Here is a 230,686-nt window from a genome sequence, read left to right on the forward strand (position 1 = left end):
TTAACTTTTTATATTTTTTGAGTATTTAGCCAAGAAGATTTACGATTTGACGATTTACAATTTACGATTAAAGTTACTTTTTTTCATAAATAAAACATTTATCAATCGTAAATAGTAAATCGTCAAATCGTCCAATCGTAAATCCCCCCTCACTTCACTTGTTTCATCTTATATGAGCTACGGGCTTTTCCCTTCAGCATTGTATTCAGTTTTCCCTTTATCATCTGTTTGCGAAGCGGAGAAATGTGATCAATAAACATTTTACCATCCAGATGATCGAACTCGTGCTGCATCACACGGGCCAGGTATCCTTCTACCACCTCATCGTGTTCAACGAAATCCTCGTCCATATACTTCACACGTATACGATCTCCTCTTTTCACTGTTTCATGAATACCCGGAAGGCTGAGGCAGCCCTCCTCCATTGCTACTTCATCTCCTCCCACTTCGAGGATGTGAGGGTTAATATAAGCACGATTAAAATCTTTAAACTCCGGATAATCTTCTGATAACGGATCCAGTGTAATGGTTACAACCCGGATAGGAAGTCCGATTTGAGGGGCAGCAAGACCAACTCCATCGGCATGGACCATTGTTTCAAACATATTCTCTATCAGCTTCTTCAGCTCCGGATAATCGGGCGTAATATCTTCGGCCACCTTTCTTAATACAGGCTGGCCGTATGTGTAAATTGGTAAAATCATATTTCTTTCTTATTCCTTATTTATATTATACGGTTGTCTCTTTACTAAAAACGTTTACTTTCGAGATATGTTTGCAAGATAATAGTAGCACTGATTTCATCTACCAAAGCCTTATTCTGACGATCTTTCTTTTTCAACCCGGCTTCCAGCATCGTGCGATGTGCCAACACAGAAGTAAAGCGTTCGTCTACAAACTCAACAGGCATTTCCGGTATTTTTTTCTTCAGCAAACGGACAAAAGGTTCAATATACTTCATGTTTTCAGAAACTTCATTATTCATCTGTTTGGGCAAACCAATAATGATGCGTTCTACCGGTTCTTTTTGTACATAACCAGCTATAAAGTCCAGTAACTCATGCGTAGGCACAGTTGTCAGACCATTTGCGATAATCTGCATTGTATCGCTAACAGCAAGTCCTGTACGTTTCCTACCATAATCTATTGCTAATATTCTACTCATAATTGGGGTACAAAAATACGATTATTATTTTGATTACATCCCATGAGGTACAAAAAAAAGGACGTCTATTGCAGACGTCCTTTCTTTCATTCAAAGCTTTCGCTCTATAGAACCCATATTTTATTCCAGAATCACTACACGGTTCAGGAAGTTCTTACCGAACATATTGGCAGTTCCACCGAAGCCAACCAATTCAAGCTGATCTTTGCTTACGCCTTCTTTAACAAGTGCATCGTAAACGGCCTGAGCACGTGCTTCAGACAGTTTCTGATTCCACTTAGAGCTACCGGTTGCCTTGTCAGCATATCCGGCAATCTTATATTTCTTATCCGGATTAGCTTTCAGGATCTTAGCTGCCAACTGGATGTTAACCATGCCATAGTCGTCAATCTTAGACTTGCCAATCTGGAAGAAAATAGCACGAGGACCGGCTACTTCTACTTCCTTCACAACTTCCTTAGTCACAGGTTTCGCATTAGCCAATGCATTCTTTGCATCTGCCAGATCCGTCTGAGCCTGTGCCAGTTCGTCGCGATATCTGTTCAATTCATCATTGATAGCGCTCTGATCTACTTTACCTCCTGCAACAAATTTCTTACCGCCGAATGTATAAGTGAAACCAGCTGTTAAGTGCAGATAACCGTCTGTACTTGCACTACTATATGCACCCAAAATAGCAGGAGTCACCTGTCCACGAGCTTCTATATCAATAGCCCATTTAGGGTTGATGTTAAATTTAGCTCCCAAACCGACACTTGCTCCTACAAGCCAACGCAACTCATGATCGTTCGGAGTTGTCTTTGCAGGATCTATCTTAGTTTCATACAAAAGACTTCCGTCAGGCTGAACTACACCTTCACCGGTTGAATATCCGAGCTGCCAGCCATCATAGTTCTTAACGACATTCATAGAAGGACCAACAAAAAGCATTCCTTCGAATACACGTCCGGGTTTGTAACCACAGAACAAGTTGGTCAGGTTCAACATTCCGTCCAGGTTGACACCAACATAGTTTTCTTTACGTTTTACCTTGTTACCCGTTTGCAAAAACGGATATGCAGTAAACTGTTTGGATTGCCATCCATAAACCTGTCCACGAAATCCCCAGATAGGATTGATAAATTTACCCACCGATACATTGATCAGCGGAGTAATGGATTTGCTAAATTTGGAATCCGGATTGGTTGAAGCCTGTGCTCCCACTCCAACGCTCACAAAGATATTGTCCTTCCAGTTTTCACTGTAGTACTTCTCTTTTTCCTGAGCAGACACCGAAGCAGCAGTTCCCGCCAACAATAAAGATAATATTACTAACTTATTTTTCATTGTTTTTTGTTTTTAATATTCAACTCTTTTTATTCTTATTCACTTTCATTCCTTGCAACAGCCTTATTTCAGGCAAAACCTGAACATCAACCCACCAGTGAAATACTTCATTTTCTGAAACTCCACCTGCGCATGCAAATGATTGAACAGCAAATAGGTGGCACCCAGTGCAAAATCCTTCGAATCATATTCGGCAATTAACCGCAACTGCGGATGAAAAGACGGATTGTATGTAATACCTGCCGCAATTCCATTTAAATGGTAATCTTTTCTCCTATTATATAAATAAGAGAGGTGTACCCCGATTGTCTCTTTCCCCAGTTGAATGTGCTTAGTTGCAGCTAAATAAAAACGGCTGTAATATCCATTTCCACCCGTAGGAGCTACCACTTCACCAGAAGATGTGAACGGATCCGAAGTTCCTATCACCACAGCCGGTGTGTATTTCCAAAACTGGCCTTCCTTTAAAGCACGCAACCGGATTGAGAAATACCGATCCTGATTCGTAAACCCTGTATAACCATAAGGTTTTAGTCCCAATGCTTCGGCTTTGAAAAGTGTACAGGTATACGCTACTTCCAGCCAGGGCATTATAGTTACATTCAGGTAATAATTGTACGTGTGGTAATACCACTTAGGAGGAGTTATCTCCTTATTCATAAAATTGGCACCCAGCATTACTGTTTTATCTTTCTGCATCTCTGCCGAAGGAGCATGCAGCAATCCTGTGGTTCCATAGGTTAATTGAGCTGAAAGCATAACAGGTATACTAACAAGTAATAAAATAATATAAATACGTTTTCTACCCATTTTAAGATATCCCTATTTATGCTTTCAGTTCAAACTTTAGCCTCTTTATTCAGCGTCAATGATACCACCACCAGAAAGGTTGTCACCACCGTGAGAGTGTCCGTGACCATAATAAGTCAATATCGGATTCGTCAGTTCTGTCTTAACAGCAGTTTTCGTATTGATAACTACGTTCTTTCCGTTAACTGTGAAGGTAAAGCTTTCCAGTTTATAAGTACGTGCTCTGTCATATGATACGAAAGCTGTACGTCCTGCTAATTCGAAATCCTGAGTTTGTTCATATTCAGTAATACCTGTATTGCTCAAACCAAGTGCCAACAGACGGCTTTCAACCATTTCAGCAATTTTCTGTATAGCCATTGTATTTGTAAATCCGGCTTTCTTCACTGCATCAACGATAGATGTCTCGAACTCAGTTCCGATTACAGCCTGCATTTTCACTTTCACAGTAATCTTGTCATCTGCATCATTTTTCTTGTTCACTTCAATTGTCTTAGTATCTACATCTGTTGTTGAAGGAGCTTCTACTGTAGTCATTTTTGCATCTGCCTTGAAGGTAGAGAAGTGTTTTACATTCATTGTATAAGTAGAAGTACCAGTAGTTACAGAACCGCCCTTAGTATCTTCAACCCAGTTGTCACCTTCCTTATACATCAAAGTCAAATCACCCAGTTCTGTTCCGTAGATATCTTTGAATGCAATCTTGATAGGTTCTGAGAATACAGTTCCAGCAGGTGTACCCTCATAAACACGAAGTGCAGTTTCGTCTTCCAGTTCTTCTGCAACTTTACGCTGAATAGAAATAGGTTCTGCAATAGGAGTACCATCGATTGTAGCAATAATATTATTGTCTACGATAATTGTACCACCATCAGTTACTGTACTACCAGCAACCAGTTTGCCATCTTCGCCTACTCCCACTTCTGTTGAAGGAGAAGAGGTAGCAGAAGTATCAATATTGGCAGTACCTGTAGTTTTACCCGGTGCAAATGCAGCACGGCCATATCTTTCTACACCAGCTTCATCCAAATAGGTATAAACAACAGCAAATTCATGACCTTCAGCATCAGCTTTCGGAAGAGTATACTTAATTGTATGGTAACCAGCCATAGTAGCTACTACCTCGCCATCAACTGTCAGGCTTGCGCTCTGTACATTGAAAAGATTTCCACTAAGATCAGTGAAATGATATGAGTAAGTAACATTTTCTACCGGAGCAACTTTCTCAGTCAGATAAGCTACAAATACTTTCTTCAGGTTTCCTTCAAAATCAGCAGGTACAACTACTTCATCCAAAGTTACAATTGAAGTGTACACATCATATTTGTTCTGATCAGCAGGAGTAACCACTAATTTGTAAGCACCAGCAGCCACATTTTGCATAGCAACTTCTGTAGCTCCAGTTACATCATATAATTTAGCTGTAGCTGCAACAGAAACATTATCTTCAGAGAATGCAATAGCAGATACATCATATTTAGCTACTTTGCTAACAGGAGGTACTGTAGTTGACACCATGCTGATAATCTGTGAATACACAGCAGATTGTCCGGCAGCAATAGCATTGATCGTTACAATTTTTGAAACTGGTTTATAACCGTCTTTAGTCACAGAAATAGTAACATCACCCGGTGCTACAGTAGCTGTAAATGAGTTACTCTTTGCGGTGAAAGCAGTGCTTGGAGTTACTGTAATAGTAGCACCATCAATAGCTTCTCCTGTTTTACCATCAATAACAGTACCATTCAACGTATAGGTTGCTGCAGGCAAAGTTGTTTCACCAGTAGGTCCTTCTACATCCAATCCGTCATCCTTATAGCATCCGGTCAGTAAAGCTCCGGAGACCATTACTGCAAATAATGCCGTTTTAGCATTAAAGCTTCTAAAAAAACTTTTCTTTTTCATCTCAATAAAATTAAAAATTTAGTAATTCTGATTTAATAAAATATGGGTTAAAACTATTATTATTCATTATGTTATCATCCGGTGAACTTCTGTATCCTTTATAATAATACCGCTCATTTCCTGCATTATAGGCTATTCCCATGTTCTTCGACGGAGTCACACGTGGGATATATCCCTTTCGTTTATATTTATAAGGTGGAAGAGCAATCTGGAAACGAAATCCCCCATTTGCTCTTACACCTTCTGCTTTCATTGCAAAAAAGCCAATAGAAGTGTAACGGAAATGACGAGTCACATCAACTCTCACTCCTCTTTCTCCCAATATATATTGCTCGGCCTTCACAGTGGTCTGCAAATTAAACTGGGGCCAATAAAAACTGCCCCCAATACTCCACGTTAGCCTTTGTTTACTTCCATATACATACTCAAAACCATCCCAATAATAAGTCCCGGTTGTCCCTATCCGTCCCTCTACGCTAAAACGTTCATCCTTGAACGGATGAAACAACTTCAAATCAGCCCCATATCTCCCGGCATTAAAAGTACCAACTGCCAACGTACCCCATATGTTATAAGGCAGCCGAACAGTTTGTTGCAGAGTAAGAAATCCCGGGTGTACTTTACCCGCACGCGATCCATACCCGTCATTATATACAGGAATCACCATTTGCGCAGTCAACTTCATCCCTTTCCAAAACGAAACTTCAATAGCCGGAGACAAATTAAACAGCACTTGATAAATCTGAGTTATTACCAAATTCTTTAATGACAACTCCGGATATACTGTAATATCTACCTTAAACAAAGAGCTATTTAATTTCTTTCCTTTAACCTGTTTTCTCCAGTTTTTTCCAAGATCATAGCTAACTTCCCAATCTTTCCGATCAGCCTCAGAGATACTATCAGTAATCGTTGGCTGATAATACAATGATATCTGAGGAACATTATTGTCCAAAAAAATTAACCGACATGGCTTATTATGTGGTAAACCCATCCTTTGAACAACGTCAACAGCTTTACCAATTCCTACTCCATTCAAGCGATAGGCTGTATTCTCCATCACATAAACACGTTCTTTGTCATCTTCATGCCAACCTACATTCTCAAACCCCATCCCAACTAAAGTGTTAACAGTTTCTTCTCCTGTTTGGCTCATTCCCTTTGAGGAAAGCAAACAGAATAAAAAGATCGCTACACAGCGTGTTATATCGCTATTATTTAGGCCTTTCCACATGTAAGAGACTTTATATCCCATTCTTTAGTTTTATCTTAGCGTCATCTTTATGATGCGAAATACGACGCAAAAATAGGTACATTTTTAATAATACCAAAGAATTTTACACGAAAAATCAAAATATTGTATTATATTTTTTTATTCTTGTTACGAATTTCTAAAAATAGATACCAAATTGGTAATATCCTTTCTGAATGTTACAAACGATAGTGCTCTTTAAGGTGGTTGCAGCTGCACATATGAAGGTAAAAATGTAGTTCAATAAAGAAGGGGAAAGAGTATTAATGTTATTTTTAATTACCACACAACAAGAGCTTATTATATTATAGAATCAAAAGTACGTACTTTTATAGTCCAAAAGTACGTATTTAACTATGACTTAAATACGTACTTTATATATATAAGAGTACGTACTTTTATAATCAATGATATATATATTCTCTAAATGCTGATAATCAGCATTATGTTATCTCAGGAATGAGGGCAATTGCTTTACTTTTGCTCTCATCTACAATCTTTGCATAGATCTGAGTTGTCTGAATATTTGTATGTCCTAACAATTTCGAAACAGTATATATATCAGCTCCCAAAGTGATCATCATAGTCGCGTGGGTATGTCTCGCAACGTGAAAAGTGATATGTTTTTGTATCCCTGCGTCCTTTCCCCAACGAGATAATATTTCATTGGTTCTTCCCAAGGATATCAAACCGTTAAAAACCCGGTCGGTATCCAATGCTTTACCTCTCTTAGGTAACTGTTTTAATGCTTCAGGACTAAGAGGGAGAGATATTATTTCTTGAGTTTTTTGCTGTATTATATGTAATTGAGTATTACCAGCTTTATCTTTCCTGAGGTTCTCCCAAGTCAATGCAGCAATATCCGAGTGTCTTAAGCCACAAAAGCAGCTGAATAGGAAGGCTCTTTTTAACATTTCGTTATAGAAATGAGTTTGAGATAGCAGGCGTATTTCGTCCATGGTCAAATATTCCCGTTCTGTTCTTTTTCGTTTAGGTTTATCTTCATTTTTTATTTTATTCATCGGGTTTGTAGATAAAACATCTTCAACAACTGCATATTTTAAGCAATAGTTTAACTCTTTTAGATAGCATATCTGGCTATTCACATTGATCAACTTTTCTTTTTTACTATGTTTCTGAGTTGCAGACTTTAAGTACTCCATAAACCCTAATATGTAATCTTTATCAACAGCTTTTAATGAAATTCCACTTTTATCATATCTCTGAAGATGGTGAATCAAGGTATTCATCAAAGTTCGTTTTGCCTTTTGAACTATGTCTCTATTTGCTAAATAGCAGATGTAGTCAGTAAGTAACATGTTTGACCTGTTTTTATTTGCATCGAAACCAAATTTACCATTTTGTAATGCTACAATCTTCTGAGCTTTAATAGCATTAGCCAATTTAAGCGTTTCTGCATTTCTATCCTTATCTATCCGGTTATTCTCCGGAATAATATAAAGTTTCAAAAATTCATATCTCCGCTTTTTATCCATATAAATATCGAGATAAAGTGATAAACACCCATTCGACAATTGTTTTGACCGAAGTTTAATCGGTTCCTTTATTCTAAGTTTCTTTTTCATATCTGTCTACTAACCTATCATTAATATATACACCTTTCTGTTTGGAGTAACAAACTGGTAACACCCTTCATAAAGGGTAATTAGAACGTAGTACTTATTTCTATTGTTTATGTTATAACGTTTATTACTATTAGGACTGATTAATAAGGAATAAAGTATCACAATGCAATGGCCCGTTTTGTACGCCTATGCATGGTTTCTCTTGAATTTGGATAATGAATTATTCTTTATAAGGTAAAAGAAAAAAATATAAACCTCCTTATGCGAATAAATAGTAACAAATAAGTAACAGTAGTACTGCTATTATACTTAATATAACGTTCTTTATATCTATTTATTTTCTTGTAATAAAATCATATAATATACAGCAATATAGCAAATTACTATTGTTTAGTAGATTTACAGTTGTGCCTATCTGCATATCCACATAATAAGCCATGCAGACTTATTTTCCTGGATAATAATATTCCGCAAATTTCGCTTTATTATCAGCCAGTTATAGGTGATAGCATCCCTGAAATAAATCGACAAGACTGGGAAGTTAGTTATAATCTGGGCAAAAACTGGAGACAAGCAACAAAAGGTAAGAAAAAAAATAGTTCACTGTTTAAAGTAGATATTACAATATACCCCGAGTTATCATTAAAAAACTTAGTGATAACGCAGATATACCAAGTGTTGTTCAATTTATCTCCTGCTATTGAAGTTTCATTATGGAAAGGGATGAAGTTGACAGCACAGATGGTGATACCTATATATAATGATGGATATCCTTATTTATACGGTAAAGTACGCCCGGGGTTTGTTGGCCTGTCACAAAGCGTAAGACTGCCTTATAATATTTGGGGAACATTGACTATAGGGCACTTTAGTAATGAAAGATATGGCGTCGATTTGAAAGTTGACCATCATTGCATATGGGATGAACGATTCACATTATCAGGAAGAATAGGATGTACCGGAGCCGGATATTGGGAAGGATTTACGATGCATTATGGCACAAAGAAACGCATTACATGGTCATTAGGAGCAAGCTTCTACTGGCCACAATACAATGTAGAGACAACGATGAAAGTTGAACAATATTTATTAGGAGAAAAAGGGGTTAAATTAGATATAATCAGACATTTCCGTTATGCATCCATAGGATTTTATGCCATGAAAGCAGAGGGTGTCAAAGCAAACGGAGGATTCCGTTTTCAGATAGCCCTCCCCCCTTATAAATATAAACGCAGAGGATATCTTCCCAGAATCATACCTTCCAAAGATATGGGAATGAGCTACAATGCAGGAAACGAACAATATTATTATAAAGGCTACAGAGCTATGCCTGACGACAATATAATGCAGAATAATAGTTTTAACCCATATTTTATTAAATCAGAATTATCAAATTATTAATTTTATTGAGATGAAAATGAAAAGTAAATTTTTCGGTTTTAACGTCAAGCTGGCGTTAATGTTGGTAGCAATCTGCGGCGCGTTCGCCAGTTGCTACGAAAAAGAAGAGATTGATGTGCCTGCTCCAAGTACACAAGATCCGATTTATCTGATCAAAGGTATTGTGACAGACGAAAGTACAGGAGACATTCTACCTTCTGCAAAAGTCAATGGAGTTACTGTTGGAACAGATGGCTCATATACGGTTACTGCAACAGAAGGAACTAACATCATTAAGTTTGAAGCAGCAGATCATGTGTCCGCAACTACTTCTGTCTATGTAGACAAAAAGGACAAAGGAACAACTACTGTTTACACTGTAAACGCAGCGTTGAGACTTGGTGAAGGAGAAGAAGAGCCAGTTACGTACAAAAAAGTTGAGTACCTCATCAAAGGTTCAGTAACTGACGTAGCAGGCAATGCTGTGAACATCAAAACAATTTATGTATCCGGTGCCCCTACACAACCAGCAGGTGCAGTTGGTACAAGTAAATTTGAATTCACAACGACTACCATAGGAACTTACGAAGCATACATTACTGCTGATGGTTATATGCCTGCATTGGCTACAATCTATGTATCTGCTGTAGCACCCGAAGAAGGTCCAAGCACAGAAATACAGACAGTAGAAGTTAAAGTTGGCGTTATCATGGAGAAAGAAGCTGACAAACCGACAATTATCGATCCTGTTTATTACGTACAAGGTAATTTGTACAATGATAATGGTACAGGTGCTAACGATGTTAATGTAAAAATGACAACCAAAACGGGTTATAGTAACTCTACAAAAACAACTAAAGGCCTGTTCTATTTCGAGCTTACCAGCAACTATGTTCCGGCTGCTACGATAGGTACTATCAACTGCACCCAAGCTAACTACAAACCATTTGCAACCAGCTTCCTGATTTTACCAGTAGTAGGTAGCAGTACTACTCCCGTTACTTCAACAATTACCATCATGGGTAATTTGAAACCAGTAAATGGAGGAGATGTACCTGACGAAGATGTTAGCACCGGTGGTAGCGAAACAATTGAAGTTCCTGTAGAAGATGCAGATATCAAAGAAGTAGAAAAGGCTGGTGACGAAGCTACTGTAGAAGAAATTAAAGATGCAGTAACTAACATAATGAAGCCCGAAGATGTTGCAGCCGCAGAAGTTAAACCTGAGGAAGTAGCTGATATCATACAGAATATGAAGGATGAAGGTAAGATTGAGAGCATTGAGAATGTAGCAAGTGTTAAAGTAGAAACTCCTAAAGTAGTGGAAGTTGCATCAACAATTGCTACCGGCGAAGGTTCTTCTTCCTCTACCAAAGAAGAAGTAGACCAGATCACTATTCCGGCTGGTGTTATTGTTTATGCTACCGGAGAAGCTAAGAATGTAGTCATCACCCGTGACCCTGCTGCAGAAAAAGCAACGGCAGCTACCCGTGTTTATACTGGAGAACCTACAGGTACTATCTTCACAACTCCATTAGAGGTGAAATTTGAATCACCAATTGCAATTACCGAAACTCCGGATTTTGATCTGAACATTCTGTATGAACAAGCTGATGGTACTTGGAAAAAAGGAGATACAAAAGCAACATTCAAAAACGGTAAATTTGAAGGAGCAGTAAAACACTTCTCTAAATTCAAATTCGGATTTGATTCTAAATATGGTGTTGAAAAAATGTCAGTCGACAGTGTTACACTTGCGCCTATCATCATCAATAAACCTTGTTTCACAGGCGCTGCAGCACAGCCAGTTATCGTAAATATAACTTATGATGGTGGTATGAAATACGCTCCATACGACGAAAGCAAACCGACAATTACCACTCCATCTCTGGCAGTTGCCGATCAGTTGGCAGGCTCTAACCAGTCAACCACAGCTTTTGTTACTGACATGATGACTAAGATGATTAAATCAAACAACTTAAATATACTTCCGACTCCGAATTATACAAAACAGAAAACTTCTGCAGAAATGGTAATTCCTGCTTATGCTCAAGTAACCGGATTTGAAGTATATCGTACTCAAATTACTTATACCAGCACTATCTACGTCACAAAGACCGGAGCTTCAGAAGCAATTCCTGTTAAAGTAAAAATCAGTAAGATTATTTCTGCAACAGTTAAGCCAATCTACACTACTGGTCACGGACATGGTCATGGCGAAGACTTGAATGCAGGTGGTGGTATCATCAACGCTGAATAAGAAGCATTGTTTATATAATTGAATCGAAAGCATTTATAATGTATAAAATGAGTTTAAAACGAATCTATATTGTATTATTACTTATAAGTATACCTTATATGCTTTCGGCTCAATTAACCTATGGAACCACAGGATTGCTGCATGCTCCTTCGGCAGAGATGCAGAAAGATAAAACAGTAATGCTGGGGGCCAATTTTTTAAATAAGGAGATAACTCCTCCTACATGGTATTACCATACGTATAATTATTACCTGAATGTAACTATAATGCCCTGGCTGGAAGTAGCGTATACTTGTACACTTTTCAAAGCCGAAGCATTGGGACTAAAACCTTATGGTTATACAGGGTTTACGAATCAGGACCGGTATTTCTCAGTCCGATTGCTTGCTTTGAAGGAAGGCCAATTCTGGAAGTATACGCCTGCAGTAGTTTTAGGGACCTCAGATCCTTTTACTTCATCAGGAGATGTGATAGCTTCCGATAAGGGGAACGGATATTACAGCCGCTTTTATATAGCTGCGACCAAACATATCCGGATAGGTAAAGAAACACTTGGTGTTCATCTCTCCTATCTTTATAACAGGAGAATAGAATATCATTTGAACGGCATTGCAGCAGGTATTACCTATAATCCGTCTTTCCATCCACAGCTACGACTGATAGCCGAATATGACTCGAAAGATTTTGCGTTGGGAGCCACTTATCTGCTTTTCAATCATCTTCATGCACAGATAGAATTGCAAAGGATGAAATATTTCACAGGAGGATTGACCTTTCAATTCCGATTGAAATAAAAAGAGATAAGAAAGAGTTGAAATATTAAAAATTAAAAACAATGAAAAGCAAAGTAGTAATATTATCTTTACTGTTGACCGGAGCAGCCATCTCAGCTTCTGCACAGACCAAAGAGAAGTTCTATACCGAAAGGGCTAAGGACAATATCTTTATCAGTGTGGGTGCCGGAGCACAAGGATGTGTAAATCCGAACAACTTTGATTATGGCTTTGGACATGCCATAACTCCGCTGATCCATGTATCAGTAGGAAAACTAATCAATCCCGTATGGGGAGTGCGTGCTCAGGTAGCCGGCATGTGGAGTACACTATATACTGACTACAACAGAGTGAAAGGCGATTATGCCGAATACAAGAACAAGAAGTACTTCACACTGCGTGCAGACGCTATGTACAACCTCAGCAATGCTATTGTAGGTTACAATCCGGACCGTCTGTTCAATGTTTCTGTATTTGCAGGCCCAGGTTTGACATTTGCAAAAGCTTATGGCAAAATGGATAAGATGAATGCGCTGGTCAACGGTTCAGTTGGTTTGGCAGGACAATTCAACGTAAGCAAATACATCGATATTAATATTGAAGCAAGAGGCGAAGTTTCTCCTTCTATATTTGGTAAATACAGTAGTGCATATACAGACGGTGCAGTTTCTCTGACTGCCGGTGTAACTTACACATTCGGCGGTAAGAAGTTTGTATCTTGCAACTCTAAGGTAGACCAGAGCGCTATCAATGATGAATTAAACAAATATCGTGACGAACTGGCACAGGCTCAGACGGATCTGGCAGATGCAAAGAATGCATTGGCTAACGTGAAACCTGTGACTAAGGAAGTTGTGAAGGAAGTAGAAGTGGCTGGTCCTCGTGCTATTTTCTTCCAGATTGGCAAGTCTAAGATTGACGACTATGGCATGGTTAACATCCAGTTGGCAGCTAAGATCCTGAAGGCTAATCCGGATAAGAAATACAAGATTGCCGGATATGCAGACAAGGCAACCGGTAGCTCTAAGTGGAATCAGAAACTGTCTGAAGCACGTGCTCAGGCCGTTTACGATGCACTTGTTAAAGAAGGCGTAAGCAAAGATCAGCTTGAACTGGTTGGTTTCGGTGGAACTGCCAATATGTTCGGTAAGAATTTCCTGAACCGTGTAGTGATTCTGGAATAAACGCTGAAATCAGATACAAACTAAAGTTTTAAATAGCAAAAGGCTATCCCACTAAATTTTGTGAGATAGCCTTTCTTATATCCACATATTTTAAGGAAACTCCATCTTATTTTTGCAATCAATGGCTATTTACATTATCTTTGCGCCCCTAAAAAACAAACAATTAATATGATTAATAGCAAAATCCTCAAACTTATCGGTTTGTTCATTTTGGGTATGTGGAGTTTACAGGCATGTACTGATAGTAATTCCAATGACCTCCCTACAGATGAAGTGCCGGATAATCCTTACGGTTTAATAAAGGTTACAGAGAATGATCTGACACCTAAAGTATTCAAACTTATGTTGCAGGACGACGAACCTTCAACTACGTATTTTGACAACAGCCAACGTTTCTTTTACGTCAATCAGCCTCTGCAAGTGAGTATTAACGAGAAGCAGGAACTATTCATCCGCTTCTATTCGCCCCGTCCCATACATGGAGTAACAATCTGGGCAAAAATCAGTGGCTATGATGAGGAGTTTCAATTGGCACAGTTTGATGTAGTGCCTGCCTTCACCGAATATCACCGGGCACTGCCAATGCTTACCGAAAGCAAACGTTATATCACCCGTTCAGGAAAAGAGATACAAATCATGGCTAACCCGCATCTGTCAGCATCAGATTTCTCGTTGAAAACAGATTGTGAGGATAGTTATTATCAAAAACTACTCTCTACCAAAAGCAAATACAGAGTACGTTTCTCTGCCTACGGGGAAACAGGTTATTGGCGTCCACCTTTACTTGCTGCCCATGCCAGAGAAACGGTAGCTATTATGCTGAACTTTGCCTATATGTTCTCCTCACCGGAATTTGCCGAGGAATTGGAGAAATACAGAGGTAAACTTCATAGTAACAATAATCTGGCGATGATAGACATCGACAAATTACTCAAACAGGTAATCAATCATTCGGGTTTCCTGGTAGGACATGTGAGTGGAGTAAACGGTCTGGGAGGAGGAGAAACCTATGGACTGAATGAATGGTGCTACCTTGAACACTACGCAGACGACACGAACCAAACCCACACAATTTTTCATGAATTGGGACACTGTCTGGGCTATGGACACGAAGGAAATATGACCTATGAACAAACCGGAACGGGATGGATTACTCTTTGCAATAAAGTGTATACCCAGTTGTGTCTTGATAAAAAACTTCCCATCTACTCAAGAAGATTTATGCATACGCGTAAACAGGGAAAACTATATGGTGCTGCCCGCTACCAACGTTCTAAATACATCATTGAAGATCCGGAACTAGATGCCATAGACGGTGGTCTGGCTCCGGCATTGAAGGACGACGACGAAAACGTTGAAGAAGGAACGCCCCTCTCCTGTTCTATTTCTTATGAAAACATCCCGGGAACTGCCAAAGAGGATTTTACTCCAAAAGATGTATGTGTCTACAAAAACCGCATATATATAATCAATGATGCAAACGGAAAATACAGTCTGGAAGTCCTGGAAGAGAAAGAAGGAAAACTAACGCATGTAAAAAGCGTGAAAGAGTGGACTGAGAATGCAGAAACCAAAACCTTTGCCGGGAAACCTAACGGGATTACAGTGGCACATGGAAAAGTATATGTCACAAATGAAAGTAGCCGTACAGATGTATTTGACGAGGCTACACTAGAATTTATTACGTGTATAGGTACAGGCAGTTGGGGTGAAGGTAGTACTCAGACAGTACATGCCTTTGATGTACTTGTGCGTCGTGGATGTGTGTTTATCCGGGACAAGAAACGCGTGTGTGTATTCATGGAAAATGATGTTGCAGCAGGTAGTTACAAAAAAGTAGCCAACTATTGCCGCACAATCAATATGGGTGAGGCAATGGGAACTTATGGGCAGGCAATGGGAGCCGACGGACTACTCTATACTACCCACCAGAGTAATCGGAAAATTTATGCCTTCGACTGTAACGTGATGCGCGAACAAACAGAATGGAAAGCGCAACGGGTAATAGACCTCCCCGCTTCTCACTCTCCCTACGACATTGCTTTTGTTGGCAAACGAATGTTCGTATCATTTGCCACCGGAAAGAATCAACCGGTTGCCCTGGCAGAAGTGAATCAGGAAAACGGAACAATCCTAAAAGATTATACAACCATAAGTGGACATACCTTCCGTAATGTGGAGAAAATAATGCTATCCCGGCAAACGCTGTTTGTAATAGATCGCACTGAACGTACCATAACCGGTATTCCAATAAACGAACTGAACTAAAAAGGAAATAATCATGAAAAAAAAGATAATTCATACAAGCCACCTGCTACTGGCCCTGATGATTGCAGGGGCCTGCTCGGAAGAAGATATGCCAGGAGGTATACCGCAAAAACCTGAAGAGCCATATACCAGTCATTATTACTACTCCTATGAAGCAGGACAGCAATTATCGGCTGTGGACTTTGCCCTGAACGAGGGTGAATTTACCCCAGGAGCCACCTATATAAAAGGAGATACACTGTTTGTAGCAAACATACAGAACGGACATTACAGCCTGGAACTGTATGATAAGAAGAAGAAACAACACCTAATATCACTGCGATCATGGAAGTATGGAAATACTGATCAGAAATTTCAAAGTCCGATAGAAGCCATCGGAGTATCTCCGGCCAATCGTCTGTATGTACTAAGCAGAGAGACTCGCATCGATGTTTTTGCCCTCGAAGACCTGAATTTCATTACACGCATTGGGACTGGCAATTGGAGTGATGGAGTAAGCGGATTGTTTCAGGCACAAGCTATGGCGATTTCTCCGGACGGAAAGATTATTGTTCGCACCAAAAGAGAGATTGCCGTTTACCGGGAAGAGGACGTAACTCCGGAAAAATACCAGAAAGTGCCTTTTTATTGTCGAAGTGCAGCGATAGGAATGGATACAAACAACGGATTCAATCCCCATCAGATGGTACAAGATTCTACCGGTATTGTTTATTTGGCAGATTACGGGCAATACGGTAACAGAAAAATTCAGGCAATAGACACTGCACACATTGAAAAAGGTGATCAAAAAATATTAATAGATACAGAAAAGACACTCGGTACTAGCTTCAACCCTTGCGGCATCGCTTTGCACAACGATCAGATGATGGTATCTGCCAGCAATGGCTCTATCTATATCTACGACCGTACGAAAAAAGAATGGGGAAACAGTTTCAAATCTGTAAACGGTTACACATTTAAAAAGGCAGAAAAACTATTGATAGCGGGATCAAGCCTCTGGGTTTCTGACACCAATGCCAAAAAGCTGATAGAAGTAAAGATCTACAAGAATGAAATACGGGAATACGAGTGATAACTTCCTCATATTTGTGTAATTATACAACTTAAAAACGCAGATTAATGCCAATTTATCGCAGGTATAATTTAATATATGCGTAAATTGGCGTTAATCTGCGTTTTAACAACAGCTAATTTTAGTTTTGAGACCCTCTTATTCTTTCATAAGTGGTCAACTAGCTAATAAACCAGTTTCACATTATCCACCCACAAAGTGTTTCCCGGAGAACCGATATAAGCTCCTCCATGACTGGCAGTAAATTGAAGAATCATGTGAGTAGGCGTTTCATCCTCATCGGCCCATGCCACTTCACGAACCGGTACACTCTCTCCCTTGCTATTGAGCGAATAACGTTCGTCAACCTGTAAGCGCATCATATGAGGTTTATATACCGGACTTCCGGTTATATCACCATAATGAATCTCATAGGTAGCATTATTATGCCAATCACCGGTATTATAATAATAAACAACCATCGTACCGACACGTTTTGCAAAAATATTACCTTCAGCATCTTCCCAACGCTTTTGTAAGAGTAAAATCGCTGCAGGAAAATCTTTGCCCGGCACATCGGTTATCTTACTAAACCCTGTAGCACGAATGCGATTTTCGCGATCAGACATCTTCACTTTATAATCAAACTGAAGAGCAATAGGACGCTTTGTGAACGGAATACCCATTCCAAGCATTTTGTTGGGGTTTTTGGTGCCTTTAATAGGTTCATGTACCGTGCCCAGAAACATAGAGCCGGCAGCAAGTACCGTAATATCTACGAGTCCGAACACTTTCACACTTTCCATACGAGTTTCCAGACGTGCACAATATCCACTTCCCCGCTTTTCGGGAAAAACAGATGTATTTGTCTTTGTGACCCCCGCTACTTTCGCCATCACATTGGAAGTAGCCCAGGGAGAACCACCAAGATTCGTATAAGCTTTTGAACCAGCTATGGTTTGGGTAGGCCCGACGGCATATACATTTTTTGTATTTCCACCAATAATGGCAGACTCTTTTATTTCGCGATTTACCCATTGATCCATATCCCCAAACGGGAGCATTTCTACTTTATGTTGCGCCATAACAACAGCCGAGCATAAAGCAATAAAGCCTGTCGTCATCAGACGGCGATATGTTCTCTTTGTCATCCTTTCTCCTTTCTTTTTAAAGACTATAACCCCACTGCTTCAGCGCAAAATCCCAATTGTCCTGCACTAACTGAACAGTACGATCATCATACTTATATTTATTCTTCTTATATCCTTTCTTTCCACCTACATACTTTTCTATTGCTTCACGTGCTTCTTCGAAACCTGGAATAGAGAGTTTCTGATATATATTCTCGGTCATCGCCAAAGCATCTGCTTCAAAATCCTCAAATTTCACTTCAATCAGATTTCCCTCAGGAATATACTGTTTATCGGCTTCGTACTTATGATACAGTTTGGCATAAATAGAGAGAATATTTTTTTCGATCTCCTCGTTGCTGATATCTTCCAGTTTCAAGGGCTGAATAGTATTGGTAAAGAAACTACGTGTAGACTCGAATACTGTGTACGGGTTACGCATCAGATAAATGAACTTTGCATTGGGAAACATCTTCACCAATTCCTTCACACGACCCGTATGAGGAGGGTTCTTACTCAGGAACTGAGTACCTTGCGTATTCCACAATGAAATCTTTACCAGTTTTTTAAATGTATCTTCAAATACTTTCAGTTCTTCGTCGGGGATACCATCAAACAACAAATACTTATCAGCATATTCTTGCTGGTATTTGGGCAAAAACCAGAAATTATAATATGTATAAGGCATCATATTTGCCAGTGCAAATTCCTCTTCCTGCGGCAGGTCTACAGCCAGTTCCATATTATCGGTCGGGCGTTTATCGGGCATCAACCAACTCATATTCTTTTTAAAGAAAGGTTGCCCCCACATCATCAAATGTGGAAAAACAGTCTGATAGGTAGTGTTGTACCCAAAGTGTTTGTCACAGGAAAAGACATTGTGTACAAACGTTGTCCCACTACGCCAATGCCCCAATATAAACACCGGATCGTGCTCTAACGGCTTATTGGCCAGAAGCTTTTCGTAACGGCTGTTTTGCAAAGGAGCCAATGTAGAGAGCAGGCGGCATACTGCTTTGGTCAAACGATATTTTCCTTTGTAGGCAGCATCGATATCCCTGCCAGCGGTTATCGCTTTAAATGTTTTCCAGTCAGCTCCTACCAGAGTGTTTATCGGAAGTTTATTGAATTCAAGTAATCCCATGTTATTTACAATTTACAATTGACTATTTACAATTGACTATTTACCATTTACAAATTGCACGATCTGCATAGCAAATTGTAAATTGTAAATAGTCAATTGTGCATTATTTAATGATTTTCACCGCAATACCCTGACGTTCCAGATCTTTCACAGCCTTCTCTATCGCTTCATAATGCTTAGGATCAATGCCCAGTTTCGGAAGATCCAGCACTGGAACATCATCCATAGTGCGCATATCTTTCTCTTCCACCCGGTCTATAATCATACCAACGGCACTGGTGTTATTGGTGATCGGGTCGATAAGGATGAACGATCCACAGGATTTGTTCTTCTGATAAGGATCAAAGAACAGCTCTTTCGCTGTAGTCAGTACCACACGGGCTATCTCATTCAACGAAAGGAAAGGCACGGCAAACTGCTCCATAGTGTTCACGTCCACCTTGTACTTGATGCTATCAATGCGGGTACGACTCATGTTAGTAGTCTGCTTGATAAAGAAGGATTTGTTCACATCCATTGGTTCCTCATCCATCCATACCAGCATAGCCTCAAAGTTACGATCAACGACAGGCAAATTATTGGGATGCACCAGCATCTCTCCTCTCGATACATCTATTTCATCTTCCAGTGTCAGCGTGACAGACTGAGGTGGAAAAGCATAATCCAACTCTCCGTCATAGGTCACAATACTTTTCACGCGGGAAGTCTTGCCGGAAGGCAACGCCATCACTTCGTCTCCTTTGCGGATAACCCCCGAAGCCACTTTTCCACAGAAGCCACGAAAATCGAGATTAGGACGAAGTACGTATTGTACGGGGAAACGGAAATCGGTCAGGTTATGGTCGTTATCGATGTGCACCGTTTCGAGGAAGTCGAGCAGGGATATACCCTTATACCAGGGGGTACGCTCTGATTTATCCACCACATTGTCACCATCCAGTGCAGAAAGCGGAATACAATTTACATCGGGGATACCAAGTGGCTCTACAAACTTTTTGTATTCTGACACAATCTCATTGAAGCGTGCTTCGGAGAAGTCTACCAGGTCCATCTTGTTAACAGCCAGCACAACATGTTTAATGCCAAGCAGAGACACCAGGAAAGTATGACGGCGGGTCTGAGTGATAACCCCCGTCCGTGCATCCACCAGAATAATGGCTAAATTGGCAGTAGAACCACCGGTAATCATGTTACGGGTGTATTGTTCGTGTCCCGGAGTATCGGCAATGATAAACTTACGGTTGTTGGTTGAGAAGTAGCGATAGGCCACGTCAATGGTGATACCCTGTTCGCGTTCGGCCTTCAAACCATCGAGCAACAGTGCATAATCTATATGTTCGCCGGCATTTCCCATACGTTTGCTATCACGTTCGAGAGCATCCAGCTGGTCTTCATACAATTTCTTACTATCAAACAGCAAGCGGCCTATCAGAGTTGATTTTCCATCGTCCACCGAGCCTGCCGTCAAAAGACGGAGCAAATCCTTCTGTTCGTCTTTATCCAGAAATGCTTTTATATCTAAAGTAGTTCCCATCTTCAATTCTTAGTTTTTTAATTTTTTTTGATTAGAAGTATCCTTCGCGCTTCTTCTGTTCCATACTTGCATCCTGGTCGAAGTCGATCACACGGGTAGTACGTTCGCTCTTTGTGGTAGTCATCATCTCCTCCACGATCTTCTCAATTGTATCGGCCTCACTCTCCACTGCACCAGTCAACGGCCAACACCCCAATGTGCGGAAGCGTACCATACGCATCTTAATCTCATCACGGTATTTTTCTGGCAGACGGTCATCATCGGCCATAATAAGATTACCGTCAAGTTCAACGCAAGGACGCTCTTTTGCATAATAAAGCGGAACAATGGGAATGTTTTCCAGGCGGATGTACTGCCAGATATCCAACTCGGTCCAGTTACTCAACGGGAAAACACGAATACTTTCTCCTTTGTGTACACGGGCATTATAGATATCCCACAGCTCGGGACGCTGATTCTTAGGATCCCACTGGTGAAATTTGTCACGGAAGGAGAAGATACGTTCTTTGGCACGTGACTTTTCTTCATCGCGACGGGCGCCACCAAAGGCGGCATCAAATTTATATTTGTCGAGAGCACGCAACAACGCCTGTGTTTTCATCAGGTCGGTATGTACTTTACTTCCATGTGTAAAGGGTCCTACACCTGCATGAAAAGCCTCCATGTTACTCTCCACAATCAGATTCCAGCCATATTTCTTAGCATATTCGTCACGGAACTGAATCATCTCTTTAAATTTCCATTTGGAGTCAATGTGCATCAAAGGAAACGGCACCTTACCCGGATAGAAAGCTTTCTCTGCCAGGCGAACCATAACAGAAGAATCCTTTCCGATACTATAAAGCATCACAGGATTCTCAAATTCCGCAGCCACTTCGCGGATAATGTGAATGGACTCAGCTTCGAGTTCTTTCAAGTGACTCAATTTATACTCTTCTTTCATTATATTCTTATTTTATAAATCTCTTATTTTTATCTTTTCACTTTTGGCAATATCAACTCCAGCAAACGATTAACAGATTCTTCAAGCGAAAGTTTTGAAGTATCCAACTCAAGAGCCGGATGTAGCGGTGCTTCAAACGGAGCCGAAATACCGGTAAAATTCTTTATTTCTCCTTTACGGGCTTTGGCGTACAAGCCCTTCACATCACGCTTTTCGCATTCGGCAAGCGGAGTGCTGACATATATTTCGAGGAAATCGTCCTGCCCGATAATATTGGCAGCCATTTCGCGGATATCATTGTTAGGACTGATAAAAGCGGCAATGGTAATAATACCGCTATCTATAAAGAGTTTTGAGACTTCGGCTATGCGACGGATGTTTTCTACACGGTCGGCTTCCGAAAAGCCCAGATTATTATTAATACCACTGCGGATATTATCACCATCGAGGATACGACACAGCAACCCGCGTTTGTGTAACTCACGCTCCAAAGCAATGGCAATGGTGCTTTTTCCGGAACCGCTCAATCCGGTGAACCATATCATCACGCTATGCTGCTTCAATAGCTCTTCTTTATCTTCCCGCGCCAGCATACGATCAAAGATAGGATAAATATGATTAGTTGAAAGTGGAGAGTTGAAAGTTGAAAGTTCTTCTCCTTTCGGTTCCTTATTTTGTTTCATGCATATTATTTTTAGTCGTTTTTACAATACTTACTGTTAGTTTTCTTTTTCCCATCTTTTCGTCTTCCGTAACTCTCAACTCTTAAAAGGGCCAAATTAGTGGTATCAAAAATACAGAAATGAGAAAAGTGATAATATTCAATGGTAAACCGATACGGACAAAATCGGTGAACTTATAATTGCCGATACCTTGCACGATCAGGTTTGTCTGATAACCAATCGGAGTAGAGAAACTGGCAGAAGCAGCCATACAAATCACCACAAAGAAAGGCGTAGGATCTACCCCTAATTGTTGGGATATGGCCAATGCCAGCGGAAATGCTAAAGCTGCTGCCGCATTGTTTGTGATAAGTTCCGTAAACAGATTGGTAATAATAAACAAAATAGCCAGCAAAACATGAGGTCCGTAGTTATGGCTTAAACCGATAATATAACTTGCAACTCCATCGGCTACCCCCGAATTTACCATTGCTTTACTGATAGCAAAAGCACAGGCAATAGTAATCAGGATATCCCACGAAATATATTTGGTATATTTACGGGCAGGAAATATTTTGGTCCATGCCATGATGATAGTAGTCACAGAAACAAAGAAAAACATATCCAGCTTGATATTAGGGAACATTTCCTGTGTTACCGGCAATTCACCTACTGTAGCCCCCACAATCATCAGAATGAGCAGAATCAAGGCAAACCAGCGTTTCTTCTTACCCGGCACCGGCTCAGTATCTTTTCCGTTGGCAAGCATCACAAAGACAGAAGACTCTCCCCAGGTAGGAATAAAAGTATCATCAGCCATTACCACCAGTGTATCGCCTTCGCGAAGCACAACTTCATTGAGTTTCTCTGTGATACGCTGTCCGTTGCGGGTTTTTATCTCTTTCACTTCTGCCCCATAATGACGCTGGAAGTTGAACTCTGTCAGGGTTTTGTTGATACCCGGGAAACGGGCACCCAACACAGCTTCCACGCGGTGGAGGCTCTCGCCTTTTTCTTCCTCTTCATCGGGCACTGCCGTATCGGGACGTGCATCGGGAAGGAGCTTTTTAGAAAACAGGAACAAGTAGATAATCCCCGCAATGGCAATGAATATACCCACCTTCCCTAATTCAAACATCGTGAATCCTTCATAACCCGCTTCAAGAATCATGCCGTGTACCACCAGATTGGTAGAAGTACCAATCAACGTACAAATACCGCCCAAAATCGTGACATAAGAGAGAGGAATAAGAAACTTGGTAGCGGGAAGATGAACAGCTTGTGCCCAACGTTTGATAATAGGAGCAAATATTACTACTACAGGAGTGTTATTCAGAAAAGCCGATATAAAAGCAATAGTGGGAAGCATACGAAATTGTGCCTTAAAAACAGTAGTTTTACCTACGGGAAGCAATTTCTTGATCACCTGCCCCAAGGCCCCCGACTGGCGAACACCTTCGCTTACCAGAAAAAGCATGGCAACGGTGATCATTCCTTTATTACTAAATCCTTCGAGCATCTCTTTCGGACTAAGGATACCCGCACAAAGAAACAGTACCACAACCGAGAAAAGCACCATACCCGGACGCATCTTATCCAATATAAGAGCAATCACCATTCCCAATAGCGATAGTAGTACAAATACAATTTCAAATGTCATAATCAGTACAAATCAATTAGTGATTTACTCTTTTTCTCTCTACAATAAACCAAGGATTCAACAGATCTTCCTTGTTGTATTGTAATGGCAACGCTTCGCCAGCCTGATAAATTTCCATTCCTGCTGCACGCGCAATAGCATGTCCGGCAGCTGTATCCCACTCCATAGTAGGAGCAAAACGAGGATATACATCTGCTTTCCCTTCGGCAACCAGACAAATTTTTATAGAACTTCCACTCGATATCAACTCCACTTCTTCGTGCTGCTGCTTCATTTCGCCGATATAGGTTTCTGTTTCCGGGGTTAAATGAGAGCGGGAGGCTACAATGACAAAACGCTTGCGTGGTTCGTCTATCGGCAAGCGTGCAGAAAAGTTTATCAACTCTTCCAAAGAGGCAGAATCACCCAAAGCCGTGATCCCGGATAGTTTGAATGCCCCTAGTGATTCGGCTGCAAAATAAAGTTCCTGCTTTACAGGCAGATAAATGACTCCCATCACAGGAATGCCATCGTGCACCAGTGCTATATTAACAGTAAATTCTCCATTACGCTTTATGAACTCTTTCGTTCCGTCCAGCGGATCGACAATCCAAAGCGTACTCCAATTCTTTCGCATGGCATACTCCATGTGCTTACCCTCTTCGCTCAACAGCGGAAAAGGGGTTTCCTGAAGAATCGTAGCAATCGTTTCATGTGCTTTACGGTCGGCAATGGTTAAGGGGGAATTATCGGCTTTTCTCTCTATCTCAAAATCCGATGCCGGATCATTATAGATAGAAAGTATCTTCTCGCCTGCTCTCAGGGCCGCGTCAACAGCAACAAACAAATATTTCTGTTCCATCTTGTTATATAATTATAGCCCTGTTTCCGACAAGGCGTAATAACCCATTGATATAATGAGCTACAAAAGTAAAAACTTTATCTTCTCTCAAAGTTTCCGCACTATCATTTATAACTTCTTTTAGCAATAGCGCTAATATTACTAAAAAAAGATTTCACCACAGAGGACACGGAAGACACAGAGGTATTGTTTTCTCTGATGAAACGCAGATGAACGCGAATGAACGCAGATTTTCACAAATACACAAATATGAAAAAAGAAGACCCGTACTTTAATCTGCGTTTTATCCGGATAATAAAGCTCCGTGTCCTCTGCGTCTTCTGTGGTGAAATACAAAACCTATATTGCAAAAAGGCAGCAACTTCCCAGCTACTGCCCTTATTCCGGAAGGGTGCTTTCCCGCTTCCGATATTACCAAAAAGAAATATTAAAATACTCTGTAAAGCAACCAGGCACCCTGGAAGTCTTTACGGTTAGGGTATTTAGCTTTGAAAGCATCACGAGCCTGTGCAGCGGCCGTTCTGTCGGCAAAAGTGCTCACAATCACACGATACATAGCAGATTCTGCATTGAATGCAATAGTTGCATTGTAGCCCTCAGCATCCAAAAAGTCTTTCAGACCTTCGGCATTTGCTTTCAAACCGAAGCTACCACACACTACGCTATAATCTTTCAGGTTGTCACCATTGCCCGAAACAACCGTTACTTTCTCCTGACGCACACCATTGGCTGCATCTGTAGCCTTCTTTACCTCTACCGGAGCTGCTACAACGGGAGTTACTTCCACCGGAGCTTCTACCTGCGGTTCGGCAAGTTCCTGCTGTTTTGCCTTTTCGTATGCTTTTTTATATGCACTTTCGCTTGATTTACAAGAAGCAAATGCCAGAACCATGCATACACTCATTCCCAATACTACCAATTTTTTCATAATCTATATTCTTTTAGTTAATAAATTCGTATCAATACTTTCTGAAAACAGATACAATATCTTCAGATCTAAGCCGAAGAGTGGACGAAGAAAGTTCTTCAAGTTGAAATGTTCGGCCCAGTTCATCCCACTGTAAATATTGCTTGCAAAGATCTATATTCTCTTCGGGGCGCAAAATAATATAAATTTTATCATCCTGCAAAGAATAAAGTCCGAAAAAGGTGTGATACGTCTTATCTTCGAGCAAACAGATGGCCGAAAAGCTACCTTTCTGAAAATTATAAAATACACTATCTTCCTTCTGCACAGTGCCATCGGGAAGCTCATACCGCCTCAATTGCCATTTACCAGTCAGTTTGTCTTCATCATCCGAACAGGAAGCCACTACCGATAACAACAAAGGCAAACATAAAAGATACAACCATTTCTTCGTCATTCTGCTTTCTTTTTATAAGAGATAGTGCCTGTAGCCTGATAGGTAGGCATCACCAGTATCTCTGCTATTTGGATATGTTCCGGAGCCGAAGCTGCGAAATATACTGTTTCTGCGATATCATCACCTGTAAGCGGACGGATTCCTTTATAAAAATTGTCCGCAGCTTGCTTGTCGCCCCGGTAACGAACTACACTAAAGTTTGTCTCTACCATCCCCGGCTTTACGTTGGTTACCCGCAACGGCGTATCCACCAGATCGATGCGCAGTCCGTCCGAAAGGGCTTTGACCGCGGCTTTGGTGGCACAATACACACTTCCACCAGGGTAAGCGGCATCACCGGCAATAGAGCCAATATTGATAATATGTCCACATCCGCGCTCCACCATTCCGGGAACTACCAGACGGGTTATGGCCAACAACGACTTTATATTTGTATCTATCACAATATCCCATTCGTCCAGGTTTCCTTCAAACTCTTTATCAACCCCGATAACGAGTCCGGCATTGTTTACCAGCACATCAATCGCTTTCCACGTTTCGGGCAAAGAAGCCAGTGCCTGAGTTGCAGCTTTACGATCACGAACATCAAAAGGCAACAAGAATACGCGAACTCCATAAGTTGCTTCCAGTTCTTTTTTTAACTCTTCCAGTTTTGCCACATTACGGGCATTAAGAATCAGATCCGAACCTTGTGAAGCAAACTTTCGGGCGCAACCTTCGCCTATTCCACTGCTTGCTCCGGTTATAAAAACAATCTTACCTCTCATATTGTTATTACTCTATAGAATTGAGCAACAAAAATACGCTTTAACCTGCTATCATTCGGCCTTTCTCTTAGTTAAATAAGATTAAACCGACGATATAAAAGTATTTACCCCCACAAGTTCGCGTATCTTTGCTCCATATAACATAACGAGCCGCGAGGCTCATTCAACTTTTTTACATGACATTTGAAAATTTAAACCTGATAGAGCCCATACTCAAGGCTCTGAAAGAAGAGGGTTATTCCTCTCCCACTCCCATACAAGAACAGTCAATCCCCGTTTTACTTCAAGGAAAAGATTTATTAGGATGTGCACAGACCGGAACAGGAAAAACAGCTGCTTTTTCTATCCCCATTTTGCAGAAACTATATAAAACCGACCACCGCAAAGGAATAAAAGCATTGATATTAACCCCAACCCGGGAGCTGGCCATTCAGATTGGTGAATGTTTTGAGGCATATGGCAAATACACCGGACTGAAGCACACTGTCATCTTTGGCGGAGTGGGTCAGAAACCTCAGACGGACGCGTTGCGCAATGGTGTACAGATACTGGTTGCCACCCCGGGGCGCTTGCTGGACTTGATAACCCAGGGTTACATATCTCTCAAAACACTGGACTTCTTCGTACTGGATGAGGCCGACCGCATGCTCGATATGGGCTTTATCCATGATATCAGACGGATACTGAAACTCCTTCCCCAGAAGCGCCAGACGCTTTTCTTCTCGGCTACTATGCCGCCGGAGATAGAGACACTGGCCAACTCGATGCTGGCCCATCCGGAAAAGGTAGAGGTGACACCGGCTTCTTCTACTGTAGACACAATTTCGCAATACGTCTACTTTGTAGAGAAGAAGGAGAAGAAGGACTTATTATTGCACTTACTGAAAGACCAGTCGATTGAATCGGTACTGATCTTTACACGTACCAAACATGGAGCCGACAAACTGGCACGCATACTAACCAAATCGGGTATACGCGCTGAGGCTATACATGGCAACAAATCGCAGAATGCACGCCAGCGTGCCCTGACGGATTTCAAAAACCATACTTTACGCGTATTGATTGCGACGGACATTGCAGCACGTGGTATCGATGTAGATCAGTTGTCACACGTCATCAACTACGAGCTACCCAATGTGCCGGAGACGTATGTACACCGCATTGGGCGCACAGGGCGTGCAGGACATGAAGGAATTGCGATCTCCTTCTGCGAATCGGAAGAATTACCTTACCTCAAAGATATTCAGAAGCTGATCGGAAAAACAATCCCAGTGGTCAAAGACCATCCGTTTGTCACCACCGAAGGCGCCAAGGCGCAGGAGGTGAAAACGGAAGAACTCAAAGCGAAAGCAAAAGAGAATAAAGTATACCGTGGTAGCCGCTCCAATGGAGACTTCTGGAGGCGAAAGAAACAAACGCAAAAAGGAGAGCAACCCAAAAGATAAGATGTATTAATAGATAAGAAGGCAATCGTTTTCCTTTCGGAAAAACGGTTGCCTTCTTTTTTGTATATCCATGACACACAGATGAGAGGATTCAGATAAAAACCCTTAAAAAAAATCCTCATCCATAGAACATCCTATGCAATAAATGCGTTATATTTGTAGTATTATCACTTTAAAACAGTAAAATTATGAAAGGACTTAATGTATTAGCAGCTTTTTTAGGTGGTGCAGCAGTAGGCGCAGCACTTGGTATTTTGTTTGCTCCTGAAAAGGGAGAAGACACTCGTCACAAAATTGCAGAGATTCTTCGTAAAAAAGGTATCAAGTTAAATCGCAATGAGATGGAAAACCTCGTTGACGAAATTGCAGCCGAACTAAAAGAAGTAACTGACTAAAAGAATCAAAACAGAGCCACTATGTTTGCAGACGACAAAAGTATAGAAAACTTTCAACAGCTATTCTTCGAGTTCAAGAAATATCTGGAGCTCCAGAAAGAATATACCAAACTGGAATTGACGGAAAAGCTAACCATACTTCTTTCCACCTTAATCATGGTTTTAGTACTCATTATTCTCGGCATGGTGGCCCTGTTTTATCTCTTATTCGCCCTGGCCTATATCCTCGAACCGCTCGTTGGCGGACTCATGGTGAGTTTTGGCATTATTGCAGCAATCAACATCATACTCATTGCCACAGTTATTATCTTCCGCAAGAAACTTATCATTTCTCCAATGGTAAACTTCCTTGCCGGCCTGTTTCTTAATGATTCAAAAGAATAAGTTATGAACAATCAGCAAGCTACCCCCCAGAAAATCACACTGGAATATATCGCCCGGCTCAAGACAGAGAAACTGGAAGAAATACGCGGACAGAAAAAAGCGATGACCCGAACGGCACAACGAATTTTTGCCCCTCTTGCTCCCGCCACCTCTCAAACAGACGCAATAATGAGATCATTCAATACAGGAATGGCCATCTTTGATGGTGTGGTAATGGGAGTGAAAATAATGAAAAAGATTCGCCGTTTTTTCAGAAAGGGATAAACAAAAACTTATTACAAAAGCAGTATTTCCTACACAGTATTTCGCTTTGCACATTCACCTCCACTTTAGGGTAGAGGTGTTTTTTTGTAAAAAAACAAGAAGGGAAGCACCTTTTGGAGACTACGCCCGCGCTGCATGCAGGCAACGCCTACGCTACATGTACTGCGGGCGTAGTCTCCATGCAAAGTATTTGTCTCAAAAAACACTCCGAACAAAATACGATATTAACACTCCTTATACAAGAAATCATCAGGAAATTCTCCTGATGAAACTTCCTATGATCGCAAAATTATCATCCGACTTATCATCTGGAAATTTTCCTGATGATACACGATTTACACCTTATAAGAGAATTAAAACTATAAACAAGGGGAGTTACGCGCCTACGCGCGCGAGCCCCCCTCGTAAGAATAAAGACTTTTTTACTTTAAACGTAAGTTTCGAGAATCTTCACGCTTCCTCCCTCTTCGGGAGTAATCGTTATATTCTCTGTCGTGGCAGGAAGCAAAACTGTTTCGCCGGCACAAAACGCCAGCTCGTTGCCTTCGTTGTCTGTCAATCGGCAAGAACCCTCGATGCAAATGAAAATCACGAAAGAATCCAGTTCCGAATAGTCGCAACTGATCTCTTCGGTCATGTCATACAGGGAAGTGGTGAAATAGGGACAAGCCACCAGCTCCACCGGTTCGTCTTTCACAGCGTCATATTTGGTGCGATAATCATCGAGCACTTCGTAGTTGATAGCTTCGCGTGCCAGGTCGGTATGCAGTTCACGCGTATTGCCCTTGGCATCCTTGCGGTTGAAGTCGTAAATGCGGTAAGTAATGTCCGAAGTCTGCTGAATCTCTGCGATAAATGCACCTGCACCGATGCTGTGAATACGTCCTGCAGGAAGGAAGAACACGTCACCCGGATGTATTTCATACTCTTGCAGCACATCGGTTATGGTATTGTTGAAAACACGCTCTTTGTACTCTTTCGGGGTGATCTGTTCTGAAAATCCCGAACGGAGTTTTGCCCCCTTATCGGCATCAACAACATACCACATCTCGGTTTTTCCCATAGAATTGTGGCGCTTCTTTGCCAGCTCGTCGTTGGGGTGTACCTGAATAGAGAGATCTTGTTTAGCGTCGATGAATTTAATCAGCAAGGGAAACTTATTGCCAAAACGGGCATAGTTTTCTTCACCGACCAGTTCTTCACGGTATTTTCTCACCATATCGGTCAACGTGAATCCTTTATCGGGACCATTAGCCACCACAGATTCATTGTCTTCTACGCCGGAAATCTCCCAGCTTTCTCCTACTCCTGTCAAGTTATCACTCAAGTGCTTGAACGGAAGGATTTTGTCGCCTCCCCAAAGTGTCTGCTTCAGGATCGGTTCAAATTTTAACGGATACATTTTGTTTTTCTGTTAATAAACTTAGATTATAATTCTTGATTTGATAATCAGAGGACAAACATACAAAAAATATCAAATAATACACAGAACCGGGCGTTTTATATTAAATTCATCACCAAAATTTCATAGAATTGACACGAAAGTAAGTTTTAGCCCATGCGAAACTAAACGCTAAACTTTCCTAAATCCTCGAATAGATTTACCATGAATAATTTGGGAGTACGAAAGAATTTAGCTTTATTTGCAAGAAATTTTATATATGCCAGACATGAATAACACATTCCCAACAGAAGAAAATTTATCCGGACTAAACCGGAAGGATTTTCAAAAGGATATCGACGATAAGCAAACAGACTTATTTATCCTCAAAAATAAAAAAGGGATGGAAGTTGCTGTAACAAATTACGGCTGTGCCATTCTCTCCATCATGGTCCCGGACAAAAACGGGAAATATGCCAACGTTATCCTCGGGCACGACAGTATAGACCATGTAATAAATAGTCCCGAACCATTCCTCAGCACCACCATCGGTCGTTATGGTAACCGCATCGCCAAAGGGAAATTCACCCTCTACGCCGAAGAGCACTCGCTGACAATCAACAACGGCCCCAACTCCCTGCACGGAGGACCTACCGGTTTTCATGCACGTGTGTGGGATGCCGACCAGATAGACGAAAGCACGATCATCTTCAACTATGTATCGGCCGACGGAGAAGAGGGATTCCCCGGAAATCTGGAAGTAGAAATGACTTATAGACTTGAAGAAGAGGAAAATGCACTGGTCATCGAATACCGTGCTACCACCGACAAAGCTACTGTTGTAAATCTTACCAATCATGGGTTCTTCAATCTGGCAGGTATCGCTACCCCCACCCCGACAGTAGAAAATAACATCGTCACAATCAATGCTGATTTTTATACTCCGATAGACGAAGTATCTATCCCCACAGGAGAGATTGCCAAAGTAGAAGGAACTCCGATGGACTTCCGCACCCCGCACACTGTGGGCGAACGCATTAACGACGCTTTTCAGCAACTTGTCTACGGCGCAGGATACGATCATTGCTACGTGCTCAACAAACAGGAAGCCGGTTCGCTGGATCTGGCTGCCACTTGCACAGATCCCGTAAGCGGACGCGTCATGGAAGTTTATACCACCGAGGCCGGCGTGCAACTCTATACGGGCAACTGGCTCAACGGCTTTGAAGGTTCACACGGTGCCACTTTCCCGGCTCGCAGTGCCATCTGCTTCGAAGCACAATGCTTCCCCGACACGCCCAATAAACCTCATTTCCCTTCAGCCGTACTGCTTCCGGGAGACGAGTACCAACAGGTAACGATTTATAAATTTTCTGTCGAAAACTTATAAAGTGGACAATTGACAGTTGACAATTGACAGTTATTATGCAGCATCATATAGCATAACCCACTGTTAACTATCACCGTCAACTGTCAATTGTCTATTGTCAATTAATAACTAAATAACCTAATTTTATAAACTAACAACTTTTTTAAAACCATGACACAACAGAAAAAGAGCTATCTATTGCCTATTGCAATGATGTTCGCCCTCTTCGCTATGATTTCGTTCGTAACAGGATTTACAAACCCGCTCGGACTCATCGTAAAAGAACAATTCAATGCTCCTAACTGGATGACCCAGTTGGGTAATGCAGCAAACTTCATAGCTTATGCCTTTATGGGGCTTCCTGCCGGTATTATGCTGAAAAGAATCGGTTATAAGAAAACAGCATTAATCGCCGTTGCCGTTGGATTTGTCGGCGTAGGAATCCAGTTCCTTTCCGGACAAATTTCTTATGCTCCCGGTGAATTGATCGCTTTCTGGGTATACCTGGGTGGTGCTTTCGTTTCCGGTTTCTCTATGTGTATGCTGAACGCTGTAGTAAATCCGATGTTGAACACACTGGGCGGCGGTGGCAAAAAAGGTAACCAGCTGATTCAGTTCGGAGGTTCTCTAAACTCTATCGCAGCTACTATCGTTCCGGTACTGGGCGGTTATCTGATTGGTACTATCAGCCAGGATACCAAGATTAGTGACGCTAATCCTGCATTGTTCATCGCAATGGGTATCTTCGCTATAGCATTCATTGTATTGGGCAGTATGAAACTTCCGGAACCGCACATGGAGCACGCTTCAGACCACAAGGTGAAAGATACTCACAGTCCAATGTCTTTCCGTCACTTTGTACTCGGAACTGTTGCTATTTTCGTATACGTAGGCGTTGAAGTAGGTATTCCTAACTTCGTAAACTTGTTCCTGACTACTTCTCCGGAAGCTGCCGGCGCAAAAGGTATTGGTATGGATACAGCTATGGCGGGTTCTATCGTAGGTACTTACTGGTTCCTGATGATGATTGGCCGTCTTTGTGGTGGTGCACTTGGTGCTAAGTTCTCCAGCAAAACCCAATTAACTACCGTTTGTTTGTTCGCACTGGGCTTCCTGCTTGTGGGTATGTTTGCTCCGGTTGAGGCTACAATCAATATGCCTGTATTCAAATCAGACATCAGCTTTGGTATGGCTAATGTACCTATCGGTATCATGTTCTTTATCCTTTGCGGTCTTTGTACTTCTATCATGTGGGGTGGCATCTTCAACCTGGCTGTAGAAGGTCTGGGTAAGTACACAGCAATGGCATCAGGTATCTTCATGGTAATGGTTTGCGGTGGTGGTATCCTTCCGCTTATCCAGGGTGGTGTGGCCGACGTAACAAGCAGCTATATGTCAAGCTTCTGGGTAATCTTTGCAGGTGTAGCTTACATGCTGTACTACGCATTGATCGGTTGCAAGAATGTAAACAAGAATATTCCGGTTGAATAAACTATTATATTAACCAATTAAAAAGATATTATCATGGATATAGAACACGTAAGAAGCCGTTTTATTAAACACTTTGACGGAACTACAGGATCAGTTTACGCCTCACCGGGCCGCATTAATCTTATCGGCGAACACACCGACTACAATGGTGGATTCGTATTCCCGGGAGCTATAGATAAAGGCATGATTGCAGAAATCAAACCAAACGGAACCAATACAGTCAACGCATACTCTATCGACCTGAAAGACTATGTATCATTCGGGCTGAACGAAGAAGATGCTCCGAAAGCAAGTTGGGCAAGATATATCTTCGGTGTATGCCGCGAAATGATTAAACGTGGTGTTGATGTGAAAGGATTCAATACTGCTTTCTCTGGCGATGTGCCTCTGGGAGCTGGTATGTCTTCATCGGCAGCACTCGAAAGTACATACGCTTTTGCACTGAATGATCTGTTTGGCGACAACAAAATAGACAAATTTGAACTGGCCAAAGTGGGACAGGCTACAGAACATAACTACTGCGGTGTAAACTGTGGTATTATGGACCAGTTTGCCTCCGTATTCGGAAAAGCAGGCAGCCTGATCCGTCTGGATTGCCGTTCACTGGAGTATCAGTACTTCCCCTTCAAACCAGAAGGTTACCGTCTTGTACTGGTAGACTCGGTAGTAAAACATGAACTCGCTTCATCGGCCTATAATAAGCGCCGCCAGAGTTGTGAAGCTGCTGTAGCTGCTATCCAGAAAAAACATCCGCACGTAGAATTCCTTCGCGACTGCACAATGGATATGCTCAAAGAAGCCAAAGCTGACATCAGCGACGAAGACTACATGCGTGCTGAATATGTGATTGAAGAAATTCAACGCGTACTCGACGTTTGCGATGTACTGGAAGTAGGCGACTACGAAACAGTAGGTAAGAAAATGTATGAAACACACCACGGCATGAGCAAGCTCTACGAAGTAAGCTGCGAAGAGCTCGACTTCCTCAACGACCTGGCAAAAGAGTGTGGCGTAACCGGTTCACGCGTTATGGGTGGCGGTTTTGGTGGTTGTACTATCAACCTGGTTAAAGAAGAATTGTACGATAACTTCATCGAAAAGGCAAAAGAGGCATTCAAAGCCAAATTTGGCAGAAGCCCCAAAGTGTATGATGTTGTAATCGGCGACGGTTCAAGAAAACTCGTATAAATAACAAAAACTAACTTCTATAAAGAGGGACATATCCTAAACAGATGTGTCTCTCTTTTTGTTGATATAAGTACGATAAGGACAAATAGTTATTGTACGCAGCACAAGAAGAGCGCTTTCGGACTTTAAACAAAGATTGAAAAAAGCCCCCTTCTTATGCCCGATAATTAACGTTAAAGACTTATCTTTGCGGAAAAAGCGAAGATAAGCTGCACCTTGGCATAAAAAAATGAACGTGTTCATTTTATTCTGCTCTCAGTTTGCATTATCTTTGCGAAAAATATGAAAACTTAATCATTATAAATATGAACGAAAGCAAACTTATGAACCGTGCAGCGGACAATATCCGTATTCTTGCTGCATCTATGGTTGAAAAAGCCAACTCCGGACATCCGGGTGGTGCTATGGGAGGTGCGGATTTTATAAACGTACTTTTCTCTGAGTTCTTAGTATATGATCCTCAGAATCCCCGCTGGGAAGGACGTGACCGTTTCTTTCTCGATCCGGGTCATATGTCACCAATGCTCTACTCTGTACTTGCACTGACCGGTAAATATACGCTGGCAGAACTGGCACAGTTCCGCCAATGGGGAAGCCCTACTCCGGGACATCCCGAAGTAGACATCATGCGTGGTGTAGAAAACACTTCCGGTCCGCTGGGACAGGGACATACTTTTGCCGTAGGAGCCGCCATCGCAGCTAAATTCCTTAAAGCCCGCTTTGGTGAAGTTATGAGCCAGACTATCTATGCCTACATCTCTGATGGTGGTATCCAGGAAGAGATTTCACAAGGAGCCGGACGTATTGCCGGAACCCTGGGACTGGACAATCTCATCATGTTCTATGACTCCAACGATATTCAGCTTTCTACCGAAACCAAAGAAGTGACGGCAGAAGACGTGGCCATGAAATACAAAGCATGGGACTGGAACGTTATCGAAATCAACGGAAATGATCCTGATGCTATCCGCACTGCCCTCAAAGAAGCAAAAGCAGAAAGCAAACGTCCTACACTCATCATTGGGAAAACCACGATGGGCAAAGGAGCACGTAAAGCCGATGGCAGCAGCTATGAAGCCAACTGTGCTACACACGGTGCACCATTAGGTGGTGATGCCTATATCAATACAATCAAGAATCTGGGCGGAAATCCCGACGAACCGTTTGTTATCTTCCCGGAAGTAGCCGAATTGTACGCCAAACGTACCGAAGACCTGAAAAAGATAGTAGCCGAAAAATATGCAGCAAAAGCCGAATGGGCCAAAACAAACCCGGAATTGGCAGCAAAAATGGCCACCTTCTTTGCAGGAAAAGCTCCTAAAGTAAACTGGGACGCTATCGAACAGAAACCCAATGTGGCCACCCGCGCCGCTTCGGCCACCGTACTGGGTGCACTGGCTACACAAGTAGAGAATATGGTAGTAGCATCTGCCGATCTTTCTAATTCAGACAAGACAGACGGTTTCCTCAAAAAGACACATGCCTTCAAACGTGGCGACTTTAGCGGAGCTTTCTTCCAGGCCGGCGTATCAGAATTAAGCATGGCTTGTGTCTGCATCGGTATGTCACTTCACGGTGGCGTTATTCCGGCATGTGCCACCTTCTTCGTATTCTCCGACTATATGAAACCTGCCATCCGCATGGCAGCCCTGATGGAACAACCCGTGAAGTTCATCTGGTCACACGATGCATTCCGAGTAGGCGAAGATGGCCCTACTCACGAACCCGTAGAGCAGGAAGCACAAATCCGCCTGATGGAGAAACTGAAAAATCACAAAGGCCACAACTCTATGCTTGTACTCCGTCCGGCAGATGCCGAAGAGACCACTATTGCATGGAAACTGGCTATGGAAAATATCTACACCCCGACTGCTCTGATTCTTTCCCGCCAGAACATCGTCAGCCTGCCTACAGGCAACGACTATGCACAAGTGGCCAAAGGAGCTTACATCGTTGCCGGTTCTGACGAGAATCCGGACGTAACTCTGGTAGCTTCCGGTTCGGAAGTAGCCACCCTCATTGCCGGAGCCGAATTGCTTCGCAAAGACGGTGTGAAGGTACGTATCGTATCGGCACCTTCCGAAGGATTGTTCCGCAGCCAGGATAAGGCATATCAGGAATCGGTACTCCCGGCAGGTGCAAAGATTTTCGGCCTCACCGCTGGTCTGCCCGTAAATCTGCAAGGTCTTGTAGGTGCTAATGGTAAAGTTTTCGGTCTTGAGTCATTTGGTTTCTCTGCTCCCTACACAGTGCTGGACGAGAAGCTGGGCTTCACTGCCGCCAATGTGTACAACCAGGTAAAAGAGATGCTATAATGAAAAAAATCGGACTATGCTGTGACCATGCCGGATTCGAACTGAAAGAATTCGTCCGGGGCTGGTTGCAGGCAAAAGGTTGGGAATACAAAGACTTTGGTACTTATTCTGCTGAAAGTTGTGACTATCCTGATTTTGCGCACCCGTTAGCACTGGCAGTAGAAGCTGGCGAATGCTATCCGGGCATTGCCATTTGTGGAAGCGGAAATGGTATCAGTATGACGCTAAACAAACATCAGGGCATCCGTGCCGCGCTTTGCTGGACGGCTGCAATAGCACACCTGGCCCGCCAGCACAACGATGCAAATATACTTGTGATGCCGGGACGCTTCATCAGCACTGAAGAGGCTGATATGATTCTGACAGAGTTCTTCGACACCCCATTTGAGGGAGGAAGACATCAGAAAAGAATTGATAAAATTCCCGTGAAATAAATAAATATAAAAGAATAAAGAGAGACGCATTACTGTATGTCTCTCTTTATTTTTTATTATAATACTATCCCCCTTTCTACCTCTCCTCCCCCTTATATTAATCAAAAATTACACCCTTTCAATCAAAATATATCGCACAAAAACCGCATTACTTCGTATTTTTGCATACTTAAAATCCAATATCCATCAAAAAAACAACAAGAAACAAATGAAGAAACGATTTAGCTTCCTGTCTCTACTGTTAGTAACAGCAATTGCTTTTGCCAACCCGATTGACTTTGACAAAGCATTCAAAGAAAGTGCTAAGATTGAAAAACAAATCAAGAAAACCTCTTTCCCAAAACAAACCTACAATATCACTGACTTTGGTGCAAAACCGGACAATGAAACCGAGCCCTGCCACGAAGCCATCAACCAGGCTATTCTCAAATGCAGCCTTGCTGGTGGCGGCACAGTTGTTGTCCCCCAAGGAACCTTTTATACAGGCCCCATTACCCTGAAAAGCAACGTTAACTTTCATCTGCAAGAAGGTGCCGTACTAAAATTCCTCACCGACCAGAGCTTATACTTCCCCGGAGTAATCACCCGTTGGGAAGGGCTGGATTGTTACAACGCCCGCCCACTAATCTACGCCTATGGCGAAACCAATATTGCTATTACCGGCAAAGGAACCATTGACGGTCAAGGCTCCAACGAAACATGGTGGCCCATGTGTGGCGCACCCAAATATGGCTGGAAAGAGGGAATGGTGGCACAGCGCAACGGTGGACGTGAGCGCCTGCTGATGTACGGCGAAACATCAACCCCGGTTTACAAACGCATCATGACTCCGGAAGACGGGCTGCGTCCTCAGTTAATCAATCTTTATGCATGCAGTACCGTCCTGATAGAAGATGTCACACTACTGAACTCTCCCTTTTGGGTGATTCACCCTCTGTTCTGCGAAAGCCTGATTGTACGTGGTGTCAACATATTCAACCGTGGCCCCAACGGAGATGGATGCGATCCTGAATCCTGCAAAAATGTACTGATAGAGAACTGCACTTTTGATACCGGGGACGATTGCATCGCCATCAAATCGGGACGCAATGCAGACGGGCGCAAATGGAATATACCCAGCGAAAACATCATCGTACGCAACTGTAAAATGAAAAACGGACATGGTGGCGTTGTTATCGGTAGTGAAATATCCGGCGGCTATCGTAACCTGTTTGTTGAGAATTGCCAGATGGACAGCCCGAATCTCGACCGGGTGATCCGTATCAAAACCAGTACCTGCCGGGGTGGAATCATCGAAAATGTATTTGTACGCAACATCACCGTAGGACAATGCCGGGAAGCCGTACTACGCATCAATCTGCAATATGAGAACCGGGAACAGTGCAACCGTGGCTTCACTCCTACCGTGCGCAATGTACACCTGAAAAATGTAACCTGCCAAAAAAGCCGTCTGGGAGTGCTTATCATCGGACTGGATGACGACCAGCATGTATACAATATCAGCGTAGAAGATTCTCACTTCAACAACGTAGCCAAAGGAGGCAACGACATCAAAGGTGCTCACGATGTCACTCTAAAAAATCTGTACATCAACGGTGAACTCGTGAAGTAACAAAACGATTGAGAAAAGGCTGTTCCAGATTCATTCTGGTACAGTCTTTCGTATTCTTCCCACCCTATCCGCTCCTTTCTTAACTTTCATTATTACACTGCTTCCTTCTGGCATTATCTACATATGCAATCCCCCCATTTCTTTTTCTACATTAAATCCATTATACGCTAACAATCAGGTAGTTTCTGCTTAAAAACATAAAATAACAAAATGTCGTTAAAACCCACCTATACACCCTCATTTTTGATAAGAAAAAGTACAATAAGGATAAATTTAACCCACGACATAAGCTGTGTATATAAATAAAAAACTATCTTTGTGGTGCAAACTCTGAAACTCATTTAAATATGAAACAATTGGAGACCATAAAAGAGCTTATCAATCAGGGAGATATAAATAAAGCAATTGAAGCCCTTGATGCTCTTCTCACTCAAACAGACTTCGCCCCCAAAGACGAAGTTTACTACCTGCGGGGCAATGCCTACCGAAAGCAAGGCAACTGGCAGCAAGCCCTCAACAATTATCAATCCGCCATCGAGATTAACCCCGAAAGTCCTGCCTTGCAAGCTCGCAAGATGGTAATGGATATTCTGGAGTTCTATCACAAAGACATGTATAATCAATAAACGTAATAAAATCGATAGATTATGGCAAAAATTAAAGGAGCAATCGTGGTCGACACGGAGCGTTGCAAAGGCTGCAACCTGTGTGTAGTGGCTTGTCCGCTCGATGTAATATCACTCACCAAAGAGGTGAATGTAAAGGGGTACAATTATGCCCGCCAAGTATTGGAAGATACCTGCAACGGATGCAGCTCGTGTGCAACGGTTTGTCCGGACGGATGTATCTCTGTGTATAAAGTTAAAGTAGATTAGCAAATTATTATTATGACAGAAGAAGTAGTATTAATGAAAGGTAACGAAGCCATCGCCCATGCAGCCATTCGCTGTGGTGCCGACGGATACTTCGGTTATCCTATTACTCCGCAATCGGAGGTATTGGAAACGCTGGCCGACTTGAAACCGTGGGAAACCACCGGTATGGTAGTGCTCCAGGCAGAGAGTGAAGTAGCAGCTATCAATATGGTATATGGCGGTGCCGGAAGTGGGAAAATGGTGTTGACCTCCTCTTCAAGCCCTGGTGTCAGCCTGAAACAGGAAGGCATCTCTTATCTGGCAGGAGCCGAACTCCCCTGTCTGATCGTAAACGTAATGCGCGGTGGTCCTGGTCTGGGAACCATCCAGCCAAGTCAGGCAGACTATTTCCAAACGGTGAAAGGTGGTGGACATGGCGACTATAAACTGATTGCACTTGCCCCGGCTTCTGTACAGGAAATGGCCGACTTCGTTGGGCTCGCTTTCGAACTGGCCTTCAAATACCGTAACCCTGCCATCATCCTTGCCGATGGTGTTATCGGACAAATGATGGAGAAAGTAGTATTGCCACCGATGAAATCCCGTCGCACGGATGCAGAAGTAATCGAACAGTGCCCATGGGCCACTACCGGTAAAACCAAAGACCGTAAACCCAATATTATCACTTCGCTCGAACTCCGCCCCGAAGAAATGGAAAAGAACAACATCCGTTTCCAGGCAAAATACCGCGTAATCGAAGAAAACGAAGTGCGCTTTGAAGAAATAGACTGTGAAGATGCGGAATACCTGATTGTAGCATTTGGCTCTATGGCACGTATCGGACAGAAGGCAATGGAGCTGGCACGTGAAGAGGGTATCAAAGTAGGTATGCTTCGTCCTATCACTCTGTGGCCGTTCCCCACAAAAGCTATTGCGGCGTATGCCGATAAGGTGAAAGGTATGCTTGTTACTGAGTTGAATGCCGGACAAATGATCGAAGACGTACGCCTGGCAGTAAACGGAAAAATAAAAGTAGAACACTTTGGCCGTCTTGGTGGTATTGTGCCCGATCCGGACGAGATTGTGAGTGCACTGAAAGAAAAAATCATGTAATATACAATGACCATTTACAATTTACAATTTGCCTTGCGGATAAAAGCAAATTGTAGATACTTCAAATCGTAAATGGCTGTGTTCAGTTTTGTAAATTGTAAATGTTTAAATTGTAAATAAAAAGATGAATCCCGATAAAATAAGAAACGTATTGAATATACTTTTCATCATACTCGCTTTAGCGGCTATTATCGTTTACTTTGTAGCAGACGATTTCAAGATATTCATATACGTATGCGGTGCGGCAATCTTTGTCAAGCTGATGGAGTTTTTCATACGATTCACCAACAGATAAGGAGAAAGTTAACAAAAAGACAAGATGCAGGATGGTAAATCCACTTGTCAAATTGTCAACTTAAACCTCATCAACCAAAAAAAATTAAGTTATGACTAAAGAAGAAATAATCAAGCCCGAGAATCTGGTTTATAAAAAACCGACTCTGATGAATGATAACGCCATGCATTACTGCCCGGGTTGCAGTCACGGTGTGGTACACAAGCTCATAGCCGAGGTCATTGAAGAGATGGGAATGGAAGATAAAACCGTTGGTATCTCTCCCGTAGGTTGTGCCGTTTTCATTTACAACTATCTCGATATCGACTGGCAGGAAGCAGCCCACGGACGTGCCCCTGCATTGGCAACAGCCATCAAACGCTTATGGCCGGACCGTCTGGTATTCACTTACCAGGGCGATGGTGACCTTGCCTGTATCGGTACAGCCGAAACAATCCATGCACTCAATCGCGGTGAGAATATCACTATCATCTTCATCAACAATGCCATATATGGTATGACCGGTGGACAGATGGCTCCAACAACCCTCGTGGGTATGAAAACCGCCACTTGCCCCTACGGACGTGATGTAGACTTGCACGGATATCCTCTGAAAATTACTGAAATTGCTGCGCAACTGGAAGGTACGGCATACGTTACCCGTCAATCCGTACAATCGGTTCCTGCAATCCGTAAAGCAAAGAAAGCGATCCGCAAAGCATTTGAAAACTCTATGGCTGGCAAAGGCTCCAACCTGGTAGAAATTGTTTCTACTTGTAGTTCCGGCTGGAAAATGACTCCCGAAAAGTCTAACAAATGGATGGAAGAACATATGTTCCCATTCTATCCGCTCGGTGACTTGAAAAATAAAGAATAATGATTATTCAATATGCCAATGTGCCAATATGCCAATAAAGACTGGAAATATTGTTTTGGATAAGAGTTTTGCATTTGCTTTATCTATCATAAACTATTGCGAAACTCTTGAACAAAACAAAAAATTTGTAGTATCCCACCAATTATTAAAAAGTGGAACATCTATTGGCGCAAATATACATGAGGCACAAAACTGTGAGAGTAGAGCTGATTTTATTCATAAACTCAAAATAGCTGCAAAGGAAGCAGAAGAGACCAAATACTGGCTATTGCTTTGTGAAGAAGCTACAAATTATCCCTATGAAAAGAATCTGCTAAATGACCTCGGCGACATATTGAGATTACTAAACAGCATTATTAATTCGGCCAAACAGCAAATGTAACCCTTAATTGACACATTAGCACATTGGCACATTAGCACATTATTAAAAAATGAAAGAAGAAATAATTATAGCAGGATTCGGTGGACAGGGAGTACTGTCTATGGGAAAAATTTTAGCTTATTCCGGACTGATGGAAGGCAAAGAAGTAACCTGGATGCCAGCTTACGGACCGGAGCAACGCGGTGGAACTGCCAACGTAACGGTGATCGTAAGTGATGACAGAATCTCCTCTCCGATTCTAAGTCAGTATGACACAGCTATCATATTAAACCAGCCTTCGCTCGAGAAGTTTGAGAGCCGTATCAAGCCGGGTGGAATTCTTATCTACGACGGATACGGAATTATCAACCCACCTACCCGCAAAGACATCAAAGTATACCGCATTGATGCTATGGATGCAGCCAATGAAATGAAGAATGCCAAAGCATTCAACATGATCGTACTGGGTGGCTTACTGAAACTACGTCCTATTGTAACGCTGGAAAATGTTATCAAAGGATTAAAGAAAACTCTCCCCGAACGCCATCATCACCTGATACCGATGAATGAAGAAGCCATCAAGAAAGGGATGGAACTGATCAGGGAGGCTTAATTTAGTTGGAAGTTGAAAATTGAAAATTGAAAGTTACTATGCAGCATGGCAGCGCAGCTAACTTTCAATTTTCAATTTTCAACTTTCAATTAATTAAGGTTTCAACTCTGTAAGCTTCAACTTTTTTGTCGTATATTTGCGCCCAATTATGAGACGAATCCTACTTACATATATACTACTCTTTATCGTAGGTCAGTTGGCTATCCAAGCGCAAGTCAACCCAAACAATCCGTACGGAGACCGACAGGATGAATTTGGCAATATCGTAGACCAATATGGCAACCAGATAGACCCTGCCATGCGTCCCCAAAGTCTGGATAGCGCAAATGTAGAAATCCAGGGACTTCCACCCAAACTTTACATGTGGCGTGTCAGCGAAAATCTGGGAAACGTAACCCGTATTCCTGCCGATACAGTCCGACTTAACTACCAGAATGCTAATCTGACAGAAGGTATGACCGGACACTATAATTACTTAGGTAACATGGGTGCTCCACGTATGTCTCGTATCTTCTTTGACCGGCAGGCAGCAGAACCAACTATCTTCATGCAGCCATATTCTTTCTTCTTCGTGCGGCCTGATGAATTTAATTTTACCAATAGTAATGTTCCATATACGAATCTGACCTATAACAAAGCAGGTAACAAAATAAACGGAGAAGAGCGTTTCAAATCTTATTTTTCGGTGAATGTCAACAAGCGGCTTGCTTTCGGCTTCAACATCGACTATCTGTATGGACGCGGATATTACAACCATTCAAGTACCTCATACTTCAACGCAGCTCCCTTTATCAGTTATATGGGAGAGAAATATGAAGGGACTTTGCTGTATAGTTACAACTACCTGAAGAACAACGAGAACGGAGGTATCACGAACGACGATTATATCAAAGATCCCGAGGGTGCAGCAGAAGGTGGAAGAGTGTATGAATCTACCAACATGCCGACAGTGATGAATACAGCCACTTCCCGTAATACTGACAGCTATGTATTCCTGACGCAACGCTACAAACTGGGATTCCATCGCGACCTCCCTCAACAGGAAAATGATACGTTGCCTCCTCAACAAGAGTTTGTGCCCGTCACCAGTTTCATTCACACGATGCAGGTGGAATGGACGAAGCGTAAATTTACGTCCAACGACCAACTGAAAGATTATTACCAAAATACGTACATCAAACCGGGACAACCTTATGTGGTGGATGATTCCACCTCCTATATCGGCATAAAGAATACATTTGGAATCTCCCTGCTCGAAGGTTTTAACAAATATGCCAAAGCCGGGGTCACTGCCTTCATATCGCATAAACTCAGTAAATATGAACTGATGAATGCAGACTCTGTCAGTAAAGATCACTATACAGAAAATGAGGTTTTTGTAGGTGGCGAGCTGGCTAAGCGACAAGGGAAAGTACTCCACTACCACGCCATAGGTGAAGTAGGCTTATTGGGAAAAGCCATCGGACAATTCAACGTAAAAGGAGATATCGATCTGAACTTCCGTTTGGGCAAGGATACGGTGAGCCTGATAGCACGCGCGTCTGTCAGCAACACACTGCCCTCGTTCTACATGCGCCATTATCACTCCAAACACTTCTATTGGGACAATGATAACATGGACAAGGAATTTCGTACCCGCATAGAAGGAGAACTAAACATCGACCGTTGGAAAACGCATCTGAAAGCAGGCGTAGAGAATATCAAGAATTATACTTACTTCAACCAGCAGGCAGTGCCCGAACAATTTGGAGGCAACGTACAGGTAGTTTCGGCTACTCTGGCACAAGACTTTCGCCTCGGCATTCTCCATCTGGACAATGAAGTGACCTGGCAGAAATCAAGTAACAGTACAGTGCTTCCGCTCCCCACTCTCTCGTTGTACCACAATCTTTACCTCGACTTTAAACTCGCAAAGAAAGTATTGAGTGTGCAACTGGGTGCCGATGTACGCTACTTCACTAAATATTATGCTCCGGCCTATATGCCTGCTACCGGACAATTTTACCTTCAATCGTCCAAAGATCAGGTAGAGATAGGTGCTTATCCTATTGTCAATGTATATGCCAATCTGCACCTGAAACGGACACGTTTCTTCGTCATGATGTATCACGTGAACGACGGACTTATAAATCGGCCGAACTCGTTTTATGCTCCCCACTATCCGATCAATCCACGATTGCTAAAGTTTGGAGTTTCCTGGAACTTCTACGATTAATGACCTCGTGAACCTATGAAACCAATAAAACGGAAATATCTGAAATACCTGTTACTGGGAGTCATATGCTTTCTGGTACTTTGGCTCTGGCCACAGAAGAAGGAGAAAGAGAACGGACATCCGCGAGACTATGCCGAGATCATTGCAAGCGGCATTCTCCATGCAGCAACAGAATACAATTCTATCAGCTTTTACGTGGACGGTGATACGGTGACGGGCTTTCACTACGAACTGATAGAAGCCTTCGCCCGGGATAAGGGAATCCAGGCACAGGTATCTCCAGTGATGAGTTTCGGGCAACGGTTGCAAGGATTAGAAACAGGAAAGTATGACGTTATCGCCTACGGCATCCTGGTGACCAGCGAACTCAAGGACTCTTTACTTCTCACTTCCCCCATCATTCTAAGCAAACAGGTGTTAGTTCAACGTAAACCTGTATCCGAGCACGATTCACTCTTTGTCAAAAATCAGCTCGATCTGGCAGGGCGGACACTCCATGTAGTAAAAGGTTCGCCATCCATCCTCCGCATTCGCAATCTGGGAAATGAGATAGGAGATACGATTTACACCAACGAAGTAGAAAAATACGGTTCGGAACAACTGATAGCAATGGTAGCTCACGGAGATATCGATTATGCCGTGTGCGACGAAAGCATTGCCCGGGCAGCGGCAGATTCGTTGCCACAACTTGACATCAGTACGGATATCAGCTTTACACAATTTTATTCATGGGGTGTCAGCAAGCAATCACCTGTATTACTGGACAGCCTCAACTCCTGGCTTACAAAATTCCGTGAAGGAAAAGAATACAAAGAAATCTACCAAAAATACTATGGCAAGGAGTAGGAAGTGATTTGCAAGAAAATAAAAAGGTGAAAAGCCTGGCTTTGAGATTTCAATGTCGTATATTGGTCAATGGATTCATAAAGGAGACTCAGTTAAACTGCACATAAAGGAGGGACACTACGCGCTCTCCTTTTTTTATGCACATACGTCATAGAAAGCCTGCGAGCTGGATACTTCATGCTATTTTCCCCGGCACTCACCAAAAGTTTCCCAATATGTTACGGTTTGTTTCCCGGTATGTTATGGCTCATCTCCCGGTATGTTACGATAGAAATACCACTGTGTTATGATGCAAACAGCATTTTCTCTCAAAAGGAACGCTTTTAAGTTAAGAATCAATAAATATGCTCTTGACAGAAAAATATTCTTATCTTTGTGATCGTAAAAAAAACAGATAGGTATGAGTGAAAAGATTATTAAATGGGGCTTCATCGGTTGCGGTGAAGTGACAAAGAAGAAAAGCGGCCCTGCGTTCCAAAAGGTGGAAGGCTCTGAGGTGGTGGCCGTAATGAGTCGTGACGGCTCCAAAGCAAAAGCTTATGCAGAGGAAAGAGGTATCAGAAAATGGTATGACGATGCTCAGGAGCTTATTGATGATCCGGAGGTAAACGCCATCTACATTGCCACTCCCCCTTCCTCTCACGCCACATACGCCATCATGTCAATGAAAGCCGGCAAGCCCGCCTATATAGAGAAACCAATGGCCGTCACTTATGAAGAGTGCACCCGTATCAACCGTATCTCACGCGAAACGGGCGTTCCTTGTTTCGTGGCTTACTACCGTCGCTACCTGCCCTACTTCATCAAGGTAAAACAGCTTGTGGAAGAAGGTGCTATCGGCAATGTAATCAATATACAAATCCGCTTCGCCCAGCCTCCCCGCGATCTGGACTATAACCGCGACAACCTACCCTGGCGGGTGCAGGCAGACATCGCCGGAGGTGGTTATTTCTATGATCTCGCCCCTCACCAGATAGATTTATTGCAGGAGATGTTTGGTTGCATCCTCGAAGCCAGTGGTTATAAAAGTAACCGTGGCGGATTGTATCCGGCAGAAGACACATTGAGTGCCTGCTTCCAGTTTGACAACGGACTGGTAGGGAGTGGCTCCTGGTGCTTCGTTGCACATGAGTCCGCCAAGGAAGACCGTATCGAAATTATCGGTGACAAAGGTATGATCTGTTTCTCCGTCTTTTCATTTGATCCCATTGCACTACATACGGAACGAGGACGGGAAGAGATACATATCGAAAACCCTGAACATGTACAACAACCGCTTATTCAGGCAGTGGTAGACCATCTGTTAGGAAAATCAATCTGTACGTGCGACGGCGAAAGTGCCACACTTACCAATTGGGTGATGGATAAGATACTGGGAAAGATATAAAAGTCATTGCTAATGAATAATTCAAGAAACACACGTATAAGAATAACCATAAAAATTCGACAACAATGAAATTTAGTAATGTAAGATTATTGGTTAAGGATTTTGCTAAATGTTTTAAGTTCTACTCTGAACAACTTGGATTGGAACCGGCTTGGGGCGATGAGAACAGTGGATATGCCAGTTTTAAGGTAGCAGACGGAATAGAAGGATTTGCCCTTTTTGTATCCGACTGGATGGCACCGTCTGTAGGTAATGCGAATAAAGAACTGCCTGTTGGATTCCGAGAGAAATCACTTGTATCATTCAGTGTAGACAATGTTGACGATACTTATACAGCGTTGAAAGAAAAGGGTGTGGTATTTGTTAATGAACCCACCAATATGGCTGATTGGGGAATGCGCACGGTGCATTTGCGCGATCCTGAAGATAATTTAATAGAACTTTTTTCACCATTAGCTCCGGAACAATGTAGCGAAGAGCTAATAGAAGAATGCAAAAAATACGAGTAAAGAGTTTTTCTCTTACAATAAAGCGGGGAATCTCAGATAGTATGAGATTCCCCGCTTTATTGGTACAACATGGTTTTCAAGTATATCAGAATAGGATCTGCCAACAATAAAAGTTAAGTATTTGCCAAACGGTTACCCAATCGTTACCTCTACCATTGTTTATCCTTGCTTAAAGACTCCTATGCAACAGCTTATCAGCAAATGATAGTTTGATAATAGTAAGTGGTACTTCAAATTTAGTTCATACTATGACAACATTTTATTGAAATGCAAATGATCGCAGATTTTCGCAGATTAAATGGCTGCGCTATACTTGAGCAATGATATGCTTTACGTGAATCTGTGAGTTTCTGCATTTCAATAAGAGTATCACATAATGATGAACGATTACTTAATAAAAAAGACTGTAACAGAGACAGAAAGCAGCCTATCTTTCCAGTTTACTTAAAAAAATTCTATCTTTGATGTCACGTTTCTCCTCTCCCTCCGTCTTATTGATGTAAATGGAACTTAAACAATTTAAAATAGACGTGCTACCCCTCCGCGAAAAGTTATTAAACTATGCGCGGAAATTGACAGAAGATCCCTCCGATGCCGAAGACGCAGTGCAGGAAGTCATGCTGAAGCTATGGAATATGCGCCAGAGACTGGACGAATACCGCAGTATCGAAGCCTTGGCCATGACCATGACGCACCACCTCTGCATGGATATCTGGCGGGCCCGACGCCCGGACGCCCTTTCACTGGATCAGGTGCAAGCCCCCAGCCAATCGGCTACTCCGGAGCGAGTACTCGAAGAGAAAGATGAATTCCGCCTGATGCGCGAAATCATCGACTCGCTACCCAGTCTGCAACGCACCATCATACAAATGAAGGACGTGCAGGAATACGAAACAGACGAAATTGCGGAAATCACCGGATGTAATCCTGAAGCTATCCGCAGCAACTTGTCCAGAGCACGAAAGAAAGTTAGAGACATTTACCTGCAAACCATACAAGAAAGAAAAAGGAGAAACGAAGCATGAATATAGAAGAATTATTAAATAAATACTTTGAAGGTGAAACCTCTTGCGAAGAAGAACGCGAACTCAGACACTTCTTCACCCAGGGAATCGTGCCGGAACACCTGAAAGAATACAGCCCCCTGTTTGCTTTCCTTGAAAAAGAAAACAGGCAAGCTAAGGTCACCGATACAGAGCCTGCTACAAAGCAAAGAAAGCTCCGTCGCCACGCCATCTACACCCTGAGCGGAATTGCCGCCGGACTGCTTCTGCTACTGGGCATTGCCGGTATTCACCGTCACTTCAACGCTATGCCCGACAGCTACGTCATCATCGACGGTAAGTGCTACACGGACGAAAATCTGGTGCGCGAACAAGCTATGGTGGCTTTCCGCAATGTAAGCCTCGACGAAGATGAACTTCTCGACAGCCTCTTTGGTGAATAGAAACAGTAGTAAACTATCAAAAAAAATAAAAAGAACCTATATGAATACAGTCATTCGCACAACACTTATCATCCTGCTATTAGCTGCCTTCCCGGCTGGTATAAAGGCACAGGAAGATCTGCACAGTGCTTCCGTATTTCAGAAATACGGCAAGCAAAAGGGTGTGACGATGGTAGAATTGTCCCGAGACATGCTGGACTCCTACCGTATCGACCTATACAAAAGTCTGGTTTTCAAAGATGTGACAGAAGCATTACCTTATATACTGGATTGTCTGGAGAAAGACCAGAAAGAAGGAACTATGAAAAAAATACAGGAGATCATCGAAGACGGTAAACTGCTGACTGCCTATTACCAACTCACTCAGGTGAAAAAAGGCAAAGAGAAGCTGAACCGTTTCCTCCTGTTCAAGATCGGGAAGAAAAACAGCGCTACCTTGATCTATATCGAAGGCAATCTGAATTCGGACGAGCTTGTAGCACTCTTATTCCAAAGAAAAAACTAAAACAATAAAAACGATAAAGACATGAAAAAGATCATTTTAGCATGTATGATGCTCTTCCCGTTCATGGGTATTGCAGCACAAGAAAACGAAACCAGAAAACAAACGACCGTAAACACTTCCGGCGACTCTATCATTATCCTGAAGGGAGAAGGTAACGTGAAAATCAAAATCTACGAAGAGAATATCAGTAACGACACCAGACAGGAAGAAAAGCTTTTTGAAGGCGTCTACCTCACCCGTATCGACTCTGACCGCCCAAGCATATTGGATGCGCTCCCCTTTGCACCGAAAAAGCGCAACCGCTTCGACCCACATTCCAGTGGTTTTTATATGGGATTCAGCCGTCTCACGAATGATTTCTATAGTTTCGGCCCCACCGGAAAAGCATCACTGGATGCCGGTAAATCCTGGGAAATCGGCGCCAATCTTTTCTCCAGCCATATTGCTCTGACCCGTGATCGTCACTGGGGAATGACCTTCGGGCTGGGTTGGGGATATACCTCTTTCCGTCTGGACGGCAATCAGGCTTTCCTAAAAGCAGAAGGCAGCACGGGTGTCTTTGACGGAGATGAGGAAACGATGTATAACAAAAGCCGTCTGCGCTACTTCCATTTTCGTATTCCTATCTCTATCGAATGGCAGACAAGAATCAACGGACGTCGCCCCGTATTCTTCGCTGCCGGACCGGAAGTGGAAATACGCCACGGTGTGAAATCAATGGCAAAAGTAAACGGACACAAAGAGACACTGGGTAAAGGCATGTATGTACACCCGGTAGGTATCAACCTGTTGGCACAAGCTGGATATGGCAGCCTGGGTTTCTATCTGCGCTATTCTACCTACGGACTCTTTGAAAAAGGAAAGGGACCGGATGTATCGCCAATGGCTTTCGGTATTTGTTGGTATTGGTAGGGAGAGAGAGTGATTAGTGGTAAGTGATTAGCGATAAGTGATTAACGATAAGTGATTAGTGATTAGTGGGCTGCGCAATCGTTGCCATAGCGCAGCCCACTAATCACTTATCACTTATCACTAATCACTACTTTATAATCTCCTTGCACCACTCCCTCACCCGCTTGTCCGTCAGTTCCGCCTGATTATCAAGATCAATAACCAAGCCACACCATTGATTGCCACGCAGTGCACGAGACTTATTAAATTTATATCCCTCTGTAGAAGTGAAACCAACCAGGGTGGCTCCGTCTTCTTCAAAAACATCTGCCAGTATGCCCATACCATCTACAAAGTTATCAGGATACTTTGCCTGGTCACCCAGGCCAAAGATGGCTACTTTCTTTCCCTTCAGTTGAAGTGTCCTCAGCTCCGGCAGAAGTTCATCCCAATAGGTAGGCAGTTCTCCGTCAAACCAGGTAGAAGCTCCCACAATCAAATGGTCGTATGCTTCAAAATCATTCTGCCAGGCGTTCTCTACAGAGACTATCTCAACTGCATCACCCAGCTCTTTTTGTATCTTTTTTGCTACCAAGGCCGTCTTATCCGAATTGGCAGCGTAAATCAATGCTATCTTTTTCATATAAGTAATACTTCAAATTAAGTTCATACTATGTGACAGTGTTTTATTGAAACGCAAATGATCGCAGATTTTCACAGATTAAATGGCTGCGCTATACTTGAGCGATGATAGGCTTTGCGTGAATCTGCGAGTTTCTGCGTTTCAATAACAGTATCATATAATGATGAACGATTATTTATCAATCTATCTTTCTTAATATTCCAATAACTCTTTTGCTGCTGCATATATCTTTTCTTCATCGGGCAAAATAGCACGTTCCAGTGCCGGATGAAACCCAACCGGTGTAAATGTGGAACCTACGCGACGAATAGGGGCATCAAGATGCCTGAACATCTCTGTCCCAAGAGTAGCAGCTACCTCGGCACCAAAGCCCGAAAAGACTTTATCTTCGTGCACCACCAATGCCTTGCTGGTTTTCTTTACCGATTCAAAGATAGTCTCTTTGTCTAACGGGATCAGTGAACGAAGGTCGATCACTTCCACTTCCCATCCGTTTTCCTTCGCCAGGCGTTCGGCTACGTTAAGGCAAAAATGGGTAGTATTGCCATAAGTGATAATACTCAGATCGGAACCTTCACGACGGATACGGGCCTTACCAAAAGGTACCTCAAAATCTTCGGGCACAATGGCTGAGGCTTCTACTGAATTGTACAGAGCTTTCGGTTCAATAAACAAAGTGAATCCCCGCGAACGCATACTTGTACGAAGCAGTCCGGCCGCATCATCGGCAAAAGAAGGACACACAATCCGCGCTCCGGGAAGGGTGGTAAGAGCTCCTTCTATGTTTTGGGAGTGATACAGTCCGCCACCGATATAACCACCCGAAGCTAATCTCAGGGTGATATTGGGAACAAATTTTCCGTTGCTTCGCCAGTACTCGTGTGTACACTCTACGTACTGCTCTACGGCCGGCCAGAAATAATCGGCAAACTCAGCACCCTCTATCACAACATGTATCTTCGGGTCGAAGCGACACATACCATTGGCTGTACCTACGATATAATCTTCGGCAATCGGTGCACTGAATACACGGGCATCGCCAAACTCCTGTTGCATGCCTTTGGTGACATTAAATACGCCTCCTTTTTCTTTGTTTGCCACATCCTGTCCCCAGATAAAGGTATCGGGATTGCGCCTGAACTCAGATTTCAGTGTTTCATTAATAGCAGTCACCATAAAAGCCTTCTCTCCTTCTACCTCATTGTGAGTTCCATCCGGGTACTTCTTCGGTTCATAAGGTTCCGGCAGTACAAAGTCAAAAATCGACTTCGGATCGGGATCGGGAGCAGCAAGTGCTTTGCGATTGGCAGCACTAAGCTCTTTTTTCGCTTCGGCTTCTATCTTTTGCAAATCCTCTTCCGACAGTCGTTTGTAACGGAGCAACATCCGGCGGAATTTCATCAGCGGATCGGCGTCTTTCACATAGGTAAGTTCGTTCTCATCGCGGTAAAGGGTATGCTTGTCCGAATTGGAATGCGAACCGATACGGACACAATTGGCATGCACAATCACCGGGGTGCGATTGGCAATGGCAAACTCACGGGCTTCGGTCATCGCATTCATAGAGTCGAACACGTCTTTGCCGTTACAATGAATGATTTTCAGATTCTTAAAGCCGGAGAAATTATCGGCAACTTTACGGTTGGCAGTCTGCTCATCTTTCGGAACAGAGATACCATAACCATTGTCCTGCCATACAAAGATAACAGGCAGGCGCTCAAGACTGGCCCCATTGACAGCTTCATAAACAAAGCCCTCGGAGGAGGCCGATTCACCATGCGAAGTGATCGCAACCCCCCGGTGGCCGTAGTAAACCATAGCCCGGGCTACGCCTGCGGCATGCAAGTCGTGTGTACCGGTGGCAGAAGAGACATTTTCAATGTGCCACTCCGGTTTGGCGAAGTGATTGGACATATGACGACCGCCACTACCGGGGTCGGTAGCTTTGGAAATGCCGTTTAGAATCAGTTCCTCTACACTCATTCCGGCAGAAAGAGCGGTAAGCATATCGCGATAGTATGGGAAAAGAAAATCTTCTCCTTTGGTGAAAACCTGCCCGATAGCTAACTGAATGCCATCATGCCCCGCATAAGGGGCATGGAAAGACCAACCCAGAGATTGTAATAAATAAGACGGCGTTTTCTCGTCAAGGGCACGTCCCAGGGTCATCAGATGATACCACTTACGAAGCGTGGCTTCGTCAGTAGTCTTAATATCATATTTCTTCATAAATAGTTCTTTGTGCTTCCCGCACGGGGAGGTGCGGCAGGCGATGATTGTATATTAATGGGGTTATCGATGTGTATTTTTATTTGACATTTAGGGGATACTTCGAGGGAGGCTTCGGGAGGGGGTGTTGTGACATCGTGATGTCATGCCCGGTGACATCGTGATGTCATGCCTGGTGACATCGTGATGTCATGCTCGGTGACATCAGTGTGTTATGACTGGTGACACAGGTGTGTCATGACTGGTGACACAGGTGTGTCATGACCGGTGACACAGGTGTGTCATAACAGCATCCCCAAAAAGCTGCCCAGAAGCGCTACAGGAGCACTATTCTGAGGTGAAACGCTCTAAATAGTCTGCAATAAAACGGAGGAAGTTACCCCCTAATGAGCCATCTACTACCCGGTGGTCATAAGAGAGAGAGAGGTACATTTTGTGCCGGATAGCGATCACATCTCCTTCGGGAGTTTCTTTTACAACCGGCTTCTTCTCAATACTCCCCACACCTAGGATAGCGACCTCCGGCTGATTGATTACCGGAGTACCAAAAAGCATCTTAAATGTACCGTAGTTGGTGATTGTAAATGTTCCGCCACTAATCTCGTCAGGAGTCAGCTTATTATTGCGGGCTTTAAGTGCCAGTGAGTTTATGCTCAGTGCCAGTCCGTTCAGGTTCAGACGGTCGGCATCATGGATGACAGGTACAATCAGATTACCGTCATTCAGCGATACGGCAACCCCGATATTGATGTGCTTCTTAAACAGTATATTGTAACCGTCAACAGATACATTCACCTGCGGATAAGCAACCAATGCTTTAGCTACCGCCTCTGTTATGACAGGCATATAAGTCAGCTTCACACCCTCCCGACGGAAGAACGCATCTTTATTCTTCTCACGCCAATGAACCAGCTGGGTCACATCAACTTCGACTACATTGGTTACGTGTGGAGAAACTTTCTTCGACATTACCATATGATCGGCAATAATCTTACGGACAAAATCCATAGGCTTCACTTCCACATCCGAAGTGGAACCGACTACCGGAGCAGGCGAGACAACCGGTGCAACCGGAGCAGTGGTAGCAGCAGATACAGGCGAAGTAGCCGGAGCTGTACTCACCGGAGCCTCTTTGGATATAGCGGCTGCTTGCTGAACAGTAACTTTAGGCGCAGCAGGACTACCACTCTTCTTCCGGGCAATGTAATCTTTGATATCTTTCTTACTCAACCGCCCCTCATAGCCTGTACCGGGAATGGTATCCAGTTCTTCCCTATGAATTTTTGCCTCCCGTGCCAACTGTAACACAACGGGTGAGTACCAACGCTCTTCTTCTGCTTTCACTACTTTCTCCTGTGGAGAGTCAGAAGTGGGTATTCCGCTTGCAGGTTGCTCTGTTTTGGTTTCTTCCTGTTCGCCTTCTCCCCCCATATCTACAAGGGCTACTACAGTTCCTACCGGCACCGTATCGCCTTCTTTAAACAATATCTCTACCACCTTACCGGCTACGGGAGACGGAACTTCGGCACTCACTTTGGCAGTATTTACCTCAAACAACACATCGTCTTCCTGAACGACGTCGCCTACTTGTACCGACCAGGATATAATGGTACCTTCAGTGACACTCTCACCCAATTTGGGCATCTTTATTTCAAACTTTGGCATATAACTTATTCTTTTATTATTATTGACTTATATAGATTAAACAACCTTCCAGAATAGAAAGTTCCGAGTTAATAGTTTATAGTTGTTGTCACACTGCATAATAACTGTCAATTGTCAATTGTCCACTGTCAATTGTCAATTGTCCACTGTCCCCTGTCAATTCCCCCAAATCCACGCTTCCGTAGCATACTTTTCACGCTTCAGCCGTTCAATAGCTTCTATATCATTACGGGTGAAACGATAGATAGGATTCTCTCCATTCTCACTCAAAAAGTAATGAAACAGGAGCCGTAGAAAGCGTCGCATATCCGGAGGCTGTTGCAAATGCCTGCACACATTGGTCACTTCACTTTTTACTGACGGCACGGCGCGCACTATGTGAGAACCGGGAGCCAGTACTTCCGGCTCCGACCTGCCATTGAGCGAGGCATTCAATGCCTCGATGTTTGTAGAAAAGAGGAGTGTGCAGTGATACATCACTCTGTTTTTGTGGATACACTGCGCACTACCGGATATCTTCTGCCCGTCGATATACACCCCTAAGCGACTGTCCGCACTGGCAGTAATCCCTACTGTTGCCAGAAAATCAATGGTCTGTTGCAGATAATAGTTGAAGTCGGGCTGAGTAGCAGTCTCTATGAAAGTGAGGTTGACATTTCCCGCATCGTGATAAACTGCACCTCCACCGGAGAAACGGCGGGCAATCCTCACACCATACTGCTGCGTGTAGTCCGTATCCACTTCTGCCTCCACACGCTGATGTTTGCCGATAACCACCGTAGGAGTTGCCTGCCAAAGCATGAAATAGTTCTCACGCTTCTGCTTCAACAGATATTCTTCTGCTGCCAGATTGAAATAGATATCCGTACAGCGGTTGTCTATGCAGAACATCAGGCAAAAAGGGTTTCATGGAAAATCTCTCCCACCGTGGGGTGAGGAAATACGCTCTTTTTAAACTCTTCTACCGTATATCCGTGCTCGATGGCAATACCTGCCACTACAATTAGTTCCGAAGCCGGATTCCCCAACAAGTGACAGCCGATGATATGCTCATCTTCATCAAGAATCAGTTTGCAAAGCCCATTTCCCAATTCATTCTCGGCAATAAAACGCCCGGAGTAGACCATTGGTAACTTCTGTACCCGGTAACTCACCCCTCCGGCAATCAGCTCTTCTTCCGTCTTCCCCACCCCCGCAAGTTCGGGATTGGTATAAACTACTCCGGGAACGTAGTCGTAGCTCATCTTATCTTCTACGCCTAAGATGTGATTAATAGCCACCTCACTCTCACGGATGGCGGTATGTGCCAGCATCGAATGGCCTGTAATATCACCACAAGCATATACATACGGGTGAGAGGTTTGCATGTGCTCATTTACTTTCACTCCACTACGGTGTAGCTCGATGTTCAGTTTATCAAGCCCCACCTGGCCTATATTTGCTTTACGTCCCACGCTGACTAATATCTTATCTGCTTCAAGCACAGTTGTTTTCCCGTCTCTCTCTACTGTAACTCCTGCCTTACCTACTTCAATCACTTTTGTATTCAGATAGAAATTAACACCCCGTTTCGTATAGTCTGCCCGGAGCATGGCGCTGGTTTCTTTATCCATCGCACCCAGAATTTCGGGCATCATCTCGACCACTGCTACCCGCACTCCCATACTGTTGAAGAAAGAGGCGAACTCCATACCGATTACACCACCACCAATGATGACGAGTGACCGGGGGAGCTGCGTTGACTCCAGGGCTTCTTTTGAAGTCCAGTAATCTACATCCGTAAGCCCCTTTATCGGAGGAATCACCGTATCAGAACCCGTACAAACCATCAGATAGGTCACCTCATATGATTCGCCCTCACTGCTAATGTGTATTCGCCCGTCCTTCTCCCCCACTATGAGGGCTTCATGCTCCACAATCGTTACTCCGTAGGAAGTTACCGTCATTGTCACTCCTCCCGTCAGCTTCTTCACTGTCTTGTCTTTGCGGCTGATAATCTTTTCCATATCAAACGCGGGAAGCCCGGAGACGGAAACACCATACTTGGATGCTCCTTTTATATTATCCAGCACTTTGGCGGAGTACAATAATGTTTTGGTTGGGATACATCCTTCATTAAGGCATACACCCCCCATTGCTTTTTTCTCAAACAGTACGGTTCTCAGACCGTTGGCCCCTGCACGCTCGGCAGCGGTATATCCGGCGGGACCTCCGCCAATGATTGCTATATCAAATTTCATACGCTGATTGTTTTTAAATAAAATATGATATAACAACAAATAAAAGAAGAACTTGGTTGTCGGGAATTGTCTGAATGATTACCTTTGCCTTAAAACCAAATCTTAAAAGATATGACTAAGGAAGAATTAATGCGGAAAGCCATTGAGCTTTCAAAAGAAAATGTCGCTAATGGTGGTGGTCCGTTTGGTGCTGTTATTGCCAAAGATGGAGAGATTATTGCTACCGGAGTAAATCGCGTAACCGCCTCTTGCGACCCTACAGCCCATGCGGAAGTCAGCGCTATCCGTGCTGCTGCTGCCCAGCTTGGTACATTCAACCTAAGCGGTTACGAAATATATACTTCGTGTGAACCCTGCCCGATGTGTCTGGGAGCTATCTATTGGGCACGACTGGATAAAATGTATTATGGCAATAACAAAACGGATGCAAAGAATATAGGGTTCGATGACTCATTTATTTATGACGAACTGGAGTTGAAGCCCGCAGACCGGAAATTGCCTTCGGAGGTACTGCTCCACAATGAAGCTATCAAAGCTTTTGAAGAGTGGGCGGAGAAGGAAGATAAAGTGGAGTATTGATTAACCATATTAACATTCGCTGAGAATCATACGTACTATGCCTGACAAAGAATGCATAGTTCAGATGTAAACTATGCATTTTAAGGGAGCGTTAAAATGCATTTTAAGGCATTGTTAAATACGTACTTTAGGACTCGTTATATTATCTTTCCTAAATGGTAACATAAAGCGTTGCAACATAGAAGTATACGCTATATAAAACAAGAATCCCCGGAGTACTGCATTTCTCCGGGGATCTTTTTCACACACAAAAGTTATAATTGCAATTGAAACTCTTCTTTTTTAGAAACGCATGCCGATGGTAAAGAGTACCTGGCTGCGAGTGTTGGTAACGTCCGTCTTGTTAAGATATATATCTTCAAAGGCATAGAACTTCTCTTTATAAGTACTGTATTTATATGCGAGATCTGCATAAAGCAAGCTGCCACGATAACCGATACCGATGGTATAATTGCTAAGCGCCTGGGCATTGGCAAAATCTGTATCTGTACTTATTGAGTTTATAGGTAAGTTCTTGAAAGCATTATCCTTAAAGGCAGAAGTGCTGTAATTGTATCCCAAACGGAAAGCAAATTGCGGAATCACCTTATACTCTGCTCCTACGCGAACCGTACTAACTCCTTTCAGCATACTGGTCTGGCCATTTTCCCAAGTCATTGCATCACCTTCGGGGTAGTTGAAGCGCATTGTTGAATAATTTTCATATTCATACTCCGCACCGATAGCCAGGCTACTGCCCACTGTATATCCGAGACTGAAATTATAAGTCCACGGTGTACGGAAACTATACTCGCGGTTCATATCACCCACCAAGTCATAGGTATCAATGGTGGTCCGAGTCAGTTTATCACCCAAAAAGACATCGGAAACCATACGAGAGCTTGTAGTCAGCGTAAGTTTATAGAATGTAGGAGAGTGCACAGACACACCGAAACGCAGAGGAGAGGATTCGATGGGACGTACAATGGCTCCCAGCTTAAAGTCAAATCCACTACCGCCAATCTTGTTCCAGCTTTCCAGCAAATATCCTGTCTCGCCATAGTTCTCGTCATAAGAAGAGTACTTCTTATAGTCTACGTCATAAGCACCTATTGTCATTCCGAAATAGAAACGGTCATTGACGTTGAACGATACGTTGAAGTCATATTGATCAATTCCGCCTCTTTCCTCAGAGTGAAACTTAGCATAGGGGATATCGGTAGTCATCGGTCTGTAGAGGTTTCCACCCCATTGGTCTTTTCCATCTTCAATTATTAGATGACCTTGAGAGCCCAATACGGAAAGCCAGCCCAAATCCTGATCGCGAAAAGCTTCACGACCTTCAAAATATTTGCTGTCTTTCACTCCATTCGCCTGATTAGCCATCTGGTAGGTTTGGGTTACAATTCCATCGCCAGGCGCTGTGTTCAGCAACCCCTCCATGCCCATATTCTTATAGAACGACTTCGATTTGTGATAGTTGAATCCGAAATTCACATACCGCAGAGGCGTCTGATTACCTATCTTTGAAGAAAACACAAAACCTATATTATCAAATCCTCCACGGTTCTTATCCCATTTTGAATTATAAACATTGTCAAGTCCCTTGTATGTGCTCTCCATCCCATAGGCTGAGAAACTGAAAGTAGTCATCACATCGTTACTGCGGTAGATTCCGATACCAGCCGGATTTGTTCCGATAGTGGATATATCTCCTCCTAAAGCACTCATTGCGCCACCCATACCGACAAAACGGGCGGTTCCATTTAAATCCTTACCAGTAAACTTAGCAGCATCGTATATTGTCTGTGCCTTTGCACTGCCTGCAAGCAGGGCGGCAGCCGCTATAATCATTATCTTTTTCATAATCCTTACCTTTTAAGTTAATACTACGGTTATCTCCGGCTACTACTGCTACGGCTGGAACCACCGCCACCACCACTGGAACGGGAGGAACTACCACCACTATATGAACCTGCACTGGAGCGCGAACTACCGCTGCTACTGGGAGAATAACTTCTGCTGGAAGAAGGAGTAGACGACGAACGTGAACTTCCGCTTGAATAGCTGCTACGGCTGGAAGGCTGCGTTGAGCTACCTCTGTTGTAAGTAGAACTCGGACGGCTACTGCTACTACTGCTCGGTCTGGAGGAAGAACTGCTGGAAGGACGGCTTACCTCAGTCCGCGAGCTACTATTATAAGTACTGCGCGTACTGCTCGGACGTGTGTAGGTAGAACGACGTGAAGAGCTTGCTTCTCCCCTGTCCGTACTTACTCCCGGACGACTGCTGGCAGAGGTACGTGTACCTACAACCCGGCTTGAAGACGAAGCATTGGTACGACGGGAAGTGCTCGTTCCGCCTGCACTTGGGCGACGGGAGGCATCTCCTGAGGTATATGTACGACGGGAAGTACCCGACGAATACCGGTCGCTGTTTCCGTAAGACCGACGATTGGTATAACTGTTATTGCTCCAGTAGTGACCTCCGCCACCCCAACCCGGATAATACCCGGGATAATGATGATGATGTCCCCAGTGACCACCCCAATAGCCGCCACCATACCAACCACCGTACCAGCCGCCATAATATCCGCCCCAACCGTAATAAGGACGTGACCACCCCCAACCCCAACCGGGACCGTAGGAATTATAGCGCCAATCCCACCACATCGGATTGCTGAACGTAGGGAACGCATAGGCATACAAGCCGTCAGTATATACGTTCCAGTCCCATGAATTACTTCCGTAAACAATATCCCAATAGAACGGGCTACTGATACTTACAGCAAAACGCGGATTACGGAAACGGATGATGCGTTCTGCATATTCGTAATCGTCCTGCGAACCGTTGAACTCACCGTTCACCCATTCGCCATCCAGATCCGGGCGTGATTTCTCTTTAATATATAAGGTGTCATCCTCCATCTCGAAGTCGTTTTCACGTGCATCGTAACGGCGGTTATACTCGTCCACATCGCGGGTATTTCCTTTGCGGTCCTGAACAACAACAGTTGTCCCCGGAGACGTATAAATATTCGTCGTGGCCTGTCTTCTCACCGGTTCCTTTTTCTCTGGTGCCGGCTCTTCCTTCTCTTTGGAAGGAATGAAGTAGAGGTCATCGTCATAGCTCTGTGCCATCAAACCTATAGGGAGACACAAGGCAATCAACAATAAAAAAACAATCTTTTTCATATCTCTGTGGTTTATGGGTTTATTTTTTTAATCCTTTTATTCACATTACAAAGATAAGCAAGGTATTGTTGCTTTTCGGGAGATTTTCCCCAAACAATAATAGGGAAATCCCTATTTATAAAAGATTAAGAAGCTGATAAAAGCCTTTAATACTTTACCTCAATGGATAAAAAACAGAAGGATGCAGGGAATTGTTTCCGGGAGAAGAAAAGTTAACCATGAAGGTTGCATGTAGCCGGGGCGTAGTCTCCATGTAGGCAAGGCGTAGTCTCCAAGCAGGCAAGGCGTAGTCTCCAAACACCCTGTTTGTCCTCCTTTTACCATAGTAATCTTTACAAGGCAGAACAGCCGTTTAAATTAAAAACTCATTTCGCTTTCAATTTCAAAAAATATATATACTTTTGTTCGTCATAAATAAACTTTTAAAAGACAGATTATGAAAAAAGAACTACTATTAATTGGTTTGTCACTGTTTTCCGTGACAACATCGGCACAACAAATCCATTCCATAATAAGTAAAAAATATGGAATAGAGCACAAAACATCTATCAAAACAAAGCAAACCAGACAAGCAGAAACAGAAAAACAAAAAGAGTATCAGAAAATGGTGGAAACACAGGTGAATACCAGCATCGCACGCCATAAACTGGAAAATATGCGCGAAACCATCGAAAGGGCAAGCGTCAACCTCCTGGACGAAGCTGTCATCGAAGGATCGGAGAGACGCACATACACCTATTCGCCCGACGGCAAACGTGACGAAGAAAAGCTATACCATTGGTACAATAATGAATGGCGGCTGGATAATGTCTATAAAAGAATATACACGTATGACGACCAACAACGCTGTACCGGACGCACTATATTAGATGATGGCAGAGAAATATCCAAAGTTACCATCAGCTATGAAGGTGGAAACACCATCTACAAATACTACAGAATAGGAGGACCCGAGCAAACATTGGTGGCCGACTATGAAAAAGGTTACGATGCAGAAAAGCGCGAAACCCTCTACAAATTATACGACGAACGAGGTATCCTGAGAGACTGGAGAGAATTCAGATATGATAATGAAGGAGATCAGGTATTCATGTTATTCTGGAACGGAGCATGGGATGAATATGGCAGCGGAACAAAGTATGAGACGGTAAAAGAAGGTTTAAAAAGCACAAGAACCTCCTACCAATGGAACGCAGAAAAAAAGGAGTGGAATGTTACAGACATCCTGACCATTATCAATAATGAAGCCAAACGCAGCTTGTCCGAAGAACGTTACGCATACAACCCCAATGATGGCACTATCATCTATGGAGAAAAAGAAACCAATGTATATGATACATACAACCGTCTCATCTCTACAGTGGCCGAGGAGTATACGAACGGAAAATTTGAATACTCATACAAAGAAGAGTATACATACTGGGGAACCGAAGCCTACGATCCCGACAGCGAAGAGGAAGACTTTGAAGGTCCGTTACTCACCTATTCTTCTTCTGACTGGGAAGACGGTGAATGGGTAGAAACTGAGTATGGAAAGATAGAACGCAATGCACAAGGGGTGGCCACAAAGGGTTACTCAAAAGAGATTGACGAAGAGTATATCAACAATCAGTATGTCTTTGTCATCAACGAAGAAGAAGGAACGTTTGACAGTAAGGGAAACCTTATTGCAAGTACAGGAACCTGCCGCTATGAGGACGGAACGTTGTTGTACAACATGAAATCTGAATATGAATATAATGCCCAAAACAAAAACATACGTTCTACTTTCTATAGAAAATACCCGGCAAATGACACCTGGATGTTGCATGAAGAAGATCGTGAGGAATACGATTCATATGGCAGAGCTACCCTGAGGTCTTATCTCTACCGGGATGATAGCAATAACTGGCAAGGATATAAATCAACATACAAGTACCAGTTTGAAACCAAAGACAATGAATATGTGGCAGAAACAGAGTATCGCATAAACAGCAACGGTGAATTCAGTACAGAACCAAGTCATTTCCGTTCTCACCTCCTGAAGGGGCAAATCAAAGAGACGATAGACCAGTACTATGAAGATGGAGTTATAGTCAATGGTAATAAACAGGAAGAAGGAACAAGCAGTATACAGATCACATTGCCCAACCCGGAACGTTATGACGATCATATCGAAATGGAAGAGGTGATGGAAAGTCCGGAGATTTCTTACCGGGCCAGTTATATCTGGGACAATGGTAACTGGTTGCTGCAAGACAAGAACGGATTCCAGCAAGAAGGCAACAACATCACCGTAACATTCCAGGTTGGTGATAGAGAGATGGAAAGAAACGTATACACCTACGATGACCAGAAAAGAATTGTTGCCTATATACAGTATCAGGATACAGAGAAGAGAACAGAAGTGGCATATAGCTACAATAATGACGGATTACTGGACAAGAAAGACGAAAACGGTATTGTCACCCTCTACATCTATTCTAAACATGAGGTGACAGGTATTGAGAAAACAACCGTGTCCGTTCTGCGAATCCAGGGACGTTCCATTACTACCGACAGCACAGAAACACTGTTGCAGGTATACTCCATTAACGGAACCCTCATTGCCAGCGGTACAGGTACGGTTACCCTGCCGGAAAGCGGAATCTACATCGTAGTTACAGACACTGTTCGCCAAAAAGTTATGATCCAATAATGTATGGACATGAATTTATTTACGATTAGACGATGTACGATGTACGATTGGGATTACTTTGTCTCTAACAGCACTGAAACAGGCTTTTAAAAGAGTAACTTCAATCGTACATCGTAAATCGTCTAATCGTAAATAAATTCATTATTATACGGATATAAGGGAATTTTGGTGCAGTTGCCCGGGCTTTTTCGGATATTATACCAGGCAATTGGTATTTTAATTACCTTTGCAAATAAAAACAGAATACATATGAAGTACTTTGAATTCACTTTTAACACTAACCCTTGTACCGAAACAGTCAACGATGTACTGGCCGCTGTCCTGGGTGAGGCAGGATTTGAAAGTTTTGTAGAGCGCGAAGGAGGATTATCAGCTTATATCCAGCAAAGCCTTTGCGATGAAGAAACAATAAAAAACGCGCTTGCTGATTTTCCTTTGCCCGATACGCAAATCACTTACAGCTATGTAGAGGCAGAGGATAAGAACTGGAACGAGGAATGGGAAAAGAACTTCTTCCAGCCAATAGTAATCGGAGACCGTTGCGTGATTCACAGTACATTCCATACAGATGTGCCCAAAGCGGAATACGATATTGTAATCAACCCACAAATGGCATTCGGCACAGGACATCATGAAACCACCAGCCTTATTATTGGCGAATTATTGGATAGCGAACTGCAAGGTAAATCACTGCTCGATATGGGATGCGGAACTTCCATACTTGCTATCCTTGCCCGCATGCGTGGTGCTGCTCCCTGCACGGCTATTGACATCGACGAGTGGTGCGTACGCAACTCCATTGAAAACATTGAACTAAACCAGGTAACGGACATCACCGTAGAACAGGGCGATGCTGCTGCATTGGCGGGTAAAGGACCGTTCGATATAGTCATTGCCAATATCAACCGCAATATTCTACTGAATGATATGAAGCAATATGTCGCCTGCATGCATCCGGGTTCGGAACTATATATGAGTGGCTTTTATGTAGATGACATCCCCGTGATCCGCGAAGAGGCAGAACGAAACGGACTGAGCTTTGTTCATTATAAAGAAAAGAACCGTTGGGCAGCTGTCAGATTAATAATGTGCTAATGTGCCAATGTGCCAATTAGCTGCGCAGTATTTGCACAAAGCTAATTGGCACATTATTTAATTGCATATTAACACATTATAAATTGGCACATTGGCATATTAGCACATTGGCACATTATTTTATCGTCATCCTCTTCAGCTCTTCCAGCGAACCGTTAAATACATTCAAGTCCACATCTTCATCAATTCCAGGCACAGTACCAACATCGGAATGCTGCCAAAAGTGCCATTTACCTTCATACTTCACAGAATCCACATAATAGTGAGCAATCCAGTAAGGATACGTATTGAAGATTGAATCATCCAGATAGCGGGTTTTAAATTTGTAAGAAGTATAAAGGATTGGTTTCACACCATAGTGCGCCTCCACCCTGTCGAGCCAGCGCTTAATATTTTGCTGCAATTCCTTCTTTGTCTTTTTCCCGGTTACCTCCACATCCAGCACCGGAGGAAGATCACCCGGAGCAAGTTTCACCGTACGAATAAAGAAATCGGCCTGCTTTAGCGGATCAGTCTTCGGAGAGAAGAAATGATAAGCTCCGCGAATAAATCCATGCTTTCCCGCTTCCGAGAAATTACGGGCAAAAGTATCATCACCATGATCTCCGCCTTCGGTAGCTTTCATAAAAACAAACTCAATAGGATAATCGGTCAGACGGCTCTGCATCAGTTCAAGCCAATCTATATCACCTTGATAATGGGAGATATCAATGCCATGTACATCATAACAACAAGGCACACAAATACCATATGCTTTCAGACCGTAACAAGGTTTCCAACGATAAGCATAAGGACGTATAAAGAAATAATAAAATGCCCCGGAAAAGATAGCAATAATAAAGATAGCAAGTACATTGCGCAACCAGGAGGGCATAGCAGTACGGGCTGTTTTTTTTGTTTTTGAGGGAGTACGACGACGGGTACTACGCGAAGCGACAGCATCCATAGGGGTACGACGCGAAGCAGCAGTAGAGGTTTTGCGAGGTATAGGTTTGCGGGAAGTAGTCATATCAGTAGTTAGAAGTCAGTAGTCAGTAGTTAGGACCTATGCAGAGTATTAGTATTTACTACTAACTTAGAATTTAGTAGCTAAAATCTAATAACTGAAATCTATGTAGCATACCAGTATCGTGTTACTAACTTAGAATTTAGCAGCCAGAATCTATACAGCATGCTAATACTGTATAGATTCCAACTACTAACTATCAGTTTCTAACTTCTTATTTAGCTTGTTCAAGCTGCAAAGTCTTGGTAGGCTGATCACAGACTTCAGTAGGACCAAAGTACTGGATAGGACCCGGATATACATAATCCGTAGTCATAGCCCACTGGTCGCGCATAGCGGCAAATGTTTTGAAAGGAGCACCATCCAGTTTCACGAGAGCTTTCTGGATAACCGGTTTCATTTCGCCATGACGACGTTCCATATTCATCATCATTGTGATAGGCACACCACCTGCAATCCATTCTTCGGCAGGAGCAGTAGTATTGCGTACAGATGACATATAACCAGTCTTACCATTAGCAATCAGCATAGAAGCTGTATAGCCCAATGAGTAGCAGTAGTCAGCATCGTAGTTTGACGGAGCAGCGCAACGACCTTCATAACCGAAGAAGTGGTGCTGTGCAGCAAACTTTCCTACATATTTACCTTCTGCCTTCCAGGTAGCCAGTTTGGTAGCAACCATTTCCGACAACAATTTCTCTGTCTCAATCAGCGATACCTGTACGTTTCCGTGCGGGTCACGATCCAGAGTAAGCTGGCGTGCAACGCCCTCGGGAAGGCTTGCATAGATAGCAGAATTTTCCGGAGAAAGTTTACGGATAATATAATCACGTTGATGAGATTTCTTAATCTGAGAGAACTCTTCTGCATTAGAAGCCAGGAAGTCGTTCAACTCAGCAATCAGGCGTTTCATAGCCGGAATGAACTCAACAAGACCTTCGGGGATAAGAACCGTACCGAAGTTATTGCCTTGTGCAGCACGATCGGCAACCACCTGTGCAATGTAGGTTACTACATCATCCAAAGACATATCTTTCGTTTCTACTTCTTCAGAAATGATACATACGTTAGGCTGAACCTGCAAAGCACATTCCAGCGCAATGTGAGAAGCCGAACGACCCATCAATTTGATAAAGTGCCAGTATTTGCGGGCAGAGTTACAGTCGCGTTGGATGTTACCAATCACTTCTGAGTAAACCTTACAAGCTGTATCAAAACCGAAAGAAGTTTCAATCATTTCGTTCTTCAGGTCACCATCGATAGTCTTCGGACAACCGATTACCTGTACACCAGTGTTCTTTGCTGCATAATATTCAGCCAGCACACAAGCGTTTGTATTAGAGTCATCACCACCAATAATAACAAGTGCTTTGATGCCCAGTTCTTTCAGGATTTCAAGCCCTTTGTCAAACTGCTCTTCCTTTTCCAGTTTCGTACGGCCGGAACCAATAATATCAAAACCTCCTGTATTACGATACTCGTCGATGATATCAGAAGTAAGCTCCATATAATTATGGTCAACCAGACCACCGGGGCCCAAGATGAAACCATACAATTTGCTATCAGCATTGAGAGCTTTGATACCATCAAACAGACCGGAGATTACGTTGTGTCCGCCCGGAGCCTGTCCACCGGAAAGGATAACACCTACATTCATAGCAGGCAGTTTAACAGCTTCTCCGGCTTCAAACTTAATCAATGGCATACCGTACGTATTGGGAAATAATTTCTTGATAGCTTCCTGATCGGCTACCGATTGAGTAGCAGCGCCTTCTACGGCTTTAACAGCCCCTTTCAGCGCTTTCGGAAGTTTGGGCTGATACGCAGCCCTTGCGATTTGCAATGCACTTTTAGTCATTTTCTTTATTTTTATTTAAAGGTGTTAGTAAGTTCGATACTAAAAAATCAAAAGCGATGCAAATTTCGTGTTTTTTTCTGAAATATGAAAGAGCATACGTAAATAATGTTAGCATACCTTTCGGTTAGAGAGACTTCCGGCTATCAACTACAAAAAATGGAAAAGGCGATAAAATGGCTTTTTTGAGGTATTAGTATAAATCATTGAGATAATACTGCAAAGTGGGACAAAAGATTTGAGCTACATTTGCACACATCATTTATGCATTTTTAATCAGGAAAAGAAACCATGAAAAACATGTATGGTCACCTTAGTAAAGGTATTTTGTTAGGGGTTCTCTGTCTGACTTCGTGCAGCAACCCCGCCCGTTCAGAACAAGAACCTCCTATGAACCGCTACAAAGCTGTATTTACTTCCATCCCGCAGGAAGTACCTACGATCAAAACACCCGATGCTCCCTTGGCAGGAAACGGAGATATAGGTATCACTATGGGCGGAGCACCGGATAGTCTGTGTTTTTACATTGGCAAAAACGATTTCTGGCGTGCATACCCTGTTTATCCGGGTGGTATTGCTCTACCAGGAGGGCTGAGCATCTCTTCCAAGAGTCTGCAAGGAGCCGGCTACTATGCAGAGCAACTACCGGGAAGCGCCGAAATCAAAGGTCGCTTCACCAAAGAAGATTTACAGGTTGAATTATCGGCATGGGTAGCAGCAACACACAATCACGTCGTCATAGAGTTGACAGCCAACGAACCTATTGAAGTCAGTCTCAACCTATGGGCGGCCCAGGGTAACACCTCCGTCACTGCACAAGGCAAAGAAGATATACACTGGGTGAGCCGTTCATTTGAGAACACTCCGTTGCTACGCTGGCCTACACACGTAATACTGGCTATGAACACTCCCGGAAGTCCCCTCCCCCATTCTGACAGGATATTGTTACAACCCGGAGAAAAGAGATGGATAACCGTCACAGCATACACCAATCACGACACACCCCAATGGAAAGACCGGGCACTCAGTGAAGCCAGAAAACTGACTCCCGCCTTATTAAAAGAACTAAAGAAAGAACATCAACAATGGTGGAGTAACTTTTGGAATGAATCCTCTGTCACCATCGGTGACGAAGAATTGGAGCGCTACTATTACATGTCCCAGTATCTGCTGGCTTGCTCTTCACGTGGCGATAAGTTTGCTCCCGGCATTTGGGGCACATTTGTTACACGCGATGAGGCTGCATGGGGAGGTGACTATCACTTGAATTATAATTATCAGGCTCCCTATTGGGCAGCATTTTCTTCCAATCACATCGACCTCACAAAGAATTTTGACCAGCCATTGCTGGATTATATGGACATGGGACGTCGGCACGCCCGTGAGCTATTGAACTGCAAAGGCATTTATTATCCGGTTGGTATCGGTCCAAAAGGACTTTGTACCTCTATGTGGCCTCTTACTCCGGACGAAATGATGCAAAAATATGCTACCCGCGAAAACACGATTGACAATGGGTATAAGTTCCTGGGACAAAAGATAAATGCAGTATTCAGTGTAGGCAATATGCTGATGAGGCACTACAGCACCTACGATGAAGCGTATGCAAAGAAGGTATATCCTTATATTATAGCCTGCGCAGACTTTTGGGAAGATTATCTGGTAATGGAGAACGGACGTTATGTGATAAAAATGGATCACTTCAACGAGGTGATGCCCAACAAGCGCAATAAAGGCGTATGGCGAAACAGGCTGGGCGATTTCAACTCAACTCTCTCGCTGGGGTTAGTGAAGATGCTTTTCAAAGGAGTAACGGACATGAGCATCTTCCTCCAAACGGATGAAAAACGACGAGAAAAATGGAATGAAATACTGACCAGACTGAGCGACTATCCTGTAGGAAAGAATGCCGAAGGAAGAATGAGCCTGAAAAGCATGGAACGCGGACCACAAAATTCGGTAGTTCGTCCGTCGGGATTAAACCGGGTTTCTATTCATGGGCTTATCCTGCCAGGAGGAGTAGCCGGTCCGGTAACCGACTCTGTATTCAATGCTATCCTGTTGGAAGACGTCAATCATTGGACAGATAGGCAATGGAATCCCGACGACTGGGGAAACACAAGCAACAATGGAATAGAAACCTGTTATCCGGGTGCAGTACGTGTAGGCTATGACGCAGAAAAGCTACTGCAACATCTTAAAAGACGTATCAGCTTCAGTGTTCATCCTAACCTGTGGATAACCCAAGGAGGTGGAGGCATAGAGACACTTGCTGCTGTGCCTTTGACTATCAACGAAATGCTGATGCAGAGCTACGAAGGAGTGATCCGTATTTTCCCTAATTGGATAATGACACAGGACGCTTCTTTCAAAGATCTGCGGGCATACGGTGCTTTCCTCGTGAGTAGTAGCCTGAAAAACGGAACAGTGGAAATGGTGGAGATTAAAAGCGAAAAAGGACGTACCTGTGTGATAGATAATCCCTGGAAGGGGAAAGAAGTCCGGATCGTACGTAATGGGAAAGACGAAGAAGTTATAGGCGGCAGCCGATTCACGATTGATACAAAGGAGGGAGAAACGGTAAAAGTGCTTCCCGCACGGGGAGGTTCGACCAGCGATGGTAGCTAAACAAGTATATTCAAATCTGTATGGGTTTGGATATATTTCACCACAGAGTAACACAGAGTTTAGATCTTTATTGAAACGCAGATGAACGCAGATTTTCGCAAAGGGAAACAAATAGATGATAAAGAAATACAGTCTTTTAATCTATCTGTGTTAATCTGCGTTTCATCAGATAAATAGTACTCTGTATTACTCTGTGGTGAGTTTCATATCTGTACGGGTTTGAATAAAACTGAAACAGCCTCTTAATTTATTTACCTTCTTCCCTTATTTGCCAACCTCCGCCAAGAGCTTTATACACTTGTACTACTGCGATTAACTCATCACGAATAGCATTACTCAAGCCTATCTGAGCATCAAAATAGCCACGTTGCGCATCGAGTACATCCAGATAATTGATAACTCCGTTAATATATTGAAGTTGCGCCAGGTCTACATAACTCTTGGAAGAACGTTCCAAATGAGCACGAAGATCATATACCTCTTTTATCTTGTTGAAGTTAACAATTGCATTTTGTGTCTCTTTAAATGCCGTCAACACCGTTTTCTCATAGCTGTGTACTTCCGCTTCATAGGCAGCCTTCTTAGCTTTCAACGCTGCACGATTCTTTCCCCAACCCAGAATAGGAGTTAGCAAAGCACCTTCCATAATACCATAAGGAGATTTCAGCAGATCGGAAAGGACTGTACTTTCGGCTCCGGCCCTACCTGTAAGAGAGATACGCGGAAACATATTCGTATACGCTACCCCCACTTTGGCGTTGGCAGCAATCAGTTTCTGCTCTGCCTGACGAATATCCGGACGACGTTCGAGCAAGGCAGAGGGTAAGCCAACAGGTAACGCATTCGGAAAATTGAATTCCTGCAACAAGCCACTACGAGCTATTTTATTAGGATACTCTCCGGCAAGAAAGGCAATATCATTCTCTTTGAGACTGATCTTACGTTCGAGATCGGGCACAAGTGTTGCCGTACGGGCAAGCTCCACCTGAGACTGGCGATAGGAAGTCTCGGATGTCAACCCACCTTCAAAACGAATACGTGCCAGACGCATCCCTTCTTCACGGGCTTTCAGAGTCTGCCGGACAATCTCAAGCTCCGTATCAAGAGCTACAAGTTCATAGTAAGCCTGTGCCACTTCGGCTACAATAGTCATACGCAAAGCACGTTGTGCCTCTATGGATTGCAAATAGTCGGCAATACTTGCCGAACGTGCCCAACGAAGGTTTCCCCAAAGGTCAAGCTCCCACGAAAAAAGTACCTGAGCCTCAAAGGTATCACTGCGTTTGAAAGCATCGCCACCATGATTCTCAAACTCACGTTCACCGGTCACCGTTCCTTTTATGTCGGGAAGAAGGGCAGCAGTTGAGATTCTTTTTTGTGCAGCCATCTCTTTTACGCGGGCAGCAGCAATTAAAAGATCTTTATTGTACTCCAGCGATTTTGATATCAACCCGCGAAGTGTAGAATCGGTATAAATCTCCCACCAGTCCATATCACCAAAACTAAGTGTATCTTGATTGCGAGCAAGGCTGTCAGGCAAGTGAAGGTCAGGGCGGGTGTAACTTTTTCCAATCTTACAAGAGGAAAAAGAGACTACAGCCAGTAATAAAATAATATATAAAAAATTTCTCTTCATATCGTAGTTAGAATTTAGAATTTGGTAGTTAGAATTTGGTAGTTAGAATTTGGTAGTTGGAATCTTTGCAGATACTCCCACGCTGCATAGATTCCAACTGCCAACTACTTACTTCTAACTACCAACTTATACACCATAACAAAGAAGAACGGTACAAGAATAATGCCCAGAACAATAGCAAAAATCATTCCGAAGAATACACCCGTACCAATAGCCTGCCGACTGGCAGAACCCGGTCCGCTTGCCAATACCATCGGGAGCATACCAAGCACAAAAGCCAGAGACGTCATCAAAATAGGACGAAAACGCAGACGGGCAGCATTGATAGCCGCTGTAACAATATCTTCGCCATCGTCTACCTGTACTTTGGCAAACTCCACAATAAGGATAGCATTCTTAGCTGCCAACCCTACCAACATTACCAATCCTATCTGAAAATATACATCATTTTCCAATCCGCAGATCCATACCCCCAGGTAAGCACCTAACGCAGCAATCGGCAAGGATAACAGTACGGCAACCGGCAAGGTCCAGCTTTCATATTGTGCAGCCAGAAACAGGAACACAAAGAGGAATACCAACGCCATCACCAACCCTGTCTGTCCACCGGCCTTCTTCTCCTGATAGGAAAGTCCACTCCATTCCAGCCCGATATTATCAGGCAAATGATCACGGGCTATCTGCTCCATAATCTCCATGGCTTGTCCGGAACTATATCCCTGTGCAGCTTCTCCGCGTATCACTGCCGTAGTAAACATATTGAAACGTTTGATACTACCGGGTCCTGTAGTGTATGAAGCATTCCCCAAAGAGGTAAGCGGTACCATAGCACCATTGGATGCTTTAACAAAGAAGAGGTTGATATTATCTTTATGCTCACGATAAGGAGCCTCTGCCTGAATATACACCTTATATATACGGTTGAACATGTTGAAGTCATTTACATATACAGAACCTGTATAGGCCTTCATGGTAGAAAACACATCCGCCAGCGGAACACCCAGCATCTTCACCTTATCACGGTCTACATCGAAATACAATTGTGGTATCTCTGACTGTAACGAAGAGGACAAGCCGGCAAGTTCTTTACTTTTTGAAGCATAGTACATCAATGTATCCGCCGCCTGAACCAGATTATCAAAGGTTGCCTCTCCACGGGCTTCCAGCTGCATCTCAAAACCTCCCGAACTACCCAGCCCCGGGATAACCGGCGGTGTAGAGAGATACACTTTACACTCGGGATACTCTTTGAGGTGTTTCTGTACCTCGGCCATGATTTTGTTTATAGTGGTTTCTTTACGTTCCTCCCACGGTTTCAGGATAACAGTCAACTCACTACGTGCCTGGTTACTACCTACACGAGGGCTGCTTCCGGTCACATTCTGTACATATGCAATGTACGGATTCTTATCAAGGAAAGAGATAGCGCGCTCGGTCACTTTACGTGTACGTTCCAGCGTAGAACCTTCGGGCAGTTCAAGCTCTATCTTAAAATACCCCTGGTCTTCTACCGGAAGGAAGCTGGTGGGAATGATACGATGTAATAAAAGAATCGCTATCAATACCATGCCGAAAGCACTTAGTACACGACGCGGATGCTTGATGACACGAGTGATAACTGCTACATATTTATTATTACCAATATTCAGCCACTCATTAATTTTACGAAATACGATGTTCTTCTTTTTGCCATTGTCCGGTTTCAGAATCAAAGAACACATGACAGGACTCAGCGTCAGAGCCACTACTGTAGATATCAGTACAGACACAGCAATGGTAATGGTAAACTGACGGTAAAGCTGCCCGGTAATGCCACTAAGGAAACTAACAGGAACAAACACGGCGCAGAGTACCAGTGAAGTCGCAATCAGAGCACTTGTCAATCCCTCCATTGCCTTCTTAGTGGCCTCGTAGGCACTCAATTTTTCTGTCTCCATGATATGTTCCACGCTCTCCACCACCACAATAGCATCATCTACCACGATACCAATGGCGAGAATCAACCCTAACAATGTAAGGATATTCAGTGAGAAGCCAAAGATCAACATAAATCCGAACGTACCAATCAACGAGATAGGTACTGCCACAATTGGAATCAATGTGGCACGCCAGCTCTGCAAAGAGAGAAATACCACTAATACCACCAGTACAAGTGCTTCAAACAATGTTTTGTACACTTCATGAATAGACTCCGAAATGTAGGTAGTCATATCAAACGGGATTTCGTAGCTCAACCCCTCAGGAAAGTTTCTGCTGATTTCTTCCATGGCCTGCTTCACGTTGTCGGCCACTTCGATGGCGTTAGCACCAGGCAGCATATAAATGCCAAGTACGGCAGCATTCTCTCCGTTGATACCACTCTCCGTATTGTAAGAAGAAGCCTCAAGTGACACACGTGCCACATCTTTCAGACGGATAATAGATCCGTTTGCATTGGCACGCACCACAATGTCTTCAAACTGACTTACTGTGGAAAGACGTCCCTGTGTAGTAATAGGGATAGTAACATCGAGCCCTTTCACCGGTTGCTGCCCAAGTACCCCGGCAGCCGACTCACGGTTCTGATCCTTCAGAGCATTCTGCAAGTCCTGCACGGTCAAACCGAAGTTTGCCAGTTTATCGGGTTCTGCCCATATCTGCATAGCATAATACCGGCTACCAATGTTCGATACACGTCCCACACCCGGAATACGACGAAGCACGTCGAGCACGTTGATCGTAGCAAAGTTACTCAAATAGATTTCGTCAAACTTCGGATCCGAAGAAGTCAGACAGAGTGTCATCAACTGACTTGGTGCCTGCTTCTCTACGGAAATACCATTTTGAATTACTTCGGCAGGCAAACGGGATTCGGCAAGTTTCACACGGTTCTGAATCTCAACGGCAGCCAAATCAGGATCAGCAGATACATCAAAAGTGACTGTAGCCGAAAAGCCTCCGGAGTTGGAACTGTTGGACTCCATGTAAAGCATACCGGGAGTACCGTTAATCTCTTGTTCAATCGGAGTAGCCACCGCCTGCGAAACAGTCAACGCACTGGCTCCCGGATAGGATGCACTGATTTTAACCACCGGTGGAGTTATCTGCGGATACTGATCCACCGGAAGCATAGTCAACCCTATGACTCCGATTATTATAATTACAATGGATATGACCGCCGAGAAAACCGGACGATCTATAAAAAAACTGACTTTCATTATTTACTCCTTTATAGCGTTATCCACTTCTTCGGCCTTATCGGCTTCTACTACCCGGACTTTCATTCCCGGATTGAGTTTGTGGAATCCTTCAACAACAATCATTTCTCCCTGTGCAAGTCCGCGTTCCACAACTACCTTGTTGCCAAACTCAGGTCCTAATTCTATGAAACGCTTCTCTACTGTTGAGTCTTTACGCATCACGTAGATATAAGCACCACCTTTCTCAATTGTTACAGCTTTGAGAGGCACCACAACAGCACCTTCCCTGACATCGAGCAATAACTTCACTTTTGTGAACTGTCCGGGTAGCAATACCTGCTTCGGATTGGGCATCTCGGCCCGGACAGAGAACGTCCCCGTCTGAGGGTCCACTTGTGGTTCGGCAAAATCCACGTAACCTTTGTATGGATAGACCGTATTATCAGCCAATGTAATAGAAATGTTGGGCTGCCAGGAACGACTGGAATCCTGCTGCCCGATATTAATATTCCGTTCTTTACTTTTCAGATAATCCAGTGCAGTCATATTAAAATCCACCAGCACTGTATCACTCTTTACGATGGTAGCCAGCAAAGACTTCGCACCCGGCCCAACCAATGTCCCGAGGTCGACGTTTCGTTCACTGATATGCCCCGAAAGTGGAGAGCGGACCAACGTATATCCCAGCTCCATCTCTGCCTGCGCCAGATCGGCTTCACTCATGGCAACCGTAGCCATTGCACTTTCATAGGCAGCTTCGGCATTATCAAGATCCAGTTGGCTGGCAGCATTCTGAGCATAAAGCGGTTTGATACGTTCAAAGTCACGCTGAGCCTTTAGGGCCTGCGCCTCATCTTTTTTCAGCTGTGCACGTGCTTTATCTGCTTTTGCCCGATACTGCTCCTGATTAATAACAAAAAGTACCTGGTTTTTATTCACATAGGTACCCTCTGCGAAAAGCATCTGTTCCAGATAACCTTCTACACGGGCACGCACTTCAACAAATTGCTGGGCACGAATACGACCTACATACTCACCATAAATCTCTACATCATCTTTTGCTGCAGCCTCTACTATCACTGTAGGTATTTCCGGTTCAGCCTTATGCGGACGTGTTAATACCCAGTAAATACCTAATATCAGAACAATGCAAACAACAGTAGCAATGGTTCTCTTTTTCTTTAGTTTCAATTCTTTCTTTGAGAGAAATAATCTCATAATCGGTTGAATTAGTTAATTTAACTTATGTTTGTTCTTAGTCTCTTGTCGTACAAGTTGCGTACCAAAACGGCAAAAACTTCATTTATCTGCTATAAACAAGCTGTTTATACTGTATATACAGTTATTGGGCATCTGTGGAATTTTACTGCAAACTGTAGAATTTATCCACAATTCCGACTTTTGGGCCACAAAAGTAGAGAAATCTGCCTAAAGCAAAACAATTTATCACGTACATTTGTATTTTATATGTTACACGTAATAAAACCATCTTAATGAAAAAACATTTATCTTTAACATTAGTTCTCCTGACGTGTCTTTTTTTGGCTTTACCTACTTCGGCACAGCAACGCAAAAAGGTAGGCGTGGTGCTAAGCGGTGGTGGTGCAAAAGGTGTTGCACACATTGGAGCATTGAAAGTGATCGAAGAAGCAGGTATCCCCATCGATTATATTGTAGGTACCAGTATGGGATCTATTATCGGAGGTTTATATTCTATCGGCTACACACCGGAGCAACTTGACAGCATGGTGAAAAAGCAAGACTGGACTTTCCTCCTCAGTGACCGGATCAAACGAAGCCAACAGACTATGTCCGAACGGGAAAAGTCGGAAACGTATGTACTCTCTCTCCCTCTAACCGGAAAGGGTTTCAAAGAGCAAGCCTCGGGAGGAGTTATCAAAGGACAAAACCTTGCTAACCTCTTCTCTGACCTCACTGTGGGATATCATGACTCTATTGATTTTAATAAAATGCCAATCCCTTTCGCTTGTGTTTCGGAAAACGTTGTGAATGGCGACGAAATAGTATTCCATAGTGGTGTACTTGCCACAGCTATGCGTGCAAGCATGGCTATTCCTGGCGTATTTACTCCTGTGCGAATAGATAGTATGGTATTAGTAGACGGTGGTATGAAAAATAACTATCCGGTAAATATAGCCAAAGCAATGGGAGCCGAAGTAATCATCGGAGTAGATGTACAGGATAAGCTGCGAACAGCAAATGAACTTAATACGGCACCTGATATTTTGTTGCAGATTATCGATCTTACTACACAAAAAAATTATGAACAAAACGTAGTAGCTACAGATGTTTATATAAAAGTAAATGTAAAAGGATATTCTGCTGCCAGCTTTACTCCCAATGCACTGGATACGCTCACCAACCGAGGTCAAGAAGCAGCACAGAAGAAATGGAGCGAGCTGTTGAAACTAAAAAAGGAAATAGGTATCCCGGCTGATTATAAACCTGTTCCTCATGGGCCTTACACTTCCTTATCTTCTTCCAGAAAGTTCTTTGTAAAAGAGATCAATTTCTCCGGTATCGAAGATGCGGATAAGAAATGGATGATGCGGAAATGCAAATTGAAAGAAGACAGCGAAATCAGTGTAGCCCAATTGGAAAAAGCACTTTCCGTATTACGGGGAAGCCAGGCATATTCCAATGTCAGCTATAAACTTACCAGTACACCGGAAGGAGACAAGCTGGACTTTCTGCTGGAAGAAAAGTATGAACGGAAAATCAACTTAGGCATTCGTTTCGACTCTGAAGAAATTGCTTCTATGCTGCTGAATGCGACTCTAAACTTAAAGACACACATCCCGTCTAAAGTATCTGTAACCGGACGTTTGGGGAAGCGTTACGCTGCCCGGGTAGATTATACCCTGGAACCGATGCAGATGAGAAACTTCAACTTCGGTTATCTCTTTGAATATAATGATATCAATATCTACAATCATGGCGACCGTGCTTATAATACCACTTATAAGTATCATTCAGGGGAATTCAGTTTCTCAGACGTATGGTATAAGAACCTGCGTTTTGCTGTAGGAGCACGGTTTGAATATTTCAAATACAAAGATTTCTTATATACCAGCCCGGAATATAATCTGAAGATAAAACCGGAACATTTCTTCAACTACTTTGCGCAGGTGCATTATAATACATTCAATAAAGGATACTTCCCCAACGAAGGGGCAGATTTTAAAGCCGGATATTCTCTTTATACGGACAACATGGCGAAGTACAAAGGACATGCTCCATTTTCAGCCCTCAACGCTTCGTGGGTGGAAGCCTTCCAATTAACCAACCGTTTTGCCTTGCTTCCCGCTATATATGGAAGGGTACTTATAGGTAGAGATATCCCCTACCCGTATACCAACGCATTGGGTGGCAACTACTTCGGACGGTTCATTTCACAACAACTGCCTTTTGCCGGAATTGATAATATCGAAATAATGAAGAACTCCGTAGTAGTCGGCGGTTTAAAACTACGTCAACGCTTATGGAGTAAGCATTATGTTAGCCTGACGGGAAACATAGCTCTGACCAACGACAACTTCTTCGATATTCTGGAAGATAAATGTATCTACGGATTCAGTTTAGGTTACGGAATAGATAGCATGTTCGGACCGCTGGAAGCTTCGCTGGGATACTCAAACCAAAGTAAGAAGGTAGGATTCTATGTGAATTTGGGATTCTACTTTTGAAAAACTATTTATTTAAATTACCGAAATGCAGAAATTCAGACAACTTATATCATAATAAACTAAAAACAAATTAAAGGAATATTCACCAGATTTATTGGAAAATTAATACATTTGTAACCTAAAATAAATCATTTATTGACAGTAGCTCATTGTGGTTACCAATATAAATATACAAGAGATGAAAAGCCAAACAAACAAACAAGTAATTTTCCAATACCTTATCGTGATATTGTGTTGTTTAAATCTGTTATACATGCATTACAACGTATTTACAGATAGAAATGATCTAGGAACTTTTCCATACATAGAAAATTTTTGTTTTACAATTATCGACTGTTGTATATTGTTTATTATTCCCTTTATAATAATAAAAAAAAGATTCTACTTATATTTTATATTGCTCATTTTTATAAATATAATATCTTTGGCAAATATCTGGTATAGTAGATATTTTTCATCCTACATACCTTTATCATTATATACAGAATTCGGTAATTTGAATGGTTTATCAGCAAATATAACAAATGTCATAGAATTACGAGATTCAATTATTCCATCATCCCTCATTACTGGAATACTGTTTTATTTATATTATAAAAAACAAATAAAATCAAGTCTTAATACCTCTCGTATTCGTCAGGCAACTATATTAGGAGGAATAGGAATTTTCCTGATTTCGATTTTAATAGGAATATCAGCTATGCGTTGGAAAGATTTGTCATGGAAATACATAACTCCCTATAATTATAATCCAGTTCAAAGTACTTTTCAATTTGGAATAGTACATAGTTATATAGTAGAGTGGAAAAGACATCACAATAAAAGCTATTCTGTAAAGGAATTAAAGGTTTTAGAGCCCTATATCACAGGAGAAACTATTAATATGGAAAAAGAGCATATTCATCAAAATTTTATATTAATTATTGTCGAATCACTACTCTCATACGCTACTAACCTAACAGTTGATAATATTGAGATTACCCCAAACTTAAATAAGTTAGTAAAAGAGGGAGCATACTATAATGATAACATGATGCCACAAATTCAAGCAGGAGAATCAATTGATGGACAGCTTATATATTTAACTGGACTACTCCCCAAAAAGCAAGGTATCACAATTAATGATTATCTGAATAATACTTTTATATCACTGCCTTCTTTATTTAAAGAAAAAGGGTTGAAAACTAAAATGATAATTCCTACATCTTCAACAATGTGGCAACAGAACAAAGTGTGCCTGAAATTTGAAATAAAATCACTGTTCGCAAGAAATAGTTACCCCAACCAGGAACAGGTTAATGGGTGGTTGACAGATCAACAATTATTTCAATATGCAGCAATGACAGACTCAACAAACAATCAGAGATTCATGTCTGTAATATTAACTTCTTCTACCCACTCACCCTATTCGCATTCTATAAAAGAGTACTCTATTAATTACCCTAACAACTATTCTAACGAATTAAAAAATTATCTTTCTAATGTCCATTATATGGATGTTTGTTTAGGAGAATATTTCCATTCCCTAAAAGTATCCGGATTATATGATAATAGTTTGATTATAATAGTCAGCGACCATCAAGCTCATGATTTTTTACTTAATGCTAATAATTTGCAAATTCCGTCTTTAATCCCTTTATATATCATCAATTCTCCCAAAGAAATAAAAAAGGATCAACATCACCCCATAAAACAATGTGATGTTTTTCCAACTATACTTGATTTAATGGGGATAGACAGTAAATGGAGGGGAGTAGGAAATAGCATTCTCATTCCAGATTCTTTTCTAAATACACCATTTCAAAGAAAAAGAGAAGAAAATATGCAAAGAATCTCTAATATTATCTTAGATAGTGATTATTTTAATCATAATCCACTAAAATAAAAGTCGTAATTTTCACATAACTAATACAGTGCCTCTTCAATCTCGTTTCTACGGATTTCTCTTTTTACTAATGTCCCAAAACGGAAATATGACTTAATCCCATACTATCTATATCTCTTTGTAAGACATTTATAGATTCAGAACATCTCTAGTTAAAGTTTTAATTCGTTTTGAATCATTTTTTGCAGAGTTTTGAATTGATTCTTCGTAATGAGTTATTGTATTATTTATTTGCCTAAGCCGAAGAAAGTATTTATCTTTACCGCTGATATATTCAATATTCACATTAAAAGAAGATAGATTATGGCAAGTAGAAGAGAACTCAAGAAAACCGTAAATTATATTTCAGGAGAATTATTCTCAGAGTGTTTGATCAATAGCATGTTTGTTCCTGGTACTGATAAGGCCAAAGCAGACCAACTTATGGCCGAAATCCTTAAGATGCAGGATGAGTTCATCAGCCGCATCAGCCATACAGAACCGGGCAATGTAAAAGGATTCTACAAAAAATTCCGTAGTGACTTCAACGCTAAAGTAAACGAAATTATTGATGCCATCGCGAAATTAAACTAAGAATGAAAAAAGCAATTTACAGCTTTATTTACTTTCGCTTGTTGGGTTGGAAAATGAATGTAACGGTGCCAAACTACGATAAATGCGTAGTTTGCGCCGCTCCCCACACTACAAATTTAGACCTCTTCATAGGTAAACTTTTCTATGGTGCCTGGGGGCGTAAAACAAGCTTCATGATGAAGAAGGAGTGGTTCTTCTTCCCCTTAGGTCTTATTTTTAAAGCCGTAGGAGGTATTCCGGTAGACCGTGGTCGTAAAACATCATTAGTAGATCAGATGGCACACAAATTTGCTGAAAGAAAAAAATTTCATCTTGCCATCACACCCGAAGGTACACGTAAACGAAATCCAAACTGGAAGAAAGGATTCTACTATATCGCACTGAAAGCACAAGTCCCTATCGTGCTCGTAGGAATAGATTATACTACTAAGACTATTTCATCCACCAAAACTATCATGCCTACAGGAGACATTGAAAAAGACATGCGCGAAATAAAGCTCTACTTCAAAAACTTTAGAGGCAAACATCCCGAAAACTTTAGTATCGGAAATATCGATGAATAGTAATTAATGATTAGTAATAAATGTAATGCAAGAATTACGTGTTTCAATCGTCCAGACTAATATTGTCTGGGAGAATAAACAAGAAAATCTCCGTTTGCTCCGTGATAAGCTACAAATGCTTCACGGGACAACGGAGATTGTTGCTTTACCGGAAATGTTCTCGACTGGGTTTAGTATGAACAGCCTGAAATTGGCAGAACCGATCTCTGGAGAAACGATACAAACACTCAAAAGCTGGGCCGGAGAATTTCAGTTTGCCATCACAGGAAGTTTCATTTGCTGCGAACAAGGTTCGTATTATAACCGTGCTTTCTTTATCACTCCCGAAGGAGAAGAGTATTACTATGACAAACGCCATCTCTTCCGTATGGGACAAGAAGCTGAACATTTTTCCTCCGGAGACAGTAAACTCATTATCTCCTACCGCGAATGGAACATCTGCCTGCTGGTATGCTACGATCTGCGTTTTCCGGTATGGAGCCGGAATATAGATAATGAATATGACTTATTAATATATGTAGCCAGTTGGCCGCAAGCCCGCCGATTGGCATGGGACACACTACTTCGTGCCCGTGCTTTAGAGAACATGTGTTATGTATGCGGAGTAAACCGGATAGGGACAGATGGTAATAACCATCTATATAATGGAGGTAGCATCGTCTATTCCGCTAAAGGTGAAATACTAACATCGGTCCCGGACACCAAAGAAGCTATCGCCACCGTTTCACTCAACCTCAAATCGCTACAACAATTCCGTGATAAGTTTCCGGTATGGAAAGACGCAGACACTTTCCGGATTTGAGTTTATATGTACATTTTAGTTAAGCAACTTAAATAAACAAACGTTAAAATCGCCTCTTTATAGCAACAATACCTACAATAAGGTAGTTTTTATAATAAACTTCTTTTGTATCTTTGTCGTTCAGAAAAAACAGTCGCACGACTTGAATCTAACATAACTTAATTAAAGAATTTATGAAAACAAACTTAAGTTCTCAAATCACTCTCAACAGGGTCTCCCCCAGATACTACAGACCAGAGAATGCATTTGAACGGTCGGTATTAACCCGACTTGAAAAAATTCCTACTGATATTTATGAATCTGTAGAAGAAGGTGCCAACTACATCGCTCGCGAAATAGCACAAGTAATACGCGATAAACAGAAAGCAGGACGCTTCTGTGTTCTGGCATTGCCGGGTGGTAACTCACCACGTAATGTGTATTCCGAGCTAATTCGTATGCACAAAGAAGAAGGCCTCAGCTTCCGCAATGTGATCGTATTCAATATGTACGAATACTATCCATTGGTTCCGGACGCAATCAACAGCAATTTCAATGCCCTGAAAGAGATGTTCCTCGACCATGTGGACATTGATAAGCAGAACGTATTCACCCCGGACGGAACCATTGCTAAAGATACGATCCTGGAATATTGTCGCCTGTATGAGCAACGTATCGAAAGTTTCGGAGGTATTGACATTGCTCTTCTGGGTATCGGTCGCGTAGGTAATATCGCTTTCAACGAACCGGGTTCACGCCTGAACTCTACCACTCGCCTGATCTTGCTGGATAACAGCTCACGCAACGAAGCTACCAAGATATTCGGAACAATGGAGAACACTCCTATCAGTTCTATCACAATGGGTGTATCTACTATCCTGGGTGCCAAGAAAGTATATCTTCTGGCATGGGGAGAGGACAAAGCCAAGATGATTAAAGAATGTGTGGAAGGTCCGATCACAGATACAATTCCTGCATCTTATTTGCAGACACACAACAACGCTCACGTAGCTATTGACCTTTCAGCCGCCAGCAACCTGACACGTATTCAGCGTCCCTGGTTGGTGACTTCTTGCGAATGGAACGATAAACTGATTCGTAGTGCCATCGTTTGGTTATGTCAATTGACTGGCAAGCCCATCCTGAAACTGACCAATAAGGATTACAATGAAAACGGCTTGAGCGAACTTCTGGCTCTCTTTGGTTCGGCATATAATGTAAATATTAAGATATTCAACGACTTGCAGCACACTATCACCGGTTGGCCTGGTGGCAAGCCGAATGCTGATGATACGTATCGTCCCGAACGTGCAAAACCGTTCCCGAAACGTGTTGTTGTATTCTCTCCGCACCCGGATGACGATGTTATCTCTATGGGTGGCACTATCCGCCGCCTGGTAGAGCAAAAACATGAAGTACATGTAGCTTACCAAACATCGGGTAACATCGCTGTAGGTGACGAAGAAGTAATCCGTTTCCTGCACTTCATTAATGGTTTCAACCAGATTTTCAATAACAGCGAGGACCTGGTAATCAATGAAAAATATTCGGAGATCCGCAAATTCCTCAAAGAGAAGAAAGACGGAGATATGGATTCACGCGATATCCTGACTATTAAAGGTCTGATTCGCCGTGGCGAAGCCCGTACGGCTTGTACATACAATAACATTCCGTTGGACCGCGTTCACTTCCTGGATCTGCCATTCTATGAAACAGGCAAAATCCAGAAGAATCCTATCAGTGAGGCAGACGTAGAAATTGTACGTAACCTGCTTCGCGAAGTGAAGCCTCATCAGATATTCGTAGCCGGTGACCTTGCCGATCCGCACGGAACCCACCGCGTTTGTACGGATGCTGTGTTTGCTGCTATAGATTTGGAAAAAGAAGAGGGAGCCAAATGGCTGAAAGACTGCCGTATCTGGATGTATCGTGGTGCATGGGCTGAATGGGAAATTGAAAATATCGAAATGGCAGTGCCTATCAGTCCGGAAGAGTTGCGTGCTAAACGTAATTCCATCCTGAAACACCAGTCGCAAATGGAAAGCGCTCCGTTCTTAGGTAATGACGAACGTCTGTTCTGGCAACGTAGCGAAGACCGTAACCGTGGTACAGCTGCACTTTATGATAATCTTGGTCTTGCTTCTTATGAAGCAATGGAAGCATTCGTAGAGTATATTCCGTTATAACAATTAGTAAATAATCATAAAGAAGAGTGAAGAACAGAGAATTCTTCACTCTTTTTTTGTTTACAAATAAAAGACAAATTAATATGAAGAAAGAAGAGACTCATTACCGGCTCCTTCCAATGGCAGGAGCTTATAACATGCGCGACCTTGGAGGTTATCGCACCATTTATGGCAAACATGTGAAATGGAAAACTTTTCTGCGTTCAGACGACATGAACAAACTGACATCCACAGACCTGGATTATCTCACTCTATTACCACTACGAACCGTGATCGATTTCAGAGGCGAAGCCGAAAAGGAAGCAGCAGCCGATCATTTGCCACAGACTGTGTCCAAGCATATCCCATTGCCCATCGAAGCCGGCAATATGAGTGATATTGCACATTTTGACAAAAACAACCTGAGTGCTGTCATGGAGGAAGTGTACGCATTCATCGTTCGCCATATGCAGGATACATACAAAGAATTTTTCCGCATCCTGACAGAGAAAGCCAATACCCCACTCCTCTTCCACTGTTCTGCCGGGAAAGACCGGACAGGCATTGCAGCCGCATTGCTGCTTTCGGCTTTAGGAGTGGAACGCGATACAATAATAGAAGACTATATGCTGTCAGCTCAGCATATCCAGGCCAAATATGATTTTATCACAAAAGATCATCCGGAACTAAAACCGCTGACTACCGTGAGAAAAGAGTATCTGGAAACGGCTTTCCGTGTGATAGATAAAGAATTCGGAGGAATAGAAAGTTATCTGATAAACAACCTTGAAGCAGATATAGAGAAACTGCGTAATTTATATACAGAATAACGAAAATTACTCTACTTTTGCAGGCTAAGATTTTCACCACAGAGAACACAGAGCTTTATTATCCGAATAAAACGCAGATTAACGCGAATGAACGCAGATTAGAGTACTGATATTCTTTCTTTTATATTTGTATTTTGCAAAAATCTGCGTTAATTTGCGTTTCAATCAGATAAATAATACTCCGTGTTCTCTGCGCCCTCTGTGGTAAACCGTAATAATTGAAGTTTATGAGAAAGCTATACTTATTCCTGCTGTTACTTATTGCAGGAACCAATTTACTCTTTGCGCAAGCCATCGAAAAAACAGTAGAAGATCGGCTGAATGAATTCTTCAACAGCTACACCTCTGCCTCTGCTAAAATAAAACAGCCCACATTACAAAGTGTAGAAATTGACTTTGACCGAAAGCAACTCACAATACAGGCTTCAGAAAGTTTTGCTTATCAGCCCTTTCTACCCGAAACAGTTGAGTCTATTTATAATCAGGTAGAAAATATTCTCCCTGGCCCGGTACGTTTTTTCGATGTTACGATATACGCCGATGGCAGACCCATAGAAGACCTTATCCCCAATGCCTACCGCAAAAAGAAAAAGGACAAAACCCGGCTTTCATTGAATACTGACTATAAGGGAGCACCCTGGGTGACAAATACATCGCGCCCATACGAAATATCCCGTGGACTGCAAAACCGACACATCGCTCTCTGGCAGAGTCATGGACAGTATTTCAAGAATGAAAAAGGCGAATGGAGCTGGCAACGTCCCCGGCTGTTTTGTACAACAGAAGACCTGTTTACGCAATCGTTTATCCTGCCCTATGTTATCCCGATGTTGGAGAACGCAGGTGCCAACGTTTTCACTCCACGCGAACGGGATACGCAGAAGAACGAAGTAATTGTTGATAACGACACGAAAAACGGTTCTATCTATCTGGAAATGAAAAGCCGCAAGGCCCGTTGGGAAACAGTAGGTGGAAAAGGATTTGCATCTAAAAAACGTATCTATAAAGATGGAGAGAATCCTTTTCTGGACGGCACAGCACGCTATGCCCGTACAGAAAAGAAAAAGAACAAAGCCTTTGCAGAATGGATTCCGACCATCCCACAAACAGGTAACTATGCGGTATATGTATCCTATCAGACACTACCTAACAGCGTAAGTGATGCCAAATACATTGTGTTTCATAAAGGAGGAGTTACCGAATTTAGTGTAAACCAGCAAATAGGCGGAGGTACCTGGGTATATCTGGGGACTTTTGAGTTCGACAAAGGCAATAATGATTATGGCATGGTGGTACTCAGCAATGAGAGCAAAGAGAATGGCGTCGTATGTGCGGATGCAGTACGTTTTGGAGGAGGTATGGGAAATATCTCACGAGGCGGAACCGTCAGCGGACTTCCGCGCTATCTGGAAGGAGCACGTTATTCTGCTCAATGGGCAGGTATGCCGTATGAAATATATGGTGGACGAAAAGGAGAAAATGATTATGCCGATGATATCAATGCACGCTCCAATACACTCAATTATCTATCCGGCGGTTCAGTGTTCAACCCCAAAGAAAAGGGATTGGGAGTACCGTTGGAAATGACCTTAGCCCTGCACAGTGATGCCGGATATAGTAAAACAGACGAAATAATCGGCTCATTAGGCATATATACCACCGATTTCAATAACGGCTTGCTGAACACAGGGATGGACCGCTATGCCTCGCGTGATCTGGCAGATATCTTATTGACACAGTTGCAACGGGACATCCACACTACCTACAATATCCCCTGGACCCGGCGTAGCATGTGGAATCGCAATTACAGCGAAACACGCTTGCCGTCTGTACCCTCTACGATCATAGAACTACTATCACACCAGAATTTTGCAGATATGCAACTGGGGCACGACCCTAACTTCAAGTTCACCGTAGGACGTGCTATTTACAAAGGTGTACTCCGCTTTGTGAGCAGCCAACACGGAAAGGAATACGTTGTACAACCGCTTCCTGTAAGCAACTTCGCCCTTCAGTTCGGTAAGAAAAAAAATACCCTCGAACTCTCCTGGCAAGGAGAAAACGATCCGCTGGAACCAACCGCCACTCCACGTGAATATGTAGTATATACCCGCATCGGCTATGGCGGCTTCGATAATGGTGTACTGGTGAACCACCCTTCCTATACCCTAAAAATAGAGCCGGGCCTTGTGTATTCATTCAAAGTCACAGCAGTCAACCGCGGTGGCGAAAGTTTCCCCTCAGAGATATTATCGGCCTATAAAGCAAAAGATGAAAAAGGGAAAATACTTATCATCAATGGTTTCGACCGTCTGAGCGGGCCGGCTATCATCAACACACCTACCAGTGCAGGGTTTGATCTGGAAGAAGATCCGGGCGTACCCTATTTATACAACATCTCCCTGAGTGGGGCACAAATCGGATTCGACCGGAAACAAGCCGGCAAGGAAGGGAAAGGCAGTCTGGGGCATAGTGGCAACGAACTGGAAGGAATGAAAATCATTGGAAACACATTTGACTATCCATTTATTCATGGTAAAGCAATTCAGGCAGCAGGACACTATAGTTTTGTATCATGTAGTGATGAGGCTGTAGAAAACGGACGGGTACAACTGGAAGAATATCCCATTGTGGACTATATCCTGGGACTGGAAAAAGAAGATCCCGTCAACCGCGCATATTACAAAACATTCTCCTCGCCTATGCAACGGATCATTACGGCTTACTGCCAATCGGGAGGTAACATTCTCGTCAGCGGCTCTTATCCTGGAAGTGATATGAATACTTCGCAAGGTAACCGGGAGTTCACACAAAAAGTTCTGAAATATGGCTATCAAAGTTCACTGCGCAACAGCCTGTCCGGACAGATCAACGGACTGGGACGTACTATTTCCATTCCCCGCCTACCCAATGAAAACAGGTATGCGGTGACTGCACCGGATTGTATAGTCCCCGTAGCACCTGCCTTTTCCGTATTCACATATAGTCCGGATAACCAAAGTGCAGGTATTGCCTACAAAGGAAATTACCGCACATTTGTTATGGGTTTCCCCTTCGAAAGCATTGAATCGGACAAAGACCGGGCAATGGTTATGGCAGCAATACTTAACTTTTTTAGTGAATAGTGATTAATGAATAGTGATTAGCGATAAGTGATTAGTGATTAGTGCCATGCGGCATGATGGCGCAGCCTGCTAATCACTTATCACTTATCACTAATCACTATTCACTAATCACTTTTTTAATTAATTTCCCCCCTATTTGTTCAATCTCTCGCGAAAAGTTCTATCTTTGTCCCTATCATTAACCTCTAAAATAAAAACATTATGTATACCATACAAGCAAATCCCAGCGGCACACGCAGCATGGAAGTTTCCGAAGAAAACCTGAAAACCATTGAAAAATATGCCCTCTTCCGTCACCTGATTGACAGTAATGGTATTGTAGACGAAGCTGTTCTTGATAAACTCAAACTCAACGTCCGTTCGCTTATCGCCAGCCAGGAAGAAGACAGTAAAGACCTGCTTGACCTCTGCATAGACGTGATCTATCACAATAACATGAAAGCATTCGGCCTGCAACAGCTTATCAAACTATACCTTACCTGGCTTAACTCCCAAGAAGCAGAAGAGGAAGAATCATGATTACCGCCGACACTCGTGGAACGACTGCTTACAGTCCGTTAATCCCGGCCATAAAAGCCATATGTAGCGCCCAACCCGGCGAGACAGTGAAGATTATTATGGATAATGCTGACGCATTTCAAGACTTAAAAGAATACTTATCGGAACAAGGCATCGGTTTTCGCGAAATCTACGGTAGCGAACAAATGACTTTGCAGTTTACAAAACTGGAATGAAGGAAATTCACCACAGAGGGCACAGAGTTTCACAGAGTTCTTTTTTTTTTATTAGAAATCAGCTAAATAGTACTCTGTGTTACTCTGTGGTGAAACATATTCCAAACCGCATTAAATATGAGTGAAGTACAACAAAAATTAAAAGAGTTACCGGGATCAGCCACCCGGAAAATCAACAGTATATATGGTAGCATAGACAAGTTTTATGCTACCGTTTATCTTATTGCCCGCAATGAGCACCAGTGCCAAATGATGGCTGTGCCGGCTGCCGACCAACGAATGAAAACCATTCGTGCCTATCAGGGTCTCATACGTTTCATGCTCGACGAACTTGGTCTCGACGGAAAAGACATTATGGATGCCATAGCCAGTGACTATCTGGAAGATTTCGTAAACTACCGCGAACAAAGCTTCGGCATGACAAATGAAGAGTTCATCTCTATTATCAAACGAATCGGTTAACCGGATGGATATTCTCCTCATTATCATAGGAAGCATCTGCCTGTTGGCAGGACTGATAGGGTGCATCGTCCCGATGCTTCCAGGTCCGCCCATCGCCTATATGGCTTTGGTATTGCTTCACTTCACCGACAAAGTACAATTCACAATAACTCAGCTTTTCTTGTGGCTGCTGCTTGTCGTAGCTATTCAGGTGCTCGATTATTTTATCCCGATGTTCGGGGTGAAACGGTTTGGTGGCACCAGTTGGGGTAACTGGGGTTGTATTATCGGTACTTTCGCAGGACTTTTCCTGTTTCCTCCCTGGGGTGTTATCATCGGTCCGTTTGCCGGAGCATTTATAGGAGAGTTATTAGGAGGGAAAGAGACACATCACGCCCTCAAAGCCGGATTTGGAGCTTTTGTGGGATTCTTAATGGGTACTGTACTAAAAGTTACCATATGTGGCTGGTTCATTTTCTGCTTTATCAATGCATTAATTCAATCTTAACGATCTATCTATGAAACACACGAAATCACTGACTTGTCTATTAACTTTGTTCTCCTTCATTACATCCGTTACCATAAAAGCGCAGGATGATAGAGAGTGGCATACTATTCAGATAGAGAAATTAGGAATTAGTGCCTCTTTTTACCAACAACCCACAGCCACTACTAAATTAGACGGTGAGGAAAAGAACTATCGTTTTGAAAATATAGTAGAGGAAGAAGAACATCCCAATAAATCTTACCTCATCAGTATCTGGGAAACAACAAACCCATCTGATTCTGGATATGCAGAAAAGAAGGAGATGCAACTTATCACCCAGAAGCTGTATGGAAGCAATCTGGAACTCATGGACAAGAATATTTTTCCCAAAGGGGGAGTTCCTATTACACAATATACTTTGAAAAATATCAATGGAGAATACATTCTTTTCTTTATTGGATATAGCAAGAACAAGGTATATACCTCAGAGATACATTGTAAAAAAGACCAGGAATTCAACTACGAATGCCTAAAGTTTATTCAGAGTTTTTATATCGACAACTATATCAAAGAGATACAGAAAATCAGTCTTGATAGTTTAAGTTGTAATATCCTTTTTCCTTATCCACCCGAAGTATATAAAATAGATAATCCGGAACCCGAAATGATATATGCAATAGAAGCATATGCCCCAACTCCCCAAAAAGAAAAAGAGGTAACTATCTGGATTGGCGAAGAGGAAGAAACCATCAAGATGTATCAATATGAAGACTCAGTGAGTTATTATAAACTATCAGAGGCACTTCTTTCAGAAACCATTCCAGAAACGATGTCAGCCGAAACGGTGAATTTATTATTGCAGCATTTCGTTCACTCGATGGTAAGTACTTCTAACGGGAAGTTAATAAAGAAAGAAGAAATCCAAGGAGGCAATCTACAAGGAATAGCCATTACGGTACAAAGTGGTAATACAACCGAGACCCTCCTTTATCACATGTTTTTAAAAAATCGCAAGATATATATTCTGATGGCCGCACTGCAACGTGGAGTAAGAACGAACTACCCTGCCGTCACCCGATTTATGGAATCCTTTCACATAAAATAAATGTGCAGTTATAAATTATCCGTATCTTTGCAGCATGAAAGAATACCGACTTACCGACTGGCTGCCCACTACCAAGAAAGAAGTAGAACTGCGCGGATGGGATGAACTCGATGTCATCCTGTTCAGTGGAGATGCCTATGTAGACCACCCCTCCTTCGGGCCGGCTGTGATTGGCCGCATTCTCGAAGCACAGGGATTGCGGGTAGCCATTATCCCCCAACCTAACTGGCGCGATGATCTGCGCGACTTTAAGAAGCTGGGACGCCCCCGTCTGTTCTTTGGCATTTCGGCAGGATGTATGGATTCTATGGTAAACAAATATACTGCCAATAAACGCCTTCGCAGTGAAGATGCCTATACTCCGGACGGACGCCCGGATATGCGTCCCGAATACCCTTCGATTGTATACAGCCAGATACTGAAAAAGCTATACCCGGATGTTCCCGTTGTACTGGGTGGCATCGAAGCAAGCTTGCGCCGGTTGAGTCATTATGACTATTGGCAGGATAAAATACAGAAAAGTATCCTGTGTGACAGTGGTGCCGACCTGCTCATCTATGGCATGGGAGAGAAGCCTATTGCCGACCTTTGCAAACGACTGCAAACCACCCATGAGATGCCGACCGACCTACTGCAAACAGCTTATTTACGAAACAATACGGAAGACGTAACCCGTGCAGAAGATGATATCGAACTTTACTCGCACGAAGAATGCCTGAAAGACAAGAAAAAGCAGGCCGCTAACTTCCGCCACATCGAAGAGGAGTCGAATAAATATGCCTCTGCGCGTATCCTGCAAGTTGTAGGAAAACAGGTTGTAGTAGTCAATCCGCCCTATCCGCCCATGACGCAGGAGGAACTGGACCACTCGTTCAACCTACCCTATACCCGCCTGCCACATCCCAAGTATAAAGGAAAGCGTATCCCCGCCTATGATATGATTAAGTTCTCGGTAAACATCCACCGGGGATGCTTCGGAGGTTGTGCCTTTTGCACCATTTCGGCACACCAGGGCAAATTCATCGTAAGCCGCAGCAAGGATTCCATTCTCAAAGAAGTAAAAGAGGTGATGCAATTGCCGGACTTCAAAGGCTATCTTAGTGATTTGGGAGGTCCTTCGGCCAATATGTATAAGATGGGAGGAAAAGACGAAACAGTCTGCCGGAAGTGTAAACGCCCGTCATGTATCCATCCCAAAATATGTCCGAATCTGAATACAGACCACCGTCCCCTGCTTGATATCTATCATGCAGTAGATGCACTGCCGGGCATTAAGAAATCATTTATCGGTAGCGGGGTACGCTATGACCTGCTACTGCATCAAAGTAAAGACCCTGCAGTAAATCGCAGTACCAATGAATATACCCGCGAACTGATCGAGAAGCATGTTAGCGGACGACTGAAAGTTGCACCGGAACATACCAGCGACCGCGTTCTCAATATTATGCGCAAGCCCTCGTTCAGCCAGTTCGGAGAGTTTAAAAAGATATTCGACCGCATCAACACCGAGAAAAACCTGCGACAGCAACTCATTCCTTACTTCATCTCCAGCCATCCGGGCTGCAAGGAAGAGGACATGGCTGAATTGGCCATCATCACCAAACGACTGGACTTTCATCTGGAGCAAGTACAGGACTTCACCCCTACCCCGATGACCGTTGCAACAGAAGCATGGTATACCGGATTCCACCCCTATACACTGGAACCGATATTCAGTGCCAAAACACAACGAGAGAAACTGGCACAACGCCAGTTCTTCTTCTGGTACAAACCGGAAGAACGCCGGAATATCATCAACGAATTGCGGCGCATCGGACGCCAGGACCTGATAGACAAACTGTACGGAAAGAGATAGAATACAGTATCATACTATGCTGCTTGCAGTACACGCCTTGCCTGCATGGAGAGTACGCCTTGCCTACAAACAGGTAAGGCGTACTCTGCAAACAGACTCTACAAGGCACACAGACACGGGTAGGTTTATTCTTCCTGTTTCACCGGTAAAGCCACCATTTCCTGCAATATACTCACGGCAGTCTCTACATTCGGGATATCTTTTATTACCATCGAACGGCGTCCGTTCTGTTCGCGCAAATCGCAACGGCGGGTGTACTTCATCATATAATCTATCACCTTACCAAAAGCCTGGCTCTGATAGAACGGGCTGTCCGGATTGGATACGAAAAACAACGTCATACGTCCTGCTTTAAGGAATACCTTTTCCGCTCCCAGACGGGCTGCAAGGCGACGAAGCGGAACGATACGAAGCAGTTCCTCCGTCTCGGAAGGCACAGGGCCAAAACGGTCTTCAAGCCGCGAACGAAAAGCCTCCACATCTTTGTCCAGAGTCAAACCGTCCAACTCGCGATACAGCAACATGCGTTCACTACTTCCTGTGACATAATTGGCAGGTAACAACAATTCAAGATCGCTCTCCACCTGGCACTCATCCACAAACTGCTCGCCACTGACAGCTCCTTCACCTTTTATCTCGTTGGCATACAACTCGGCAAACTCGTCTGTCTTCAACTCATACACGGCCTCTGAAAGGATTTTCTGATACGTCTCATATCCTAAGTCGGCAATGAAACCACTTTGCTCCGCCCCCAGCATATTTCCTGCACCACGGATATCAAGATCCTGCATGGCAATGTGGATGCCGCTCCCCAGATCGGAGAAATTTTCGATAGCCTGCAATCGTCTCCTCCCCTCAGGAGTAAGTGACGAAAGCGGAGGGGCAAGCAGGTAACAGAATGCCTTCTTGTTGCTACGTCCCACGCGCCCGCGCATCTGGTGAAGATCACTCAAACCAAAATTCTGCGCCTGGTTTATGATGATGGTATTGGCATTAGGGATGTCAATTCCACTCTCGATAATCGTAGTGGCAAGCAACACATCATAGTCATAATTTACAAAGTCGAGGATAATCTGCTCCAGATCGGCAGGCTCCATTTGCCCGTGTCCGATAGCGATGCGGCAATCCGGAATATGCCGTTGTATCATAGCTTTCAGTTCCGGCAGATTCGCTATACGGTTGTTTACAAAGAATACCTGCCCGTTGCGGCTCATTTCGAAATTAATAGCATCGGTTATGATCTCTTCATTAAAAGTATGCAGTTCCGTTTGTATAGGATAACGGTTGGGCGGCGGGGTAGATATCACGCTCAGATCACGTGCTCCCATCAGCGAAAACTGGAGCGTGCGCGGGATAGGCGTTGCCGTCATAGTCAGCGTATCTACGTTCACTTTCAGTTGGCGTAGTTTCTCCTTTACAGATACACCAAACTTCTGTTCTTCGTCAATAATCAGCAGACCGAGATCTTTGAAATGCACATCCTTACCCAGGATACGGTGCGTACCGATAAGGATACCCACTTCTCCTTCTTTAAGTCCTTTAAGTACCGCTTTTGTTTGTGCGGCAGTACGGGCACGGCTCAGATACTCCACTTTACAGGGGAGTCCTTTCAGTCGTTCGCGAAAGGTTTGAAAGTGCTGATAAGCCAACACGGTAGTAGGTACCAGTACTGCCACCTGTTTATTATCGGCCACTGCCTTAAAGGCGGCGCGGATAGCCACTTCTGTCTTTCCAAAACCCACATCCCCACAAACAAGACGATCCATCGGGCGATCACGTTCCATATCTGCCTTCACCTCGGCAGTAGCCTTACTCTGGTCGGGCGTATCTTCATAAATAAAAGAAGCCTCCAACTCACGCTGCAGAAAGCTATCGGGACTATAGGCAAATCCCTTTTCCTCACGGCGCTTTGAATAAAGCAGAATCAAATCGCGGGCAATATCTTTAATCTTGGTTTTAGTACGTTCCTTTAGTTTCTCCCAAGCACCCGTACCCAGTTTATTCAAGCGGGGAGCTTCTCCCTCTTTACCTTTGTACTTCGATACTTTGTGCAACGAATGGATAGACACAAAAACCACATCCTCGTTCTGATACACCAATTTCATGACTTCCTGAGTGGTATCACCGTTAGGGATACGTACCAATCCTGAAAAACGCCCCACCCCGTGATCGGTATGCACCACATAGTCACCGGGGGTAAACTGGTTAAGTTCTTTCAGCGAAAGAGCTACTTTTCCCGAACGGGCTTTATCACTTTTAAGGTTGTATTTATGAAAACGGTCGAACAACTGATGATCTGTAAAGATACACAGACGCAGGGCATCATCGGCAAACCCTTCGTGCAAAGTACGCTCTACTGCAATAAAAGGTATCTCGTCACCTCTATCTTCAAAAATAGCCCGTATGCGTTCAGTCTGTTTCCTGCTGTCACTACAGATATAAAGCGAATACCCCTTCTCACGATATTCTCTGAAAGAAGCGGCTACCAGATCGAAGTTCTTATGAAAAATAGGTTGTGCCGTTGTCTCAAACTCAATCGTAGCATCCGGTGTTCCGGTGGGCCTGTTGCCAAACTCCATCCTTCGGAAATCAAGAGCGCGAACGGTAAATTCGGCACCATCAATTAATTTCCCTTCAAGCTTAATCCCCCCATTCTCTTCGGCTTCCTGCACTGCAAGTGCCTGCGGAGTCAATGCCTCATCATGAACAGTCTGAATACGTTCGCGCAACCAAAGAAAATCACGCATGGCCAATATCGTATCTTTCGGAATAAAATCAAGGAATGAAGAAGACATTGCCCCTGCCAGCGCCAGATCAGGAACGATAACAATGCTATTTTTCTTCTCACGCGACAGCTGTGTATCGACCTCAAATGTGCGGATACTCTCTACTTCGTCTCCGAAGAAATCGACACGATAGGGATACTCCGACGCAAAAGAAAAAACGTCAATGATACTACCACGTACAGCATATTGTCCCGGTTCATAGACATAATCTACATATTCGAAACCGTAGCTATGCAACACCTCCGTGATAAAACCGGAGTCAACATGCTCACCTACATTCAGCTTAAGAGTTTTGTCGTCCAGTTCTTCCTGCGAAACAACTTTCTCCGCCAATGCATCGGGATAGGTAACAATGCACAAGCCCTTTTCTCCTTTCTGCAAACGGCTGAGCACCTCGGTACGGAGTATCTCATTGGCTGCATCCTTCTGACCATACTTGATGGCACGACGAAAAGAAGAAGGGAAAAAAAGCACTTGCTCCCCTCCCAACACCTGTGTCAGGTCATGATAAAAATAACCGGCTTCCTCCAGATCGCCCAGAATAAACACAAAAGGAGACGGACTTTTCTGTATCAACGCTGATGAAAAAAGCGAAGCAGAAGAAGCGCACAATCCTCCACAAAAAATATGATTTACAGAAACGTCTTTCAGCAATTGACACATAACAGTCACGTTGGGATGAAAGGCGTATTGTTGTTGCAGTTCGGTGATAGTCATTGTTCCTGTTTTTAACTCGCCAAAAGAGCCAAAGAGTCCCACTGAGTTTTAAGAAAAAAATAGAACCCTTGTAAGATAATTGTGCTCTCCGTGGTGAAAATCCTCGCAAAAGTACTAAATTATCCTTAGTTTTGATACACTATTTTCGGTAAGTAACGGAAAAGCGTTACATTTGTCTGCAAATACAGATACGATTATGCACACACCATCGGACAGCATTGTTATCATACCAACCTACAACGAGCGGGAAAATATAGAGAATATTATCCGTGCTGTTTTCGGGCTGGAAAAAGAGTTTCATATTCTCATCATCGAAGACGGCTCGCCGGATGGAACAGCCGCCATCGTGAAAAAATTGCAAGAGGAGTTCCCCGAACGTCTGTTCATGGTGGAGCGCAAAGGTAAACTCGGATTGGGGACTGCTTATATTGCAGGTTTTAAATGGGCACTTGCCCGCCATTATGAATATATCTTCGAGATGGATGCCGACTTTAGTCACAATCCGCAAGATCTGCCCCGCTTGTACAAAGCCTGTGCAGAAGAAGGAGGCGATGTGGCAATCGGTTCGCGTTATGTCAGTGGAGTAAATGTAGTAAACTGGCCTATGGGACGTGTTCTTATGTCGTATTTCGCATCCAAATATGTCCGGTTCATAACCGGAATACCGGTACACGATACCACTGCCGGGTTCAAATGTTACCGACGTTGTGTACTCCAAACCATAGACCTGGACAATATCCGGTTTAAAGGATACGCCTTTCAGATAGAAATGAAGTTTACGGCTTATAAATGCGGATTCAAAATAATCGAAGTACCTGTCATCTTTATCAACCGGGAACTGGGTACCTCCAAAATGAACGGTAGTATTTTTGGCGAAGCTGTATTTGGAGTAATCAAGCTGAAACTAAACAGTTGGTTTCATAAGTATCCCCAAAAAGTGGGAAACAACAAACAGTGAGCGACTAAGTCTAATGGGTAATTTAAAATTGTAGATTTCAGATGAAAAGAACACTTATAAAGAATGCAATCATTGTAAACGAAGGGCTTCAAGTACCTGGTTCGGTGATTATAGAAGGAGAAAAGATAGCGGAAATATTGGTTGAGAATCAGGAATCTGCCGTTCCTTGTGACGAAATAATCGATGCAACAGGATGCTATCTACTACCCGGAGTTATCGACGGTCATGTTCATTTCCGTGATCCGGGATTAACTCACAAAGCAGATATCACCACCGAAAGCCGGGCAGCAGCCGCCGGCGGAGTAACATCTATCATGGATATGCCCAATACCAGTCCGCAAACAACAACGCTGGATGCCCTGAACGCCAAGCTCGACCATCTGGCTGAAAAGTGTTCTGTAAACTACTCCTGTTATTTTGGCGCTACCAACAACAACTATCCTCTGCTCGAACAACTGGATAAGCACCGTGTATGCGGTGTTAAGCTATTCATGGGTTCGAGTACCGGCAATATGCTGGTGGACAAGATGGCCAGTCTGCTGAATATATTCAACGGAACCGATCTGCTGATTGCCACCCACTGTGAAGATCAATCTATCATCAAAGACAACACAGTCAAATATCTGGAAAAATACGGAGTAGATGGCGATGTACCGTTAAAGTATCATCCCAATATCCGTTCGTCGGAAGCCTGTTATCAGTCTTCCGAGCTTGCTGTTCGTCTGGCGCGTATAGCCGATGCCCGTCTGCATATACTGCACATCTCTACTTCCAAAGAGTTGCAACTGTTCGAGAACATTCCATTATCAGAGAAACGAATCACGGCCGAAGCATGCGTTGCCCATCTGCTATTTGCTTCCAGTGACTATCAGGAACTGGGCACACGTATCAAGTGTAATCCTGCTATCAAAAAGAAAGAGCGAAATGCGCTGCGCGATGCTGTAAACTCCGGACTTATTGATTCAATTGCCACTGACCACGCTCCTCATCTGATCTCCGATAAAGAAGGAGGTGCCTTAAAAGCAGCATCCGGCATGCCTATGATACAATTCTCCCTTGTAAGTATGTTAGAACTGGTAGATGAAGGCATATTTACCCTTGAAAAGGTAGTAGAAAAAATGTGCCATGCCCCTGCCGAAATATACGAGATACATAATCGTGGCTACATACGGACAGGCAATCAGGCCGACCTGGTACTCGTTCGCCCCAATAGCGAATGGACTGTAAATAAAGAGTGTATTCTTAGCAAATGCCAATGGAGTCCGTTAGAGGGACATACTTTCCGCTGGAAGGTTGAAAAAACTTTTGCCAACGGACATTTGTTATATTCCGATGGAACGGTAGACGAAAATTATCGTGGACAGGAATTGAGATTTAGAAATTAGTGATAAACGGTTAGTGATTAGTAGCTGCGCTGTGATCCGCATGGTACTAATCACTTATCACTACTCACTAATCACTATTCACCGACCATTTATTATTAAAAACTTGTCAACAATAGTATCATATAAAATTCACGAAGTCAGTCCCTATATCAATTGGATCTACTTCTTTCATGCATGGGGCTTTCAACCCCGTTTTGCTGCGATAGCCGATATACATGGGTGCGACGTTTGCCGTGCTTCCTGGTTAACATCATTTCCGGAAGAAGAACGCCCGAAGGCATCGGAAGCTATGCAACTCCTCAAAGAAGCCAATCGGATGCTGAACTTACTGGACGAAGATTTTGGAGTAAAAACAATCTTTAAGCTCTGCCAGGCAAATTCGCAGGATGACAACCTGATACTGGACGGCATTACTTTTCCCCTGCTTCGCCAGCAAGCTAAAAAACGCGAAGGAGGTCCATTCCTTTGCCTGAGTGATTTTGTCCGCCCCTTGTCATCTGGCATAACCGACACTGTGGGTGCTTTTGCCTCCACAATCGATGCAGATATGGAAGGGCTTTATGAAAAAGATCCATATAAACACCTCCTTGTACAAACCCTCTCCGACCGCCTTGCAGAAGCTGCAACAGAAAAGATGCACGAATATGTGCGCAAAGAAGTCTGGGGATATGCCAAAGAAGAGAATCTGACCATCCCCGAATTGCTCGTAGAAAAGTATCAAGGCATTCGCCCGGCTGTAGGCTACCCTTCCCTCCCCGATCAGTCAATAAACTTTCTGCTCAACGAGCTTTTAGATATGAGGCAGATCGGTATATCACTTACAGAAAACGGGGCCATGTATCCGCATGCCTCTGTCTGTGGTTTGATGTTTGCACATCCTGCTTCCGAATACTTCTCTGTCGGCAAAATCGGAGAAGACCAGTTACTGAATTACGCAACCCGCCGGGGAAAATCAGTAGAAGAAATGCGAAAGTTCCTGGCAGCAAATTTACAGGATTAGTTGAATAAGGCTGATAATCAAGCCATAAGAAAGTACGTACTTTGATACTACAAAAGTACGTATTTAACGCACTGTTAATATGCATTTTAAGTCACTGTTAAAATACTAAGTTTGCCATCAAAATATAAAAGGCATATATTCTAACATTCATAAAAATACTTCCTATCTTTGCACATCTCGCTGTGATTTTTCTTATCCCCCAACGACTAACAATCTAAAAAGCAATCGAGAAAAAAGCCAATGGATTCAAAAGCCACGCAAGTCAACGAAAGTGTAGAACAGGAATTCCTATCGGTCATCCGGGAGTATGAACGGGTTATATATAAGGTGTGTTACCTTTATACTACTCCCAATGCTACGCTCAATGATCTCTACCAGGATGTGGTGCTCAATCTTTGGAGAGCTTATCCAAAATTTCGGAGGGAATGCAAAATATCAACCTGGATATACCGCATTGCACTAAATACTTGTATCAGCTTTATCCGCAAAGAAAAAAACGTACCGGAGTTTGTAACGCTGAGCCGCGAAGCCGACTGGATGACCGAAGACAATGACCCACTCCAGGAAATGCTAAGGCAATTGTACCGGATGATAAACCAACTGGGGCAACTCGATAAATCTATCATTCTGCTTTATCTCGAAGAAAAAAGCTATGAAGAAATGGCCGAAATCACTGGGCTTACCGTGACAAATGTGGCAACCAAACTGAGCCGAATTAAAGACAAACTTAAAAAAATGAAGAAGGAGGAATAATAGATGGAACTGGATGAACTTAAGAAATCATGGAATGCACTGGACGAACATCTGAAAGATAAGAAGCTGGTCAAAGATGAAGAAATATCCCAGCTCATTAATCATGCGACGAAAAACATCAACGAAATGAGTCGACTTAACAAAAGACTACGTATCATTTCACTGACAATTATCGCACTACTCCTGTTTACGTTCATATACGATGGCGTATTTCCGGATATTTATTATCAGATTATCCTGATAGCATTGCTACCAGCTTTGGGATGGGACTTGTTTAGCTCCCGTTATTTGAGTAATACCTCAATAGATGAATTACCACTTGTGACCGTTATATCCCGTTTCAACCGCATTCACCGATGGGTGATTCGTGAACGGATGATAGGAATAGGTTTCATTTTATTCATGGCCGTATTCTTTTTCTTCTATCGGGAGGTGTGGCAACACGGTACCGGAATGATCATTTTCTTTTTCATTATATGGACCGTATGCATCATTATCCCGCTTTGGATATATCGTAAAAATCTGAACCGGCTCCGCGAGATAAAGAAAAATCTCGGAGAGTTAAAAGAACTGAAAGATAATAATTAACTTAAACCATACTCTCTCTATTTTCTCTAACAAAGTAAAGTCTTCTCTGTTTATTAAAACGGAGGAGACTTTCGTATCAAAAACAATAATCATACATATGTTACAACGAATTTTTATTTTTCTAACACTAATAGTTATTTTACCGGACATCTATATCTACCAGATGTTTATCGCACGACAAATGGTACATCCGGTCTTAAAAGTGCTTTATTGGGCTCCCACCTTCTTCCTGTTAGCAGGACTTATCTACCTCACATTCTTTACTCCCGAAGACTTCGTAAGTCAGCACATGCGGGGGATCGGCTGGTTTGCCGTTGTATTGTTCCTGTTCGCATTACCCAAATTGAACTTTATGTTGTGTTCAGTTATCGGACTTCCGTTCAATTACCTGTTGCACTGGCCTAAAACACCGTTTGTATATGCCGGATTAGTGCTTGCCGCAATCAATGCAGGAGTTATTCTGTACGGCTCCCTGATTGGTAAAACTCAGTTTGAAGTGAAAGAAGTTGCCTATTACTCCTCTAAACTGCCACCAGCTTTTAAAGGATATCGTATCGTTCAACTATCAGATATACATATAGGTAGTTGGGAAGGAAATGCGCGGGCACTGCAACGTATGGTTGATCTCGTCAATGCCCAGCATCCGGACTTGATTGTTTTCACCGGAGACCTGGTGAATAATCAAGCGAAAGAGTTGGACGGATTTCAGCAAATCCTATCCGGATTACGTGCCAAAAATGGTGTTTACTCTATCTTGGGAAACCACGATTATGGACCTTATCACAAGTGGGAGAGCCAACGTGCGCAAGTCGAGAATCTCGCCGATCTGAAAAAACGTGAGGCAGAAATGGGCTGGAAATTGCTGAACAATGAGCATGTTATCCTGCATCAGGGCAATGACAGTATCGCCCTGATTGGAGTAGAAAACGAAGGCGAACCGCCTTTCTCACAACATGGTGATCTGACCAAGGCAATGCAGGGAACCGAAGGTATGTTTCAGCTATTGTTGAGCCATAACCCCACACATTGGCGGCGGGAAGTATTGCCCCAATCCCAAATAGACCTGATGCTGGCAGGACATACACATGCCATGCAAATGGCATTGGGACACCATTCCCCTTCCTCTTTTGTCTATCCGGAATGGAGCGGAATGTATTCTGAAGAGGGGCGAAACCTGTACGTAAACGTAGGGTTGGGATTTGTCGGATTGCCTTTCCGCTTCGGCGCATGGCCCGAAATAACGGTTATTACACTGAACTAATCACTATTTCACTCTTCCCGTTTACCGATTTATGTAGTTGTATCTGCACGGAGATGCGTTCGCTCATCTCCTGCACATGAGAAATGACTCCAATCTTTCGTCCCTGCATTTGCAACTGTTCCAATGCTTCCATAGCAGTGCGCAAACTATCGGCATCCAGTGATCCGAAACCTTCGTCAATAAAAAGAGATTCCACTTTCAGATTGTTGCTCGACAGGGATGAAAGCCCCAGTGCCAATGCCAGAGAAATAAGAAAAGATTCACCTCCGGAAAGAGAATAAACTGTACGCACTTCATCACACATATCGCAGTCGATAACTTGTAAAGCCAGTGTTCCGGAAACTTGCTGGAGCTTATATCTCTTTGATAAATAAGATAAGTGCTTGTTGGCATGAAGTAGCAAGAGGTTGAGAGTGTAGCTCTGGGCAATTACTTTAAACTTTGTTCCGTCAGCACTGCCAATCAGTTTATTCAGTTTCCCCCATTGCTCGGCAACAGCCTGTTTTTCTTTCCATTCAGCTTCTATCTCTTTCAGTTTTTTCTTGTTTTGCTCTTGCTGCAACAAACAGGCTTCTACTGTCGATAGCCGACGCTCTGTTTCCTGATTGGCAGACTGGCAGGCAGCAATTGCTTCGGACAATGTTTCAGGATTCTCAATCTGTTTTTGTTGCTCACTCAGTTCAAGAATATTCCGGGACAGTTGTTTTAGCTCTCCCTGTATACCTGAGAGTTTGGTTTGCACCTGTTCCACCGATTTACGGGCCGATTCCAACACATCATTCAGCTCCTTCTCTTTACGGCGTACCACGGCCTCTGCTTCATCCGCCGGTTTTCCTTTCAGAAGGGTGGCACGCTGTTGCTGTAACTGCTGCAACTGCTCACTGACTGTTTTAAAATGGGTGCGTTGTGTCGTTTCCGTTTGTTGTACCATGGCCAATTGTTCGGCTATAGCAGCAGCTTGCTGCATCAATAACCGGGACCGGGTGATTCCCTCACGGAGCGATTCACAATGGTGGCGCAACTTCTTCAATCCTTCATCCTTTTGCTGCCATTCTGCATATAGTTGCTGATACTGGTTTATTCTACCCTCCAGTTCCTGTAAGCGTTGTCGCAATGTTTGCAGACAAGTATCAAAATGTTCCGGAGTACGTTCTGTTTCAGAATAAGCAGCAAGTACCTCTTCCTGAGTTTTCTCCTGGGCAATGATATTACGAACATCGCGTTGAAGAGCTATACAACGGTCATTGAGCTGTTTATGAGCATCAACAGCTATACGGTATTCTTTTTCTATGGAGTGGTAAAGCGTGTCTGCCATTTCTCTGTCTTGCCCGTAAGGGTGTGAAAGGCTGCCACAAACGGGACAAGCTTCGCCCTCTCGCAGATCATGACGCAAAGCCACTACATCTTTCCCCATAGCCATACGGGCATTCTCGTAAAGCCGTTGCAAAGAGGCAGTTTGCTCCTGTTTGGCAAGCAATTGCCGAGTTAAAGTATCAAGCTCTGAAGATATTACTTTCTGTTTTTCACGCAACTGATTCAGCAATATACTGGCTTGTAAAGCATGTTGCAAGCGGGATTGTTCTTGCAAAAGTTTATTCTGCTCCTCACCTACAGACTGGATACCAAAAGCATTAAGCCGGGAAACACGGTCGTCATTTTCCTTTTGAAGAAGAACTAATTGCTGCTCTTCGCGGACGAGAATATGCTCTATCCGATCCAGATCTGTGGACAGAGACGGATTGAATGCATCCTCACTCTTCAAAAGACGATTAATAGCACTACAAGAAGCGCTCAGTGCCTCTCTACTGACGCGATGTCTTTTCTCAAGATCAGCAACCTGTTTCTGCGTGAGTTGCAGAGTTTGTTGAGATTGCTTGTAATCAGTTTGCAAACTTTGCAGGCGAACATCCAGTTCACGTGCTTTCAGTAATTCGGGTTGCAGGGCTTCCCACTGTTCCCGAAAATGAGCAAGATACCCAGTCTGTGCAAGCAGACCTTCGTGGAGTTTCTTTAGTTTTTCTGTTTCTACAGATTCCTCCTGCCGCTTTTTAGCGAGTTGTTCTTGTTTCACCACAAGAGAACGGACAATATTGAATTGTGCATTCAACTCGGCAAGCCGCTTCGTTCCTGTAGTGCGAAGTTGAATCAATCGTTCTTTCTCCTTTTGCAGATTTTGTAATTCATCTTCCGGGAGAAGTTCGATAAGGCTGATACTGTTTTTGAGAAGATTCATTGCTTCATCAGCCGCTTTACTACGAGTGTATATCTCTCGTGATATGCGGGAATAAATCTCAGTACCCGTGAGTTTCTCCAATAATTCGGCTTTGGCGGATTCACGGGATTTCAGAAAAGTGGCAAAATCGTTTTGGGCAAGCAACACCGTACGGGTAAACTGCTCGTAGGTAAGCCCAACCAGAGAAACCAGTTGCGCCAGAAGTTCAGTCTTTGTACCCTGCAAATCCTCTTCCTTATCCAGATCAGTAACCTGAAGCGTCTGAGGTTGTAAAGAACCCGTGGCCTTACTGCGTGCCCGCCGGACAGACCAACGGGAACGGTAACGCCGTCCGGTCGCCCCCAGAAAATCAACCTCCGCAAATCCTTCTCCCGTCCCACGGCGAAGAATGTTTTTTACATCAGACTGATTCACCTGATTCTCTCCTACATCCGAAAGAAAAAGACTCTCTCCCGAAGCAGCGAAACGGGGTGTCTTATCATAAAGAGCTAAACACAAAGCATCTAATATCGTAGATTTCCCGGCTCCCGTAGGACCGGAAATTGCAAATATACCAGCTGACCGAAGAGGTTCAACAGTGAAGTCCACCTCGAAAGTCCCTTCGATAGAAGCCAGATTCTTAAGTCGTATTGTTAGTATTTTCATTCCGCCTCCCTCATCGCCTGCTGAAACAAACGTTCCAGTTCTTCCGGCATCTCAGATTGATATATATTTTCAAAAGTCGCTTTCACGATCTGTAACGGATTCATTTCCTGAAGTCCGGCAGCTAACACCTCTTCTTCCAGGGTATTCTCTTCTGCCTGCCGATAAACAGATACGATGCGTGCCAAGCGAACCGCCTTATCGGCAATTGCCTCTTCTATTTGTTGACGAAGCATTGGTTCCGGTTCTGTCAAAAGGACTTTTATTTCTAAATAAGGAAAATGTAAACTTCTCTCTGTTTGTTCTCCCTCTGCCTCTTCCGAAGCCAACGGCAAATGTGCAAGCTCCTCCAAAACCTCTTCGGGAGTAGCAGCCTTTCCTCGCGGTACACTCAAAAGACCTACCAGCGGAATGTATTCCCGCTTCTCAATCTCTACCGCCCACCCTTCTGCAAGAGTCACTATCACTACTCCATGATGGTACTCCCTCTCTGCAAAAGACATCGGCAAAGGGCTACCGGCATAGCGTACATTCTCCCTGCCCGACACTCGTTGAGACTTGTGTATATGCCCCAAGGCTGTATAAGCAATCTGCTCTGTAAAAGCATCCGGAGAGACACACTCCAACCCTCCGATGATGGTTCGTTCACTGAAATCACGTTCGGCAATTTCTGACCCTGTGGCTTGCAAATGTCCCACTGCCACAAGAGCCTGTCCGTCTTTACGCCGTTGCAGCGCCCGTTCTTGCAATCGGGCATAAAGTTCTTTCACACCTTCGGCATACGGGTTACCATCTGTTGTAACAACCGGATAATCTCCCTGCCGCAAAAAAGGAACCGCCAGACAGAGGGCTTCTACTTCTCCTTCACTATTCTTTAACTCTACAATCAAATGATCATAATCAATCTCTCCTTCATGTCTCCGGACAATACCTCTAATCTCCGTACGCATCTCCTGCAACAAAGGTAAGGGTGCTTCAAGACGTGCAGCAGAATCATGATTGCCTGCCACAACTACCAGTTGCAACTTCGGATTCTCTTCCGTCACCTGACGGATAAAACGATAAAACATGTGCTGGGATGCTGCGGAAGGATTGGAAACATCAAAAATATCTCCCGCAATCAATAATACATCAATCTTGTTTTCTTTTAACTCACGGGCCAACCATTGGAGAAAGTGCGTATGCTCCTCCACCCTGTCATAACCGAAAAAGGTCTGTCCCAGATGCCAGTCGGCTGTATGCAATATACGTATCATTCAAAATATCTACATTATAAATCAATTACCCGGTGCAGACAACGGACAAGTAAAAATGACTGTCGGGCCTTCATCCGCTTCTGCACTTACTGTATAAGTACCGCCAAAGTAACGAATAAAATGGGAATTAATCTCATTACGGATCAATATCTTTTTGTCTTTCAGGTTCTCTTGTGCCAGTGAAGTGCCTACTATACGGAAAACCAGTACGTCTGCTTCTCCGCCCCACTCAATGTAAACAGTTGTCTCACAACCCATATTGTCATCCCCACGAGCCAATGCTCCGCGCAACAATGACACCAGCCATTTCTTATCCGTACAAATCATCTGGCTTTCAAGAGTTGTTTTCAGAACAATCCTATCCTCCCCGGGCTCCTGGCTATTGACAAGCCGAATGATATTCCGACACAACAAAATGGCCTCTACCTGTTCCTGTTCATACTGTATCTTTCCGGATTCGAGCCGTGAAAGCTCCAATATATTATTCACGTATCCTAATAACTGTTCTGCATTCTCCTGAATAATCTTCCCATAACTCAGTTTACTTTCTTTGTCAAGTTCTTCGGATTCAGACAACAGTTCTGCAAACCCCACTACCGCATTTAATGGAGTACGAACATCGTGGCTAATTTCCATCTTCAAGCGTTCTTTTGCCATGTTATCCGCTTCGGAATGGGCTGCCGCTTCGGCTGCCGCCCGTTCAGCCAAAGCTATCTTGCCGGAAAGGAAGTGCGTGTAGATATAAAACAAAAGAGCCAATATTGAGAGTACAAGCAATGTACCGAACACCCATATGTAATTCGTATTCCGTATCTTCTGCTTCTCTAAAAGAAGTTCATCTATATGATAAATCTCTTTTACCTGCTGCAACTCATTGGCAGTAAAAGCATTATTCAGCGAGTCTTGTGCCCATATCAGATAACGCCACGTTTCAAGTGCTCCGTCTATATCCCCCTTACGCTGCTGGGTGCCTGCTTTATGGCTGATCAGATTGCCAAATGTAGAGACATAACTTTTCAATACAATCGGAGTAACTTCATCCACTAAAGCAATGCTCTTATCATACTCTTTTGTACGCGAAAAATATTGGAGACGTATGAGCTGTATATTCAGCCAGAACACCGAATCGACATGTGGACTGAGCAAAGCTTGTGCACGTTCAATATATAATTGAGCCTGTTCAAAATCTTTTTGATCCATATAATGCAACACATGCTTCACTTCACAATCTATTGCCAGATCGGTCCAATTATCCCGTGCTTCCGGTTCGTTTGTCATCACTTCCTGCAGAAGACTTTTCATTTTACGTAAATAAACCATTCTTGATTTATCATCTCCTCTACTCCCATACACCTGAGCGATACGCGAAAGCACATCTACTTTCAGAAAGGGCTTTGTATCAGGAGTAAACTCCCGATATGCTTTCAAAAGCACCTCCAGTCCCTGCTCATGACGACTAGATACGGAATAAGCACATCCCAGACTATTGTATGCGGCAATTTTCCCATTATTGCTCTTACGTTCAATAGCTTCGTCCAACACTTCTTTGGCTACATATACCGCCTTTTCTATCAACCTTTTAGAAGCCAGTGCACGACTGAGGGCTGCTTTCCGTTCCAGATAATAGTCATATTCTCCTGCCTGGGAAGCAAGTTCTTTCAGTTGCCCTACCCAGTACTCCAGACTATCCGGATCGTGTTTTTTATCATAATAGCCGGCCATATAATAAGCTCCTTCATTTTCATAAAAGAGATTCTTTCGAAGTTTTGCTTCCTCATAAAGGGCTGCTGCAAAATACTTATTATAAGGAAGATATTGATGACAATAAGCCGTCTTCTGAAGATAAGAGATCCTGCCGGTATCCGAAAGTATACGTTCTGCCACAGCCAAGATACTGTCACGGTAAACTATCTTTGCATCATTTTCGGCAAACAAGGTCAATGGCAGAAGAGTAATATATAAGACAAATATCAACCTTTTCATAAACCTGCGGTATATAAGTCGGCTCCGCTTTTCAGTGGATGTACAAAACAGAAACGCGCTCCCTTCGTATAACTTTCATCAATCCATATCCGGCCTTTGAACCTCTTCATAATCAACAGACAGATAGAAAGTCCCAATCCAGTACCTTGTACAAAATCATTCAGTTTCTCAAACCGTTCGAAAATAAGTTTCTGCTTCTCTATCGGAATACCACATCCTGTATCCGTCACGGAAAACAGAGCCATATTACGGTCATCGTCCCATCGTTCCAGCCGCAAGACAATAGAGCCTTCGGAAGTGAACTTCGTTGCATTCACTATCAGATTGATGAGTACCTGCCGCAGCCGGGAGTCATCGGTATCTATCATCAGAGATTTCAGCGGAGTATCAAAGCGTAGCTCAACTTGTAACCGATAAGAAGCGGCAACTGTATCTATTACTTCATGGCAAATCTTCACGGCGTCATATTCCCTGATATTCATACTGATATTGTCACCATCAAAATCGGAGAAATCAATAATATCATTGATTAACTTCAACAACTGATAAGAATTAACCTTGATTATCTCACAAAATTCCTTTCTGGAAACCTCATCCACTTCCATTTCCTCGGATGCCATCAGTGTAGAGAAGCCAACAATTGCATTCAGAGGAGTACGTACTTCATGGCTCATGTTAGAAAGAAACAGATTCTTTTTACGAATGGCATTTTCTGCTTTTAGTTTCATATCTTCCAGTTTCTTCTTTGATTGCCTCAAATGAAATATCTTCTTCCAGCTAAGAAAAATAAATAGTGCCAGTATCAATACACATCCCACAACAGCCATTACATAATAACGGAGAGATTGAGTACGGGCACGCTCAATATGATAAGCCAGCTGGTCTGCCTGAAAACGGGCACAAAGCTGATCTATTTCTTTAGGGTAGTTTGCCTTGAACACAGAGTTTATATAAGAATAGATCGTGTTGTACAAGCTGGCAGCCTCTTCTTTTTGTCCCATCTTTTCCAGTAACTCTGCTTTTCCTTTCATCGTACTGACATAAAATGCGTAATTATCACTGGCATGTTCCAGATTGAAAAAACGGTCGTATGCCTTCAATGCTTCTTCTAATTTCCCTATTCTCTTCAGATAAAATGCCTCTGCAACTATAAAATACTGCTGAAGGGCGGGTATTAGTTTCTGCTGATGCTCCCGTACTTCGGTCAGGTACTGCCCGGCTTCTTCCAAATTCCAGATTTGAGTTTTATAATAAGCATTAAAGATGCGCAGGATATCCAGTTCCAACTCTGATTGTTTACCTGTAGAATACTGGCTCAGTAGCCCAAGGTATTTTGCAGTAGCACCTGTATTCTCCATACGAATATTATATTCGATCAGCTCCACAAGCAACGTTTTCTTCATTCCCTCATCCAGTTTGTGTCGTTCGAAGATTTCTAAAGAACGCTCATAAACATCACCTGCCTCTTTGTTTCTTCCAACAGCAGCATACACCTCACCAATAGCGCTGAGAGAAAGAGCCAATCCTAAAAAATGATTTTGTACTTTGGCTTTTGAGTACATCACATCACTATGTGCGATGGCCATCCGGGTTTCCCCCTTAAGTACCTGAGATTTTATAATGATGCGGGACAATTCAAAATAGGCATCATATTGTTTACTGTTTTCAAGAACAGAGAGCAGACTATCACTATAAATAACTGTACTGTCTCCTTCCTCCAACACACTAAAACCAAGACTATTGCGAAAAGACTCTATGATTTGTTTCTGTAAAATAGCATTCTCCTTCATATCGACAGCAGCATCCGTGCTACTCACCCAAAGTAAGTTACAAAAAACAAATAATAGATATTTCAGTAGTTTTTTCATCAAATAACCCAAAAGAGGTGCTTTGTTTGCATCGTTTTTTTATAATTATGTTTGCAAACATACATAAAAAATAATAAACTTCTGCAGTAACTTTATTTAAAATAGCAAGAAAAACACGAATGCTTCTACCGTCCCTCTCAAAGTTAACTATTAGTATACAATCAAAATGTAAAATCCAACCATGGTACATATAACTGCCAGCATTACGGATATTGGCTGATTTTTTATTCACTTTGAGACGTAACAATAGAAAGAGATTCTGTATCTTTGTCCTCCGAAAATCCAACGCTTATGAAAATACTGTATTATATTTATCAGATTTGCATTGCATTACCTATATTATTAGTGCTGACTATTCTCACAGCCATAGTCACAACTGTAGGTTCTCTGCTGGGTGGAGCACACTTCTGGGGATATTACCCTGGCAAAATATGGTCACAACTCATCTGTCTGTTCCTGCTGATTCCGGTAAAAGTACACGGGCGTGAAAAGATACATAAACGTACGTCTTATATATTTGTGCCTAACCATCAAGGGTCTTTTGATATATTCCTCATCTATGGTTTTCTGGGACGTAACTTCAAGTGGATGATGAAAAAGAGTCTGCGAAAGATTCCTTTCGTGGGTAAAGCGTGCGAAAGTGCAGGACATATCTTCGTAGACCGTTCGGGACCGAAAAAGGTACTTGAAACCATCCGGCAAGCAAAAAACTCATTGAAAGACGGAGTGTCACTGGTAGTATTCCCCGAAGGGGCACGTTCATTCACGGGACATATGGGATACTTCAAGAAAGGAGCTTTTCAGTTGGCAGACGATTTGCAACTGGCAGTGGTTCCGGTTACCATAGATGGTTCATTTGAAATCCTTCCCCGTACGGGAAAATGGATTCACCCTCACCGCATGATCCTGACAATCCATGATCCTATCCCGCCTAAAGGCAAAGGGATAGAAAACATAAAAGAGACAATGGCAGAAGCCTACGCTGCCGTAGAAAGTGCTTTGCCGGAAAAACACAAAGGCATGGTAAAGAATGAGGATCAGGATCGCTGATCCTCATTCTTTTTTCCCTTCCCCAATTAACAGTATTAACACACGATCAAACCTTCTATTCTTAGTGATACAAAGTATCGTTCTTTTTGTATCAAAACTATGCATACTTTATATACTATAAGTACGTATTTAACACATACTTAAAATGCATTTTTCATAGTACAAACAACCAATATTATTATCCTCTGAAAACGAACGCTTTAGTCAGAATGAATAGTAATCATCAGATGCTTATTTCCTTTTTTATAAAGAAATGACAAAAAAAGGTAATTACGATTTCAACAAGTATAAATCTTCTGGGTTCATTAGTATATTATTTTCTTTTTTATAATATCTTTGTAAGAGATTGATTTATAAAACCGGATTTAGTCAAATTGATACTATAATGAAAATATTGACACAAATAAAACGTCCTCTCTGGTGTGCAGAAATTTATGTCTTATTGGTCATAGTTGTTAGCGGGGCAATTAGTTATACCCTATATAATAATAGCACAAAAAAACTGAAAGAGTTTTCTCAACGGGCTTTAAAGGAAGTTTTACATAGAGAGTTAGAGAAAAGAAGCTCACATGAGATGATACGTTCAAATGTTCGAACTATAACACTTACTCGTGACTCTTTTCCCAGACCTTGTTACATCAGGTCAGTTGAAGGGGAAAAGAAATACAATATAGAATATGAACAATACGAACAAAATATTGCAGACAATAGAAATTTACGTATTGATCACTCTCATACTTTATCACATAATCCGTTTATTCTTGATTCATTATCATACTATTGGATAAAGATTTTAAAAGAGAAATATTCTTCAGTAAAAGCCACTTTACATATCATCTATTCCGGAGGTATAGATAAACCGATAGAAAAAGAGTGGAAAAGTACTGATTCCATATTAATCAATTCATTTTATGAACTACCACCCTGTTACATAGGTTATGCAAGTGAATACAAAGTAACCGGCTTCATTGTCTCTCCTTCCTGGTTCACGACTTGGTATTTTCCTCTTTTCATTTTTTTACTGTGTATTGGAATGGGTGGAGGATATAGAGTCCGATTATTTATTTCAAAGCTATCCTTACAAAAGAATAACCGGACAGAGATTGAAGAGACACCTTTAGTATCATCTTGCCAAAATAAACTATTGAGCATTTATTATCTTAAAGATAATTTATGCTATAATGCTTCTAACAAATGTATAGTATTAGAAGAAAATGAGTTTCCGATAAAAGGGTATTTCTCTAACTCCTTTTTAGAAGCTATTTTAAAAACGCCTAATCATACTTTATCTGATAAAGAAATATTTGAAATAGGCTGGCCGGATGGTTCCGGAAATTTTGGAAAGTTACAAACAGCTATTTCCCGTTTACGTACAGAACTGGCAAACATTACCCCTAATATTAAAGTGGAAAGAAAAACAACAGCTTATCAGTTGAAAATAGAGTGAATTGGTACATAAAGTAGATTACATTGGTTTACAAATTAAGTTTTTCAGATAATGTAAGCGATTGTAAGGTCTATTATTTGTTCGTTTTGCTTTCATAGACTACCTTTAACTCCATAACCGAACTAATATTATCAATTGGATACTCCTATCTTTGATTTTGCAGTTGATGAGAAACGTGGAGTGATTTACGGTTTAACAGATAAGCCGGAGAGTCATATTGTACAGTTTAATTTTAATGCCTTATGAATAGATATTTGATTATTATATACGGGCATACATAGTTATTAGAGAGTACTATATTAGTTATTATATTGGCATAATAAATTTTGGATGAGGTGTATTCTAAAAAACATTCTATTACTCTTTTAGATTTTATGAAATGATAAAATTTTTAAAACAGCTTGTTGTAATAGGCTGGAATGTCCTATCATTATTTGTCGCTATCTCTTGTGTAGATAATCGGTTGGAGGAAGCTTTATCTATAGCAAAAGATAATAGAAATGAACTGGAAAAGGTTTTGAAACATTATGAAAATGAACCTTTGAAAAAGAAAGCTGCTTGTTTCCTGATTACTAATATGATAGGATATTGGGAACCGGATTCAATGAAAGTTGCCGCTTGCAAAGAGTTCGGTGAGAAGTATGACTCGCTATCTCAAATCTATCAGTATGAAACGAATAATGAATGGGGAGAAAAGGTAGATAGTATATGGGAGAGATTTAATGCGAAAACCTATTTCTGGATTAATAGAAAAAAGAATTTTGACCTAAAAACTTTAAAAGCTGAGTTTCTCATTCATGAAATAGAGATGGCTTTCAAAGCATGGAGTGATAATGTATATACACGTGAATGTTCTTTCGAAGATTTTTGTGAATATATTCTTCCCTATAGAGCAAGGAATGGGGTATTATCTGATCAGAAGCGTTTTGATTTCTATGAGAAGCATCATGAATATTTCTTTTCTCAATCGGGTAAGGATTTTATTAATGAAACTGATTCTCTGCTATATATTTATAGCTTTGTGACACATTCCCGTTACTATGGAACGAAGATTCCAATTTTTACAATCAGGCAAATGGAAGATATGAGGCATGGTCTATGCGAAGATCGTTGTTGGTTTAATGTGACGCTTTTCTCTTCTTTAGGCATGGCCACGGCTATGGATTTTGTTCCGAAGTGGGCAAACAGAAATGAATCTCATTCCTGGAACGTATTGATTGTTAACGGGAATTCGTATGCATTTGAGCCATTTTGGGATACCGATCGATGGAAATACAAAAGAATCTATAATAATAAAACATTCGATGATGTGTGGGGACGTTTCAGGCTATCTAAAGTTTTTCGTAAAACCTATGGTGCACATATTGAAGATATTTTGAAAGATACAAAAATGGATATTGAAAATATCCCTGAATTATTCAGAGATATTAGGAAAAAAGATGTATCTCATGAATATTTTGATACGGTTAATGTAACGGTTACTCTGAAAGATATACCGGAAGATGAGCGGTATATTTATTTATGTACCTTTAATACAGGACAATGGTATCCCGTTCAGTGGGCTAAAATAAAAGGAAAGACCGCTGTATTTAAAGGAATGGGACGTGATGTCGTCTATTTACCGGCTTATTATAGAAAAGGGAATGTAGTGTATGCAAGTGCCCCGTTCTTATTGAAACAGGATGGTAGACAAAAAACACTTGATGCTACCGGGGATAATAAAGAAATTATCATGTTAAGACATAATGCCGGTGATTCATTTCATCGTAGAAATAATTGGCATCATAAAAAAATAGCCGGTATTGTATTGACAGGTGATATTACGCTTCAATTTAAGTCGGCCGATACAATTTGCGTATTTCCTCAGAATTCAGAAATATATCGAAATACTCTCATTGTGAACAATAAGAGAAAATGGCGTTATGTACGGATGGCATTACCTTTTCATTCGATAGCATTAAACGAATTGGCTTTTATTGCAAAAGACGGTAAGCGTATATCAAACGTACATTTCGTGCAACAAATGGATACAGCAGAGAATGGTGAGAAACCGGAATATGTATTAGACGAAATGTCAGGTACAGGTTTTTCTAAATTGGGTATAGAGACCGGATATATTGATATCGATTTGGGAGACACTTATGAGTTATCAGAAGTCCGATACATTCCTTATCACCAAATACAATTGGATAAAGGTAACTCCTATGAATTACTTTTTTGGAAAGAGGGCTGGCAACTTTTAGACACCGCTACTTTTTATGGCGAACCATTAATTTTTAACAAGATACCTCAATATGCATTATTTCTGCTTAGACCAACAGTACAGACAGGAAAAATGTCTTGTCGCCCATTTATTTACGTGGATAATGAAATTCATTGGTATTAATAAATTTATAAAAAGACAATTTGCATTCTGAGGCTTCTTAACAATATATAGCAAAATAACTTACATTGGCTTACAAATTAGACTTTTTTAGACGATGTAAGCGATTGTAAGGTTAATTATTTGTCCGTTTTACTTTCATAGACTACCTTTGACTCTATAACCGAACGACTAATATTATAATAAAATGAAGCTGAATTTTAAATTAATTATAGGCGTAGCATTTATCTTTGCTATGGTAACAATATATCAAACGTATTCCCATACTTCTTCATTAGAAAGTTTGCTTGGAAAATATACCATCAACTAATAAAGAAGCAATAGAGAATGTGTGTCTGACATTGGCACAAGCATGACGTATTTTTTTAATTACAATCCGCACAGTGGTGTATTAGCAACCGCAACTCAATTAGGGATAAAAATAGTATTAATTTGTAGCAAATATATTTTGCTATTCTGTTGAAATGATATTATATACAGTTTTTTGAATATTAATCTATAAAAGTTAAAAATTATAAAAAAGAAAGTAGTGGGCACTATAGTAGCTATTGTTATTGCTATTATTACCGGATATAATGTGTACTCTTCTCTAAATGATAGTAAATTAACCGATTTGACATTAGCTAATGTAGAAGCATTAGCTAATAATACAGAACCTGGATATTCGTACGAATGTTCAATGTATGGCTGTCAGTATGATTTTCAGTATGATTGTCATGTTTATCAAGGTTATTTACTAATTATGACATGTGTGAATAGTAGAGGCTGACATATTTTACACATTCCTACAAGCCTTTATACTTCAAGTAAGGACTTGTAGGCTTTTAAATAATGATTATTATGAATAAATTCATAGTTTTTCTTATTTTGATATTAGGAGTAAACACTATGTATGCTCAAAATATGTTTGGCATACACCGAGTAAATACTAAAGCTGGTACAGTTGTGGATGCTCCACGTATAGACAGTAAACATTATAAAATTCAACTTCCTAAATTTAAACAAGATGTTGATATCAGGCTTTTTTTTCATGAATATGTTGATGGGGAATACAAAGAAAATGATTTAGGAAATACGATGTATTTTCCAACTCCTAAGGAACATGCTTTTATAATGGACTTTGTTCCGGAAATGCAATATAGTGGTAATTTTAAATTATATATGTTCTATCCGGGAGTTATAAGATATTGTTATATGTTTCCGGAAGAAAATAGATACTTAAAATTTATTCCATATGCGACAACAAAAGCTTTATTAAGTACACCAATAAATATATTATTGGTATATGAGGACGATGAAGATGGAAAAATGGAGCAATTGGTAAACAAGTATACTGTAGATGGAACTTTGCAAACAAATACAAATACCGATAGAAAGCTACGTTCAATGCTAAAGCATTATTCGATTTTTTATTATATAATTGATGAAAGAAAAAAATGAAACTGTTAAGTCTTATATATTTAGTACTGGCCACTTTATTGGTAGGATGTATCGGTAAAGAAGAAAAGAGATACAATGATTGTACTACATTTTCATGGAAAGATATGGGTACCGAAATAGTACTGCAAGGACATGAGTTGAATTTAAGCGAACAGATAACAAGGCCAATGCGGCTTTCTGTGTCTGATTCCACTCTTATTTTATTAAACAATGATACCGAGGATTTGGTGCAGTTGGTAGATTTGAATACAGAAAAAAAAATAGGGCATTATGGGACATTTGGAAGTGGACCTGCCGATTTAATGACTCCTCGCTATGTACATAAAAAAGATTCATCATTATTTATTTATGACTCAGGATTACGTCGTTTTAATCATTACATAATAGATTCTGATAAGGTATTGAAGTTAAAAAATAGCACACAGTTTACTTACTATTTTGATGATGTAATAATGTTATCAGATTCTATACTGATAGCCAATGTTTTGGATCCGAGATTGAAAAAAATATCTTATTTTCAAGGTAATAGTATGTTAACGACAATGGGAGACTATCCACTAATAGAAGGAGGAAAATTCCCTTTAGAAGGACTTGCTCAATTAGAAGGTTTTGCTTCTTCTTTAGCATGGAATACTTCAAAGAGAAAGATTGCCATAGTATATAAACAGACTGATTTAATAGAAATATATGATGAAACCGGACGATTGAAAAACAGAGTTCAGGGACCTGACATTTTTTTCCCCTCAAAGAGCATTAAGAACATTGGCAATACCCAGAAAGTTACAGCCAATATTGGGGAAGAAAGAGATGCTTATTTTTCTCCGGTAACTACAACTAATGAGCTTTTTGTTCTTTATTCCGGACATGTTTATCATCCCGGGGATAAAAATTACTTGTTAGATCATTTGTTTGTTTTTGATTGGAATGGTAAGCCTCTCCGTCAATACAAGCTTGATATACCGATTTTCCGATTTGTAATAGATGAAAGTAGCCATACAGTATATGGACTAACTGATTCACCAGAGTTTCGTATAATACGATTTAATTTAGAATAAAGTGTAGTAATTTATGGTTTAACAGATAAGGCAGAGAACCGTATTGTACCGTTTTATCTTTTATGATATGATACACACAAAGACAACAATTGCGTTAGGGCTGATAATATCATTTCTGTATTCTTGCCAATCCGGTAATCAAGAGGCAATTCGGATAGAAAATATCATTTGTCACCCTATTTGTGGGGATGATTATATAATAGGAGGTTCTAATGCAATGGCACTATCAGATTCAATATTAGCAGTTATAGATGCCAAGTCCGACTCTATGTTACTCTTTTTCAATATAAAAACGGGGAAATATCTCCGAAAAGCCGGTGTACGTGGACAGGGGCCCTCCGAATTTACAGTAATCTCCTCATTAAGTTCATGTGGTGAAAGCGCTTTCTCCTTTTACGATATGAATAAAAAAAAGTTTTACTGTACCAATGCGATAGTAGAAGATAATGTCCAATTCACTTCGGTTTTTAGTGTTGACAGTGTGCATCCTCTTGAGGTTCACCTCATGGCTAATGGAAAGTATATAGCTCCCGGTATCTATGACAATTATCGTTTTTGCCTATTGGAACCAGATGGACAAGTACAAAGTACATTCGGAGAATGGCCTTGTAGGGATGAGGAAGAAAAGAAAGTATCCGGTATAGTTCGTTCGCAGGCCTATATGTTTAATATAGCGGCATCTCCTTCCAAAACAAAATTTATAGCTTCTCTTCTGACTGCGGATATGTTGGCTTTCTATCAATTGGAAAACGATTCGGTGCGTTTGATAAAAGAGTCTATTCTCGCTTATCCTGATTATAGGTATAGAAATAATCCTACCGAGTATTCGGGGATTTCAAGAGATGCACCAATGACTTATTTGTGCGCTACTTGCACTGAGGATTATGTATATGTGTTGTATTCCGGAAAAACCCTCCGTGAGCATGCTTTGGCTTCATTTTCCGGAAATACAATATATGTCTATACATGGAGTGGTGATAAAATAGCAATGCTAAAGAGTGATAAAGCCCTAAACCAAATATGTTTGTCTGAGGACGAAAAATCAATGTATGCCATCGCCTATGATCCGAATCCTATTCTTGTGCAGTTCTCTTTGCCACAATGGCATTGATCAAATAAATCTCAAATTACAGTCTATTAATTAAAAATCAATACAAATAAAACAGTAACAATTGTTTCATATCATACAAAGATTAGTTACGTAATATTGTTTTCCTTTTCAACGTAAATATCGGCAAGAAAACAAACACCCCTATCACCGACATTATCAACCCACCAATCGTACCTGCAGCCAGCGGAAACCAGAAACCTTCTTTCTCTGCCCCTACCATGAAAGGGATAAAGCCCAAAATGGTAGAAACGACCGTCAGAAAGATAGGAATAATCTTAGCATTCCAGGCTTTGGTGTAAGCACGCAGCGGAGAGATACGGGGCAGACGCCGGCGAATAGAGTTATACTCATTGAGAATATAAATACTGGCATTCACCGTGATACCGCACAACAGAACAAAGGAAGCAAAGCCTCCCTGATCAAAATTAAGCCTGAACCAATAGAAAGTTAGAAACACACCGATATAAGAAACAGGAATCACAAAGATAATGGCCAACGGCTGTTTCTGTGAGTTGAACAGGATACTGGTAGTTAAGAAGATGATAGAGATGACGATCAGCAGAAGCAGGTATTGTTTATAGTCTTTTCCACCCCACCACCAGCCACCACCTTCTTCTTCGGCTTTATATCCCATAGGCAGCTTCTTATTAAATTCTTTCAGATCCCGACGCAGAATCTTGTTTCCTTGTTCGGACGAGCCAATATATTCATATTGCAGGCACAATCGGTATTGCTGATTCTCTTTCGCCACCTGTTGAGGCATCTGTCCCTTCTCCACCGTGGCCAGTTCAGAAAGTTTATACGCTTTGTCACCCGTTTGATACGGAAAATATTGCATGGCCCAAATATCATACTCATCAGATTGACGAGATGACAATCTGATTCTTTCCATACCACGCTCCGTCAGCACGGAACCGATATCCATATTTCTGCCAAATATCGGACGAACGGAAGAGAAAAGAGCATCTGCCGAGATATCCTCCTGTGCCATACGTATCTTATTCAGATCGAAATAAAACTCCTGATAATCATCCTTCCACCAGGAGAACTCTGAATTAATGATAACCTCTTTGATACGCCGATACGTCAGCAAATGTTCTTTCAGGCGTTCGGCCCAATAGAATAGTTCATCGTAATTGTAACCATACATCTTGACACGGAAAGAACCGGCATTCTCACGAACATCATTACTAAACCCCTGATCTTCTAAGCCGTACACACCCCAACTACCTCCGCCTAACTGCAACGACTGACTAATAACATTCGCTTTCAGCGTATAAGGGAAACCACTCTTCTGGTGCTCTTTAGTGAAATAAACATTTATATTTCCGCGACGGGCATTATACACGGAGGTATGAAACTGCCTGATCTCCTTAAACCGGCTCAGATAAGTTTCCATTTTTTTTATCAGGGCATTCATCTGTTCCAACGTGCTCCCGTTGGGCAGATTGGCATTGATATACAACACGACCTCTTCATTACGGGTGAAATAGCTACCTTCATATACCTTCTCGACGAAAAGACGGAGGCTTCCTCCCAATACTTTATCAACGATAGGTTTCACCTTTTCTTTGTAAGTAGTGGTTCCCAAAGTTTTGTTATAAGCCGTTGCGCGCCAATCATCGCCCTCCATTTTCTCAGGAAGAAGAAAAACAGGAAGTCCGAACAGTAACACCAATAAGAGACAGATAACCACTCGCCAACGACATAAAATCCGTATCAGCCATGCATAGAAACGAGTGAAATATACCGGAAAACGACGAAGAAAATGGCGGGAAATATATAAGATATGGGAGAAAACAGTTCCGGAAGAAACCGGTTGCCTCAAGGAACGGCGTTTGCGTTTTTTCAACCCGATCTTCTCTATCATAGAAGGTACAAAGAAGAGAGCTACAAACAGAGAAACAGCAAGATTAATGATTACAACAGCAGCAAAGTCCTGAAGATTTAATCGTATGCTTTCATCCAGAAAAAAGATAATGACCAATGCTCCCATCGTAGTCAGGGTAGCAGCCAGTACAGACATAAATGCTTTCAGATTGCGACGGCGGAAAATGTGATCCGTCATGACAATGGTGTTGTCAATGACAAGATTGAGTGAAACCGTAATACCTGCCAATGAGTAAAGCTGCATTTCCAATCCGAAGAGATAATAGAAAATAACAGCAACAGCAATATTAATACTCAAACTAACCACTATCAACAACAGGTAACGCGGATTCAATGTAATAAGCAACACGAAAACCAACAATATCAGCACCGTCAATCCCGTGCGTAGATAAATCTTGTTCATTTCATCCTGAATAAACTCTGTAGCGTCATAACTGGTATGAACCTCATAACCTGCCGGAAGTACTTTCTGAATCTCTTCCATCACAGCATTGACCTGTTTACTAAGCTGCAATTGATTGGCAGTCTCTTCGGCTGTAACAGACAAGTAAATGGAGTTCAACCCATTGATGCGGTAATAACTTTGAGGTTCCTCTTCAACCCGGGTTACTTTTACCAGTTCGTCAAGACGGATCACCTTACCATCCGTTGCCTTTACCAAAATCCCGGAAGGGTCAAATTGATCTTCCTCGTGCTGAGGAACTAACGCCAGACGTATCCACTCCTTCCCTCCGGAAGCTGATTCGACATCATAAGTACCAAGAAATTCTTTCTGATAATAACGACTCACCGCTTGCTGAATATCCCCGGGACCTATCCCAAGATGTATCAACTGATCACTATCATACTCCAGACGCCACTCCATCGGAGTAGCCCCACTGATATCAATCTTATAAATACCGGGAAGTTGCGCCAGCTTCGTCTTGATGTGTTCCTCTGCATACTGCTGGATCAGGATAGGTGCAGACGGTGCATTCAGGGTGAATGAAAGGAAAGGACGCGAGGCATTATCATCCGACCGCCTCATATCTATATTCGGATAGTTCACTTCATCGGGTAGTTCCGGCCAGGTTTGCCGGATAATAGTGGATGCCTCAAAACGGACAGCATCCATATCGGTATGCTTGTCAAGCTCAATATTGACACTACCCCAACCATTACCCGAGGTGGAATTGACATTTTTCAACCCTCGAATGCGAGCCAGCATTGATTCTAACTTACTGGTTGCTTCCATCTCTACCACACGGGCAGAACTCCCCGGCATACTAAAGTTGACTGACAACCCCCGTAAAGTTCGCGACGGACTAAGTTTGACAGGCAACAACGGAATTAGTGCCACGCCAACCAATGCTACACAGATAAAGGCAACAATCAGTGTAAAAGCAGAAGCTCCTCGTTTGGTATTTTGATTCATTGTATTCATTGTACTAAAATATGATTCACCACAGAGTGACACAGAGTTACACTGAGTTTTTTAAACGTAAAAACCAATAAACTTTCTTTAGCTCTTATCTCTATTTTTTGTTCTTTTGTCCTTCTGTTCTTCTGTCTAAAAAACTCTGTGAAACTCTGTGCTACTCTGTGGTGGGTTTAACTCATTACCTCACCAACTTTCCTCCTGCAAAGTCAAACTTATCGGACAGTGAGAAACCGCTTGCAAAATCATGTAAAGTCAATTTACGTATCTTATAGTAATTCAACCAATAGTTCTGCAAAGCAGAGATGTAATTCTGTTGTGCGGACTGCTGACGACTCAAGGATAACGTCAGACTATTGATATCCGCCTTACCTATAATAAATCGTTGACGGGTTTCATTGTAAGCCATGATAGACAAGTCCAACGCTTCTTCAGCACTCGCGATCAGATTCTGCTGAATATTAAAATCACCAACGGTCATTATTAGCTCTTCTTCAATACTTATCTCACTCTGCCGGGCAGAGATTTTGGTTACATTCAGACTGTTACGAGCCATATTGTACTTACCTTTCCGCACACCCCAGTCCACCAACGGAATAGAAAGACTGACTGACACTAAATCCTGCTGCATGGGATTATGATACACATCTCCGAAATTATCGGAAGCCTGATTGAAACCGATACTCGCATTCACACTCGCATTAAAACGGGATTCTTTCTTCGTCCGGTCCACATTTCTCTCTGCCTCCAGGATATTCTGTTTCAACCCAAGCAATTGAGGATTGTTACTACGTACAGATGCCAATGCATCGTCTACCGATATGGTCATCTCCCGTGGACGGGCCGGAAGCTCCAGTTCAATCACCGTATTCTTATCGATGTTCAGAAAGGAAGCCAATGAGAACATGGCACGTTTCAACGCACTTGCCTTATTCTGTAAGGTATTACGGGCATTTACCAGATCCAACTTCAAAGTCAACAGGTCGGCTTTGGAGATAGAAGCGATCTTCAAACGCTGCATGCCTATGCGATAAAGGGTATCAGAAGAAGCAACATTCTCTTTCGCTAAATCATATTCCGCCTGTGCCATAGCCAGACTGAAGAAATAACCGGTAGCCTTCTCCGATACAGCCTCCACGTTATAGATAAACTCTTTCTTCACCTTCTCATATTTCAAAGGCTCAATACGCCGTTCCCACTTGAACGGGTTATATCCGACAAGGCTTTGTGAATATCCCAACCGTACTGGAACACTGGTAAACTGAGTAGAACGGTTATCGCCGAAGTTACGCATATAGCCCAATTTAGACTCTAAGTAGAAGGTACCACCGGTAAGGTCAAAGTTCTGTCTCACAGACAAACCTCCCGAAGCTGAAAAAGACTGCTGGCTACGGTATACATCCAGATTCTGCTCCGAATCATACCGTTTGGTGATATCACGGTAATACTCCGCAGGAGTCATATCCAAAGTTAGGCTTGGCAGGCGGTTAGCCTTATAGGTGCGGTATTCCCAATAACCGGACAAATACATGTTCTGCGTACGAAAAGCTTCCAGTGAACTATCATTTGCCAGAATTATAGTACGCTGCAAATCCAATTTAATCCGTTCCTGTGCCTGCATCTGTCCGCAACAGAACAGACAGAAACAGAAGTATATCATATATCTTTTCATATCTTCTTTTCTTTATAAATAAACCAATAGATCAACGGAATAATAAACAGACTCACCAGTGTGCCGATAAACATAGCCCCTATCATAGCGATAGAGAGCGGTTTCTGTAATTCGGAGCCCATATCGAAAGAGAAAAGCAGAGGCACCATGGCAAAGATAGTAGTCAGTGAGGTCATTATGATGGGGCGCAACCTTCGCCGGCCGGCTTCGTGAATGGCCTCCATCAAAGGCACTCCTTCTTTGCGCAACTCATTGATGGCATCCAGTTTCAAGATAGAGTCATTGATGATAATACCACAAGTTACTATCAGACCGATAGCAGACATCAGATTCAGCGTATGACCGCATATCCATAACAACAACAGGGCAAAAGCCACATCGATCGGTATCTCTAACAGTACAATCAAAGGTTGTACGAAACTTTCAAACTGTGCAGCAAGAATGAAGTACATCAGTAGAATAGAGATAAACAGAATAACGACCAACTCTTCCAGCATCTTTTTATTGGAGAAGAAACTACCCGAAAAACCGGTATCCCAGGCATCACTTTCGTTTACTACTGCTTTTACATCCGCTATCAAGCTTTCAGCATCTTTAACCCCATAAAAGCTAAACGGAATATATTCGCCATTCCGCCCGGCTGTAATACTCTTAAGATCTTCTGCCGGAGTCACCGTTATCAACTCCCGAAGCGGTATATAATTTCTGGTACCATCACTATTATTATCCTGCGTTTGTACCAACGTTTCCTGCAACACCGTATTCACTGTTTTTTCGTCACCGGCAATATTTATAGGCAAATATTGCTGATAGGAATGCAACATTGATACACTGTTCTCCTTAAAAGCCGTCTTAAGGGTCCGGTAGAGTTCGTCATACGACACATTATACAACAGCAATTTCTCTTTCTTAATGCTGAGATTCAACTGATTCTCAAAAGCAATACCTGTAGGAGCAATGCCCGTGCGCTGTCCCAACTGGTATTCCAGACTTCGAAGGGTATCTGCCTCCGGAGCTTTATCTTTATTACGGGCATATAGTTCGGCCGTCACATCCGCCTCTCCGGTAACAAATAACTTTTCAAACACGGTTTCGGGAGGTGAGAACGAAACCACTGCCAATGGATAGCGCTGTTTAAGTTTCAGATAAATTACTTGTTGTAAGGAAGCTATCTCATCCGATGTTTTAGTCTTGAAGTAAAGTTCAGCTTCCGATGATGAAAGTTCCTGTTCACGGTTCAAAATAAAATCTTGCTGGCCAATGGAAGCAGTCTGCTCTATTGTAGCTGCTTGCAACCCGTGAAACAGTTCATCTACCCGCCGTTGGTTCTCATCCAGATGGATATTTTCATTCCATTCAACACGGGTAATCAGCTCGTTCTGGTCAATCTCCGGCATGCGTTCCTTATCTATAAAGTAAAAGAAAAAGACGCAGAGAGGGATAGAAATAATACAGAAAATAATACTGAAAGTTTTATGATCGAACACCCAGTCTACTCCCCTGTCATAAAAACGGTCGAGTGTATGCTCTTTGATCGGGTTGTTAATCTTAACAGAAAACCATTTCCACTTCCGGGTTACCACCCCCGTACGATAGACCAACATATATAACACAGGAAGTAACATAATGCCCGTGAAGTAAGAAACCATCAAACCAACTGTCACCGAAAAAGCCTGATCGAAAAAGATAGCTCCGGCAATACCACTCATAAATATCAGTGGGACAAAGACAGCAATCGTAGTTAGTGAAGAACTCAACATCGGAGTTACCACCTCACTGGTACCCACCACACAGGCCCGACGAAGCGTATATCCTTTCTCCCGGTATTGAGAAATATTCTCTGTTACGATAATTGAACTGTCAATCATCATACCCAATGCTAAAATCAATCCGGAAAGAGAGATGATATTCAGCGACATTTTGAAAAGATAGAAAAAGAGGAAACTAATGACAATGGAAACCACCATACTCAACCCGATGATGAAAGGGGATTTTATATCTCCTAAAAAAAGCACTGCTACGATACAAATAAAAACAAATCCCAACGAGAGGTTCTGTTGCAGGTTAGATATGGTATAATCCAACAATTCTGTCTGGTTACGGCTGATACTAAAGTCTATATCCGGATAAACATCCCGAAAATAGTTCATGGTATTCATCAGAGCCTCTTTCATCTTGTCCATGTTTTCATCAGCCTGCTTGATAATGGCCAACGTCACGGCACGTTTACCGTTAGATACAGAAACACCGGTTTCTTTTATGGGAGTAATCGCTATCCGGCAGAATTCTTTCAGTTGAATAATTCGCCCTTCTTTGCGGAGATAGATATTCTCCACATCTTCTGCCGTGCGCAACAGGGTAGAAAACTTAATGTTGTATTCATAATAGCCATCACGCACAGTCATACTTCCCGGCTCTACGTTGTTACGAGCCAATGCAGACTCAATATCCGATATAGAAAGTCCCATTTGCAACATCTTATCCATATCCGGTACTATCTGCAATTGTCTTTTCAACACTCCCGTCACATCCACCATAGCTACTTCTGTGAGTTGTTCTATGCGCCGTTTGATCACCGATTCAGAGAACTCGCATAAATTCAGAAAAGCTTGCAGATCTGTAGGCATAAACGCGCTATCGCTCTTCAGTGTCAAATTCAAATAAAACACGGGAATATCCGTGGCGTTCGCCTTTATCACTTTAGGACGGTTTGTGTTTTTGGGCAAATAATTCATGGCGGCATCAATCTTTTCGTTCACCTCGATAAAGATCAGATCTGTATTCGTTCCATATTCAAAGTTTAACCGGATAATACCTGCCCCATCACGGGTTTCACTGGACATATCTTTTAGGTTAGCCACCTGGATCAATTGTTGACGAATCGGCTTCACTACGGTGTTTTCCAATTCACGGGCAGAAGTGTTGGCAGCAGATACCTGTACTGTTATCTCAGGAATAGCAATATCCGGCAATAAAGATACAGGCAAAGTGAAATAAGTAACCAGCCCTACGATAAAACAAGCTGTAAAAGCCATCAATACCGCAATGGGACGTTGTATTAAGAATTTTATCATACCATTTTAATTTACGATTAGACAATTTACTATTTACGATTGGAGTTACTCTTCCTGTGATAAGCAAAGTTTAATCCAATTGCCAATCGTCTAATCGTCTAATAATTGCACCGGAGCCTCATGTGCCAGGTTCACATTACCCGAAACAATAACAGTATCTCCTTCCATCAGCCCATCTGTAACTCCGGCATCGGCTTTATTAGCAACCACACAACTATCCGTATTCTCAAATCCGGTCCGTACATAGTTCCACTGTGCTTTTCCTTTATCCAATGTAAAGACAACCTGTTTTCCTGAACGCAGTACCACAGCACTCTTAGGGATCACTAATAATTGCCCCAAAGAACGCTGTACACTTATCCGTACATTCATTCCGCTAAACAGTTTTCCTTTTCCGTTCACCCGTGCACGTACTCTCACCATTCCTTTATCATCTACCAATGGGTTTATTTCCGAAACGCTCCCTTCGTACACAGAGGTAGCATCCGCATAAGGAGTAACCACTACCCTATCTCCGTTTTTAAGTAACGGTAATTCACTTTCGAGTACAGTAAAACCCGCCTCCATCCCTTGTGTATCTATGATAGTACAAAATGTCTCTGAAGTATTAGCCAGATTATAAGGTTTTGCAAAAAGATTTGCCACCACACCGTCAAAGGGAGCAGTCAGTGTAGCATGTTCCTCCTCGCGCTTTACTAATTCATATTGTGCTTTACTTTGGTCATATCCACTCTTTACCTTTGCCAGTTTCAGAATATCCGCCGGTACTTTATTAATATCATCCATAGCATATCCCTGCCCTATTAGTACATCCTGTAACTCCAGTCGTGCACGCTCCAGCGCATCTTCTGCCTGTGTCAGTTTATTAGCTAACCTAAACTGATCCAATTCGGCCAGCTTCTGTCCTTTTTGCACCCAGTCCCCATTCTTTACATAGATATGAGCTACAATTTCACTACTCTCGAAACGCAAATCGGCTTGATTCTGTGCAACTACTTTTCCATTACTCACCAATTCATGGTGGAAATCCTGTTTCTGCAATGCCACCACTGATACCTCATTCTTTACATCAGGCAAAACGGTTTCCACTCCTTTCTCTGAAATATTCTCTTCCTTCTTCTTATCAGAGCAAGAGATTAAAATCACAAATGCCAGACAATAAATGCTAATAGAATTATATCTTTTCATGATTCAATATTGTTTCATCATTTTCCTCATTTCCTCTCTCATCTCTTTCACCGCAGTCGATTGAACTTTAGGTTCTTTTGTCAACACAATCTCAGCCATTTTTTTCATTTGCTCCGGCATATTACATTCTGCATAGAGTTTCGCCAGTAGATAATACGGATAGATTCTTCCCGGAAGCCGATGTGTGGAACGTATAAAAAACTGTTCAGCCATTTCATAGTGTTTCTGCTGCTGGAAATTCTTACCTATGACATTTAATATCATTGGATCACAATTGCGAACAGCCGCCTCTTTCAAGATCGATGTAGAAGCATCATATTTTTTTAACTTGTGCAGAGAATGTCCATATTCAAACAAGAAAGTTCCCCGATTTTTCAATATCGGATACAATTTTTGATAACCCTCACTGGCTGATTCATAAGCTCCGATATTATATAACATTTTGATATTGGCCCATTCTTTACACTCCTTAGATTTATCTTCCCGCCACAATCCAGCTCCCATCAAACCAATAAGAAAAGCAAATACCGCTAAGCCTATTCGTGAATTACCTATCACACAAGCAGCTAATAATAAAAAAAAGGTGATAACAAAAGCAGGCAGTTGCATCGGATAAGAAGAGAATGCAAACACTAACAACGAAATCACCCCTCCACATACGCTAATCCTGTCTCCCTTTATCCCACACCAAAGACAGAAGCTTACAAACACCAATAACATCAGGAAAGTCCCTATTCCCCATTCTATAATAACCTGCAAATATTCATTAAAAGCATATTCAGGACTTCCGGCAACCAATTCTTCCTGAGATGAATAATCTCCTTCCGCAAAATAATCCTCCTGTGCCCTCCCATAAGCAGTTGCAAAACCATCTATACCATAACCAACTACCGGACGTTTACTAATAGCCTGGCAAGTAATCTTCCACATAAATAATCTTCCGCTCGCCGAATCTCTCTTTAAATAGAACAAGGCCGCTCCTCCTATCATCAGACAGATAAATCCCAATGTTGCTATAGCAATTGCTTTTTTACGATGTTCCTGCCATGCCATCCGAAGCTTTCCCCCCCAGGAATAATGCATACCGCAGACCCATACTCCGGATACTACAGCAGCTAGCCATGCCGAACGGCTCATTCCGGCAGGAAGTACACAAATGATCAGCAACATAACACCACCCGCCAAATAAAAAGCGACCTGTTCTATATAATTTCGATTTGATTTCTTTCCAAGTTGCAACCACTCATTCAGACTAAGTGGAAATACCATTGCCAAATATCCTGAATAGGGCCCCGGATTAAAAAAAGAACCGGTGAGAGCAAATAAAGAATGATTGGAAGAAGTATATCCATATATCTGTTGTAAGCCATAAAAGGCTTCACTTCCTCCCAATAGAATAAGACTCCAAACCACAACCCGGTAAAAAACACTTGTTATATTCTTATTTTTATACCCAACCAATAACATTATAAAAACACATACAGCAAACAGTACACATGCCTTACCCAGCCACGACCATTGACCTGCCAACTCTCCTACTGGTAAGTTAGTCGGATTGACCCATACAACGGCAAATAATGCAGTAACGGGTAACAACATGAAAATATGAACACCAATATGCTTCATTTTATTCTTTTAAATATTCTATTCCATCTAAGGTGCCCTGTCATGGGATCAACTGATTTCCATATAAAAGTGGCTTTCCCTACAATAAATGGTTCAGGTAACATTCCCCAATAACGTGAATCCTGAGAATTCTCCGCCCGATCTCCAGCTACGAAATAATAATTCTCCCTAAAACAATACTCATTTACCAGGCTATCTCCAATAAATACATTCTCCTCTTCTATCCGGATTTTCTTTTTTTGTTCCCAGCCAATCAGTTGCCTATAGAGTGATGCTGTCATACGATCTAACATCACTACCTGTCCCTGTCGTGGTATAGGCAGGGGTCCAAACTCCTGTACTGTCCAGTTATGTTTTTCATCCCGTGGAAAAGCAGATAACACTACTCCGTATATTGTGCTATCTGTAAGTACAGATATACGTCTCTGTGCAGATAGATTTCCTAATATCTCTTCTACTCCCCATACCTTGAAAAAGCCCTTTCTTATTTCTAATGTATCCCCCGGAAGAGCTATACAACGTTTCACATAATATTTCATCACATCAAAACAGATACTATCCCAACGTCCTTCCTGATAAGGAAAATTAAAAACCAATACATCATTCCGTTTCAATTTTCCTAAGGCAGGCATTCTATAGATATCTATATCCTCCTGGTTTAAAGCACCCGTAACATTAAATAGCCGCGCTCCTTTTACCAGTTTGTTCACCATAATCCTATCACCCGCCCACAAAGCAGGCTCCATTGAGTCGGAAGGTATTTTAAAAGAAGTAAAACAAAATAACTGTATTAGTACCAGAAAAATCAAGGTCATACACAAATAAAATAATAAATTCATCAATTTATAACCAATTTTTTTCAGATGTTTTATTAATATCTCCTGATTCATTAGTTTATTCATTTAACATAAGTTTATCCAATGAACATCCCCTACAAGCTGTTTAAAATTATCATAGAAATATTTGTTCACCCTCATCTATAAAGAAAGGTCTTTCCTCCTTACCTCGGTTAAGATTATGTAACCATAACAGTGCGTTCTCCGGGATATTTTCATATAACAGAAAAGTAGTATCCGCAACTTGCTTTCCCAAAGACATCCAGCCTTTTAAACCATTCTGATAAAACAATTCATAGGTATCCCCCAAGTGAATAAAATTATCATCATTTCTTGGAATATATACCATTCCCGTTAAATTTTCCACTTCGCCAAGATCTATAAAATACGGTTCGTTTAAAATTTCAATATAAGTCACCCAATCGCTGTCACAAATCAATTTTCCATTGGAAGACCTGTCCATATCATTCTTTTTCACCCCCCATTTTTGAAATTCCAACTTTTTATCTTTATTATATAGTTCTAATTCAGCTATTTCTAACCGTTCTTTTTCTTGTGTTGCACAAATGTAACGACACAGATGTGGCTTTGAAAAATACACCTTATTATAGTTAACCTTAGGTGTATCTACCAATTCATACAATAATTCGTTTTTTTTAAAGTCTAAAGTTCGGGAACCAACAAATTTAATGCCCACAGCTCTATTCAAAAAATTACGAGTATTACGTATCGGATATTTTCTTGTCAGCTTTGCCGTATGCAGTTTTTGTATATTTGGAATAAAGTAAAACGGCACAGATCCTTCTTTAAGAATAAAAGGATAGCCTGCCGGCAATACTTTACCGCCTCTACAAAACACAGGGTGATATATCAACTCTTTTTCTACATTTTTGAATCGAGCAGTATTCCCATCTACTACAGCGATGTCAATTGGACTATATTTATCATAATCATAAACGGACAGGTATGCATACTTATTTTCAGAATTACCTTCGATTGCCACTTCAAAACCACTGTCAGGGTAATACTCATCTGTTACGTCACGCAAAAAAACATTCCGGAATAAATCGGGAACATCCAGATCATCCATAACATCCATGTCCTTCTTTTGAACACCGAAGAATGTTCGATATACTTTTCCTCTTTTTCTATCATGAGCCATCCCTCTTTCCGGCAAACCCTCATAATAGTTGAAAGGAACGGAGATACTTGTCGTATCAATCACTGCACTCCAAAAATGCCGGCTATTATAACTCGGTGAAGTATAATACATATCCATTGCTACAGGAATCCCTAATGATCTCATCACATAGGAAGTGATATCACACCCGTCACGGCAATAGCCCACCCTGTTTTCCAAAAGAAAAAGAGCCCCCATGTGAGGAAGTGAAAAGTCTATCCTACTATAAAACTTTTCCGATTGCAAATAAGTGGCCATCCTTCTGGCTGCTTCTACAACATCAGTACCCTGATATAAAGAATCTAAGACCGAACCATAGCGATCATAATAGATCTTTCTCCACCTTTCCAATTTCTCATTGCCTACACGATACGGGAGAATATATTCACAAAAATCCTCAAAAGTATAATATTTACTCCAGGAACGTTTATTCCATACCTCAAAAGCATAATCGATATTCTCTATCAACAAATCAGCGGTGATAACATCTATATCATTTATTTTGGGAAGATTTTCATAATGAAACCACTTCCATTTTTTTATCACTTCTTGTGGAAGCCACCCATCTCCATTTTTCACTTTTATTTGTTTAAGGCTATCAACAATTTCATTGGGAGCATACGAATAATAATAAGGTATGTGTTTTATCAAGTAACATGCAGCCTTATACTTCAAGCTATCCACCGGAAACTCGCTGTAATGATCTAAGACCTTTTGAAGTTCTCCTTTATTCTTTCCGGCCATCTTCAATGATCGATCCAAAGGAGACAACGAGCAGGAGTGCATCAAAAACATGATACAAAACAATGAAACAGTCACTCTGTTTTTTTCGCTCAACAACATCCTATGATTCGTTTTATTATTCACTGATACAATTCACTTTTTTGCACTTCCACTAATCTTTAGCTGAAAAGGAGAACACGACAAGTAATGTCTCCTCTATTTTCTTATTTCCAACAATCTTAATCAATAAGTCCATTCAAGTCCAAAAAAGCAAATTGTATCATATCATCCAAATTCAAGATCAATCTGTTATTCTTTTTATCATAACAGAAACTACTGATACGATATCCTGTTTCTAAGGTTTTGAGGTAGTCACCATTCAAATTAAAAACAAGAAATTTAGTTGGAAGTGCAGATTTGATCTTACCGGATTTATCCTGAATAAAACTATCTCCACCGGAATAAAGCGCAAATATCTTATCGTCACAAAACACCCCATCACTAAAATAGTCTGTTCTTGTTGTTTTTCTATCACCCCATCCCGGACCATAGATATTACATATTAATTCTCCGTCAAAATTACAAATAGTTATCAAATCATAATTAGAATAGAATTCCGCATATAATTCATTTTCCTTAGATGCCGTACAAACAATACGTTTTTTCTCAATCCCGGGATGTTCATACTTCATAAATTCTATTTCGCCTGTTTCCATATTCCACTTTGCCACAGACGGTTTAAAGTTGGAGTTCCCTATAGGTTCTATTACTCGACCTATACAAAGAGAATCATTTATGAACTGATATTCGCTGGGAAATTGCTTTGCATTCATTCTCATTTTAACCCATGGTATATAGAGTGAATCCATTATAACACTATCTATATTATAGCAGAATATCTTCTGTTTACCATGATCTGTCACATATATTTCACGGTTAGAATTATTAACCTCTATATGACCTATATTAGTAATTTCACTTGGTCCTTGCCCTCGAGGTGCGATACTTGTCACATAACTAAAGTTATTTTTATTAAATATATGTATCAGTTTATCCAAAGATAATACATCGACAACAATCAGATAATTATCTGTTAAAAATAATGCAGCCATCCGCCCAATAGGAATCTCTTCAATCTCTATTTCCTTTACTTTTTCATGGATATTGATGACATTATCACGTTTGTTCTGATATTTTTCTGTTTCGGTGCTCTGTCTACAGCTCCCTAAAAGAATAATAATTAAAAAATAAAATAATCTATTCATAATTTTAAAAATTACATCATTGTTGTCCCATTAGATTCCAAATTGTTTTTTTAATAGCTAAAACAGCACCTTAAAGTCAAAAAGTTTTAAGGTACTACCAAGAATACCGTAAGAATACAAATCGATACAGCAACATGTACTTATTCCCTAGTGCCAATTATTCAGAAAGACATGTAACTAGACAGAAGCACATACGAAGTTCTCCATATATTAAGCATCTCATTGACTGATAAAACTCATCTTAGAGACCTCTTCGACAAAACTATATTTCAAAATCAAAGAACAAGTTAGATCTAATGAGCCAAGGTTACTCAATTTTTAAAACGTCCCAATTTAAATGAGACACTGGTGAAAACAACTAATATAGTACTCCCCACCAACTATGTATACCCCGAAATACTTCGATACAACATTTTACTTAATGTTTATTTTGCATCTCCATTAATTCTTAACTTAAACGGAGCACCTTCAGCATTGCAATATATCATAATAGTTTTATCAAAATGTTCAGGATGTTCTGCCTGATATATTATTTTCACACAAACACTATCTTTAAACAGCACAGGCTTTTTATCATATTCTACAGCAATACAACCACAAGAAGTTAATATATCATATATGACCAATGGAGAATTACCTGTATTTTTTAACAGCACCTTTTTTTCCTGACTTTCTTTCCACGAAAAACTTCCTAAATTTATCATTTGCTCAGAAATATTGATTTGGGTCTGACTATTTTGATCCATCTTAGTATTACTTTTACCAGAAAGTATATTAAAATATAAATCTTTTATTTTCGGATTGAGCACAGGATTCCCTACTGCAATTACTTTATTTATTTTATTCAATAAAAATACCTGAAATCTGGGATCTGAAGGAAAATTATTTATTATATTAAGAGAATCATATACATCAACACAAATTGGATGATCAAATTTATCACGTTTTAGAATATGCTCAAACTCTCTTTTATCTTTAGGGCAAACATAGAAAAGAAAAGAAATTTTATCATTAGTAATTGAATCCAATTCATTTAAAAAACTCTTCCATTTATGTAATTGAAGTTTGCAACTAGTACACCCTACAGAATCTACATAAATCATTAATTTAAAATCTAAATCCATATTGTTTTTTACAGTATCACACACATACTTTGTAAAAACGGATTTTACAGGAAATTTAATTTCTCTTCCCTTCCATTCTTTTACCGTATTCATAAGATAGGTTCTTTCCCTATTTTGGCATGAACTCCATATTATTATCATACATATAATGATCAAATATCTATTCATAAAGCATTAAAATTAAACTGTACAATATGACTCTCCGGTTTATCTGTTAAACCGTAAATCACTCCACGCTTCTCATCAACTGCAAAATCAAAGATAGGAGTATCCAATTGATAATATCGTTGTGGGGCTCCATTCCAATCGAAAACAAGAATTTTATCTTTTAGATAATCATGATTCATGGGATTAAAAAACTTTCCTGAATAAAGAACAAAAACTTTTTTTCCAACAGATAGTGGACAATAATAGGCATCTCTTTCAGCCCCTTTATTGGTTGCTATTCGGTCACCCTCTTGATGAACTTCCGGAAAGAAATGCTCAGGACCATGTATTCTTTTTATAAGATTCATATCAGTATCATAATATTCTATTAAGTCTGTCCGACTGTGTGACACAAATATTCTATTCTCCTCAGCATTTACGGTAAATTCACTCATAAATCCCTCTACTTGTTCTATATGGGTCGTCAAGCTGGAAAGTTCAGGATATTCTCCTTTGTGACAAATTGTATCCCCGTTCTGATTAAATAAACCAAACCTCTTGTTTTTATCAAAAATGGAAGCAATGAAACCTTTCCCGGGAATCGGCACTATATTATTACAGAAGTTCTCAAATTTAATACTTTTATTTACTATCAGACTTTCCCCTTGAAAAAATGTCTGGCGGTCACAGATACACAAAACTTGCCTGTTTTTATCAAATATCCAAATATTACCATCTGTCGAAGGAATAAAACGAGGATCTATCATTTCACCGGGTCCAATACCGAAAGGAACGCATTCGCATATTTTCTTTTTTGTGAAAACATTGAATATATAATAAGTCTGTTCAGTATTCCTGTTTTTCATAATCAGAAAAGAGTCAACCAAATGTATTTTAACCGGTTTCAGCAATATATCATCAAAAGCAAGACTGTCCCCTTTCAAAGAAATAGGCCCTTTAAAATCAGAAAAAGAGATAAGTTCTGCACCTAAATACTTCTTACTCTCTTGGCAAGAACTTAAAAGCACAAGGAGTACAGATGCTAAGATATGTATACAATTATTTTTTTTCATTATTCTTTTCCAGTTTATAATATATGATACAATAATTACCCAATTGCCTATAGACATCCTTATATTTCTGTTTATCAAAAGACAAAGACTGGTCTCCTTTTTTCATTTTTTCAATTAGTTTCTCCTTTTCAACAGAACCTTTTTCCTCTTCATATATTAATAGAGCCGGTATATCTTGACCTATTACAAAGCCTCTTTCCTCAAAATCACACATCTTGACAACGTGATCTTTAGACATAGTAAAAGGCGTTCCAAAAACAAATCCATTCAAAAAATAGCAGTAGATAGTGGCCTTTTGGTAGTCTTTATAATCTACCAATAAATTAACGTAAGCTCTCCTATCTTTTACTATATCACCACCATTAACCGCTACACTCTCCTCTTTACCATTGATTAGCTGTTTTATATAAAGTGTCAAGTTTACATTGTAAGGCACATAAGCAGAATAGAATTTTCCTCTAACATCATCTACTCCCGTTGGCATTGGAATTGGGATTGTCCCCTTAGGAACAGTAAGACTTTTGCCTCCTGAAGAATACTTCTTCATATATGGCTTTCCCGTTTTATGATAAGTCGTGTCTTTATCGGATATAGTCACAACATTATTTTTACGTATATACTCTTCAACTCTCTGTTCCAAACTTTGAGCATTAAGTTTGAAAACAGCAAACAACAAGGTAATTACAATACATAATTTCATATAGGCATTTTACTAAAACTATGATTGTATAAAGAAATACTATCAAAGTCCCATATAAGCACTAATAATAATTTATTTTCCAATACAATCATAGTATAATTTTACATCAATAACCTCTCATGTCTGGACAATAATACCACCTATCTGAACTTCCAAAACAATCAGAAGAAGGATCGTAACAACAATGTGACATATAACAATCATAAGGTGTTGTCTCACGGCTGTTAGCTAAAGCTTCTACATTACTAAGAACTAAATCAGACATATTCGTATCACTTTCTGACATATAAACATTATAACCCGCAAACATTGCAACTACAGCTATAGTTATCACTCCTAATAATTTCTTTTTCATATCGATATTTTATATTAATAAATATTTTTTATTTTCTCTGTATCTATCCTTTCAACAGAATAGCAGTATTTGCTATATTAAACTTTTATTCCTATGCCTATAAAGAGATCCTCCTATAATTTTAATTGTTTGTAGAAAAAGTGATAATACAAACTCATAAAAATGCAATATCACTCATTCCTTTTAACAGTATTATTTTCCCTATTACGTATTACCAATAGATATAAATCCTTATGCAACACCATAAAGCTAAATATTGTTATATGCTAAAATCAAGCAATAAAAAACCTCATACGATTTTAAATTTCATAATTGGCTGATCTCTATTCACATCTGTCGCTATTATTGTTTTAGTTGTCTCATCCACCCAAATGCCATATATATAATGGTCGAGCACATACTTGCATAATGGTTCGCCCTGCAAACTAAATACATAAATATACTTTCCACCATCAATATGCTCCTTTTGTTGAGCAATCTCTTTAAAAGAACGTCCATGAAAGACAGCATAAATAGCACGGTCCGTCACTTGTACATCACTAAAGCCCATAATACCTGAAGGAATAGCATAGCTATTGGATATTTTAAATTCGGGCTCGCCATGAGGTCCTATGAGGACTACATGTGTACTATCTTTTAGATTATAGATTTCAAGAACTTCGCCCAACTGAGTAACCGCAGCCAAAACCCCATTACGAGGATTATAATCAATAAAACTACGCCATGCCTGAGCTAATGCAGGACGGGCATTGGACAAAGCCTCTTCATTCAGTGTAGGAATTGCACCCCACTTCTGCATGAGTAACCCTTCACGATTCACCCAACAGAAACGATGATCGCCCGAATAATCAGGAATAATAAAGGTAGAATCATCGTACTGAACAAAATCGAGTACGCGAAGCAAACTCTTGTCCAACGATACCACTTCATCCCGAAGTAACGAATCACCAGACGAAGAGAAAACAAACCTACCTAATTCACTGTGATTGGCATCTAAAGTCCATATCACATCATTGATACAACGCACATTCTCTGCCGAAAGCATTTCTTCGGGAGAATCACCACGTCTACCGAAAGAATTCAAATACTTGAATCCCGGATATTGGAATATATGATAATAATGATCGGCTCCATGCAGATCCATTACGATGGCTTTATCACCCTCTATCCGTATCCGAAACGGATAACGGAAAAGGGCGGTATCCAACTCTACAGTATTCCCTTTCAATTCTTTTTCTTGTGGAAAATCAGCATAAGAAGAAATGTCCTTCTGCTCCTTAGTGGCACATGAAAAGAATAAAAAAAGAGAAAGAAGAAATCTAATAGATGTCCTCAAGGCTATAGCCGTCATAAACCACCTCTACTTTAGAATTATCAATAGGACAATTAACCGAACCTGAACCTAAGCAATGTACAGTAGTTATTTCCTCACCGGCAGCTAAAGCTTCTACATTTTCCAAAAATAAATTGTTTAGTTCTACCTTAGCCGGACGATACCAATAAGTGATAATTACAAGAATTCCTACAAAAAGAAATAGAATTAGTTTTTTCATATTAGCATTGCATAAAATTAATGCAACAAAGATAGAAGCGAAGGGATGATCCGCCAAATAAACGAACTGACCAATGCTGACATGATACGTTTTTTATCTAAAAAGGCCGATTCCATCGGCTTATAAAATAAAAAACATCAAATGAATAATTGATAACTATAGGACTGTACCCTTTTTAAATGAATAGACGGATCAACAGCAGCTAAATCGTGTCGCAGCCGTTTAACTACTTGTTGGAGTCTGACAGCAGTACCCGAATGATCAGGCCATAATTGTTCCATTATAGTATCATCTGACAATTTATACTCTTCAGCATTTAGCAGTATTTCTAAAAGAGTGCAGCGTTGTAACGGTAACTCACCTTTTATTTGTCCGTCTACAATTAACAAACGTTTTTCGGCATCAAATATGAAATTATCTTTCAGTTGATATATACGTATTGTTCCTTTAGGCATATCTCTCACCAATTGAGTCACAATCACTTCTTTTACAATAGAGGAATGATGAAACCTCTTCCTTAAATAGCCGACAAAGAAATAAATCAAGATATATATAACAAGTATCAGTAAAACATAAAGAATCACATACCGCCCCAAAATAAACCAGCAAGAATAATCAAAGAAACCAACCATTTCGATCTCACATCCATAGCCTAAATAGCAAGTAAATAAAGGAATGGCAGAAGCTAAACGAATAGAATCAGCAGTCATAAAAGTTTCCGTATGCCCACTGCCATCCGCAATAGACATCCGTAATGCTGTTTTTCCTATAAGATATGAGTCTTTTAATATTTGTTGCCAAATAGCATTTAGAGAATCTACAACAATGGGATTACTTTCCAAAACAAAAGAATGAAGCATACGAGTGTTAGTATCCTTTGCTACATTTTTTTGATGCTGTTCAGCAGATACTTTATACTCTTCTCTCCCAGTTGCTTTTGTGATACCTACGGTTTGAGGTACTTGCCCAATCTTTGAAACATCGATTCGGCTTTGCACTATTAATGCACCTTTTTCTATATTCTTATTTGCCAATTCTATTTCCAATGCTTTACTAAAGGCATCTATTACACGTTGACTAAGTACAGCAATTCCGTTTTTATAAAGAAGTACTCCCAAGCAAATAAGAGAAACTCCCATCACAACTATCAGCAACCTTTTAACCAAATTATCACGCTTCATCAAAATCACATATCAGTTTGTGTGTTCAGAAAGCACAAAAATACATTTATTATTTCTTAGCAACAAACAATATTGAGATTTCATTCCTATTTAAAGAACAGTTTCTCCCATTACAGAAGAGCAAAAAAATATAGTACACTTATAAATCCCGATTTACGAACTTCCAGCCATTCATACAAAAACTGAAAGCAAAGCAAAGCAAATGATAGTATTGTAACAGATTGACAAAATAAGAAATAAAAAGAGACTGGTACGCAATTCTTACTAAAAGACAATTTATCCAAGAAGGAAGGCACGTTTGTATCTATCTGATAATCAGCAATTACAAAAGTATACATTCTTGTCATACTACATTGTACACTTTTGTATGACAAGAATGTACAATATTGCACCACAAGAGTGTACACTTTTGCATAACAGTAAGACACTCCTTTGTTTTTCAGCTTTAAACTAATTACTTTTTTCATTACAACAAGACCTGAGATCTTTATTTATATCTTACACTGATTGTCTACATTATAAACCTTCACCTCGTTTCTCTACGGAGATCGGCCCGATGCTCTACGAGAAACGACCCGATCTCCGTAGAGTTTCGACCCGTTCCTCGTAGAGAAAAAAGATGGATAGCTATAGTACTGATAGTCAAAACATTATATTTACACAAAATGTATAATATTTTCAGCTTGCGTACCTCCTGTTTATACCCTCTTTAGATTTCTGAAATAGCTACAAATATTCATCTCTGCCGAATATAATTCCTATCATAAACGGTTGTTTCATAGAATAAAAGATTAGTTACGTAATATAGTTTTCCTTTTCAACGTAAATATCGGCAAGAAAACAAACACCCCTATCACCGACATTATCAACCCACCAATCGTACCCGCAGCCAGCGGAAACCAGAAACCTTCTTTCTCTGCCCCTACCATGAAAGGGATAAAGCCCAAAATGGTAGAAACGACTGTCAGAAAGATAGGAATAATCTTGGCATTCCAGGCTTTGGTATATGCACGTAGCGGAGAAATACGGGGCAGACGCCGACGAATAGAGTTATACTCATTAAGAATATAAATACTGGCATTCACAGTGATACCGCACAACAGAACAAAGGAAGCAAAGCCTCCCTGATCAAAATTAAGCCTGAACCAATAGAAAGTTAGAAACACACCGATATAAGAAACAGGAATCACAAAGATAATGGCCAACGGCTGCTTCAGTGAGTTGAACAAGATACTGGTAGTAAAGAAGATAATAGAGATGACAATCAGCAATAAACTGTACTGCTTGTAATCTTTCTCTCCCCATGACCAGTTGCCTCCTTCTGCAGAAACAGTGTACCCCATAGGTAATTTCTTATTAAACTCTTCCAAATCCTTTTTCAGAATCCGGTTCCCTTGTTCGTATGAGCCAATGTACTCATATTGCAGGCACAATCGGTATTGCTGATTCTCCTTTGCCACCTGTTGGGGCATCTGCCCTTTCTCCACCGTGGCCAGTTCGGAAAGTTTATATTGCTTCCCACCGGAGCCATAAGGGAAATATTGCATGGCCCAAACGTCGTATTCGTCGGACTGACGGGAAGACAACTTGATTCTTTCCACTCCATGCTCCGTCAATACCGAACCTACATCCATATTCTTACCGAATATCGGACGAATAGATGCAAACAGTGTACTCGCAGAGATGTCTTCCTGCGCCATACGTTCTTTGTTCAGATCAAAATAGAACTCCTGATAATCATCTTTCCACCAGGAGAACTCTGAATTGATAATAACCTCCTTGATACGCCGGTGCGTCAGAAAGAGCTCCTTCAATTGCTCGGCCCAATAATAAAGTTCATCATAATTGTATCCGTACATCTTAACCCGAAAAGAGCCTGCGTTTTCACGAACATCATTGCTGAACCCATTGTCTTCCAACCCATAAACACTCCAGCTACCACCACCTAATTGCAGTGCCTTACTGATTATATTAGACTTCAATGTATATGGGAAACCACTATGCTGATGTTCTTTTTTAAAGTTGATACTAATGCTGGCGCGACGGGCACTGGAAATAGAAGTCTGAAACTGCTTAATCTCTGCAAACTGGCTCAGATAGGCCTCCATCTTCTTCATCAGTACATTCATTTGTTCCAGGGTACTCCCATTAGGCAGAGTTGCATTGGCATTCAGCACCACTTCTTCGTTACGTGTGAAATAACTCCCTTCGTACACCTTCTCGATAAAAAGACGAAGACTGCCCCCAAGTGCCTTATTCACTATGGGTTTCACTTTCTCTTTATAAGTCGTACTTCCCAAAGTTTTGTTGTAAGCCTCTGCTCCCCACCCTTCTCCATCTATCTTTTCGGGAAGAAGAAAAACAGGAAGTCCGAACAACAGTACCAGCAGAACACAAACTACCACACGCCAACGGCATAGGATCTGTATCAGCCAGGCATAAAACCGTGTAAAATAAACCGGGAAGCGATGGGCTAAATGACGCAAGCCACATAAACACCGACGAAAGAAACCCATTCTTCTTTGTACAGGTGCTTCTCCGTCCCGCGAACTCACGGGAACCAAAGAACGGCGCTTTCGTTTCTTCAACCCTATCTTCTCTATCATAGACGGGACAAAGAATAGGGCTACAAACAAAGATACGGCAAGATTGATGATCACTACCGCAGCAAAATCCTGTAAATTCAATCGTATCTTTTCGTCCAGAAAGAAGATAATGACCAATGCTCCCATCGTAGTCAGAGTAGCAGCCAGTACAGACATAAATGCTTTCAGATTGCGCCGATGCAGAATGTGATCCGTCATCACAATGGTATTGTCTATAACCAGATTGAGCGAAACCGTGATACCTGCCAATGAGTAGAGCTGCATTTCCAACCCGAAGAGATAATAAAAAATCACCGCTACTGCCATATTAATACTCAGGCTGACTACTATCAGAAACAGATAACGCGGGTTCAATGTGATAAGTAATACAAAAACCAGCAAAATCAATACAGTCAGACCGGTACGCAAGTAAATCTTATTCATCTCTTCATGAATAAATTCCGTAGCGTCATAACTGGTATGAATCTCATAACCTGCCGGAAGTACTTTCTGAATCTCTTCCATTTCCGCATTTACCAGTTTGCTAAGCTTCAGCTGATTGGCACTTTCTTCGGCTGTTATAGAGAGGTAGATGGAGTTTAATCCGTTGATGCGGTAATAACTTTGAGGTTCCTGTTCCATCCGGGTTACCTTCACCAGTTCATCCAAACGAATCACTCTTCCATCCGCAACCTTCACCTGAATTTCGGAAGGGTTAAACTGATCTCCTTTATGCTGAGGGGTCAGTGCCAATCGTATCCATTCTTTTCCTCCGGAAGCCGTCTCTCTGTCATACGTCCCCAAAAACTCTTTCTTATAATAATTGCTCACCGCTTGCTGAATATCGCCCAGACTGATGCCCAAATGCTTCAATTGCTCGCTATCATACTCCAGGCGCCACTCCATCGGAGTAGCCCCACTGATATCAATCTTATAAATACCGGGAATCTGTGCCAACTTCGTCTTGATGTGTTCCTCTGCATACTGCTGGATCAAAATAGGAGTAGACGGTGCATTCAAAGTAAATGAAATAAAAGGTCGGGAAGCTTTTGACTCCGAAAGCCTCATCTGAATATAAGGATAGGTCACTCCGTCGGGCAGTTCCGGCCAGGTTTGCCGAATAATAGTAGATACCTCAAAACGGACAGCATCCATATTGGCATGCTTATCCAGTTCGATGGCAATACTTCCCCAGCCATTGCCCGAAGTAGAATTGATTCTTTTGACCCCTTTGATACGGGCCAGCATCGCCTCCAGTTTGCTGGTGGCCTCCATCTCTACCACACGGGCAGAAGTACCCGGCATACTGAAACCTACCGAAAAACCGGGCAACGTCCGCGAAGGATTCAGTTTGACAGGCAACAACGGAATTAATGCCACGCCAACCAATGCCACACAGATAAAGGCAACAATCAGTGTAAAAGCAGAAGCTCCTCGTTTGGTATTTTGATTCATTGTATTCATTGTACTAAAATATGATTCACCACAGAGTGACACAGAGTTACACTGAGTTTTTTAAACGTAAAAACCAATAAACTTTCTTTAGCTCTTATCTCTATTTTTTGTTCTTTTGTCCTTCTGTTCTTCTGTCTAAAAAACTCTGTGAAACTCTGTGCTACTCTGTGGTGGGTTTAACTCATTACCTCACCAACTTTCCTCCTGCAAAGTCAAACTTATCGGACAGTGAGAAACCGCTTGCAAAATCATGTAAAGTCAATTTACGTATCTTATAGTAATTCAACCAATAGTTCTGCAAAGCAGAGATGTAATTCTGTTGTGCGGACTGCTGACGACTCAAGGATAACGTCAGACTATTGATATCCGCCTTACCTATAATAAATCGTTGACGGGTTTCATTGTAAGCCATGATAGACAAGTCCAACGCTTCTTCAGCACTCGCGATCAGATTCTGCTGAATATTAAAATCACCAACGGTCATTATTAGCTCTTCTTCAATACTTATCTCACTCTGCCGGGCAGAGATTTTGGTTACATTCAGACTGTTACGAGCCATATTGTACTTACCTTTCCGCACACCCCAGTCCACCAACGGAATAGAAAGACTGACTGACACTAAATCCTGCTGCATGGGATTATGATACACATCTCCGAAATTATCGGAAGCCTGATTGAAACCGATACTCGCATTCACACTCGCATTAAAACGGGATTCTTTCTTCGTCCGGTCCACATTTCTCTCTGCCTCCAGGATATTCTGTTTCAACCCAAGCAATTGAGGATTGTTACTACGTACAGATGCCAATGCATCGTCTACCGATATGGTCATCTCCCGTGGACGGGCCGGAAGCTCCAGTTCAATCACCGTATTCTTATCGATGTTCAGAAAGGAAGCCAATGAGAACATGGCACGTTTCAACGCACTTGCCTTATTCTGTAAGGTATTATGGGCATTTACCAGATCCAGCTTCAAAGTCAACAGGTCGGCTTTGGAGATAGAAGCAATCTTCAAACGCTGCATGCCTATGCGATAAAGGGTATCAGAAGAAGCAACATTCTCTTTCGCCAAATCATATTCCGCCTGCGCCATAGCCAGACTGAAGAAATAACCCGTAGCCTTCTCCGACACAGCCTCCACGTTATAGATAAACTCTTTCTTCACCTTCTCATATTTCAAAGGCTCAATACGCCGTTCCCACTTGAACGGGTTATATCCAACAAGGCTTTGTGAATATCCCAACCGCACCGGAACACTGGTAAACTGAGTAGAACGGTTATCGCCAAAATTACGCATATAGCCCAATTTAGACTCTAAGTAGAAGGTACCACCGGTAAGGTCAAAGTTCTGTCTCACAGACAAACCTCCCGAAGCTGAAAAAGACTGCTGGCTACGGTATACATCCAGATTCTGCTCCGAATCATACCGTTTGGTGATATCACGGTAATACTCCGCAGGAGTCATATCTAAAGTTAGGCTTGGCAGGCGGTTAGCCTTATAGGTGCGGTATTCCCAATAACCGGACAAATACATGTTCTGCGTACGAAAAGCTTCCAGTGAACTATCATTTGCCAGAATTATAGTACGCTGCAAATCCAATTTTATCCGTTCCTGTGCCTGCATCTGCCCGCAACAGAACAGACAGAAACAGAAGTATATCATATATCTTTTCATATCTTCTTTTCTTTATAAATAAACCAATAGATCAACGGAATAATAAACAGACTCACCAAGGTGCCGATAAACATAGCCCCTATCATAGCGATAGAGAGCGGTTTCTGCAATTCGGAGCCCATATCGAAAGAAAAAAGCAGAGGCACCATGGCAAAGATAGTAGTCAGTGAGGTCATTATGATGGGGCGCAGCCTTCGCCGGCCGGCTTCGTGAATGGCCTCCATCAAAGGCACTCCTTCTTTGCGTAACTCATTGATGGCATCCAGTTTCAAGATAGAGTCATTGATGATAATACCACAAGTTACTATCAGACCGATGGCAGACATCAGATTCAGCGTATGGCCACATATCCATAACAACAACAGGGCAAAAGCCACATCGATCGGTATCTCTAACAGTACAATCAAAGGCTGTACGAAACTCTCAAACTGTGCAGCAAGGATGAAGTACATCAGCAGAATAGAGATAAACAGAATAACGACCAACTCTTCCAGCATCTTTTTATTGGAAAAGAAACTACCCGAAAAACCCAGTTCCCACTCCCCCGTTTCACGGACCACTGTCTTCACATCTGTCATCAGGGCATCTGCATTTTTCACATCATAAAAGCTGAAAGGAATATATTCACCATTCCGGCCGGCTGTAATACTCTTTAAATCTTCTGAAGAAGTCACTTTTACCAATTCCCGAAGTGGAACATAGTTTCGGGTACCATCGCTATTATTATCCTGTGTCTGTACCAACGTTTCCTGTAATACCGTATTCACTGTTTTTTCGTCACTGGCAATATTAATAGGCAGATACTGCTGGTAAGAATGTAACATCGATACATTATTTTCCTTAAAAGCAGTTTTCAATACCCGATAAAGTTCATCATAAGAGATATTGTATAACAGTAACTTCTCTCTTTCAATGCTAAGGTTCAGCTGATTCTCAAATGCTATGCCTGTGGGAGAAAAACCGGTCTGTTGCTGTAATCTTTGTTCTATGCTTCGCAATGTATCAGCTTCGGGTGCCCTATCTCTGTTACGGGCATACAGCTCGGCCACAACATCGGCTTCACCCGTTACAAACAACTTCTCAAACACCGTTTCCGGAGGTGAGAATGAGATCACTGCCAAAGGATACAGCTGTTTCACTCTCCGGAAAATACGTTGTTGCAATGGCATAATCCTATCCGAAGACTCTGTCTTGAAATAAAGTTCTGTTTCTGACGAAGAAAGCTCCTGCTCACGATTCAGAATAAAATCCTGTTGACCTACAGAAGCAGTCTGTTCCAATACTTCTCCTTTCAATTCACGAAACAGTTCATCTACCCTCCGTTGATTCTCATCCAGATGGATATTCTCATTCCACTCAATACGGGAGATAAGTTCATTTTGATCAATCTCTGGCATACGCTCCTTATCAATAAAATAAAAGAAGAACACACAGAGAGGAAGAGAAACAATACAGAATAAAACGCTAAACGTTTTATGAGCGAACACCCAATTAACTCCTTTATCATAAAACCGGTCAAGGGTATGTTCCTTTATCAGATTATTCACTTTGATAGAGAACCATTTCCGGGTCACCAGCCCTGTACGATATACCAACATATATAATACGGGCAATAACATAATACCTGTGAAATAAGAAACCATCAATCCCACTGTCACAGAGAAAGCCTGATCATAGAAGATAGCTCCCGCAATTCCGCTCATGAATATCAAAGGGACAAACACGGCAATAGTAGTGAGCGAAGAACTAAGCATCGGAGTCACTACCTCACTGGTTCCTACTATACACGCCCGGCGAAGTGTATATCCTCTTTCACGATACTGAGAAATATTCTCCGTCACAATAATCGAGCTATCAATCATCATACCCAATGCCAGAATCAACCCGGAAAGAGAGATGATGTTCAGCGACATTTTGAAAAGATAGAAAAAAAGGAAACTGATAACGATGGAGACCACCATACTCAATCCGATGATAAAAGGCGACTTTATATCTCCTAAAAACAGTACTGCTACGATACAAATAAAGACAAATCCCAACGAGAGATTCTGTTGCAGATTGGAGATCGTATAATCCAGCAATTCGGTCTGGTTACGGGTAATGCTGAAGTCGATATCCGGATATACCCTTTTGAAGTAGTTCATGGTCTTGGTCAGTGCAGCTTTCATGTTGTCCATATTTTCATCGGCTTGTTTAATGATAGCCAACGTCACGGCACGTTTACCATTGGACATAGAAACACCTCGCTCTTTGATAGGCGTCACAGCAATCCGGCAAAACTCTTTCAACTGTATAATCCGGCCCTCTCGGCGGAGATAGATATTCTCCACATCTTCTGCTGTACGCAACAATGTAGAAAACTTAATGTTATATTCATAATAACCATCGCGCACAGTCATGCTTCCCGGCTCTACGTTGTTGCGCGCCAATGCCGACTCTATATCCGAAACAGAGAGTCCCATCTGCACCATTTTATCCATATCAGGCACTATCCGGAGTTGACGATCCAGCAATCCTGTAACATCTACCATAGCCACCTCGGGCAACTGTTCGATACGGCGTTTTATTACTGATTCGGAAAACTCACACAGATTCAGAAACGCCTGTTGATCCGTTGGTGCATAAGCACTATCGTTCTTTAAAGTCAGATTCAGATAAAAAACAGGGATGTCCGTAGCGCTTGCCTTTATCACCTTAGGACGTTCTGTGTTTTTAGGCAGATAATTCATGGCAGCATCAATCTTCTCATTCACCTCGATAAATGCCAGATCGGTGTTTGTTCCAAAATCAAAGCTCAACCGGATAATTCCTGCTCCGTCACGGGTTTCGCTTGCCATATCTTTCAGGTTAGACACCTGGATCAACTGTTGACGAATTGGTTTCACTACGGTATTTTCCAATTCACGGGCCGAAGTATTGGCAGCAGAAATCTGCACAGTAATCTCCGGTATAGCGATGTCCGGCAATAGTGAAACCGGCAATGTAAAATAGGTCACCAAACCCACAATAAAGAAAGCTGTAAAAGCCATCAATACAGCAATGGGACGTTGTATTAAAAATTTTATCATACCATTTTAATTTACGATTAGACAATTTACTATTTACGATTGGAGTTACTCTTCCTGTGATAAGCAAAGTTTAATCCAATTGTCAATCGTCTAATAACTGCACCGGAACCTCATGTGCCAGGTTCACATTACCCGAAACAATAACAGTATCTCCTTCCATCAGCCCATCTGTAACTCCGGCATCGGCTTTATTAGCAACCACGCAACTGTCTATATTCTCAAATCCGGTCTGCACATAGTTCCACTGTGCTTTTCCTTTATCCAATGTAAAGACAACCTGTTTTCCTGAACGCAGTACCACAGCGCTCTTGGGGATCACTAATAATTGCCCCAAAGAACGCTGTACACTTATCCGTACATTCATTCCGCTAAACAGTTTTCCTTTTCCGTTCACCCGTGCCCGTACTCTCACCATTCCTTTATCATCTACCAGGGGATTAATTTCCGAAACACTCCCTTCATACACTGAGGTAGCATCGGCATAAGGAGTCACCACTACCCTATCACCGTTTTTGAGTAACGGTAATTCACTTTCGAGCACAGTAAAATCTGCCTCCATCCCTTGTGTATCTATGATTGTACAAAATATCTCCGAAGTATTAGCCATATTATAAGGTTTCGCAAAAAGATTCGCCACTACCCCGTCAAAAGGAGCTGTCAGTGTGGCATGTTCCTCTTCTCTTTTTACCAGTTCGTACTGTGCTTTACTCTGATCATATCCACTCTTTACCTTTGCCAGTTTCATCACTTCTTCAGGCACTTTACTGAAATCTTCCGTGGCATACCCCTGTCCTATCAATACATCCTGTAATTCCAACCGTGCCCTTTCAAGTGCATCAGCAGATTGTGCCAATCTGTTAGCCAGTTTAAACTTATCGAGTTCGGCCAGCTTCTGCCCTTTCCGCACCCGATCTCCATTCTTCACATAGATATGGGCAATGACCTCACTGCTTTCAAAACGCAGGTTAGCCTGTTCCTTCGCCGTCACCTTTCCATTACTGACCAATTCGTGATGAAAATCCTGCTTCTTTAGCGTCATCACCGACACCTCATTTTTCATGTCAGGTAATACCATCTCCACTCCTTTTTCAGCAGTGTTTTTCTCTATTTTCTTATCACCGGAACAAGCAGCCAAGGTGACCAATGCCATACAAAAGGCATAGATAGGGTAGTGTTTTTTCATTGTGTCAATGTAGTTTTATCGTTGTTATCCGATAAATATAGTTATATTATTTTATTTCAAAAATATTTTCAAGTGATTTTCTCTAAATAAATAATTTATGATACAAACCATGTGTATTTCTTGAATTTCATTCATACTAATATTTCAATTTATATATGGCTAAAATAGGATTATCATCAAGAGAACAATTTTGAAGAATTTCAGGTATTAAATCTTGTTTTCCTACTGTCCTCAAAGCGTCAATAGCTTCTGTCGATATTGTTTGGATAATAAAATTCTTTTGATAAGGTAGAATATTTTGATTAGCAAAAGGATATTTTTTTGATGGAAATATAATCCCAGTTTTCACATTCCCATTTTCTTTATTATAAAATATACTATGAACTAATGTTTTATATACAAACGGAATAATATAGTACTTAGATGTACAGACTAAGTTCCCATGGATCTCTATAGGCCATTCTTCCGGTGATATACTCATCCGATATTTATCTCTATCAAAGGAAGAAGCAGTCTGTAATTCAAGAGGATATATCTTATCGCTATCAAAATTCAACTGTAATATGACCTCTTCTCTATCAGGATACAGTTTATAGATATTATATTGATAAGGATAATAAGCATAGCAATCAAGAGAATCTTGAGCTAAGTAATAACCATTATATCCCACCCCCAATTGTTGTTTAGGAAATGGAGAATATTGAGCATACAAGTCATTATTTCGTTTCAAAACAAATATGTTGTTGAGACTCTCTTGAGTATAATCACCATATAGATAAATATAATCTTCAAAGAATTCAAAACAAGTAAAAGAACCATTTAACTCTATTTCATTCAAATATTCAAAATTCAAATTATAAATCATAATTGATTTATTAGATGTACATAATAGATAAATAAGATCATTTTCTATCCGAAAATCAAAAACATTTAAGTAATAGCCTTTCCCACCCGCTCCTTGCCTATCCAGTTTCTTTATATATTTACCTTGAACATTAAAAACAAAAATCTCTTTTTGTTTCTTATCTAAAATATATATCAGAGAATCGGTAGCTATAACCTTATCAATATTGGTTATCAAATTATCTTCTGTTGTTTCCAATGGAATATAAGTGACACTATCAAAAACAGAGTCAGGAGACAGGAGAGCTAACGAATTTGAAGATAACGGAATTGGAATCCTTTTATCTGTCAAAACAACCTCCGATTTCATTTGGCAACAAACAAATAAAAAAAAGAGACTTAAATAGATTAAAATATATTTCATTTATATGTGGATTTTAGAAATTATTTGTTAGGAGTAAAATATCCCATTTATATTTCGTCTTAGCTATTACTACACTTCATTTATAAACAGCTACTCCAGTTCATAAATAAGTAAACAAGGATTATCATCCTCCTTCAAATCTTTGATAGCATCCTGAAAGATTCCATTTTTAATACTGCCTTTATACTCAAGAAGCTTTTCAGCTCCAACAAAAGCTATAAATTTATTGTCATAAGTGTAAATAACAGGATAAAAAGGAATTTCTCCAGACGCATCATCATACTCATATATATAATAGTCTCCTTTCCGATCCAATTTATCAAATACAAAATACCCCATAATAATTCCATTCAAAAAAGTCAGGATTATTTTCTCTTTTGTTTCATAAATACCATTAAAACCAGTAAAGTAACCTTCCTCCCACAAATCATAAAGTTCTGCGCTATAAGTTTGTTTTTTGTCATTTCTGATTTGATATTTAGAAGCCATTTTCCGAGGTGTTTCTACAATATACTTAGGCTCAAAAGTGCGCGAAGATGCAGAATAATTATAGATGGTATCACACAATGGAAGAATGATATTAGCCCCATTTTCTGTTGCAGCAATAGGGTGTCTTGAAAAGCTATAAATATAATTATTTGTCATGATAGGTGCGTATGAAAAATATTTTCCAATAAGCTCTTTCTTATTCATATCAATTAATGAATATGCTATACTCTCTTTTATCCCCATCATATTGAATAACATCAACGTATTATCATCCATCAACAATGTATTATTACAATTCAACAAAGTATTCGGAGACATAGAGATAGTTGAAATATACTTACCATCAAAAGAATAATTGAGCAATACATTCTTGTAGCTATCTATTAGAACTACCATTTGCTCAACTGCATTGATATAAAAAGTATTAAGCACCAAATATTCATTTGGAGCTTCCCCCTTTTTTCCTATTTGATTTTTAAAATTACCATTACGGTCAAAAACATATAAGTTTTCAGATCCATTTAAAATAAATATAAGCGAGTCATTCATTTCCATTTGCTTAATATTTGTAATGAAACTCTCTATATTTGTTTCTAACTTGATTATATCCGTCACTTTATAAGAAGGAGGAGTTTCCAATGCCTCACCAGAACAATTGGAACACCTTAGTACCTCTATGTTTTGCTGTTTAGAGCCATGACATGCTGCCAAAACGAAACAACAGATAACCCAAATTTTTCCTATATCCCATCTCATAAGTAAACGATTCTTTTATTAATATAAACAATAGAGCTTTATTCGTGCTTAGTTAGTTTCTCGTATCCTTCTTTATTAATTGAGAAATCACACTACTACAAAAATAGCAGAAGGTAATGAATATGTATATACTGATCCTTGCCAAATACGTATCTGTATGTGCTATATGATTGAAAAATACACATTGGGCAAGAATGGACACATACAATAGTGCCATATTATTACGGTAAATACTATAGATGGAAATATTATAGATAAATTTCTTCATAAAGAACAATGTATAAAGTCGAATATAAAAATTGCATAATAAGGTAAAAGCATACAAGAAGATTTGCACAATTCAAGACGATTTCACATTAATAATTATAAACAGACTAATTATCTTAGTTTTCACTACTTCAATTTTTGAATAAAAACTATGGGATTCTTTTCTTCTACTTTCCAATGAGACCAATCTTTAAAACGTTGACGTAGGTCTTCCGAATAAAAATCAGCACTATCAAGATATTCTTCACTAAAGTATTCTATATAGTCAGCTGGATAACATTGAATAATTTTTTCATCTTGTACTACATAACTATCATTTGAAGCTTGCAGAAACAGACCTCCTAACTTATTATTAACCATCCTTTTGACAGTTTGCATACTACCTCTTTTTTTATCATAAATAGTCGTATAATCATTATGAGAATCACCATGTAATAAAAAAAGATATGATTGAGACTGATGTACCCTTGCAAGTGTCACATAATTCTCATTAATCGTAGTCTGTAAAGCCTTTCTTCCATCTCGATAAAGTACTTCTTTAGGAATATCTTTTTTACCAAAATCAATCCGAAAAGATGGATAGATTTCTCTATTCGTAACAGTATAAATAATATCATAGGGCCAGAAGTAAATAATAGCTTCATTTTTCAATTTAGCATGATAAGAATCAACAATCCATCCTTGATTATTTTGACGTTTTTCAAAAGGTAAATACATTTCATATTTATCCGCATCTTCCAGATCAATCGAAAAGAGATGATAATAACCATTTTTAGAGTAGCCACCGTCATTTACCAAATAGAGCTTATTATCCAACTCAAACATATCTGAACCCCAAATTGCCGATACATCTTTATCACGTACAAATTCACCGGAAACGTTATAAAAGAAAAGACGATTTATCGTATGATCAAATATAATTATATCAGTATTATGTACAGTAAAACTTGTAATATTGGTATATTCTCCCGGACCATTACCCAAAGAATGAACTTTGGTTACTAATTTTCCTGATAAGTCAAAAACAAAAATACTTTTACTGATATTATCAGCAATATAAATCAGGTTATTCTGATAAAGTAACTTAGTCACCTCTCCTATTATGCAATCATCCCGGACTTCTAAAGGTATCATTAAAATGCTATCCTCCACCATTGACGAATAATCAAATCTATCTACGATATTATCCCAATCTATTTGCAGAACTGTCAGATTACTCTCATTACTATATTTTATTTTTTTTCCACAGCCTACAAGAAAAATAATCGAAAGAAAAAACACGTATTTTTTTTATATTCATAATCATATTTTATAAGTTCAATTGTATTTTTCTCTTCAATTACAATTTCTTGAAAATCCTTTCCCAACGTATCTTATTAGTTTTTACATCTTTCGAGAACCAAATGAATTGTCCAACTCCCAAAATAAAATCATCAGGCAATAATCCCCAAAAACGAGAATCATATGAATCAGAGGTATGATCTCCTTGCATAAAGTAATAATCGTGTAGGAAACGATATTCATTTACTATTGAATCATTCAAATATACACTCCCACCCTCTAATTTTAAATTTTGTCCTGTTTCATACTCTATACATTTATGATACTGTTTATAATTAATAGAATCAATCGCCATGACATCTCCTTTTTGGGGAAGATATATACTGTGTTCTCTATTGTTCCACTGCCAACAATATGTAGTTCCAGGTATTGCGACACACCGTTTGCAATAGAAAGTTTTCATACTAAGTTTCATGCGCCTTTTACTTTCCGAATATGGGAAGTTAAACACAACAACATCATTCCGTTTTATAGAGCGTATTCCTTTTTTTCGATGAACAATAAGACGATCTTCATGTAGAGAATCAGTCATAAACACCCTACGACCAGGTATTTGTAATGAGACGCAAATATAATCTCCTCTGAACAAAGTAGGAGACATAGAATATGTGGGAATTACACAAGAAGCAATCCAATACATTCTCAGAAATATATAGAATTGAAATAATACAAACAAGCAGAACAATACATATCCCGCTCCTTTAAACTTTTGTTTTAAGGATTCACTCATACGACTATATACTGTTTTCAGTTATATATGCAGAAAAAACGAGTTGTGTACAAGGTAATAATACATAAATAATTCAATCATTATTAATTATATATCATCATTATACACAACTCTTAAAAGATATTATTTCAATTGATTAACCTGTTCTATAGAACCAATTAATAATTTTTCAATATATGATTCTGTCATTTTAGAATAATCCGAACATGGAAAAAAAACATGTCTTACTTGATTATTAGCATCAAATATAGCCATATATCTCCATGATACACTATCCTTGTCCACAGGAAAGGGTATAATCTCTTTTGATACATTAATGTAATTAAAATCAGCTAAAACACTTTGCATCCTAATCCGATCATCTCTAGTATCCTCAAAAGCTGGTAATATTAAGATCTTATCACGACCAATTTTTCTTATATACTTTAATAATAATAATAGATCTTCCTGTATGCAAGAATTGCACATATTGGGGGAAAATCGATATATTAATAGCGGTCTAGAGTTTACAACATCAGTATTTGAAGTTAATAAACCTTCAATATTATCTAACATTTTTCCTTCATAAGAGAGCATAATTTGCTGCCAAAATATTTTTTCCAAAATGATGATACTATCCTGAAGATTCTGTTTTATTATGCCATTTTCCGTACATTTACCCTTTTTCCATGTGCATCCATATGACAAATAAATAAAACTAACTATCAATAAAATCAAATATAGAATCTTATTTTTTTTCATAATAAATCAATATGGGATTAGCATCTATAAACAAGTTTTGTAGTGCTCCGATCTCTTTTACACTCTTATTTATTTTACCTTCTTTCAATAATTCGATAAGCCTCTCCATATCCCGAGGAGAAATATAAGAATACTGCCCATCGGCATCACCCCAAAGAGGAATAGGACAAACGCCCATACCATGCTGTTCTTCTGTAAATGTCAAATCATCATACATTCTCTCAGTCAGGGAAAAATGTTTTGTTTTTTTATTATAAAATATAGTATGAACAAAATTTTTTATATCAAAAGAAAATTGAACATAATCTCCCCATTCGACATAGTGATGTACATTCCTTATCACCTCTAAAGACATCAAAGAATTTGAAGGATTCCAATCTTTTTGATTACGTAAAGATGTTAATAGTTCTTTGGTCACAAAAGAATTCGACTTTATATTCATGTAACAAGAGATTTCCCCACTTTTTATTTGCATAATACTATTCATAAACATTTGGCGGTATCTAATTTCTTTATTATATGACTTATAAAACAACCCCTCACCAGAAAAAATAAGATCTAAATAACCACTATTATACTTGTTAACAGACATCCATTTATTACATATTTTTCCTGTCAATGAATCTATTTCTTGAAGTAAATAGGTATTTTGATTCTTTCTACCATAAGCATCAGTATAAATTTTTCCATCCAAAATTGCAATATAGCGGCTTATTGTAGATCCATTCAATCTAAGCGAATGACTGAACTCCATAGTAGGTAAAAAATAGTAATTTATTCTTTGACTGTCAAAATCAAATACATACAACAAATTTCCATCAATACCAAAATCTGTTGGCGATACATATTCGCCGGGACCATTCCCAATTGCCCCAACCATACCAATATATTTTCCTGTCCGATGAAACATTTGTAACTTCTTGGTCACAACAGCATCCAGAATAAAAAGGGTATCACTCTTTACCAACAATTGATTAATTCTACCTATCAAAGATTCTTTATTCGTTTCCAAAGGAATAAGATTCGATTTATCAAACACTTCCGACATTCTTATCAACTTTCGACATTCGGCTGTATCAAGATCTAGAATGAATGAACTGTCATTCAGAGAAACATCTGACAATACTAACGATGCGTTTTTTTCTTTACTTCCCTTACAGGCCACAACAATCATTTGTAGCACTATAAAAAATATAAATACTCGTCCCATTTTTAAAAGAAAGAACAACCTGAAATATCCGTTCTATCAGTAAACCCACACTGCTTTCCTTCGCAATCAAAATAATAAACATAATACCCAGGATAACAATTAGAAAACAATCCTTTATTACATTCTCGAGTATGCCATTCTGACACTTTATGATTTTTACCACATCCCATACACTCTCCATTAACCATTTGCACCTCTACATAGGTTGTCATCGTTAAACAATTCCAAAAGTTACCACCTTCTTCGTGTTCACCACTAATAGCTTCAATATTAACCAAAGTCAAATCATGAGATCGGGTTGTTTTCAACATAATCTTTACATTTAAAACAGCTACCACACACAATACAATCGCTAAAGCGACAATTTTCATTTTAATTGTTTTTTTTAGTTAATTACAATATAATAGTTCTCTAAGGAAAACTCTCATCTCTTCCCTCATTTCATCAATAGCAACTGAATGTATCTTGAGTACTTTAGTTAACACTATTTGAGCCATTTGCTCAGCTTTAAATTTATCAAATAAATAAGGTTCCCATATAATTTAGCCAATAAATAATAAGGATATAATCGATTTGGCAGCAGGTTTAATGATTCTTTATAACAATGTGACGACACTTTTCTTAAAACAACTACCATTTAATCATATACCCGACTTTTAATCAACAGATGAAACGGAGATTCATAATCAACCAAATAAATAAACAAATTTTGTTCTGTATAACCTGTATCCATAGGCTTGTATACTATTACTATCATCGTTGAATCATTTGGTTCTATCATTTGCTTTTTAGAATAAGCAATCAAACATCCACATGGAGTCTTTATATAATCAATATTAATTGCCTTATCCTCTAAATTTACACAACTTACGCGCCTTTCTATACTGTCTCCTATTGTGATTTTCCCTAAATCCAGAATTGATTCCATTTTGATTTTAGGAGAACGGTTAGTACCATTACAACAACTCGAAAATAAAATTCCAGTTATTATTTTAATTAAAAAAAGGTTCCTCATATTCAATGTATATAATAAAATGCCAAAATAGGATTATCTTCTTCTTTTATCTTTTTTAAAAATTCTTTTTCCTCAATTGTATATTCATATTTATCTCGAACATTGAGAAGCTCTTCAGAAGGAATAACACGTATCAGGGCATCATTAGTAGCTGCAATTATGTTATCTAAACTTTTCACAGGATCCATATTTATATAATTCTTTATATAATATCCTTTTTGCTTTTTAATATTCCAATAAATTTTATATTCATCAGTCCCTAAATAATAAGGAAAATATAGTAATTCATCAGTTGCATACAATTCTAAAATTCCAGGAGAAAATCCTTTCTTTTTCAATAAAGTAGCTGCTTCAAGAGCTATTTCAAAAGAATTAACCTCTTTAAATGTATTACTCTCCACATGCTTTAAACTACTATTAAATATGTATTTCGGATAAAAGCCATCCTTTGAAGTATATTGGTAAATAGTATCCGACAGATAGGTAACAGCGTAACAATCAGTTTTATTACATGCCACTTTTTGATCTTTAAAAACAAGATTTAAAAAACCTGTAGCACAATATGGTAAATATTCACCTTTTAGATTATACTTACCAGCACCAAGGACCTTATAGTTATATCTTACCGATGAATTATTAAACATGGTTAATATTATATCACCATCTCGTACATAGGAAAGATTTGTAAAATCAGAAAATAGACGATCACTACAATTTAAAATTTCGAGCAAATCACCTCTGTACGAATATTTAAACATCTTCGACTTGGACATATCATAAATAAAAACAGCTTTTTCTATTGAGTCTATATAGAAGTCAACAAAAGTCAATAATTCCGTAGGTCCAGCTCCTATTTTTCCTATTGAATTTAAAAAATGACCTGTTATCAAATCAAAAACGTATAACTTATGATTAGAATCTTTTATAAAAAGAAAGTTTTCATCTACAATAATTTTTTCAATCCATTTAATAAGACAATCATCAATAGTTTCCAACCTTAATAAACGATATTTATTCAAGTGATTATTACTACTTGTAAATGGATCTATTTTCTCTAAAGTAGAAAGTTCAATAGGAATAATATCTGAAGTATTATGTATTTTAGATTCTCTAAATGAACAAGAACTAAAATTTAATAATACGATTAATAATATGAATATTTTAGATTTCATTACTGAATATTTTACAAGAAAGTAGGCGTTAGGTATTCTAATATTCATTCCTTTTGTACAATCTTAGCCAAAATTCCAATGATAAAATAAATACCTAACCCCATCCTTAACATTATTAATAATATTGAAGTCCCTTTTCCAAATGTGATTTAAGACAGCAATTAGGCTTGCTATCTTTACAATCTGGGAATCCTACAGTGGCATTAATAGAGACCTCCAAACCTATTTGTATCCATCGGCCTTTATAGGAAAACCCTCCTTTTGCTTTTATCCCAGGCGTTACTACTTGTATAACATAAGACTCAGCCTGCTCGCGATTATACTTATAAATATCGCAATCAGAAACCCCATGTTCGTCTTTATTGATCCCCCCTTCAGGATCTTCATCAAGCGTTCCTATTCTACTCAGTGTTAGATCATACGTTTTTTTTGCAGCTAACGCAACTTTCACATTTAACGCAGCTACTCCACTTAGTGCAACTGCCAAAGCGATAAATCGAATCTGTTTTTTCATTTTTCTTTTTTTAGTTGTTAATAATTTTGTAATATATTACTTAATAAAGCTTCCATTTCTAATCTCATTTCGTCAACTGCCCGAGAATGAACTTTTGGCTTTTTCCTCAACACGATCTCAGCCATCTGCTTAGCCTTATCTTTGTTGAAAAAGTCTGGCTCGATATAGAGCTTAGCTAATAAATAATAAGGATAAAGTCGATTAGGCAACAAATTTGCTGATTCTTTAAAACATCTTTCTGCTTCTCTATATTTAGCATTTAATTGATACGTTTTGCCTTGTACATTCCATAAGCTTACATTACAAGATACCAACTTTGCCCGTTCAAGTACATCACAAGCTTCATCATATTTCTTCTGAGCAGAAAGGATTTGAGCATAGTTAAAAAGAAAATCCACATTATATTTCATCTCTGCGTAAAGTTCACTATAGCCTATTGACGCCTCATCAAAGGCTTTATGAATTCGTAAAATATTAAATTGATTCCACTTTTTTGCAACTGTTTTCACATGCCATAAATAAGAAAAAGATATAATAGAACTAAATAATATAAATACAGTTAGAAAAGAAATACCAATCTTTTGTGTATTTATGTACACTGAATTAGAGTCCGAGACACATATAGCGAGTAATAACACTCCTGCTATTCCAAATGGTAAGAGCTGAAAAGGATAAGAAAACAACGAAAATACAAATAAAGCCAAAAGAGCAGCACACGAACCATACTCTTTATTAAAAAAACCTTTACGTAAACATATTATAAATAAAACAACCATCAATAACAATAAAAGAATACCTCCTTCTAAACAAGCCTGTAAACACTCATTAAAAGCATATTCGGGCGAACCAGCTACATGCGCTTCTATAGAACTATTATTTCCCGACGCAAAATAGGCTATTTGTTCACGGCCGTATATCATAGAAAAGCTACCCGGTCCATATCCCCAAAGAGGCTGATTTTGAATAGCTTTATATGTGTTTTTCCAGATAAATAACCTACCATTAGCAGAATCCTCTTTCATTTGAAAAAGAAATAAAAAGAATACAATCAAAAGTCCAACACTCAATATAGATAGTAAAATAGTCTTTTCCCAATGCAAACAAGCATACGATTTTATTTTACAAAGCCAATTCTTATGTATGAATAAGCAACACATACAACTAATAAGTAAAGCTAACCAAGCTGATCGACTCATCCCAGCTGGTAAAATGATGATCATTATTGAAAATGCAAATAACCATAGATACCGTATCTTTCCCTGACTTGATAATAACTGATTGAAACCAATAGGAAATAACATTGCTATATATCCGGAATAAGGTCCTGGATTATAAAATGGACCAGTAATAGGAAACAAATTATGATTTGATTTTTCAAATCCATATAATTGTAATAACCCCCAAATAGCCAGTACACAGCCTATGCCTACAAAACCACCTAACAAAATACTCCTTGAAATGGACAAATTAGATAATATAATACGCGCTGCAAACCATAGTAATAGAAGTAATGCAGCATATATAATTTTCCAATTAGCCAATTGAAGTTCGTAATCGTAACGGGCAGCATAATACGCTACTATAATGACAAAAAGAAAATCAGAAAAAATGAAATGAAAACCTTGATTGCCCTTTCTTAGAAAACATGAAAAGACAGCTACAATAGCAACGACTACAACACCTATAGACATAGGTAAAAGCTGAAAATAGTTATCATCCATTTCAAAACGAATGAAAGTACTACAAGCAACTATGCAGAAAGCAACAGTAACAATAAGAGATAATATAATTTTCTTTAATGCCATATTGTCAATAGAAATCAATTATAAAATTCTTTCTTTTTAAGGAAACACCTGCTTCCCATTCTCTATATAAAACACCTTCTCTTCTTTTCCCCGGGTCAAATCCCGAAGGTGAAACAAAGCCCCTTTGGGTACTTTATCAAAAATAAGAGTGTCTTTCACAGCCTTTTGTTTATCAACATAAACCCACCCTTCATTTCCAGCTTGATAGCGTAGTTCATAGACATCTCCTATCCGAATAAAATTGTCATCATTACGGGGGATATATACCATGCGGTCTATAAGTACTTCTTTACCGAAGTCCATCGTAATATAGCTTCCCTTTTTTCGCGAGAGAAATAGTGTCAGAGGGTCATGATCCATGCACAACGGTAATTCATCAGCAGGAGGCTGACCCTCATAATCACTTTCATAAATGTCAATGGCTTTGAGAGGCTGATCTTTGTAATAAAAGTTGAGATCGGCAATCTCGACAAAGAGATCGTCGGGAGCAACGTAACGAATATAACGGCACTTTCTTGGAATATCGAAGTGCACCGTGTTTATATTCACTTTCGGTGTATCGACGATGTGATATAATAGTAGTTTGTGTTGAAAATCCTTAGATAAAGAACTATAAATTTTGGCCCCTACCACTTTCGTCATATGATTGGCTATACGAGGATAGAGAGGACATTTGCGTGTCACTATGATACGTTCACTTTGATTCTTATCCGGAACAAAGGTGATTGACGAATCTCCCTTCAAAGTGAAAGGATGTCCGGTCTGCCGATATCTCTTCCCATCAAAATAAAGAGGTTGGTAGGCGATATCAGATTCTATGTTATGGAATACAGCTTTACCGTCGACTACTTTTGCCATATCTACAGCAACCCATCTGCGGGGACTGAAAATACCAAGATACATATATTCTTCCGATTCGTCTTCCGAAGGAACTTCATACTGAGTCTGGAAGTACTCCTTACTGACATCCAATCTAAAAAGATCTTTAAAATAAGAGGGTACCTTAGGATTATGTATCATTCCTTCATAGGGTTCGGGCTGCATACCAAAACAGGCTCGAAGTACTTTTCCCCTTTTCCTACCATCATCATACCGATCACCTCTGACAGCATCTTTCTCTGTAAACCAAAACGGGACATAGAGATGTGTAGTATCTAAAACAACATTCCAGGTATGGCTTGCCAGATGATCCGGAGAAAAGGGAAGTTCATCTACTGCAACAGGGATTCCTAAGGAACGTAATACATATACCAGAAAATCACAGGAGTCTATGCACTTACCTACCCGATGTTTCAATAAGAATTGTGCTCCCAAGTGAGGAAGATTCAAATTACGATTGAATATGAATTTTTCGTCTCTCAGGTGTTGCCCAATCACATTGGAGGCTTTTATAACATCAGAACCTGTGTATACCGAATCGAGCAGAAAAGAAAACTTTTCACGATAGATACTTCTCCAGTTCTCTAATGGCTCATTGTCTATTCGATAGGGAAGAATCAACTCACAAAATTCATCAAACGAAACATATTTGTTCCAAGGGCGTTTCTCCCATTCTTCAAAAGCCAATTCTATATTCTCTATCAGATAATCAGCAGTGATAACATGTGCATCATATATTTTAGGGAGATGGTTATAGGTGAAGCCTTTCAGAGGATTCACCTTTTCGTCCGGTAATTTACCCTCTTTATCCACACTGGCTTTAATAGCTTTAATACTATCCAGTACGTGTCCGGTATAACTAAAGTATCGAGGCATATTTTCGATAAGGAAACAACAGGCTTTCAATTTAAGAGAATCATCTTTATAATAGGTTAAGACTTTCTCTAACTCCGAACGGTTATCGCCGGCAAAAGCCAAAGCGTATTCCAAACGTTGGTTTGTTTCTTTACACGAACTGAAGAGAAAAGAAAATATCGTGATAAAGACAGGTAGTATTTTAATCATTGCGTCTTTCATAAGTAAATAACTGTTGACGCAAAGATAGGAGAAGACAATGAATACATATATATCTATCCTCGCCCAATAGGTATGTAATTATACCAAACATCAAAAACATACAAATTAGGCGGAAACAGATATATCATTTTTTCAATATATCGGGGATAGATTCTTTATATTACAAAAGTACGTATTTAAGTATGTGTTAATTACCTATTTAATACATCGTTAAAATGCATACTTTATACGCATAAAGTACGTACTTTTTAACGTGTTGTATTACAGATATATATAATAGATAGACTCTTTTTATATATAAAAACAAGTGTGGGATACTCACGCACCCCACACCCCAACCAATCGTGTATTAATCTATACAAATCAAATCTAATTACTACAATTTAGAAAACATGTAAGATTTAGGAATTTCGTATTATCGAATAAGATGAAACAATGTTCCATACTTTTCTATTATTCTCTGACATTTCTTTTTTCAATTTTTCTGAAATAGCCTCTAACTCACGTACAGAAAGTTTAGAAGCTGCTGTTATTTCCTTTTGCAATTGGTCCAGAGAAAAGTATTCATCCAATTCTCCACCTACATTGCCTAAGAAGTGGTTATGATATTGTTCTACTACATTGGCAGAAGTCAACAAACCACCCGATCCATAATCACCAATAACGATAACAGGCTTTTTATGCAAAGCTCCTTGCAGAGCCACATATTTATGACCTATTACAAGACTGGCATTTTGTATCAATGTATCTAACTCAAATTCTTCACGTACAGTTACATGAGATGCATATCCTATATCATAAAGTTCCTGTTCTCCCGAATAAATGATATTAATCTTATATTGAGTCAGTGTGTTCAAAACGATAAATGTTCTTAATGCCGAACGCCCATTACCCACTCCAACAAGAATAGTTGGCTTTGAATACGGATATTTAAGATACCTGTCCACTTCTCCGTTCCACGGAAAAGGAAGAGCTGTAACACAACTATCACAGGAATAAGTTTTTTCCGGTGCAATGAGCAGTAAATGTTCATACTGCGCAGCACCTTCTATAAACTCATCTTCATAATCATCTGCCAAGATCGAATAAACAATTGGAATGGCAGGGCGTAATGTCTGTATTTTCTCATAACCTCTTCTATTAAAAGCAAAGGCAAGATTATAAGAAAGCCACATCTCCTTGGCAACATCGCCTGCCATATCCACTTGATAACGTCCATCTTTCAACAGCTTTATCAAACCTTCACAGGTCTTTTGCTGTGTATATGTGTTGCAACAAGCAGAAAATAGAATTTTCCTCATATCATATTTATGGATTACATTAATGTAAAGTTGCCATAAACATAACCATCCTTTGAGTTTCTAAATTCTATTGTATAAGTACCAGCATTGTAATCTTCTACAGGAATAGCAAGTGATTGCCCACAAGCAGTTACCTCTATAGAAGAGGTGTACACATTTTGAGCGGCATTCTTTATTACTATATTCACATCACCTACAGGAGCAGTAAATTCAACAATCAAAACATTTCCTTCGAAAGTTGCTTCAATAGGAATAGCAGGATCTAACGAACGACTGCCAGCTTGAGAAAACTCTCCTTTTAATACTAACCCATCTTCAAGAGGAGTACCAGCAAAAACATTGCTCATCATAAACAATGCTACCAATAATGACATAAACAAACGTGATTTCATAAATATACTGTTTTTTGTTTCTCCAAATGTACGATGTACTGGCGAGAAAAGCAAAAAAACGACCCGGACAATTTGAGTAAGTCCAACAAGAAGTAAACAGCTATATATCAAATAATTATAGAAAATAAAAAATTATCGACCCGGACAATTGGAAATTTATTTTCTTAGTAATTTCGTATAAAATGGTCTAAATCCTCCTGAGCTGATATATTTAAGCGTTTTTTCAATCTACCTTTAGCTTTAGTTATAGAGTCAGATGTAGTGAAAAAGACACGTTTTAACGCATCATTAGTAAAACCAAACTTCAATAAACAACAAATTTCAAGATCATGTTTAGTCAATGCAGGATATTCCTCCTGCAGGCGAATAAGCATATCCGAATACAAATAATTAAATAAGTCAAATAAACATTCCCAATCCGGGCGGGAGAGTTCTCCTTTCACAGCACCAGACTTTAACGAAAGTAACATACGGAATGTAGATATATACCTCGCATCAATAGGAGAACAGGAATTATCAATATCACCACCCAATGTATTCAAACGTTCTGTTAGCGTTTTATTCTGTCCTTGCAGAAGCAAAACTTTTCCATTCAATTCTCCAATCTTAGTACGATAATCTTCTGATTCACTTTGCAATTCCTGGTAATTTACCAACTCTTCCTGATAGAGTGCTATCTCTTCTCTGTTTTCAACGATCTGCTTTTCAATCTCTTGGATTCGTCTCTTATTACGGCGCTGTCTATAATAAAAATAATAGGCACCAAGAAAAACCAAAAAGGACAATAAGAAACAAACCCAAACAATCGTTTGATTCTTAATCTTCAACTGAAGGTTTTCGTTTTGCAATTTCTCATTCTCATATTTCTTCTGTAAACTCGCTACCGTTTCTCTTATCTCTGCTTTTTGAATTTCTCTATTTAATGAATCAGACTTCTCTTTATATCCTATAGCTTCCCAAGGATTCTTACGTAATTTTTCTAATTCAAAAAGTAGTCTATAAGTATCTGACTGCGTATAAACATTGTTAGCTTCTACTGCTTTCTTCAGATATATTTCTGCCGCTGTTTTATTATCCATCAACAGATAGTTATAACCTAATGATAAGTATATTTCAGAAAAAAAAGATTTTCCTCCTTCTACTTTAAGAGCCTGTAGCAAATAATGCTCAGCTTCCCGATAATCCTTTTTCATGCGATAAAACATTCCTAACTCCTGAAGGATGGTTAACTCTAACTTACATCTAGAATTATGAGCTAGTTCCAAAGCTTTTTGATAATAGACATATGCACTATCTGAATTTGCACCCACAGAAAGGTAATATCGCCCAATATTTCTGGATGCATAACTCATACAACACGTATCACTAATTATACAATAATAACGTAGTGCATTCTGATAATTCAAAAGAGATTCGTCTGCAAGATCCTGATTCCAGTTCAATGTTCCTATTTCCTCCGAAATAAGTCCCAACATTCTGTACTCCTTGCTCCCTTCGAATATACTTCTGGCCTTCAAATAATACCTCATGGCATCTTCCGGACGATTCAGCTCTTTCATTACCCTACCATAATAGAAGAACGCCTTTCCTTTAGCTATCCAATTCTCATCATGAGAACCATAATATCCTACTGCAATTGCAATCAAAGAATCCGATTCCGGTTTAATGTAGTTTTTGTCCATAGCTTGTGTCATCAATAAGCTATAGTCTGCCTGGGCTTTACCATGTAAAACTTCAGGATTGGGTATACGTTTTAGAAGATTAAGAGCACTATCCGGGGCTACCTCCATGCATTTTTCAACCAAAGATAGTGTTTGAACGACTGAATCGGGAGTCGTCTGGCAAGAAATTACCCATAAGGATAGAATGAGCAAAGACAAAAAATGATAAGTAGTACGTCGTAACATGTCTATATTGAGTTTTGTGCAAAAATACACAAAAAACTCTTAGATCAGTTACTTACAGCAGCGTTTTGTTCCAAGCGTTGGTGTTCCTGAATAAGTTGCATGTTCTCTTTTGCCTTAGATACAAACTCCTTCACCATTTTATTCATTTTAAAAGAATAAGGAGCATCTTTCATTATATCCTCTATTTGCGGAGTCATTACGGGATAAGGAAGATTACTACAGAGCATCAAAAAGACACTGGGACCTAACACTGTTTCATAATTATCAGATATAAACGACTTAACATACTGATTCATCTCATTGATCAGTGCTTCACCCTCCTTCGTCAACTGCTCATGAATATCAGCAAGATCAGCACCCTCCATTACCATGCGAGCTTCTTTATGTTCTAACTCCTCAATCTTCACATCCATGGCATTTTTCTTATCTATAAACTCATAAAGAGCATCGTTAAGAGGAGTACCCTTGGCAGCCAGTTCTGTATTGGTAATTGTTATTTTAATATCGCCTTTTTCAATCACTAAAGGCATAATAGCCTCATCATCCATATAGAGAGTAGCCATCACCACAGAATCCACAGCACCTTTCATTGAAAACAATCCATGAATAACCTCTGCCGAATCAAGCTTTATCCATTTTCCTTCCTGCAATGTTTTTATAAACAACATTCTTCCATCAAGGCTGCTTACCGATGACGAACCTTCTATCTTATACTTGCGACCACAGGAAGTAAAGACGAGAAGCAAAAGCAATAAAGGCAAAAATTTACTCACACGCATCTGTTTGTAGGTTTTCATGTTGCAAAGGTACAACGGATTCAGATTTGAATGAAACATTTTATCAATATTTAAAACTTGTAAGACTCTTTTCTTTAATAATCCTTATAAACACCAGTTTTGGGTATGTATTTTCATTTAGTTTATCTAAATTTGCAAGCTATGACTTGACAAATAGTCAACATTAACGGTTCTGATTCATAATTTATAATTCATAATATAATAGAATGTCAACTTACGCACCCTTTGCCAAACCGCTCTACGTGATGCTAAAACCCGTTGGAGCAGTGTGTAATCTCGCATGTGATTATTGTTACTACCTGGAAAAGGCTAAATTATATAAAGAGAATCCCAAACATGTAATGAGTGAAGAACTTCTGGAAAAGTTCATTGAAGAATATATTAACTCTCAGACAATGCCACAGGTACTTTTCACATGGCATGGTGGAGAAACATTAATGCGTCCTTTATCTTTTTATAAAAGGGCAATGGAACTACAGAAAAAATATGCCCGAGGACGTACAATAGATAACTGCATACAGACCAATGGTACTATGCTGACGGACGAATGGTGTGAATTCTTTCGTGAAAACAACTGGCTGGTAGGCGTGTCTATCGATGGTCCACAGGAATTCCATGATGAATATCGAAAAAATAAGCAGGGAAAACCTTCTTTTATAAAAGTAATGCAGGGTATCAACCTGCTCAAAAAGCACAAAGTGGAGTGGAATGCCATGGCGGTAGTAAACGACTATAATGCAGACTATCCACTGGAATTTTACCGTTTCTTCAAAGAGCTCGATTGTCATTATATACAGTTTGCTCCTATCGTAGAACGTATTTTCAAGCACACTGACGGACGTCACCTGGCTTCACTTGCTGAACAAGAAAGTGGTGAACTTGCAGACTTTTCCATTACGCCGGAACAATGGGGTAACTTTCTATGTACCTTATTTGACGAATGGGTAAAAGAAGATGTAGGAAACTACTATATACAATTATTTGATTCAACACTCGCTAATTGGATTGGTGAACAACCCGGTGTTTGCTCTATGGCCAAGACTTGCGGCCATGCCGGAGTAATGGAATTCAATGGAGATGTATACTCTTGCGACCACTTTGTATTCCCTGAATATAAACTGGGGAATATTTACAACAAGACTCTGGTAGAGATGATGTATAGCGAAAAGCAGAATGCCTTTGGACAAATGAAGCAAAGCTCTCTCCCAACTCAATGTAAAGAGTGTGAGTTCTTATTTGCCTGTAACGGAGAATGCCCAAAGAACCGTTTTGTAAGAACAGCAAGCGGAGAACCCGGACTGAACTACCTTTGCAAAGGTTATTATCAATTTTTCCAGCATGTAGCACCCTATATGGATTTCATGAAAAAAGAGTTGATGAATAAACGTGCTCCGGCAAATATAATGGAAGCCTTAAAAAGGGAGAAGGGAGAATTGAGAAGGGAGAAGAAAGGATAAATCATAATTTATAAATCATATATCAAAAAGATGAATAAACTAAAACTTTATGTACTGGCGCTAATGGCGCTAATCGTTTGTTCCGTTAAAGCGGACGAAGGAATGTGGCTGTTACAACTGATGCAGCAGCAAAACTCCATCGACATGATGAAAAAACAGGGATTAAAGCTGGAAGCAACTGATCTCTATAACCCGAATGGAGTATCTCTGAAAGATGCAGTAGGTATCTTTGGTGGTGGATGTACCGGAGAAATTATCTCGCCGGAAGGACTTATCCTGACTAACCACCATTGCGGATATTCGTCTATCCAACAGCATAGTTCGGTAGAGCACGATTATCTGACAGACGGTTTCTGGGCTACTTCAAGAGATAAGGAATTACCAACTCCGGGATTAAAATTCACATTTATCGAACGAATTGAAGATATTACAGATCTTGTAAACCAGAAGATAGAGTCTAAAGAGATCACAGAAGCTGAATCTTTTACTCCGGAGTTTCTTAATAAACTTGCAAAAGATCTCTATGCAAAGAGTGATCTGAATGAAAAGCCAGGTATTGTTCCACAGGCTTTGCCGTTCTATGCAGGTAACAAATTCTACATGTTTTATAAGAAGGTATATCCGGATGTACGTATGGTAGCTGCTCCCCCCTCATCAGTAGGTAAGTTTGGTGGTGAAACGGATAATTGGATGTGGCCTCGCCATACCGGCGATTTCTCTATGTTCCGTATCTATGCAGATGCCAATGGCGAACCAGCTGAATACAGTGCAGACAATGTACCTTTGAAAACCAAAAAACATCTTTCTATCTCTTTGAAAGGACTGAAAGAAGGTGATTATGCCATGATTATGGGATTCCCCGGAAGTACCAGCCGTTATCTCACAGTTTCGGAAGTAAAAGAACGTATGAACTCAATCAACGAACCACGTATTCGTATACGTACAGCTCGTTTGAACATATTGAAGGAAGTAATGAACGCCAGTGATAAGACCCGTATCCAGTATGCCAACAAATATGCAGGTTCATCCAATTACTGGAAAAATTCTATCGGAATGAATAAAGCCATTATTGATAATGATGTGCTGGGTACAAAAGCAGAACAAGAAGCACGTTTTGCACAATTTGCCAAAGAAAAAAACAATGCAGCCTACATGAATGTAGTGAAAGAAATTGATGATGCGATAGCCATTACCGCTCCTCTCACCTATCAAGGTACTTGCCTGACAGAAGCTTTCTTTGCTGCCATTGAATTTGGAAGTCCTTATCAGATCATGGAAAAACTGGAAAAAGCACTGGAAGAAAAGAATGACTCTGCCGTTAACGCTAATATCAAAATTCTGAAAGAAGTCTTTGCCAAGATTCACGACAAAGATTATGACCACGAAGTAGATCGTAAAGTAGCCAAAGCTTTGTTCCCGCTTTATGCTGAAATGATTCCGGCAGAACAGCGCCCTAACTTCTACAACACGATTGAAAAAGAATATAAAGGAGATTATAACAAGTTCGTTGATGCAATGTACGACTCCTCTATTATGGCTAACCAGGCTAACTTTGATAAGTTTATCAAAAAGCCAACTGTAAAAGCCATCCAAAAAGATCTGGCTACTCAATATTCACGTGGAAAATATGAAAAACTGATAGAACTCAGATCAGCACTTCAGGCTGAAGATGAAAAGCTGGACTCACTGCATAAGATCTATATCCGTGGCCTGGGCGAAATGAAACTCCCTGTTCCTTCTTATCCGGATGCCAACTTCACACTACGTCTGACTTACGGTAATGTGAAGCCTTACAGCCCAAGAGACGGTGTATTCTATAAATACTATACCACAACAGATGGTATTCTGGAAAAAGAAAACCCGGAAGACCGCGAGTTCAATGTGCCTGCAAAACTGAAAGAGCTGATCGAAAAGAAGGACTTCGGACGTTATGCAATGCCTAATGGTGATATGCCAGTCTGCTTCCTTTCAACCAATGACATCACCGGTGGTAATTCCGGAAGCCCTGTGCTGAATGAGAACGGTGAGTTGATTGGTTGTGCTTTTGACGGCAACTGGGAATCGTTGAGTGGGGATATCAATTTCGATAATGACCTGCAACGTTGTATCAACCTGGATATCCGTTATGTTCTCTTCATCCTCGATAAACTTGGCGGATGCGGACACTTAATTGATGAAATGACAATTGTAGAATAATTATTCAATGTGCTAATATGCCAATGTGCCAATTGCTCTTCAGCATAACAGCGCAACTAATTGGCACATTGACATATTGGCAAATTAGCACATTATTATATATAAATGAAAAAACAATTATTAATAGCTGCCCTCTCTCTTGTGGCCCTTACAGCACATGCCGACGAAGGTATGTGGATGCTGACCGACTTACAGGCTCAGAACGCTGCTGTTATGAGAGAACTCGGACTGGAAATTCCGATTGAAGAAGTATATAGTCCTAATGGAATTGCACTTAAAGATGCAGTTGTCCACTTTGGTGGCGGCTGTACCGGAGAGGTTATCTCGGCAGAAGGATTAGTATTGACTAACCACCACTGTGGATATGGTGCTATCCAGCAACACAGTAGTGTGGAACACGACTACCTGACAGATGGTTTCTGGGCAATGAACCGGGATGAAGAACTTCCTTGCGAAGGACTGAAAATTACTTTTATCGACCGTATACTGGACGTCACACCATACGTCAACGAACAATTGAAGATAGATAAAGATCCTGACGGAACCAATTATCTGTCTCCCAAATACCTGGAGAAAGTAGCCGATCGCTTTGCCAAAGCAGAAAATATCGAAGTAACCCCGGCAACCAAACTGGAACTGAAAGCCTTCTACGGAGGCAACCGTTATTATCTTTTTGTTAAAACGGTGTACAGTGATATCCGCATGGTAGGTGCCCCTCCTTCTTCCATCGGTAAGTTTGGTGCTGATACAGACAACTGGATGTGGCCTCGCCATACCGGTGATTTTTCATTGTTTCGTATCTACGCAGATAAAGACGGTAAACCGTCTGAATACTCCAAAGACAATGTTCCATTGAAAGTGAAAAAACATCTCACAATCAGCCTTGCAGGAATACAGGAAGGAGACTTTACTTTCGTTATGGGATTCCCCGGACGCAACTGGCGTTATATGATTTCCGACGAGGTAGAAGAACGTATGCAGACCACCAACTTCATGCGTCAGCATGTACGCGGTGACCGTCAGGAAGTATTAATGGAACAAATGTTGAAAGATCCTGCCGTGCGCATTCACTATGCCAGTAAATATGCTTCATCCGCCAATTACTGGAAGAATGCTATTGGTATGAACGAGGGGTTAATCCGTCTCAAAGTACTGGATACGAAACGTGCACAACAAGAGCAACTATTGGCTCGCGGACGTGATAAAGGAGATGATTCTTACCAGAAAGCATTTGACGAGATACGTTCTATCGTTGCTCATCGTCGTGACGCCATGTATCACCAACAAGCCATCAACGAAGCATTGGTAACAGCTCTGGACTTTATGAAGATACCGTCAACCAAAACACTGTCAACAGCATTACAGAAAAAAAATAAAGAAGAAATTCAAAAGGCAACTGAAGAACTGAAAATCGCAGGTGAAAAGTATTTCGCTTCTGTACCTTTCCCCGAAGTAGAGAAACTGGTAGGTAAACAAATGCTGAAAACTTATATGGGCTATATACCCCAGGAACAGCGAATCAGTATATTCAAAGTGATAGACAGCCGTTTCAAAGGAGATAGTGATGCATTTGTAGATGCCTGCTTTACGTATTCTATCTTTGGAAATAAAGAGAATTTTGAAAAGTTCCTTCAAAAACCCAGCCTGAACAAAATAGACAAAGACTGGATGATTCTGCTCAAACATTCTATCACCGACGGATTGATGCAGACAGCATTGGCAATGCATGATGCTAATACAAACTATGATGCTGCCCACAAAGTATGGGTGAAAGGTATGATGGATATGCGTCAGGAAGCAGGTATTCCTATTTATCCGGATGCCAACTCTACACTGAGACTGACATATGGTAAAGTAGCCTCATATGAACCGGCGGACGGAGCAGTATACAAATATTATACAACTCTGAAAGGTGCTATGGAAAAAGAAGACCCTAATAACTGGGAATTCGTTGTACCCGCTAAGTTGAAGCAATTATACGAAGCAAAAGATTATGGACGCTATGCTATGAAGAATGGTGAAATGCCTGTTTGCTTCATTGTAGATACTGACAATACAGGAGGAAATTCCGGTAGTCCGGTATTCAATGGCAAAGGTCAACTGATAGGTACCGGCTTTGACCGTAACTATGAAGGATTGACAGGAGATATCGCCTTCCGTCCCTCTTCTCAGCGTGCCGCTTGTGTAGATATCCGCTATACTCTCTTCATTATTGAAAAGTATGCGGGAGCTTCACATATAATCAAAGAGCTGGATATTAAAGAATAATTATATAATGTGCCAATATGTCAATGTGCCAATGGGCTGCGCTATTACACTGCACAGCTTATTGACACATTGGCATATTGGCACATTAGCATATTAGCACATTGGCACATTGAACCATTATTACTACCGCCATTTACTCACCGTCTCCGACTTATCAGCGAATTGTGCTGCCAGAGATTTTATACGAGCTTGCAATAAAATCTTCCTTCCATCTTGTATACGAGTATACACCAACTCGTTATTTCCAACCAATCTCCTCCATTGAGTACTCAAATAAGCGGCCCACTCTTTTTTACGTCCTATCAACTCGGGCACAGAGTGATAATCTACCTGAGCCGTGTGAAACAAAGAATGACTTTTACGAATAATAAGATAACGGGGACTATTCACAACAGAAACAAGCTCTGAAAGTGCATTAATAAACATCGATTTTTCATAACGCGTACCTCCTTCCAAATGGCAAAGCACAGCACCATCCTCATCGAGTTCCGAAACCACAGTCACTTTCTCTGATTTTATCACGCCTGCCCTGGCAAGTGCCAATGCCAATGCTTGCCCTATCTTATGAATGTCTTTTGATATATCCCGATAACGGATGTACAACCAGAAAGCCTTCCACATTTCACGTCCGAAAAGAAACAATCCGGCAAGTCCTATAATCACCAACACAAATTGTAACTCTTCCACCCGCCGAAAACGTATTTTGAACAAACCATACAAGACTTCCTGACCAAACATCAATAAACCGGAGGCAAGACTGCTCAATAAATAAGATATAGTACGATTCAGATACAAATGCTGCAATTCATGTGTATGCCTGCATTCTGTATCACGCGGTATCTTTATTTCCTCTACCAGACTGACACCATTGCCCAACGCCCGTTCCCACTGATCTTTCAATTTTTCACGCTGAGAAGCACGTAGAAAAGCCCTGTCATTGGCTGCATCTATGGCTTCTGTATCGGAAAAGTCAGCAGGCAATCCCAACCGGCTAATTCCATTTTCGATTCCTCCTGTTTCGAGATAAGATATTCCCACAAAACTGCGAAAACGCCTTTTCAACATTTCTACATCATTTCCCCCATCTGAAACTGTGGGATCTACACAAACCAAATGCCAGATATTACTCGCTTTCTCCCTGTTTCCCTTTTCCACGCGAATAGCACGCCCTCTCATCTGATTGGATAACACAAAAGAACCGACAAAGCTGGCCAATACCAATGAATTCAGAACCGGTGCATCCCATCCTTCCCCCAACAGCGACTTAGTACCTATCAATATCTCTATACCACCTTTCTGAAACACATCCGTCACTATTTTCACAACATCGTTTTTCAGCCCTTCAGTCAGCGCCACTTGTATGTATCCGGTATCGTAAGGTAATGGATTATAAGTAAGTTTCGTCACTCCCCTGCTTTCTGCACAAGCCTCAAACAACTCGCAGGCAGAAACGGGCAGAATAATAATACTCCCTGTCAGCACTCCTATTTTCATGTGTTCAGAGTTCGTTCTGCGAAGTTTCTCAAAAATGGGTATTACCCCCAACTTATTAAGTTCAAGGGTATTCTCCCCGGCATTGACAAGAAACTCTTTACGAATAAAATCAGTGAGTACTACCAATCGTAATCCTTGTCCCAACTGACGATATTCAAAATTCACAATCTGATAAATACTATTCAGCTTTTCAATACTGGTGCCCAACAATGAGGTGATCTCTTTGTTTTGCAAAAAAGTTATCTGCCTATGTTCCATTACCCCATGACGTAGTAAGCGGTGTTCAAGTTCTTCCTGGTGTTTCTCAAATCCGGTGAACCTATCTCTTTCTTTCAGCAGATAAAACTCAAGTAATACTTGTGCCCATTGATAGTCAAAGACTGGAAAATCGGGATGTTTGTCTCCCAAAACGTCAAGATGTTCGGACGAAACAGAGAGCCCGGCAGTATTCAGAAATATAAGTAAAGAAGAGTAGTAAGGCATATTACTGTAAATCCAGTCGAGATTCTTATTCGGCTCAGTCCATACAGACAGAGAAATCATGGCACGAATCAGTTCTTCATCTTGCTTGATCTCCTGAAAAAGCGCATATACCTGATTGCGATATTTATCGATCACTTTATATTCTTCGGCAGAAGGACGCGAAAAACAGACACAATCCTGATGAGGGCATAAGTCTCCTTCGATAATCAGTTCCGGAACAGTAATCTCTGTATCAATCGGACCATTCAACTCAATATAACGTTGCCATTCATTGACAGATACATCATAAGGTGGAGTAGCGGTCAGTCCCACAAGAGTCGGTTTCAATTCTTCTTTCAGACTAATCAACGTAGTCCACCATTCATTTTTCAGATGATGGGCTTCGTCCACAACAACGGTCTGTATTCCCTGTTCACGAAGTAATCGGACAATCTCCCTCATACAACTACCCGAACGACAATTATCTTTAAAGTCATTACAGGCTGCATGTAACCCCTGATAAGTTGAAACAGTAAGAAATGAAGGATGTCTAATGTCACATGATATCCACTCCGGTATAACCTCTGTCTGCAGAAAAAGTTCACAGAAACGATCGATCCACTGATTGCGTACTGCAATAGTCGGCGCTAAGATTAAAGTAGGCTTATTGATTCGTAACATCACCTCAAGTCCGAGTACTGTTTTTCCTGATCCGGGAGGTGCTACTACATGCAAAGCGTTGTTATCCAGAAAGTTTTCAAGTTCGGCAAGAACTCTCACCTGATAATTTCGCCATGGATATTTAAATTTAATTCCGGAAGGAAATGTATTCATAATGTCGCTAACCCTTATTAAGTATCATGTTATGCCTTCAAAGGTATACTTTTTTAAGGAGTAACAGGTAATGAATCGTCAAATAAATTCTTCTACCAGATACATTTCATCAATCAAATCTTCCATTGATTGCTGTAAATTATCGACTGCTTCTTCAGGGGAATCTCCATACGCATTACATTGAATATTCACGGCAAGCCAAGCGTAATAACCGCCATCAGATGTACGCTCAAGCACATAATCTGTTTTATCCAGTTTCATATCGGTAAATAATTAGTAAGTGTTGGTATATTTATTACTGACTGATGATCAATCAGATTTTCGAGTTCACAGATAATATGCCGTTCACTGCTACGTGCCCAGTAAATAAATTCACGACTAGGACAATACTTGCCGGCAAAGCGAAGCAAGGGTTCAAGTGCAAACGAGTCACCCACAATACCGGCACCCGCACGAGCTGCATCATAAGCATTGCAATCTTGTTCAATATGGGCTGGTACCATCAATACGGGTTTACCCAAATACATGGCCTCGCAAATAGACTCAAAGCCTGCGGTACTGGCATAAGCACGACATCCTGCCATATAATTAAGAAATTTCACATCATCAAGCTGATGAAAACTCAACGTCTCATCCATCCGAGTCACCTCCTCTGTATCTGCCTTGTCCCAGAAAAAATGTAAAGGTACTTCCGGATGAACTGAATGAAAAGCTTTCACACTATCAGAGAAACCGGCATTGACCATATAACCATGAATATAATTTCCTGTTTCGGGACGAATAGCAATTACCTCCTGTCTGAGCAGAGGAGGAACTACAACAAGATTATTTTCTCTGTCTTCGGGCATTTTACGGAAAGAGAGAGCTAAACGCTTCTTCGCTTTCAAGCTCGTCATCCGTGTAAAGAGGCGCAGCATGAATAATTGAACAACATCTTTCTCCGGAAATTCAAACTCCCGGTGCAGAAACAAATACTGATGCCCAATACAAACGTACGGAACAGAAGGGCGGAAGAACATATAGGTAAGCCCGGTTAAAAGTTCGTAGAAGTTGATTACTACTTCCGCCCCTGTTTTCCTGATCCGTTGGTTTATATAACACATACTACGGACATATTCCGGTAAGTGTATAAGATTGTAAGCTAAGCTTTTTTTCAAATTAGCACGTTTATTATCGGGCGAAGGTAAAAAGTTAGGACTGAGAAAACGTTTCACCGGAGCCTTTATATTCCGGTTGAAAAAGCCCGGCAAAGTACGCGACGAGCTTTTACCCACAAGCACTTCTACTACCTCGTGCCCATTGCGCCGTAACATATCTTCGAGAGTCAACGCTTGTGTAAGGTGTCCTCTCCCTTCTCCCTGAACAATAAATAAAAATCTCATGAGGCTATTGTTATTTGTTTGGTTTCCCCTTCTTCCTGTTCTTTTTCCGGCGTCAGTACATTATCAAAGTAACGCACACTCCAGTTTCCTTCCTCATCTTCTGTCAATGCTGAAAGTGACTCTACCCAGTCACCGGAATTCAGATAATGAATTCCATCATAACAAGTATTGGCAGGATGATGAATATGACCACAAATTACTCCGTCACACTTTCTGGCCTTTGCCAGTATTACCAGTTCTTTTTCAAAATCAGAAATATAAGAAACGGCTGATTTCACTTTATTCTTGATAGACTGGGATAGTGAATAATAAGGTTTTCCCTGTTTCATTCGCCGGGCATTATACACTTTGTTAAGCCAAAGTAAAAATGTATATCCGGTATCGCCCAGTTTAGCCAACCACTTCATTTGAGTAGTTATTCTATCAAAAACGTCACCATGCGTCACATAATAACGTCTACCGTGACTTTCGTAGATGCAGTCCTTAACAATCTGTATATTATAAAAGTTCAGTGGTGCCAGATTATCAAGAAAGTCATCATGATTACCACGAACATAAATAACCTGGGTACCGAAGTTCTCCATCATCTTCATGATAACTTTGAAAAAATCCGTATGTTTAGCCTTCCATTTACTTAAACCGCTTTTTTTCAGATGCCACCCGTCAATAATATCTCCATTCAATATCAGACGGTCACAATTGATTGATTTAAGGAAGCGGGTCACCTCCTCTGTTTTGGAGTGCTGAGTTCCCAGATGAATATCTGAAAGAACCACTGTAGGATAATACGTGCGTAAATGCATAACATTTCAGTTTTTCGATATGCAAAAGTCCATATTTCACATTACAAGCTGATGTCTTTACAGTTACTATTTTATGAACAAAATCAGTTTTTCGGCGTTATATATCTAAAATAGTAATTATATTCGCAGCCCGAAGAGGCTGACAATTCATTTTAAGAAAGGAAAATTATGGAAAAATTTGATGAATTAATACAGTCACCGGTCCCGGTTTTAGTAGATTTTTTTGCAGAATGGTGTGGTCCTTGTAAGGCAATGAAACCAATTCTTGAAGAAGTAAAAGCTAAGATAGGAGATAAAGCCCGCATCGCTAAGATTGATGTGGACCAACATGAACAACTGGCAGCAAGATTCCGTATACAGGCCGTACCTACATTCATACTATTCAGTAATGGAGAAGCTGTATGGCGTCACTCCGGAATGATACACGCCAGTGAATTAACAGGAGTTATTGAACAGTATTCACATAAAAATTAAGAATGAAGAAGGTATTAGCTATGGTAGCTTTTGTCATGGTCAGCGTAATTATTTACGCTTTCAATGATGGAAGCAAGATAAATGCAGATCAACAAGGTAAAGAGGTAAAAAGCGGTGAAGTAATCGTAATGAATAAAGATATGTTCATTAAGGATGTATTTGATTACGAGAACACCAAAGAATGGAAATACAAAGGTAATAAACCTGCCATTATTGATTTATACGCAGACTGGTGTGGTCCTTGCCGAATGACAGCACCTATCATGAAGTCACTGGCAAAGGAATACGACGGCAAGATCGTAATTTATAAAGTTAATGTGGATAAAGAAAAGGAATTAGCAGCTTTGTTTAATGCAACAAGTATTCCTCTCTTTGTATTCATCCCAATGAATGGAGAGCCACAACTTTTCCGTGGTGCAGCAGATAAAGCCACCTACAAAAAAGCAATAGACGAATTCTTGTTGAAGCAGTGAGTAGTGATAAGTGATTAGTGATTAGTGATTAGTGCTATGCAGCGTTTATAACGCAACTAGCTAATCACTTATCACTAATCATTTATCACTATTTATAATATCCTACCGGATGATTCATCAATGGTAACTGAGTATCAGTCAGTTTCAATACACTTTTCAATTTAGCAGTATCCATTGAAGCCCGTGGTACAGTAGCTAGTTTGGCCGCAGAACAAAAGATTGAAATATTCTGTGAAACGATGCCTGCATCCACAGCTCCCATCAACTGAGTATGAGTATTCTTGGCATCACCCAAACGAGACAAATCACTAACCAGCAATAAAGAAACGGGTGCCGACTTTACAAAAGCCTGTCCTCCTGCCACTGCTCCCCGATGATCTCCTTCAGCCACCAGATTCAGCTGATGAGCTTTAGCTTCATACAAATAAGTACCTTCAGGCAGTACTACGTAAACATCTACATCTTGTTTGTTCATCGCCGAAGGGGCTGTACGTTTTCCTTCTTCCGGACGATTTATACCATTGGCAGCCCAGAGTAAGTCTGATAAATCAGTAAGAGTTAACGCTTTCGCAGCATATTCACGCGTAGAATGACGGTTGGCAAATGCTTGCATCACCTCACTATTACGGTTCAAATTCGGTTTAGGCAACCGGATCACTTTATCAGCAGCAAATGTAGCCATTGAGATAAACAGGCACAATAATAGCAGTTGTACTTTCCTCATAATCTGTGGTTTTTAAAAGTTTATGCACAAATATAACCGTATCTTAGTGATTACAATCTTTTTCTAAGAAAGTTTAATAAAAAAGGCCTGCATCTGTTAAACAGACACAAGCCTTTTCTTCATTTGTGAACTATATATTTATTATTTCTTTCCGAAATAACGGTTGTAAAGTCCTTCAAAACCTTTACCGTGACGTGCCTCATCTTTACACATTTCATGAACAGTATCATGAATAGCATCCAGATTCAATGCTTTAGCGCGGGTAGCAATACGTTTTTTATCTTCGCAAGCACCAGCTTCGGCGTTCATTCTCTTCTCCAGGTTAGTCTTAGTATCCCATACACAGTCACCCAGCAGCTCAGCAAATTTAGAAGCATGTTCTGCTTCTTCCCAAGCGTAACGTTTGAAAGCCTCTGCTACTTCAGGATAACCTTCGCGATCAGCCTGACGGCTCATAGCCAAGTACATACCAACCTCTGTACACTCGCCCATGAAGTGATTGTTCAGATCCTTAATCATTTCGTCATCGCAACCTTTGGCAACGCCAATTACGTGTTCGTCAACAAAAGTAAGTGCACCACCTTCAGTTTCAACCACTTCTACAAATTTGCTGGCAGGTGCTTTACACAATGGACATTTCTCAGGAGCTGCGTCACCTTCGTAAACGTAACCGCATACAGTACATCTAAATTTCTTCATTTTGTCTTTAATTTTAATTAATTAGTCAATACGTATATTTTTTAAGCAATTCTTACAAATACCCTTATAGTAGTAATGCATTTCAGTTATCTCATGCCCATCCATTTGCAGACCTATAACCTCCTTTATTTCAATAGGAAGTTCCAAATCATATATATTTCCGCACCTTTTACAAATAAAATGCGCATGCGGTGAAGTATCTGCATCAAAATTAGCATTACGTTCATCAATAGTGAGCATCAGAGCCGCCCCCTGCTCTGCAAACAGTTTTAGCGTATTATATACTGTTGTCTTCGAAAGCGTTGGCATTGAGGGAGATAAAGCTGTATATATTTCATCAGCCGACGGATGTGTACGATGTTCCATCAGATATTCCATAATGGCAATACGCTGCATGGAAGGTTTTATGTTGTACTCTAATAATCGGTTATATGGCTTCATAGGCTCTATTTATACAAAATTGTAATCATTACAATTTTAAATTTGAAGCAAAGATAAAGGTTTCTTTTATTTCTGCAAATAATTGGCTAATAAATTTTATAAAAAATAGCTACATTTTTTACAAGTAATCAGATTATGGTAGTAGGTAGTCAGAATATACCAGTTTAAGTGCAATCAGGTTGTTTTCTGGAAGAGGTATATAGACTACGCCTTGCCTCCTTGCAGACAAGGCGTAGTCTGCAAGCATTAGATTAATTAGAATATCCTTTTAGATACTATCAAACGAATATATCAAAACAATTTCCTAATTTTGCAACGCAAATAATAATGTGTTAATACATTACATTTTAATATTTATCAATTATGAACTACGGATTTGTAAAAGTAGCGGCAGCAGTGCCCCGCGTTAAAATAGCGGACTGTAATTTCAATGCCAAACAACTCGAAAGCCTGATAGCAGTTACAGATGGCAAAGGAGTACAGATTATCACCTTTCCCGAAATGTGTATTACCGCTTACACCTGTGGCGATCTTTTCGGCCAGCAGCTCTTGCTGGAAGAAGCAGAAATGGCACTGATGCAGATATTAAATAATACCCGCCAGCTGGACATCATCTCTATTTTAGGAATGCCGGTAATCGTAAATTCTACTGTTATCAATGCAGCCGTAGTTATCCAGAAAGGTAAAGTACTGGGTGTAGTCCCAAAAACCTATCTGCCCAACTATAAAGAGTTTTACGAACAGCGTTGGTTCACCTCTGCCCTGCAAGTAGCAGAAACCAATGTACGACTTTGCGGACAAATCATCCCAATGGGTACAAATCTGTTATTCGAAACATCAGACACTATTTTCGGGATTGAAATATGCGAAGACTTATGGTCTACCATACCTCCAAGCTCAACACTTGCGCTACAAGGGGCCGAAATCATATTTAATCTTTCTGCCGACAATGAAGGGATAGGTAAAAACAGTTACCTCCGTTCGCTTATCAGCCAACAATCTGCACGTTGTATTTCAGGATATGTATTCTCTTCCTGTGGATTCGGAGAATCTACTACCGATGTAGTCTTTGCCGGAAACGGGCTTATCTATGAAAATGGTAACCAATTGGCACACAATGATCGCTTCAGCTTTGAAGAGCAACTGGTTATTAGTGAAATAGATGTAGAACATCTGCGTGCCGAACGGCGTATTAACACAACATTTGCAGCAAGTAAAGGAAATATTCCGGCAGATAAAAAGCCTGTGCGTATTGCTACGGAGTTTGTAAACAGCAAAGAACTGAACCTGACACGTACATTTGAGATGCATCCATTTGTCCCACAAGGGGCAGCATTGAATGAACGCTGTGAAGAGGTTTTTTCAATACAGGTAGCAGGACTTGCACAACGCCTTGTACATACTGGCGCTAAAACTGCTGTTATTGGTATCTCAGGCGGGCTGGATTCTACACTTGCCTTACTTGTCTGTGTCAAGACCTTCGATAAACTAGGCTTATCCCGCAAAAATATTATTGGTGTCACCATGCCGGGTTTCGGTACAACCAACCGCACTTATCACAATGCCATCTCTCTTATGAACTCACTCGGCATTACTGTACGGGAAATCAGTATTAAAGAAGCATGTATTCAACACTTCAAGGACATCAGCCATGACATCAATGTACACGACGTAACTTACGAAAATGCTCAGGCACGCGAACGTACACAGATATTGATGGATGTAGCCAATCAGACAGGAGGAATGGTAATCGGGACAGGTGATTTATCAGAACTGGCTCTGGGATGGGCTACATACAACGGCGATCACATGTCTATGTACGGTGTAAACGGAAGTGTTCCTAAAACCCTGGTGAAATATCTGGTAAAGTGGGTAGCAGAAAACGAAGTAGATGAGACATCATGTATTACTCTACTCGATATTGTAGACACACCTATCAGCCCCGAATTAATTCCGGCAGATGAAAATGGAGATATCAAACAAAAGACAGAGGACTTGGTAGGTCCGTACGAATTGCATGATTTCTTCCTCTATTATTTCATGCGTTTCGGTTTTCGTCCGTCAAAGATATTCATGCTGGCTTCATTGGCATTCAAAGAAGTATATGATGAAGAGACGATCAAGAAATGGTTACTCATCTTCTTCCGCCGTTTCTTTAACCAACAGTTCAAACGTTCCTGTTTGCCCGACGGTCCTAAAGTAGGAAGTATCTCTATCAGTCCACGTGGCGACTGGCGCATGCCAAGTGATGCTTCGGCAGCAGCATGGCTGAAAGAAATTGAAAAACAGTGAGTAGTGATTAGTGAGTAGTGATTAGTGGGCTGCGCTATTACGCTGCATCGTACTAATCACTACTCACTAATCACTTATCACTACTACAACACCCCTTTACTTGAGGGAAGTTCAAAATGATAAATATCCCGCTTTAAAGCCATTTTCAGCGCACGAGCCAATGCTTTGAATATTCCTTCAATTTTATGATGTTCATTTTGGCCTTCGGCTTTGATGTTTAGATTCATCTTTGCAGCATCACTCAGGGATTTAAAAAAGTGGAGAAACATTTCAGTAGGCATCTCTCCTATCTTTTCGCGTTTAAACTCTGCATCCCACACCAGCCAGGGGCGTCCACCAAAGTCAAGGCATACCTGACAAAGACAATCATCCATAGGAAGAGCATAACCATAACGTTCTATTCCCCGCTTACTTCCTAATGCCTGATAAATACATTCGCCCAAAGCAATAGCGGTATCTTCGATAGTATGGTGTTCATCTACTTCAAGATCACCTTTCACCTTAACAGTGAGATCCATACCAGAGTGTTTACCTATCTGCTCCAACATATGATCAAAGAAACCAAGACCTGTAGAGATATCACAAGTACCATTACCGTCCAGATTCAGAGAAACAAGGATATCCGTCTCCTTTGTAGTACGCCGCACCTCTGCTTTACGTTCTCCGGCAAAAAGAAACTCGGCTATTTTATCCCAGTCAGTAGTAGCCAGTACACAGACATTTTCCAAATCCTTCTCTTTCAGTAACTCAGTAGAATCTTGCAGATAGATGGCACGACATCCCAGATTCCTGGCCAGTTCTACATCCGTAGGACGATCACCAATCACAAAACTCCCTGTCAGGTCGTAATCCGGATTATCAATGTATTTAGTCAACATTCCGGTACGCGGTTTACGAGTCGGGGCATTCTCTTCGGGAAAGCTACGGTCTATCAGAATATCATCGAAAGTAATGCCTTCACCCGCCAGAGTTTTCAACATTAAATTGTGAGCCGGCCAAAAGGTAGCTTCCGGGAAAGAATCGGTCCCTAAACCATCCTGATTGGTGACCATAACAAATTCAAAATCGAGCTTGCTACGAACAAAGCCAAGATTGCGGAACACTTTAGGATAAAACTCCAGTTTCTCCAATGAATCAAGCTGATAATCTACAGGAGGCTCAATAACAAGCGTACCATCACGATCAATAAACAATATTTTTTTCTTCATGGGAATGATAATGTAATAATGTGTCAATTAAATAATATGCCAATGTAATAATGTGCCAATGTGCCAATTGGCTGCGCTATAGAAATATGCCGCATGGTAATTGGCATATTGGCACATTATTTAATTGGCACATTATTACAATAATTATTTGTATTTCTTTAACGCCTCTACCAACTTTCCGTTTTCAGCACGTGTACCTACCGTCACGCGAAGGCAATTGCAGCAAAGTGATATATTATGGCGATTGCGAACAATAATACCCTCTCCTACCAGATAATTATAAATCTTCACAGCATCCGTCACACGGGCCAGAAAGAAGTTAGCATCCGAAGGGAACACTTCCAGCACACAAGGCAATTCCGCAAAAGCACTTTCCAACTCTTTTCGTTCTTCCTTCAATGCCTTCACCCAACGGTCTACCTCATAATGTTTATGTAACATCTGTATAGCTTGTTGCTGTGTCAATTGATTGACGTTATACGGATACTTGATTTTATTAAGAATAGAAATAATTTCTTCCGAAGCAAAAGCCATACCCAGGCGAATAGCAGCACATCCCCATGCTTTAGAGAACGTTTGAAGTACCACCAAATTGGGATATTCCTTCAGACTGGTAAGCAAAGAAGGAACTTCCGAAAAATCACTATATGCCTCATCCAGTATTACAAGTCCTTCAAAGTTGTTCAGCACCTTCTCTATCTCCGAACGCAACAGATCATTACCCGTCGGATTATTGGGTGAACAAAGAAAAATCAGCTTTGTCCGGTCATCTGTGGCTGCCAACAACTTATCGGCCGAAAACTGAAAATGTTCGTCCAACAATACCTTACGGTATTCTACATTATTCACCTCGGCACATACCTGATACATGCCGTAGGTAGGGTCAATAGCTACTACATTGTCTTTACCCGGCTCACAAAAAGCACGAAATACAAGATCAATAGCCTCATCACTACCATTTCCCAGAAAGATATTCTCCGGAGCTGCTTTTTTAAGTTTCCCCAAATCTTTTTTCAATTCATACTGCAATGGATCCGGATAACGATTATGGGGCAAATTATATGGATTCTCATTAGCATCCAGAAACACAGAGGCAGTAGCCCCTTTATATTCATCCCTTGCTGAAGAGTATGGCTTCAGCTTCCAGATATTCGGACGGGTTAATTCTTGCAATGTTTTCATGCGGATATTTATTTTACGATTTACAATTGATATCTCCCAAGCGGACAGATACGGCATTCTTATGAGCATCCAATTGTTCATTGGCTGCCATTATTTCGATAGCCGGTCCAATAGCCTTCATACCTTCCGGACGGATTTCCTGGAATGTAATCTTACGGATAAAACTATCCAGACTTACACCACTGTATGCTTTTGCATAACCGTTGGTTGGCAGCGTATGATTGGTTCCCGAAGCATAATCTCCGGCACTTTCAGGCGAAAACGCCCCAAGAAACACAGAACCGGCATTGATTACACGTTCTGCTATCTCCCTATAATTTTCCGTCTCTATAATCAGATGTTCAGGAGCATATTCGTTAGTTAGTTCTAATGCTTCATCCATATCTTTCACCAGAATAAGTTTACTGTTGGCAAGAGATTTTTCCGCAATTTCACGACGCGGCAGTTCCGCTAACTGTCGTTCCACTTCTTTCATCACATCATCCTGTAACTTCTCAGAAGTTGTGATCAGTACTGCCTGGCTATCTACTCCATGCTCTGCCTGTGAAAGCAGATCGGCAGCCACAAATACCGGATTGGCAGAATCATCTGCCAAGACCTCTACTTCCGAAGGACCTGCCGGCATATCAATGGCAACATCACGCAAGCTAACCAACTGTTTGGCTGCCGTGACATACTGATTGCCCGGACCAAAGATTTTATAAACTTTAGGTATACTTTCCGTACCATAAGCCATAGCTGCAATAGCTTGTACTCCGCCGGCTTTGAATATTTTACTTACTCCCGCCAGTTGTGCTGCAAAAAGAATAGCCGGATGGATTTTTCCATTCTTATCAGGTGGAGTACAAAGCACAATCTCTTTACAGCCGGCAATCCTGGCCGGAACTGCCAGCATCAATACTGTTGAAAATAACGGTGCTGTACCTCCCGGAATATACAGACCTACTTTCTCAATACCTACCGCCTTCTGCCAGCAAGTCACCCCTTCCATTGTCTCTACTTTACGCCCTACAAAACGTTGTGAAGCATGAAAGGTCTCAATATTCTTTTTAGCCAAAGAGATAGCTGCCTTCAACTCTTCACTGACCAAAGCAACACCTTCTTCCAACTCCGCCTCCGTCACAGCAAGTGATGTCAGAATTGCTTTATCAAAAGTAGCTTCATACTCTATCACGGCTGCATCTCCTTCAGCACGAACACGATTGATAATGCCGCGCACCGTATCAAAAAGATCCTCCGTATTGAGTGCCGGACGTCTCAGGATGTCGGTCCACTGCTCTCTTGAAGGATATTTTATTTGTTTCATATTTATTAGTTTATAATGTTATGTTGTATTGGATGTACTTTTCTTTTGCCTTGATGCAAAAGAAAAGATACCAAAAGAAAAAATCAAGGCTGCATTTCCTCCGCTACTGCACTACGGTGAAAAGCTGAAGGGGCTCGAACTCGCTTCGCTCAAACAATCGCCCCTTCTTACGCTTTTCACCTCCGTTCCGTTTGACGCTGCGGAAATGAGGCCGGGGGACCCATTCGGATGATAGCATACAATGCTTCTTGTTACTAAAGAAGCATGCTATATTACATTAATCATATTGCAATATGCTTACTTTTTAATATCATATATCTCTTCCCCTTCCTAAACCTCAGTATCCGCTGATGAACGGCCTCCGGCCTCATTTTTTCTCCGTCAAGCGAACGCCCGCAGTGAAGCGTCAAAAAGGGGCGATTGTTTGAGCGAAGCGAGTTCGAGCCCCTTTAGCGGAACGAAGGAAGTGAGTAGGAGAAAAAATGCAGCCTTGATCCTTTCTTTTGGTATCTTTTCTTTCGTATCAAGACGAAAGAAAAGTACACCCCATCATAGTATCATCTTCTCTATCGGCAACACCAATATTCCCTCAGCTCCCAGTGCTTTCAGTTTTCCGATAATCTCCCAGAAACGTTTTTCATCAAGTACCGTATGCACGGAGCACCAACCCTCCTGTGCCAATGGCATCACCGTCGGACTCTTCATACCAGGCAGTACAGCTACAATCTCCTCCAACTTATCCTTCGGAGCATTCATCAGCACATATTTCTTATCCTCTGCTGTTTTCACAGCATTCATACGAAACAGTAATTCATTCAGAATCTCCTTCTTCCCGTCACACATATTCTTGTTACCAATCAGCAGAGCTTCTGATTTCATCACTACTTCCACTTCTTTCAAGCGATTGCTTACCAGTGTAGAGCCCGAACTAACAATATCAAAAATAGCATCTGCTAACCCAATGCCCGGAGCTACCTCCACCGAGCCGGTAATGACATGTACCTCTGCACTTACCCCTTTCTCCTTCATATACTTCTCCAGAATCACCGGATAAGAAGTGGCAATCTTCTTACCATTGAACCACTCCACACCCGGATAATCTATATCCTTCGGTATAGCCAGTGACAAACGGCATTTACTGAAACCGAGGCGTTTAATAATTTCTGCTTCCTCTCCTTTTTCAGCAAACTCATTCTCTCCTACGATACCCAGATCTGCCACCCCCGTAGCCACTGACTGGGGTATATCGTCATCTCGGAGGAACAACACCTCTACCGGAAAATTAGATGACTGCACCAACAATGTACGTTTTGTAGCGCTCAATTTAATGTCTGATTCTTCTAAAAGAGCCATTGTTTCTTCAAACAAACGGCCTTTAGCTTGTACTGCAATTCTTAATAAACCCATAATTTTATTTGTTATTTTACGATTTACAATTAAAATAAAAAAAGGCTCACCTCATCGGCAAGCCTCGTTTTTATATTATATATACACAATATCATACACGCCCACCGAGTTATTCGTTAGGAAAATGATGATGATGATGTGTAGTATATTTCATATTTTTTTGTTCTTTACAGCGACAAAAGTAAAGCATTCCATTCAAACCTCCAAACAATTATCACAAAAAAATCGATTTTAATTTCAAATTAAAGGAAGAATCTCTTCAGATTCTACTTCGCACGAAGAAAAGTGCATTTCATCTTTCGACTTCTCCTGCGAGAAAGTGAAATATGTACAAAGTGCTTCCGTACAAAGTTCACCTGCCTCATTATAGAGTTTTGCATCTACCAATACAATATTACGTTTTACTTCACGAATAGATGCCCGTAATACCACGTGCGAATCTTTTGTACTGATTGACTTGCGATAACGTGTCTCCATCTTTGAAGTTACTCCTGTCGTTTGTAACTTCCGAAGAATGACCCAGGCACATATTTCATCCAGTAATACTGACTGGATTCCTCCATGTAGTGTATCAATCCAGCCCTGATATTCCGGACGTGGTTTCCAAATACTCACTACTTCATCACCGTCTTCATAAAACTCCATTTTGACACCTGCCTCATTATTAGGAGCACAGCCAAAACAATTATACCCTTTCAGTCCCTTCCATGGGTTAATAATCTTCTTCATATTATTTATCCTTATTATTTATAATATACATACTCACGTTCTTCGTAAAGTACCGGAACATCATTGAAAAATTTCACCCGTTTTTTCCAGTTACCATGTTCATCATTATAAAACTTATAGACATATTCTACGTCTGCCTGTCCTTGGGCAGGTTCAGTTCCTGAAATCACTTCGCCACGGGTACTATACTTATAAGTATAGTGTTGAATATTCTGAGGTAATCCTCTCCATTCTTCTGCAATACGTCCACGGCTGTTCCACTCATACTTCAACGGCTCATACTCCTCGCCTTCTTCCTGGTGGAAAAGAATATCTTTAGCAATCAGCTGACCGGCAGAATCATATTTATAACGAAACTCACTAAACTTAGCCCCCTCTTTACCGAACCACATCTCACCAATACAATTCCCTTCTATGTCATAACGGAACACACCTTTGCGTAATACCTCACCATCGACATCCTTCAACGATTTGTTCTTCAAACGTCCCTTCGAATCATATACCCACTGAACTGTATTCAATAATTTCCCAGTCGCAGATTTCATCATTTCTTCAAGGATATTCCCTTCCATATCATAAATGTATTCTGTAACTTCACCTGCCACACCTATATCAGAGTAAGATTGCTCTAAGATCTTTCTACCCTCATTATTAAATTCACAGCGGAAAAAAGTGCCCTGTTTTTTACCTTTATCAATACTACCTGGGCCTTTTGGTATAGCCACATATGAACTCTGAGATACTGATTTCACCTGACCATTCAGCAGCATCTTCTCCCAATCCGTATCTTGTCCGGCATATTCAATTACACGCACAATAATAAATTCCGGATTCACTCCGTCATATTCCGTACGTTTTATCCAGTTTCCATATGCATCATAATCAAAATCTACCTTTTTATTTTTCGGAACTTTGGGTTGCATCGAAGTTCCTTCAGAGAAACGTTTCAAAGCAATCGTATCTCTTTTATCAAATGGACGGCTTTTTCTACCCACCTTTGGAAAAGCAGAATCGTCTTCCAGTACCTCTTTTATTCGCCCATCTTCATCATAAACAATTTCTGTCACACAACGGTTTTTCGTTTTCTTTCCATCATTCATTCTTGTCGATATACCTTCAGAGATTCGCTTCACTATTTTGTCATCTTCATTACGCAAAATAACAATCTCGCCAATTACATTCCGGTCAGCATCCAATGTTACTTTCCGGTTTAAACGTCCCTGGGCATCATAATCATACTGATAAATTCTCGTTACCCCACCCTGCTTTACGGAGGCTGTTATCTCCTCTTTTATCTTCCCGGCATTATCATATACATAAAGAAGTTTATTTTTAGCACTTCCATCCGGATTCAACAGGTTTTCTACCGCTTTCCGTCCCTGATTATCATACCTCACAAAGTGAATCTGAGAAACAATAGGCCCGATAATCCATGCCGTATCTTTAAGAACAGCTTTATATGTAGAAGTGCGGGTAGATTTAAAAAGTGGAACTTCCTGTTGCGTTTGTGCAAAAGCCGACAGTACAGCCATTCCTAAAAAGAGGAAGAATACTCCCCTCCGATATAAGGATACTTGATTTTTCATATGGTATTATTTTAGCCAGACTCTCATCGCATCGACGACAGAGCGTTACAAATATAAATGATAATCCCGAAAAAATACTATTATAGAGATTAAAAGTGTTTTCCCAATAGAAGAGTACACCCAAACAAGATTCATTAATGATTCAAATAATAATGCGAATCAGTAGTTGAAATCAGTTAAGAATTAGTTTTGTTCATATCTGTATCGTTTTACGCTAAATGTTGTCCACCATTACTATCTATCTCTTTCTCCGGTATCGATAAAGCTCTATCTCGTAGAGTTACGTATGAAGCCTCGGTGCAGGGCCGACGCATTAAAATGCGCTGTCCTGTAAAAGTGTTGACAGGTATTTTTCATCCCATCCTGCTTTCAGCCTTTTGAGATTCATGCTTCCTTTTGTGACTTTATCATTCTTCAAAATGGTGAGCGCCATTTTTGTAACTGCCGAGAAATTTCTTGCTGCATTCTGCACTTTCTTGCTGTAGTCTTCCCTGAAGGTAACATCCAGTTGCCAATGCAGATTGTTTTCAATGGACCAATGCTGCCTAATGGCATTGGCTATTTCCTCCGGGTTAGTATTTTCAAGTGAAGTTATATAATACCTCGTTTCTTCAGTACGTTCCCCCGTTGCCAAAATTATCCTTTCGGATTTCATGCCCACTATTGACCTCAATCCCGCAAATTTGTCCTTAAACATCGGCTCCATGACCGGACCATAACTGACTACAGTACAGACTCTTGTTTCAAGCCTGCCATGTCCTGTACTTTCGCTGGTATGCCGGGTAACCCTATTGAGAATCACATTTCTGTTTTCATACCCATCAATTATTTTCTTGGCTAATTCATAACTGCTCTTTTGATTTTTCTTTAAAGCTATTATATAGTTTGAATTCCGTTCAATAATGGCTTTTGTTATTTCCAACTGACAGCCCATGGCATCAATAGTGACGATACAATCATCCAGATCCAAGGCATGGATTAGCAGAGGAACAGCTGTGATTTCATTACTTTTATCATCCACTTTTACCTGACCCAGAGAAATACCGTTAGCTGCAGACCATGCTGAAACCATCCAGAGCTTAAAGCCTTCTTTGCCGGTAGTATGTTCATCATTACATTTGCTAGGACCACGCATTAGTTTTCCATCGATGGCTACAACACCTTTAATCTCCTGACACACTTGTTTCACCCAATTGCGGAAAATCAACTCAAAATAGGATGGTTTTATAATGCTGAAGAAACGATTAAAAGTATCATGGCTGGGGATAACTTCTAAATCGGGTATTCTACTTTTAAAAAAATCGAATTTAGCATGGCCAAATTCTTCAATCTCATTCCAAGACTGAGCACCACAGATGACAGCAGCAATGGATACATATATGATCGTTTCCATTTTATGTAACTTTTTACGATCCATCCGAGGGTCCTCTATTTGCTTACAAATGTCAATTATACCTATTTTCATGTCAATTACTGTTTAATATTACCATGTAAATATACGAAATATAAACGAAATAAAATAATACTAAATAATTAATATTCAATTAAATAACAATAAGAAAAGTACATATGCAATAGTAAATTATTTAATGCGTCGGCCCTGAGCCTCGGTGTGTAACATTGTTTTAGATGTACATGTAAAGCAGTACGACATGTGCATGTGGAACAGCACGACATGTGCATCTCATGCAGCTTTACATGTACATGTAAAACAAGACTGCTCACCGGGGAAAGGAACGCTCCTTTCTGAGAAAAACAAAGTACAACACCGGGCAAAGGGATTAATGCCGTTTAGGGCTACTTCCGCTACCGAAAAGATAGGGCCATAATCTTCGTTACTAATACGGAAATGAGTAAAACTCACCACAGAGTAACACAGAGTTCCACAGAGTACTATTTATCTGATGAAACGCGGATGATCGCATAAACACAGATTAAAAGACTGTAGTTATTTATCATACATTTGTTTCCCTTTGCGAAAATCTGCGTTTCAATAAAGATTTAAACTCTGTGGAACTCCGTGTTACTCTGTGGTAAAATACACTCAAAACCGATCAATATATTACCATATTATTTATAAAGAAAAAGCCACCTTAAACAGCAATTATCCACTATTTTATGAAGCTTTTTGTCCTTATCATTTTTTAACCATAAAAATAATCCTGTTTTCGAAAACAAATCTCAACGCTTTATGTTCTCTCATGACAACGCTTGAGAATCACTCCAAGGCGGTCATAAGGCTATCATTCGGAGGAAGCAAATGTTTTAGCAATTCTGTTTTATACTATTTTAGTAATATAAAAAAGTGACGTTATGAGTAAAGGAGCACATAGTTTCTGCATGGTAGTTTTACTGTTTTTTATTACCAGTTCATGCATCAAGGATACCCTACCGGAGTGCCCACCTCAGTTAGTTGTAAAGTTAGTCATCAAAGATACTAATTATTTCAATATAGCAGAATTCAGCGAACTGTCTCCCGAAGACTCCTCACAGCCTTTCGCTCATTTCTCCGGAACGATCTGTTATATTTTAACCAACACAACTACCGGTCAGGTAGTACGTCAGTCTGATATAATAGTGCCGGTAGGAAATACTCCGGACTTCTCTCTTTCCTTCAACGATTTGCCCGAAGGAAAATACGAACTATCCGCCTGGGGAAATATAACAAAAGACATCCCTTTAGGAATTCTCCACCAGAACGGATTGGAACATACTGATATATATACCGGATATACCCGACTCGTAATCATGTCACAAAATCAGGAACAAATCCTGGAACTGGAAAGGGCAAAAGGAAAGCTAATTATATTCTGTCGTAATTTTCCTAGCGAAGTTAGTCAAATGAATCTGACACTTGCTCCTGTATATCAATCAGCAGACGCACTTCTCAACTATCAAGGAAGTACGAACATACAGAAAACAACAATAATTCAAACAATTAATGAAACTTTTGTAGCTCCCACCCCTCAGGGAAATTCTACAAAACTAGACCTTAACTTTTTTACAAATACCCGTGCGGCCAAACCCGTACTGACCGTCCCGTCAATGGACATAATGGTGCGTCGTAATGAGATATCGGCTGTCGCCGTAGACTATGATGCACCAGGCAATGCCTGGGAAATATGGACATTCATCAATGGTGAATGGAATATGATCCATCATCTTGATATCAAATAATATGTTTTTCTATCTATTCATTTAATTAAACTTTACATCATGAAAAAATTAATGTTTCTTGCAATGGCGAGCGCTTTTCTGTTCGCATGCTCCGAGAGTGATGACCCTTCACCGATTGTTGACAACAGCATCCCCGAAGGAAGTGTAGTTTTCGACATCTCCACTGTAAATAAGCTGAATAACGGCATGAGCCGTGGAAATGTCTACAGCCAAGAAGCCACCCAGCACGTTACCCGTGTTTCGGTTTATGCTTTCCTTAATAATGGTTCCGACTATGTATACGCTAAAACATACGATATTAGCGGATGGTCGGACGGTACTACCTTTAAACGCTATGTCGTGGCCGAGGGTGATAAACTACCCGCAGGTGATTACAAATTCTTAGCCATTGGGCGCGATGCTACAGACCAGTTTACTGTCACAACTCCTTCTGCAGGACAGTCCTACTCCGGCATGATGGCAACAATTACTCAGAGTGGAAATGAATCGGAAATTTTTTCAGGTACCACTACTGCACAAGTACTGGATAAAGGTAGTCGCGTGAGCATTGAAATGACCCGTAAAGTAGCCGGCGTTTTAGGATACTTCAAAAATGTGCCTCAAATCTTAGACGGAAAAACAGTAAAGTTCCTTCGTCTGAGCGTAAGTAACTCCAACCAGCAAGTGAATCTGACAAATGGAGTGGGTGTCAATACCAGCCCGGCTGCTTACAACATCATTGACCTCGACCTCTCCGCCCAAACAGTAGCCAATGGAATATACGCAGGTAATGATCTCTCCGCACAAGGGGTAGTAAAGGTTGCCAACTCGCAACTGAATGGTTCATATTTCATGCCGGTCAGTTCTGTTACATTTACTCTCGGATTATATGAAGCCAACGGAAACGCTATCAAAACATGGAGTGTAAAAGACACCGGTGGTGTAACAACCTTTAACATTCTGGCAAATCATTTCTATTCTCTCGGAATGAAAGCACAGGCAGGAAATGTGAATGGTGGTACCGATGATCCGGGAGATGACGATGATCCTATCGACTTACTGACCGACCAGAATATTGTCGTAACCATTAGCCCCGCCTGGGAACTGATCCATAACCTGATCATACAATAAAATAATCCTAAAGGAATGGATAGTATAAAACATATTTATGGTCTTATAGTCACTCTGATAGCTGTCCTGATGAGTGCATGCTCTCAGGACGAAGCTATCGGAGTAGCTTCCACGGAAACAATCCCCATAGAGCTCAATATCAGAGACTATAAGGTATTCTCCCGTGCACCAGGAGATGTTGCTTCTTCAGTAAACCGTATCCTGATATTGCCTTTCCGTAAAACGAATGAAGGGCTGACTAATGATGATGCTAATTTCATTCCTGTATACGGTTCGGCAAAACAGATCGACGTAGCCACTTTCCCGAATGTAGTGACAAAGTTAACTCTCACACCAGCAATAACCTATAAGATACTAATCATAGGATACAATCGAAATGACTTTGATTTTACGAATCAAAGTAATCCTTCCCGAAGCTTTAGTATCGGATCGGTTACAACACCCGTGACACTCGCAAACTTTCATCTACAACCAATGTTGCCTACTGTCGTTCCGGAGTTTTTTACCTGTATAAGTGAGGGATATATGAAAGGGCAATTGATAGGAACCAGCTTTAAACCAGAGCAAGTCAACAGTATCAAAGGTACATTAAAACGCATTGTCAGTGGATTTACACTGGATATAACCAATATTCCGGCTTATGTCACCTCTATTTCATTAACCGCCGAACAATTGGTAACTGCAAGTCGTGCCACCGACGGCATACCAACAGTGTGGCAAACAGCCGGCGATGCCAGTAGTAAACTTATCGGTAGTAGGACACCTATCGCCGGAAAAGTGAATTTCAACCAATATATACTGGCTATACCGGATGCAAGAAAAACGCTTTTCTATCTGGATGTTACTTATGGAGGTATACCCCAACGTTATACGATGCAGATAGCCAATGAGCCGAACGTAGTTTCGGGCAACCGGATTATTTTTTCTCCGAATCATTGGGTAAAGATAACCGGCAATTTTACCAACAGTGGCCTGGTTTTTATCTTGTCCGGCATCATTAATCTGGACGATAATGCCTGGGATGGAATTATATAACTATTAAAACAAAACGGAGATGAGAACAACTCTATTCATAGCAACAGGTATACTCTCTCTATCGCTACTTACAGCATGTGAGAAAGATACAGAAGAGATGCAACTTCCACCAACAGAAACAGTAGATAATGTTCCTGAAGGGTATTTTGTTGTAAGCTTTTCACCCGGACAAGACGACGTTACCCGAGCGGCAGTGACCGGACCTGATGGAAGAGTCCGGCATCTCCGCTATGTAATATATAAATCTACAGGAGAATATGTAAAAGAGAAAGTAGTACTTCAACCCGTCAACCCTGTTCCTACATGGCCTTTTAGCGCAGTTAAAGATACGCTACCGAAAGGACAATATACAGCTGTATTTCTGGCCAATGTAGAAAAAACGATGTTTCCCATCCCCGGAACAGGGGGAAGTAGCAGTTATGCCGAAGTACTGACTAATTATAAAACAATCTTGGCCGATGCCCGGATTGTATTACCTAATGCAGAGTTTACCGATACTTCTGAATATTACTGGGCAAAAATCAACTTTTCTGATACCTCTTCGCAACCTACTGTATTATTACAAAGAATCATCAGTATGCTGAATTTACACCGTAATTTTGTAGATGCCCAAACTGCATTGAACAAATTGGAGAATAATATTATCACTCAAATGAAATATGATGATCTTATTCAAACCACTGTCAATGGGGCACTTCCCGGATTATTGAAAACAGCATTGGATTTAGGTGTTGTAGGCAATGTAGTATATGCAGTTGTAGGAGGCTTAGACGGGGCAGTCAATCTTGTAAAGAATGCCCTGCTGGTTCCTGTCACCAGTGCCCTTCATACATTATTATTACAGCAACTTACTAATCAGATAGGAATGGCCCTGACCGGAAATGCCAATCAACAAGGGGCTCTGGCAGGCTTGGGAGTCTTGTTGAACCCATGGGCCACAAATGAGGCACATACAGCCATTGTGACGATTCGGAATTTTCCCAAAACAATGGATTTCAGCCTGACAGTAAAAGACTATTATACAGGTGACCAGCGCTTCAGATATACTTTTACCGGAGGAAGTATATATGACGAAAAGGATATTCTTATCAAAGGATTCAACGGAACGTTTGATGTACGTCGTATAAATGTTATCAAACAGGGGCTTATCTCCGGATTAGTCATAGATCAGATTATAGACAGCTCTCTATTACTAAACGGAGCATTTATTGATATCACAGACCCTATACAAGCCATCGTTGAGACTAATTACAGATATAAAGCTGATTATTCATTTGTAGATCTGGGTCTGAAATCGTATACGGCACAGACAGATGGTAATCATTCACTGACGCTATCGGTACGGTTGGGAGATATAGCCAATCTAAATGGAATATTAACAGGTATACCTGTACTTGGTCCGCTACTTAATGGAGTCGTAAAGGGACTAATAGGAAATATCGTCGTATCCGTACCTATTAATCTCCCGTTATTAGGAGTCGATAATCTGACCTTATCGGGTAGTTGGAGTGCAGTAACTAAATATTGAATAAAACCAGAAACAGATGAAAAAGACCTTCATATTATTAGCATTCGTCCTGCTTTCCTGTAATATATATAGTCAGGTAGTAGGAATAAAGAGTAATCTGCTTTACGACGCTACCACTTCTCTTAACCTGGGAGTGGAAGTAGCATTAGACTCCAAACTCACCCTCGATATATCGGGTAACTACAATCCGTGGGAATTCAATGGAAACAAACAGTTCAAACACTGGCTTGTACAACCAGAACTCCGCTATTGGATGTGCGAGACATTTAATGGATCTTTTTTCGGCATACATGCACATTATGCCGAATTCAATGCCAAAGGAATCAAATTACCATTTGGACTCTATTCAGGATTAGAAAATCACCGTTATCAGGGAAATCTTTATGGAGCCGGAATTTCATACGGTTATCACTGGATATTGAAAAAGAGATGGAGTATGGAAGCCACTATCGGTGTAGGATATGCACGTGTCAGGTATGATCGCTATAATTGCCGCGACTGTGGTTCTAAATTAAATAGTGGACATAAAAACTATTTCGGTCCCACAAAGCTGGGGATCAGTCTGATTTATATTTTATAGCTCAATTGAAAAGTCATCTCACCACAGAGTAACACTGAGTTTCACAGAGTTTTTAGACATAAGAACAAAAAGCTGAGATAAGAGCTTAAAGACGGATTATGCAAATAATATGTTCTTTTGTTCTTAATATCTAAAACTGATAAATAGTACTCTGTGAAACTCAGTGTTACTCTGTGGTGAAGCTTCTCAGAATGCAAAGCTGCATTCTATCCCTACAATATGTTTACTCTTATCTGGTTCATACTGATAGCAATAAAAAACATCCAATGACCACTTGTCAGAAATTTCAATTTCCACACCAGGTCTGTATCGCATACGTGCCACATCAAAAAAAGCCGCACCACCAATTGCCTGATACAATTCAGCAGAGAAATAAGGCGAAAGCATTCCCTTCTTCGGCTCATAACCAACTTTTAACCGGGAACGTAACCGATTTTCGGCATTTCCATCCGAAAAGGTCTGTTGAAAACGCTCCCTGAGTGAAAACTTCATCCGTTGCCACTTCACACTTCCCGTGACTCCCAGATTATAGCGATGCCGGAATTTCCATCCTTCTGTTCCCCTATTACGATGATGCAATTCATAACCACCTTCTGCTTTCAGAAATGGGAACAGCTGATAAGATCCTGATAATGAAGCTCCCCAACGATCCATCATTTTCATTGAATCTTTTGTACGCAGTTCCACTTTTCCTGCAATACTAAAGTCAGGCGTTAGTTTATGGCTTACTTTCATCGTAGTCCATGTTGTAAAGTCGTCTGACTGTGCATACAAAGCTGGAGACATGTAGCACAACAACAATAAAAACAAACTATATTTTTTCAATATTCCTTCGTACATTATAAAAAATTTAAAATACAAAGATAAGAAGCAAAATCTGAAAACATCTTGAAATAACACCAAATAGTTACAATCATTTCCATTTTCACAAAATTAAACCATCTGTCATATTAATAACTCCTGTTCTTTTTAAAAGTAATCATATAGTATTCCATTGCTTCGTAAAGAGCAGCCTCAATCAATCATCATTTACAGATAATATTAAATTCAAGCAATATCAGATCCTCACTCATACCATAGTCAAAGAGTATATCAAAATATAGAAACAATAACAGTTAAAAAATAAGATGTATAACATGCTCCTTTCATAAGCTACGATCTTCTATTATAAAAAAATTACAATTTTACCAATATTCGTTTAATCTGCTATCTTATCGAGAATATTTTATCGGAAAAGGTGTATTTTTATTGCTTAAAACAACTATTTTCGAAACTATTATTTTACCTTTTTTAATAATCGACAATTTGTGTATTACAAAAAAAAGACATAGGTTTGCATTTCAGATTGAACAAAATCTGCAAAGTAGTAAACTTTATTATATGTATCTCAATACCCCATCCGTGCAAGAACGCGAACTCGTATTACGACTTATTAATGATGATGAAAGTGCATTCTGTGAGCTATATTCAGTTTATAGAAACAGGCTTATCTACTTTGCTATGAAGTTTCTCAAATCGCAGGTATTCGCAGAAGACATATTTCAAGATACGTTTACAGTAGTCTGGCAAAGTCGTAAATTTATAAATCCCGATGCATCTTTTTCTACCTATCTCTATACTATCATGCGAAATCGTATTCTGAACACGTTACGTGATCTGGAAAATGAACAGCAACTAAAAAATAATATCTTTGCCCAGGCAATAGATGCCAATGACAGCACTGAAGAAACTATTCATTCTAAAGACTTCATGGAACTGATAAATCAGGCAATGCAAAAGTTGACTCCCCGGCAACGGGAAATATTCAACATGAGTAGAAACAGGGAAATGTCTCATAAAGAAATTGCCGAGACATTGGGAATATCTGTGAATACTGTACAAGAGCATATATCAACTTCTCTTAAAATCATACGAACTTATTTCACTAAAAACAATGGTCCGTACGCCGATCTTTTATTACTCTTATTAATACTTCCTATTAGTTTTTCGTATTAATAAACGTTAAAGACACCCTAGATTATTTCTTCTCTTGTGTATTAACTATATACAAGCAGAAATATTATATTCATAACTTTATGAAAAAAGAGAAAGCTATAAAGCAAAAAGTGCGTCATTATTTAGATGGTATATATTGCAAATCAGAAGTTACTGAACTATTAAAAAATATGCAAAATCCTGAAATGCAAAATATTATCGAAGAAGTTGCAGATGAACTATGGGAGGAAAACATGGAGCAACCTCCTTTTCATTATGATATAGAACATGAACAATACCGGCGTGAAGCTGCAACTCTTCTAAAAAAAATAAACAAACGTTCCTCTTACAAAAAAATTATGTGGGCAGCCGCCTGCATCACTCTAATCATAATGATTGGGTTAGGAGTAAATAGTTACCGATTTACCCAGATAGAGAAACCGTTGTATACAGAAATTTCAACTTCATTTGGTGAAAAGAAGGAATGGACACTGCCCGATGGTTCCAAAGTAAATCTAAATGCATGTACAACCCTCAGATATCCTGAACGATTCACCGAAAAAGAACGAAAAATTGAACTAACCGGTGAAGCCTTTTTTCAAGTCAACAGAGATGATAAAAAACCTTTTATCATAAAAACAGCAGGATTTGATGTAAAGGTTCTAGGCACATGTTTTGATGTCAAATCATATGAAAATAACGAAACATCATTAGTCAGCGTAAAAAGCGGAAAGGTACAGGTGGAGTTACCAGAAGCAATGATGAAATTGGTAGCCAATGAACAACTACAAATAAATCGGCAATCTAATGAATACACAAAAAGAAAAGAGAGTTACCAACATGCAATGGCATGGCTTCAAAACACATTACATTATAACAAGACCCCCTTGTATGATGTAATTAAGGATTTGGAACGCATCTATAATTGTCGGATAAAGTTTGCCCCCAATCAACAGTTTAATTATCGTTTAAGTGGTGAACACGATAATATTAACCTACAAGCAGTATTAAAATCAATAGGACATGCTACAGGTGTGAAATATAAAAAAGAAAAAGATTATATAATGTTATATCAATAACGAAAGCAATAAATGCATTAAGATAACACTCCAATCAATCTAACCATATAGTATTAATTTATGACAAGAAAAAAGCACAAATTTGTTATTTGTACCATGTTACTGATTTTATTTCTATGGGGAACATCAATTGTAAGTATAGCCCAGGAAATGAAGAAAAACACCGTAACCATTAATGTAAAAAATGAATCAGTAGAGAAAGTTTTAAAAAGAATCAATAAAGAAACAAACCTCAATTTTTTCTATGATCCAGCTATTCTCAGTAAAGCATCATCCGTTACACTGAACGTGAAAGACATGCCTCTACAGAAAGTACTAAACATGCTTTCCGTTCAAACCGGATTAAATTTTCAACGAATCAACAACACAATTTCAGTCAACTGGGAAACAAACAGTAAGCAACCGATTCAATCCCCAAAAGAAAATATAACAGGTACCATTAAGGATAATAATGGAGACCCAGTCATCGGAGCAAGTATTCAAGTAAAAAACACCGGAATAGGTACAATTACCGATTATAACGGACAATTTTCATTAAGTAATGTTCCGGAAAATGGAATACTGATAATCTCCTATATAGGTTATGATACGGAAGAGATTCCTGTAAACAAAAAGAAAAACCTGCAAATTGTGATGAAGGAGAACACTAAACAATTAGAGGAAATAGTAGTAGTGGCCTATGGAACAGCTAAAAAAAGTTCATTCACAGGTTCAGCAGAAGTAGTCAAACAAGATCGTATCGAAAAAAGGGTTGTAGCCGATGTTTCTAAAGCATTAGAAGGTACAGTAGCCGGTGTACAAAGTACTTCAGGAAGCGGACAGCCGGGTTCAGGTGCTTCTATGGTTATTCGTGGTTTTGGCTCTATCTCAGCTTCCAACACTCCACTATATGTAGTAGACGGAGTACCGTTCAACGGAGCATTGAACACAATTAATCCGAATGATATAGAATCAGTAACTGTTCTAAAAGATGCATCTGCTGGAGCATTATATGGTTCGAGAGGTGCAAATGGCGTTGTAATGATTACAACTAAACGCGGAGAAAGAGATGATAATCAGATATCTATCAACCTAAAAGCTAATTGGGGGATTTCTTCAAGAGCTATACCCAAATATGAAACAGTAAACGAAGCGGAATACTTGGAACTTGCTTTCGAAGCATACAAAAATGAACTGATTTATACAGAAGGAATCGATCCGTTATTAGCGGGAACACAGGCCATCGAAGTAATGAAAGGAATGGCCAAAGGAGTGTTAGGGTATAATGAAGAATATAATCCTTTCAACATGCCGTTACAAGAGTTGATTAACCCTATTACTGGTAAAATTAATCCGACAGCCCAACTAAAATATCATGAAGATTGGAAAGATGAGCTGAGTAATCATAACCCACTCCGGCAAGAGTATCAATTATCAGTGACCGGAGGGAACAAGAAAACCCAATATATGATATCAATGGGATATCTTGATGAAGTAGGACTCCTACAGACAACTGAATTTGAACGTTATACAGGGCGTGTTAACATTGATACCCAAGCAAAAAATTGGTTCAAAACAGGTTTTAATGCTTCGTTTGCTCAAACTAGTACCAATTACAATAGTGCTTCTGGTTCTGTCATATCCAATCTATGGTATACCAGTCAGATTATGGCTCCAATCTATCCCGTATATGAACATAACACAGATGGTTCAGTTAAAACGGATGCTAACGGAAATAAAATATATGATTACGGAAAGAACCGAATAGCCCTTGCCAATTCAAATGCAATAGCTTTATTACATGAAGATAAAGAAAATAATACCCGAGATAATTTGAGTGCCAGAACCTATATCCAATTATCTACAAATGATGATGAATATGGAATATTTAAAGGTTTCTCACTGATGGCCAACCTGGGATTAGATTATTTCAATACTCATGAAATGAGTTATAGCAATCCTTATACCGGTAATGCAGCAACAACTGCAGGTAGTTTAACAAAGGCTGTACAGCGCCAACTAAGTTATACATTTAATCAATTATTGACTTATCAACGCAACATCCGTTCCCATTCATTAGATGTTATGATAGGACATGAATATTATGAATTAAAACAGCAGTTTCTGGGAGCACAAAAAACAGGATTCCCGTTTGGCGGATTGTACGAACTGTCTGCTGCTGCAACTCTTAGTGGAGCAAGCTCACAAACAGATAAATATGCTATCGAATCGTTCCTAAGCCGCGTAAACTATAATTTTGCCCAAAAATATTACTTCTCAGCCAGTTTCCGAACCGACGGTTCCTCTCGATTTCATAAAGACAGCCGATGGGGAAAATTCTGGTCATTAGGAACTTCATGGAGAATATCAGAAGAGAATTTTATGAAAAAATACGACTGGGTAAACAATTTAACCTTGAAAGCCAGTTTTGGTTCACAAGGGAATGACAATATCGGTAGTTATTATGCTTACCAAAGTTTATATAATATGGGACTATCCAATGGCAGTTTAAACGGTGCAGGAATTAATTCATTAGAAAATAAGGATCTCAAATGGGAGAAAAACGAGAATTTGAATATCGGAATTGAAGCTCGTTTGTTTAATAGATTATCTTTGACAGCCGAGTTTTTCAATAAACACACAAAAGACCTACTTCTAAATATGCCTAAAGCTACCTCCAGCGGTTTCGATGCATATCCGGCCAATATAGGAAGTATGAGAAATATGGGCCTTGACATCACTGCAACTGTTGATATTCTTAAAAATTCTGATTTGAAATGGACATTAACAGCCATGGGAAGCCATATTCGTAATAAAATTCTAAAATTAGCCGACAAACCGGAGATCATTTCAGGATCAAATATCTTCAAAGAAGGTGAAACTGTCAACTCATTTTATTTACCAATTTCAGCAGGAGTAGATCCACTAACCGGTAATCAACTCTATTGGGTTGATCACGACAAAAATAATAACATAGTATCTAAGTACAAGACAGACGATGTAACCCTAACAGCCAATAGCAGAGAAATTGTCGGCAACCGTATCCCCGATATATATGGAAGCATAACGAATGACTTTAGTTACAAAGGAGTCGATTTTTCAATACTGACTACCTATTCTATAGGTGGAGAAATGTTGGATGGAGTATACGGAAGTATGATGAATGTAGGTTACAAAGGATACGTATGGCATAAAAATGCCCTCCGTAGATGGCAGCAACCGGGTGACATAACCGATATCCCTAAAATTATGTGGGATCAACAATTACGTGTAACAGATAAAGATCTGATAAATGCCTCTTACTTTGCTATCAAAAATATTACTTTGGGCTATACATTTCCAAAAGACTGGCTAACAAAAATCAAAATGGACAATATCAGAATATATGCCACAGCAAATAATTTAGCACTATTCAGTCACCTCAAAGGAATGGATCCCCAATATAACTTTACTGGCACTGTGGGATACACTTATACCCCTTCACGGACATATTCTATAGGTATTGATATTAAATTCTAATAAATCAGAGACGATATGAAAATAAAATATTATACACTGCTAACTATTATCTTCTTATCTACCTTTTGCTCATGTAGTGATAACTTAAATACCAATCCTACCGACCAGATATCGGGAAACGTCATTTTCAAAGACGTAGAAGGAGGAATGGTAGCGATGAATGGCGTGTACCGCATGATGTACTCATCCGGCTGGGCTGGGGACAACTCTACACATGCCTTCGGATATATGTCAACTATGTTGGTGTCCGGGGTTATGGGTGATGATATGATTGTATCTTCATCGGTAAAAGGTTGGTTTTCGATGGATTACAATCTGCAAGAAAGAAATTTCTATTCAAGTACATTATACCGCCCCTATTCTGAATGGAATTTTTACTATACTTTGATCTCAAATTTAAATTATATAATTGCACATGAGAATGATTTATATGGACTTCCTGCAGACAAGGCAAACTTATTTGGGCAAGCATATGCTTTGCGTGCTATGTGTTATTTTCATTTAATCCAACTGTATCAACAAACCTATAAAGGGCACGAACAAGCTTTGGGAGTCCCAGTATACACCACCCCTACTACATCTTCTACTCCGGGAAAACCAAGAGGTACTGTAGAAAATGTATACATGCAAATCAATAATGACATAGAATACGGAATAGAATTATTAAAACAGGCAGAAGATGGAGGTATAACCCAAAAGCATAAGTCACACATTGACTATTATATAGCCAACGGAATCAAATCAAGAATAGCACTCGTGCAAGAACGATGGCAGGATGCAGTAGATGCTGCCGTACTCGCACTAAAAAAACCTGATTTAAAAACAGCCAATGCTTCCGAATTAGTGGGAGGATTCAACGATATCAACATGTCATCGGTACTTTGGGGAGCCGAAATTCAGAAAAGTGACCAGATCGGTGCATACGCTTCATTTTTTTGCCATATGGATGCTATGGCTGGCATGCACGGATCATATGATCGCAAATGCATAAGTGCATGGTTATACAAACAAATGGGATTACAGGATCTTCGCCGGGTAAATTGGTGGAAAGGAAGTATCGCTCCTGCATTAGAGAGTACTCAAGGGGCACAAAAAAGCTATTGTACAATGAAATTCCGTTTTAGTGATTATTCTTCCTATTTAGGAGATAATATTTATATGCGCGCAGAAGAGCTACTCCTTACAGAAGCAGAAGCTCTATGTCATTTAAAAAAATATAAAGAAGCAAGGAGTATTATGGAAACATTCGGTACAATACGTGAAAAGAGTTATGTACGCAATCGGCTCGATAAAGTTATTGATGACAATTCATTGACGCTGGATGTATACGGTACCGGTACAACTCCGGAAATCAAAACTCTTTTGGATGAGATATTATTACAACGGCGTATCGAGTTATGGGGAGAAACAGGTCGTTTGTTCGATATACTCCGTTTAAAAACCGGATATTATCGTGGGTATGAAGGCTCTAATCACGTAGTTAAGCTAAACGACGATACTCGTTTGCCAGACTATAAAGGTTTTATATTAACCATCCCACAAACGGAATTCGACGGCAATATCAACATGGATCCTATAGCTGATCAAAATCCATTATAAACCATTGTTTGACTACCAACCTCAAAAAAAGATTAAGATGAATTTCAAAACATATATAACCAGCACATTATTAAGTTGTTTTTTACTAACAGGCTGTAACTCTGATAATGAAAAATTAATTTATGAATCGGACACAAATTGTTATGTATCTTTTCGTACTGAAAAACTAAACAAAGAAATAGAAAAAGATGAAAACAATCTGATTATCCCTGTTTATCGCGAAAATAAGCAAGGAATAATGACAGTTATTGCCGAATTGTTGTTTCAACAAAATCCAGATGGTACAGAGGTCCCCGGAAGAGAGTTTATATCTTTAGAGAACAACATAATAGAATTTAAAGATGGAGAAAATATTAGTAATATAATACTAAATATAAATCTTTCGCAATTAGACTATCTGACTAAAGCTAAAGCCCAGATAAAACTGAGAGCTACTGAAACAGCCCCCTTTTCTACTTTCGGTAAAACAGCATTGACCCTGTCTTTAAACCGTAAACCTACCTGGAAACAATTTGAAGAAAAAGGTATCTACACTTCAGGATTTTTAAATACAGAGAAAGAGGTTACAATACTAAAAGCCGAAGAAGCCCCTTTCTATATCATAAAAGATTGCTATGTAGCAAACGGAGATATTCGTGTGGATATGGATAATGACGGAAACGTTACCATCGAGCAACAAAAGGCTTTTCGACTTGAAGCCTATGGAATAGTATATGTGGTAGGAACAGGATTTTTGGACAAAACCACCAACACCGTCATAATGCAATTAACGTTCCTTGTTGAACAAGATGGGCAATGGGGAATATTATCAGGGGCTGCTTTTGAGGAAAAATTTACTATTCCTGCCCGTTAAACAGACAATTATCAGAGAACTATAGATTAATGTTTAACAAAAACAATTACAACTTATGAAAAAGTGTTACGTATTATTATTATTTACAATGTTGGGATTTACCATCAATGCACAATCCGTATGGGATGGAACTGCAATGACATGGACCAAAGGTGATGGAACAAGTACAAATCCTTATTTAATTGAGAATGGACAACATTTAGCTTACCTGTCCGAACAAGTACGCAATGGAGAAACTTATAAAAATAAGTTCTTCAAGTTAAACAACGATTTGGATATGGGAGCAACTGCTGATCATAAATTCACTCCTATTGGTGTATTTGATGAGTATACCGACTCATCAAAACCAGAACTGGGAATCGTCGATGATTCGAAATACTTTTTAGGAGTATTTGACGGTAACAATAAAAAGATAGATAATATTCATGTCTTTTTCATTGATGAACAATCAGTTGGTGGTACCGGATTGTTTGCCTGTATCTCTGCAGGAGCTGCAATAAAAAATTTAGGAATCGGAGAAAACTCTATTATCGAAGGAGGTGATGGCACTGGATCACTGGTAGGAAACATGAAAGGAGGTATCATTGAAAATTGTTACAATGAAGGATTAGTGACAGGAATCGGGGGTAGTTTTGGTACCGGTGGACTAATAGGAGTCGGAGAATATGGTAAAATAGCTAATTGTTATAATACCGGGATGGTGAAAGGAGTAAGTGACGTTGGAGGTATCGTAGGATATGTTGATAAGAACTTTACTATAGACAACTGCTATAACTGCGGTATGATCAATGCTTCAGGTCTTTTTGTGGGAGGCCTTGTCGGACTTATGTATGCCGGAACAATAACGAATAGCTACAACATTGGAATGATATCTAACGGACCACTTTTCGTCAATGCCATTGTCGGAGCAACAGACATGGATCCTTTCGTTATCAAAAATTGCTATTATTCAAAAGAGCTGACAAATATTGGAGAAGAGATAACAAATGGTATATCTGAAAAAAGTGTTGAAGAGATGAAAGCAGCTTCTTTTATTACCTTACTTAATGGAGGACAAAATCCAATGGCATGGACTGCCGACACAAGAAATATAAACGGAGGATTTCCCATTCTTGTATGGCAATCAAGTCCGGTTACTGGAATTCAGAATGCAAATGAAAAAACTGATTGTAATATATATGTAGTAGACAAATCTATCGTTGTGGAATGTTCCGAAAACGTACCTTGTCAAATGAATGTAATCAATTTAAACGGGAAAATAATCAATAGCCAAACATTTCTACAAAATAACTCTCTCAATATAACTGACAGTGGTATTTATATTGTAACCGTTAATATTAACGGTCAACAATATACGTCCAAAGTGGTTATTAAATAATTAACTTTACAGAATGAGGATGAGGCTGTCTCAAAATATTTTTTTTGATTTCAGCCTCATCCTGTATTCTATTAAAATCTTCTACCTTCATGAAATTTATAATCACCGGAATTATTTTCTCTTTTTTATTTTCAGTACATTGCTTTTCCCAAACAATATGTACTGACTATTCACCTAAACTATCGGCTATAACAGTTAGTCAACTTCAACAATATGAATCGAAAACGACACGTGGAGTTAACAATAATGAATTTCTATTTGCGTATGTCCGCCTTATCCCCCAAACAGACACGAATGTCCTAAATGAAAAATACGGAGTGCGACTTAATACCGGAGCTGGTGGAATCTATACGGCTATTATCCCAATGGAACAGCTCAGAACTTTCGCTCGGGACAGTACAGTAATGAATATCGATGCGAGCACAGAAGTCAGAATGATGATGGATTCTGTGAGAATATATACAAATATAGACCCGGTATTTGCCGGAAACGGACTTTCCCACTCTTATCAAGGGGAAGGAACTATTATAGGAATAATAGATAGCGGATTTGATTTCACACATCCTAATTTTAAAGATGCTGACGGAAAAAATCGTATTACTTGTGTATGGGATCAAAACAATCTGTTTACCACCTCTAACTCTCCGTATGGCTATGGAGTTATTTACTCTACTTCAGAGCAGATTGCAACTGTAAAACACGATATGTCTGGCGATACACATGGTACACATGTAGCAGGAATAGCAGCCGGAAGTTATAACAATATATATAGAGGTATAGCACCTAAAGCAGAAATAGTTCTTGTCTCTGTCAACAAAACAGAACAAGGGATATTGGATGGAATCGATTTTCTATTGCAGTATTCCGACAAAGCCAATCGCCCCCTTGCCATCAATTTAAGTATGGGAACAATCTTGGGATTTAAAGACGGCACTGATAACTTCTCTATATTGGCAGATCACCTTATGAAAGATAGAAAAGGAAAAATATTAGCTATTGCTGCCGGAAATGAAGGACATCGCAAATCTACCCTTACAGGTAAATTCAATTCGACAATGCGCAATGTAAAAAGCCTACTTATCCCCCCCTCTTATGGCAGAGACAACCTTTTCATACAAGGTACGGCAGATCACATTTGTCATCTAACCATATCTTTAAAAGATACACTAACAAATACATACCGATTTTCTGAAACTTTCACATCTGGCGAACAATGGAGTAAAAGTTTTCAAAATTTCGGTTTAAATAAGTCCGACAATTCCAAATTAAATATTTCTGCTTCTTTAAATCCCATTAATCAAAATCCTTACTTTAACATCAACCTTATATACACCAAACCGGAAAGTGAAGTTTGGGAAATATCATTCTCATCAGACGGAGGTAAATATATGATTAGCAGTGATTACGGAAGTTTTACATCTGCCGGTAAAAATGACTATACCAATGGTTCCACAGATTATACAATAGCATGTACAGCTACAGGACATGAAGCTATATCTGTAGGAGCATATGTTTCTAAAAAGACTTATAAAGACATCTCAGGCACACTTCACCAATCGGATTGGGAAAGAGAAATCCTCTATCCTCTTTCAGGAAAAGGTCCGACTTATGACGAACGCATCAAACCGGATATCGTAGCTCCCGGCGCAACCGTGATATCCTCCTTCAACTCATACGCTGCATCTTACAGCGTAGGGCCTTCCGATAAAACTTTAGAAGTAACAGATTCTTTTTCTAATAGAAAATACTCATGGGGGATAGCAAACGGAACTTCTATGGCTACTCCCGTAGTTACAGGTACACTCGCTCTATGGCTGGAAGCATGTCCGGAACTGACTTTAAAAGAAGTAAAAAAGATTATCGAAAAAACTGCATATCATGATTCAAATACAAGCAATACTATTAATGCAAAGTATGGTATGGGAAAACTTGATGCCATTGCCGGACTTTATGATATATTACAAATGACCTCACTCCAACAAGAAACACATCTGGCATTCAACTATATTTATGATAGAAATAGTGGAGAAATAGAAATCACCTCTCCTGATCCTGTAGAAAAAGTACACATATATTCTATATCAGGAAATATCCTATCAGTAATCAATCACCCCATTAATAATAAATTCCATATAGAATTAAATACAAAAGGAGTTTATTTTATGCGAGTACAAAGTTCGAAGTTTTCAAAAACAATCAAACTGGTGTTTCATTAAAACTGTACATTAAAAGAGCTATGCCAATTAGCCACACTATAAATTCGCTGACTAATTGGCACATTTTTTTAATCAAGTCCAAGGCGATGTTCATCTTCTTTCAGTACTATCTGACCAATTATCTTCCCCATAGCTTCAAGTCATCCCAATACATTCGTAAATATTTATTCTTCGATTTCATATAATTGGCTATCTCTTTTGAAGTATAAAGTTTTAATGGATTAAAATCCGTAATTCCGTCAGGTGATGGATCCTGACTATTATGTGTATAATTTGTTATATCAAAAACAGTTTGTTTATCTCCCCCTTTTGTCTCAATAGTCATGTAAAAACGCCCATTCTCTCTATCTCCTTCTTTACAATAATACTCCAAAGTAAACCATTCGCCAATGGGCACTTTTACTTCAGTATTCTTCTCCATCCAAAGCGTTTTAAATCGTTTATCAGCAGGTAATCTACGATCAATATCCTGTGCATCCACTTTAAAATAAAATTCCCCTTTACCCACAACAGGTTTAGTTATTCCCAAAGTAACACGCCCGCCATAAGGAACCGTTGGCCTCCAGGCAACGTTATTCCATAATTCAACAATTGTAAACCAATTGATAACATCCGGATAATTGTAAAGCTCTCTCATATCCTCATGCAAATAAATTCTCATTGATTGCGTAAACTCCCTCAATCCTTTTTTAATTCCATAAAAATCACATTGTATTCTTGCTTTCTCTGTCGTATCAGTCATCCAAGGTTCTTTTATAAGAAATTGCAAAACCCTGTTATGTGAGTTAACCGGATCAGATACTATACTCGCCAGACGTTGAGTGGAATCACCTTTCGTATAAGTGACAGAAACCCGATCCATGATTGATTCAATATCTCTTCCCCAATCGCTTTTTATCAACGTATTTTCCTTCCCTACGATATGATGGTTATATTGTCCGGCAGGTATTATGGTAACAGTATCTTCAAAACCGGACTGAAATAACAGAAGTTCACTTCGCTTTAAATGTTTATTAGGTGCATCCGGACATTTAAAAGCTAACATAGGAGATATTTGTTTAGGATTTTGTAATGCCAGATGTGCTGCATTTTGAGCAATAGTTACCTGACAGGTATTAAAATAACCCGGTATAAAACGATTTCCAACCGGAGAGGCACCAGTAAGAGCTTCATACCAGGTACAAGCCGCTGTATATTTTCCAATCTTATTCAAATGAGAACCATCCCTATTAAAAGTATCTCCCAAAACACTTGTACGTGCATTCTGAATAGCCGTTCCCGAAGGAATTATCATGTCAATCCCAACAGAATCCGCAGCTGACCATACAGATTTGACAATAGCCTCATACATATCTATCTGTTTTCTATTATAGGTATCAAAAGCCGGTTTTGACGAACTTTGAGGATATGCCCAGGTTTGATGCATGACAAATCTGACCTGCGGATTAGTAGCATGTTGTTTAACGTAATCTACAAGATATGTCAGATATGGGAAATAGCTGGACAACACTCCCGATAGAGTGCTTACCTGTTGAAAAGTAATATAATCCCACTTTTCATCCTGAATACATTGTAACAATGTTCTCTTAGAAATAGTCTTTTTACTTCCTGCTATTTTTCGATAAGAATACACCGGCAGATCTTTTTCTATATTTTCCCAATGCTTTTCTAAAGAACAACCACCGATAAAAGCATTTGCAACTGTTATTTCCGTACCTCCTTCCGTACTCAAACCATCCAGGAATTCTTCAACAGCATCCGCTGAAAAACTATTTCCGATAGCAAGAACTTTCACCGACTGTTGGGCAAAAAGTGAAAAGCTAACTGCAGAAAATAATAAATATAAGTTCAGTAGTATAATTTTATTTTTCATTCTAACACCTTTTGAAATTAAACACCTTATCTGCAAGGCTTAATCATAATACACTATCAAGCAATTCTTTCAGATGATTTATATATAACTGACGGGGAGAACAATGATTCTTTGAACACAAAAAGGCTGCCAATCCTATTACTTCTCCCATCATTCCGGTAGTACGTTGTACACGTACTGTACCCAATGCAATATGAGTGACACTAATGTTACGTCCCGCCATAAACAAGTTTTCTATATTACGTGAATACAAACAACGATAAGGGAAAGTATACACATCCTTCCGCTTATCCGGATGGACTGCATATGCTATAAATTCTTCTCCGGGAAAATACTTCGAATTTCGTTTGTCCGGATAATGTAAATCAATTCCCCAGGTAGCAGTAACAATCGCATCCGGATAATCCACTTTATTCTTAACATCTATACCTGTCAATAAAACATCCCCAATTAAACGGTATGATTCGCGTTTACCTGCATTATAAGATAAATACGCCAGTTTGTACTTCCCATATTTATCTTTCATATAAGTTTTGAGGTATGCCCAATTACCATAAATAGCTCTGAAATTATGATCCCTTATCCGTTCGGCATCTTCTACCGTATGAAAATTCCCGAATCCGGTTTCCCAGTTCCAGACCGACTTTGTCAGTTCAAAATGATAATCCGAAGTAAATTTCAACATCCATTCTTCTATCGGAAATTCAGAAACCTTATCTGTTAACGTAGCATACCACTGATTAGAGGTTCCCATAGTCAGTCCATCCGGCTGTTCCGGAGCCTCCGGTTCACCTGTCTGCGCTCTGCTTTCACGGCCGTAAAGATGATCAGCACCGGCTAATAAACCTAAAGAGGCATCTCCTGTACAATCTGCAAACAATTGACCTCCAAAATGATGTATCTCCAATGTATTTGTATTTATAGCCTTTACCCCGCTTATTACAGAACCATCCATATCGGCCGCATATACATGCATATTTTCAAACAAGGAAATATTCTTTTCATTTTTAACAATCTTCCACCTCCAGTCATCTCTATACGTAGAAGCATCTTTATTGCCTACCCCGGCAAAGCCATTATCAATCTCTCTCATAATAGCACCAATCTTTGAATATCGGTTTTTAAAGAGATCTCCATCTGTAGGAACTCTTATCTCCGAGCTGCTGTTGCCACCTAATACGGGACGGTTATTAATTAATGCTACCTTTAGTCCTAATCTCGCAGCCTGTATAGCAGCACATATCCCGGCAACTCCCCCTCCAACGACAATAAAATCATATTCACCCTCATTATACGGAGCCGGTAACCGAAGCATTTCCTGTCTGAAAAGTCGTAAACTTTCCGGATCATCGGGCAATTTAGTATCTTTGGATTTTGAGAAAAACAGAGCATCACACCTTCCGTCAAAACCTGTCAAATCTTTCAAACGAATTTCCGTTAATTGTTTATTTATACACACAGTTCCACATTGATACCATTTCCATTCAGCGTCTCCTGACGCTCCAAGTGTTTGTTCCAACTCTTCTCCATCAATTGCTATCCTGAATTTACCAGGTCCGTTCGGATAGGGTGCCCAATCTTTTGTCCGTACCCAAACATAGTAAATGCCTGTTTGTTGAAAAAACACCTCGGTTACAGCATCCTCTACCGCCTCCCCCAAACCATGAGCCAACAAATAAGGTGAGCCCATCTGATCGATAAACTGAGTATCTACCGACCAGCCCCCTTTATTCTTAAAAAGTTCGGCCTCTACCAAAACAGACTGGCAATAGGCTGTTATTATCATCCCCCACAAAAGGCATATGCATACAAACATAAACCTTTTAATGCGGATACCCGTTTCAAGATATTTTTTATATCCAATCATACTTCAAACTTTTTCCATACAAAGTCTGCAAATGCCTGACGGCTTGCATCAGAATAGTTGAGTCATATTTCTTTGCCGCCCTTTTCATCATTGGCAAAGCGATCCGTTCCGTTTGCTCATTCTCACGCACACTCCCCCACTCCCACTCTTTCTGTCCGGAAAGATAAGGAGCCAAAAACAAATAAGCAGATTGCAGATTGTATCCATCAGGCGTTTTATAATTCCAAAGATCTTCACCAATACGTTCTCCGCATTCTGCCAATACAGTAAAAGCTCTCAAGCCGTATACCGAATAAGAAAAAGCCCAATCACGTTTCATTTCATGTGGCAGACTACCATTTAGTGCAATCTGTTCCCGTATCTGCTGCTTTCCAAATTCAACCATTTCTTTTACATATTCCAGCTCACCCGTATACAGAGAATAAGCGGCTATTTGTGCAGAGTACCAGGTACCATGGTTATTTTGCGCTTTCTTTTCCTGTATCCCAAATTTACTAGTACGCAACCACTGTACATAGTCAGAGAACCATTGTTTCAAAGCTGTATCATCTTTACCGGTCCAACTTTCAGACAATGAAAGTAACTTCACACAATCTGTCATTTCAACCAATGTCACTCCAAAAATAATACCGATCGCCATTCCTTTATAAACTCCGGGAAGGGCAGACGCACATTCAAAATGTGGATTCATCCGGGTATCTTCATCAATAAACCACACCCGCAGCAGCTGAGTTGCCTTCTTCGCATATCTTTCATCCTGAGAGTAAAACCAGGCAAGACTCAGTAACTTAATTCTATCAACCGTATTATTATACCTGGCAAGATCAAATTTCGGACCGTTCGCTTCCGGATTAATACTACAGTCCTTTCGAATATAGGGCATACCGTCGGCACTTTTCGGATTAGGCCATGCATATTTTCCAATCGCATAAAAATCGTGTTTATCTCCCGAAGGGGGAAGCATACCATCCGTCACTGTCTCCGGTTTCAATGCAAGACAGGCATCCGCTTCTTTTATCAAATCATTGTAGGACTTAATAAGTGAACTTTCTCCATTTTTTATACCATCCCTCGTCTCTATAAGTTCTGAGAGGTCAAAACCTATCATAGGCGAAGGCTGTTGGGCAAATACACACTTAACTCCGAAAAAACAAGCAAATAAAAAAGAATAAAATATATATTTCATACGTAAATTCATTTATCTCGGTTTTATAAATCTATTCGGACTTTACTTTCTGGTAGCGCAATAAGGCCTCAACATAATAATAATCAGCATAAGTGAGAGGAACATCGACTTCAGAGTGTTCCATCAAACTCCCAACCGAGTGTTTTAAGATAAAGTTTCCGTTCGTACCCGGCTCCGCCAGGTATTCGGGAGAGGTAAGTGTTTTCAATTGTGTCTCAGCCATCATAAGACATTTCCGGGACAGTTCACCCTGAATCATCGTACTTAACTCAATGAAAGCAGAAGCCATTATAGCTCCGGCAGAAGCATCACGATAAGTATCCGGTATATCAGGAGCATCATAATCCCAATATGGAATACCATCTTCGGGCATACGCGGATGAGTTAAAATGTAATTTGCAACTTTCTTCGCATGCGCCAAATAATGTTGTTGTTGCGTTTCTCTATACATCATAACATAACCATATAAAGCCCAGGCTTCTCCCCTCGACCAGGAAGATTCGTGAGAATAACCTTGTCGGGTATGTTTCTTTTCCGGTTGCCCGGTGATAGTATCATAAGATACCACATGCCAGCAACTATAATCCGGCCGAAAATGATTTTTCAAAGTCACATCCGCATGAGAACGGGCTATAGATGCAAAACGCGAATTATCTGAATTTTTTGAAGCCCACTCAAGTAATTCCAGATTCATCATATTATCGATAATGACCGGATACTGCCATACCGCCCTATTAAAATCCCACGAACGAATGACTCCGATATGATCTTTATAACGGGTAGACAAAGATTCCGCACCTTTTAATAACACCTGTTTGTATTTTTCATTACCAGTCAGACGATATCCATTACCAAAACTACAATACAGCATAAACCCTACATCATGATTTCCCTTATTATATTTCTCCTTTTCCACCCGGGAAGTATAATCACAAGCATACTCTTTCAAAAGAGTATCACCCGTTGCTTCATACAGATACCAGAGTACTCCCGGAAAAAAGCCACTGGTCCACCACTTCGAGTCCGATGTGATGAGTTTTCCTTCTTTATCAAGTGTTCTCGGCAATAAAGTCTTTTGTTCCCATATGGATTTTGCCATTAATTTAGATTGTTCTACAGAAACAGACAGTCCTTTCTCAATAACTGCATCCATTTCATCTTTCCCAGCACAACCCATAAAAATCGCAATGAACAACAGTGCCAAAATTTCTTTTCTCATATCTTATTTTTGTTTGATTTATCTCAATATTTTTAAGCATTTCGATTGTCCGTTCACAGTAGCAATAGCAATATATGCTCCCGACCGAAGATCCTGAACAGGGTATGTCAGATGCCTACCATTAAATTCTGTGCTTTCTATTATACGTCCTACAGTATCAACTATATCAATCCGTACATCTTCGGCATGTTCTGTTTGAAAAACCAATCCGGAAGAGTCCCGGGTAAATATAAACTTAGTTTCCTGAGGTATCTGTTCCAAACGAGTTATCTCCGAAGAAACTCCGGGAATAATATGAATCTGTTCGTCCGCACTCAATGTGTAATAAAAAGCCACACTCCAGTTATACAGAGGATAAGGTTGACCATAAATAGTGCTACCTTCTCTGGAGCAAACTTCATTTACAGGTCTTAAAGAGTTACCGGGTTCACGATAATAAATATACTCTCCGGTTGAGTTTTTAGCATCCAGATCAACGTATGTGAAGTAAGCCGGATAATCATCACTATCCCGTAAATTACCATGACCTCTGGTCAAGGCCGTATTTTCTCCAATACCTGCATAAATGATCTCAAGTCTTCCCCCGGATAAATCTCTCTGTGCTGTTAAAACAACCCAATCCCCTTCTGTTTCTACCTTGCTCAACGATTGTTTTATCCCATCTTTATAGACTTCAAAGCCATAGTTCTTAAATTTAGCCCCGGTTGTCCATGTGTCCAATACCAAGGGAGGAACCGGAACATGAAACCGGATTTTAATCTGTTTCGGATTGGTAGTCCGCATGATCTTTTCCGGCTGTAAAGGTTTGAATTCTTCCCCAAGGATTTGTGTTCTGTAATAAACCTTTGCCATCATTTCTCCATACCAGCGATATCCATTCGGATCTAAATGTCCACCACGATCAGGCATCGGATAAACAGGACCTGCACAAATTATATCATCTTCTTCATTAGACGCTTCCAATTGTGCCATACCAATAGGAAGCTCTTTTATTTTTCCATATTGGCAACCCGTCTGATAAGTAATAAAAACCGGTTTTTCCGTTTGTCCATAAGTTGCTATGATATCTTTTTGCATGTTGTTTTTCAGTGTTATCAGCAACATCTTATATTCAACTTTATCAGAAGTTGATTTTGATCCGCTTATCAATCCGGAACCTTTATTCTCATAATTATTTTCCCCTTGCATAAAGAAAATTGCCGGACAGGAGATTGTGCTTTTATCATATTGTACAGCCAATGCTGCATTGGTTAATGCATTTTGAAAATCCGACACATAATGACAACGGCCAGGAACTTCCGATTCTTTCGAAAGTTCTTCTATAGAACGACCACCCGTACCACAAGACGTTGCTATAAAACGTCCTCCTATCTTTTTCTGTAAATGGTTCACTACGCCATACAAAGGGCATTCGGCAGTAATCGTACCCGCTCTTGTAAATGGATATAAATCAGTATCTCCCACACTATTCTGTTTTGCCAGCTTTCCCAACAAAGGATTTATTCTGCTTTTATCAGAATTCCAGTAATTAATCCATATATGTTCACCAAGCATATAATTCCCCGGAACGTTCTCAACCGATAACAGCGGATAAGATTGTGCTCCTACTGATAAGCTCTGCCCATACATAATAAAATGTTGATATGTGGTATTCTCTGATATTTGTCCACTCACGCTTTTGGCCGGACTATTAGCAGTTATCGCATTCGCCAGGAATAAAAATGAGATAGAAGCAGCGTTAATTTTCATACCTATCTTATTCTGCAACTTTACTTAACTTATAACTGTATTTATCGTCAACAACCAGAATATAAAATCCTTTGGCTAAATGAGAGGTGTTAATATCAATATCAGAACAAGTTTCTTTTTCCAGCATTTTTATACCAGATAAAGTATACATCTTAATATTATTCTGCCCCCCTTTTATCGAAACAGACTCGGAAAATATGACGGGGAAAACTCTAATTTCCTCCGGATATTCTACGTTAGAAAGTGAACTCGCACTACCACCTTCCGGAATGATCAAAGTCGTATTACCTGACACTGTACCATTCAAACCTACAGCAAACTGTAATGCCCCATTAGCCTCACTCGTATCATATTGATAAATACTTTCGTTAATAGACTTCCCGGTAGAATAAGCACAAGGAGTCCATGAATAACATCCGGTACGTACTTCTATTTCTGCGGACCAAATCCACGCTGTATCATTTTTTTCGATGACATGCCCTGTAGAAGGGAATAAATTGAATTTAGTACCTCGTCCACGGGTCGTTTCATCAATCACCCGTTGATCCCGGATATTCCCACTATTATCCAATATACCAAAATTAGCTTTCCACCCCCAAATAGAAAATGCAATATCATTCTCCCGAAAAATCTCTGCTACATCGCGTATCCACTTTTGTTTAACTTCTTTATTTGTATTACTGATACAACCATATTCAGAACAATACAGCTTCAACCCTAACTCAGTTGCGCGATTTATAGCAACTTGCATCTGTTGCTTCAAAATAGATTTATTATAAAAGCCATTATAATAATTCACAACACTCTTATGTTTCTCATTTTTAATAGCATCCACATCCTTTTTAGCAACAAGTTGCCCCGGATAATGCAAAGGAATAACCAAATCTTTCAAACCATCCATCCAACTGGCCTGATAATGAGTAAGCAGGTGTGGTGAATAAAAATGAAAAGCAAGGATTAATTTCTTATCGTTTTCAGGAAGGGTTAATGTAGACAATGCACTGGCCGAATTGTGACTGATGCCTCCTACTATTAAATAACGATCCGGTTCGCGTTCACGTATCTTGGCAATAATTCGCGCCGACAAATTATTCCACACATCAGCATTCGGTGCGTTGGCTTCATTCAGAAGTTCGTACGCTAACAAACCAATCGGATAATGTCCGAATTCCTGTGACAGTTTATCCCAAATATTAACGAGTTTGTCCTGTTCGGCCTGTTCTTTCCATAATATAATAGAGTTCTTATCATCATTGAAATAGTGCGAGCGGGTAATATGCATGTCCAATATAATACGCATATTATACTCCTTGCACCATGCAATAGCATCGTGAATAAGTTGCTGGGTTTCCGGATTAAAATTCAAATCTGTATCAAAAACTTCTTTTTCATCAACAGGCAATCGTATATGATCATATCCCATGTCTGCCAATTTTTTTAAATCTGTTTTCTTGAAGTAATTGATAGCACTTCCTCCCCGGTTACTCGTCTGCGAGAGCCACACTCCGATATTCACTCCAGAGCCAAAGTCAAATTTATCATCCGAAAAATTGGGTATTGCATTATGAAGCACAAATTCATTTTGCAGGTTTGTACGTGCATTAGCCGGCTCATTAGGCTTTCCTCCTACTAAATAAATATTCTCTTCACTGAAAGTACCTGCATTCGTTTTTTCCCCTTTGCTCTTATCAATAACTTTCAATACTACAGGATATTTTTCATCCTGAATCGTTATTTCAGTAGTCCCGGTCACTTTCCCCGAAGCATCTACATTAAAAGTCAGCTCATCTTTCTCTCCGTAGTAAGCAACCACTTTGTTCAAACTATTATAACCTGCCGACTTCATACATGGCCGCCAGGAATGTTCACCTATAGGGGCCTGAATCGTTGCCTGCCAAATCCAGGCAGTATCATTCTTCACTACTTCTCCTGTAGTTCCAGGCATCTTGAACAGAGGATAATACCATTTTCCTCCTCCTTGTCCCTGAAACTTCAGTTCCTCACTCAAACCGGCAACTATATTCTTCTCATCCTGACTGATATCATTACTTGTCCGTACTCCGAATGTCTTATCAACTACCCTAAGCGTAACCGGATAATTTTGTGCAAGTAAAGTGGCCGAAACAGAAAAGATAAAAAACAGAGAGATTATTTTTTTTATTTTCATACTTTAAATAATAAAAAGAGATAAAATTAAAAGCAAAAAGATAGTAGCTAACGGCTTCACTTTTACTATGAAGCCGTTAGTATGAATCTGTTTACCCCAAAAAACTAATTTATTTCTTTATAAACTTAACTGCAGTATCATCGTTTAATTGCAGAAAATACATACCATTTACCAAATCGGAAACATCAAAAGTGAGTGTTCCCTCAGGAAGCAGGTTTTTCACCACAGTTCCTGCCAAGTCTATTATTTTTATACTTTTTATCATAGCAGCATCCTGAACAGAAATAGAAATTGTGTTCACCACAGGATTCGGGTATATACCAATAGCAGTAATTTCTGTATTCTCAATTCCCGTAGGTGGTTCCAAAACATCATAAATATCCATTTGATTCCACGGTGCCACAGCTTCATAAGCAGCTCTGGAACCTTTAGGAATATATAAAATCACTTTTCCCAATTCTATACCAGTAAAGGCATCTTCTGTTGTTTCCGGAGGAGTCATACGATTTAACTCAATATCATTCAGCATCTTCTGATTTTTAAATGCATTGGAACCTATTTTTGCTAACTTCTCATACATCGTTAATGAAGTTAATGAAACAGGCCGGGTATTGGCATTAAAAGCAGAACTTCCAATCTCTGTAATACCCTCCGGAATATAAGAGATTGCCACAGAGGTCTGAGCAAAAGACAGAGCTCCAAGTACTCCCTCCAATCCAGCCGGCAGTTCCTCCAATGATTTCATAGCATAAGCCTGATAAAAAGCATATCCTTCAATCGTCTTCAGACCTTCGGGTAATTTTTCCAGATCGAGGCTGCCACAACCTGTAAAACATCCTTCCCCCAACTTAACCAGAGTATTAGGCAAATTAATTTTCTTCATCTTGCTGAATTTCCGGAAAGTACGCGGACCAATAACCTTTAAACCGGCCGGTAGTACCACTTCTTCTACCTGCATTCCGTTACCTTTTATATCAAATGCTCCTGTACTTGCTCCTTCTTTATTACCGGGAGTACTGTCATTTTCAAATTTAGCAGTACCTAAATCCAGCTTTTTAAGAGAAATAGTAGGAAACTTTGCTGCGATTGCCGAACAATCTTCATAAGTCACATTGGCATCTCCATTAATGATCAAAGTCTGAATCTCTTCTGCTCCGGTAGTTCCTAAAGCCGCATTTATTTCAGCTTCCATGGCCCCTGCCGTGGTATGAGTTACTGTTAATTCCTGCTGTGCGTTAATCCCCGTCGCTACAAACATTGAAATAGCCAAAAGTGTAATTTCTTTTTTCATAATAAATTTAATGATTAAATAAAAGAACAATTTTTAAATATAATAGAGGTTGCAACACTATATCGTTATTTTAAGAAGGTGCGTGTTCTAATAGTAGACAGGCCTTTTATATCTATATTACAAACAAAGGATATAAATGTAATCACTATCTAACAGTTATTTTTCAGATATTCGAAAAAATAGCTTAATAGTTCGAATCTAACAAGTATATACTTTAATCGATTATAATCCTATATATGTAGTAATCGATTATACATAATCTTACTATACAAAAGTATACTTCTTTACCCTCACAACATCCGGATGTTTTGTACAACAACATCCGGGTGTTGTCTGGCTAATATATAGAGACGAACATCAGCAGAGTATTATTCAATCACTGTAAGAAAGTATATAAATCTGCTATCGTCGTTTAGTCTTCCTTATTTATTGGGTTAATGCATCTATCACACGCTGGTCTTTAGCCGTACCATTATCATTCATTATACCAAATCCGGCCTTATATCCCCATACGGAAAACGCAACATCATGTTCTTTACAAATTGCTGCCACATCACCCATCCAGTTCAGTCTTACCGTAGGATCTGTATTCTCTATACAGCCCACTTCGCCAATATGTATCTGTAATCCGGTTTCTTTCGATTTATCTAATGCGATTTGTATCTTTTCTGTCAAAATAGCCTTGTCATAATATCCATTATAATAATTTACGACCCGCAGATTTTCAGAGTCCCGGATGGTATCCACATCCTGACGGGATACCAATTGTCCCGGATAATGTAATTTGATAGTCAGTCGTTTTAATGCCGGCCACCATCCTGCCTGATAATGCGTTAATAAATGGGGAGTATAAAAATGTACTGAAAGCATAATATTCGGATCATTCTGGGGAATTTCAAGTGTGCTCAATGCCCCAATCGAACTATGGCTACTTGCATCAAGCACAATCATCCGATCCGGTTCCAATACGCGCAATTCATTTATCAGCCTGGAAGACAGCTTATTCCATTGTCCGGGAGTATCCGGAACCGGTTCATTCAGAAGTTCATATGCCAAAAGGCTGTTGGGGTATTGATTAAACTCAGCAGACAGTTTTTTCCACATATCAGATAGTTTATCCTGCTCAGCTTTACTACTCCACAAAGTCATATTTTCCGTATCATTAAAATAATGAGAACGAAGAATATGAAAGTCGAGAATAACACGCATATTCAAATCTTTACACCACTCAACAGCTTTATGAATCAGCCTACGTTCTTTTTCTTTCCACTCACCCTTTTCCGTAAAGATCTCAACCTCGTCTACCGGTAAACGGATATGGTCAAATCCCCAGCCTGCCAACTTCTGCGCATCTTTTTTAGTAAAGAAAGCATCTACTCCCACTTTCCGCGTAGAAGTTTGTGACAACCAGCCACTAATATTTACTCCTTTAAGTATTTTAAAAGAATCGTGTTCCCAATCAACTTCGGGTAATACAGAGTTCTCCGGACCTGTTTCGTCCGGAGTATTATCATCATTCCCACAAGAAATAATCCCCAACAAAAGCATACATCCCATCAAAACACTACAAATCAGAAGGGTACGGTAAGTTCTTCTTTTCATCGTTCACTATTTTAAATTTGTATTTAGTACTCTATCTGACAGGAAACTGATAAAATTTTCGTTCCACATCAAAATCCAACATTAATTGATCAATAACTACATCATTATCCAATGCCTTAATACGAATAATGTGTTTTCCGGGAGTATCAAGCTGAAAAAAAGTTTCTTTCAAGGTTTGCCCTCTCAGAACATTTGTTTTCCATTCTTCGGTCCCTACTACAGCATCATAGGCTACAATCCGGGAAGGCAATTCATCCACAGAAACCGAATATCGCAGATGACCTCCATTCACAGCATGTCCGGGTAATAAAGCAGTACGCAATACTGCGTTACCAGAAGATGCAGTATACACTTCGTAAGTCAATGTTTTACCTTTTGGAAGCAGTACGGCCGACTGGCTGTGTCCAAGTCCTTTTATTATTTGAGCATCCGGTTCTCCATTGTAATCCGACGCATTCCATGCAATCATTCCCCGTGTCTCAGCTTTTACTCCGTCAGGTAACCGAGCAAACGATATGTTAAAATCATAAGTTTGCCCGTCTACCTGCAAACGGAATTTCTGTTTTGTGTTTTTCAATAGTTGTACTTTCTCCTCTTTCACCTTCAATGCCAGTGTCTTTTCATATAGTAGTTCCCGTTCTTTCTCTATAATATCCAGCCATACCGGTTGTTCAATGACTTTCCAGTCAATCTTCCGGTTTCCCCGGCTGAATAAGGAAAAAAGTAACTCAGCATCTTGCCCTAAACTCCATAGAGGGAGTTCTATTACCTTATCCGGCATCAAAGGTCCTATGTGTCCATCCATCCAGATTTCTGCCGGAAGCAAATGATTCCTCTTTACTTCATCCGGTAAGACCGATGCTTCAAAAACAGGTAGTTTACGAGGAGCCATGTCCATCATTCCATCCCATTTCCCATTCTGAATATCCTTATTATATGTCATTGTCAAAGCTGCTATTTCATTGTATGCTTCACGGCTTTTACGGGCATATTCATTGGCCACTGGATAGTAATATGTTGCAAATAAACGGGCTTTTTGAGCATACAAATGTTTACGATTCATTGCCGATGCAGCAAGAACCGGATATTGTACCAGTTCAAAGTAAGCATCTTTACGGGATAAAGGCACCTGTCCGGCACATGCAAGTACAGATTGCACCATAGCTTCATAACAGTCCACTCTGCTTTGAAGCTCGTCTCCAAACATAAAAGGATTAAATTCGCTATCCTGCACTTCGGTCATTCCCCCTTTACGTTTAGCTTTTTGATACTCCTGTACTTTACTCCAGCCCATAAATTCCGGTTTGCGAACACCTGCCAAATGAAAATACTCTTCAAAGACTTTTGTCAATGGCCCGGCCAGTGACTTTCCGAACTCACGATTCAACCATTGAGTCATATGTTCCGAAATTGTATTTGGACAGATACTATTAATATTCCATGCCATATCAAGAAAAAATTCGATACCATATTCGGCCGGTTTTATATCACCGACATTTAATATCCACAACTTACGTACTCCATAATCCCAAGCTTGTCGCATTTCTTTATATATTAATGCTGGTTGCGTACTATATAGCCACAAATAATCATGAGGTTTTCCAAAATAAGAAATGTGATAATAGATGCCGGCTCCTCCCTTTCTTTTTTGTTCTTCTTTATCATTCAGCCGGGTTATATAACCATAATTATCATCACACCACACAATCGTTACATCTTCCGGTACTTTAAGACCGTTATTATATATATCGAGCACCTCCTTATAGGGCATGAAAGCCTGAGGAATCCGGGTAACATCGGTTTCCAAAGATTGAGTAAGCAAAGTTCTCTGGTCAGCTATCACCTGAGACAATACCTGTGTCTGTTCGTCCAAGCTCCCGGTACCCTGCATTTTACCATCATGAACTCCACGCATCCCGATAGTATATATATTTTCCGAATGCTTCAACTCATTCAGACGTTCCATCCAAAAGGTTTGTACTTCTTCCTTGTTAGTCACATAATTATATGCTTCTCTCCGGGTTTTATCCCATTCACCATTTGTGTTTCGCATCAATGGCTCACAATGGGAAGTTCCCATTACGATACCATATTTATCAGCCATCTCTCTGGCACCGTCGATAAAGTAAAAAGGAGTGGAACAACCATGCATTGCCGGCCATAAAGTGTTTGCCCGCAAACGAAGCAATAATTCAAAAACTTTTTCATACGTTTTTATCCCAAGTGTAGTATGAGGTTGAGGATCAAAATTTTTCGTACTCCAGGGAACTAATCCCCAATCTTCGTCATTAATAAAGAAACCTCGAAACTGAACCGAAGGAGACTGCACATTTTCATATCCGGCAGGAAGTACACACGATTTACGCTTCTCAATAGATACATCAGCCCACCAATACCAGGGAGAAACACCCATAATACGTGATAGCTCTAAAATGCCATAGGCTGTCCCACGAGCATCACTTCCTAATACCAGTAAATATTGTACGTCTTTTCGTTCCACTACTTTTATTTTAAAAGCTTCCCATTTACCTGCAATATCATCTGTGGGAATATTCCAGTCGGATAAATAGCGGTCAAAAGAATATTCTTGCCCCAAAGTCCCAATCAGAAGCCGGGCATTCTTCAACAAATCAGTCTTTACCGGTAGTTGTCCGGACACTGCCTCCATATCAGCAATAAATAAGTTTACAGCAGTATGAACTACATCGGCCTCATTCTGTGAATGATATACCGTCAGCGGAGTAGATGTACTCACTAACTCAAATCCCCACATATTATTCGGTACGATTACACATCCCAGCACAAGCAACAAATATCTCACAACAATCATTTTCATCATCTTCTTATTTATGCAGTTTAATTACCTCTATTATGGTTTGAAATAATATTTGATATTCTTTATTTTTACCTCGCTTACTTCACTTACTGTTGAATAAACCCCACATTTAAAATAATAAGAAGGAGCATCTTCTTTCACTCTAAAAGAACGGATTAATTTACCATCCACATAAACATAAATCTGACGTTCTGTAAACATATGTACCACATTCAGATGTACCCACTTATTGTAGACAGGAGAAACAATATCATGAGAATCATGCCACTTCAATGTACCTCCATTCTCTTCATAAGCTTTAATATTAATAGCAACAGGATAACCAAATATTTGCATCACTGCGGTACGATGTGTTCCTTCCACTACATAATAATCGGCTTCAAATTGATGATTGCCTTCAGTATAATCATTTCGCATACGGAGTTCACAACGGGGAGAAGTATGATCACCTTGCTTAAAGGGTTCATCTCCCTTGATTATTTTAAATGTATGTTCGTCATTCTCTTTATCATACGTGTATCTCTCCTCCAGATTCAAATTCCAGGGTTTTTGAATATAATAATCATATGCCTGTTCTACCCATCCCGTACCATGTTTGGGTCCATACAGTTCCGAAACAGGAATGTCATCTACAACTGGCTCGTCTTCACCTCCTCCGCAAGCAGACAATCCCGTAGCAAAACAAAAAAGTATCAATAAGCACTCAGCTTTTAATAATTTCATAATCATAGAATTAAATTATAATTAAAAAGGCTTTATCTGTCATTATTTAGAATAGCAGATAAAAAAGTAAAGTAAACTCTTATCTGTTTACCTCAGTCAAAGAGTATGCACACCATAACATAGGTGCCTGACCATGAAAATCACCAACGATACGAGGACGATCGTAATAATACTGTTCATCGTTCTTCTTACCTGTACCTTTACATACTTCAGTTATATCCCCGTCAGTATTGATATAAGGAATCAGTCCGATCCAACCTTTACGAGCCACACTCCCATACACGTTTACATCCAACCAACCATTTCTTACACCTTGGATCATAGCATATACGAACATGGCTGAACCCGATGTTTCAACCCAGGTATCCGGCTTATCAATCAGCTGATACCATGTACCTTGAGGATTCTGATAGTTCTTTAGCGTTTCCATCATCTTCAGATATCCTTTCAGAATCCGGGGCCTATCAGGATGTTTTTCAGGTAAATAAGACAACATCTCAGCCAGACCTACAGCAAACCAACCATTACCACGTGCCCAATAAAACGGAACATCCGGAGCATGATAAAACAGACCATTAGGCTGCTGAATGCTATCTAAATAAGCTACCATCTCTTTGGCAGCACGATCCATGTATTTAGAATCACCCGTCACCTGATAAGCTTTTGACTGTAAAATGGTAATCATATACATATCATCAATCCACATACGTGTCTGCCAGGAAAGCCCCCTCGCGGCATAAGCTCTTTGTTCAGGAGTAGCATCCTCCGGAAGTTCCCATTGTGCATCGGCGTAAGATATACCTAAATCGTAGTATTTCACATTTTTCGTCAAATTATACAATTCAAGAGGGAGACTACCGAACATATTAAAATCAACATGATTCTTCTTTGGAAATAAATGTTTTTCTGTCGTATAAAGTGGTTGAAAACGTGCTTCCAAACGATCTTGTAATTCCTTATTATTCGTCACATCAGCAAATCTCAAAGCTCCATACCAGGTACAGACTTCCGGATAGGATATTAACCTCGGACTCATATGCCCACTCGCCAAAAAACGTTCGGCAAGTTTTAAACCAATCCGTTCCGGATTACATTCTTCGGGAAACTTTGTAAGACACTCCTGAGCATGACACACTGGAAGGAATATTCCCAAAACACTCCATACCCATATAAGTTTTGCGTATTTCTTCATATAATAATTGTTTAAGTTATTATCATTTGACTATTAATGAAACAGTTTTTAAATCCTGTTCTTGCGAAGAAGCTCCCACCATTATTTTAAAACTACCGGGTTCAACCTCATATTTCTTTCTTGACGTAAAAAAAGCTAACTTATCAGGAGTGATTAAGAAACTCATCCGTTTCTTTTCTCCCGGATTTAAAGTTATTCGCTGAAACCCTTTCAACTCCTTCACCGGACGGGTAACCGTTCCATACTCATCCTGTATATACAGTTGAGCAATCTCTGTACCCTGACAAAGACCTGTATTGGCTAATTCAAAAGATACGGTAACTGCTTCATTGGTATGTATGGTATCTTTTGACAAAATCGGATTTCCATATTCAAATGTTGTGTAACTAAGCCCATATCCGAAATGATATAATGGCCCGGTAGTAGTCAATGCGAATTTACGGGAATATTGAGATGCTTTATGGTTGTATACAGTCTGAATCTGCCCGACGCTGCGGGGAAAAGTGATTGGTAACTTTCCACTTGGATTAACCTTTCCGAACAATATCTCGGCTATAGCCCGTCCACCCATTCCTCCGGGTTCCCAAGCCTCGACAATGGCCGGTATATGTTGCTGTGCCCATGTAACACTCAACGGCCGCCCGTTAAGAAGAACCAAAATAACAGGTTTACCCGAAGCATATACAGCTTCCAATAATTCCTGTTGATGAGTAGGTAATTCCAGGTTATCACGGTCACAATTTTCTCCACAAGTACGATCACTGTTATACCGTTCAGAATTCTCTCCTACCACGACAATATTAATATCTGCTTCAACTGCTTTCTGTGCAGCAACCTTAATCAATGCGCGATCCATTTTCCTTATTTTATTGGAAAAACAAACCGTATCAATTACAGCATCCGGTGCCTGTTGTTGTATTCCTTCCAACACAGTTATCACATTTTCTTCCGGCTGCCGCG

The 230,686-nt window shown here is 40.4% G+C and carries 176 protein-coding genes and 1 pseudogene (1 of these 177 cut by a window edge); 80 read left to right on the forward strand and 97 right to left on the reverse strand.

Annotated features, from left to right (window positions below; translation table 11 throughout):
- Nucleotides 1-149: 149 nt before the first annotated feature.
- The 7 genes from def to VCM39_RS13665 all read right to left on the reverse strand — a co-directional run bounded on the left by def (nt 150) and on the right by VCM39_RS13665 (nt 8,044).
- The gene (def, locus tag VCM39_RS13635) at nt 150-704 is read right to left on the reverse strand and encodes a peptide deformylase (RefSeq protein WP_221648758.1); all 555 of its coding nucleotides are present in this window, start codon (nt 702-704) and stop codon (nt 150-152) included.
- Between the two features lie 44 nt (nt 705-748).
- Nucleotides 749-1,165, reverse strand: a complete 417-nt coding sequence (gene ruvX / locus VCM39_RS13640; protein WP_002561644.1) for a Holliday junction resolvase RuvX — start codon at nt 1,163-1,165, stop codon at nt 749-751.
- A 120-nt stretch (nt 1,166-1,285) separates the two neighbouring features.
- Nucleotides 1,286-2,491, reverse strand: coding sequence for an OmpA family protein (locus tag VCM39_RS13645; RefSeq protein ID WP_322933707.1), 1,206 nt, complete (start codon nt 2,489-2,491; stop codon nt 1,286-1,288).
- Between the two features lie 63 nt (nt 2,492-2,554).
- Entirely contained in the window at nt 2,555-3,301 is a 747-nt protein-coding gene (locus VCM39_RS13650; protein ID WP_002561646.1) for a YjbH domain-containing protein, read from the reverse strand.
- A gap of 45 nt (nt 3,302-3,346) precedes the next feature.
- Complete coding sequence (locus VCM39_RS13655) at nt 3,347-5,206, reverse strand: carboxypeptidase-like regulatory domain-containing protein (RefSeq protein WP_221648760.1); 1,860 nt, start codon at nt 5,204-5,206, stop codon at nt 3,347-3,349.
- A 10-nt stretch (nt 5,207-5,216) separates the two neighbouring features.
- Complete coding sequence (locus tag VCM39_RS13660) at nt 5,217-6,461, reverse strand: hypothetical protein (protein ID WP_323674024.1); 1,245 nt, start codon at nt 6,459-6,461, stop codon at nt 5,217-5,219.
- Between the two features lie 440 nt (nt 6,462-6,901).
- Nucleotides 6,902-8,044: a site-specific integrase gene (locus VCM39_RS13665; RefSeq protein ID WP_221648762.1), complete on the reverse strand. Its 1,143-nt coding sequence runs from the start codon at nt 8,042-8,044 to the stop codon at nt 6,902-6,904.
- Between the two features lie 372 nt (nt 8,045-8,416).
- Between VCM39_RS13665 and VCM39_RS13670 the strand changes: the two genes are divergently transcribed.
- The 6 genes from VCM39_RS13670 (at nt 8,417) to VCM39_RS13695 (ending at nt 16,981) form a co-directional block, all read left to right on the forward strand.
- On the forward strand, nt 8,417-9,445 hold the full coding sequence (locus tag VCM39_RS13670; RefSeq protein WP_323674026.1) for a hypothetical protein: 1,029 nt from the start codon (nt 8,417-8,419) through the stop codon (nt 9,443-9,445).
- 16 nt (nt 9,446-9,461) lie between these two features.
- A complete protein-coding gene (locus VCM39_RS13675) occupies nt 9,462-11,684 on the forward strand; it encodes a DUF3869 domain-containing protein (RefSeq protein WP_322933704.1) in 2,223 nt (740 codons plus the stop codon).
- Between the two features lie 38 nt (nt 11,685-11,722).
- Nucleotides 11,723-12,478, forward strand: coding sequence for a YjbH domain-containing protein (locus tag VCM39_RS13680; protein WP_221649081.1), 756 nt, complete (start codon nt 11,723-11,725; stop codon nt 12,476-12,478).
- A 41-nt stretch (nt 12,479-12,519) separates the two neighbouring features.
- Nucleotides 12,520-13,641 (forward strand): OmpA family protein, encoded by a 1,122-nt coding sequence (locus VCM39_RS13685; RefSeq protein WP_322933703.1) that lies wholly within the window; start codon nt 12,520-12,522, stop codon nt 13,639-13,641.
- A gap of 168 nt (nt 13,642-13,809) precedes the next feature.
- Nucleotides 13,810-15,909: a hypothetical protein gene (locus tag VCM39_RS13690; protein WP_322933702.1), complete on the forward strand. Its 2,100-nt coding sequence runs from the start codon at nt 13,810-13,812 to the stop codon at nt 15,907-15,909.
- 13 nt (nt 15,910-15,922) lie between these two features.
- Nucleotides 15,923-16,981, forward strand: coding sequence for a hypothetical protein (locus tag VCM39_RS13695; RefSeq protein ID WP_322933701.1), 1,059 nt, complete (start codon nt 15,923-15,925; stop codon nt 16,979-16,981).
- A gap of 164 nt (nt 16,982-17,145) precedes the next feature.
- On the opposite strand, the gene VCM39_RS13700 is transcribed toward VCM39_RS13695, so the two are convergent.
- From VCM39_RS13700 to VCM39_RS13745, 10 genes are all read right to left on the reverse strand, one after another.
- A complete protein-coding gene (locus tag VCM39_RS13700) occupies nt 17,146-18,111 on the reverse strand; it encodes a PCMD domain-containing protein (RefSeq protein ID WP_221648767.1) in 966 nt (321 codons plus the stop codon).
- 16 nt (nt 18,112-18,127) lie between these two features.
- Nucleotides 18,128-19,234: a sulfotransferase gene (locus VCM39_RS13705; protein ID WP_320997258.1), complete on the reverse strand. Its 1,107-nt coding sequence runs from the start codon at nt 19,232-19,234 to the stop codon at nt 18,128-18,130.
- A gap of 103 nt (nt 19,235-19,337) precedes the next feature.
- Nucleotides 19,338-20,768 carry a sulfate adenylyltransferase subunit CysN gene (gene cysN, locus VCM39_RS13710; protein WP_002561659.1) on the reverse strand — a complete coding sequence of 477 codons (1,431 nt, stop codon included), beginning with the start codon at nt 20,766-20,768 and terminating at the stop codon, nt 19,338-19,340.
- A gap of 31 nt (nt 20,769-20,799) precedes the next feature.
- The gene (gene cysD / locus VCM39_RS13715; RefSeq protein ID WP_007485002.1) at nt 20,800-21,711 is read right to left on the reverse strand and encodes a sulfate adenylyltransferase subunit CysD; all 912 of its coding nucleotides are present in this window, start codon (nt 21,709-21,711) and stop codon (nt 20,800-20,802) included.
- 29 nt (nt 21,712-21,740) lie between these two features.
- Nucleotides 21,741-22,304: an adenylyl-sulfate kinase gene (gene cysC, locus VCM39_RS13720; protein WP_122202247.1), complete on the reverse strand. Its 564-nt coding sequence runs from the start codon at nt 22,302-22,304 to the stop codon at nt 21,741-21,743.
- 172 nt (nt 22,305-22,476) lie between these two features.
- Nucleotides 22,477-24,033, reverse strand: coding sequence for an SLC13 family permease (locus VCM39_RS13725; RefSeq protein ID WP_221648769.1), 1,557 nt, complete (start codon nt 24,031-24,033; stop codon nt 22,477-22,479).
- A 16-nt stretch (nt 24,034-24,049) separates the two neighbouring features.
- A complete protein-coding gene (gene cysQ / locus VCM39_RS13730; RefSeq protein WP_002561663.1) occupies nt 24,050-24,874 on the reverse strand; it encodes a 3'(2'),5'-bisphosphate nucleotidase CysQ in 825 nt (274 codons plus the stop codon).
- Nucleotides 24,875-25,301: 427 nt separating this feature from the next.
- Complete coding sequence (locus tag VCM39_RS13735) at nt 25,302-25,802, reverse strand: SPOR domain-containing protein (protein WP_002561664.1); 501 nt, start codon at nt 25,800-25,802, stop codon at nt 25,302-25,304.
- A gap of 31 nt (nt 25,803-25,833) precedes the next feature.
- Nucleotides 25,834-26,238 (reverse strand): lipocalin-like domain-containing protein, encoded by a 405-nt coding sequence (locus tag VCM39_RS13740; protein WP_002561665.1) that lies wholly within the window; start codon nt 26,236-26,238, stop codon nt 25,834-25,836.
- Nucleotides 26,235-27,005 (reverse strand): SDR family NAD(P)-dependent oxidoreductase, encoded by a 771-nt coding sequence (locus VCM39_RS13745; RefSeq protein ID WP_002561666.1) that lies wholly within the window; start codon nt 27,003-27,005, stop codon nt 26,235-26,237. Before VCM39_RS13745 ends, VCM39_RS13740 begins: the two co-directional genes overlap by 4 nt.
- A gap of 176 nt (nt 27,006-27,181) precedes the next feature.
- Here VCM39_RS13745 and VCM39_RS13750 point away from each other — a divergent pair, with 176 nt between their 5' ends.
- From VCM39_RS13750 to VCM39_RS13765, 4 genes are all read left to right on the forward strand, one after another.
- Nucleotides 27,182-28,450, forward strand: coding sequence for a DEAD/DEAH box helicase (locus VCM39_RS13750; RefSeq protein ID WP_221648770.1), 1,269 nt, complete (start codon nt 27,182-27,184; stop codon nt 28,448-28,450).
- A gap of 188 nt (nt 28,451-28,638) precedes the next feature.
- Nucleotides 28,639-28,845, forward strand: coding sequence for a YtxH domain-containing protein (locus tag VCM39_RS13755; protein ID WP_002561668.1), 207 nt, complete (start codon nt 28,639-28,641; stop codon nt 28,843-28,845).
- A 21-nt stretch (nt 28,846-28,866) separates the two neighbouring features.
- Nucleotides 28,867-29,229: a phage holin family protein gene (locus VCM39_RS13760; RefSeq protein WP_002561669.1), complete on the forward strand. Its 363-nt coding sequence runs from the start codon at nt 28,867-28,869 to the stop codon at nt 29,227-29,229.
- Nucleotides 29,230-29,232: 3 nt separating this feature from the next.
- On the forward strand, nt 29,233-29,493 hold the full coding sequence (locus VCM39_RS13765; protein ID WP_002561670.1) for a hypothetical protein: 261 nt from the start codon (nt 29,233-29,235) through the stop codon (nt 29,491-29,493).
- Nucleotides 29,494-29,920: 427 nt separating this feature from the next.
- Here the strand turns inward: VCM39_RS13765 and VCM39_RS13770 are convergent, their stop codons facing one another.
- Nucleotides 29,921-30,895 carry a type I phosphomannose isomerase catalytic subunit gene (locus VCM39_RS13770; RefSeq protein WP_195349554.1) on the reverse strand — a complete coding sequence of 325 codons (975 nt, stop codon included), beginning with the start codon at nt 30,893-30,895 and terminating at the stop codon, nt 29,921-29,923.
- A 268-nt stretch (nt 30,896-31,163) separates the two neighbouring features.
- On the opposite strand from VCM39_RS13770, the gene VCM39_RS13775 reads away from it, so the two are divergent.
- From VCM39_RS13775 to VCM39_RS13870, 20 genes are all read left to right on the forward strand, one after another.
- Nucleotides 31,164-32,264, forward strand: a complete 1,101-nt coding sequence (locus VCM39_RS13775) for an aldose epimerase family protein (protein ID WP_044095505.1) — start codon at nt 31,164-31,166, stop codon at nt 32,262-32,264.
- Nucleotides 32,265-32,414: 150 nt separating this feature from the next.
- Nucleotides 32,415-33,734: an MFS transporter gene (locus VCM39_RS13780; RefSeq protein ID WP_221648771.1), complete on the forward strand. Its 1,320-nt coding sequence runs from the start codon at nt 32,415-32,417 to the stop codon at nt 33,732-33,734.
- Between the two features lie 33 nt (nt 33,735-33,767).
- Nucleotides 33,768-34,922, forward strand: a complete 1,155-nt coding sequence (gene galK / locus VCM39_RS13785; protein WP_322933699.1) for a galactokinase — start codon at nt 33,768-33,770, stop codon at nt 34,920-34,922.
- A gap of 305 nt (nt 34,923-35,227) precedes the next feature.
- The gene (locus VCM39_RS13790; RefSeq protein WP_025867699.1) at nt 35,228-37,237 is read left to right on the forward strand and encodes a transketolase family protein; all 2,010 of its coding nucleotides are present in this window, start codon (nt 35,228-35,230) and stop codon (nt 37,235-37,237) included.
- Nucleotides 37,237-37,671 carry a ribose 5-phosphate isomerase B gene (gene rpiB, locus VCM39_RS13795; RefSeq protein ID WP_195349552.1) on the forward strand — a complete coding sequence of 145 codons (435 nt, stop codon included), beginning with the start codon at nt 37,237-37,239 and terminating at the stop codon, nt 37,669-37,671. The genes VCM39_RS13790 and rpiB overlap by 1 nt, the downstream gene beginning before the upstream one ends.
- Nucleotides 37,672-37,879: 208 nt before the next feature.
- Nucleotides 37,880-39,283 carry a glycoside hydrolase family 28 protein gene (locus tag VCM39_RS13800; RefSeq protein WP_025867700.1) on the forward strand — a complete coding sequence of 468 codons (1,404 nt, stop codon included), beginning with the start codon at nt 37,880-37,882 and terminating at the stop codon, nt 39,281-39,283.
- Nucleotides 39,284-39,630: 347 nt separating this feature from the next.
- A complete protein-coding gene (locus tag VCM39_RS13805; protein ID WP_195349551.1) occupies nt 39,631-39,909 on the forward strand; it encodes a tetratricopeptide repeat protein in 279 nt (92 codons plus the stop codon).
- Between the two features lie 21 nt (nt 39,910-39,930).
- Nucleotides 39,931-40,158, forward strand: coding sequence for a ferredoxin family protein (locus tag VCM39_RS13810; protein ID WP_002561679.1), 228 nt, complete (start codon nt 39,931-39,933; stop codon nt 40,156-40,158).
- A gap of 12 nt (nt 40,159-40,170) precedes the next feature.
- Nucleotides 40,171-41,250 carry a 3-methyl-2-oxobutanoate dehydrogenase subunit VorB gene (locus tag VCM39_RS13815; RefSeq protein WP_322933698.1) on the forward strand — a complete coding sequence of 360 codons (1,080 nt, stop codon included), beginning with the start codon at nt 40,171-40,173 and terminating at the stop codon, nt 41,248-41,250.
- Between the two features lie 386 nt (nt 41,251-41,636).
- The gene (locus tag VCM39_RS13820) at nt 41,637-42,401 is read left to right on the forward strand and encodes a thiamine pyrophosphate-dependent enzyme (RefSeq protein WP_002561682.1); all 765 of its coding nucleotides are present in this window, start codon (nt 41,637-41,639) and stop codon (nt 42,399-42,401) included.
- 28 nt (nt 42,402-42,429) lie between these two features.
- The gene (locus VCM39_RS13825) at nt 42,430-42,783 is read left to right on the forward strand and encodes a four helix bundle protein (protein ID WP_221648772.1); all 354 of its coding nucleotides are present in this window, start codon (nt 42,430-42,432) and stop codon (nt 42,781-42,783) included.
- 49 nt (nt 42,784-42,832) lie between these two features.
- A complete protein-coding gene (locus VCM39_RS13830; protein WP_221648773.1) occupies nt 42,833-43,375 on the forward strand; it encodes a 2-oxoacid:acceptor oxidoreductase family protein in 543 nt (180 codons plus the stop codon).
- A 148-nt stretch (nt 43,376-43,523) separates the two neighbouring features.
- A complete protein-coding gene (locus tag VCM39_RS13835) occupies nt 43,524-45,590 on the forward strand; it encodes a putative porin (protein ID WP_221648774.1) in 2,067 nt (688 codons plus the stop codon).
- Between the two features lie 15 nt (nt 45,591-45,605).
- A complete protein-coding gene (locus tag VCM39_RS13840) occupies nt 45,606-46,436 on the forward strand; it encodes a transporter substrate-binding domain-containing protein (protein WP_322933697.1) in 831 nt (276 codons plus the stop codon).
- 400 nt (nt 46,437-46,836) lie between these two features.
- A complete protein-coding gene (locus tag VCM39_RS13845) occupies nt 46,837-47,823 on the forward strand; it encodes a Gfo/Idh/MocA family protein (RefSeq protein ID WP_195349549.1) in 987 nt (328 codons plus the stop codon).
- Nucleotides 47,824-47,888: 65 nt separating this feature from the next.
- Nucleotides 47,889-48,332: a VOC family protein gene (locus tag VCM39_RS13850; RefSeq protein WP_002561687.1), complete on the forward strand. Its 444-nt coding sequence runs from the start codon at nt 47,889-47,891 to the stop codon at nt 48,330-48,332.
- 503 nt (nt 48,333-48,835) lie between these two features.
- Nucleotides 48,836-49,357, forward strand: coding sequence for an RNA polymerase sigma factor (locus VCM39_RS13855; RefSeq protein WP_221648775.1), 522 nt, complete (start codon nt 48,836-48,838; stop codon nt 49,355-49,357).
- The gene (locus tag VCM39_RS13860) at nt 49,354-49,779 is read left to right on the forward strand and encodes a hypothetical protein (RefSeq protein ID WP_322933696.1); all 426 of its coding nucleotides are present in this window, start codon (nt 49,354-49,356) and stop codon (nt 49,777-49,779) included. Before VCM39_RS13855 ends, VCM39_RS13860 begins: the two co-directional genes overlap by 4 nt.
- A 40-nt stretch (nt 49,780-49,819) precedes the next feature.
- Nucleotides 49,820-50,284 (forward strand): DUF4252 domain-containing protein, encoded by a 465-nt coding sequence (locus VCM39_RS13865; protein WP_221648776.1) that lies wholly within the window; start codon nt 49,820-49,822, stop codon nt 50,282-50,284.
- A 21-nt stretch (nt 50,285-50,305) separates the two neighbouring features.
- The gene (locus VCM39_RS13870) at nt 50,306-51,196 is read left to right on the forward strand and encodes a hypothetical protein (RefSeq protein WP_195350721.1); all 891 of its coding nucleotides are present in this window, start codon (nt 50,306-50,308) and stop codon (nt 51,194-51,196) included.
- A gap of 127 nt (nt 51,197-51,323) precedes the next feature.
- On the opposite strand, the gene VCM39_RS13875 is transcribed toward VCM39_RS13870, so the two are convergent.
- From VCM39_RS13875 to lpdA, 5 genes are all read right to left on the reverse strand, one after another.
- Nucleotides 51,324-51,818 carry a flavodoxin gene (locus VCM39_RS13875; protein WP_221648778.1) on the reverse strand — a complete coding sequence of 165 codons (495 nt, stop codon included), beginning with the start codon at nt 51,816-51,818 and terminating at the stop codon, nt 51,324-51,326.
- Nucleotides 51,819-52,010: 192 nt separating this feature from the next.
- A complete protein-coding gene (locus VCM39_RS13880; protein ID WP_221648779.1) occupies nt 52,011-54,047 on the reverse strand; it encodes a thiamine pyrophosphate-dependent enzyme in 2,037 nt (678 codons plus the stop codon).
- 327 nt (nt 54,048-54,374) lie between these two features.
- Nucleotides 54,375-55,712, reverse strand: coding sequence for a dihydrolipoamide acetyltransferase family protein (locus VCM39_RS13885; protein ID WP_322933695.1), 1,338 nt, complete (start codon nt 55,710-55,712; stop codon nt 54,375-54,377).
- 156 nt (nt 55,713-55,868) lie between these two features.
- Nucleotides 55,869-56,603, reverse strand: coding sequence for a biotin/lipoate A/B protein ligase family protein (locus VCM39_RS13890; RefSeq protein WP_221648781.1), 735 nt, complete (start codon nt 56,601-56,603; stop codon nt 55,869-55,871).
- A complete protein-coding gene (lpdA, locus tag VCM39_RS13895; RefSeq protein WP_322933694.1) occupies nt 56,603-57,952 on the reverse strand; it encodes a dihydrolipoyl dehydrogenase in 1,350 nt (449 codons plus the stop codon). Before lpdA ends, VCM39_RS13890 begins: the two co-directional genes overlap by 1 nt.
- A 111-nt stretch (nt 57,953-58,063) precedes the next feature.
- Between lpdA and VCM39_RS13900 the strand changes: the two genes are divergently transcribed.
- Nucleotides 58,064-58,531, forward strand: coding sequence for a nucleoside deaminase (locus tag VCM39_RS13900; RefSeq protein WP_002561697.1), 468 nt, complete (start codon nt 58,064-58,066; stop codon nt 58,529-58,531).
- A 282-nt stretch (nt 58,532-58,813) separates the two neighbouring features.
- Here the strand turns inward: VCM39_RS13900 and VCM39_RS13905 are convergent, their stop codons facing one another.
- Together VCM39_RS13905 and VCM39_RS13910 are read right to left on the reverse strand one after the other, a co-directional pair.
- Nucleotides 58,814-60,376 (reverse strand): hypothetical protein, encoded by a 1,563-nt coding sequence (locus tag VCM39_RS13905; protein ID WP_322933693.1) that lies wholly within the window; start codon nt 60,374-60,376, stop codon nt 58,814-58,816.
- 29 nt (nt 60,377-60,405) lie between these two features.
- Nucleotides 60,406-61,704, reverse strand: coding sequence for a hypothetical protein (locus tag VCM39_RS13910; protein ID WP_221648784.1), 1,299 nt, complete (start codon nt 61,702-61,704; stop codon nt 60,406-60,408).
- A gap of 436 nt (nt 61,705-62,140) precedes the next feature.
- Between VCM39_RS13910 and VCM39_RS13915 the strand changes: the two genes are divergently transcribed.
- Both VCM39_RS13915 and prmA read left to right on the forward strand, forming a co-directional pair.
- Nucleotides 62,141-64,381: a hypothetical protein gene (locus VCM39_RS13915; protein WP_322933692.1), complete on the forward strand. Its 2,241-nt coding sequence runs from the start codon at nt 62,141-62,143 to the stop codon at nt 64,379-64,381.
- 249 nt (nt 64,382-64,630) lie between these two features.
- Complete coding sequence (prmA, locus tag VCM39_RS13920; RefSeq protein ID WP_002561701.1) at nt 64,631-65,476, forward strand: 50S ribosomal protein L11 methyltransferase; 846 nt, start codon at nt 64,631-64,633, stop codon at nt 65,474-65,476.
- Between the two features lie 115 nt (nt 65,477-65,591).
- Here the strand turns inward: prmA and VCM39_RS13925 are convergent, their stop codons facing one another.
- Complete coding sequence (locus tag VCM39_RS13925) at nt 65,592-66,485, reverse strand: glycoside hydrolase family 25 protein (RefSeq protein WP_122202383.1); 894 nt, start codon at nt 66,483-66,485, stop codon at nt 65,592-65,594.
- A gap of 211 nt (nt 66,486-66,696) precedes the next feature.
- Nucleotides 66,697-68,340 (reverse strand): diphosphate--fructose-6-phosphate 1-phosphotransferase, encoded by a 1,644-nt coding sequence (locus tag VCM39_RS13930; protein ID WP_002561703.1) that lies wholly within the window; start codon nt 68,338-68,340, stop codon nt 66,697-66,699.
- Between the two features lie 288 nt (nt 68,341-68,628).
- Between VCM39_RS13930 and VCM39_RS13935 the strand changes: the two genes are divergently transcribed.
- On the forward strand, nt 68,629-70,965 hold the full coding sequence (locus VCM39_RS13935) for a glycosyl hydrolase family 95 catalytic domain-containing protein (protein ID WP_322933691.1): 2,337 nt from the start codon (nt 68,629-68,631) through the stop codon (nt 70,963-70,965).
- A gap of 247 nt (nt 70,966-71,212) precedes the next feature.
- Here VCM39_RS13935 and VCM39_RS13940 read toward each other — a convergent pair whose 3' ends face one another.
- The 3 genes from VCM39_RS13940 to VCM39_RS13950 all read right to left on the reverse strand — a co-directional run bounded on the left by VCM39_RS13940 (nt 71,213) and on the right by VCM39_RS13950 (nt 76,998).
- Nucleotides 71,213-72,601: an efflux transporter outer membrane subunit gene (locus VCM39_RS13940; protein ID WP_195349529.1), complete on the reverse strand. Its 1,389-nt coding sequence runs from the start codon at nt 72,599-72,601 to the stop codon at nt 71,213-71,215.
- A gap of 104 nt (nt 72,602-72,705) precedes the next feature.
- Complete coding sequence (locus VCM39_RS13945; protein ID WP_195349060.1) at nt 72,706-75,798, reverse strand: efflux RND transporter permease subunit; 3,093 nt, start codon at nt 75,796-75,798, stop codon at nt 72,706-72,708.
- A gap of 3 nt (nt 75,799-75,801) precedes the next feature.
- Nucleotides 75,802-76,998, reverse strand: coding sequence for an efflux RND transporter periplasmic adaptor subunit (locus VCM39_RS13950; RefSeq protein WP_221648789.1), 1,197 nt, complete (start codon nt 76,996-76,998; stop codon nt 75,802-75,804).
- A 275-nt stretch (nt 76,999-77,273) separates the two neighbouring features.
- Between VCM39_RS13950 and VCM39_RS13955 the strand changes: the two genes are divergently transcribed.
- The 14 genes from VCM39_RS13955 to VCM39_RS14020 all read left to right on the forward strand — a co-directional run bounded on the left by VCM39_RS13955 (nt 77,274) and on the right by VCM39_RS14020 (nt 94,031).
- Nucleotides 77,274-79,487 (forward strand): patatin-like phospholipase family protein, encoded by a 2,214-nt coding sequence (locus VCM39_RS13955; RefSeq protein WP_221648790.1) that lies wholly within the window; start codon nt 77,274-77,276, stop codon nt 79,485-79,487.
- Between the two features lie 424 nt (nt 79,488-79,911).
- Nucleotides 79,912-81,372: an LTA synthase family protein gene (locus VCM39_RS13960; RefSeq protein WP_221648791.1), complete on the forward strand. Its 1,461-nt coding sequence runs from the start codon at nt 79,912-79,914 to the stop codon at nt 81,370-81,372.
- 303 nt (nt 81,373-81,675) lie between these two features.
- Nucleotides 81,676-81,945, forward strand: coding sequence for a hypothetical protein (locus VCM39_RS13965; protein ID WP_002561713.1), 270 nt, complete (start codon nt 81,676-81,678; stop codon nt 81,943-81,945).
- A 2-nt stretch (nt 81,946-81,947) separates the two neighbouring features.
- Nucleotides 81,948-82,508: a 1-acyl-sn-glycerol-3-phosphate acyltransferase gene (locus VCM39_RS13970; RefSeq protein WP_221648792.1), complete on the forward strand. Its 561-nt coding sequence runs from the start codon at nt 81,948-81,950 to the stop codon at nt 82,506-82,508.
- A 25-nt stretch (nt 82,509-82,533) separates the two neighbouring features.
- Complete coding sequence (locus VCM39_RS13975) at nt 82,534-83,310, forward strand: amidohydrolase (protein WP_322933690.1); 777 nt, start codon at nt 82,534-82,536, stop codon at nt 83,308-83,310.
- Between the two features lie 173 nt (nt 83,311-83,483).
- Nucleotides 83,484-85,475, forward strand: coding sequence for a glucosamine-6-phosphate deaminase (locus tag VCM39_RS13980; protein ID WP_221648794.1), 1,992 nt, complete (start codon nt 83,484-83,486; stop codon nt 85,473-85,475).
- An 83-nt stretch (nt 85,476-85,558) separates the two neighbouring features.
- The gene (locus VCM39_RS13985; RefSeq protein WP_221648795.1) at nt 85,559-86,284 is read left to right on the forward strand and encodes a tyrosine-protein phosphatase; all 726 of its coding nucleotides are present in this window, start codon (nt 85,559-85,561) and stop codon (nt 86,282-86,284) included.
- 227 nt (nt 86,285-86,511) lie between these two features.
- Nucleotides 86,512-89,409 (forward strand): hypothetical protein, encoded by a 2,898-nt coding sequence (locus VCM39_RS13990; protein ID WP_322933689.1) that lies wholly within the window; start codon nt 86,512-86,514, stop codon nt 89,407-89,409.
- Between the two features lie 201 nt (nt 89,410-89,610).
- Entirely contained in the window at nt 89,611-89,928 is a 318-nt protein-coding gene (locus VCM39_RS13995; RefSeq protein WP_007484951.1) for a hypothetical protein, read from the forward strand.
- The gene (locus tag VCM39_RS14000; protein WP_221648797.1) at nt 89,925-90,143 is read left to right on the forward strand and encodes a sulfurtransferase TusA family protein; all 219 of its coding nucleotides are present in this window, start codon (nt 89,925-89,927) and stop codon (nt 90,141-90,143) included. Before VCM39_RS13995 ends, VCM39_RS14000 begins: the two co-directional genes overlap by 4 nt.
- Before the next feature lie 117 nt (nt 90,144-90,260).
- Entirely contained in the window at nt 90,261-90,605 is a 345-nt protein-coding gene (locus tag VCM39_RS14005; protein ID WP_007484949.1) for a hypothetical protein, read from the forward strand.
- 4 nt (nt 90,606-90,609) lie between these two features.
- Nucleotides 90,610-91,092, forward strand: a complete 483-nt coding sequence (locus VCM39_RS14010) for a DUF456 domain-containing protein (protein WP_221648798.1) — start codon at nt 90,610-90,612, stop codon at nt 91,090-91,092.
- Nucleotides 91,093-91,102: 10 nt separating this feature from the next.
- A complete protein-coding gene (locus VCM39_RS14015) occupies nt 91,103-92,176 on the forward strand; it encodes a hypothetical protein (RefSeq protein ID WP_322933687.1) in 1,074 nt (357 codons plus the stop codon).
- 34 nt (nt 92,177-92,210) lie between these two features.
- The gene (locus tag VCM39_RS14020) at nt 92,211-94,031 is read left to right on the forward strand and encodes a YgiQ family radical SAM protein (RefSeq protein ID WP_322933686.1); all 1,821 of its coding nucleotides are present in this window, start codon (nt 92,211-92,213) and stop codon (nt 94,029-94,031) included.
- A 125-nt stretch (nt 94,032-94,156) separates the two neighbouring features.
- Here VCM39_RS14020 and mfd read toward each other — a convergent pair whose 3' ends face one another.
- Entirely contained in the window at nt 94,157-97,534 is a 3,378-nt protein-coding gene (gene mfd / locus VCM39_RS14025) for a transcription-repair coupling factor (RefSeq protein WP_289294007.1), read from the reverse strand.
- 196 nt (nt 97,535-97,730) lie between these two features.
- Between mfd and VCM39_RS14030 the strand changes: the two genes are divergently transcribed.
- The 6 genes from VCM39_RS14030 (at nt 97,731) to VCM39_RS14055 (ending at nt 103,479) form a co-directional block, all read left to right on the forward strand.
- Nucleotides 97,731-98,492, forward strand: coding sequence for a polyprenol monophosphomannose synthase (locus tag VCM39_RS14030; protein WP_221648802.1), 762 nt, complete (start codon nt 97,731-97,733; stop codon nt 98,490-98,492).
- 41 nt (nt 98,493-98,533) lie between these two features.
- Nucleotides 98,534-99,877, forward strand: coding sequence for a dihydroorotase (locus VCM39_RS14035; RefSeq protein WP_221648803.1), 1,344 nt, complete (start codon nt 98,534-98,536; stop codon nt 99,875-99,877).
- 103 nt (nt 99,878-99,980) lie between these two features.
- Nucleotides 99,981-100,877, forward strand: a complete 897-nt coding sequence (locus tag VCM39_RS14040; RefSeq protein WP_322933685.1) for a vitamin B12 dependent-methionine synthase activation domain-containing protein — start codon at nt 99,981-99,983, stop codon at nt 100,875-100,877.
- Nucleotides 100,878-101,117: 240 nt separating this feature from the next.
- Nucleotides 101,118-101,630, forward strand: coding sequence for an RNA polymerase sigma factor (locus tag VCM39_RS14045; protein ID WP_002561746.1), 513 nt, complete (start codon nt 101,118-101,120; stop codon nt 101,628-101,630).
- A gap of 3 nt (nt 101,631-101,633) precedes the next feature.
- Complete coding sequence (locus VCM39_RS14050; RefSeq protein ID WP_002561747.1) at nt 101,634-102,218, forward strand: hypothetical protein; 585 nt, start codon at nt 101,634-101,636, stop codon at nt 102,216-102,218.
- A gap of 97 nt (nt 102,219-102,315) precedes the next feature.
- Complete coding sequence (locus tag VCM39_RS14055) at nt 102,316-103,479, forward strand: metallophosphoesterase (protein WP_322933684.1); 1,164 nt, start codon at nt 102,316-102,318, stop codon at nt 103,477-103,479.
- Here the strand turns inward: VCM39_RS14055 and VCM39_RS14060 are convergent.
- From VCM39_RS14060 to VCM39_RS14075, 4 genes are read right to left on the reverse strand one after another with little or no spacing between them, the layout of a single operon-like run.
- Nucleotides 103,466-106,357: an AAA family ATPase gene (locus tag VCM39_RS14060; RefSeq protein WP_322933683.1), complete on the reverse strand. Its 2,892-nt coding sequence runs from the start codon at nt 106,355-106,357 to the stop codon at nt 103,466-103,468. The two genes, VCM39_RS14055 and VCM39_RS14060, sit on opposite strands and share 14 nt — an antisense overlap.
- On the reverse strand, nt 106,354-107,610 hold the full coding sequence (locus tag VCM39_RS14065) for an exonuclease SbcCD subunit D (protein ID WP_221648807.1): 1,257 nt from the start codon (nt 107,608-107,610) through the stop codon (nt 106,354-106,356). Before VCM39_RS14065 ends, VCM39_RS14060 begins: the two co-directional genes overlap by 4 nt.
- A gap of 21 nt (nt 107,611-107,631) precedes the next feature.
- Complete coding sequence (locus VCM39_RS14070; protein ID WP_322933682.1) at nt 107,632-109,593, reverse strand: HAMP domain-containing sensor histidine kinase; 1,962 nt, start codon at nt 109,591-109,593, stop codon at nt 107,632-107,634.
- The gene (locus VCM39_RS14075) at nt 109,590-111,461 is read right to left on the reverse strand and encodes a HAMP domain-containing sensor histidine kinase (RefSeq protein ID WP_322933681.1); all 1,872 of its coding nucleotides are present in this window, start codon (nt 111,459-111,461) and stop codon (nt 109,590-109,592) included. Before VCM39_RS14075 ends, VCM39_RS14070 begins: the two co-directional genes overlap by 4 nt.
- 291 nt (nt 111,462-111,752) lie before the next feature.
- On the opposite strand from VCM39_RS14075, the gene VCM39_RS14080 reads away from it, so the two are divergent.
- The 7 genes from VCM39_RS14080 (at nt 111,753) to VCM39_RS14110 (ending at nt 119,947) form a co-directional block, all read left to right on the forward strand.
- Complete coding sequence (locus tag VCM39_RS14080) at nt 111,753-112,511, forward strand: lysophospholipid acyltransferase family protein (protein WP_322933680.1); 759 nt, start codon at nt 111,753-111,755, stop codon at nt 112,509-112,511.
- A 385-nt stretch (nt 112,512-112,896) separates the two neighbouring features.
- The gene (locus tag VCM39_RS14085) at nt 112,897-113,958 is read left to right on the forward strand and encodes a hypothetical protein (RefSeq protein WP_322933679.1); all 1,062 of its coding nucleotides are present in this window, start codon (nt 112,897-112,899) and stop codon (nt 113,956-113,958) included.
- A 379-nt stretch (nt 113,959-114,337) separates the two neighbouring features.
- Nucleotides 114,338-116,344 (forward strand): hypothetical protein, encoded by a 2,007-nt coding sequence (locus tag VCM39_RS14090; protein ID WP_322933678.1) that lies wholly within the window; start codon nt 114,338-114,340, stop codon nt 116,342-116,344.
- A gap of 526 nt (nt 116,345-116,870) precedes the next feature.
- The gene (locus VCM39_RS14095) at nt 116,871-117,110 is read left to right on the forward strand and encodes an NVEALA domain-containing protein (protein ID WP_322933677.1); all 240 of its coding nucleotides are present in this window, start codon (nt 116,871-116,873) and stop codon (nt 117,108-117,110) included.
- A gap of 71 nt (nt 117,111-117,181) precedes the next feature.
- On the forward strand, nt 117,182-117,781 hold the full coding sequence (locus VCM39_RS14100; protein ID WP_322933676.1) for a hypothetical protein: 600 nt from the start codon (nt 117,182-117,184) through the stop codon (nt 117,779-117,781).
- Nucleotides 117,778-118,836, forward strand: coding sequence for a BF3164 family lipoprotein (locus VCM39_RS14105; protein ID WP_322933675.1), 1,059 nt, complete (start codon nt 117,778-117,780; stop codon nt 118,834-118,836). The genes VCM39_RS14100 and VCM39_RS14105 overlap by 4 nt, the downstream gene beginning before the upstream one ends.
- Before the next feature lie 67 nt (nt 118,837-118,903).
- Entirely contained in the window at nt 118,904-119,947 is a 1,044-nt protein-coding gene (locus tag VCM39_RS14110; RefSeq protein ID WP_322933674.1) for a BF3164 family lipoprotein, read from the forward strand.
- Between the two features lie 82 nt (nt 119,948-120,029).
- On the opposite strand, the gene VCM39_RS14115 is transcribed toward VCM39_RS14110, so the two are convergent.
- From VCM39_RS14115 to VCM39_RS14150, 8 genes are all read right to left on the reverse strand, one after another.
- The gene (locus VCM39_RS14115; RefSeq protein WP_323674025.1) at nt 120,030-123,251 is read right to left on the reverse strand and encodes an efflux RND transporter permease subunit; all 3,222 of its coding nucleotides are present in this window, start codon (nt 123,249-123,251) and stop codon (nt 120,030-120,032) included.
- A gap of 184 nt (nt 123,252-123,435) precedes the next feature.
- The gene (locus tag VCM39_RS14120) at nt 123,436-124,926 is read right to left on the reverse strand and encodes a TolC family protein (RefSeq protein WP_413544805.1); all 1,491 of its coding nucleotides are present in this window, start codon (nt 124,924-124,926) and stop codon (nt 123,436-123,438) included.
- Complete coding sequence (locus VCM39_RS14125; RefSeq protein ID WP_413544806.1) at nt 124,923-128,000, reverse strand: efflux RND transporter permease subunit; 3,078 nt, start codon at nt 127,998-128,000, stop codon at nt 124,923-124,925. Before VCM39_RS14125 ends, VCM39_RS14120 begins: the two co-directional genes overlap by 4 nt.
- Before the next feature lie 90 nt (nt 128,001-128,090).
- Nucleotides 128,091-129,188: an efflux RND transporter periplasmic adaptor subunit gene (locus VCM39_RS14130; protein WP_322934237.1), complete on the reverse strand. Its 1,098-nt coding sequence runs from the start codon at nt 129,186-129,188 to the stop codon at nt 128,091-128,093.
- Between the two features lie 3 nt (nt 129,189-129,191).
- Nucleotides 129,192-130,814 (reverse strand): O-antigen ligase family protein, encoded by a 1,623-nt coding sequence (locus VCM39_RS14135; protein ID WP_322934238.1) that lies wholly within the window; start codon nt 130,812-130,814, stop codon nt 129,192-129,194.
- Entirely contained in the window at nt 130,811-131,704 is an 894-nt protein-coding gene (lepB, locus tag VCM39_RS14140) for a signal peptidase I (RefSeq protein WP_323674052.1), read from the reverse strand. Before lepB (VCM39_RS14140) ends, VCM39_RS14135 begins: the two co-directional genes overlap by 4 nt.
- Nucleotides 131,705-131,765: 61 nt before the next feature.
- Complete coding sequence (locus VCM39_RS14145) at nt 131,766-133,673, reverse strand: hypothetical protein (RefSeq protein ID WP_322934240.1); 1,908 nt, start codon at nt 133,671-133,673, stop codon at nt 131,766-131,768.
- A gap of 119 nt (nt 133,674-133,792) precedes the next feature.
- Nucleotides 133,793-134,818: a 6-bladed beta-propeller gene (locus tag VCM39_RS14150; protein WP_322934241.1), complete on the reverse strand. Its 1,026-nt coding sequence runs from the start codon at nt 134,816-134,818 to the stop codon at nt 133,793-133,795.
- A gap of 57 nt (nt 134,819-134,875) precedes the next feature.
- Here VCM39_RS14150 and VCM39_RS14155 point away from each other — a divergent pair.
- Nucleotides 134,876-135,140: pseudogene (locus tag VCM39_RS14155) on the forward strand (IS4 family transposase); the annotation flags it as partial.
- 103 nt (nt 135,141-135,243) lie between these two features.
- Here VCM39_RS14155 and VCM39_RS14160 read toward each other — a convergent pair.
- The 27 genes from VCM39_RS14160 to VCM39_RS14290 all read right to left on the reverse strand — a co-directional run bounded on the left by VCM39_RS14160 (nt 135,244) and on the right by VCM39_RS14290 (nt 168,553).
- Entirely contained in the window at nt 135,244-136,035 is a 792-nt protein-coding gene (locus VCM39_RS14160; protein ID WP_322934242.1) for a DUF1573 domain-containing protein, read from the reverse strand.
- Between the two features lie 71 nt (nt 136,036-136,106).
- Nucleotides 136,107-137,162, reverse strand: coding sequence for a BF3164 family lipoprotein (locus tag VCM39_RS14165; RefSeq protein ID WP_413544807.1), 1,056 nt, complete (start codon nt 137,160-137,162; stop codon nt 136,107-136,109).
- Complete coding sequence (locus tag VCM39_RS14170) at nt 137,149-137,862, reverse strand: hypothetical protein (RefSeq protein ID WP_322934244.1); 714 nt, start codon at nt 137,860-137,862, stop codon at nt 137,149-137,151. The genes VCM39_RS14165 and VCM39_RS14170 overlap by 14 nt, the downstream gene beginning before the upstream one ends.
- A 106-nt stretch (nt 137,863-137,968) precedes the next feature.
- Nucleotides 137,969-138,217, reverse strand: coding sequence for an NVEALA domain-containing protein (locus VCM39_RS14175; RefSeq protein ID WP_322934245.1), 249 nt, complete (start codon nt 138,215-138,217; stop codon nt 137,969-137,971).
- Nucleotides 138,218-138,506: 289 nt separating this feature from the next.
- Nucleotides 138,507-139,568 carry a BF3164 family lipoprotein gene (locus VCM39_RS14180; protein WP_322934246.1) on the reverse strand — a complete coding sequence of 354 codons (1,062 nt, stop codon included), beginning with the start codon at nt 139,566-139,568 and terminating at the stop codon, nt 138,507-138,509.
- Complete coding sequence (locus tag VCM39_RS14185) at nt 139,537-139,770, reverse strand: NVEALA domain-containing protein (protein ID WP_322934247.1); 234 nt, start codon at nt 139,768-139,770, stop codon at nt 139,537-139,539. Before VCM39_RS14185 ends, VCM39_RS14180 begins: the two co-directional genes overlap by 32 nt.
- Before the next feature lie 137 nt (nt 139,771-139,907).
- The gene (locus tag VCM39_RS14190; protein WP_322934248.1) at nt 139,908-140,951 is read right to left on the reverse strand and encodes a hypothetical protein; all 1,044 of its coding nucleotides are present in this window, start codon (nt 140,949-140,951) and stop codon (nt 139,908-139,910) included.
- 791 nt (nt 140,952-141,742) lie between these two features.
- Complete coding sequence (locus tag VCM39_RS14195; RefSeq protein ID WP_323674053.1) at nt 141,743-144,991, reverse strand: efflux RND transporter permease subunit; 3,249 nt, start codon at nt 144,989-144,991, stop codon at nt 141,743-141,745.
- A 184-nt stretch (nt 144,992-145,175) separates the two neighbouring features.
- Entirely contained in the window at nt 145,176-146,615 is a 1,440-nt protein-coding gene (locus tag VCM39_RS14200) for a TolC family protein (protein WP_413544842.1), read from the reverse strand.
- Between the two features lie 47 nt (nt 146,616-146,662).
- Nucleotides 146,663-149,734 (reverse strand): efflux RND transporter permease subunit, encoded by a 3,072-nt coding sequence (locus VCM39_RS14205; protein WP_322934141.1) that lies wholly within the window; start codon nt 149,732-149,734, stop codon nt 146,663-146,665.
- An 82-nt stretch (nt 149,735-149,816) separates the two neighbouring features.
- Nucleotides 149,817-150,917 (reverse strand): efflux RND transporter periplasmic adaptor subunit, encoded by a 1,101-nt coding sequence (locus tag VCM39_RS14210; RefSeq protein WP_322934142.1) that lies wholly within the window; start codon nt 150,915-150,917, stop codon nt 149,817-149,819.
- Nucleotides 150,918-151,053: 136 nt separating this feature from the next.
- The gene (locus VCM39_RS14215; protein WP_322934143.1) at nt 151,054-152,184 is read right to left on the reverse strand and encodes a 6-bladed beta-propeller; all 1,131 of its coding nucleotides are present in this window, start codon (nt 152,182-152,184) and stop codon (nt 151,054-151,056) included.
- Between the two features lie 90 nt (nt 152,185-152,274).
- A complete protein-coding gene (locus tag VCM39_RS14220) occupies nt 152,275-153,429 on the reverse strand; it encodes a 6-bladed beta-propeller (RefSeq protein WP_322934144.1) in 1,155 nt (384 codons plus the stop codon).
- A gap of 393 nt (nt 153,430-153,822) precedes the next feature.
- Nucleotides 153,823-154,977 carry a 6-bladed beta-propeller gene (locus VCM39_RS14225; protein WP_322934145.1) on the reverse strand — a complete coding sequence of 385 codons (1,155 nt, stop codon included), beginning with the start codon at nt 154,975-154,977 and terminating at the stop codon, nt 153,823-153,825.
- Nucleotides 154,978-155,035: 58 nt separating this feature from the next.
- A complete protein-coding gene (gene lepB, locus VCM39_RS14230; RefSeq protein WP_322934146.1) occupies nt 155,036-155,767 on the reverse strand; it encodes a signal peptidase I in 732 nt (243 codons plus the stop codon).
- 123 nt (nt 155,768-155,890) lie between these two features.
- Nucleotides 155,891-156,508 (reverse strand): hypothetical protein, encoded by a 618-nt coding sequence (locus VCM39_RS14235; RefSeq protein WP_322934147.1) that lies wholly within the window; start codon nt 156,506-156,508, stop codon nt 155,891-155,893.
- Complete coding sequence (locus tag VCM39_RS14240) at nt 156,495-157,718, reverse strand: 6-bladed beta-propeller (RefSeq protein ID WP_320970728.1); 1,224 nt, start codon at nt 157,716-157,718, stop codon at nt 156,495-156,497. The genes VCM39_RS14235 and VCM39_RS14240 overlap by 14 nt, the downstream gene beginning before the upstream one ends.
- 2 nt (nt 157,719-157,720) lie before the next feature.
- Complete coding sequence (locus VCM39_RS14245) at nt 157,721-158,089, reverse strand: hypothetical protein (protein WP_322934148.1); 369 nt, start codon at nt 158,087-158,089, stop codon at nt 157,721-157,723.
- 266 nt (nt 158,090-158,355) lie between these two features.
- The gene (locus VCM39_RS14250) at nt 158,356-158,646 is read right to left on the reverse strand and encodes a DUF1573 domain-containing protein (RefSeq protein ID WP_322934149.1); all 291 of its coding nucleotides are present in this window, start codon (nt 158,644-158,646) and stop codon (nt 158,356-158,358) included.
- A gap of 89 nt (nt 158,647-158,735) precedes the next feature.
- Complete coding sequence (locus VCM39_RS14255) at nt 158,736-159,905, reverse strand: 6-bladed beta-propeller (RefSeq protein ID WP_322934150.1); 1,170 nt, start codon at nt 159,903-159,905, stop codon at nt 158,736-158,738.
- Between the two features lie 115 nt (nt 159,906-160,020).
- A complete protein-coding gene (locus tag VCM39_RS14260) occupies nt 160,021-160,419 on the reverse strand; it encodes a hypothetical protein (RefSeq protein WP_322934151.1) in 399 nt (132 codons plus the stop codon).
- 17 nt (nt 160,420-160,436) lie between these two features.
- Nucleotides 160,437-162,224, reverse strand: coding sequence for an O-antigen ligase family protein (locus tag VCM39_RS14265; protein WP_322934152.1), 1,788 nt, complete (start codon nt 162,222-162,224; stop codon nt 160,437-160,439).
- 36 nt (nt 162,225-162,260) lie between these two features.
- Nucleotides 162,261-164,168 (reverse strand): transglutaminase domain-containing protein, encoded by a 1,908-nt coding sequence (locus tag VCM39_RS14270; RefSeq protein ID WP_322934153.1) that lies wholly within the window; start codon nt 164,166-164,168, stop codon nt 162,261-162,263.
- Between the two features lie 413 nt (nt 164,169-164,581).
- Nucleotides 164,582-165,481 carry a hypothetical protein gene (locus VCM39_RS14275; protein ID WP_322934154.1) on the reverse strand — a complete coding sequence of 300 codons (900 nt, stop codon included), beginning with the start codon at nt 165,479-165,481 and terminating at the stop codon, nt 164,582-164,584.
- 14 nt (nt 165,482-165,495) lie between these two features.
- The gene (locus VCM39_RS14280) at nt 165,496-165,873 is read right to left on the reverse strand and encodes a DUF3244 domain-containing protein (RefSeq protein WP_322934155.1); all 378 of its coding nucleotides are present in this window, start codon (nt 165,871-165,873) and stop codon (nt 165,496-165,498) included.
- A 164-nt stretch (nt 165,874-166,037) separates the two neighbouring features.
- Nucleotides 166,038-167,780, reverse strand: a complete 1,743-nt coding sequence (locus VCM39_RS14285) for a hypothetical protein (RefSeq protein ID WP_322934156.1) — start codon at nt 167,778-167,780, stop codon at nt 166,038-166,040.
- Between the two features lie 44 nt (nt 167,781-167,824).
- Complete coding sequence (locus tag VCM39_RS14290) at nt 167,825-168,553, reverse strand: DUF4369 domain-containing protein (RefSeq protein WP_221649083.1); 729 nt, start codon at nt 168,551-168,553, stop codon at nt 167,825-167,827.
- Between the two features lie 230 nt (nt 168,554-168,783).
- Between VCM39_RS14290 and VCM39_RS14295 the strand changes: the two genes are divergently transcribed.
- The 3 genes from VCM39_RS14295 (at nt 168,784) to VCM39_RS14305 (ending at nt 174,498) form a co-directional block, all read left to right on the forward strand.
- Nucleotides 168,784-170,034 (forward strand): anaerobic sulfatase-maturation protein, encoded by a 1,251-nt coding sequence (locus tag VCM39_RS14295; protein WP_322934157.1) that lies wholly within the window; start codon nt 168,784-168,786, stop codon nt 170,032-170,034.
- A gap of 30 nt (nt 170,035-170,064) precedes the next feature.
- Nucleotides 170,065-172,230: a S46 family peptidase gene (locus VCM39_RS14300; protein ID WP_221648813.1), complete on the forward strand. Its 2,166-nt coding sequence runs from the start codon at nt 170,065-170,067 to the stop codon at nt 172,228-172,230.
- Between the two features lie 105 nt (nt 172,231-172,335).
- The gene (locus VCM39_RS14305) at nt 172,336-174,498 is read left to right on the forward strand and encodes a S46 family peptidase (RefSeq protein WP_322934158.1); all 2,163 of its coding nucleotides are present in this window, start codon (nt 172,336-172,338) and stop codon (nt 174,496-174,498) included.
- Between the two features lie 123 nt (nt 174,499-174,621).
- Here the strand turns inward: VCM39_RS14305 and VCM39_RS14310 are convergent, their stop codons facing one another.
- The 4 genes from VCM39_RS14310 to VCM39_RS14325 all read right to left on the reverse strand — a co-directional run bounded on the left by VCM39_RS14310 (nt 174,622) and on the right by VCM39_RS14325 (nt 179,473).
- A complete protein-coding gene (locus VCM39_RS14310) occupies nt 174,622-177,288 on the reverse strand; it encodes a DEAD/DEAH box helicase family protein (RefSeq protein ID WP_322934159.1) in 2,667 nt (888 codons plus the stop codon).
- Nucleotides 177,289-177,366: 78 nt separating this feature from the next.
- Nucleotides 177,367-177,549: a type II toxin-antitoxin system HicB family antitoxin gene (locus VCM39_RS14315; protein ID WP_002561762.1), complete on the reverse strand. Its 183-nt coding sequence runs from the start codon at nt 177,547-177,549 to the stop codon at nt 177,367-177,369.
- Complete coding sequence (locus VCM39_RS14320) at nt 177,546-178,670, reverse strand: glycosyltransferase family protein (protein ID WP_221648816.1); 1,125 nt, start codon at nt 178,668-178,670, stop codon at nt 177,546-177,548. Before VCM39_RS14320 ends, VCM39_RS14315 begins: the two co-directional genes overlap by 4 nt.
- The gene (locus VCM39_RS14325) at nt 178,667-179,473 is read right to left on the reverse strand and encodes a UDP-2,3-diacylglucosamine diphosphatase (protein ID WP_289294020.1); all 807 of its coding nucleotides are present in this window, start codon (nt 179,471-179,473) and stop codon (nt 178,667-178,669) included. The genes VCM39_RS14320 and VCM39_RS14325 overlap by 4 nt, the downstream gene beginning before the upstream one ends.
- A 168-nt stretch (nt 179,474-179,641) precedes the next feature.
- Between VCM39_RS14325 and trxA the strand changes: the two genes are divergently transcribed.
- Both trxA and VCM39_RS14335 read left to right on the forward strand, forming a co-directional pair.
- Nucleotides 179,642-179,947, forward strand: coding sequence for a thioredoxin (gene trxA / locus VCM39_RS14330; RefSeq protein WP_007484901.1), 306 nt, complete (start codon nt 179,642-179,644; stop codon nt 179,945-179,947).
- A gap of 2 nt (nt 179,948-179,949) precedes the next feature.
- Entirely contained in the window at nt 179,950-180,420 is a 471-nt protein-coding gene (locus VCM39_RS14335; protein WP_221648818.1) for a thioredoxin family protein, read from the forward strand.
- An 88-nt stretch (nt 180,421-180,508) separates the two neighbouring features.
- On the opposite strand, the gene VCM39_RS14340 is transcribed toward VCM39_RS14335, so the two are convergent.
- The 3 genes from VCM39_RS14340 to VCM39_RS14350 all read right to left on the reverse strand — a co-directional run bounded on the left by VCM39_RS14340 (nt 180,509) and on the right by VCM39_RS14350 (nt 182,284).
- Complete coding sequence (locus VCM39_RS14340) at nt 180,509-181,144, reverse strand: SagB/ThcOx family dehydrogenase (RefSeq protein ID WP_221648819.1); 636 nt, start codon at nt 181,142-181,144, stop codon at nt 180,509-180,511.
- Nucleotides 181,145-181,285: 141 nt separating this feature from the next.
- Nucleotides 181,286-181,843, reverse strand: coding sequence for an NADH peroxidase (locus VCM39_RS14345; protein WP_002561768.1), 558 nt, complete (start codon nt 181,841-181,843; stop codon nt 181,286-181,288).
- Between the two features lie 21 nt (nt 181,844-181,864).
- Nucleotides 181,865-182,284 (reverse strand): Fur family transcriptional regulator, encoded by a 420-nt coding sequence (locus tag VCM39_RS14350; RefSeq protein WP_122202093.1) that lies wholly within the window; start codon nt 182,282-182,284, stop codon nt 181,865-181,867.
- A gap of 363 nt (nt 182,285-182,647) precedes the next feature.
- Here VCM39_RS14350 and VCM39_RS14355 point away from each other — a divergent pair, with 363 nt between their 5' ends.
- Entirely contained in the window at nt 182,648-184,576 is a 1,929-nt protein-coding gene (locus VCM39_RS14355) for an NAD(+) synthase (protein ID WP_322934160.1), read from the forward strand.
- An 83-nt stretch (nt 184,577-184,659) separates the two neighbouring features.
- Here the strand turns inward: VCM39_RS14355 and hisB are convergent, their stop codons facing one another.
- From hisB to VCM39_RS14390, 7 genes are all read right to left on the reverse strand, one after another.
- Nucleotides 184,660-185,784, reverse strand: a complete 1,125-nt coding sequence (gene hisB / locus VCM39_RS14360) for a bifunctional histidinol-phosphatase/imidazoleglycerol-phosphate dehydratase HisB (protein WP_289294022.1) — start codon at nt 185,782-185,784, stop codon at nt 184,660-184,662.
- Between the two features lie 144 nt (nt 185,785-185,928).
- Complete coding sequence (hisC, locus tag VCM39_RS14365) at nt 185,929-186,966, reverse strand: histidinol-phosphate transaminase (protein ID WP_289294023.1); 1,038 nt, start codon at nt 186,964-186,966, stop codon at nt 185,929-185,931.
- A 13-nt stretch (nt 186,967-186,979) separates the two neighbouring features.
- On the reverse strand, nt 186,980-188,272 hold the full coding sequence (gene hisD, locus VCM39_RS14370; protein ID WP_322934161.1) for a histidinol dehydrogenase: 1,293 nt from the start codon (nt 188,270-188,272) through the stop codon (nt 186,980-186,982).
- Nucleotides 188,273-188,821: 549 nt separating this feature from the next.
- Nucleotides 188,822-189,679: an ATP phosphoribosyltransferase gene (hisG, locus tag VCM39_RS14375; protein WP_322934162.1), complete on the reverse strand. Its 858-nt coding sequence runs from the start codon at nt 189,677-189,679 to the stop codon at nt 188,822-188,824.
- Nucleotides 189,680-189,916: 237 nt separating this feature from the next.
- Entirely contained in the window at nt 189,917-190,408 is a 492-nt protein-coding gene (locus VCM39_RS14380) for a PaaI family thioesterase (protein ID WP_221648825.1), read from the reverse strand.
- A 14-nt stretch (nt 190,409-190,422) separates the two neighbouring features.
- Nucleotides 190,423-191,994 carry a hypothetical protein gene (locus VCM39_RS14385; RefSeq protein WP_322934163.1) on the reverse strand — a complete coding sequence of 524 codons (1,572 nt, stop codon included), beginning with the start codon at nt 191,992-191,994 and terminating at the stop codon, nt 190,423-190,425.
- A gap of 313 nt (nt 191,995-192,307) precedes the next feature.
- Nucleotides 192,308-193,459, reverse strand: a complete 1,152-nt coding sequence (locus VCM39_RS14390; RefSeq protein WP_007482973.1) for an ISAs1 family transposase — start codon at nt 193,457-193,459, stop codon at nt 192,308-192,310.
- Nucleotides 193,460-194,307: 848 nt separating this feature from the next.
- Between VCM39_RS14390 and VCM39_RS14395 the strand changes: the two genes are divergently transcribed.
- Genes VCM39_RS14395 through VCM39_RS14415 form a run of 5 tightly spaced genes read left to right on the forward strand, consistent with a single transcriptional unit; the run spans nt 194,308 to nt 199,424 of the window.
- Entirely contained in the window at nt 194,308-195,171 is an 864-nt protein-coding gene (locus VCM39_RS14395) for a hypothetical protein (RefSeq protein WP_322933002.1), read from the forward strand.
- A gap of 39 nt (nt 195,172-195,210) precedes the next feature.
- Entirely contained in the window at nt 195,211-196,281 is a 1,071-nt protein-coding gene (locus tag VCM39_RS14400) for a FimB/Mfa2 family fimbrial subunit (protein ID WP_221648828.1), read from the forward strand.
- Nucleotides 196,282-196,296: 15 nt separating this feature from the next.
- The gene (locus VCM39_RS14405; RefSeq protein WP_221648829.1) at nt 196,297-197,316 is read left to right on the forward strand and encodes a hypothetical protein; all 1,020 of its coding nucleotides are present in this window, start codon (nt 196,297-196,299) and stop codon (nt 197,314-197,316) included.
- A gap of 19 nt (nt 197,317-197,335) precedes the next feature.
- Nucleotides 197,336-198,844 carry a hypothetical protein gene (locus VCM39_RS14410; protein WP_289292925.1) on the forward strand — a complete coding sequence of 503 codons (1,509 nt, stop codon included), beginning with the start codon at nt 197,336-197,338 and terminating at the stop codon, nt 198,842-198,844.
- 16 nt (nt 198,845-198,860) lie between these two features.
- Nucleotides 198,861-199,424: a DUF3575 domain-containing protein gene (locus tag VCM39_RS14415; RefSeq protein ID WP_322933001.1), complete on the forward strand. Its 564-nt coding sequence runs from the start codon at nt 198,861-198,863 to the stop codon at nt 199,422-199,424.
- Between the two features lie 186 nt (nt 199,425-199,610).
- Here the strand turns inward: VCM39_RS14415 and VCM39_RS14420 are convergent, their stop codons facing one another.
- Nucleotides 199,611-200,264 (reverse strand): DUF2490 domain-containing protein, encoded by a 654-nt coding sequence (locus VCM39_RS14420; RefSeq protein WP_221648832.1) that lies wholly within the window; start codon nt 200,262-200,264, stop codon nt 199,611-199,613.
- Between the two features lie 540 nt (nt 200,265-200,804).
- Here VCM39_RS14420 and VCM39_RS14425 point away from each other — a divergent pair.
- From VCM39_RS14425 to VCM39_RS14455, 7 genes are all read left to right on the forward strand, one after another.
- A complete protein-coding gene (locus VCM39_RS14425; protein WP_322933000.1) occupies nt 200,805-201,419 on the forward strand; it encodes an RNA polymerase sigma-70 factor in 615 nt (204 codons plus the stop codon).
- An 80-nt stretch (nt 201,420-201,499) separates the two neighbouring features.
- Nucleotides 201,500-202,477 (forward strand): FecR family protein, encoded by a 978-nt coding sequence (locus tag VCM39_RS14430; protein WP_322932999.1) that lies wholly within the window; start codon nt 201,500-201,502, stop codon nt 202,475-202,477.
- A gap of 60 nt (nt 202,478-202,537) precedes the next feature.
- Nucleotides 202,538-205,975 carry a TonB-dependent receptor gene (locus VCM39_RS14435; RefSeq protein WP_322932998.1) on the forward strand — a complete coding sequence of 1,146 codons (3,438 nt, stop codon included), beginning with the start codon at nt 202,538-202,540 and terminating at the stop codon, nt 205,973-205,975.
- 15 nt (nt 205,976-205,990) lie between these two features.
- Nucleotides 205,991-207,574 (forward strand): RagB/SusD family nutrient uptake outer membrane protein, encoded by a 1,584-nt coding sequence (locus VCM39_RS14440; protein WP_322932997.1) that lies wholly within the window; start codon nt 205,991-205,993, stop codon nt 207,572-207,574.
- Between the two features lie 37 nt (nt 207,575-207,611).
- On the forward strand, nt 207,612-208,427 hold the full coding sequence (locus VCM39_RS14445) for a hypothetical protein (RefSeq protein WP_221648837.1): 816 nt from the start codon (nt 207,612-207,614) through the stop codon (nt 208,425-208,427).
- Between the two features lie 55 nt (nt 208,428-208,482).
- On the forward strand, nt 208,483-209,805 hold the full coding sequence (locus VCM39_RS14450) for a T9SS type A sorting domain-containing protein (RefSeq protein WP_322932996.1): 1,323 nt from the start codon (nt 208,483-208,485) through the stop codon (nt 209,803-209,805).
- 89 nt (nt 209,806-209,894) lie between these two features.
- Nucleotides 209,895-212,021, forward strand: coding sequence for a S8 family peptidase (locus VCM39_RS14455; protein WP_221648839.1), 2,127 nt, complete (start codon nt 209,895-209,897; stop codon nt 212,019-212,021).
- A gap of 118 nt (nt 212,022-212,139) precedes the next feature.
- Here VCM39_RS14455 and VCM39_RS14460 read toward each other — a convergent pair whose 3' ends face one another.
- The 12 genes from VCM39_RS14460 to VCM39_RS14515 all read right to left on the reverse strand — a co-directional run.
- Nucleotides 212,140-213,894 (reverse strand): DUF4886 domain-containing protein, encoded by a 1,755-nt coding sequence (locus tag VCM39_RS14460; protein WP_322932995.1) that lies wholly within the window; start codon nt 213,892-213,894, stop codon nt 212,140-212,142.
- Nucleotides 213,895-213,937: 43 nt separating this feature from the next.
- A complete protein-coding gene (locus VCM39_RS14465) occupies nt 213,938-215,761 on the reverse strand; it encodes an FAD-dependent oxidoreductase (RefSeq protein ID WP_221648841.1) in 1,824 nt (607 codons plus the stop codon).
- Nucleotides 215,748-216,947, reverse strand: coding sequence for an alginate lyase family protein (locus tag VCM39_RS14470; RefSeq protein WP_289292921.1), 1,200 nt, complete (start codon nt 216,945-216,947; stop codon nt 215,748-215,750). Before VCM39_RS14470 ends, VCM39_RS14465 begins: the two co-directional genes overlap by 14 nt.
- Nucleotides 216,948-216,978: 31 nt before the next feature.
- A complete protein-coding gene (locus VCM39_RS14475) occupies nt 216,979-218,166 on the reverse strand; it encodes a glycoside hydrolase family 88 protein (RefSeq protein ID WP_289292920.1) in 1,188 nt (395 codons plus the stop codon).
- 18 nt (nt 218,167-218,184) lie between these two features.
- Nucleotides 218,185-219,915, reverse strand: a complete 1,731-nt coding sequence (locus VCM39_RS14480; RefSeq protein ID WP_289292919.1) for a hypothetical protein — start codon at nt 219,913-219,915, stop codon at nt 218,185-218,187.
- Nucleotides 219,916-219,922: 7 nt separating this feature from the next.
- Nucleotides 219,923-222,082 (reverse strand): cellulase family glycosylhydrolase, encoded by a 2,160-nt coding sequence (locus VCM39_RS14485; RefSeq protein ID WP_322932994.1) that lies wholly within the window; start codon nt 222,080-222,082, stop codon nt 219,923-219,925.
- 109 nt (nt 222,083-222,191) lie between these two features.
- Complete coding sequence (locus VCM39_RS14490) at nt 222,192-223,373, reverse strand: leucine-rich repeat domain-containing protein (RefSeq protein WP_002561799.1); 1,182 nt, start codon at nt 223,371-223,373, stop codon at nt 222,192-222,194.
- A 426-nt stretch (nt 223,374-223,799) separates the two neighbouring features.
- Nucleotides 223,800-224,975: a glycoside hydrolase family 5 protein gene (locus VCM39_RS14495; protein WP_221648847.1), complete on the reverse strand. Its 1,176-nt coding sequence runs from the start codon at nt 224,973-224,975 to the stop codon at nt 223,800-223,802.
- Between the two features lie 31 nt (nt 224,976-225,006).
- Nucleotides 225,007-227,814 carry a glycosyl hydrolase 115 family protein gene (locus VCM39_RS14500; protein WP_322932993.1) on the reverse strand — a complete coding sequence of 936 codons (2,808 nt, stop codon included), beginning with the start codon at nt 227,812-227,814 and terminating at the stop codon, nt 225,007-225,009.
- 30 nt (nt 227,815-227,844) lie between these two features.
- Nucleotides 227,845-228,534: a polysaccharide lyase family 7 protein gene (locus VCM39_RS14505; protein ID WP_221648849.1), complete on the reverse strand. Its 690-nt coding sequence runs from the start codon at nt 228,532-228,534 to the stop codon at nt 227,845-227,847.
- Between the two features lie 79 nt (nt 228,535-228,613).
- Nucleotides 228,614-229,726 (reverse strand): glycoside hydrolase family 105 protein, encoded by a 1,113-nt coding sequence (locus VCM39_RS14510; protein ID WP_221648850.1) that lies wholly within the window; start codon nt 229,724-229,726, stop codon nt 228,614-228,616.
- A 22-nt stretch (nt 229,727-229,748) separates the two neighbouring features.
- Nucleotides 229,749-230,686, reverse strand: the final stretch of a protein-coding gene (locus tag VCM39_RS14515; protein ID WP_322932992.1) for a glycoside hydrolase family 3 N-terminal domain-containing protein. Its footprint extends 1,357 nt past the window's final position; the window shows 938 of its 2,295 coding nt (coding positions 1,358-2,295); its start codon lies beyond the right edge, outside the window; its stop codon occupies nt 229,749-229,751.

This window comes from Bacteroides mucinivorans (assembly GCF_034654355.2).
Lineage (GTDB): Bacteria > Bacteroidota > Bacteroidia > Bacteroidales > Bacteroidaceae > Bacteroides > Bacteroides nordii.

Excerpts from the sequence above, each read along its gene's own strand:
- def (WP_221648758.1), bottom strand. The coding sequence starts at position 704 with ATGATTTTACCAATTTACACATACGGCCAGCCTGTATTAAGAAAGGTG.
- ruvX (WP_002561644.1), bottom strand. The coding sequence starts at position 1,165 with ATGAGTAGAATATTAGCAATAGATTATGGTAGGAAACGTACAGGACTT.
- VCM39_RS13645 (WP_322933707.1), bottom strand. The coding sequence starts at position 2,491 with ATGAAAAATAAGTTAGTAATATTATCTTTATTGTTGGCGGGAACTGCT.
- VCM39_RS13650 (WP_002561646.1), bottom strand. The coding sequence starts at position 3,301 with ATGGGTAGAAAACGTATTTATATTATTTTATTACTTGTTAGTATACCT.
- VCM39_RS13655 (WP_221648760.1), bottom strand. The coding sequence starts at position 5,206 with ATGAAAAAGAAAAGTTTTTTTAGAAGCTTTAATGCTAAAACGGCATTA.
- VCM39_RS13660 (WP_323674024.1), bottom strand. The coding sequence starts at position 6,461 with ATGGGATATAAAGTCTCTTACATGTGGAAAGGCCTAAATAATAGCGAT.
- VCM39_RS13665 (WP_221648762.1), bottom strand. The coding sequence starts at position 8,044 with ATGAAAAAGAAACTTAGAATAAAGGAACCGATTAAACTTCGGTCAAAA.
- VCM39_RS13675 (WP_322933704.1), top strand. The coding sequence starts at position 9,462 with ATGAAAAGTAAATTTTTCGGTTTTAACGTCAAGCTGGCGTTAATGTTG.
- VCM39_RS13680 (WP_221649081.1), top strand. The coding sequence starts at position 11,723 with ATGTATAAAATGAGTTTAAAACGAATCTATATTGTATTATTACTTATA.
- VCM39_RS13685 (WP_322933703.1), top strand. The coding sequence starts at position 12,520 with ATGAAAAGCAAAGTAGTAATATTATCTTTACTGTTGACCGGAGCAGCC.
- VCM39_RS13690 (WP_322933702.1), top strand. The coding sequence starts at position 13,810 with ATGATTAATAGCAAAATCCTCAAACTTATCGGTTTGTTCATTTTGGGT.
- VCM39_RS13695 (WP_322933701.1), top strand. The coding sequence starts at position 15,923 with ATGAAAAAAAAGATAATTCATACAAGCCACCTGCTACTGGCCCTGATG.
- VCM39_RS13700 (WP_221648767.1), bottom strand. The coding sequence starts at position 18,111 with ATGACAAAGAGAACATATCGCCGTCTGATGACGACAGGCTTTATTGCT.
- VCM39_RS13705 (WP_320997258.1), bottom strand. The coding sequence starts at position 19,234 with ATGGGATTACTTGAATTCAATAAACTTCCGATAAACACTCTGGTAGGA.
- cysN (WP_002561659.1), bottom strand. The coding sequence starts at position 20,768 with ATGGGAACTACTTTAGATATAAAAGCATTTCTGGATAAAGACGAACAG.
- cysD (WP_007485002.1), bottom strand. The coding sequence starts at position 21,711 with ATGAAAGAAGAGTATAAATTGAGTCACTTGAAAGAACTCGAAGCTGAG.
- cysC (WP_122202247.1), bottom strand. The coding sequence starts at position 22,304 with ATGCTGGCGCGGGAAGATAAAGAAGAGCTATTGAAGCAGCATAGCGTG.
- VCM39_RS13725 (WP_221648769.1), bottom strand. The coding sequence starts at position 24,033 with ATGACATTTGAAATTGTATTTGTACTACTATCGCTATTGGGAATGGTG.
- cysQ (WP_002561663.1), bottom strand. The coding sequence starts at position 24,874 with ATGGAACAGAAATATTTGTTTGTTGCTGTTGACGCGGCCCTGAGAGCA.
- VCM39_RS13735 (WP_002561664.1), bottom strand. The coding sequence starts at position 25,802 with ATGAAAAAATTGGTAGTATTGGGAATGAGTGTATGCATGGTTCTGGCA.
- VCM39_RS13740 (WP_002561665.1), bottom strand. The coding sequence starts at position 26,238 with ATGACGAAGAAATGGTTGTATCTTTTATGTTTGCCTTTGTTGTTATCG.
- VCM39_RS13745 (WP_002561666.1), bottom strand. The coding sequence starts at position 27,005 with ATGAGAGGTAAGATTGTTTTTATAACCGGAGCAAGCAGTGGAATAGGC.
- VCM39_RS13750 (WP_221648770.1), top strand. The coding sequence starts at position 27,182 with ATGACATTTGAAAATTTAAACCTGATAGAGCCCATACTCAAGGCTCTG.
- VCM39_RS13755 (WP_002561668.1), top strand. The coding sequence starts at position 28,639 with ATGAAAGGACTTAATGTATTAGCAGCTTTTTTAGGTGGTGCAGCAGTA.
- VCM39_RS13760 (WP_002561669.1), top strand. The coding sequence starts at position 28,867 with ATGTTTGCAGACGACAAAAGTATAGAAAACTTTCAACAGCTATTCTTC.
- VCM39_RS13765 (WP_002561670.1), top strand. The coding sequence starts at position 29,233 with ATGAACAATCAGCAAGCTACCCCCCAGAAAATCACACTGGAATATATC.
- VCM39_RS13770 (WP_195349554.1), bottom strand. The coding sequence starts at position 30,895 with ATGTATCCGTTAAAATTTGAACCGATCCTGAAGCAGACACTTTGGGGA.
- VCM39_RS13775 (WP_044095505.1), top strand. The coding sequence starts at position 31,164 with ATGAATAACACATTCCCAACAGAAGAAAATTTATCCGGACTAAACCGG.
- VCM39_RS13780 (WP_221648771.1), top strand. The coding sequence starts at position 32,415 with ATGACACAACAGAAAAAGAGCTATCTATTGCCTATTGCAATGATGTTC.
- galK (WP_322933699.1), top strand. The coding sequence starts at position 33,768 with ATGGATATAGAACACGTAAGAAGCCGTTTTATTAAACACTTTGACGGA.
- VCM39_RS13790 (WP_025867699.1), top strand. The coding sequence starts at position 35,228 with ATGAACGAAAGCAAACTTATGAACCGTGCAGCGGACAATATCCGTATT.
- rpiB (WP_195349552.1), top strand. The coding sequence starts at position 37,237 with ATGAAAAAAATCGGACTATGCTGTGACCATGCCGGATTCGAACTGAAA.
- VCM39_RS13800 (WP_025867700.1), top strand. The coding sequence starts at position 37,880 with ATGAAGAAACGATTTAGCTTCCTGTCTCTACTGTTAGTAACAGCAATT.
- VCM39_RS13805 (WP_195349551.1), top strand. The coding sequence starts at position 39,631 with ATGAAACAATTGGAGACCATAAAAGAGCTTATCAATCAGGGAGATATA.
- VCM39_RS13810 (WP_002561679.1), top strand. The coding sequence starts at position 39,931 with ATGGCAAAAATTAAAGGAGCAATCGTGGTCGACACGGAGCGTTGCAAA.
- VCM39_RS13815 (WP_322933698.1), top strand. The coding sequence starts at position 40,171 with ATGACAGAAGAAGTAGTATTAATGAAAGGTAACGAAGCCATCGCCCAT.
- VCM39_RS13820 (WP_002561682.1), top strand. The coding sequence starts at position 41,637 with ATGACTAAAGAAGAAATAATCAAGCCCGAGAATCTGGTTTATAAAAAA.
- VCM39_RS13825 (WP_221648772.1), top strand. The coding sequence starts at position 42,430 with ATGCCAATAAAGACTGGAAATATTGTTTTGGATAAGAGTTTTGCATTT.
- VCM39_RS13830 (WP_221648773.1), top strand. The coding sequence starts at position 42,833 with ATGAAAGAAGAAATAATTATAGCAGGATTCGGTGGACAGGGAGTACTG.
- VCM39_RS13835 (WP_221648774.1), top strand. The coding sequence starts at position 43,524 with ATGAGACGAATCCTACTTACATATATACTACTCTTTATCGTAGGTCAG.
- VCM39_RS13840 (WP_322933697.1), top strand. The coding sequence starts at position 45,606 with ATGAAACCAATAAAACGGAAATATCTGAAATACCTGTTACTGGGAGTC.
- VCM39_RS13845 (WP_195349549.1), top strand. The coding sequence starts at position 46,837 with ATGAGTGAAAAGATTATTAAATGGGGCTTCATCGGTTGCGGTGAAGTG.
- VCM39_RS13850 (WP_002561687.1), top strand. The coding sequence starts at position 47,889 with ATGAAATTTAGTAATGTAAGATTATTGGTTAAGGATTTTGCTAAATGT.
- VCM39_RS13855 (WP_221648775.1), top strand. The coding sequence starts at position 48,836 with ATGGAACTTAAACAATTTAAAATAGACGTGCTACCCCTCCGCGAAAAG.
- VCM39_RS13860 (WP_322933696.1), top strand. The coding sequence starts at position 49,354 with ATGAATATAGAAGAATTATTAAATAAATACTTTGAAGGTGAAACCTCT.
- VCM39_RS13865 (WP_221648776.1), top strand. The coding sequence starts at position 49,820 with ATGAATACAGTCATTCGCACAACACTTATCATCCTGCTATTAGCTGCC.
- VCM39_RS13870 (WP_195350721.1), top strand. The coding sequence starts at position 50,306 with ATGAAAAAGATCATTTTAGCATGTATGATGCTCTTCCCGTTCATGGGT.
- VCM39_RS13875 (WP_221648778.1), bottom strand. The coding sequence starts at position 51,818 with ATGAAAAAGATAGCATTGATTTACGCTGCCAATTCGGATAAGACGGCC.
- VCM39_RS13880 (WP_221648779.1), bottom strand. The coding sequence starts at position 54,047 with ATGAAGAAATATGATATTAAGACTACTGACGAAGCCACGCTTCGTAAG.
- VCM39_RS13885 (WP_322933695.1), bottom strand. The coding sequence starts at position 55,712 with ATGCCAAAGTTTGAAATAAAGATGCCCAAATTGGGTGAGAGTGTCACT.
- VCM39_RS13890 (WP_221648781.1), bottom strand. The coding sequence starts at position 56,603 with ATGTTCTGCATAGACAACCGCTGTACGGATATCTATTTCAATCTGGCA.
- lpdA (WP_322933694.1), bottom strand. The coding sequence starts at position 57,952 with ATGAAATTTGATATAGCAATCATTGGCGGAGGTCCCGCCGGATATACC.
- VCM39_RS13900 (WP_002561697.1), top strand. The coding sequence starts at position 58,064 with ATGACTAAGGAAGAATTAATGCGGAAAGCCATTGAGCTTTCAAAAGAA.
- VCM39_RS13905 (WP_322933693.1), bottom strand. The coding sequence starts at position 60,376 with ATGAAAAAGATAATGATTATAGCGGCTGCCGCCCTGCTTGCAGGCAGT.
- VCM39_RS13910 (WP_221648784.1), bottom strand. The coding sequence starts at position 61,704 with ATGAAAAAGATTGTTTTTTTATTGTTGATTGCCTTGTGTCTCCCTATA.
- VCM39_RS13915 (WP_322933692.1), top strand. The coding sequence starts at position 62,141 with ATGAAAAAAGAACTACTATTAATTGGTTTGTCACTGTTTTCCGTGACA.
- prmA (WP_002561701.1), top strand. The coding sequence starts at position 64,631 with ATGAAGTACTTTGAATTCACTTTTAACACTAACCCTTGTACCGAAACA.
- VCM39_RS13925 (WP_122202383.1), bottom strand. The coding sequence starts at position 66,485 with ATGACTACTTCCCGCAAACCTATACCTCGCAAAACCTCTACTGCTGCT.
- VCM39_RS13930 (WP_002561703.1), bottom strand. The coding sequence starts at position 68,340 with ATGACTAAAAGTGCATTGCAAATCGCAAGGGCTGCGTATCAGCCCAAA.
- VCM39_RS13935 (WP_322933691.1), top strand. The coding sequence starts at position 68,629 with ATGAAAAACATGTATGGTCACCTTAGTAAAGGTATTTTGTTAGGGGTT.
- VCM39_RS13940 (WP_195349529.1), bottom strand. The coding sequence starts at position 72,601 with ATGAAGAGAAATTTTTTATATATTATTTTATTACTGGCTGTAGTCTCT.
- VCM39_RS13945 (WP_195349060.1), bottom strand. The coding sequence starts at position 75,798 with ATGAAAGTCAGTTTTTTTATAGATCGTCCGGTTTTCTCGGCGGTCATA.
- VCM39_RS13950 (WP_221648789.1), bottom strand. The coding sequence starts at position 76,998 with ATGAGATTATTTCTCTCAAAGAAAGAATTGAAACTAAAGAAAAAGAGA.
- VCM39_RS13955 (WP_221648790.1), top strand. The coding sequence starts at position 77,274 with ATGAAAAAACATTTATCTTTAACATTAGTTCTCCTGACGTGTCTTTTT.
- VCM39_RS13965 (WP_002561713.1), top strand. The coding sequence starts at position 81,676 with ATGGCAAGTAGAAGAGAACTCAAGAAAACCGTAAATTATATTTCAGGA.
- VCM39_RS13970 (WP_221648792.1), top strand. The coding sequence starts at position 81,948 with ATGAAAAAAGCAATTTACAGCTTTATTTACTTTCGCTTGTTGGGTTGG.
- VCM39_RS13975 (WP_322933690.1), top strand. The coding sequence starts at position 82,534 with ATGCAAGAATTACGTGTTTCAATCGTCCAGACTAATATTGTCTGGGAG.
- VCM39_RS13980 (WP_221648794.1), top strand. The coding sequence starts at position 83,484 with ATGAAAACAAACTTAAGTTCTCAAATCACTCTCAACAGGGTCTCCCCC.
- VCM39_RS13985 (WP_221648795.1), top strand. The coding sequence starts at position 85,559 with ATGAAGAAAGAAGAGACTCATTACCGGCTCCTTCCAATGGCAGGAGCT.
- VCM39_RS13990 (WP_322933689.1), top strand. The coding sequence starts at position 86,512 with ATGAGAAAGCTATACTTATTCCTGCTGTTACTTATTGCAGGAACCAAT.
- VCM39_RS13995 (WP_007484951.1), top strand. The coding sequence starts at position 89,611 with ATGTATACCATACAAGCAAATCCCAGCGGCACACGCAGCATGGAAGTT.
- VCM39_RS14000 (WP_221648797.1), top strand. The coding sequence starts at position 89,925 with ATGATTACCGCCGACACTCGTGGAACGACTGCTTACAGTCCGTTAATC.
- VCM39_RS14005 (WP_007484949.1), top strand. The coding sequence starts at position 90,261 with ATGAGTGAAGTACAACAAAAATTAAAAGAGTTACCGGGATCAGCCACC.
- VCM39_RS14010 (WP_221648798.1), top strand. The coding sequence starts at position 90,610 with ATGGATATTCTCCTCATTATCATAGGAAGCATCTGCCTGTTGGCAGGA.
- VCM39_RS14015 (WP_322933687.1), top strand. The coding sequence starts at position 91,103 with ATGAAACACACGAAATCACTGACTTGTCTATTAACTTTGTTCTCCTTC.
- VCM39_RS14020 (WP_322933686.1), top strand. The coding sequence starts at position 92,211 with ATGAAAGAATACCGACTTACCGACTGGCTGCCCACTACCAAGAAAGAA.
- mfd (WP_289294007.1), bottom strand. The coding sequence starts at position 97,534 with ATGACTATCACCGAACTGCAACAACAATACGCCTTTCATCCCAACGTG.
- VCM39_RS14030 (WP_221648802.1), top strand. The coding sequence starts at position 97,731 with ATGCACACACCATCGGACAGCATTGTTATCATACCAACCTACAACGAG.
- VCM39_RS14035 (WP_221648803.1), top strand. The coding sequence starts at position 98,534 with ATGAAAAGAACACTTATAAAGAATGCAATCATTGTAAACGAAGGGCTT.
- VCM39_RS14045 (WP_002561746.1), top strand. The coding sequence starts at position 101,118 with ATGGATTCAAAAGCCACGCAAGTCAACGAAAGTGTAGAACAGGAATTC.
- VCM39_RS14050 (WP_002561747.1), top strand. The coding sequence starts at position 101,634 with ATGGAACTGGATGAACTTAAGAAATCATGGAATGCACTGGACGAACAT.
- VCM39_RS14055 (WP_322933684.1), top strand. The coding sequence starts at position 102,316 with ATGTTACAACGAATTTTTATTTTTCTAACACTAATAGTTATTTTACCG.
- VCM39_RS14060 (WP_322933683.1), bottom strand. The coding sequence starts at position 106,357 with ATGAAAATACTAACAATACGACTTAAGAATCTGGCTTCTATCGAAGGG.
- VCM39_RS14065 (WP_221648807.1), bottom strand. The coding sequence starts at position 107,610 with ATGATACGTATATTGCATACAGCCGACTGGCATCTGGGACAGACCTTT.
- VCM39_RS14070 (WP_322933682.1), bottom strand. The coding sequence starts at position 109,593 with ATGAAAAGGTTGATATTTGTCTTATATATTACTCTTCTGCCATTGACC.
- VCM39_RS14075 (WP_322933681.1), bottom strand. The coding sequence starts at position 111,461 with ATGAAAAAACTACTGAAATATCTATTATTTGTTTTTTGTAACTTACTT.
- VCM39_RS14080 (WP_322933680.1), top strand. The coding sequence starts at position 111,753 with ATGAAAATACTGTATTATATTTATCAGATTTGCATTGCATTACCTATA.
- VCM39_RS14085 (WP_322933679.1), top strand. The coding sequence starts at position 112,897 with ATGAAAATATTGACACAAATAAAACGTCCTCTCTGGTGTGCAGAAATT.
- VCM39_RS14090 (WP_322933678.1), top strand. The coding sequence starts at position 114,338 with ATGATAAAATTTTTAAAACAGCTTGTTGTAATAGGCTGGAATGTCCTA.
- VCM39_RS14100 (WP_322933676.1), top strand. The coding sequence starts at position 117,182 with ATGAATAAATTCATAGTTTTTCTTATTTTGATATTAGGAGTAAACACT.
- VCM39_RS14105 (WP_322933675.1), top strand. The coding sequence starts at position 117,778 with ATGAAACTGTTAAGTCTTATATATTTAGTACTGGCCACTTTATTGGTA.
- VCM39_RS14110 (WP_322933674.1), top strand. The coding sequence starts at position 118,904 with ATGATACACACAAAGACAACAATTGCGTTAGGGCTGATAATATCATTT.
- VCM39_RS14115 (WP_323674025.1), bottom strand. The coding sequence starts at position 123,251 with ATGAATCAAAATACCAAACGAGGAGCTTCTGCTTTTACACTGATTGTT.
- VCM39_RS14120 (WP_413544805.1), bottom strand. The coding sequence starts at position 124,926 with ATGAAAAGATATATGATATACTTCTGTTTCTGTCTGTTCTGTTGCGGA.
- VCM39_RS14125 (WP_413544806.1), bottom strand. The coding sequence starts at position 128,000 with ATGATAAAATTCTTAATACAACGTCCCATTGCGGTATTGATGGCTTTT.
- VCM39_RS14130 (WP_322934237.1), bottom strand. The coding sequence starts at position 129,188 with ATGAAAAGATATAATTCTATTAGCATTTATTGTCTGGCATTTGTGATT.
- VCM39_RS14135 (WP_322934238.1), bottom strand. The coding sequence starts at position 130,814 with ATGAAGCATATTGGTGTTCATATTTTCATGTTGTTACCCGTTACTGCA.
- lepB (WP_323674052.1), bottom strand. The coding sequence starts at position 131,704 with ATGAATCAGGAGATATTAATAAAACATCTGAAAAAAATTGGTTATAAA.
- VCM39_RS14145 (WP_322934240.1), bottom strand. The coding sequence starts at position 133,673 with ATGTTGTTGAGCGAAAAAAACAGAGTGACTGTTTCATTGTTTTGTATC.
- VCM39_RS14150 (WP_322934241.1), bottom strand. The coding sequence starts at position 134,818 with ATGAATAGATTATTTTATTTTTTAATTATTATTCTTTTAGGGAGCTGT.
- VCM39_RS14160 (WP_322934242.1), bottom strand. The coding sequence starts at position 136,035 with ATGAATACGGTAAAAGAATGGAAGGGAAGAGAAATTAAATTTCCTGTA.
- VCM39_RS14165 (WP_413544807.1), bottom strand. The coding sequence starts at position 137,162 with ATGAAAAAAAATAATTGTATACATATCTTAGCATCTGTACTCCTTGTG.
- VCM39_RS14170 (WP_322934244.1), bottom strand. The coding sequence starts at position 137,862 with ATGAAATTATGTATTGTAATTACCTTGTTGTTTGCTGTTTTCAAACTT.
- VCM39_RS14175 (WP_322934245.1), bottom strand. The coding sequence starts at position 138,217 with ATGAAAAAGAAATTATTAGGAGTGATAACTATAGCTGTAGTTGCAATG.
- VCM39_RS14180 (WP_322934246.1), bottom strand. The coding sequence starts at position 139,568 with ATGACGGCTATAGCCTTGAGGACATCTATTAGATTTCTTCTTTCTCTT.
- VCM39_RS14185 (WP_322934247.1), bottom strand. The coding sequence starts at position 139,770 with ATGAAAAAACTAATTCTATTTCTTTTTGTAGGAATTCTTGTAATTATC.
- VCM39_RS14190 (WP_322934248.1), bottom strand. The coding sequence starts at position 140,951 with ATGAAGCGTGATAATTTGGTTAAAAGGTTGCTGATAGTTGTGATGGGA.
- VCM39_RS14195 (WP_323674053.1), bottom strand. The coding sequence starts at position 144,991 with ATGAATCAAAATACCAAACGAGGAGCTTCTGCTTTTACACTGATTGTT.
- VCM39_RS14200 (WP_413544842.1), bottom strand. The coding sequence starts at position 146,615 with ATGCAGGCACAGGAACGGATAAAATTGGATTTGCAGCGTACTATAATT.
- VCM39_RS14205 (WP_322934141.1), bottom strand. The coding sequence starts at position 149,734 with ATGATAAAATTTTTAATACAACGTCCCATTGCTGTATTGATGGCTTTT.
- VCM39_RS14210 (WP_322934142.1), bottom strand. The coding sequence starts at position 150,917 with ATGAAAAAACACTACCCTATCTATGCCTTTTGTATGGCATTGGTCACC.
- VCM39_RS14215 (WP_322934143.1), bottom strand. The coding sequence starts at position 152,184 with ATGAAATATATTTTAATCTATTTAAGTCTCTTTTTTTTATTTGTTTGT.
- VCM39_RS14220 (WP_322934144.1), bottom strand. The coding sequence starts at position 153,429 with ATGAGATGGGATATAGGAAAAATTTGGGTTATCTGTTGTTTCGTTTTG.
- lepB (WP_322934146.1), bottom strand. The coding sequence starts at position 155,767 with ATGAGTGAATCCTTAAAACAAAAGTTTAAAGGAGCGGGATATGTATTG.
- VCM39_RS14235 (WP_322934147.1), bottom strand. The coding sequence starts at position 156,508 with ATGAAAAAAAATAAGATTCTATATTTGATTTTATTGATAGTTAGTTTT.
- VCM39_RS14240 (WP_320970728.1), bottom strand. The coding sequence starts at position 157,718 with ATGGGACGAGTATTTATATTTTTTATAGTGCTACAAATGATTGTTGTG.
- VCM39_RS14245 (WP_322934148.1), bottom strand. The coding sequence starts at position 158,089 with ATGAAAATTGTCGCTTTAGCGATTGTATTGTGTGTGGTAGCTGTTTTA.
- VCM39_RS14250 (WP_322934149.1), bottom strand. The coding sequence starts at position 158,646 with ATGGAATCAATTCTGGATTTAGGGAAAATCACAATAGGAGACAGTATA.
- VCM39_RS14255 (WP_322934150.1), bottom strand. The coding sequence starts at position 159,905 with ATGAAATCTAAAATATTCATATTATTAATCGTATTATTAAATTTTAGT.
- VCM39_RS14260 (WP_322934151.1), bottom strand. The coding sequence starts at position 160,419 with ATGAAAAAACAGATTCGATTTATCGCTTTGGCAGTTGCACTAAGTGGA.
- VCM39_RS14265 (WP_322934152.1), bottom strand. The coding sequence starts at position 162,224 with ATGGCATTAAAGAAAATTATATTATCTCTTATTGTTACTGTTGCTTTC.
- VCM39_RS14270 (WP_322934153.1), bottom strand. The coding sequence starts at position 164,168 with ATGATTAAAATACTACCTGTCTTTATCACGATATTTTCTTTTCTCTTC.
- VCM39_RS14275 (WP_322934154.1), bottom strand. The coding sequence starts at position 165,481 with ATGAGGAAAATTCTATTTTCTGCTTGTTGCAACACATATACACAGCAA.
- VCM39_RS14280 (WP_322934155.1), bottom strand. The coding sequence starts at position 165,873 with ATGAAATCACGTTTGTTTATGTCATTATTGGTAGCATTGTTTATGATG.
- VCM39_RS14285 (WP_322934156.1), bottom strand. The coding sequence starts at position 167,780 with ATGTTACGACGTACTACTTATCATTTTTTGTCTTTGCTCATTCTATCC.
- VCM39_RS14295 (WP_322934157.1), top strand. The coding sequence starts at position 168,784 with ATGTCAACTTACGCACCCTTTGCCAAACCGCTCTACGTGATGCTAAAA.
- VCM39_RS14300 (WP_221648813.1), top strand. The coding sequence starts at position 170,065 with ATGAATAAACTAAAACTTTATGTACTGGCGCTAATGGCGCTAATCGTT.
- VCM39_RS14305 (WP_322934158.1), top strand. The coding sequence starts at position 172,336 with ATGAAAAAACAATTATTAATAGCTGCCCTCTCTCTTGTGGCCCTTACA.
- VCM39_RS14310 (WP_322934159.1), bottom strand. The coding sequence starts at position 177,288 with ATGAATACATTTCCTTCCGGAATTAAATTTAAATATCCATGGCGAAAT.
- VCM39_RS14315 (WP_002561762.1), bottom strand. The coding sequence starts at position 177,549 with ATGAAACTGGATAAAACAGATTATGTGCTTGAGCGTACATCTGATGGC.
- VCM39_RS14320 (WP_221648816.1), bottom strand. The coding sequence starts at position 178,670 with ATGAGATTTTTATTTATTGTTCAGGGAGAAGGGAGAGGACACCTTACA.
- VCM39_RS14325 (WP_289294020.1), bottom strand. The coding sequence starts at position 179,473 with ATGCATTTACGCACGTATTATCCTACAGTGGTTCTTTCAGATATTCAT.
- trxA (WP_007484901.1), top strand. The coding sequence starts at position 179,642 with ATGGAAAAATTTGATGAATTAATACAGTCACCGGTCCCGGTTTTAGTA.
- VCM39_RS14335 (WP_221648818.1), top strand. The coding sequence starts at position 179,950 with ATGAAGAAGGTATTAGCTATGGTAGCTTTTGTCATGGTCAGCGTAATT.
- VCM39_RS14340 (WP_221648819.1), bottom strand. The coding sequence starts at position 181,144 with ATGAGGAAAGTACAACTGCTATTATTGTGCCTGTTTATCTCAATGGCT.
- VCM39_RS14345 (WP_002561768.1), bottom strand. The coding sequence starts at position 181,843 with ATGAAGAAATTTAGATGTACTGTATGCGGTTACGTTTACGAAGGTGAC.
- VCM39_RS14350 (WP_122202093.1), bottom strand. The coding sequence starts at position 182,284 with ATGAAGCCATATAACCGATTATTAGAGTACAACATAAAACCTTCCATG.
- VCM39_RS14355 (WP_322934160.1), top strand. The coding sequence starts at position 182,648 with ATGAACTACGGATTTGTAAAAGTAGCGGCAGCAGTGCCCCGCGTTAAA.
- hisB (WP_289294022.1), bottom strand. The coding sequence starts at position 185,784 with ATGAAGAAAAAAATATTGTTTATTGATCGTGATGGTACGCTTGTTATT.
- hisC (WP_289294023.1), bottom strand. The coding sequence starts at position 186,966 with ATGAAAACATTGCAAGAATTAACCCGTCCGAATATCTGGAAGCTGAAG.
- hisD (WP_322934161.1), bottom strand. The coding sequence starts at position 188,272 with ATGAAACAAATAAAATATCCTTCAAGAGAGCAGTGGACCGACATCCTG.
- hisG (WP_322934162.1), bottom strand. The coding sequence starts at position 189,679 with ATGGGTTTATTAAGAATTGCAGTACAAGCTAAAGGCCGTTTGTTTGAA.
- VCM39_RS14380 (WP_221648825.1), bottom strand. The coding sequence starts at position 190,408 with ATGAAGAAGATTATTAACCCATGGAAGGGACTGAAAGGGTATAATTGT.
- VCM39_RS14385 (WP_322934163.1), bottom strand. The coding sequence starts at position 191,994 with ATGAAAAATCAAGTATCCTTATATCGGAGGGGAGTATTCTTCCTCTTT.
- VCM39_RS14390 (WP_007482973.1), bottom strand. The coding sequence starts at position 193,459 with ATGAAAATAGGTATAATTGACATTTGTAAGCAAATAGAGGACCCTCGG.
- VCM39_RS14395 (WP_322933002.1), top strand. The coding sequence starts at position 194,308 with ATGAGTAAAGGAGCACATAGTTTCTGCATGGTAGTTTTACTGTTTTTT.
- VCM39_RS14400 (WP_221648828.1), top strand. The coding sequence starts at position 195,211 with ATGAAAAAATTAATGTTTCTTGCAATGGCGAGCGCTTTTCTGTTCGCA.
- VCM39_RS14405 (WP_221648829.1), top strand. The coding sequence starts at position 196,297 with ATGGATAGTATAAAACATATTTATGGTCTTATAGTCACTCTGATAGCT.
- VCM39_RS14410 (WP_289292925.1), top strand. The coding sequence starts at position 197,336 with ATGAGAACAACTCTATTCATAGCAACAGGTATACTCTCTCTATCGCTA.
- VCM39_RS14415 (WP_322933001.1), top strand. The coding sequence starts at position 198,861 with ATGAAAAAGACCTTCATATTATTAGCATTCGTCCTGCTTTCCTGTAAT.
- VCM39_RS14420 (WP_221648832.1), bottom strand. The coding sequence starts at position 200,264 with ATGTACGAAGGAATATTGAAAAAATATAGTTTGTTTTTATTGTTGTTG.
- VCM39_RS14425 (WP_322933000.1), top strand. The coding sequence starts at position 200,805 with ATGTATCTCAATACCCCATCCGTGCAAGAACGCGAACTCGTATTACGA.
- VCM39_RS14430 (WP_322932999.1), top strand. The coding sequence starts at position 201,500 with ATGAAAAAAGAGAAAGCTATAAAGCAAAAAGTGCGTCATTATTTAGAT.
- VCM39_RS14435 (WP_322932998.1), top strand. The coding sequence starts at position 202,538 with ATGACAAGAAAAAAGCACAAATTTGTTATTTGTACCATGTTACTGATT.
- VCM39_RS14440 (WP_322932997.1), top strand. The coding sequence starts at position 205,991 with ATGAAAATAAAATATTATACACTGCTAACTATTATCTTCTTATCTACC.
- VCM39_RS14445 (WP_221648837.1), top strand. The coding sequence starts at position 207,612 with ATGAATTTCAAAACATATATAACCAGCACATTATTAAGTTGTTTTTTA.
- VCM39_RS14450 (WP_322932996.1), top strand. The coding sequence starts at position 208,483 with ATGAAAAAGTGTTACGTATTATTATTATTTACAATGTTGGGATTTACC.
- VCM39_RS14455 (WP_221648839.1), top strand. The coding sequence starts at position 209,895 with ATGAAATTTATAATCACCGGAATTATTTTCTCTTTTTTATTTTCAGTA.
- VCM39_RS14460 (WP_322932995.1), bottom strand. The coding sequence starts at position 213,894 with ATGAAAAATAAAATTATACTACTGAACTTATATTTATTATTTTCTGCA.
- VCM39_RS14465 (WP_221648841.1), bottom strand. The coding sequence starts at position 215,761 with ATGATTGGATATAAAAAATATCTTGAAACGGGTATCCGCATTAAAAGG.
- VCM39_RS14470 (WP_289292921.1), bottom strand. The coding sequence starts at position 216,947 with ATGAAATATATATTTTATTCTTTTTTATTTGCTTGTTTTTTCGGAGTT.
- VCM39_RS14475 (WP_289292920.1), bottom strand. The coding sequence starts at position 218,166 with ATGAGAAAAGAAATTTTGGCACTGTTGTTCATTGCGATTTTTATGGGT.
- VCM39_RS14480 (WP_289292919.1), bottom strand. The coding sequence starts at position 219,915 with ATGAAAATTAACGCTGCTTCTATCTCATTTTTATTCCTGGCGAATGCG.
- VCM39_RS14485 (WP_322932994.1), bottom strand. The coding sequence starts at position 222,082 with ATGAAAATAAAAAAAATAATCTCTCTGTTTTTTATCTTTTCTGTTTCG.
- VCM39_RS14490 (WP_002561799.1), bottom strand. The coding sequence starts at position 223,373 with ATGAAAAAAGAAATTACACTTTTGGCTATTTCAATGTTTGTAGCGACG.
- VCM39_RS14495 (WP_221648847.1), bottom strand. The coding sequence starts at position 224,975 with ATGAAAAGAAGAACTTACCGTACCCTTCTGATTTGTAGTGTTTTGATG.
- VCM39_RS14500 (WP_322932993.1), bottom strand. The coding sequence starts at position 227,814 with ATGATGAAAATGATTGTTGTGAGATATTTGTTGCTTGTGCTGGGATGT.
- VCM39_RS14505 (WP_221648849.1), bottom strand. The coding sequence starts at position 228,534 with ATGAAATTATTAAAAGCTGAGTGCTTATTGATACTTTTTTGTTTTGCT.
- VCM39_RS14510 (WP_221648850.1), bottom strand. The coding sequence starts at position 229,726 with ATGAAGAAATACGCAAAACTTATATGGGTATGGAGTGTTTTGGGAATA.